The organism is Escherichia albertii, assembly GCF_028622335.1.
GTDB lineage: Bacteria > Pseudomonadota > Gammaproteobacteria > Enterobacterales > Enterobacteriaceae > Escherichia > Escherichia albertii.
On record NZ_CP117568.1, the window covers coordinates 1,672,474 to 1,903,159 of the forward strand.

Below are 230,686 nucleotides of genomic sequence, written 5' to 3' on the forward strand. Positions count from 1 at the left end.
TGGTGCGCGCACATTGCTGTAATGGTCTGCGACTGTTCGCCAAAAGGTAATTCGATTAATTCGCCGCCCGCCAGTTCTTTTTCCACTGCAAAGTGCGGTAAGTAGCTGACGCCAATGTTCGCGGCGACACAACGCTTGATACTTTCAATACTTAATAACTCAATGGTGCTTTCTACCGTGATCCGCCGTTGGCGCAGCGTGCTCTCAAATATTTGCCGGAAAACACATTGCGGCTCATTGATAATAAAACTGCAGGCGTTATGTCTGCCAGGCTCGGTAAAATTGACATCGGCAATTTGTGGTGAAGCCACCAGCACCAGCGATTGTTCGCCCAACTCTCGTCGATTCAGAGCATCATCATTCCCTACACGATAAAAGATGCCAACATCGGCTTCATCATTGAGTAATGCATCACGGATCACGTAACAGTTCAACGACTGCAAAGATAAACGCACTTTTGGCGCCCGTTGTCGAAAACGTTGCAGCACCTGCGGCATTCGGTAAGAGAGCAACGTTTCGCCCGAAACAACGCGAAGTTCGCCGTCCGGTTCCGCTTCTTTTTTCGCCGCATCGCGAAGGTTTTCCATCACTCGGGTTAATTCATAGATATGCGGCAATAGCTTTTTTCCCTCACGGGTAAGGCACATCCGGCGACCAATCTTCTCAAATAACTGGACCGAAAATTCCTGTTCAAGCTGCTGAATATGAAAGGTTACCGTCGATTGCGTACAACACAATTTTTGCGATGCGCGCAAGAATGATCCCTCTTCAACCACAGTTTTTAGTGTAATAAAACGGCGCAAATCCATAAGCCCAAACCTATCGAAATTATCGAATCAAGAATGTAAAAACATTCATTTTTTTAAATCTTCCATGTCGGGTACTGTCTATCAAAACAGAGGAGATAACAAGTGACACCGACCCTTTTAAGTGCTTTTTGGACCTACACCCTGATTACCGCTCTGACGCCCGGACCAAATAACATTCTGGCGCTTAGCTCCGCCACATCGCATGGGTTTCGCCAGAGTACTCGCGTGCTGGCGGGGATGAGTCTGGGATTTTTGATTGTAATGCTGCTGTGCGCGGGGATTTCGTTTTCACTGGCGGTGATCGACCCGGCTGCGGTACGTCTGCTAAGTTGGGCGGGGGCGGCATACATTGTCTGGCTGGCATGGAAAATTGCCACCAGTCCAACGAAAGAAGACGGACTTCAGGCAAAACCAATCAGTTTTTGGGCCAGCTTTGCTTTGCAGTTTGTGAACGTCAAAATCATTTTGTACGGCATTACGGCGCTATCGACATTTGTCCTGCCACAAACGCAAGCATTAAGCTGGGTCGTTGGCGTAAGTGTCTTGCTGGCGATGATTGGCACGTTTGGTAATGTCTGCTGGGCATTGGCGGGGCATCTGTTTCAGCGACTTTTTCGCCATTATGGTCGCCAATTGAATATCGTACTGGCGCTGTTGCTGGTCTATTGCGCGGTACGTATTTTCTATTGAAAGGCAAAAAGAAAAGCGGAAGATGAACTATCATCTTCCGCTTAGAGATTAACTTGCTACTTCAGCCTTACAGGCTTTCAGTAAAGGTACGAGCGATAACGTCGCGCTGTTGTTCTGGAGTCAGAGAGTTGAAGCGAACAGCATAACCGGATACACGAATGGTCAGCTGCGGATATTTTTCCGGATGCTTAACTGCATCTTCCAGGGTTTCACGACGCAGGACGTTAACGTTCAGGTGCTGACCACCTTCCACGCGAACTTCTGGTTTAACTTCTACTGGAACTTCACGGTACTCAATGTCACCCAGTTTGCTTACTGCAACCACTTCATCTTCTGCAAAACCTGCTTTCGCAACGATGCAGCGAGCTTCGCCTTTTTCGCTGTCCAGCAGCCAGAAAGAGTTCAGCAGATCGTCGTTAGCGGCTTTAGTAATCTGGATACCTGTAATCATGTGATGCCTCCCCGGCAAAATTATTTGATTCGTTCAGCCTGTCGCGGCCAATTGGTAAAACCATTGTTGCTTGAGTGTATATATACTCTTCAAACACCCCTGATTCTTTGATTTAAATCAATAAAAACAACACATCAAACATTATCGAGAATGGATTTTATTGTTTTACATCAACTTATGCGGGTATGTGATTTTACCAATTTACATTTTTTTGCATTCGATTATGTCTAAAAAATGAGCTTAATTTTGTTCTGTAGAAAGAAGCAGTTAAGCTAGGCAGATTGAATGTTCGCAGGAGAGCGAGATGGCTAACCCATTAACCTGGCATGACGTGCTGGCTGACGAGAAACAGCAACCTTATTTTCTTAATACACTTCAAACCGTCGCCGCCGAGCGGCAGTCGGGAATAACTATTTACCCACCTCAAAAAGATGTGTTTAACGCCTTTCGCTTTACCGAGTTGGGCGACGTCAAAGTGGTGATTCTTGGTCAGGACCCTTACCACGGGCCAGGTCAGGCACATGGCCTGGCGTTCTCAGTACGTCCCGGCATTGCCACTCCACCGTCGCTACTCAATATGTATAAAGAACTGGAAAATACGATCCCTGGCTTTACCCGACCGGCACATGGCTATCTGGAAAGCTGGGCGCGTCAGGGCGTTCTTCTGCTTAATACTGTATTGACGGTACGTGCAGGCCAGGCGCATTCCCACGCCAGCCTCGGCTGGGAAACGTTCACAGATAAAGTCATCAGCCTGATTAACCAGCATCGAGAAGGTGTCGTGTTTTTACTGTGGGGTTCACACGCCCAGAAGAAAGGAGCAATTATTGATAAGCAGCGCCATCACGTACTGAAAGCGCCGCATCCATCGCCATTATCAGCACATCGTGGATTCTTTGGCTGTAATCATTTTGTGCTGGCAAATCAGTGGCTGGAACAACGTGGCGAAAAGCCAATTGACTGGATGCCTGTACTACCGGCTGAGAGTGAATAATACCGCGACAGGCATCCCTCAAGCTCTGAAGGATGCCTTCATCAATCAGGGTGACGCCTCCACCATCGATATCTGTCGCACAGCCCTCTCGCGAAATTGGCTGGGACTCACACCGGTATGCTTGTGAAAGAAACGAGTGAAATAAGCTTCATCATTAAAGCCGAGAAAAGCCGCCAATTGTTTTATCGTTTTTGAGGTGTAGATCAGTTCTCGCTGGGCTTCCTGGATAACCCGCATATTAATGACATCCAGGCTGGACATTCCCAACATTAAACGACACAAGCGCGAAAGGTGTCCAGCGGACATCCCCATTTCCATGGAATAATCATTAACAGTTAGCCGCTGGTGACACTTTTTTTCAACAAGCGCCAGAAATTTGTGAATCTGCGATGCTTTACGCGAAGTATTGTCGCTTTGCTGGTTTTCAAGACTCAAACGATCGCTCATACGCGAAAGATGGACAAATATAGAAATAAACAATGATGCGCACATCGCAGTTTGGTTGAGCAGCGGAACGCGTAACTCATCCAGCATTGCATAATATATTTCCCATATAATGTCTTTCTCTTCAGGAAAAGACTCCAGTGAAACCACACTTGGGGTATGCATGAGTTTCAGAATCCCCGGAGACAAAATTCCGCTCAGCAATTCAAAAAGCTGTTGCGAAGCTGTAATGGTCAGACCTTCTGAATCTGGGGTGTACTCAAAGCCATGAACTGTCTGCGCAGGCACCAGAATCAGGCACGGAGCACGAGCTTTTTGTCGTGTGCAATTCATCAACACATCCACATTGCCATGCTGAATAAAAAGCACCTGAATAAGCGAATCGTGAACATGAGGACTCGCTCGCCAGTTCAGCGCTTTTGAACGATATGAGAGTAGTTCAACATTGAAAAAATTCTCCCAGCCCAAACCAGATTGTTCTCCATACAAGGAATAAACAGGGATAGTCGCTGTCATCAATGCTCCTTTGCACTATTCAGTGCTGCTGCCGGGTTTATTTATCGTCAACCACGCAGCGACAACTCACGCACGCTATGTACACGCCATCTTTCAAGTTGGCTCTACGTGGGCAGCGAGTTAATCGGTTCATCCATGAACCGTGTTCTCACAGACCACAGCTTCGTGGTGTAAAAATCTATTTTCTGGAAAACCGGGCGGTTCAATAGTTAGTCCGGGATAATAACTGCGCCTTCATAACTAAAAGCGTAAATGTCGTCCGGCGTGTATCCATATTCAGCAAGGATTTGTTGTGAGTGATGCCCCAGTCGGCGGGATGGTTTTATCTGCGCGCCCCCCATACCGTGAATTGTCACTGGAGGAGTCACCAACACTCGCTGATTCCCGGTTGGATATGCAACGTTACGCAGACAATCCGTCGCCCATGCCTGCTCATCCTGCAAAATTTCATCCGGGGTATATCCCTTCTCATGAGCAAAATCATTGTCTTTTAACAGACGCATCATTTCACTCAACGGGCGTTTCGCTACCTGCTCGCTGATAACATTGATAATGTCCCGATTGCGCCCAAAACGATTAACATCTGCAATACGGCAAAATTCAGGGCTATCAATTAAATCCTCGCGCCCAAGTAACTGCATGAATTTGTTGAAGTAACGATCGTATTCAGGAATACAAATAACCATCCACCGACCATCACTGGTTTTGTAGGTGTTGTTGAAAGGATTAGCAACTTCGCAGCGAGACTTAGGATAGACATTGCCATACTGCGCAGAGGTCACAGCAATGCTCATCATAAATAACGCCGTATGGTGAAGACTGACGGTAACCTTATCGCCTTTTCCTGAGATAGTGCGCCCATAGAGAGCTGCGCAAATACCGGAAACCAGACACATCGATGCCTGAAAATCGCCAAAACCATTCACCGAGTTAATTGGCGTTTCTCCACGTTCGTTGGTAGAGCCAAGAATCCCACCCCGGCAAACGTATGCCGTTGCATCGAATCCGGCGGTATCTTTTTCCGGGCCTTTTTCGCCATAACCCAGAATCTGAGCAAAAATCAAACGAGGAAAACGTAGATGAAGCTCTTCCCAGGAAAAACCCAGACGCTCCAGTGCCTTAGTTCGATAGCTGGTCACCACAACATCAGCGGTGGCCAGAATGCGATACGCGATGGCTTTTGCGCTCTCTTTTTTCAGATTTAGACACAAAAAACGTTTATTGGCGTTGGAAATATCAAATGCCGGATTTTCATCATCCTCATATGGCATGTTGAAAACAGAAGCCTGTGTGCGTCCAGGATCGCCAGTTGGAGGCTCGATTTTAATCACATCTGCGCCCCAATCGCCAAGGAGGCGAGCGACGGTTGGAGCTGCCAAAAAAGAGGTTAAATCAACAACTTTTATTCCTTCAAGGGGTCTCATATCCCTACTCCTTCAATATGCATATCCGTGCTGTCCGGCGTATGACTTCACTCACCGAGCCTGCCCGGAGACAGACGAACCTTTCTTTTCTATTGGCTTAATACGCGCCAACAACATGAAAAATGCCCCCAGAATGGCAATCCCGGCCCCAAGATAAAGCGCATATTCATATTGCCCGGAAACATCAATCACCCACCCAGCCAGTACAGGCGAAAGAATACCCGCGAAGGTTCCAAATACCCCGTTTAATCCCACCAGCATGCCGGTATTTTTCTGTGAGAAAATAATAGGAATGGAGAAGTGCGCCGCCATAGTGAAACAGAGGAAAAAGTTTGACGCGGAAATTAACGTCGCTGCGCTCCAGAGACTATTAGCTCGTGTCCCGAGGATTAGAAACATTCCGGCTAAAAGCAGTCCGAGTACTGGCGTAAGTTTACGTCCTGTGTTCTGTCCAAGCCGTCGGCAGGCCGCGTCTGTAACTAATCCACCCAGTGGATAAGCAAAAATCGCGACCAGATAAGGCAACATTGAATAGATTGCACTTTGCTTAAGATCGATATTCCTGCCCATCGCAAAATAGGTCGGTAGCCAGGTCATAAAAAGAAAAAAGAGATAATTGGTGCAGAAATAACATAGCGAGCAAGCCCAAACAGAAGGCGTTGAAAGAATATCCGCTTTATTGAGCCCGGGGTCTCCCGCATTATTCTGCTCTGAGGATGGCGCGCCTGAAATGACTTGCCCTGCCTGAATATAATCCAGCTCACTTTTACTGATGCGTTTGTCTGTCTGTGGGCGACTATTACCCAGCCCCCACCAGAGTAAACACCATATCAACCCCGGAACAGAGACAATATAGAAAACAGTTTGCCAGCTCCACGCCTGAATAATCCATGCCGCCAGCACCATGGCAAAAGCAATTCCCGCCGGGCAGCCAATCTGCAACAACCCCGTCGCCTTCCCGGATTCACTTTTGGGAACCCATCTTGCAGCCAAAGAGAAATTCGCTGGAACCAGTAGTCCTTGACCAATACCCACCAAAATACGCAATACCATCATCAGCCCAAGTGTAGAACCTAAAGGTGTTAAGAAAGTAAATAACGCCCACCATAACGTTCCTGTTACCAGAATAATACCGCCTCCGAATCGGTCAGCCAGCAATCCCGCAGGTAACATGGTTATTGCATAACCGATGAAAAATGCCGTAGATACCCAACCAAATTCAATGGCAGTCCAGCCATACTCCTGCATCAATGCAGGCCCACACATGGACATGCCGCTACGAGCCACAAACATGACAAAATAATCTAAAATCAGCAGAGCAATAATGCCCCAACGTCTATTCCCGGATGATTTACTCATAGGTCACTCTCGCGAGAAAACAAGAATGATCGCACCCACGAAATAACACGCGACGTGCGATCGCAGGCAGGGCGTAACGGTAAGGATCCCGCATCCCTCCTCTTTGCATGAGCTATTCCGGGTTAGCGGATTTCGCCAGCAGCGGCAATTAACGGGCGTGCAATCGTCAGGCGCTGAACAGTCCGCGGTCCCTCTTCAAACCAAAGTGCGCGCGCATCGCGATACATCCGCTCAACAGGGCCATAAGGGTTATCTTCGAAGTAGCCAATACCGCCAAAGATCTCAAGACAGCCATCAGACACGGTACGAACCGTATCAATACCGTGCAATTTGCACATTGCGGAGACCATCTCGATATCTTCCCCACGGTCAAACTTCTGCGCGCAGTCACGTAGCATGACGCGAAGCGCATGCACCTGAGTTCCCATATCAGCCAGCGTCTGCTGGATAGCCTGACGGGCAACCAGCGGTTTACCAAACGTCACACGATCTTTAGCGCGTGTGATAGCCAACTCCAGGAAACGCTGAGACATACCAAGACAGGTAACCGCAATCATCGCTCTGGAGTGCGCTAACGCATCCATGAAGATATCCAGACCATCACCTTCTTTGCCCATGATGTTATGCGCCGGAACTTCGCAGTTCTCAAAACGCAGGTAAGCATGTCCCGCACCGCGACATCCCATCATGTGCGGCATTGGATCGATGTAGTATCCCGGGGTATTTGTCTCGATGAAAAAAGCGGTCAAACCGCCTTTTTTACGTTTGTTTTCGTCCGTAACGGCAATAACATAGCTACCATCAGAAATATCGGTATGCGAAATTAATGTTTTACTGCCGTTTAGAATATATTTATCGCCTTTTTTCACTGCTGTCGTACGAATATCCGCACCGGAGCCACAGTCGGCTTCAGTGAGCGCGAAGTTAATGTATGCATCTTTATTTGCCAGTAGCGGTAACCATTTAGCCCGAAGATCAGCTGCGCCATGATCATACATAATACGCCAGTTCAGACCATTAGCATGATGGAGGTTCATACGCATACCGCCAGGACCTCGGCAAAATTCTTCCATAACAGAAAAAAATTGTTCGCAATTAAGCCCAAGCCCACCAAATTCTTCTGGAATTGCCAGACGGAATAAATCATTTTTCCGGCATACATCATAATACTCATCAGGGAACACATTCGTGCGCTCAACCGTCAACTGAATTTCTTCCAGATCCGTTTCTGTGACTTTTCTGACTTTCTGTTTCAGTGCTACCAGTTGCTCTTGAGATAAGATCGCCATATACCAACCCCACTTCACATTTAAATGATTAAGAACCATTTGAAGAATTCTGACGATAAACATGTAGGTAAAAATTAATCCAGGCTGTTTCTTTCATCCTTCTCCACTAATTAACGTTGACCAGTATAAAAACCTCTACCTCATTCTGGCATTGACATTCCCGACAAACAGTTGGACAAATCGAACCTATCTCTAAGAAAACAAGCAGAAATAAATTTATTAGCAACAGCAAAATAAACAGCACCAATCGCAACAAAAAAAGAGTAAGAAAACCAACATCGATCACAAAAAGACATGAATGTTCGCTTTATCCAGGATCAGGTCAGATCTGTCTATATATGCGAAGAATTCGTAAAACTATTATTACGAATGAGGCGTTTATTGGAATATTTATTAAGGCTATATGTTTTAGCTGAGTGAGTTACTGATATCACTAATAACAATCATACGGGGCAATGTTATTACACCACACCCTGACAGATCACTATCAATAAGTAATGAGGAGACTTCATGGACTTTAGTCTGAGCGAAGAACAGGAATTGCTTTTAGCGAGCATTCGGGAGCTGATTACCCGCAGTTTTCCCGAGGCGTATTTTAAAAGATGTGATGAGACTCGAACTTTCCCGCACGAATTCTTTAATGCATTAGCAGAAAGTGGAATTGGCTTATTAGGTATTCCCGAAGAGTTTGGGGGGGTGCCTACCGATATGATGACGCAGGTGCTGGTACTGGAGGAAATCGCCCACATGGGGGCCCCTGCTTATATCATGACTGAGGGGCAGTGCATTCATAACATGCAGCGATTCGGCAACGACGAACAGTTACAAAAGACCGCCGAAGCAGGTCTGACAGGTATCCCGGCTTACTCTTTGGCTTTCACTGAGCCCCAGGCGGGATCGGATAACAACCGCATAGCAACAACTTATACCCGGAAAAACGGCAAAGTTTATCTCAATGGGCAAAAAACATTCATTACTGGCGCCAAAGATTACCCTTATATGCTGGTGCTGGCACGTAACCCCGAACCGGAAGATCCCAAACGCTGCTTTACTTTATGGTGGCTGGACCCCACTTCTCCAGGGGTGAAGCTCAATAGTCTGCACAAAGTCGGCTGGCATATGGTCAGTAACTGCGAAGTTTTTCTGGATGACGTGGAACTGGAAGAGCGCGCCATGGTAGGTCGCGAAGGCTATGGTTTTATCCATATGATGGAAAACTTTGAAATTGAACGTCTGGTTATCGCGTCCCATTCTCTGGGCGTAGCCGAATGTGCATTTGAAGATGCCGCGCGCTACGCCAATCAACGTATTCAATTCGGTAAGAATATTGGCCAGTTTCAGATGATTCAACTCAAGTTGACTCAAATGGCCGTCAAAATCCAAAACATGAAAAATATGGTTTATCGCACCGCATGGGAATGCGACAACAACCTGTCGATGCGCCTCTCTGCCCCCATGTGCAAATTGTACTGTGCGCAATCAGCCTGCGAAGTGATTGACGATGCGATGCAAATTTTGGGTGGGCTAGGCTACACCGACGATAGTCGAGTCTCCCGTTTCTGGCGCGATACACGTGTAAACCGCATTGGCGGAGGCACTGACGAAATTATGGTTTATATCTCCGCTCGCGAGATCCTGAAACAGTACGATAAACACAGGGATATGCCATGAGATTGATTACCTGCTACAAACTGGTGCCTGAAGAGCAAGACATCGCTATTAGTGCTGACAGAACGCTGATTACTGATCACGCTGGCGAAAAAATCAGCCCATTTGATCTCAACGCCATCGAAGCGGCTGTTCAGTTGGCTGGCGATAATGACGAAGTAGTGGCGCTGAGTGTCGGCGCAAAAGCGCTGGATAATGCCAAACTACGCAAAGATGTCCTCTCACGCGGTCCCGATTCACTGTATCTGGTTCGTGACGACTCACTGGAGAAAGCTTTACCCCACTACACAGCCGGCGCCATTGCGGCAGCAAGCCAGAAAATAAAATTCGACCTATTACTCTGTGGTGAAGGCTCTGGCGATTTGTATGCCCAACAAACGGGGCTGTTGGTCGGTGCAATGTTGCACATTCCGGCAATCAACGCCGTCAGTCATATTGAAATTAATGATGGTTTCGTCACTGTAGAGCGACTCCTCGAAGACGAGATTGAAGTGCTCGATGTTCCGTTTCCCGCAGTGCTGTGCGTCACCTCAGATATCAATGTTCCTCGCATTCCATCAATGAAGGCCATTCTGAGCGCAGGGAAAAAAAGCGTCACGCAATGGAGCGCCAGCGATATTGGCTGGTCGTCAGTTCCCCCTGGGATCTCGTTAGCCAGCGTCTACGCGCCGCAACAAACAGAACGTAAGCACATCATCATCGAAGGCGATGGCGAGGAAGAAGTCGCTCGTCTGCGAGATTATCTGACTAATGCGTTGAGCTAACGTCAGCGGAGAAGTGAAGAATGAGCAAAATAAGTAACGTATGGGTATTCAGCAACAGTGTCGATCGCTATGCGGATCTGCTTGCCGGAGCGCACCAGCTTGGTGAGCGCGTCAATGCCGTAATTTGGAATGAAGAGGACGCCGCACAGGTTGCGCAAGCGGATGCTATCTATCTATTGGAAGGAAAAACGGATCAGCAACGCTTCGAAAACTATGCGGAAACTCTGGCGACGCTGGTGCAAAGCAAGCAAAAAACACTGGTTATACTGGCAGCAACTCGTCGGGGAAAAGCACTGGCGGCAAAACTCAGCGTGCTGCTGCATAGCGGGCTGGTGAATGATGCAATAGCCATGGAATATAAAAATGGCACGCTGTATGCCGAACATCGAATGTATGGAGGCTTAGCTTTCGGACGGGAAGCGCTCGCCACGTCAATTGTAGTAGCAACGATAGCAAGTGGTATTTATGAGCCGCTGGCTGCGGCAACAGCACATCCACCGTTGACGAAGGTTACCTATGTGCAACCTGAACATGAAATTCTGTGCAAAGAACGGCAAGCTAAAACAGTCAGCAGTCTCGATCTTAGCAAAGCCAGACGAGTGATAGGCATTGGTCGGGGCCTGATGACTAAGGACGATTTGCACATGATCCGGGAGCTGGCATCAGCACTTGATGCTGAAATAGGTTGCTCCCGACCGATTGCGGAAGGCGAACACTGGATGGCCCGCGAACGCTATATTGGCGTTTCCGGCATCCTGTTAAAATCTGATATTTATCTTGCGTTAGGAATTTCCGGGCAGATACAACATATGGTTGGCGGCAATGGCGCTAAAACGATTATCGCCGTGAATAAAGATAAAAACGCGCCAATTTTTCAGTACGCTGACTATGGACTTATTGGCGATATTTACAAAGTTGTACCGAAATTAACAGCACTATTAAAACGTTAAGACGAAAGCCGCTATCCTGGACTATCTGTTTTATATTGCCAGGATAAGGCTGGCAATATTTATTTTGATTACGCTGACCGCATGAGATAAAGCGCATGGCGGATGTTATGCGAAAACACGATGTTAGAGAAATGGCGATATCCCAAGAGTTCGTTCGGAGTTGAATTCCGTTTAGGTTAATTTCTTCCTGCAGTCAATTCGCCCCGGATGGTGAAAACAATGTTCACAGCAGACGGAGGATTTATGTTAATTCAGGGAAAAATTGATATTAGCACTATTTTAGATACATACCCGATCAGTCATCGACAATGGTTAATTGTATTTTTGGGTTTTCTGGTATTAGGTATTGATGGCTTTGATGTTACTGCCATCGGTTTTATCGCTCCGGCGATTGTGGACGATTGGCAAATCTCCCGTCATATGCTCGGCCCGGTGATGATGAGCGGCTTATTAGGTCTGGCTGGCGGATCGCTGATTTCTGGTCCGTTAGCCGATCGGTATGGGCGCAGAAAAATCATTATCGCTTCGGTAATATTTTTTGGTATTTGCAGTTTATTATCCGCCTGGTCATGGGATTTATACAGTCTGACATTTTTTCGATTTATTACCGGATTGGGTCTGGGCGCTGCTATGCCTAATATCACCACACTGGTCGCAGAATATGCTCCGGGAAAATACCGTTCTCGACTCTCAACGGTTATACATTGTGGTTTTAATACTGGAGCAGCCCTTGGCGGCCTGTTAAGTCAACAATTACTGGAAACCAGCAGTTGGCGTTCGGTATTAATTATCGGTGGTATATTACCGTTATTGTTAGCGCTGATATTGTTACGCTATCTTCCCGAATCAATGCTTTTCCTTGTTCAGTCGCCACAAAATAAAAATAAATTGATGCGGCTACTGAATAAGTTCATTCCCGGCATAGCCAACGAGCACTGCTCTTTTTTTACGACAGAGCCGGAGAAAAACCACGCCAATACAGCAAAATCACTACTGAGTTCCCCCTATACATTGGGAACTTTTTCACTGTGGCTCACTCTGTTTGGCGGATTGTTCTGTGTTTATCTCCTCTCTGGTTGGCTGCCACTGATGATTAAAGACGCCGGATTAACGTTATCCCAGGCTGTTATTATCGGTTCTGTCTTTCAGGTTGGCGGCATGATGGGGAATTTTTGCATCGGTATTGAAATGGATCGCTGGGGGCAGCACTGTGCCATCATCCTGACATTACTGGGCGGCGCGTGCTGTGCGCTCATTTTGGGGCTATATACGCCGTCCATGCCGCTACTTTGTGTCATGGTGTTATTACTGGGATACACCATCAATGGTATCAGTCCTGGTTGCTACGCCCTGGCCGCACATTTTTATCCGACATCGATAAGAGCAACAGGTGTCAGTTGGGCTACCGGAGTTGGTCGACTGGGCGCGATAACCAGCGCGGGCGTCGGTTCTGCCATGCTGGCGGCAGGATGGACATTTAACGAAGTATTCATGTTTCTGCCATTACCTTTGCTAATCGGCACGCTGGCGCTGTATTGCAAAAAACGGTGTCAGGTTATCGTAAAAAACCAGACGCCTTCATCCATGGACAATAATGCAATGACAGAACAAGAGGAAATTGACGGTGTTAAATAATGACCATTCAGAAAGAGTACCGTCCTTTTTTAAAGTATCTACCCGAATCAAAAATAGTACGAAACCGGCATTTATTCAGCGCGAACCTGTTTTTTATCACTGCTCACACTGCGGACAGTTTTTCATTCAGCCAGGCAACAATAATAACGAAATGCAACACCGTTGCTGTAGCGAAACAATGGAAATATTACATGCGAAAAATACCGATACAGATACACCGTTAGCTAAAGAACATCGACCACAAATGACAATATCAGGAGGATTTGAATCAAATACCCTTTCTGTCTGTACAGGAATGCCTCCACATTCAATGACAGAAGAGCATCACCTGGCATGGATCTATATCTATACCTTTCAGGGAGGGCAATTTAAATTTCTGCAGCCAGGCGATATACCAGAGGCTACATTCGCACTGGCGGAAAAAGATGCCTACGTTTATTGCGACCGCCGGATCTGCAAAGGAAGTAAATGCAAATTTAACTGCAAAAGAGGATTTACAGCCTACTGCTGGTGTAACCAGCACGGTTTATGGAAACTCACGTATTAAACCACATACAACTTTCGTGCAGGAAAATTCACAAAATGACCAGCCCGCATACCCGGCTTCAGGTATGCGGGATTACGATCAGGCTTTATTCTGCCGCCACCATTCGGCAAGCAAAACGCCGGTTGCGACAGAGATATTCAGCCCGGCAACGTTGCCTGTACCATCAATATTTACCCGTACATCATTCGGGTCACGTGCAGCATCCGATAGCCCTTCATATTCCTGCCCCAGTACCAGCACCATTTTCTCTGGCAGAGTGGTTTTGAACAGCGGTTTACCTTGCTCGCTGGAAGTGGTCACCACGGTGTAGCCCGCCTGACGGAAATCATCCAGCACGTTAACAATGTTGTCGCCAGTAATCGGCTGAACATGCTCTGCGCCGCCTTCGGCGGTACGGATTGCCGCTCCCGATTCCAGCAACGCCGCATCCTGCACCACAACGCCTTTCACGCCAAAGTGTGCGCAACTACGCATCATGCCGCCCAGGTTATGCGGGTTAGATTCGTTTTCCAGCGCCAGTACACAATCCTGCGCGCCTGCCTGGCTTACCCACTGACGCACGGTTGTGCCATTACGCTTTTTGATCAGGAAGCAAACGCCGCCATGATGCTCCGTACCTGATGCTTTTGTCAGTTCTGCTTCATCCACAACATGGTACGCTTTGCGGTTTGCCGCCATCCAGCGCAATGCTTCTTTAAAACGCGGCGTTACGCTCTGGATAAACCACGCACGAACAATCGCCTCTGGACGGCTCTGGAATAATGCCTGGCACGCGTTTTCGCCGTAGACGCGGGTTTCTTCCGCACGTTGGCGACGCAACACTTCCGGGTCGATAAAACTTTTACCACTGATGCCACCGTGATCGGCCTTCTCCGGCATTTCATCGCCCGGTGCGCGGGAAATAGTGCGCCACGGCGACTCTTCACGCTTACGGTCACGGAACGGATTCTGTTTGTCATCGCGGGCGGGGCGACGGCCACCGTCGGCACGAGATTTTCCTGGACGCCCGCCCCCTTTCCCGGTACGCGGGTTATGGGTACGTTTATCAGAATCATCATCACTGCGGACATACATCACTTTGACCTTGCCGCTTTTGCTTTTCATTTCATCGTTCATGCTTTTCTCCACCAGCGCTGCGCGAAGCGCGCAGATTACCCGAAGTGCGCGCGGTTCGCCATGATTTCGTTTCAAAGCCTGCGACTATCATACCTATTGAATAAAACAGATTGTTGTCTGGAACAATGCTCTCGATAATATGTAACATATTAGAAACATACCGGCATCGTTGCCGATAAGTCTCCTTACTCATCCCGAGGTTAGTTATGAATACCGTTTGTACCCATTGTCAGGCCATCAATCGCATTCCCGACGATCGGATCGAAGATGCGGCAAAATGTGGACGTTGCGGTCACGACCTGTTTGACGGAGAGGTGATTAATGCGACCGGTGAAACGCTGGACAAATTGCTGAAAGACGATCTGCCAGTGGTGATCGACTTCTGGGCGCCGTGGTGCGGGCCTTGCCGTAACTTTGCCCCTATTTTTGAAGATGTTGCGCAAGAGCGTAGTGGCAAAGTGCGCTTTGTAAAAGTGAATACCGAAGCTGAACGCGAATTAAGCAGCCGCTTTGGCATTCGCAGTATTCCGACGATTATGATTTTCAAGAATGGTCAGATTGTCGACATGCTTAATGGCGCAGTGCCGAAAGCGCCGTTTGATAGCTGGCTGAACGAATCTCTCTAATCTTGCCGGGGCGCATCTTGTGCCCCGTTTTCTCCTCTGCGACAATGGCGTTTTTTCGACGCTCTCTTATGACCGAAAACGCTGTTCTCCAGTTACGTGCCAAGCGTATTGCGCGCGCAACTCGCCCTTTTCTTGCCCGTGGTAATCGCGTTCGTCGCTGCCAACGCTGTCTCTTGCCAGAGAAATTATGTCTCTGCTCGACAATTAGCCCAGCGGAAGCAAAAAGTCGCTTCTGTTTGCTGATGTTCGACACTGAACCAATGAAACCCAGTAATACCGGGCGTTTAATTGCCGATATCTTGCCGGATACCGTCGCATTTCAATGGTCGCGCACCGAACCATCACAAGATTTGCTGGATCTGGTAAAAAACCCGGCATATCAGCCAATGGTGGTTTTTCCCGCCTCATATGCTGATGAGCAACGGGAAGTGATCTTCACACCACCTGTCGGTAAGCCACCGCTGTTTATCATGCTCGATGGCACCTGGCCGGAAGCTCGCAAGATGTTTCGTAAAAGTCCGTATCTGGATAATCTTCCCGTCATTTCCGTCGATCTTTCTCGATTGTCCGCCTATCGCCTGCGTGAAGCCCAGGCTGAAGGCCAATATTGTACTGCCGAAGTAGCCATCGCACTGTTAGATATGGCCAGCGATACCGAAGCTGCAACGGGCTTAGGTAAGCATTTCTGTCGCTTTAAAACGCGCTATCTGGCAGGAAAAACGCAACATCTGGGTAGCATCACAGCAGAACAGTTAGAAAGCGTTTAAAATTATTCGGTCACTTCTGCGGGAGAGCGGTATGAGTCAGCGAGGACTGGAAGCACTACTGCGACCAAAATCGATTGCGGTAATTGGCGCATCAATGAAACCCCATCGCGCAGGTTACCTGATGATGCGTAACCTGCTGGCTGGAGGTTTTAACGGGCCGGTACTCCCGGTGACGCCAACCTGGAAAGCGGTGTTGGGTGTGTTGGCCTGGCCGGATATATCCAGTTTACCTTTTACGCCCGACCTTGCGGTACTGTGCACAAATGCCAGCCGCAATCTGTCGCTTCTGGAAGAACTCGGCGCAAAAGGCTGTAAAACCTGCATTATTCTTTCTGCCCCGGCATCACAACATGAAGAGTTACGTACCTGCGCCCAGCGCCATAACATGCGCCTGCTTGGACCAAACAGTCTGGGATTACTGGCGCCGTGGCAAGGCCTGAATGCCAGCTTTTCACCCGTACCGATTAAGCGCGGCAAGCTGGCATTTATTTCGCAATCGGCTGCCGTATCCAACACCATCCTCGACTGGGCGCAACAGCGTGAGATGGGCTTTTCGTACTTTATTGCGCTCGGCGACAGCCTGGATATCGACGTTGATGAATTGCTCGATTATCTGGCTCGCGACAGCAAAACCAGCGCCATCCTGCTCTACCTCGAACAATTAAGCGACGCGCGACGTTTTGTTTCAGCGGCTCGTAGTGCCTCACGCAATAAACCGATTCTGGTAATTAAAAGCGGGCGTAGCCCGGCAGCGCAACGGCTGTTGAACACCACGGCAGGAATGGATCCTGCGTGGGATGCAGCGATTCAGCGCGCCGGTTTGTTGCGAGTGCAGGACACCCACGAACTGTTTTCGGCGGTGGAAACCCTTAGCCACATGCGCCCGCTACGTGGCGACCGGCTGATGATTATCAGCAACGGTGCCGCGCCTGCCGCGTTGGCGCTGGATGCCTTATGGTCACGCAATGGCAAGCTGGCAACGCTAAGTGAAGAAACCTGCCAGAAACTGCGCGATGCCCTGCCTGAGCATGTAGCAATCTCCAATCCGCTCGATCTGCGCGATGACGCCAGCAGCGAGCACTATGTCAAAACACTGGATATTCTGCTCAATAGCCAGGATTTTGACGCGTTAATGGTTATCCATTCGCCCAGTGCCGCCGCTCCCGCCACAGAAAGCGCACAGGCATTAATTGAAGCGGTAAAACATCATTCCCGTAGTAAGTACATCTCTCTTCTGACCAACTGGTGCGGTGAATATTCATCACAGGAGGCGCGACGTTTATTCAGTGAAGCGGGGCTACCGACCTATCGTACGCCGGAAGGTACAATCACTGCGTTTATGCATATGGTGGAGTATCGACGCAATCAGAAGCAATTACGCGAAACGCCGGCGCTGCCCAGCAATCTGACCTCTAATACCGCAGAAGCGCATATTCTGTTGCAACGGGCCATTGCCGAAGGGGCTACGTCGCTCGATACCCATGAAGTTCAGCCAATCCTGCAAGCGTATGGAATGAACACGCTTCCTACCTGGATTGCCAACGATAGTGCCGAAGCAGTGCATATTGCTGAACAGATTGGCTATCCGGTGGCGCTGAAATTACGCTCGCCGGATATTCCGCATAAATCGGAAGTTCAGGGCGTTATGCTCTACTTGCGCACAGCCAATGAAGTACAGCAAGCCGCGAACGCTATTTTCGATCGCGTAAAAATGGCCTGGCCGCAGGCGCGGGTCCACGGCCTGTTGGTGCAAAGTATGGCTAACCGTGCAGGCGCCCAGGAGTTACGAGTGGTGGTCGAGCACGATCCGGTTTTCGGACCGTTAATCATGCTTGGCGAAGGAGGCGTAGAATGGCGTCCTGAAGAGCAAGCTGTCGTGGCGCTGCCGCCGTTGAATATGAACCTGGCTCGTTATCTGGTCATTCAGGGAATCAAAAGTAAGAAGATTCGTGCGCGCAGTGCGCTACGCCCGTTGGATGTTGCGGGCTTAAGCCAATTGCTGGTGCAAGTTTCCAACCTGATTGTCGATTGCCCGGAAATTCAGCGTCTGGATATTCATCCTTTGCTGGCTTCTGGCAGTGAATTTACCGCGCTGGATGTCACGCTGGATATCGCGCCGTTTGAAGGCGATAACGAGAGTCGGCTGGCAGTGCGCCCTTATCCGCATCGGCTGGAAGAATGGGTAGAATTGAAAAACGGCGAACGCTGCTTGTTCCGCCCGATTTTGCCGGAAGATGAGCCACAGCTCCAGCAATTCATTTCGCAAGTCACCAAAGAAGATCTTTATTACCGCTACTTTAGCGAGATCAACGAATTTACCCATGAAGATTTAGCCAACATGACGCAGATCGACTACGATCGGGAGATGGCGTTTGTGGCTGTACGGCGTATTGATCAAACGGAAGAGATCCTCGGTGTCACACGTGCGATCTCCGACCCTGATAACATCGATGCCGAATTTGCCGTGCTGGTTCGCTCAGATCTCAAAGGGTTAGGGTTAGGTCGGCGCTTAATGGAAAAGTTGATTACCTATACGCGAGATCACGGACTGCAACGTCTGAATGGTATTACGATGCCAAACAATCGTGGCATGGTGGCGCTGGCCCGCAAGCTCGGGTTTAGTGTCGATATCCAGCTCGAAGAGGGGATCGTTGGGCTTACGCTAAATCTTGCCCAGCGCGAGGAATCATGAGTAAGGTACTGGAAATGTTGACCACTTAATCGGGACTGGTGTTATTATTGTCCGCTTATGTCGTCTGCATTGCACAGAGGACCCTTCAATGAACAGAGAAGAAATGCACTGTGATGTTGTCAAAATTTAAGCGTAATAAACATCAACAACACCTTGCCCAACTACCCAAGATTTCTCAATCAGTTGATGATGTCGATTTCTTTTACGCTCCCGCCGACTTCCGGGAGACTCTGCTGGAAAAAATAGCCAGCGCGAAGCAGCGCATTTGCATTGTCGCCCTGTATCTTGAACAGGATGACGGTGGCAAAGGCATTCTGAGCGCATTGTATGAGGCTAAACGGCAGCGTCCAGAACTGGATGTGCGAGTGCTGGTCGACTGGCATCGTGCACAACGTGGACGCATTGGCGCTGCGGCATCTAATACCAACGCTGACTGGTATTGCCGCATGGCACAGGAAAATCCGGGCGTAGATGTTCCGGTTTATGGCGTTCCTGTCAATACCCGTGAAGCCCTGGGCGTTCTGCATTTTAAAGGCTTTATCATCGATGACTGTGTGCTTTACAGCGGCGCCAGTCTGAACGACGTTTACCTTCATCAGCACGATAAATATCGCTATGACCGCTATCATCTGATCCGTAACCGAAAAATGTCAGACATTATGTTTGAATGGGTTACACAGAATATTATGAATGGTCGCGGTGTTAACCGTCTGGATGATGTTAATCGCCCAAAAAGCCCGGAAATCAAAAACGACATTCGCCTGTTCCGCCAGGAGCTGCGTGATGCCGCTTATCATTTCCAGGGCGATGCCGACAACGATCAGCTTTCCGTAACGCCGTTGGTAGGTCTGGGGAAATCGAGTCTGTTGAACAAGACTATTTTCCATCTTATGCCTTGTGCCGAGCAGAAACTAACCATCTGCACACCTTACTTCAACTTGCCGGCAATCCTTGTGCGCAATATCATCCAGTTGCTGCGCGAAGGGAAAAAGGTCGAAATTATCGTTGGTGATAAAACCGCGAATGACTTCTACATTCCAGAAGATGAACCTTTCAAGATAATTGGCGCACTGCCTTATCTTTATGAGATTAATTTGCGTCGCTTCCTGAGCCGTTTGCAGTATTATGTCAATACTGACCAGTTAGTGGTCCGGTTATGGAAAGATGACGACAATACCTATCATCTGAAAGGGATGTGGGTTGATGATAAGTGGATGCTGGTAACCGGTAATAACCTGAATCCACGCGCCTGGCGTCTGGATCTGGAAAACGCCATTTTGATCCACGATCCGCAACTGGAGCTTGCGCCACAGCGTGAGAAAGAACTGGATCTGATCCGCAAGCACACCACCATCGTTAAGCACTACCGCGATCTGCAAAGTATTGCCGATTATCCGGTAAAAGTTCGCAAACTCATCCGCCGTTTGCGCCGCATCCGCATCGACCGATTAATTAGCCGCATCCTGTAATCACAACCCCGTCCTGTACGGGGTTTATTTTCTGGAGGACATGTTGCGTATTCTTTTTACCTGCTCGCTATTGTTACTTTCTGGATGCAGTCACATGGCTAACGATAGTTGGAGTGGACAGGATAAAGCTCAACACTTTATTACCTCGGCAATGCTTTCTGCCGCCGGGAACGAATATGCGCAACATCAGGGGATGAGTCGCGACCGTAGCGCGATGTTCGGGCTGATGTTCTCTGTAAGTCTGGGCGCATCAAAAGAGCTGTGGGATAGCCGCCCCGAGGGGAGCGGCTGGAGCTGGAAGGATTTTGCCTGGGATGTCGCAGGAGCAACCACCGGCTATACCGTCTGGCAGCTGGCCCGTCACTAAAGACGCATCCCTTTCCCCTTGCGATGCAACATCAGAGAAACCAGAAACGCCACCACGGCCATCAATGTCACATACCAGAAGAAGGCTGTTTCCATTCCTGTTGATTTCAGCGACAACGCTACGTACTCCGCCGAACCACCAAATATAGCATTGGCGACCGCATATGACAGACCAACGCCTAATGCGCGAACCTGTGCAGGGAACATCTCAGCCTTCAGTATTCCACTGATTGAAGTATAAAAACTCACTATCAGCAGGGCGCACATCACCAGACCAAAAGCGGCATAAGGCGAGGAAACATTCTGCAATGCTGAGAGAACAGGAACGGTAAAAATGGCCGCCAGAGAGCCGAAGCATAACATCGAAGTGCGGCGACCAATCTTATCCGATAGCGCGCCAATTAGCGGCTGAATGAGCATAAATACAAACAGTGCCGCGGTCATAATGCCACTCGCTACATTGGCGTGCATTCCTGCGGTATTCACCAGATACTTCTGCATATAGGTGGTGAAAGTATAGAAACAAAGCGAACCCGCCGCGGTAAAACCGAGAACCATGACGAATGCTCGGCGATTGCGCCATAATCCTTTCAAAGATCCAGCTTCTTTTAAAGCGCGTGTTTCTTGTTGTGAAGTTTCATCTAATTGACGGCGTAACCACAACGCCACAACAGCTAACACAGCTCCTGACGCAAAGGGAATACGCCATCCCCACTCTCTGAGTGCAGAGTCGTCCATGGTGTGTTGTAAAACTACCACAACCAGTAGTGCTAGCAGTTGTCCGCCAATCAACGTCACATACTGAAATGATGCGTAAAAACCTTTGCGCCCTTCAACAGCAACTTCACTCATATAAGTGGCACTGGTGCCATATTCTCCGCCAACAGATAACCCCTGGAATAAACGAGCAAGAAGCAATAATGCCGGAGCCCATGTACCGATTGTTTCGTAGCCAGGTAAGCAGGCGATAACCAGTGATCCAAAGCACATCATACACACCGATAACAGCATTGATTTTTTACGCCCATGTCTATCGGCTATGCGTCCAAATAACCAGCCGCCGATTGGACGCATCAGAAAGCCCGCAGCAAAAACACCGGCTGTTTGTAGTAGTTGAGTGGTCGTGTTACCAGAAGGGAAGAAGATGTGGGCGAAGTAGAGGGAACAGAACGAGTAGACATAGAAATCGAACCACTCGACCAGATTACCTGAAGAGGCCCCCACAATTGCCCAAATGCGGCGACGAGCATCACTACTTGTCAGTTTGCCGTCTGCCGTTACAGTACTTTCTGCCATGCCATTATGTCTCCTGCCTTAATTCGACGCTTTTGTCGGTCGCTGTTGTTTATTTTTAGCAAAGAAAATGTTATACATTTGTTGCATATAATTATGCAACCTTAAGCGTGAATTTAGTTAGCAGGAAAATGATTATTGAAGACGTTCAGGATAGGTTCCAAGTGAGATGATCGTATGAAAGTGGAAAAGTTATGGAAGTCGTATTCATTGTTGAATCTGGCGTGCACGGATTTCCCCCACGCCACACGATCTTTCGTAGGACGGATAAGGCGCGCCAGCGTCGCATCCGGCTTTTTTTCAGTACCAATGCAAAAAAGCCATCCTTATGGATGGCCTTTCGCTTAATTTGATGCCTGGCAGTTCCCTACTCTCGCATGGGGAAGCCCCACACTACCATCGGCGCTACGGCGTTTCACTTCTGAGTTCGGCATGGGGTCAGGTGGGACCACCGCGCTATCTCCGCCAGGCAAATTCTTTGTGCTCTGTCCTGTGTCTTTTCCACTGATACTGCGTCGGCTGCATTCCCGAAAGTCAGTCACATACTTCAGTATGCTCCTTCCTTCGCTTCATTTGCCGCCTTGTCTCAGCGTAAAACCCTTCGGACTCTGAATCTGAGCTGAAAATCTTCTCTCAATCCGCCAAAACACCTTCGGCGTTGTAAGGTTAAGCCTCACGGTTCATTAGTACCGGTTAGCTCAACGCATCGCTGCGCTTACACACCCGGCCTATCAACGTCGTCGTCTTCAACGTTCCTTCAGGAGACTCTAAGTCTCAGGGAGAACTCATCTCGGGGCAAGTTTCGTGCTTAGATGCTTTCAGCACTTATCTCTTCCGCATTTAGCTACCGGGCAGTGCCATTGGCATGACAACCCGAACACCAGTGATGCGTCCACTCCGGTCCTCTCGTACTAGGAGCAGCCCCCCTCAGTTCTCCAGCGCCCACGGCAGATAGGGACCGAACTGTCTCACGACGTTCTAAACCCAGCTCGCGTACCACTTTAAATGGCGAACAGCCATACCCTTGGGACCTACTTCAGCCCCAGGATGTGATGAGCCGACATCGAGGTGCCAAACACCGCCGTCGATATGAACTCTTGGGCGGTATCAGCCTGTTATCCCCGGAGTACCTTTTATCCGTTGAGCGATGGCCCTTCCATTCAGAACCACCGGATCACTATGACCTGCTTTCGCACCTGCTCGCGCCGTCACGCTCGCAGTCAAGCTGGCTTATGCCATTGCACTAACCTCCTGATGTCCGACCAGGATTAGCCAACCTTCGTGCTCCTCCGTTACTCTTTAGGAGGAGACCGCCCCAGTCAAACTACCCACCAGACACTGTCCGCAACCCCGATAAGGGGCCAACGTTAGAACACCAGCCATTAAAGGGTGGTATTTCAAGGACGGCTCCATGCAGACTGGCGTCCACACTTCAAAGCCTCCCACCTATCCTACACATCAAGGACCAGTGTTCAGTGTCAAGCTATAGTAAAGGTTCACGGGGTCTTTCCGTCTTGCCGCGGGTACACTGCATCTTCACAGCGAGTTCAATTTCACTGAGTCTCGGGTGGAGACAGCCTGGCCATCATTACGCCATTCGTGCAGGTCGGAACTTACCCGACAAGGAATTTCGCTACCTTAGGACCGTTATAGTTACGGCCGCCGTTTACCGGGGCTTCGATCAAGAGCTTCGCTTGCGCTGACCCCATCAATTAACCTTCCGGCACCGGGCAGGCGTCACACCGTATACGTCCACTTTCGTGTTTGCACAGTGCTGTGTTTTTAATAAACAGTTGCAGCCAGCTGGTATCTTCGACTGATTTCAGCTCCACGAGCAAGTCGCTTCACCTACCATCAGCGTGCCTTCTCCCGAAGTTACGGCACCATTTTGCCTAGTTCCTTCACCCGAGTTCTCTCAAGCGCCTTGGTATTCTCTACCTGACCACCTGTGTCGGTTTGGGGTACGATTTGATGCTACCTGATGCTTAGAGGCTTTTCCTGGAAGCAGGGCATTTGTTGCTTCAGCACCGTAGTGCCTCGTCATCACGCCTCAGCCTTGATTCTCCGGATTTGCCTGGAAAACCAGCCTACACGCTTAAACCGGGACAACCGTCGCCCGGCCAACATAGCCTTCTCCGTCCCCCCTTCGCAGTAACACCAAGTACAGGAATATTAACCTGTTTCCCATCGACTACGCCTTTCGGCCTCGCCTTAGGGGTCGACTCACCCTGCCCCGATTAACGTTGGACAGGAACCCTTGGTCTTCCGGCGAGCGGGCTTTTCACCCGCTTTATCGTTACTTATGTCAGCATTCGCACTTCTGATACCTCCAGCATGCCTCACAGCACACCTTCACAGGCTTACAGAACGCTCCCCTACCCAACAACGCATCAGCGTCGCTGCCGCAGCTTCGGTGCATGGTTTAGCCCCGTTACATCTTCCGCGCAGGCCGACTCGACCAGTGAGCTATTACGCTTTCTTTAAATGATGGCTGCTTCTAAGCCAACATCCTGGCTGTCTGGGCCTTCCCACATCGTTTCCCACTTAACCATGACTTTGGGACCTTAGCTGGCGGTCTGGGTTGTTTCCCTCTTCACGACGGACGTTAGCACCCGCCGTGTGTCTCCCGTGATAACATTCTCCGGTATTCGCAGTTTGCATCGGGTTGGTAAGTCGGGATGACCCCCTTGCCGAAACAGTGCTCTACCCCCGGAGATGAATTCACGAGGCGCTACCTAAATAGCTTTCGGGGAGAACCAGCTATCTCCCGGTTTGATTGGCCTTTCACCCCCAGCCACAAGTCATCCGCTAATTTTTCAACATTAGTCGGTTCGGTCCTCCAGTTAGTGTTACCCAACCTTCAACCTGCCCATGGCTAGATCACCGGGTTTCGGGTCTATACCCTGCAACTTAACGCCCAGTTAAGACTCGGTTTCCCTCCGGCTCCCCTATTCGGTTAACCTTGCTACAGAATATAAGTCGCTGACCCATTATACAAAAGGTACGCAGTCACCCCATTAAGAGGCTCCCACTGCTTGTACGTACACGGTTTCAGGTTCTTTTTCACTCCCCTCGCCGGGGTTCTTTTCGCCTTTCCCTCACGGTACTGGTTCACTATCGGTCAGTCAGGAGTATTTAGCCTTGGAGGATGGTCCCCCCATATTCAGACAGGATACCACGTGTCCCGCCCTACTCTTCGAGCTCACAGCATGTGCATTTTTGTGTACGGGGCTGTCACCCTGTATCGCGCGCCTTTCCAGACGCTTCCACTAACACACACACTGATTCAGGCTCTGGGCTCCTCCCCGTTCGCTCGCCGCTACTGGGGGAATCTCGGTTGATTTCTTTTCCTCGGGGTACTTAGATGTTTCAGTTCCCCCGGTTCGCCTCATTAACCTATGGATTCAGTTAATGATAGTGTGTCGGAACACACTGGGTTTCCCCATTCGGACATCGCCGGTTATAACGGTTCATATCACCTTACCGACGCTTTTCGCAGATTAGCACGTCCTTCATCGCCTCTGACTGCCAGGGCATCCACCGTGTACGCTTAGTCGCTTAACCTCACAACCCGAAGATGTTTCTTTCGATTCATCACCGTGTTGCGAAAATTTGAGAGACTCACGAATAATCTTTCGACTATTCAGTGTTTCAATTTTCAGCTTGATCCAGATTTTTAAAGAGCAAATATCTCAAACTTCACCCGAAGATGAGTTTTGAGATATTAAGGCAGGTGACTTTCACTCACAAACCAGCAAGTGGCGTCCCCTAGGGGATTCGAACCCCTGTTACCGCCGTGAAAGGGCGGTGTCCTGGGCCTCTAGACGAAGGGGACGTATCAGTCTGCTTCGCAAGACGCCTTGCTTTTCACTTTTCATCAGACAATCTGTGTGAGCACTGCAAAGTACAGTTCTTTCAGGTAAGGAGGTGATCCAACCGCAGGTTCCCCTACGGTTACCTTGTTACGACTTCACCCCAGTCATGAATCACAAAGTGGTAAGCGCCCTCCCGAAGGTTAAGCTACCTACTTCTTTTGCAACCCACTCCCATGGTGTGACGGGCGGTGTGTACAAGGCCCGGGAACGTATTCACCGTGGCATTCTGATCCACGATTACTAGCGATTCCGACTTCATGGAGTCGAGTTGCAGACTCCAATCCGGACTACGACGCACTTTATGAGGTCCGCTTGCTCTCGCGAGGTCGCTTCTCTTTGTATGCGCCATTGTAGCACGTGTGTAGCCCTGGTCGTAAGGGCCATGATGACTTGACGTCATCCCCACCTTCCTCCAGTTTATCACTGGCAGTCTCCTTTGAGTTCCCGGCCTAACCGCTGGCAACAAAGGATAAGGGTTGCGCTCGTTGCGGGACTTAACCCAACATTTCACAACACGAGCTGACGACAGCCATGCAGCACCTGTCTCACGGTTCCCGAAGGCACATTCTCATCTCTGAAAACTTCCGTGGATGTCAAGACCAGGTAAGGTTCTTCGCGTTGCATCGAATTAAACCACATGCTCCACCGCTTGTGCGGGCCCCCGTCAATTCATTTGAGTTTTAACCTTGCGGCCGTACTCCCCAGGCGGTCGACTTAACGCGTTAGCTCCGGAAGCCACGCCTCAAGGGCACAACCTCCAAGTCGACATCGTTTACGGCGTGGACTACCAGGGTATCTAATCCTGTTTGCTCCCCACGCTTTCGCACCTGAGCGTCAGTCTTCGTCCAGGGGGCCGCCTTCGCCACCGGTATTCCTCCAGATCTCTACGCATTTCACCGCTACACCTGGAATTCTACCCCCCTCTACGAGACTCAAGCTGACCAGTATCAGATGCAGTTCCCAGGTTGAGCCCGGGGATTTCACATCTGACTTAATCAACCGCCTGCGTGCGCTTTACGCCCAGTAATTCCGATTAACGCTTGCACCCTCCGTATTACCGCGGCTGCTGGCACGGAGTTAGCCGGTGCTTCTTCTGCGGGTAACGTCAATGAGCAAAGGTATTAACTTTACTCCCTTCCTCCCCGCTGAAAGTACTTTACAACCCGAAGGCCTTCTTCATACACGCGGCATGGCTGCATCAGGCTTGCGCCCATTGTGCAATATTCCCCACTGCTGCCTCCCGTAGGAGTCTGGACCGTGTCTCAGTTCCAGTGTGGCTGGTCATCCTCTCAGACCAGCTAGGGATCGTCGCCTTGGTGAGCCGTTACCTCACCAACAAGCTAATCCCATCTGGGCACATCCGATGGCAAGAGGCCCGAAGGTCCCCCTCTTTGGTCTTGCGACGTTATGCGGTATTAGCTACCGTTTCCAGTAGTTATCCCCCTCCATCGGGCAGTTTCCCAGACATTACTCACCCGTCCGCCACTCGTCAGCAAAGAAGCAAGCTTCTTCCTGTTACCGTTCGACTTGCATGTGTTAGGCCTGCCGCCAGCGTTCAATCTGAGCCATGATCAAACTCTTCAATTTAAAAGTTTGATGCTCAAAGAATTAAACTTCGTAATGAATTACGTGTTCACTCTTGAGACTTGGTATTCATTTTCGTCTTGCGACGTTAAGAATCCGTATCTTCGAGTGCCCACACAGATTGTCTGATAAGTTGTTAAAGAGCAGTGCCGCTTCGCTTTTTCTCAGCGGCGCGGGGTGTGCATAATACGCTTTCCCGCTACAGAGTCAAGCATTTTTTGCTTTTCTCTGCCAGAATTCTCAGGAGAATCCTGCTGACCCGGCGGCGTGTTTGCCGTTGTTCCGTGTCAGTGGTGGCGCATTATAGGGAGTTATTCCGGCCTGACAAGCGAAAAATATAAAAACTTTATCAATCGCTTACTTTTCAGGCAAAACATCCTGAACATGGTCTTTTCCGTCTAACTTATAGACAAAAACGAGCCCCGAAGGGCTCGTTTTATCATTTACTGGACAGCGACAATCCGGTTTTCATTAACCTCCAGGCGAATGACTTTACCCGGAACCAATTCACCAGACAGTATTTGCTGTGCCAACGGGTTTTCGATCTGCTGCTGGATTGCACGTTTCAGAGGACGCGCGCCATAGACCGGATCATAACCGTTCTCGCTCAACAGTTTCAGCGCCTCGTCAGAAATGTGGATTTCATAACCACGCTCTTCCAGACGTTTGTACAGACGTTTCAACTGAATCTGCGCAATCGAAGCGATATGTTGTTCACCCAACGGATGGAAGACCACCACTTCATCAATACGGTTAATGAATTCCGGGCGGAAGTTGTGACTAACCACTCCCAGCACCAGCTCTTTCATGTGCGCATAATCCAGTTCGCCAAAACGCTCCTGAATCAGATCAGAACCGAGGTTAGAGGTCATAATGACGACCGTATTACGGAAGTCGACCGTTCTCCCCTGCCCATCAGTCAGACGCCCATCATCCAGTACCTGCAACAGAATGTTGAAGACATCCGGGTGCGCTTTTTCCACTTCATCCAGCAGGATGACGGAATACGGACGGCGACGCACCGCTTCAGTCAGGTAGCCACCTTCTTCATAGCCCACATATCCCGGAGGAGCACCAACCAGACGAGACACCGAGTGTTTTTCCATAAACTCGGACATGTCAATACGGATCATCGCCTCGTCGCTATCGAACATAAAGTTCGCCAGCGCCTTACAGAGTTCGGTTTTACCCACCCCCGTTGGGCCGAGGAACAGGAATGAACCAATCGGGCGATTCGGATCAGCAAGCCCTGCGCGGCTACGACGAATGGCGTTAGATACCGCATCAACCGCTTCGTTCTGACCAATAACGCGATGGTGCAGTTCTTGCTCCATACGCAGCAGTTTTTCGCGCTCACTTTCCATCATGCGAGAAACAGGAATACCCGTCCAACGGGCCAGCACTTCAGCGATTTCAGCATCAGTCACTTTATTACGCAACAGACGCATAGTTTTGCCTTCGAGCTGCGTTGCGGCTTCCAGTTGTTTTTCCAGCTCCGGGATTTTGCCGTATTGCAGTTCAGACATCCGAGCCAGATCACCCACACGGCGCGCCTGTTCAATGGCGATTTTCGCCTGCTCCAGTTCTGCTTTAATGGTCTGCGTACCAGAGAGCGACGCTTTCTCTGCTTTCCACTCTTCTTCTAACTCAGAGTACTGGCGCTCTTTGTCACTCAGTTCTTCGTTGAGCATATCCAGGCGTTTTTTACTGGCTTCATCAGACTCTTTCATTAACGCCTGTTGTTCCAGTTTGAGCTGAATAATACGACGATCGAGTCGGTCAAGCTCTTCCGGTTTTGAGTCAATCTGCATACGAATGCTGGATGCCGCCTCATCGATCAGGTCGATAGCTTTATCCGGCAACTGACGGTCAGCAATGTAGCGATGAGACAGCGTAGCTGCCGCAACAATCGCCGGGTCAGTAATTTGTACATGGTGGTGCAGTTCGTAACGTTCTTTCAGACCACGCAGAATCGCGATGGTGTCTTCCACTGTTGGCTCGGCAACAAACACTTTCTGGAAGCGACGTTCTAATGCAGCATCTTTTTCTATGTACTGGCGATATTCGTCCAGCGTCGTGGCACCTACACAGTGCAACTCACCACGAGCCAGTGCCGGTTTCAGCATGTTCCCGGCGTCCATTGCGCCATCGGCTTTACCTGCGCCAACCATGGTATGTAATTCGTCGATAAACAGGATGACATTGCCTTCCTGTTTGGCGAGATCGTTAAGCACGCCTTTTAAACGTTCTTCAAACTCACCGCGATATTTCGCCCCGGCCACCAGCGCCCCCATATCCAGGGCCAGTACGCGGCGACCTTTTAACCCTTCAGGCACTTCGCCATTGATAATACGCTGCGCCAGTCCTTCAACAATCGCAGTTTTACCAACACCAGGTTCCCCAATCAGTACCGGGTTATTTTTAGTACGACGTTGCAGTACCTGAATGGTACGGCGAATTTCTTCATCACGACCAATCACCGGATCGAGTTTGCCCTGTTCGGCACGTTCGGTGAGGTCAATGGTGTATTTTTTCAAAGCCTGACGTTGGTCTTCAGCACCTTGATCGTTCACGCTTTCACCTCCACGCATTTGTTCAATAGCCTGAGTAATGTTGGCGGTGGTCGCTCCTGCTGCTTTCAGGATATCGGCCAGCGTGCCGCGAGACTCAAGTGCTGCCAGAACAAACAGTTCTGACGAGATAAAGTTGTCACCACGTTTTTGCGCCAGCTTGTCGCAAAGATTAAGAACGCGCACCAGATCCTGTGATGGCTGGACATCGCCACCTGTACCTTCAACCTGCGGTAAACGATTTAATGCCTGATTGATATCTGTGCGCAACTGGCCAGCATTGATGCCGGCGGATGTTAATAAAGGACTAACCGATCCCCCTTCCTGATTCAGCAGGGCGCTCATTAAATGAAGTGGTTCGATGAATTGGTTGTCGTGCCCGAGAGCAAGTGATTGGGCATCGGCAAGAGCAAGCTGGAATTTATTAGTAAGACGATCCAGACGCATAACTCCTCCCATAACGGATCAAAGTTGCTACTGGAGATTAAATGAGGTCATCCCTCAATTATTCAAGGTTATTGACCAGATTAATGTGAAAAGAAAATCACGCGTACCGGATCGTCTTGATTCTTTAGGTTATATCAGCCAAATGAAACTTGCCATACGACCCGTGATCTTGTCGCGACGATAAGAGAAGAAAGTCTCATTTTCCGTATATGTACAACGGTCACCGCCAAAAATTTGCTCAACACCAACGCCCGCCAGACGCTGCCGGGCAAGCTGATAAATATCCGCCAGATATTTATCACCACGCTGAATAAAAGCTTCACTCGCGTTGGCATCAACTGTCATAAACGCCTCCCGAACTTCCGGCCCCACTTCAAACGCGCGTGGACCAATTGCCGGCCCTAACCAGGCGAGAATATTTTCGGGTTTATCAGCAAAACAGGAAACCGTCTCTTCCAGTACGCCAGCACACAGTCCACGCCAGCCTGCATGGGCGGCAGCGACTTCCGTTCCCGCTCGATTGCAAAACAGCACTGGCAGGCAATCGGCAGTCATCACGGCGCAAACCGTGCCGGGAGTATTACTATAAGACGCATCTGCCCGTTTGGACGCATAGGTTTCGCCAGTCAGTCTGAGCACGTCTTTGCCATGCACCTGTTCAAGCCAGATCGGTTTTGAAGGCAAATGTCCCGCAGCAAAAAGCCGTTTACGATTCTCCTCAACGTGCTCCAGGTTATCACCACAATGGGCACCGAGGTTAAGCGAGTCGTAAGGCGGCAAGCTCACGCCGCCGATACGGGTAGAGCTACAGGCAGCAACACCTTTTGGCAGCGGGCACTGCGGGACAATCAGCTTATTCATAACCAGTCCACTTCGTCCTTATGTTCTTCAAAATCCGCACGCATCGCCTCAACCAGTTCCACCATATCTTGTGGGATAGGCGCATGCCATTCCATTTCGATGCCGGAGATTGGGTGATAAAGACGCAGCATGGTTGCATGAAGCGCCTGGCGGTCAAACTTACGCAGCGTGGAGATAAACGCTTCCGAAGCACCTTTTGGCGGACGCGGACGGCCACCATAAACCGGATCGCCCACCAGCGGATGAGTGATATGCGCCATATGCACGCGGATCTGGTGCGTACGTCCAGTTTCCAGACGCAACCGCAGACGCGTGTGCACACGGAAATGCTCCATAATGCGATAGTGAGTCACCGCCGGTTTACCCATGGGATGCACCGCCATGTGAGTACGTTTGGTCGGGTGGCGGCTGATTGGTTCATCTACTGTACCGCCAGCGGTCATATGACCAATTGCCACCGCTTCATACTCACGAGTAATTTCACGCCGTTGCAAAGATTCGACTAAACGCGTCTGAGCCGGAACGGTTTTTGCCACAACCATCAGGCCAGTGGTGTCTTTATCCAGACGATGGACAATGCCCGCACGCGGTACATCGACAATGGGCGGATAATAATGAAGCAACGCATTCAGTACCGTGCCATCCGGGTTACCCGCGCCAGGATGCACCACCAGGTCGCGCGGTTTATTAATGACGATGATATCTTCATCTTCATAAACGATATCCAGCGGGATATCCTGCGGTTCAAAACGCGCTTCCTCTTCAATCTCAGCGTTGATGGCCACCTGTTCACCACCCAACACTTTTTCTTTCGGCTTATCACAAACTTTGCCGTTAACCAGCACACGCTGGTCGAGGATCCATTCTTTTATTCGCGAACGTGAATAATCCGGGAACATTTCAGCCAAAGCTTGATCTAAGCGTTGACCGAGTTGGTTTTCGGACACCGTTGCAGTGAGCTGTACTCGTTGTGCCATATATACTGCTTCTTCGTTTATCGTTGGGGTTTTACGGCTTTGCCGTTTAATATAGTGTGCTATTGTAGCTGGTCTTAACCGGGAGCAGGAACAGAGAATCTCCCGTAATACATTTTGAGGAAAGTCAAAACGTCATGACGCGCATGAAATATCTGGTGGCAGCCGCCACATTAAGCCTGTTTTTGGCGGGTTGCTCGGGTTCAAAGGAAGAAGTACCTGATAATCCACCAAATGAAATTTACGCGACTGCGCAACAAAAGCTGCAGGACGGTAACTGGAGACAGGCAATAACGCAACTGGAAGCGTTAGATAATCGCTATCCGTTTGGTCCGTATTCACAGCAGGTGCAGTTGGATCTCATCTACGCCTACTATAAAAACGCCGATCTGCCGTTAGCACAGGCCGCCATCGATCGTTTTATTCGCCTCAACCCGACGCATCCAAATATTGATTATGTCATGTACATGCGTGGCCTGACCAATATGGCGCTGGATGACAGTGCGCTGCAAGGGTTCTTTGGCGTTGACCGTAGCGATCGCGATCCTCAACATGCAAGAGCTGCGTTTAATGACTTTTCCAAACTGGTGCGCGGTTATCCAAATAGCCAGTACACCACTGACGCCACCAAACGTCTGGTGTTCCTGAAAGATCGTCTGGCAAAATATGAATATTCCGTTGCGGAGTACTACACCGAACGTGGCGCATGGGTTGCCGTTGTTAACCGCGTCGAAGGCATGTTACGTGACTACCCTGACACCCAGGCTACGCGTGATGCACTGCCTCTGATGGAAAATGCTTACCGCCAAATGCAGATGAATGCGCAGGCAGAAAAAGTAGCGAAAATTATCGCTGCTAACAGCAGCAACACATAAACAAGCTTTATAAGCGCAAAATGGCAGCCGCTGGGCTGCCATTTTTTATGCAGAAAAGTCAGCAACTGAAGCGATTTAGTCGTGACCGATCCCATCAAATATGGCCTGCTTTGAGATATTCCTCAAGTAAAAAAACACCTCTTCCTGCGATTTCTCACAAAAAAGCTTCGTTGACAAAAAGTGACAAAATTATGAGATTTTCATCACACATTTTGACATCAGGAACGGTATGCTGAATTTACCAAGACGGGAAGACAAGAGGTAAAATTTATGACAATGAACATTACCAGCAAACAAATGGAAATTACTCCGGCCATCCGCCAACATGTCGCAGACCGTCTCGCCAAACTGGAAAAATGGCAAACACATCTGATTAATCCACATATCATTCTGTCTAAGGAGCCACAAGGGTTCGTTGCTGATGCCACTATCAATACACCTAACGGCGTTCTGGTCGCCAGTGGCAAACATGAAGATATGTACACCGCCATTAACGAATTGATCAACAAGCTGGAACGGCAGCTCAATAAACTGCAGCACAAAGGCGAAGCACGTCGTGCCGCAACATCGGTGAAAGACGCCAACTTCGTCGAAGAAGTTGAAGAAGAGTAGTCCTTTATATTGAGTGTATCGCCAACGCGCCTCCGGGCGCGTTTTTTGTTGACAGCGTGAAAACAGTACGGATACTGTACTGAAGCCGCTTAAGGAAACAAACATGAAACATACTCCGTTCTTCTTCGCATTCTTTTTTACCTTCCCCTGAACGGAGGCATTTCGTCGTGTGAAACAGAATGCGAAGACGAACAATAAGGCCTCCCAAACCGGAGGCCTTTTTTATTGATAACAAAAAAGGCAACACTATGACATCGGAAAACCCATTACTGGCGCTGCGTGAAAAAATCAGTGCGCTGGATGAAAAATTACTGACGTTACTGGCAGAGCGACGTGAGTTGGCCGTTGAGGTAGGCAAAGCCAAATTGCTGTCTCATCGCCCGGTACGTGATATCGATCGTGAGCGCGATTTGCTGGAAAGATTAATTACGCTCGGTAAAACGCACCATCTCGATGCCCATTACATTACTCGCCTGTTCCAGCTCATCATCGGAGATTCCGTACTGACCCAGCAGGCACTGCTCCAGCAACATCTCAATAAAATTAATCCACACTCAGCACGTATTGCTTTTCTCGGTCCGAAAGGCTCTTATTCCCATCTTGCGGCACGCCAGTATGCGGCCCGTCACTTTGAGCAATTCATTGAGAGCGGCTGCGCCAAATTTGCCGATATTTTTAACCAGGTCGAAACCGGTCAGGCTGACTATGCGGTAGTGCCGATTGAAAATACCAGCTCCGGGGCGATAAACGACGTTTACGATCTGTTGCAACATACCAGCTTATCAATTGTTGGCGAGATGACGCTGACCATCGACCATTGTCTGCTGGTTTCCGGTACGACTGATTTATCCACCATCAACACGGTCTACAGCCACCCACAGCCATTTCAGCAATGCAGTAAATTCCTTAATCGTTATCCACACTGGAAAATCGAATATACCGAAAGCACATCCGCCGCAATGGAAAAAGTCGCACAGGCAAAATCACCACATGTCGCTGCGCTGGGGAGCGAAGCTGGCGGCACGTTATACGGCTTACAGGTACTGGAGCGAATTGAGGCAAACCAGCGACAAAACTTCACCCGGTTTGTGGTGCTGGCACGTAAAGCCATTAACGTATCTGACCAGGTTCCTGCAAAAACCACACTGTTAATGGCGACGGGGCAACAAGCTGGTGCACTGGTAGAAGCGTTGCTGGTGCTGCGTAACCACAATTTAATTATGACCCGTCTGGAATCACGCCCGATTCACGGTAATCCGTGGGAAGAGATGTTTTATCTGGATATTCAGGCCAATCTCGAATCCGTGGAAATGAAAAAAGCATTGAAAGAGTTAGGGGAAATCACCCGTTCAATGAAGGTATTGGGCTGTTACCCAAGTGAGAACGTAGTGCCTGTTGATCCAACCTGATGAAAAAATGCCGGATGATATAAATCATCCGGTACAGGATTATTACTGGCGGCTGTCGTTCGCCTGACGCAATAATACGCGGCTTTCACTCTGGAAGCGTTGAGCGTAATCGCCGAACCAGTGCTCTACCTTGCGGAAACTGTCGATAAACGCCTGCTTATCCCCCTTCTCCAGCAACTCAATCGCCTCACCAAAACGCTTATAGTAACGTTTGATCAACGCCAGATTACGTTCCGATGACATAATAATATCCGCATAAAGTTGCGGATCCTGAGCAAACAGTCGCCCAACCATCGCTAACTCAAGACGATAAATAGGAGACGAGAGCGCCAGAAGCTGCTCAAGCTGAACATTTTCTTCTGCCAGATGCAGGCCATAGGCAAAAGTAGCAAAGTGGCGCAGTGCCTGGATAAACGCCATATTCTGATCGTGCTCGACAGCACTAATCCGGTGTAACCGCGCGCCCCAAACCTGCATTTGCTCCAGAAACCATTGATACGCTTCCGGCTGGCGACCATCACACCAGACGACAACCTGCTTCGCCAGACTGCCGCTGTCCGGGCCGAACATCGGGTGTAGTCCCAACACCGGACCATCATGCGCCGCCAGCATGGCCTGTAATGGTCCATTTTTCACTGATGCCAGATCGACCAGTATACAATCATGAGGTAGCGGTGGCAGTTTCGCGATAACCTGTTCAGTAACATGAATCGGTACGCTGACAATCACCATTCCAGCATCTGCCACAATCTCTGTTGCCCGCGCCCAATCATGCTGTTCCAGAATCCGCACCTGATAACCAGAGAGAGTCAGCATCTTCTCGAACAAACGCCCCATCTGACCGCCGCCTCCAACAATAACCACCGGACGCAGTGACGGACAAAGCGTTTTAAAACCTTTATCGTTCTCACTGGAATAGGACTCACGCATCACTCGACGCAGAATGTCTTCAATCAAATCCGGCGGCACGCCAAGAGCTTCCGCTTCTGCCCGACGCGAGGCCAGCATGGATGCCTCACGCTCTGGAACATAAATAGGCAGCCCGAAGCGACTTTTCACCTCGCCAACTTCGGCGACCAGTTCAAGGCGCTTCGCTAATAAATTCAACAGCGCTTTATCTACTTCATCAATTTGATCGCGTAACGCGGTCAATTCAGCAACCATAATAAACCTCTTAAACTACACGCGCCGTCAGTTGCCCGTTGAGATCATGATGAATTTCACGCAGCAAGGCATCGGTCATTTCCCAGCTAATGCAGGCATCAGTAACGGATACGCCGTACTCCATTTCACTGCGAGGCTGCTCGGAAGATTGATTCCCCTCGTGGATGTTGCTTTCGATCATGAGACCAATAATAGAACGATTACCATCTTTGATTTGAGCAACCACAGACTCTGCCACCGCAGGCTGACGGCGATAATCTTTATTGGAATTACCGTGGCTGCAATCTACCATCAGCGACAGGCGCAGTCCCGCCTGTTCCATCTCTTTTTCACATTGCGCAACATCCGCAGGGCTATAGTTCGGCGCTTTACCACCGCGCAGGATCACATGCCCATCTGGATTACCCTGCGTTTGCAACAACGCAACCTGCCCAGCCTGGTTAATACCGACAAAACGATGCGGCTGAGCAGCAGCACGCATGGCGTTAATTGCCGTTGCCAGACTGCCATCGGTGCCATTTTTAAAACCAACCGGCATGGACAACCCAGATGCCATTTCACGGTGCGTTTGCGATTCCGTAGTACGGGCGCCAATTGCCGACCAGCTAAACAGATCGCCCAGATATTGCGGGCTATTTGGATCTAACGCTTCCGTCGCCAGCGGCAGCCCCATATTCACCAGTTCAAGCAGCAATTTACGCGCAATTTGCAGCCCGGCTTCTACGTCAAAAGAGCCATCCATATGAGGATCATTGATCAACCCTTTCCAGCCGACAGTGGTACGGGGTTTTTCAAAATAGACGCGCATCACCAGATAGAGGCTATCGCTGACCTCTGCGGCAAGGGCTTTAAATCGACGAGCATATTCCAGAGCCGCTTCAGGATCATGGATGGAGCAAGGTCCACACACCACCAGCAGACGAGGATCGCGCCCGGCGATGATATCTGAAATGGTCTTACGCGATTGGGCAATCCGGGTTTCTTGTTGCAGACTTAATGGGAAAGCAGCCTTTAACTGCTCCGGGGTCATCAGAATCTGTTCGTCGGTAATGTGTACGTTGTTCAGCGCGTCTTTTTGCATGATGGCGATCCTGTTTATGCTCGTTTGCGATAATTGCTCCTCAGCGAGGATGACGTAACGATAACACAAAAAGTAAAGTTTTCAATCCATACTTCGTACACATATCTTTACACAAGCAATTTATTCGCGCTTTTTTACTCTTGTTTGTGTATAAATAAATTTACACCATCTTTGAAAACAATCCGCTATGCTTTGAAAAAGGAGAAAGAAATGATGAAAAAGTTTATCGCCCCCTTGTTGGTTTTACTGGTTAGCGGATGTCAGATTGATCCTTATACTCACGCGCCAACCTTGACTAGCACCGACTGGTATGATGTTGGTATGGAAGATGCAATATCGGGCAGCGCCATAAAAGATGACGATGCATTTAGCGATTCACAGGCGGATCGCGGTCTATACCTTAAAGGATATGCTGAAGGGCAAAGAAAAACTTGCCAACCTGATTTTACCTACGCCAGAGGGCTTTCCGGTAAAAGCTTTCCTGCAAGTTGCGACACAGTGGAAAATGCCAGCCAACTACATGAAGTATGGCAAAAAGGAGCAAACGAAAACGCCAGCACAATGCGTCTGAATTAAATTAAATTTCAAAAAAAATTAACCATGAGATTTAGCTCAAGTAATTTTAATTCTCACCGTAATGACGCTCGCCTAAAAGAATGATATTTTATTAAGTATCTGAAAAAATTTTTCGAGCGAAGATGGTGAGGAATCCTGAATGCGCTTTTCTCACCGAATAATCTTGCTGCTTACCCTCCTCCAGACAGGAGGGTCAGTATTCGCTCAGGAGATTACTGACGTTGCAAAAAATGTACGTTTGATGGTCTCCGGCATCGTCAGCTATACTCGCTGGCCTGGGCTGTCTGGTCAGCCAAGGTTATGTATTTTTTCATCTTCACGTTTTAGCGCGGCTTTGCAAGAGCATAGTGCGACGTCTTTACCCTATCAGCCCGTCATCATTAACACCAAACAAGATGCGTTAAGTTCAAGCTGTAATGGCTTTTATTTCGGCAGTGAATCTCCAACATTTCAAATGGAATTAATCGATCAATATCCATCCAGGGCGTTATTATTAATTGCTGAACAAAACACCGAATGTATTATTGGCAGCGCATTTTGTTTGGTTATCAACAATAACCGTGTCAGATTTGCCGTAAACCTGGATGCTTTATCACGTAGTGGTGTGAAGGTGAACCCGGATGTATTAATGCTCGCACGGAATAAAAAAGATGGATAACGATAATTCTCCTGATAAGAGACCTACGTTTAAAAGAGCATTACGCAACATCAGCATGACCAGCATATTTATCACTATGACGCTGATTTGGCTGCTGCTTTCCGTGACGTCAGTACTGACTCTGAAACAATATGCGCATAAAAACCTGACGCTCACCGCAGCGACAATGACTTACAGTCTGGAAGCTGCTGTCGTTTTTGCCGATGGTCTGGCAGCGACGGAAACGCTGGCGGCCCTGGGTCAGCAAGGCCAATTTTCAACTGCTGAAGTGCGCGATAATCAACAAAATATCATTGCATCCTGGCACTACACCGCACGGGAACCAGGAGATACATTCAGTAATTTTATTAGCCATTGGCTCTTTCCGGCTCCCGTAATTCAACCGATTCGCCACAATGACAAAATCATTGGCGAGGTACAGTTAACTGCTCGCGACAGCTCAATCAGCCATTTCATTTGGTTTTCGCTCGCGGTCCTCACCAGCTGTATCCTGCTGGCATCAGGTATTGCAATCACCCTCACCCGCCATTTGCACAACGGTCTGGTAGAGGCGCTGAAAAACATTACTGATGTTGTTCATGATGTGCGTTCCAACCGCAATTTTTCCAGGAGAGTTTCCGAGGAACGCATCGAAGAGTTTCATCGCTTTGCTCTCGACTTCAATAGCCTGCTGGATGAAATGGAAGAGTGGCAGCTTCGCCTACAGGCTAAAAATGCTCAGCTTTTGCGTACTTCCTTACATGACTCATTAACCGGACTGGCTAACCGTGCAGCATTTCGTAGCAGCATTAATGCGTTGATGAACGATTCCGACACCAGAAAGACCTCGGCTTTGCTGTTTCTTGATGGCGATAATTTCAAATATATCAATGATACCTGGGGTCATGCGACGGGCGATCAGGTATTGATTGCTGTGGCAAAACGGTTAACTGAATTTGCAGGAAAACGTCACCAGGCATACCGCATAGGAGGTGACGAGTTTGCTCTGGTGCTTTATAGCGTGCAGTCTGAATACGACGTTCAACATATCTGTACAGCACTCACACAAACTTTTAATCAACCATTCGATCTTCATAACGGCCATCAAGTTAGCATGTCCTTAAGTATTGGTTACGCGATGACCTGTGAACATGCCTCCGTCGAAAAATTACAAGAGCTGGCCGATTACAATATGTATCAGGCCAAACACCAGCGCGCTGAAAAGCTGGTGAAATAACAAGGAAATATCTGCATGATAAAGCAACTGATAGTCCCTCTGGCGTTCTCTTCTCTGCTACTGACAGGTTGCCAGTCACCACAAGGGAAATTTACTCCCGAGCAAATCGCCGCAATGCAGTCTTATGGTTTTACTGAATCCGCTGGTGACTGGTCTCTTGGCTTATCTGATACCATTCTATTTGCTAAAAATGACTACAAATTGCTCCCGGAAAGTCAGCAGCAGATCCAGACCATGGCCGCAAAACTGAGCTCCACAGGCCTGAAACATGCCCGTATGGATGGGCATACTGACAATTACGGTGAAGACAGTTACAACGAAGCCTTATCGCTGAAGCGAGCTAATGTCGTCGCCGATGCGTGGGCAACAGGCGGACAAATACCTCGCAGTAATCTCACCACTCAGGGTTTAGGGAAAAAATATCCCGTTGCCAGTAACAAGACCGCACAGGGTCGCGCCGAGAACCGCCGCGTCGCTGTGGTGATAAACACACCTTAAACTTAACTACAGCAGATAAAAAAAGGGCCAGCCAATTGGCCAGCCCTTCTTAACAGGATGTCGCCTGAGCGAAATCTTAGTTAAGACGCTCTTTGATACGAGCAGCCTTACCAGTACGCTCACGCAGGTAGTACAGTTTAGCTTTACGAACAGCACCACGACGTTTGACAGTAATGCTGTCAACTACCGGAGAGTGAGTCTGGAAGACACGCTCAACGCCTTCGCCGTTGGAAATTTTACGAACAGTGAATGCAGAGTGCAGACCGCGGTTACGAATAGCGATAACCACGCCCTCGAATGCCTGCAGACGTTTTTTGGAACCTTCAACAACCCATACTTTCACTTCCACGGTATCACCCGTACGGAAGGAAGGTACGTCCTGCTTCATCTGCTCTTGTTCAAGTTGCTTAATAATGTTGCTCATAATTTAATCTCTTATCCTGGGTAAACTGATATTTCGGGGGGCTTACGCCATCCCATCATGTTTATGTTGCTGTTGTGCGTGTTCCTTTTTGAACTCCGCCAGCAACCTTGCTTGCTCTTCAGTCAGAGCCAGGTTTTCCAGAAGTTCAGGTCTTCTAAGCCAGGTACGGCCCAGCGACTGCTTCAAACGCCAGCGACGTATCTCAGCATGGTTGCCCGACAGTAAGACTGACGGAACTTCCATCCCTTCTAACACCTCAGGCCGCGTATAGTGCGGGCAATCCAGCAATCCTTCAGCAAAGGAATCTTCCGTTGCTGAGGCTTCATGTCCCAGAACCCCCGGAATAAACCGGGAAACGGAATCAATCAGCGTCATCGCTGGTAACTCACCACCACTGAGAACGTAATCGCCGATTGACCATTCTTCGTCAATTTCGGTTTGGATCACGCGCTCATCTATACCTTCGTAGCGACCGCACACCAGAATCAATTTTTGATTCGTTGCCAGTTCGCTGACGCCCGCTTGATCAAGCTTGCGCCCCTGCGGTGACAGATAAATCACCTTAGCGCCTTCACCCGCCGCGGTTTTTGCTGCATGGATGGCGTCCCGTAAAGGTTGCACCATCATTAACATCCCCGGCCCGCCGCCGTAAGGACGATCGTCCACGGTACGGTGTCGGTCATGCGTGAAGTCACGAGGACTCCAGCTCTGGATGCTCAGCAGGCCATTTTTTACTGCCCGGCCAGTTACCCCGTAATCGGTAATTGCGCGGAACATTTCAGGAAACAGGCTAATTATGCCAATCCACATAGCGCCGTCTTTTACCGTTTATCCGGTGGTTTAAAAACCAGGATCCCAATCTACTTCGATTAAACGAGTAGCGAGATCGACTTTCTTGATAACCTGCCCATCGAGGAACGGTACGAGACGTTCCTTGATACCAAATGCATCTTTCAGGTTTGCCTTAATGACGAGAACGTCATTAGATCCGGTTTCCATCATGTCGACGACTTTACCGAGATCGTAGCCTTCAGTGGTTACTACCTGGCAGCCCATCAGGTCTTTCCAGTAGTAGTCACCTTCTTCAAGCTGAGGCAGTTGCGAAGAATCCACGACAATTTCACAATTCGTCAGCAGGTTCGCCGCATCACGATCGTCAACGCCTTTCAGCTTGATGATCATGTCCTGATTGTGGTGCTTCCAGCTTTCCAGCTGAACTTGCTGCCACTGACCCGCCTTCTGGATAAACCAGGGCTGATAGTCAAAAATGCTTTCGGCGTCTTCGGTGGAAGAAAACACTCTGAGCCACCCACGAATACCGTAAGACGAACCCATTTTTCCCAAAACGATGGGATCAACAGGTGCTTGCGCGGTGAGTTGTTTGCTCATCATGACCACCGTGACAGATTAAGCTGCTTTGTTTACTTCTTTGATCAGCGCAGCAACGCGATCAGAAATAGTTGCGCCCTGGCCAACCCAGTGAGCGATGCGATCCAGATCCAGGCGAGTGCCTTCTTCTTTTTCGCTAGCGATTGGGTTGAAGAAACCAACGCGCTCAATGAAGCGACCGTTGCGTGCATTACGGCTGTCAGCGACAACAACCTGGTAGAACGGACGCTTTTTAGCGCCGTGACGTGCTAAACGAATAGTTACCATAACATCCTCTTGTGTGAATAAAACAACCGGACCCCATCGAGGAACGGAGTCCGGTGTCATATTAAAAGCCCGAAAATTTTACTCATTTTTGCGGGAATTGCAATCAACAGTTGCCAACTCTGCTGTAAAAGGCCGTCGGCGGTGCAGCCAGTTTGGTGCCGGAGTGAGCACAGTCACCGGAGCGTACACGCAGTACATGAGGATGACGAGCACACTCCGGTGCCGAAATGGCAAACAAGCCAGGACGATTAGCGACCAGGAAATCCCGGCGGCATCATCCCTTTCATACTTCTCATCATCTTCGCCATTCCGCCCTTCTTCATCTTCTTCATCATGCGCTGCATGTCGTCGAACTGTTTCAGAAGACGGTTAACGTCCTGCACCTGCATCCCGCAACCGGCAGCGATACGGCGTTTACGCGAACCTTTGATGATTTCTGGCTTAGCACGCTCTTTCAACGTCATCGAGTTGATGATCGCTTCCATACGCACCAGCACTTTATCGTCCATCTGCGATTTCACATTATCCGGGATCTGCCCCATGCCCGGCAGTTTGCCCATCAAACTGGCCATGCCGCCCATATTTTTCATCTGGCGTAGCTGCTCAAGGAAGTCGTTGAGATCGAAGCCGTCGCCTTTTTTCAGCTTGCTGGCTAATTTCTCTGCCTGCGCACGGTCAACTTTGCTTTCAATATCTTCGATCAGCGACAGCACGTCACCCATGCCGAGAATACGGGAAGCGATACGATCCGGGTGGAACGGCTCCAGCGCCTCAGTTTTCTCACCAACGCCAAGGAACTTGATCGGTTTGCCAGTGATGTGACGAATAGAGAGCGCCGCACCGCCGCGAGCATCGCCGTCCACTTTGGTCAACACGACACCGGTAAGCGGTAACGCTTCATTGAATGCTTTTGCCGTATTGGCCGCATCCTGACCAGTCATGGCGTCGACCACAAACAAGGTTTCAACCGGGTTGATCGACGCATGGACCTGTTTGATCTCATCCATCATCGCTTCGTCAACGTGCAGACGACCGGCAGTATCCACCAGCAGCACATCGTAGAATTTCAGCTTCGCTTCTTTCAGCGCCGCGTTAACGATATCTACCGGCTTCTGACCAACATCGGAAGGGAAGAAATCGACGCCAACCTGCTCTGCCAGCGTCTCAAGCTGTTTGATTGCCGCCGGGCGATAAACGTCGGCAGAAACCACCAGCACTTTCTTCTTGTGCTTCTCGCGCAGGAACTTACCGAGTTTACCCACGCTGGTGGTTTTACCGGCACCTTGCAGGCCCGCCATCAGCACGACCGCTGGCGGTTGCGCAGCCAGATTCAGGGTCTGGTTCTCTTCGCCCATCGCCGCAACCAGCTCGTTACGGACGATTTTGACGAACTCCTGCCCCGGCGTCAGGCTCTTGTTAACTTCATGACCAACCGCTTTCTCTTTTACGCGATTGATAAACTCACGCACTACCGGCAGGGCGACGTCCGCCTCCAGCAGCGCCATGCGCACTTCGCGCAGCGTATCTTTAACGTTGTCTTCAGTGAGGCGTCCACGGCCACTGATATTGCGCAGCGTGCGCGACAAACGATCGGTTAAATTATCAAACATTGTCTCTCGCCTGGGGTGGAAACGGTTGGCCGCAATCGCGACACATCATCTGTATTTTGCCGCAGTATAACATGAAGGCGTCTTTGTTGTTATGCAACGGTTGGAGCAGCGTTCACCTGACGCTATACTGCTTTTCTTTCTCATTGCTCAAACTGTCGACATCACTATGCCCGTTTTTGCTCTGCTCGCGCTTGTCGCCTACTCCGTCAGCCTCGCGCTGATTGTTCCCGGACTGCTGCAAAAAAACGGCGGCTGGCGGCGAATGGCTATTATTTCTGCGGTCATCGCGCTGGTCTGCCACGCAATCGCTCTGGAAGCCCGCATCCTGCCCGACGGTGATAGCGGACAAAACCTCAGCCTGCTGAACGTTGGTTCGCTGGTCAGTTTGATGATCTGTACGGTAATGACCATCGTGGCTTCTCGCAATCGTGGCTGGTTGCTGCTCCCCATTGTCTATGCCTTTGCGCTCATCAACCTGGCGCTGGCGACTTTCATGCCCAATGAATACATCACCCATCTGGAAGCAACACCAGGGATGCTGGTGCACATTGGCTTGTCGCTCTTTTCCTATGCCACGTTGATTATCGCCGCCTTGTATGCCCTACAACTGGCATGGATTGATTACCAATTGAAGAACAAGAAGCTGGCGTTTAGTCAGGAAATGCCGCCGCTAATGAGTATCGAGCGCAAAATGTTCCACATCACGCAGATTGGCGTGGTGCTATTGACGCTCACACTTTGTACCGGCCTGTTCTATATGCATAACTTATTTAGCATGGAAAATATCGACAAGGCCGTGCTCTCTATCGTGGCATGGTTTGTCTATATTGTGCTGTTGTGGGGGCATTATCATGAAGGATGGCGAGGACGCCGCGTCGTCTGGTTTAACGTCGCTGGCGCAGTCATTCTGACTCTGGCTTACTTCGGCAGCCGAATTGTTCAGCAGTTAATCAGCTAAACCAGAAAAGGAGTTTCCCCTGGAACATATCTCTACTACCACGTTGATCATTATTCTGATCATAATGGTGGTCATTTCAGCCTATTTCTCCGGCTCAGAAACCGGAATGATGACACTCAACCGCTATCGTTTGCGGCACATGGCGAAGCAGGGTAATCGCTCGGCAAAACGAGTCGAAAAGTTACTGCGCAAGCCAGACCGCCTGATAAGTCTGGTGTTAATCGGCAATAACCTGGTCAATATCCTCGCTTCCGCTCTCGGCACCATTGTTGGGATGCGTTTGTACGGTGATGCGGGCGTAGCAATTGCGACCGGCGTGCTGACCTTTGTGGTGCTGGTTTTTGCTGAAGTCTTGCCGAAGACCATTGCCGCGCTGTATCCAGAAAAAGTCGCCTATCCGAGTAGTTTTTTACTGGCGCCGCTACAAGTCCTGATGATGCCGCTGGTCTGGTTGCTCAACGCGATTACCCGAATGTTGATGCGCATGATGGGCATTAAAACCGATATCGTGGTCAGCGGCTCTTTGAGTAAAGAAGAGTTGCGCACCATTGTGCACGAATCGCGGTCGCAAATTTCCCGTCGCAACCAGGATATGCTGCTATCAGTGCTCGATCTGGAAAAAATGACCGTTGATGACATCATGGTGCCGCGCAGTGAAATTATCGGTATTGATATCAACGATGACTGGAAATCGATTCTCCGTCAGCTCTCCCACTCTCCTCACGGGCGCATCGTGCTGTACCGTGACTCGCTGGATGACGCCATCAGCATGCTGCGTGTACGTGAAGCCTGGCGGTTAATGTCGGAGAAAAAAGAGTTCACCAAAGAAACCATGCTACGCGCCGCGGATGAAATCTATTTTGTGCCGGAAGGTACGCCGCTCAGCACGCAGCTGGTCAAATTTCAGCGCAATAAAAAGAAAGTTGGTCTGGTCGTCAACGAGTACGGAGACATTCAGGGGCTGGTGACGGTCGAAGATATTCTGGAAGAGATTGTCGGAGATTTCACCACGTCGATGTCGCCAACACTTGCCGAAGAGGTCACGCCACAAAACGACGGTTCGGTGATTATCGATGGTACCGCCAACGTGCGGGAAATTAACAAAGCCTTTAACTGGCATCTGCCGGAAGATGATGCCCGCACGATCAATGGCGTCATTCTGGAAGCTCTGGAAGAAATTCCTGTTGCAGGCACTCGTGTGCGTATTGGCGAGTACGATATCGATATTCTCGACGTACAGGACAATATGATTAAGCAGGTAAAAGTTTTTCCTGTGAAACCGCTGCGCGAAAGTGTGGCGGAGTAACGAAAACGGCCCGGCATTCACATGCAGGGCCGTGATTTATTACGAAACAAAAATTAATCTTTTGCTTTCGCTACAGTAACCATCGCCGCGCGAATCGTACGACCGTTCAGCGTATAACCCTTCTGCATAATGCCCAGTACGTTACCTGGCTCAACGTCATCAGATTCCACCATCGCGATAGCCTGATGCACATTCGGGTCCAGTGGTACGTTAGTTTCAGAGATAACTTCAACACCAAACTTACGCACTACATCCAGCATCGATTTCAACGTCAGCTCAATGCCTTCAACCATCGCAGACATATCCGGGTTGGCTTTATCAGCCACTTCCAGCGCACGATCCAGGCTATCAATCACCGGCAGCAATTCGTTGATGAATTTCTCCAGCGCAAATTTGTGGGCTTTTTCAATATCCAGCTCAGTACGACGACGCAGGTTTTCCATTTCCGCTTTTACGCGCAAAATACCGTCACGCTCACGGGCCTGGGCTTCAGCCAGCTGAGCTTCGAGATTCGCAATTTTTTCATCGCGCGGATCCACCTGCTCAGCAGAAGCGTCTGGCTCAACTGCCTCAATCTCTTCGTGCTGATCCATGATAATTTCTTCCGGGGCTTGCCCCTCAGGCGTTTTCTGTTCTTTACTACTCATGAATTTCTCCGCGTTTTTTTCGCATTCATCTCGCTAACTTCGCTTATTATGGGGATCAGTTTCAGGGTTTCAAGGGAAGCACTCACATTGTCATCAATCTTCGCAACAAGGACCTCGGAAAATGAATAATCATTTCAAGTGTATTGGCATTGTGGGACACCCACGGCACCCCACTGCACTGACAACACATGAAATGCTCTACCGCTGGCTGTGCACAAAAGGTTACGAAGTTATCGTTGAGCAGCAAATCGCTCACGAATTACAACTAAAGAATGTGAAAACCGGTACGCTTGCAGAGATTGGTCAAACGGCAGACCTCGCGGTGGTGGTCGGAGGCGACGGCAATATGCTGGGAGCAGCGCGCACGCTCGCTCGCTACGACATTAAAGTCATTGGCATAAACCGTGGCAATCTGGGTTTCCTGACCGACCTCGATCCCGACAACGCTCTGCAACAATTAGCCGATGTGCTGGAAGGTCACTACATCAGCGAAAAACGTTTTCTGCTGGAGGCGCAAGTCTGCCAGCAAGATTGCCAGAAGCGCATCAGCACGGCGATTAACGAAGTGGTGCTTCACCCCGGAAAAGTAGCGCATATGATTGAGTTCGAAGTTTATATCGACGAGATCTTTGCATTTTCTCAGCGTTCCGATGGACTGATTATTTCGACGCCTACAGGTTCTACCGCCTATTCCCTCTCGGCGGGCGGGCCGATTCTGACACCCTCACTGGATGCAATTACTCTGGTGCCCATGTTTCCACATACGCTGTCGGCACGACCATTGGTCATTAACAGCAACAGCGCAATTCGTCTGCGCTTTTCGCATCGCCGTAACGACCTGGAGATCAGCTGTGACAGTCAGATAGCGCTACCGATTCAGGAAGGTGAAGATGTCCTGATTCGTCGCTGTGATTACCATCTGAATCTGATTCATCCTAAAGATTACAGCTATTTCAATACATTAAGCACCAAGCTCGGCTGGTCAAAAAAATTATTCTAATTTTACGCCAGCCTCTTTACTGTATATAAAACCAGTTTATACTGTTCATATTAACAGTAATGGTTTTTCATACAGGAAAACAACTATGTTGGCACAACTGACCATCAGCAACTTTGCTATCGTTCGTGAGCTTGAGATTGATTTTCACAGCGGTATGACCGTAATAACCGGCGAGACCGGCGCGGGTAAATCTATTGCAATAGATGCTCTCGGTCTTTGTCTCGGTGGTCGCGCTGAAGCCGACATGGTGCGTACCGGCGCTGCTCGCGCTGACCTGTGCGCCCGTTTTTCGCTAAAAGATACGCCAGCGGCACTGCGCTGGCTGGAAGAAAACCAACTGGAAGATGGTCACGAATGCCTGCTGCGTCGAGTTATCAGTAGCGATGGTCGCTCTCGTGGTTTCATCAACGGTACGGCCGTTCCACTATCGCAGCTGCGCGAACTGGGTCAGTTACTCATTCAGATCCATGGTCAGCACGCTCATCAATTACTCACCAAATCCGAGCACCAAAAATTCCTGCTTGATGGCTACGCCAATGAAACGTCTCTGCTCCAGGAAATGCTTGCACGTTATCAATTGTGGCATCAAAGCTGCCGCGACCTGGCGCATCATCAACAGTTAAGTCAGGAACGCGCAGCCCGAGCGGAACTGCTGCAATATCAGTTAAAAGAACTGAACGAATTTAATCCACAGCCCGGAGAGTTTGAGCAAATCGACGAAGAGTACAAACGCCTGGCGAACAGCGGTCAATTGTTGACTACCAGCCAGAATGCATTGGCATTAATGGCCGACGGTGACGACGCAAACCTACAAAGCCAGCTTTACACGGCTAAACAACTGGTGAGCGAATTGATTGGCATGGACAGCAAACTGTCTGGCGTACTTGATATGCTGGAAGAAGCTACCATCCAGATTGCTGAAGCCAGTGACGAATTGCGCCATTATTGCGACCGACTGGATCTCGATCCCAACCGTTTGTTTGAGCTTGAACAACGTATCTCAAAGCAGATTTCGCTGGCACGTAAACACCATGTTAGCCCGGAAGCATTGCCACAATATTACCAATCTCTGCTCGAGGAACAGCGGCAACTTGACGATCAGGCTGACTCACAAGAAACGCTCGCGCTGGCGGTAACGAAACACCATCAGCAGGCGCTAGAAACGGCACGCGCATTACACCAACAACGCCAACATTATGCAGCTGAGCTGGCACACCTGATCACCGACAGTATGCATGCGCTTTCCATGCCGCATGGGCAGTTTACAATTGATGTAAAATTTGACGAGCACCACCTGGGGGCTGACGGAGCTGATCGCATTGAGTTTCGGGTAACTACCAACCCGGGTCAGCCAATGCAGCCAATTGCTAAAGTCGCTTCTGGCGGTGAATTGTCGCGTATTGCACTGGCGATTCAGGTCATTACCGCGCGTAAAATGGAAACCCCGGCGCTGATTTTCGATGAAGTGGATGTGGGTATTAGCGGTCCGACAGCGGCCGTCGTCGGCAAACTGCTACGTCAGCTTGGCGAATCAACCCAGGTGATGTGTGTTACCCATTTGCCGCAAGTCGCAGGATGCGGTCATCAACACTATTTTGTCTGCAAAGAAACCGATGGTGCGATGACAGAAACTCATATGCAATCGCTGGACAAAAAGGCGCGTCTGCAGGAACTGGCGCGCCTACTTGGCGGTAGTGAAGTCACTCGCAACACACTGGCGAACGCGAAAGAACTACTTGCAGCGTAAACTTTTTTACTGCTTCACGGTCAGAGTAGACAGCAAAACGCCGTAAGACCAGAAAGCAAAAGGTTTTAAAGTGATGAAAGGTCTATTATCATCGGCATATTACAGATGAGCCACGTACTGCTCGGGCCCGAAAAGGAATCAAATCACTATGCGCTGTAAAACGCTGACTGCTGCAGCAGCAGTACTATTGATGTTGACTGCAGGCTGTTCCACTCTGGAGCGAGTGGTTTACCGTCCTGACATCAACCAGGGGAACTATCTGACTGCTAACGACGTATCCAAAATACGCGTTGGCATGACGCAACAACAAGTTGCGTATGCATTGGGTACACCGCTAATGTCCGATCCATTTGGCACTAATACCTGGTTCTATGTGTTTCGCCAACAACCAGGTCATGAAGGCGTAACGCAGCAAACGCTGACGTTAACCTTTAATAGCAGCGGCGTATTAACCAATATTGATAACAAACCTGCTCTAAGCGGCAACAAATAAAATAGCTGTAAAAAGGTGCTCATTGAGCGCCTTTTTTTCTGTCTGCTATTTATTCGCCGATTTCTCTGCTCGTTGCCTGCGCAGCTCTTTCGGATCGGCAATGAGGGGACGATAAATCTCCACCCGATCGCCATCATGCACAATATCGCTGAGTTTCGCCGGACGGCTGTAAATGCCGACTTTGTTTTTAGTTAAATCGATATCCGTACGCAGTTCTAACAAACCGCTGGCGCGAATCGCCTCTTCAACTGTCGCACCTTCCTGCAACTTTACACGTTGCAGGTATTGCCTCTCTGGTAATGCGTAAGCCACCTCAACAGCAATTTTACCGGACACTGTAAACCTCTTTTGCACGAGCAGTGAAAGCCTGCACCATATTAGAGGCCAGGTCTTTAAAGACACGACCAAAAGCGAGCTCAATCAACTTATTAGTAAACTCAAAGTCAAGATGAAACTCAATGCGGCACGCTTCTTGATTCAGTGGAGTAAACTTCCAACCACCAATCAATTTCTTGAACGGCCCATCAACCAGATTCATTAGAATACTTTGGTTATTTATTAGCTGGTTACGGGTAGTAAACGTCTTGCTAATCCCAGCTTTAGAGACATCAACAGCAGCGGTCATCTGCCCAGGTGTGTACTCCAGAATCCGACTTCCGGTGCAACCAGGCAAAAACTGAGGATAAGACTGAACGTCATTCACTAACTGATACATCTGCTCCGCGCTGTAGGGCACCAGTGCGGTCCGGCTAATCTGAGGCATAACAATTTCCATCAACAAAAATCCAACAAATAATATCATTTATCTTGCTGTAAAAAAAACGCTATCCCGGCGCTGGGTAACATCGGGTTCATGCTAATATAGAGCCTTGTCCCCCGCAGGATTAATATGGGGTGTTTTCGATTTCAGATTACCGATGATTCACGACGCTTATGACGAAGAAAAAAGCACATAAACCTGGTTCAGCGACCATAGCGCTCAACAAGCGCGCCCGTCACGAATATTTTATTGAAGAAGAGTTTGAAGCGGGGCTTGCCTTGCAAGGCTGGGAAGTTAAATCCCTGCGCGCAGGAAAAGCCAATATTAGCGACAGCTATGTCCTTCTGCGCGACGGTGAAGCATTCCTGTTTGGCGCTAACATTACGCCAATGGCTGTGGCTTCCACACATGTAGTGTGCGATCCAACTCGTACCCGCAAATTACTTCTCAACCAGCGTGAACTGGATTCTCTCTATGGTCGCGTAAACCGCGAAGGCTATACCGTAGTGGCGCTCTCCTTGTACTGGAAAAATGCCTGGTGCAAAGTAAAAATTGGCGTCGCCAAAGGTAAGAAACAACACGATAAACGTTCTGATATCAAAGAGCGCGAATGGCAGGTGGATAAAGCGCGTATCATGAAGAACGCCCATCGTTAAATCTACATAAGTGGCACTAATCAAATTCTCACCGCGCCTCCCTATCCGGTGGCGCGAATGAGCATCTTGTCGACTATCAAATCTGACACAGATGTAGCCATCCCATTGCTTAATCGAAGAAAAATCATACTATGCAGACGCTAATTCCCGGATGGTAACGCCTTTGGGGCTAGTCATTGCGCTTAAAAATCTGGTATACTTAACATTACACATTGGGGCTGATTCTGGATTCGACGGGATTTGCGAAACCCAAGGTGCATGCCGAGGGGCGGTTGGCCTCGTAAAAAGCCGCAAAAAATAGTCGCAAACGACGAAAACTACGCTTTAGCAGCTTAATAACCTGCTTAGAGCCCTCTCTCCCTAGCCTCCGCTCTTAGGACGGGGATCAAGAGAGGTCAAACCCAAAAGAGATCGCGTGGAAGCCCTGCCTGGGGTTGAAGCGTTAAAACTTAATCAGGCTAGTTTGTTAGTGGCGTGTCCGTCCGCAGCTGGCAAGCGAATGTAAAGACTGACTAAGCATGTAGTACCGAGGATGTAGGAATTTCGGACGCGGGTTCAACTCCCGCCAGCTCCACCAAAATTCTCCATCGGTGATTACCAGAGTCATCCGATGAAGTCCTAAAAGCCCGCACGGCGCAAGCCCTGCGGGCTTTTTTGTGCCTTGAATTTGTCCCGCTAAGTCCGAAGAGAACTAATTAAATCCGAACCTTTTAGGCCCATTGATAGGCCCAACGAAAAGCTCTATTGTTTTCGTTGGGCCTAAACGCATGGAGACTCCCCATGGCAAGAAAAACCAAGCCGTTAACCGATACGGAAATCAAAGCCGCCAAACCTAAAGATACCGATTACCAGCTGTATGATGGTGATGGGCTTACTCTGCTAATCAAGTCCAGCGGTAGTAAGCTCTGGCAATTCCGTTACTATCGGCCTCTAACCAAGCAGAGAACCAAACAGAGCTTCGGTGCCTACCCTGCCGTCTCGCTTTCTGATGCACGTAAACTCAGAGCCGAATCTAAAGTTTTATTGGCGAAAGACATTGATCCGCAGGAGCATCAGAAAGAACAGGTCAGAAATTCACAAGAGGCCAAAACCAACACTTTCTTGTTAGTCGCCGAACGTTGGTGGAATGTGAAGAAAGCCAGCGTAACAGAGGACTATGCCGACGATATCTGGCGCTCGCTTGAAAGAGATGTCTTTCCTGCAATTGGTGACGTTAGCGTTACAGATATTCAAGCTCACACATTGGTTCAGGCCGTCCAACCAGTTCAGGTCAGAGGAGCACTGGAAACCGTTCGTCGCCTGTGCCAACGCATTAATGAGGTCATGATCTATGCCCAAAACACAGGACTGATTGATGCTGTTCCCAGCGTTAATATCGGTAAAGCCTTCGAGAAGCCTCAGAAAAAGAACATGCCCAGCATTCGACCAGATCAGCTACCTCAACTGATGCAGACAATGCGAACAGCCAGCATTAGCCTTTCCACACGCTGCTTGTTCATGTGGCAACTTCTTACTATTACCCGCCCTGCCGAAGCGGCTGAAGCTCGCTGGGAAGAGGTAGACATAGAAGCGCGAGAATGGAAGATTCCTGCAGCACGCATGAAAATGAACCGCGACCATACTGTTCCATTGTCAGATGAAGCAATTGCGATACTGAAGATGATGAAGCCGTTAAGTGGAAATCGAGAATTTATCTTTCCCAGCCGCATCAAGCTAAACCAGCCGATGAACAGTCAGACCGTAAACGCATCGCTAAAACGCGCAGGTTTTGGTGGGGTGCTCGTTTCACACGGCCTGCGATCTATCGCCAGTACAGCCCTTAATGAACAAGGCTTTCCGCCTGATGTCATTGAGGCAGCACTTGCCCATGTAGACAAGAATGAAGTTCGTCGCGCTTATAACCGCAGCGATTACCTGGAGCAGCGTCGTCCAATGATGCAGTGGTGGGCAAATTTTGTTCAAGCGGCAGACCGTGGAAGTATTATTGAAGGTGGGATGAAAGGAATGCGATTGGTTGGATAACGATTCACTCTGCCTACGTAATTACAAATAGCGTCCGATTAGACGCTATTTTTTTTATAGTCAGCTTTAAACTGTAAGCATCATCGCCTATCAGAGTTCGAATAATCAATTTGGTTCCATTCTATAGCACGTTTACTCCAGTGTAGAACTATTGATTGAGTGAAGTCAGGTCTCACAAGCTTTGCTCTACTTTCGCACCACTCAGATGATTCTTTTCGCAATACAAACCCTTCTAATGGCTGTCCGTTTCTGTATTTGCTCAATTTTGTTGTAATTAAACTTTTAAGTCCGGTAAGAGATATGGATGAATAGGTGCCAATTTGGGGTACAGTAATTAATCCAACTTGCTGTGCAAGGTCGTTTCTTTTTGGCGAATTCCAAAAACGCTCTTCGCTTTTATCATAGACATCGAACATCAAAAAAAAATCTGGTAATCTTGAATATTCTAATGAATGACGAGCAGCACACCATTCCCCAAAAATAATTAGATTTGGAGTTAGAACAGAAATTAGGGCTGTAGAGTGCAATTCAAGCCACCGAGAAAGACGAGAAAATTGCCCCGCATATGGTTCTTTTAGGTATTGGCCACGATTTTGAATTCGCAGTTTGCCATCATTTCCTATTGATATTCCTAGGTTAGCCCCATCTAGTTTCTCTTCAATTTTTACCTCACCAGATAGAAAATCACGCATCGACTCTGGAGATAAAATCTTATCCTCCCGAGGAACGCGAGAATGGCCTAGCCAAGCTAAATGGGGAGTAGAAGGGAATCTAAAAAAATCTGACATTAATTACCTGCCTTTCGCGCTTGCTTTTCTCTAAACTTAGCTCGAGACCAATCCTCAATAATGGGTTCAAGCAATATTTCATGCCCCAGTAGATCGTTTTCCCATTCATGCCAATCTGTATCTCCAGCAAAAGCAATACAACCCTCATCATATAGCGTTTTTGAAGCTATCGCTGCAGCAACCATTTTTCGGTCCGCTAAATCATGAACCACTGACTCTAAAATTTCAGGAATCTTACCATTTCCATTTTCATCATACCCTATGTCAACATTATCAACTTGTGCTTTATCCCACTTCCGCATAACAGCTTGTATGCCATAATCATTAAATGTAAGCTTGTTTTTATATTCATCTAAAATTTTTAATCCTTTATCAAGCACCATGTTAGATTCACTTTCAATAAAACGATTCACCCACTCCCAAACAATTTTTCTCTGTCTAGGATCTTCAGGTGTCGCATCAATTTCCCTTATATTGCTCGGGTCACCAGCACTCGCAGCAATCAGAACATTAGTATCAACAATGTATCTCTGTTTCATTGACTTGAAGCCTTGTTACGCTCAAAGAATAATTTTGCCTGCTCTTTTGTTTCACCCAAAGCATCCCCGAAAAAATCCTGAGGCCAGTTGTGAAGTCGACCAAATTCATCAATTTCCAACCTACGCAGAGTCGCTGCCTCTCCACGTTCCACAAAGTACATCCCAACGTCTTCCGGATTAATCGTTTCTCTAGAGATCAATGTTTGCATTCGCCTAAATAAATGCTCGGAGTGCGTCTCAACGATAAACTGGATATTACGCTCATTACTAACCTCCACGAAAAACTCGGCCAAAACAGCCTGAGCAAGTGGATGAAGATGAATTTCTGGCTCCTCTAAAATAATAGTACTTCCTTTTGGGGAAAAATATGCAATAACCAAAACAGGTAATACCTGAGACACTCCAATTCCCACATCTCTCAGATTACTTTCTATTTCGTCTCTCTCAATAATGAGTTCGTATCTATTAGATCTTCCTTGCTGACGCACCACAAGACGATCTGCTATTCCCATTCGTGCCAACCATTTTGACACACCATTCAGGATATAGTTTTGTTCTTCCCCTCTGAGCAGTGCACTTGCAAGTAAAGCATCAACTGCGCCCTTCCCATCAATGCCTACATCTCCAGGCTTTGTTCTATTCCAAGGATAATCACGTTCAGGTTTTCGTCTTAATGGTCCAAGATAGCTAATTTCCTCCAGCTCTCTTCGAATAGACAAGCTTAGGTCTTCAACTAACTGTCCATCCTGGCCCATAGCAGAAATAGCCTCAACAGAAAAAGCTATAGATCTCTCTGGTGCGCCATTTCGCCCTTTATAGATTGGTTGGGATTGCTCATCTAGGAATATAGAAAAAGCCCCCTTTTCTCTCCGTGTAGCTCGGAATGTGCGCGAATTGGTGCTAAGTTTAAGTGATTCTATTACAACACTTTTTGAGGAGGTTTGACCGTATGAACAAAAAAACTCACCTTTTCCCACTCTGGCGGATACTTTTCTTTCAAAATCAAACTCTATAGTAAACTGCCTTTGAGATTCTGGTCGCTGGTTAAGCACATCCTCAAAAGAGCCAAAACTAAAGAGATCATTTACTTCGTCCCCACCAAGATTAAGATGTACAGTACGATCAGGTGACTCGACTGTTTGTTTAAGCAAAAGTAAACTTTGTATAAGAGATGATTTACCCGATGAATTTGTCCCAAGTAACATCGTAATAGGTTTCAAATTTATTGAATTTGTATCCCACCAAGCTTTAAAATTAGTTAATCTTAAACGTGTGAACATTTGCCCCCCATAGAGCCTGAATATTATACTTCAGTGTCTAATCAACTTTGGCTAAACATATGTTTCCCTAGTATGTATTATACAAAAAATTAGAGTAACAGGCATTATTGAATCGTTGCTAGTCTAAACTTCGTCTGAGCGATTAGATGGTGAATATGCCAACATTAGTTTCACGAACATGTTTTGAGTTTTACGATTTTGAGCTTAGCCTTAAATCAAGGTCTACTGTGAATACAATACAAATTTCGCCTCTCACCTGCGGCGGCCCAAACAGAGATAAACCCTTTATTTTTTAGAAAGTTAATAAATAAAACTCTGTCGACGAGAGCAGCACTACACCCAACTTACTTACTGACGGATCCGAAAAAATCACTTGATCAGTGGCGTCTTGATCAAAAATCAACCTTACCTCCCTGAGCCAGAGACCCAGCCCCTCCATCATCCAGTAAGCAGGAAGAAACATATTTATGTTGTCACTAACTGCTCCATCATAACCCACTGATTCTGCAATATAACCTGCGGTGGTTGGCAACACTGGAATTTTGTCTCCAGCTAGTTTGGAAACTCCGTAAAGGTACCATTGGTCAATCCAATCATTATAATTTTGATCAAGGTACGCCATGGGAATTCTCCAATATGTACATGATAACCTCCCCCCTTCGCAGTTGGGAGATCATGATCCGCGGTAAGATCACTTCCTGACATCATATTGAGCGCTTTTGTGAGGTCGGAGGCATTCACTACAAGGCTAAAACCGTAAAGCAAGATCAACGATGAGAAAAACCACAGATACCTCGCGATGATCGATACGATAGGTTGCCATATATCCGCATGTCTCATAATCGGGTGGCCCCAGATATTCACAACGGAGGTATGTAAGTTCAGACGGTACCTCATATTCAAGCATGTATCCAATATAATCTAACAGAGGTTTGATCTCCTTCGCATAGGAGTAAGTTACGTGGAAATAGGTCTCACAAACACCATATGACAACAATTTGTCAAAATGCTTTTTTATGTTGACTCGCTCAAGCCCACTACAAACAAGTGCTTCATAAATGGCAATTTCTTGCCCCGACACTCTTATAACAGCATCTCGTTCACCAGGGTTACCATTAGACGTTGACCCACCGAGAGACTGATCAGCTACATCCCATTTGGCTACTGAAAGTGAAGCTCCTAACACCTCTCTCACTGCGCTGTTAAGATCATCCTCAAATTTTGCCTCATCCTCAGTATTTTTCCTGTCGCGAAGCATCGCAGCCATATGTTGAAGTGAGGCAACAGCACGCGAGACTTGTCGAATGAGATAACCTCGAACACCTCTACCAGTGGGCCCAAGTATGTTCCCGACCAATGAAGGCGGGAGCTCACTTAATTGCTGCAGGGCGGCACGGATAGATGATATTAAGTCGACATCTACAGATGCAGAAGCAATGCTGGCTGGGAGCTGGCCGGACTGGAGATTATTTCTAAGTGCGACAAGTTGGTCGTCATCACCAAACTCGGTAATGGCAGCATCCAATATTGCCATCGCTTCGTCCCTGTGTCCCATCTCATATTTTGCTAGTACAACAATATATTCGATGTTCGCACTGCGCATTTCTCTACGGTGGTTAGCTACTGATTCTACTGCTTCTTCGGGACGTTGTAAGGCAAGCATTAACAGGGCGCGGTTTGCAAGTAAGCTGCTGCTGGCAAGCTTCTCATCTACGTTAACCACAGCATTGATTTCTGCAAGCAAACTTTCGCCTGTTGATATGTTATCACCAGTCAATGGATGCAGGGTTGGTCCCAGAAGTTGTTGGATAGCAACAGCGAAAATGTTCTCCTTATAAGCGGAGGCAGAGCCGGGAATAGTAGCTAAACGCCGCAACACTGCCAAAGCTCCTGTCAGATTTCCGTTTGGGCGCAAAAGCTGGGATGTTGCTCGATAGAAATCGAGCTGGTTTTGCGCCTGGCGTGTCGTGAATTCATCCAGCGTTACGGGAATGGCAGTGGTATCAATTGCAGCCCACATTCTTTCCTTCATAAGTAATTGAAGTTCTAAGCTAAAAAGCCCAAGTCGATACTGAGATGGCGCTCTATCTAAATCTTGCCCAACATCGTTCAGATGCTCGCGAGCCAGAGCATATTCACCAGCAAACAATAACGATTCAATCCGGTGTTGCAATTCTGACCAAGTCCAAAATGTTGAAGCCTCTCCCGGCCCAAGTTGCCGTAATCTACTCTGGATTTTTGACTTTCCAACCGCAGGCAAGTGCTGGCAAAGCTCAGAGAGAAAAACAGGATCGTCAGACTGAGTGAATACTTGCAGCATATCTTCCTGATAATAGCTATCGAACTTGCGCCAAGCAGCTGCGAGATCTCTTGCTGGAGACCCATTCTCGCGAGCAAGGAAATTACTTGGACTATAACGATCCGTTAAAGCTCCAACGCGTCCTTTTTCAGCATGCTCAATGACAGTTCGAGAGATTAATAATTTCAGCGAATTGAATAATTCCGACGGTATACTCTCTTCAGGCCAACCGGCCACAGCACGAGCGAGCAATCGCACGTGTTCTCTTAATGTTTTAGCAATTGAAGAATGCAAAGACGGTCTTTCATCGTCAGTAGCTACCCTTATTAGTTGCGCACTATCAAACGGAATCAAAAAGGCATCACGATCAGCGATCGATTGTGAGAATGCGGTCTTAACCATTTGCGCGGCCAACTCTGAGGATAAATCAGAGGTATCGGTCCAATCCAAGTTTAAATCACGAGCAAATTTTGAATACAGTGCAACAACTGGAAGGGTGTCAACATTCAATGCATTTGAAAGACAATTAATTCCGTCGAGAACACCAGCGAAACGAGCCCTGGGTACGTTGTTTTTATAGGAACTCAGGCTTACGAGGTATTGCAACAACGAAGTCTGAAGCCCTTCCCTTTTCTTTGCAGCCATTCCGAGGAGTTGTCGCCCTATAACTCTTCTCGAATCAGCTAAAGCACACCCACGACCAGTGTTATTGGAATAACACCACGTGATCAATGCGGAAAACTCCTCAAGATCCAGCGAGTTACTATTAATATGGTAAGCCAATAATGATAGCGAGTCTTGAACTGCAAATGCCTTCATCTGCGCTTCACGATTTAAATTGCGATCGCTATTTCTGCCTGACTTTGGCCACCATTCTATTGCTAATTTAGTACCCAAACATGCAACACGAGGATGCATAAGCATATCTATCAACAGTTCCGGTACCGTGCTAGTTCGAAGTAGAAAATGTTGTAAAGCCATTGGATAGTCGGCTATAAACGACATAAACGCGGTTGCTGAAGACGAGATATGTGGCCCTATATCAACCTTCTCGAGCTCAGAACAAAGCAGGCTAAATGCAACACCTACAGAACCATTCTGCCCCTTAAAGAGCCGTTCCATCATGATATGTTCAACATCAATTCCTGCAAACCAATCAGCCTTGCCTACCAAAGTACTTGGTGGAAGCACCCTAGGTACTCCAGCAAACCGAAGCTGGTCTTTCGGAATCGCGAACGTTTTTTCAAGTACCTTTATATAACTTGGGATATCATTTTCCCAAGAACCCCAAAGAGTCTGACGCTCCAAAATCCGATTAGCAGCTTCGCGGCAATAGCGCGCTTCGCTTTCTCTCCAGCCTGTGTCCCAATGAACATATACACCGAGGACTTGGCACCAGGCGGACCACTCCAGGAAGGCTCTATCAACCTCTTCTCTTAGGCCCAACGAATCGTGAATTTCATCCTGACCCGAAGTTGAATCCTGAAATGCATCATTGCAATTTTCTTTAAATTTCAACTGAGCACATAGGCGTTCCCACAACCGGCCAGCAAGCCAGTCAGGGTTATTAGTGGGAATATATCGCTCCAACCAGTGTTCATTCAATATCTGGGCGGCTAGCGTTTGCGCGCCCTGAGTCAAATTTAAGGTCTTCGGAACTAGTTTGATCTTAGAAAGTTCATTTAGAAAACTCTTTGTGCTTGGAGTTGGGTACGTAATATGCGAAAGCGTACCCTGAGGTGAGCTTTGCATAACCCAGCGTCCCCCATCAAAAACTATCCAACCTAAACGAATTAGATTACTGAAAGTTGGACCTTCATCGGCAATACGTTCCTTTGATTCATCCCAGATTTTAGCAATATCCTTTACCGCGCCGAAATACTCAAGTCGGTAGTGCTGACAAAAATCGAGGAGGCGTATTTCATCGATCTTTTCACCTTGCCCGAAGCTTTGACACAGATGACTAATGCTAGGAAGCCAACGTTTAAACATTTGCCTGAGCTCACGGCGGACATCAAGCGGTGCCCACATACCTTCTAGCAGAGCTACCTCTTCAATTCCTGCCACTATCACCCCTTTAGTCTTCACATGCCACATAGCGGAAAATAGCTACAACTAAATCAACAGATATGTACGATACCTATCAACTAGTGTCAAACATGCCTGAGATATTATGGGATTATCTGTATTCCGTCTTCTTGAATCCATTGACTTTCCTTGACTCGAGTCAAAGAAGCAGCCAGGACGAACATCTCAACGAGCACCAAACAGCAAGTCGCGAAAATCATGCTAGGGCACAAAATGTCCTTATCTTGATAGTAATGTGAACAGCATGATTATCAGCCGAATACGGCGAAAACCAGATTCAGCAGCTGAGAAATTTAAAAGGTAATATGGTAGCTTGGGGCGTACGGTTAAGGGGGAACTATGGACTCATTTTCCAGGCGACAAGGTTATTCAAGACCTGACGCAGAAATCAGCATCAGACACGAAGCACCAGAATCGCTGAGAGCAGCGATCGTGTCTATCGCATACCGATGTGGATTCGCCCCCAGCGAACTTCGTCATAGGTTGTGCGGCATCCTTTATAAAACTCCAGATAAGAGCAACTGGTCAGAGTATCCGAATATTGATGACGAAGTCAGAATCCTGATGGACGAGCTTGAATGGTTCGAGGTCTACGATTTCATTGAGCATTTAGCTGAAAAGTCTCTTTACAAGGGCGGTGACTTTTCGGGAGAAGTTAACAGCTATTTTAGGGTGGCCGGCATCGGTTGGCAGCTTCTCGATCAAAAGATTCAAATGCGAGGTACTGAAGCCTTCGAGATAGCAGTGAAAGAAGGACAATTACTACTCTCCCAGCAGCATCGCACGACCGCAGCATATGAGCTACACGAGGCTCTGCAGGATCTATCGCGCAGGCCTCAACCTGAAATTAGTGGAGCGATCCAGCATTCGATGGCTGCTCTAGAATGCGTGGCGCGAGACGTTATAGGAAGTAAGGACACGCTTGGTCAATTGATCCAGCGAAATCCCGGGCTTTTTCCCAAGCCTGTAGATCAGATCGTAGAGAAGGCATGGGCCTACTCCTCCAACTTCGGCAGGCATCTCATGGAAAAAAAGCCCCCTGAGTTTGAAGAAGCGGAATTGATGGTCGGGGTGAGTGGAGTGCTATGTCGATATTTAGCGCGTCGTGCAGGTAATTCAACCTTATGAGTACAGCACGTCACTATGGGAATGGCATTCGGCTATTTATCGGGGAACGGATAGAACACGCCTCGGATCGCGATGTCTTGGTCACCGTTTGCAATATTCTAGAAAAGGGCATTGGATGGGCCTACATATTCGCCAACTTCAACGTTAACGGGCGTCAGGTTGATGTTGCAGTCTTTTCCGCCACAACTACTCTCGTTATTGAAGCTAAGGGATACACACTGCCCATTAAGGGAGGTGTGAACGGTCGCTGGACGCAAGTCGGACCGTACGGTAGCCGAAAGCTACGCAACGGGTACACTCAAGCGTTGGATGCCAAAAATGCATTGCGTGATTCAATGGTCGAGTTATTCGGCACTCTTTCCGGGTATCCCAACGCCTTATTAGCCATTACGCCAGCGATTCCATCTGGCTCCTCATTGCCACCGAGTGACTTCAAGGTGAAATCTGGCGGACTGGATGCGATCAAGATTGCTCTCGGTTCAATATCAGAAGCCTTGCTAAGTGAAGATCAATGCCAAGCACTCGCAGCCCATTTAAACCTTGAAGGCGTATCGGGAATAGATGCAGCAATTGATGAAACTGTGCTCATATCGGAGCGAACAGTGTCTTGTTATGAATCCGCTTTCTTGGAGTATCATGGGCCAACTGGTGCACGACTGTTACAAGACCAATACCTCCTTGATGACAAACTGATTTCGGCATCAAATATTCTAAAGAAGGCTATGTCATCACAATCTGCGCTTCTGAGCAGAGGGCCATCAGGATGTGGAAAGTCCTTGCTGAGTGCACGTATCGCCACAGAATGTATGCAGGCTGGTTTACTGCCTATCCACATCCAAGGCAAAGACTTCGAGGGCAAGCTTCAGAAAATAATTGATGCCGAGCTTATGTTACTCGGCGCTTCCGTGCGCGATGTACTGAGAGCAAGTCGTCTCCTTGTAAAGCATATTGTCCTGTTTATTGACGGCTACAACGAATGCCCAGAGCATTTGCAAATTGCTTTGACACGCAGTATTCAAGCGTTTTCACTACGATATGGTGCCGGCGTCGTTATCACCTCACAAGGTGCATTGGCTAGACAAGAGCTTTTGCCCGTCGAAGAGATTCAAGTCCGCCCACCGCAACATGCACTGAAGTCACAGATCGCAAAACTTAGCCAAGAAGATGAAAACTTCATGAACTGCCAAGCTCTACTTGAGATAGCACTCTCAGGGCTTGAAGCGGAACTCATTGGGCAAGCGGCCACATCTTTGCCTGCCGGGGCAAGTACGTTTGCTCTATTCGACACGGTCGCCAGGATGCGCCTAGGCAGTTTCGCAACTGCGGGAATTAGGGCTCTTTCCGGGTTTGCTGAAAAACTAATCTCTCAAACTGCGTTTAGTATGTCCATTCGAGAGTTCGACAGATTTTGCGATGCGACAAGCGTGACAGACACAACTCGGCACGCGCTCCTTGACTCACGGCTTGTGCTACAGCGCGGTCACAGACTTAGTTTCTCTCATGAAATGTTTTTCTATGCCTTCATAGCGGAATCTGCGATTCGTGTAGCCCGCACAGACTCTGAGCGTGTGCAAGCTTTTCTACGATCTCCACGATTCAATGGTTCTAAGACTCTTATTGTCGGCGCGATGGAAGACGATTCGACACTAAGGGATATTTTGGAGAAGACAACTGATCGGAGCATCCTTGGGTCTTGCGTGCGGGGAGAGTGTGGAGATACCGCGAGACGTATTGTAAAAGCAAAGCTCGATGTGATAATTGCCGAAATGATCGCAGAGATTTCTGAACTGCGCTTCCTACTAAATGGTGAGGGATGGCATAGCTGTTCAATTGAAACTGGCGTTAATCGGCCAATCCTCTCGAAATTCGAAGTTTTTCTTCCCGCTATCGGCTGGCTTTTAATGCAGGGTGTCTACTTAGAGCAAATCATGACAGCATGTCGCGTCATGGACGAGAAAATTGCCGAAGCCAATCGTGACCTCTATGAAGAAGCAATAGCCAAAAAGGTGCCACTTCGGCATGAGACATTTAGCCAAGCCTATGTGTTTAATCGTAAGATAGCGCTTTCGCAGCTTGTGTCCTTCGTCCATAGTGGCGGCCTTAGTTTTCGCCATAGCCAAGGGGGAAAATTTAGTGAAGCTTTGAAAAAATCATGGAAGGAAGCGAGGACGCATAGCGAATTCTACGTCATTCTCGGAATCACCAAGTTCACGAAGCAAGCATCATGGGCAGCGCCATGTGTGTTGAATCTTCTTGAACATCTGAAAAGCTTACCCTACCACCTTCAGCTAGACACGATAGACTTTTGTGTCCACTTAAATAATCTGGATGATTCCGTCAAGGCAAAGATGATCTTGGCACTAGAAGATTCCATAGACAAATTGGGCATATTAATGAACTCTTTGATTTTGGATGCGCTTAAGGGTTTAGGTGGATTAGATGCCGAAGAAGAAAACTACAGAGCGGTGGTCTTAAAGGAGCTCGAAAGTGTGTTCTCCGAATCAGGAACGCAGTCCGAGACGCGAGCATGGAATATCTTCTCTCGACAGTTCGATCACCCCTATGACAGCATTTATTGGGAAGAGATAAACAATCTCGCCAGGGATCAGAAACAGCAGTTCCTCTTCAAGTCACTCAAAGGGGCGAGTACCGAGTATGTTTTGTTTGTCAGTACTCTAATTAGTCAGCTCGCAAAATTCGGTGACCCAGCAGTTTCCGAGGCTATTGAACCATGGTTTACGTTGCCAGCCAAAAGGTCGGTCATGCCGCAAGATGCTGTCGAAGTTTTTTTTTGCCGCGCACGAAGCGATGGGGATTTTGGGCCTTCCACTTCCTACCAATACGACATCACCTGTCGATATCGATGAAGCTATGCAGGCCTGCGGGGAGTTAACTTACTGGGCTTGCAAGCTGGACAATAGTGAACTCGAGTCCTCGCCTCAGACTCTTAATGCACGGACTACGTTACTGACTTACTCCGCTACAGCAAGTGCCGGAGCACTATGGTCTTCAACATCACGAATGTTGTCTATAGATGGTGCAAGAGTTAACGTTGCAACGCGCTATCCGAAAACAGCCCTGACTATCTGCCGCGATGCATTGACCAACCATGAGTCGCAGAAAACGTACCACGAACACGGGTTAATGAATGATCTGGCGAGCATAGCTTCCTTTTCCATTCAAGTGATTGGGCAATTTGGTGACGCCGATGACCTGCAACGTTTACGCAGCCTTTGCGACGAAGAGGAGCTAGGTCATGAAGCACTCAACGCGATCCAGAAAATTGAAGACCGTATTCGTTATTTGAAGTAGATGCGTCAGCATTGAATGCCGAAAAATAATAAAATTCAATGCGCTAGTCCGGTTCTCTTTATCCACAATTATCGAGAGGCGGTTGATAGTGGATAGGTTTACTCGGTGTATCACCGAAAGCGAACCTAATACACAATCAATTTTTCAGGAGTACAGATGGAAGTTACCCGGTTTTCGTTGAATTCAAATCTAGGTCTCTCTTCCTCAAGACAAATTCAGATACGCTCGGCGATACATCATTTTGAGCAAGCTTTTCTCAAAGGTGAAATATCGAGTTCGATAAAGGCCCTCTGTGCGCACATATTGGGGCAGGTTCATTTATTCACCAAGTTTCTCCCCAAACTCAAACAGAGCTTGCTTTGAAGCGTGGGAGGCGCACGAATGTATATCCATAGTGTAAGAACCAGGACAAAAATTTTTTACTAAGGTGAAGGCGTGGCAATCTTTGACATTGAAAAGGACGAATTACTTCGGCTCTCCGATATCCAGCTGGAAGAGCTGATAGCTCGGCTAGCAGAAGCTGAAGTAGCAGTGCATGGCCATAGCCCAGCATGTGTAAATTGGTCTGGTTCAATTACAGCCCCTGACGGAGGAATTGACATCCATGTTCAGGTTCCAGTTGATCAACTGAAAGCAGGCTTTCTTGTAAGACCTGATACGGTCTTTCAGGCAAAGAAACATAAGATGCCTAAGTCTGCAATTGAGAGGGAAATTGGCACCGGCAAAGCACTTTCTCCCATCATTTCTGAACAAGCCAGAAAGCAAGGCAGTTACATCATTGTCAGCCTAGGTGATGATTGCTCGCCGTCAGGAAAGAAGGATCGTCTCAAAGCGATGAGGGATGCAGTAAAAGATGATCCTAACGAAAGTTATCTTCATCTTGATTTCTACGACCGCTCCAAACTCATCCAATGGTTGCGCCAACATCCATCAGTCATGCTGTGGGTAAAAGCAAAGCTTGGACAAGGGTATTCCGGTTGGCAACCCTACGGAGCCTGGAGCAATCCACCACAAGGTGTTACAGACACTTTAATCTCAGCCCCAGGCGTAACCATTACTTTACCATCGGGAAAGGGGCAAAAACTCAAAATTGATGAAGCAATTAACCCAATGCGAGCACTGATCCGTTCGACGAACAAGGCTGTTCGTATTACAGGATTGTCTGGTGTTGGGAAGACTCGAATCGTTCAGGCGCTCTTTGATGAAACTGTTGGAACAGATGCGCTTGACCGAACAGTAGCTATTTATGTTGATACTGGCTATGAGCCAGTACCGTCGGCTACAGCAATGATTGATAACCTGCTCGCTGAAGGCCGGCGAGCAATTATGATCCTTGATAATTGCCCATCAGAACTCCATGCTTCGCTTGCCAGCAAAGTATCAGCCGCAGGGAAAGAAGTAAGTCTCATCACGATCGAGTACGACATTAGGGATGACAAACCACAGACAACTGAGGTCATCCACATTGAGACAGATGGTCCAGACGTGGCAGAGCAACTTCTTATGCGTCGCTTCCCTTCTATTGGTCAGAATAATGCCCGTCGGATTGCAGAGTTCGCAGATGGGAATGCAAGAGTGGCTTTGGCTATAGCGGAAAGAGTGGAGGAAGGTGAGAGTTTAGCCCTACTTTCAGATGCGCAGTTGTTTAATCGCTTGTTTGAACAACGTAATCATCCCGACGGCCATTTACGGGAGCAAGCTGAAATATTGTCACTGGTGTATTCGTTCTCGATATCTAGTCCAGATGCAGCTACCGATGAACTGGAAATATTGGGTGCGCTCTCTGGGTATCCCAAAATCCAGTTATTCAAAGCTGTTACGAAGTTGATGGAACGTCACGTTGTTCAGAAAAGATCCCACTGGAGAGCCATCCTTCCCCATGCCATTGCTAACAAGTTGGCAGCATCTGCACTTAATAGTATTCCGATTGATCAACTTAGAACGACCTTTGAAGCTCCGGATCGGCAACGATTATTGATGTCGTTCGCGCACAGGTTGGGACTATTGCATAGTCATGCTGTGGCTAAAGAGATTGTTGAAGCTTGGTTACAGCCCGAAGGGCTGCTTGGAAAAATAATAGACCTAGATGATGTATCGACACGCATTCTGAATTATATCGCTCCAGTTGCCCCGGGAGCTTTGCTTGAGAGGATTGAAGAAACGCTTGTTACGTCTAATTTTGAGCATTTTAAATCACGCTACAACCCACAACGAACAGCAATTATAAAATTGTTGCAGTTACTTGCATATGAATCGAAATACTTTGAACGATGCATTAAGCTCTTAATCCGTATCGCAGACCAGGAAAGCGCGAGCAATAATTATGATTCGGCTCGAAATAAGATAAAGAGGTTTTTCCAACCTTATCTATCCGGTACCCATGCCTCTTTAGAACAACGTGTTGCGATCATGAATGAATGCATTGATTCAAGTATGGCCGGACGTAGAAGGATGGGGATCGAAATGCTTGAAACTGCTCTCGGCGGACCTCCGTGGACAGGATTCGGGATTAATGAGTTTGGTGCTAGGCCAAGAGATTATGGATTTCGGCCCAGTTACGATGAACTTGTTGCGTGGCTATTCGCCTTCATCGATATTTTAGTGAGATTAGGAACCTCAGGAGTGCCCGAGCTTGAAGACGATGCCAGGCGGATCTTGGCTGATAAATTTCGCTGGATTTGGCGTCATGGAGGAATAAGGTCAAAATTAATTGATGCGGCTCGTAAGTTACATGCCCATCGCCCTTGGGGTGAAGGCTGGAAAGCTGTCCGCTCAACAATCTACTTTTTCCATACAAAAAGAAAAGATAACGAAGACGTAGAACCATTGCCGGAAATACTTGTGACATTGGAACGAGAATTAGAACCTAAAGACTTGGTTTCGGCAATCATGGCTTATGTACTCAGTAATAGGCGCGATTTTTGGGCTCTAGATGCTGATTATGAGCACCAAGGACCTAATAAATTCAGTGAAATCAGGAAAATACTTGGTGCCAAAGCTTTCAAGTTGGGGCACGAATTTGCAGTATCTACCCATGGACTTGATGAGTTGTGCCCTAATCTTTTTTTGCGGGATGGAATGCCGTATCGCGTCGAATTTGGTAAAGGCTTAGCTAACGGGGCTCCTGACCTACGAATTTATTGGCAACAACTAGTCATTCAATTGGATCTACAATACAAATCTCAACGTGATGTTTCGGTCATTCGAGGTTTCATTGAAGAGACTCATTCTATCGATTCAGCATTAGCGCAGGAACTGCTCGATCAGTGTGCACAACATTCCGAACTTCGATTCGAATTAGTCAACCTTCATCCTTGGCAGGAGTTTACTGAAATCGATCTGGATCGTTGCATGTCGCTTCTGGATGACTCTGATATACAGCCCCATATGTATGGGGCAATTCTGTGGGGTGAGCAATTCTCTAATTTGCCAGAAAGCAGGGTACTTGAGCTTGCTCAAAGGCTGCTGAGTAAACCTAATGGTGATGAAGTAGTATTGGAAGCACTGAGTATGAAACTAGCTGATAAAGGAGATGCTACGGATACACTAGGTCTTGCGCTACGAACAATCGGACTATCCGCTGCAATCCAGAGGTTCCAAAGAGATCACAACGATCTCGGCGGATATCTGGATTATGCAATGGAACGTGTTATCGATGCCACATTGCGCTTCGATGGCAACGAGGCTGAAAAGCTAGAATGGCTGAATACAATCTTCGCTGTTGTTGATGAGCATTTTGGCTACATTTATTCTTTCGAAGACGCTATCGGTATCACCGCTGCATGGATGCCAAAAGAATTTCTCAGTCGCATTTTTGATGGTACGGAGGATCAACAACAGAGGCGGCTGCATTTCATCAATCATGATGATTCACATCAGTCTCCTATTGCGAAAATCGATGTAGATATTTTGATTGAATGGTGCGGGACCACTAAAGACCCTCAGGTTTGGGCTTCAGTCGCTTCAGGTATTAATTTATGGTCAAAAGACGGGGAGCAAAGTCCTATTTGCTTGCAGGATGATGCTCTGAAATTTCTAGAAGCCTCACCCGAGCCACGAGCCGTCCTTGAGATCTTTGCCAAACACGTAGCACCTTCATCATGGTCCGGTAGTCGTGCGAACGTGATGCAACCCAGGGTTGAAGCGATAGGCCGGTTGGTCACCCACGAGCGTGCAGACATTTCTAAGTCGGCTAGAGCTGTATATGAAAAACTGACTAACTGGGTTGAAAAGGAAAAAGAACGTGAGCGATTGGAAGATGAGTCATTGGAACAACGGTTTGAATGAAGGCTAGTAGCCGCCTTCACAGGAATTCTGTTTAAAGGAGAAATCATGGAATCTGCACGTGATAAATATACCAGTGAGATTATTGAGGCAGAAGATCTTTGGTTACTTGATGTTGTAGATACGAACGGTTACGTATGCTGGGGATGTGGGATTGAGATGTATCCTTCTGCTTGGCAAAAAGGAAGTAAGAAAAGACCTTCGTTTAATAAAATGCCTGGAAAAGAGCATATCAACTGCGATGCTGATGCTGAAAGCACAGTGGTTAAGCAGGGACAGAAAAAAAGCGTCCGCAACATGCTAGACAGCGCACCGGGTTTGATGCCCGCAGGGTTAAAATTGATTGAACAACGACCCGTTGTTGATCCTGGCACTACTGGTAGCGACAACAACACCAATCCAATACGTTCTACATCGTCAGCATCCAGCGGGGGAAATGCTCCAGCGCGGCAATCCCGCCGCCCGGTTAATGCTATTCGTCAGATTTGTAGGGCATTTATTCGCTTCCCATGTGACCGTGGTATGTCACTAAATATCCCAGGTATAGATGCCGATAATTACATGACCGTGTTTAAAAAACTTAAAGATCCGGTTCAACCCTACCCTGAGCGCCGAGTTTTTTATTCGCAGTTGTTATGGCAGAAATTGTAAGCGTCAACGGAGCACCGTATTGACGCTTATTTATTGGTGAGTACTACGTTCCATGGCAGGAGTTCGTCAACACGGTTGGAGGGCCATTCCGGCAGTACGCTCAGAATATGGCGCAGATACGCTTCCGGATCGATACCGTTCAGACGGCAGGTGCCGATCAGCCCGTACAGCAGTGCTCCACGCTCGCCGCCGTGATCGCTACCGAAGAACACGTAATTTTTCTTTCCGAGACAGACTGCACGAAGCGCTCTTTCCGCTGTGTTATTGTCCGCTTCTGCCAAACCATCATCACTGTAATAACAGAGGGCGTCCCACTGATTCAGTACATAGCTGAACGCTTCGCCCAGTCTGGATTTTTTCGACAGCGTGCCATTCTTCTCCACCATCCATTCATGCAGCGACGTCAGTAACGCTTTGCTTCGCTGCTGCCTGGCTGCAAGACGCTCTGACTCTGGTAATCCCCGTATTTCATCCTCGATGGCGTACAGTTCACTGATTCGCTTCAGGGCTTCTTCTGCCGTCGCACTTTTGCTGCTGATGTATACATCGTGGATTTTTCGCCGGGCATGGGCCCAGCACGCAACTTCTGTCAGTGCACCACCTTCACGTTCTGCACTGAACAACCTGTCGTAACCTGTGAACGCATCCGCCTGCAGGATACCCCGGAAGGGGCGAAGGTGTTGCTCCGGGTGTTTTCCCTGCCGGTTCGGCGAGTACGCGAACCAGACCGCTGGAGGAGATGACGAACCCACATTGCGATCATCCCGGACATACGTCCAGATACGCCCTGTTTTCGCCTTTTTCTGACCCGGTGCCAGTACCTTTACCGGTGTGTCATCAGTGTGAACCTTGCGGGTATTCATTACATAACGGTACAGGGCATCATTCACCGGTGTCATTAACTGGCAGCACGCGTCAACCCAGTTGGAGAGTAAGGCCCGGCTCAGTTCGACACCCTGGCGGGCAAAGATTTCACTCTGACGATACAGTGGCAGATGTTCGCAGTATTTTCCCGTTAACACGCGGGCAAGTAATCCGGGGCCCGCGATACCACGCTCTATCGGGCGGGACGGCGCCGGTGCTTCAACAATACAGTCACATTTTGTACAGGCTTTTTTTACCCGTTCTGTGCGGATCACTTTCAGGGCACTGCTCACCAGTTCCAGCTGTTCAGCGCTGACTTCCCCCAGATAATCCAGCTCACCGCCACACTCCGGGCAACAGCTTTCTTCTGGCTCCAGGCGGTGTATTTCACGGGGAAGGTGTGCCGGTAACGGACGACGATGGCGCGACTGTCGCAACTGGCGGGGAACCTGAGGATCGTCTTCCCGCCCACTGTAACGATCGCTGTCCTGTTCACGTTGTTTCAGCAGAGCCTCAGCCAGTTCAACTTCACGACGCAGTTTTTCAGAACGGGTACCGAACAGCATCCGGCGCAGTTTTTCTATCTGAGCCCGCAGATGTTCTATTTCCCGTTCATCTTCTTCGATCTTTTCTTCGGCACGTGCCAGTGCAGAGCGCAGGAAGGCCTCCGTCTCTTCAACCAGACTCAGTTGCTGGTCTTTCTGACGGAGCTGGCTTTCCAGTTCTGCAATGCGAATGAGGTATTTCTGACTCATGGCCGTTTTTATAATGCGGCCAGGCGTTTTTTACAACATTGTCAGTGCGTTAAGGCGGGATGTTTTTGGCTGACGCCAGTCCAGCTTATCGAGGAGCATTGCCAGTTGCGAGCGGGTAATGGATACCTTGCCGTCACGTACCGCAGGCCAGATAAACTGGCCTTCCTCCAGGCGTTTGGTGAACAGGCACAGACCATCAGCATCAGCCCAAAGAATTTTAACGGTGTCACCCCGTCGGCCACGGAAGATAAACAGGTGACCGGAGAAGGGATTATCATTCAGCACATGTTGTACCTGTTCTCCCAGTCCGTTGAAGGATTTACGCATATCGGTAACGCCGGCAACGAGCCAGATACGGGTACCTGATGGGAGTGAGATCATCTTCCCCTCCCGGTCAGTTCACGGATCAACACCGTGAGCAGCTCTGGCGATGGATTTTCCAGCGTCATGTTACCGTGACGGAATTCCACCTTGCAGGAACTGGCACTGACTCTGGTCTGAGTGGAAGTGGATAAAGACGGCGCAATGGCCGCCACAGGTTCTTTCTGCTCATCCGGCGTTATTTCTACAGGTAATAATTCAACGCCAGTGTCAGAAGAGGTCGTTACCGGAAGACGCCGCGAAACACGCCCTTCGTTCTGCCAGAGCCTGAGCCATTTGAAAATAACATTATCATTGACGCCATTTTCACGTGCAATCTGTGCAACACAAGCTCCAGGTTGTGATGCCAGTTCCACCATACGAAGTTTGAATTCATTCGAATAGTTTTTACGAGGTTCTTTTCGCCAGTCCTGTAATTCCATACTTAGATGTCCGTCTATATCAGATGGGCGTCTAAGTTACCAATTCTCGTCTGATGGCTACATACGGCGGTCAGTTTACGCTTACCAGAAATTTGAGCAAGACGAAAACCGAATTGTCATTCCGCTCTCGGGAGAATGGGCAAAAGACGAATCTGGTAAGTTTAAGCCCTCGCGTAGCTATAAACTACACATTGAGTGGGGAGACTGGTCAAAAGCCAAAAAGACTATGCTTTTGAATGAGCTTGAAACTGTGCAGGAAGAAGCAAAAGAAGCAGTAAATAAAAAAGCTAAAGAGAGAGCTCAAGTCTTCTTTATCGGTGAACAAAGCACTGAGAATCCAGAAATCTTCTACGTGAGTGATTACCGGTTAATCTGCGCGATTATGGGATATATAATTTACCCCTGACGTAAATTGGGCCTTCTTGCAAAATGCAGGCCTATTTACATAATTATTTTCGACTACCACTAAGGCTACGTCAAACCTATAAATTTCATTCAACTTCTCGTGTAGACACAATTACAACAGTCCTCGTAACAATAGTCACATTAACAATGATTGGTTTTCAAATAGATTTACGTGGGTATTTTCATAGCGATGTAACTTCAAAACCCATCAAGACTGATCGTATAGTAGCCCTCCTGATAGACATAACAATATCAAAACCATAAAAATATTAATTGTTAGTATTGTTCTTTAGGACTTTATCAATCTCTACTTTTAGATCACCTGTAAACCATTTATTAAGTCTGCGGCGGATAGTTTCCTCTCTATCGCCTGTATCATTTATCCATTTATCTGGATTGACCTTTTTATCATTATTACAAATATAGGGCATTAAATATTCAAGAAGTTGACGTTTATTTTTCCAGTCGCTATGTGAAGGAATATCCGCAAGTAAGATAACAACTGTATCTTTAATATATTCAAGTTCTGCAAGTTTATTTTTCCCTCCAGCGCTTGAGCGCGCTCTTCTGCATACTTTATCAAAACCACTTCTTAATCGATGAAAACTCGGTGATTCTCGGTTATCATCTCGCGAAATACAGATATTCATATAAGAATAAGCATCAAGAAGAAACTTACAACTTTCTTTTTTATTGCCCAATGAATATTGGAACTGCGCCCAGTAAAAATCTTCTAAAGCTATAGATAGATATATATATTCATAATGTGCATCATATAGTCTTGCTAATCCTGTCAGTTTATACCCGTCCATTTTGTCTCGAATTTCAATCCGATATTCTGCATATGTTTTCTTATAAATAAAAGGTTTCTCAACCATTATTCCATCAACATTTATAAAATCTTGTGAGTAGCGTATATTGTCGCTATTAGTCATATCTACAAAATATTGGCATTGTATTTTTGAATACTCAATAATTTTAAATTGTTCAATTTTATCATAGGCTCTTTGCCTGTAAGTGCACAGAACATCCTGGTTGCTCTCCTTTTTTTCGACTTCAAGTTTCCATTCCAGCTCAAAAAGTTTGTCCTCACAAGCGGTACAAACTTGCAGATAGAAATCATCAAAAAAATTCGCACCCACATCCTTCATGAAAAGTAAATCCCTAAAGTGATTTTATTTTAATGTTACTTTCAGTGTATGACAGCCCCAGCGTGGTTGGCAATATGGACCCACCCGAACAAACACATACTAAGGAAGCCTAGATGTTACAAAACCACCTCTCCTCAAATACCTCCAGTTACGCAAACATTCCTGATTCACCGAGGATCCTGAGGCTAAAAGATGTCATGAAAAAAATGGGAATTTCACGCTCAACCATATACGACTGGCTTAATCCAAAATCGCCACGCTACGATGAAACATTTCCAAAACAACGACAACTGGGAAGGCAATCCGTTGGCTGGCTGGAGTCAGAACTGAACGAATGGGTAATGCGACGCTAGATATCATTTCACCGTATCAGCGAACCGGGGCAATGTCCCATAAGCGCTAACTTAAGGGTTGTGGTATTACGCCTGATATGATTTAACGTGCCGATGAATTACTCTCACAATAACTGGTCAGCAATTCTGGCCCATATTGGTAAGCCCGAAGAACTGGATACTTCGGCACGTAATGCCGGAGCTCTAACCCGCCGCCGCGAAATTCGTGATGCTGCAACTCTGCTACGTCTGGGGCTGGCTTACGGCCCCGGGGGGATGTCATTACGTGAAGTCACTGCATGGGCTCAGCTCCATGACGTTGCAACATTATCTGACGTGGCTCTCCTGAAACGGCTGCGGAATGCCGCCGACTGGTTTGGTATACTTGCCGCACAAACACTTGCTGTACGCGCCGCAGTTACGGGTTGTACAAGCGGAAAGAGATTGCGTCTTGTCGATGGAACAGCAATCAGCGCGCCCGGGGGCGGCAGCGCTGAATGGCGACTACATATGGGATATGATCCTCATACCTGTCAGTTCACTGATTTTGAGCTAACCGACAGCAGAGACGCTGAACGGCTGGATCGATTTGCGCAAACGGCAGACGAGATACGCATTGCTGACCGGGGATTCGATTCGCGTCCCGAATGTATCCGCTCACTTGCTTTTGGAGAAGCTGATTATATCGTCCGGGTTCACTGGCGAGGGTTGCGCTGGTTAACTGCAGAAGGAATGCGCTTTGACATGATGGGTTTTCTGCGCGGGCTGGATTGCGGTAAGAACGGTGAAACCACTGTAATGACAGGCAATTCAGGTAATAAAAAAGCCGGAGCTCCCTTTCCGGCACGTCTCATTGCCGTATCACTTCCTCCCGAAAAAGCATTAATCAGTAAAACCCGACTGCTCAGCGAGAATCGTCGAAAAGGACGAGTAGTTCAGGCGGAAACGCTGGAAGCAGCGGGCCATGTGCTATTGCTAACATCATTATCGGAAGATGAATATTCAGCAGAGCAAGTGGCTGATTGTTACCGTCTGCGATGGCAAATTGAACTGGCTTTTAAGCGGCTCAAAAGTTTGCTGCACCTGGATGCTTTGCGTGCAAAGGAACCTGAACTCGCGAAAGCGTGGATATTTGCTAATCTACTCGCCGCATTTTTAATTGACGACATAATCCAGCCATCGCTGGATTTTCCCCCCAGAAGTGCCGGATCCGAAAAGAAGAACTAACTCGTTGTGGAGAATAACAAAAATGGTCATCTGGAGCTTACAGGTGGCCATTCGTGGGGCAGTATCCCTGACAGCCTACAAAACGCAATTGAAGAACGCGAGGCATCGTCTTAACGAGGCACCGAGGCGTCGCGTTCTTCAGATGGTTCAACCCTTAAGTTAGCGCTTATGGGCAATGTCCCCGGTTTGCTCAACAAAACCACATTCCTCTCCCGTAATTCGAATGCAAAAAAAAACAGACCTGTATTACCGCAATGAATACATTGCAGCGAAGTTGCTGTATCGAATTTTTTTCATTCTGGAGGCTACATGTCTGATTCCTTTGAACGGGGCATTAATGTCCTGAAGCAACCTTTATCCATTCTTCCTGAACATATCTCCGATTTGGTTCTGGAGCATATACGCCAGAGTATTCATTACGAACCCGTGATTGGCATCATGGGAAAAACAGGTGCCGGAAAATCCTCGCTTTGCAATGCCCTTTTTGAACATCCTCTCAGCCCAGTCAGCCATGCAGAAGGCTGCACACGTAAACCTTTGCATTTTACCCTGAACGCAGGAGGACGCAGCCTGACGCTGGTCGATCTGCCGGGCGCAGGTGAATCGCTGAAGCATGATGAGATATATCGCCAGATGTACCAGGAACAGTTACCGAAGCTGGATCTCATTCTCTGGGTGATGAAAGCCGATGACCGAGCCTGTACCACAGACGAAGAGTTCCACCGTTTTCTACTGGATTGTGGCGTATCGACAGACAGCATTGTTTTTGTTATCAACCAGGCTGACAAAGCCGAGCCATCACTGGAATGGGATCGTGAAAAAGGATCTCCTTCAGTGGAGCAACTCATGACGCTCACAGCGAGAAGTGCTGCCGTTTCCCGCCAGTTCTTTACCCCTTACCCGGTGCATGCTGTTTCAGCAAAAACCGGTTACAACATGTCTCGTATAGTTGAAACAATAATTTTTGCCCTGCCACCAGAGGCTACCAGCGGCGTCTTTCGCCAGATCAGGAAAGAACATCGCACCAAAGAATCGGAGACGAAGGCCCGAAAGGATTTCGCGGATTTGTTGGGAGAATTATTGAGCAGGATTCTGGAGGCCATACCTCTCCCCAACGTGATACGCAACGGGCTGGGAGTGCTCAGAGAAGGGCTGGAGAATGCAGCTACCGCAATATGGCACTGGTTTTTCTAATACATCTACCCACTGAGTTAAGCCTCCTGAAAATTATGAATTTCAGCGACAGGATATGTCGCGACCTGCTTCAGTTCTGTCTCTGAAAAAAATAGTTATTGTTAATCAGGATATTACTTAGTTATTTGTCTGGACGTTTTTTCTCTATTCCTCCCGTTACTACGACATATCCTGTCGTGCTCATGCTTCATAATAACATCATTAAAAACAGTAAGTTATCCATGGACATTTTTCTGATGAACACTACATCGACTCGTTATGACCGGTTTGCCATCAGGCTGACACAGATTATCAGCCGGTTACTGTCAGGAGAGTCTCTTGACCTAAAAACCCTGGCAGAAGAGTTTGGAGTATCTGAACGAACGCTACAGCGAGATTTCCACCAGCGATTACTCCACCTTAATATCGTTAGTGAGAATGGGCGCTGGCGACTTGACGGGAAACGCTTTACAGACAGTTCGTTAGATGTTCTGGCGTTTATGCGCAACACCGGAATCACTCAATTGTTTCCGTCACCTGATCGCAGGTTGATGCATTACCTCACGGGTGAAACGTCATATTCACCCTGCCTTATCTGGCCTTCATCGCATTCTGACTCGGTTGTGTCATCAGAATGTTTTCAGCGACTGATACAGGCGATCTGTCAACAAAACTGTATTTATTTGCTGACTGGCAATGATTCTCACACGGTCTTTGAACCTTATCGTCTTATTCACACGGAGGGAAATTGGTATTTAGTTGCCTGTCAGGCCGAAATAATCAGGGTTATTCCAGTAGCCAGCATCAACCAGGTGAAGTTAACCACAGAGAGTTTTGTGCGCAGAGATGACATCTGCCATCTCACTGCGGGTGAGCGGTTCATCTCATCCTTACCTCATGTTCCTTATATCCATGATGTAATGAACTCGGCTAATCATCGTTCATATAAAAAATATTATTCATCAAATAAATAGTAGTAAAAGAGGAGCAACTTCATCAATTAAGAATAATCTACTCACTTAATCAGTAGGCTATATGAATATTGTAAAAATAAAAACATCTTTATATTTAATAATGTTATTAAGCAGTTCTTCGCAGGCTGGTCAGGAAAACTGGGATCTTAAATGTACACTTGATACTGGTGGGGTTATGACACTGAGTCATAAAAAAGATACCGTATATATTACCTATAAACCACAGGATAAAAGTTCTGATAAAGGCAGCGTAGTCATCAAAATGGACACAAATTCAGGTGAAACACAGCAGTCCATCACAGCAAATGATGTTACTGACAATAGAGTCTTTGTATTGCGAGGAACTGGAGAGAATATAGAAGGCGCTATGGCTATCACTTATGAAGAGTACAAAGGTCAGCCTGATGCTCATATCAGTGTCATGAACCCTATGGGTAAAGAAATTGAAAGTCACGCCTGTCTGACCAATACGATCAATGCCAGGAGCAATTTACTTTATGCAGGCATCGAACATATGCCCTTCATTCATTAAAACCAGATTAACCATCTTATCAGGCCTGATTTAGTCAAGGCCACGTAATTTACCAAAACTTCAAAAGGAATCACTCATGTCTAAAAGAAAAGTCCTTACTGGATTGTTTATCAGCTGCTCAATATTTATTCTTGCTGGCTGTGATAATGTATCCGCTTCAGACAATCAGGAAATTATAAAATCACAGGTATTATCAAATATAGACTCAACCAGAACCCTGGGGACTGCATTAGAGCATCGCCAGCGATGTGAATCGTTTAAATGGGAAGATGGAGCCGATGAGCAAGGACGCCAGACTGTTACTTATACGTGTGATATGTCGGCATCTGCAACTAATAGTATCTGGAAAAGGGAAATGACTCGGTTTGCTAATGGCTACTCCAGTTTGATAGAAAGCGCAAAGCGCTCTATAGACCAATACAATGAGGCCTGTGTCGCCAATGGAAGTGATCCTTATTGCTTTAAGAAAGAAGCAGACAATTCAAAATTGAAAGAAGGTTTAAGTGCTGCTAAAAAACTGGCTGAAAATGAAACCATCAAAGTTAAGCAAGTTATTATCTGGAGCGTTTTACCAGAGACAGAGCAATCAGTCCAACTGCTCTCAGCAAAATATTATTTTGATTTTAATAATGGATCTCAGAGCTGGGCTAGCCAACAAGGAGATAACCTTCTAAAAGATATTTACAACAACAATGAGAACAATAACCCCATTATAGGTTTAATCGGCTACGAAGCAGCTAAAATAAACTGTTCATATAGAGCAGACACTGCTGCTTGTAATTATTTAAAATGGTAGCAATGAATAAACAAAGTTTTGGTAAAAAGCAACAAACCTAAAATTAATAATGACAAAACCATTAACATTAAAATACAGCACAATAATGATTTTGTCTTATTTACGCATAAACCAGACACGATGTGAAAAATTATTTAGACCCTTTCCTGGATGAGATAATTCAACGTGATTTTCATCAGAAGTAAACTCCAGTAACTCACTGACATCACAATTAAAATAATGACAGAGAATGCTTAGCACTGGCAGCTCAATCCGGGTGGCGTTATCTTTCCAGAGCGCTGTGACAGTACTACGGGGAAGACCGGTATCGCGTACCACATCGGCAACCTTTAATCTGCGTTCACCCATCAGTCTGTTCAGGTGGCACCTAATCATCAATCACTCCTGTCATACAGAAACTCAAAATGTCATTCAGCAAAGCATTCTGCTTCACAGAAAATAAAAAGCATCAGCACGAACCTGACAGTCGTCAGGCCTGGGTTAAAATGTTAACCGTAAGGTTTACACTGTTGTCGTCTGTTTTTTTGGATGCAGGAACTAAATTTGCTTTTCATTAGAATAATTTTTCTGGCAATACCTTCTGCTTTCACTGCTCCCCGGAGCAGTGAAAGCAGAGGGGGAGTTGTGCAAACCTTACATTAACGATTGATATCCACCATTTGGCTGACCGTACCGTTGCTATTTTTGTATTTATTTATAGATACCAGAGCAGCATCCTCAAGATATCTTAACGCTCTTTTAAAACGGACCACATCACGAAGCTGGTAAGGAGCATAACGTCTTATGTGTGACTTCGCGACAGAGGTATTATTCCTGAAAGGACCTGTCATCAACCACTCCCAGAGCCTTTTGGCATCCTCTTCATCGGAACTCAGGCTGGCAGTCAATATATTTACTGCTTGTTGGTAATAATATTCCATAATCAGAAAAACATAGTTTAGTGTTTCAACATTAATCTCATCACCCTCAAATTCATAAAAAAAGTGCATCAATGCAGCCAGCCTTACCGCATTCTCAGGAAGCTTTGATAAAATTCCCGGCAATGCATCATGCTTTCCTTTCTCTGCTAATATTCTTCGCTCAATTTCATTTTGATACTGTGCAAAGCGAATCTCGCGTCAGCAGAAAAATGCATAACATAATGTGTTGTTCCGGCGAGCGTTTGTTCAAGTAACTCCTCAACTCGCTTGTTAAATTTATCCAGAACGCTGGTATCCACCTGTACATCAGATTGATGAGTTCTTATACCCTGCGTTGATGTAGTTCCAGACCACAGACAGCGGGCAAAAAAACCATTCCCCTGGACACGAGTACTATGCTTTTTCCTGAATAAAATCAACTCATTTTTCTGCGTAACAATAAGCGTCATTAGCCGTGCGTCATCAATGTTCAGTCGATGCCCTTTACGCTCTACATCAACACCACCACCATCCCAGAGTTGATTAAAAAGAGGCGTATTACCCATCGCCCGCCCATTAAAAATCACACCGCCTTCATCGGAGATTAAACCTGACGTACCTATGCTTTCAACCAACCCCTGGGTAATAGCCTCAGGTGTCGCATCACTGTACAAAAGCTTTGGTCGCTTTGGGGGGGTTGGTTTATTAATGTAATGCTTTCTCAATTTCTCCTGCTCAGAAACACTATCACCTCCTTTCTCGAGATTTTTCCTAATCTGGCGGGTAATAGTTTTGTTAATGACAGCCCATGACTGCAAATCAGCTTCATAGATATTTATTTTCCCCTCATAAGTCTTCAGATGCTTTTTCTGAAAGTCTTGTATCGGTTTCTGCAGGAGATTGCACACTGCCGTTTTCCTCTCCCCTGATTCAGCCAGCACAATGCTGTAAAGAGACACAGGGCTTCTTCTTCCATCACTGTGTTCAAACACAACCACACCCTGAGCGGCGAGCGACATTACCGACAACTGAACTCCTGTGATCAACTCTGCCGGTGCATGCGTTATGGTTTGTATAGCCTCTGTTACCTCTTCGAAACGTTGTGGGAAAACTAGTTTCGAGAAATTCGTACTAATCGGATTCGTATTCATGTTTATCTCCTGTGTATCCTTTGAATGAAGAGCAGGAGAGCAACTTAAACGTTAAAATTTATGCTGTGAAGCCACCTCAGTGGAATTAGATTGCATTAGACTGAATTAGTTTAAAACATCAATCTGCAAGCAGCATAGAAATTGAAAATGATTTAACCTCACGACTTTTAATAATTATTTATCAATCTTTTCATTTATAACTGAGACACGGCTTACTGAGTTACGCCTGATATTCACAAGCTCCTTCGGAAATATAATCGATATTTTTATTCATTTAAAAAATCTTTACTTAACCAGTCTTATAATTCACCGTACCTCTTCACTTAATACTACAACCAAAATTTCGTTCCCCATCTGTAAAACATTTACTTTTCTCTTTAGCAAGATAACTTGAGCGAAATATCAGCTCTCTGTAAGCTTCACTTTGCTTACCGTCTTTTGCACTTATGTAATAGCATGGATTGTCAGGTATCTGTACCAGTTCTTTATTTTTAGGATAAATCAAATTAATAGCGCTCATCCATGCTTCACGGATAAGACGAAGCAGTATTCCATTATCACTCTCAAACGATCCAAGACTATTAAAAGCATCCCGGTTAAGTAGAAGCAAAACGTGATAGTGTTTTTTATTATTCGTAGGACAGAACTCCCTGGCCCACACAATACGAGATGAAGTTTCACGTACCCGCTTACCTGCCTTTTTCTGTTTAAGCTCATAGTGCTTTATCTTCGCATTAAGTGAAGCATTGAACCGTGAGATTGCAGCAGCATCTGTTCTGGCATAATCATCGGCAAGGAGCATATCGCAGAGCGGCCTGCGTACGGGCATATGAAGCTCCACCCTTATTGCCATCACCCTTGGGTATTCACCCAGTGCTTTATCAATTGTCTGCTCTATCCGTTTTAGCTGATATTTATTTAGGGGTCCATAGGATTTGATATATTTATACTGAATAGTTTTCGGAACCAAGTCTGTTATATCACAATACATAATCTACCCTCACCACTGATTACATCCTTCAATTTACATTACCAACATAAAGTAACTACTTCATGATATTTAATTAGCATGAGTCCTGTTATAACTAACCTATTATCACTTAACAATAACTCTTACATGATCCCTACATAGACAAACGCCATTAGCTATCCACAAATCGCAAAGATGGCAATAAAAGAAGAAAACCATTATTTCTGGCAAATCAAAACCCCAGAACATTAAATTTTAGTCTGGAGTTATCACATATAATGGATAATAAAAAATCAGATAGAATTTAAATCACGCCTATATTACCCAACCGAATATAACGTTATTTTATCATTAAAAACATTCAACTCTTGCTCAATTATGAACAAGGGATTTATTTTTATTAATAAGGAGTTATTCCATGCGATTAGCAAGCCGCTTTGGTGCGGTCAATCTCGTTCGCCGTGAACGTCCATTAACCCGAGATGAACTAGCGCACTATGTCCCGAGTGTATTCAGCGAAGGAAAACATGAATCACGCAGTGAGCGGTACACCTACATCCCGACCATTACCCTGCTTGATAACCTGCAGCGTGAAGGCTTTCAGCCATTCTTTGCCTGCCAGACTCGAGTGCGCGACCAGAGCAAGCGAGTGCACACGAAACACATGCTGTGCCTGCGCCGTGAAGGGCAAATCACCGGTAAGCAGGTGCCGGAAATCATTCTGCTCAACAGCCATGATGGTTCCAGCGCATACCAGATGTTGCCGGGGCTATTTCGTGCAGTCTGCCAGAATGGGCTGATTTGCGGTGAGAGTTTTGGTGAGGTACGTGTGCCACATAAAGGCAATGTGGTGGAGAAAGTCATTGAAGGGGCTTACGAAGTGCTGGGGATATTCGACCGGGTGGAAGAGAAGCGCGATGCCATGCAATCGCTTTTGTTACCGCCACCAGCACAGCAGGCGATGGCGAAAGCAGCATTAACCTATCGCTTTGGTGAAGAGCATCAACCGGTGACGGAATCGCAGATCCTTTCCCCGCGCCGCTGGCAGGATGAGAGCAATGACCTGTGGACTACTTACCAACGCATTCAGGAGAACTTGATAAAAGGCGGGCTATCGGGACGAACGACGAAAGGTAGGCGTGCTCAACCCCGTGCGGTCAAAGGTATCGACGGAGACGTAAAGCTTAATCGTGCTCTATGGGTGATGGCTGAAAATATGCTTCAACTTGCTTCGTAAACGACTTTTACTATTACCTCTAAGGCCCCGTCATGTCAGAAATAAATCTTCCTCATGATCTTCCGGTAACTGAAGCACGCACCATTCGTCGCGCTCTCCGCTTACTGGAAAAATATCAGCGCCAGCCTGGCGAGCAATTTAATTCCACAACCTTCACGAAAACCTGGCTACAACTACGTCTTGCTTTGCAGGAGCGCGAAGTTTTTATTGTTTTATATCTTGATAATCAGAACCGTCTTCTGCAATGCGAGACGCTATTTACAGGCACGATTAACCATACTGAAGTCCACCCACATGAAGTTGTGAAACTGGCGCTACGCCATAACGCTGCCGCTGTGATTCTTGCCCATAACCATCCATCCGGAGAGACAGAACCTAGTAAACCGGATCAACACATCACTCAACATCTGGTGAAAGCGTTAGCAATAGTAGAGGTACGGGTGCTGGACCATCTTATTGTTGGTATCGGTGATGTACTTTCTTTTGCTGAACGTGGCTGGCTATGAGGCAACCATGAAAATCATCGATAAAAGGGCCGCGATGGCAATTCAGCGACAGCATCCGGATTCCCGGATCTTTCGTTACTGCACAGGCAAACACCAGTGGCACGGCGGCGCCAGTCATTACACCGGTCACGATATCGCGGAGATTTCCGGTGTACTGGCGGTTTATGTAGAACGTCATTGTGACAACCATGGCCCGTATACACGCCTGATGTGCATCACCACCAACTGATATTAAGGAGTAGAAAAATGAAAAATTCATGGGGACTGAAGCGCGACATGACGCCGTGCTTCGGTGCAAGGCTTGTGCAGGAAGGCCGTCGTCTGCATTTTCTGGCGGACCGTGCAGATATTAGCGGTGCGTTTAATGAGGAGGAGGCGCTACGTCTGGATCAAGCATTTCCGCCAGTGATGAAACAGCTTGAATTGATGCTGACAACCGGTGAACTAAATCCACGCCATCAGCATTGCGTCACGTTGCATCATAACGGACTTACCTGCGAGGCGGATACTCTCGGCTCTCATGGCTACGTTTACATCGTTATTTATCCTCAGACATCGAGCCAGTAACAGCTTCTATTCTTTTATCAGGACTCAACTCATGCAGATTTTATCTGTACCGACCACGGTGCCAATTTCGTCACGCCTGTCGCCCGTACAGGTCTGGCAGCAACTGTTAACATACCTGCTGGAGCATCATTACGGCCTCACACTCAACGACACGCCATTCCACGACGACGCGGCTATCGAAGAACATATCGAGGCGGGAATAACACTTGCTGATGCGGTGAATTTCCTGGTCGAAAAGTACGAACTGGTTCGTATCGACCGAAAGGGATTTTCGTGGCAAGAACAAACCCCGTATATTTCCGTAGTGGATATTCTGCGAGCAAGGCGCTCTACCGGCTTGCTAAAAACTAACGTGAAATAAACGCTTAAATACAGAGCAGACTAAAGGAAAGCAAAATGCTAATCTCACAGACGAAGAGACTCCTGCTGTAACCTCCCCTCCCCTGCAAAAAACCTGACATTTTCTTTTAGGACCAACAATGGGACCAAAATGAAAATTGAATTGATTATTAGCACATATAAAACAAATAGTTATAAAACCAATTCAGACTCCGCCAGCACAAGCTCTGCGGGCTTTTTTACGTCTATTGTCGTCCAGTGATGAATTGCTGAGAACCACGACTTATGGCACCCTTTTTGGGCCCCAACGGAAAGGGTCCAAAACTTGAGGGAACCAAATGGCAAAACTCGCAAAAAAACTTACTGATACTGAAATCAAAAATACCAAACCCGGCGATAAGGAAATCAACCTCTTTGACGGAGATGGATTGCGACTATAGTCATCTCACTGAGGTTGTACTTGCTCGCAGCGTCAAAAAATTCTTCTCCCTTTTGCCCTTACATGAGATCACAGATATATCCTGTAATCTTTCCTGACGATATCCCCTCATAGAGAAGCCCGTTTCTTTTCCCGTACTGCCATATATATTCAATCGGATATGTGTCACGCTGTAATGCTATTATTTCTATATTGTTGCCACTCCCTGCGGAACCTCACTGCAGAAATTAAACGCATAATGATCATTATTACCACCATCCCCCTGCTCCATAAACTCCCCAAAGATGATTGTTTTGGCTATTTGATGGTGTTGGCAAATGATAATTGACAATGTTATAGATGATATCTCCAGCATTCTTATAATTTATGGATTATTCATCTCCTGTTCATGCAAAATTTTAATTTTTTTAGCTACTTAAAAATCGCCCATAAATTCTTATGAATCCCAGTAGTGGTAAGTGATGTAACACATCCATTCAAACTTGTGATACATCTCAAAAAATTGGTTGGCCAAAATCGCTATTTATAGAAGAGGCGCTCATGAGGCGTGCTCTTTTTTAAAGCGAGGAAATACCAATGAAAGAGAATAAAACACAGAAAATCAGTAACAAACTGATTAATATCGTTGTTTTCGTTGCAGTTGTTGAATACGCCTATTTATTTCTCCATTTCTATTAATAATATCAAAATAGTTTGCTTAGGTGATATTTAATATATATATACTCTCCCTCCTTTATAATAACTATCCCAGAGGGAGGGATGTTTGCATTTTTTCGAAAGGAATTTTGAAGAAACTGTATTTGTTGTGGCTCTGGAAGAGACTGTGAATTGAATCAGCATTTTTGCTACTGGACGCGCACCGTAACGCTTACCTAAAGATACATAATCGTACCAGCAAAGCAGAAAAACCGACATTCTCGAAGGGGCCATACCGCTTAGCAAAGCTATCATAAACCAGTAATCTGGCTGCTGAATAGTGCCATCACTAACAACCGTCAACATTATCACTTATCCCCGGCAGTTCGATTTAGTTGCTGGAATTCCACATACCATGGACGACCATGAAGATTGAGTGTTGTAATTGTATAGATGAGAATGTATTCTTCTGAGTTATGTTATAACATAACAGGAAAGCAAAAATGAAACAGAATATCCATCCTGAATATCGTACCGTGGTGTTCCATGACACGAGTGTTGATGAGTACTTTAAAATTGGCTCTACCATCAAAACAGACCGTGAGATTGAACTGGATGGTGTAACGTATCCGTACGTGACGATTGATGTCTCTTCAAAATCACACCCGTTCTATACGGGCAAACTGAGAACCGTTGCATCAGAAGGAAATGTGGCACGATTTACCCAGCGTTTTGGTCGTTTTGTTGGTGCGAAAAAGGGGGCACAATGAAGGTACTGAACTCTCTGCGTACAGCAAAAGAACGTCACCCGGACTGTCAGATTGTGAAGCGCAAAGGACGGCTGTATGTCATTTGCAAATCTAATCCTCGTTTTAAAGCTGTTCAGGGACGCAAAAGAAAGCGTTAATTCTGAGTTCAGCCGCTTAATAACATTTTTTGGTTGACCACATAATCATGTCTAATTAATGCTGGTATATTCAGTATGCCAGCATTAACTTATCTGCGAATGGACTCATCTTGCTCATTAATGGTTTGCCAGCTGAGTCCTCCCAGTTTTTGGATAAGATTAATTTCTCCGACATAAAATGAATAAAATCCTCTTTCAGCCACACAACGCCCGAAGCTGACCAGGACAGAGGCAGTCGTAATACTTGTCATGCGAGAATAAGTTCAAGTGAATTAGGTAATTAACCCGATTACATAAATGAATACAAAACATGATAATGTTACGGCTTTATCGTTAATTACTTAATTCCACATGTAAGCAATTTGCCCGCTCGGCATAGCGGGCATTTTTTCCTGATGCTTTTGAATGAGTACTGACGGATGAGTACATTGCAGTGGCATGCCATGTACTGAAACATCAGTCCTCATTCGAAACCACCCATTCGTTTTTCTATTCTGAAATACCGCTAATTCCCTCTGTCAGATAATAAAACAGAATCATCATCAAGCCCCGAACTCTGTACTATACAATTGTATCAGTTATCATTTGCACTTCCTGATGAGCTAATCGTGGTCTGGTGGCCCCTGCTGGACTTGAGCCAGCGGCCAGGCGATTATGAGTCGCCTGCTCTAACCACTGAGCTAAGGGGCCATTACATATACAATACTTAAATACCCACTAATAAACATGATGATCATATGATGTAAATAGCATACTTTTGCATATCGTCCTTCTTTCCTGAAAAATATCTATCATAACAAGTAGTCAAAGAAATCCTCTCCAATCATACCAGGTATTCAGTATATAACCTCAATTATTAAATTTTATTTATATAAAAAGAATATCTAATCTTAACATCTCTTGTAACGATTACAGCCTGATTGTCTTACCCCATCATGGCTAATTTTTATCATAACAATAAAAACTATTTTTTGACTAAAAAAACAAATCTTATATAGCAATATCTTCTTTTATAGAACTTATTAAACTAATCATTAGATTCAGATGAGCGATTTTTGACAGTTGTTAACTAAAAACACCTTAATAATCAAAACAGTGTTACTAATTACAGTACTCACTGACATATACAGGTCAGTAATACATTAACACTTCAATAAAATTAAACACTGTAAATCAAATCATTGTATGATCACCAGAGGATGCTCACTATGCCACCCAATAATTCTAATATATCAGGGCTAACTACAGCCAGATTGCTACAACAAGAAACGTTAAATGAACATATTATCCCCCCTACCACCTCTGCAAGAGATAACTTAAATCGCACCACTGATATTATCGATAATAATGGAATCTATCCCGTTGAGTTAAAGGAAAGAGATTTTTTATCCACCTCTCGTGCTGAAATCGATATCTTCACATTGTTATTAAATGATTATTCAGTTTCCCTCTCTCCCGATATCACATATCGAGAAACCAATAAGGCGGCACAACGCAACCCTATTGCACCAGACAGAATTGGTCAGGGAAAAACATGGGTTTATCAAAGAGAGGACTGCGGCCATTATTATGGAAAAGCTGAGCATTTTACTGAAAGAGATCCTCAAAACTTATCCCCCAAAGATAATTATATTATCCATAGCATCAATATTCCTGATTATGAGTTATCTGCTGAAGTTTACAATATCAGAGTCACTACCCCCTCCGGCCAGGAGGAATTTTTTAAAGCATTAATTAATCTTGACCATCTGAAACAAACGTTAGAAAGAAAAAATCTGACTTATGTACAAAAATCAAGGTGTGAAGTCATCACGCCAGAAAAGCCAGGGGAAGTGATCTACCACGCCTTTAATGCCAGTTATAACCAAATCAGAAAAAAGTTACCTGAACTCGCTCAGTGCTACTATGGCTACATACAAATACCACCAGTAACATTTTTTCGTGCAGATGGACCTGCGACACCAGAAAATGAAAAGAATTTATGGTATCACGCTTATCAACCTGAAGATCTTTGCACTATACATAACCCGATGGGTGATTTACAGGATTTCATCGCGCTAGTCAAAGATGCCCGCAAGTTCAATATAGATATCATTCCTGATTATACATTTAATTTTATGGGAAAGGGCGGGAGCGGTAAAGATGACTTAAACTACCCCTCTGCAGATATAAGAGAGAGGATCGCTGAGGATATAGAAAGTGGTATTCCTGGATATTGGCAAGGGCAAGTGTTTATTCCATTTATTGAGGTCCCAAAAACAAAACTATGTTGTCAAATCCATCCAGAAGAAATTCACATGACCTCTGAATGCTTTGAGCAAGATTATGGGGATATAAAAGATGATGAATGGAGCAATCATGAGGTCTTAATAAGAAAGCGCTTATCGAACATGCCAAAAACAACACCTGAATGTGACAGAGTTATAGCATTAGAAAATACATATGTTCATAACATGCGAAAACTGGGGGTATTTGGTCTACGCTATGATGCTGCAAAACACTCAAGCCATGAACAGATAAAGAAGTCAATATCACCACCAGTAAAAAATATCAAAAGGCGTTCTCATATAACTAATCTTTTTGACACTGAGGATCAAGATATCCCCGTAATGAGCTATATTGAATATATTGTGAGCAACACTTCGGATGCACAGAATCTCACATCGTTACTTCAGGAAATGGATCATTTACGAGCAATTGACTTTGAGCGCTTGATGATATTATTAGAGGCACTAAAATTTAACGGTGATATTCGACTCCTTGCCCCAATACTAGTAAGCAATCTCTCCTTCGACAAATATGTATTTATGACTATTAATCATGATATTCCTAATAATAACGAAACATTTCTACATCTTATGTTCAGAGCTCTACGAGATGAAATACTGGCAATGGCGTTTCTGACCGCTCTCCCCTATGGCAGACTTTTAGTCTATGATGACGGACAGGAATTAACGTCAACCACCGAGATTAGAAACTCCGATGGAACAATCAGAGCAGGTGGCGAAGCCTGGATTAACGGCGGATTATCTCCATCTCAGAAATTATTTAATGAATTTCACTCTCTATTTCGTGAAAAGCCAGGTATATGGTACGAATTTAGAGGAGCACTCTCGACAAAAAATGTGCTTGCCTTTAGTCGAGGAAATTTACTGGACATCAATGAAGGTCCTCACGATGGATTAGTTATTATAAATAAAGGCCTGGAATCCGTGGATAGCATTTGGCAAAACCCATTACAGCCAGGAAAATATAAAAATATGGGGTGTGATACGGTTACTGTTATTAATGATAAATACAGTTCTGCTCAGGATATTCCTCCCGGTGAAATATTCAATACATCAGGTAAGAATTTACATATCAGCGTACCCGGACGAAGCGCCATCTTGTTAGGTAAAACAGGTGAATTGCCTGATATCAGATAACTGCTGATCTTAAATTTACTCTGCCCTGTATAAATTCTCAGGGTAGAGTTATTTTTTGTTGTAAAAACATCCTCACTCATGATTTTTATCGTCTTCATCATCCCCTATCATTAATCATCTGTTTTTATTGATTATTTTATTCATAACACATCTATTATTACTACAAAAAAGTTAATAATTTGTTGTTTTTGATCACAATAAGAAAACAATATGTGAGTTTTATGCGCATTTTTTAGAAATGTAGATACTTTTAGATTATGGCTACGAAATGAGCATCACCATTTCACCCTGAAACCCTAAGAGGATCGCTTCTGATGAATGCACTGACCGCCGTACAAAACAGCGCTGTCGATTCCGGCCAGGACTATAGCGGATTCACCCTCACCCCGTCGGCGCAATCCCCGCGTCTGCTGGAACTCACCTTTACCGAACAGACGACCAATCGGTTCCTCGAACAGGTTGCCGAGTGGCCCGTGCAGGCGCTGGAGTACAAATCGTTTCTGCGTTTTCGGGTAGGCAAAATTCTCGACGATCTGTGTGCGAATCAGCTGCAACCGCTGCTGTTGAAGACCCTGTTAAACCGCGCTGAAGGTGCGCTGTTGATCAATGCGGTGTGTATCGATGATGTCGCGCAGGCGGATGAGATGGTGAAGCTGGCAACGGCGGTAGCGCATCTGATTGGTCGCTCAAATTTCGATGCGATGAGCGGTCAGTATTACGCGCGATTCGTGGTGAAAAATGTCGATAACTCAGACAGCTATCTGCGCCAGCCGCACCGCGTGATGGAGTTGCATAACGACGGCACCTACGTTGAAGAAATCACCGACTATGTGCTGATGATGAAAATCGACGAGCAGAACATGCAGGGCGGAAATTCGCTGCTGCTGCATCTCGATGACTGGGAACATCTGGACCACTATTTCCGCCACCCGCTGGCGCGCCGTCCGATGCGCTTTGCCGCACCGCCGAGCAAAAACGTCAGCAAAGATGTCTTCCATCCGGTGTTCGATGTCGATCAGCAGGGCCGCCCGGTGATGCGCTATATCGACCAGTTCGTCCAGCCGAAAGACTTCGAAGAAGGCGTGTGGTTGAGCGAGCTTTCGGACGCCATTGAAACCAGTAAAGGAATTCTTTCTGTACCCGTTCCCGTTGGCAAATTCCTGTTGATTAACAACCTGTTCTGGCTGCACGGTCGCGACCGCTTTACCGCGCACCCGGATCTGCGTCGTGAACTGATGCGTCAGCGTGGCTACTTCGCCTACGCCACTCACCACTACCAGACGCATCAGTAAGCGCAAAGGAATTGAGCGGATGTATGATTTTGTGATTATTGGCGGCGGCATCATCGGCATATCGACCGCCATGCAACTGATTGATGTCTATCCGGGCGCCCGCATTGTGTTGCTGGAAAAAGAGTCCGGTCCAGCCTGTCATCAGACGGGCCACAACAGCGGCGTGATCCATGCCGGGGTCTATTACACGCCAGGCAGCCTGAAGGCGCAGTTTTGCCTGGCGGGAAACCGCGCCACCAAAGCCTTTTGCGATCAAAACGGCATTCGCTACGACAACTGCGGCAAGATGCTGGTTGCCACGTCCGAACTCGAAATGGAACGGATGCGCGCCTTATGGGAACGCACGGCGGCGAACGGTATCGAGCGCGAGTGGTTAAACGCCGAGGAACTGCGCGAGCGCGAACCGAATATCACCGGGCTTGGCGGCATTTTTGTGCCGTCCAGCGGCATTGTCAGCTACCGCGAAGTGACGGCGGCGATGGCGAAAATTTTCCAGGCCAGAGGCGGCAAGATTATCTATAACGCCGAAGTCAGCGGCCTTAGTGAGCATAAAAACGACGTGGTGATACGTACCCGTCAGGGCGGCGAGTATCAGACGTCAACGCTGATCAGCTGTTCCGGGCTGATGGCTGACCGGCTGGTGAAAATGCTCGGCCTCGAACCGGGCTTTATCATCTGCCCGTTCCGTGGCGAGTATTTCCGCCTTGCGCCGGAGCATAATCAGATTGTTAACCACCTGATTTACCCCATTCCCGACCCCGCGATGCCATTTTTGGGCGTGCATCTCACCCGTATGATCGATGGCAGCGTGACCGTCGGGCCAAACGCGGTGCTGGCTTTCAAACGCGAAGGCTATCGCAAGCGCGACTTCTCATTTCGCGACACGCTGGAGATTTTAGGCTCGTCGGGGATTCGCCGGGTGCTGCAAAACCATCTACGCTCAGGGCTGGGCGAGATGAAAAACTCGCTGTGCAAAAGCGGCTATCTGCGGCTGGTGCAAAAGTATTGTCCCCGGCTTTCGTTAAGCGATCTCCAGCCCTGGCCCGCTGGTGTGCGGGCGCAGGCGGTATCGCCGGACGGCAAGCTGATTGACGATTTTCTGTTTGTCACCACCCCGCGCACGATCCACACCTGCAATGCGCCCTCCCCGGCAGCGACATCAGCCATTCCTATTGGTGCGCATATTGTCAGCAAGGTACAAACGCTGTTGGCAAGCCAGAGTAACCCCGGACGCACGCTGCGAGCGGCACGTAGTGTGGATGCCTTACACGCCGCATTTAATCAATAACCTTTGAAAACAGGACGTAACAATGAAACTGAACGACAGTAACTTATTCCGCCAGCAGGCGTTGATTAACGGGGAATGGCTGGACGCCAACAATGGCGAGGTCATCGACGTCACCAATCCGGCGAACGGCGACAAGCTGGGTAGCGTGCCGAAAATGGGCGCTGATGAAACCCGCGCCGCTATCGACGCCGCCAACCGCGCCCTGCCCGCCTGGCGTGCGCTCACTGCCAAAGAACGCGCCAACATTCTGCGCAACTGGTTCAATTTAATGATGGAGCATCAGGACGATTTAGCGCGCCTGATGACCCTCGAACAGGGCAAACCGTTAGCTGAAGCGAAAGGCGAAATCAGCTACGCCGCCTCCTTTATTGAGTGGTTTGCTGAAGAAGGCAAACGTATTTATGGCGACACCATTCCCGGTCATCAGGCCGATAAACGCCTGATTGTTATCAAGCAGCCGATTGGCGTCACCGCGGCTATCACGCCGTGGAACTTCCCGGCGGCGATGATTACCCGCAAAGCCGGTCCGGCGCTGGCGGCAGGCTGTACGATGGTGCTGAAGCCCGCCAGTCAGACGCCGTTTTCCGCACTGGCGCTGGCAGAACTGGCGATCCGCGCGGGCATTCCGGCTGGCGTATTTAACGTAGTGACGGGGTCTGCTGGCGCGGTCGGTAACGAACTGACCAGCAACCCGCTGGTGCGCAAGCTGTCATTTACCGGCTCAACCGAAATTGGCCGCCAGTTAATGGAACAGTGCGCGAAAGACATCAAAAAAGTGTCGCTGGAGCTGGGCGGCAACGCGCCGTTTATCGTCTTTGACGATGCCGATCTCGATAAAGCCGTGGAAGGCGCGCTGGCCTCGAAATTCCGCAACGCCGGGCAAACCTGCGTCTGCGCCAACCGTTTATACGTGCAGGACGGCGTGTATGACCGCTTTGCCGAAAAATTACAGCAGGCGGTAAGCAAACTGCACATCGGCGACGGGCTGGAGAAAGGCGTCACCATCGGGCCGCTGATCGATGAAAAAGCGGTAGCAAAAGTGGAAGAGCATATTGCCGATGCGCTGGAGAAAGGCGCGCGTGTGGTTTGCGGTGGTAAATCGGATGAACGCGGCGGCAACTTCTTCCAGCCGACCATTCTGGTGGACGTTCCTGCCGACGCCAAAGTGTCGAAAGAAGAGACGTTCGGCCCCCTCGCCCCGCTATTCCGCTTTAAGGATGAAGCTGATGTGATTGCACAAGCCAATGATACCGAGTTTGGTCTTGCCGCCTATTTCTACGCCCGTGATTTAAGCCGCGTCTTCCGCGTGGGTGAGGCGCTGGAATACGGCATCGTCGGCATCAATACCGGGATTATTTCCAATGAAGTGGCCCCGTTCGGCGGCATTAAAGCCTCGGGTCTGGGTCGTGAAGGTTCGAAGTATGGCATCGAAGATTACTTAGAAATCAAATATATGTGCATCGGTCTTTAACTGGAGAACGCGAATGAGCAGTAATAAAGAGTTAATGCAGCGCCGCAGTCAGGCCGTTCCTCGTGGCGTTGGGCAAATTCACCCGATTTTCGCTGACCACGCAGAAAACTGCCGGGTGTGGGACGTTGAAGGCCGTGAGTATCTTGATTTCGCGGGCGGCATTGCGGTGCTCAATACCGGACATCTGCATCCGAAAGTGGTGGCGGCGGTGGAAGCGCAGTTGAAAAAACTGTCGCACACCTGCTTCCAGGTGCTGGCTTACGAGCCGTATCTGGAGCTGTGCGAGATGATGAATCAGAAGGTGCCAGGAGATTTTGCCAAAAAAACGCTGCTGGTAACGACCGGTTCCGAAGCGGTGGAGAACGCGGTGAAAATCGCCCGCGCCGCCACCAAACGTAGCGGCACCATCGCTTTTAGCGGCGCGTATCACGGGCGCACACACTATACACTGGCGCTGACTGGCAAGGTGAATCCGTACTCTGCGGGGATGGGACTGATGCCGGGCCATGTTTATCGCGCGCTTTATCCTTGCCCGCTGCACGGCATCAGCGAGGATGACGCTATCGCCAGTATCCACCGAATCTTCAAAAATGACGCCGCGCCGGAAGATATCGCCGCCATCGTGATTGAACCAGTTCAGGGCGAAGGCGGTTTCTACGCCTCAACGCCAGCCTTTATGCAGCGTTTACGCGCGCTGTGTGATGAGCACGGGATTATGCTGATTGCCGATGAAGTGCAGAGCGGCGCGGGGCGTACCGGCACGCTGTTTGCGATGGAGCAGATGGGCGTGGCGCCGGATCTCACCACCTTTGCGAAATCGATTGCAGGCGGCTTCCCGCTGGCGGGCGTCACCGGGCGTGCCGAAGTGATGGACGCTGTTGCACCGGGCGGCCTGGGCGGCACCTATGCGGGTAATCCGATTGCCTGCGTGGCGGCGCTGGAAGTGTTGAAGGTGTTCGAGCAGGAAAATCTGCTGCAAAAAGCCAACGATCTGGGGCAGAAACTGAAAGAGGGATTGTTGGCGATCGCCGAAAAACACCCGGAGATCGGCGACGTACGCGGGCTGGGGGCGATGATCGCCATCGAGCTGTTTGAAGGTGGCGATCACAGTAAACCGGACGCCAGACTCACCGCCGAGATCGTGGCGCGTGCCCGCGATAAGGGTCTGATTCTTCTCTCCTGCGGCCCGTATTACAACGTGCTGCGCATCCTTGTACCGCTCACCATTGAAGACGCTCAGATTCGTCAGGGTCTGGAGATCATCAGCCAGTGTTTTACTGAGGCAAAACAGTAGCACTGCACCCATGCCGGAGGCGACGCTTACGCGTCTTGTCCGGCCTACGAGAGCGTAGGTCGGATAAAGCGTTTACGCTGCATCCGACAATCTGTACGTGAACAGGAATAAATCTATGTCGGCCGGATAAGGCGGAGCCGCTCTCCGGCAAAAAGAATCAATAACAATTAAACGCGTGACCTGACGCGGGAAATGTCGGGGCGCTCTCCCAAGTGACGCACTTTCGAGAGGATTCAGGATGGGGCAATCATCGCAACCACATGAGTTAGGCGGCGGGCTGAAGTCACGCCACGTCACCATGTTGTCTATTGCCGGTGTTATCGGCGCAAGTCTGTTTGTCGGTTCCAGCGTCGCCATCGCCGAAGCGGGCCCGGCGGTATTGCTGGCCTATCTGTTTGCCGGATTACTGGTGGTTATGATTATGCGGATGCTGGCAGAAATGGCGGTTGCCACGCCCGATACCGGCTCCTTTTCCACCTATGCCGATAAAGCTATTGGCCGTTGGGCGGGCTATACCATCGGCTGGCTGTACTGGTGGTTTTGGGTACTGGTTATCCCACTGGAAGCCAACATCGCCGCCATGATCCTGCATTCGTGGGTTCCAGGCATTCCCATCTGGTTATTCTCCCTCGTCATTACCCTCGCCTTAACTGGCAGTAATTTATTAAGCGTTAAAAACTACGGCGAATTTGAGTTCTGGCTGGCGCTGTGTAAGGTCATCGCTATCCTGGCGTTTATTTTCCTTGGTGCAGTAGCAATTAGCGGTTTTTATCCTTATGCCGAAGTGAGCGGGATCTCAAGATTGTGGGATAGCGGCGGCTTTATGCCCAACGGCTTCGGGGCGGTATTAAGTGCGATGTTGATCACCATGTTCTCATTTATGGGCGCGGAAATTGTCACCATCGCCGCAGCTGAATCTGACACGCCGGATAAACATATTGTTCGCGCCACCAACTCGGTTATCTGGCGTATTTCTATCTTCTATTTGTGTTCTATTTTCGTCGTCGTGGCTCTCATTCCGTGGAATATGCCAGGACTGAAAACCGTGGGTTCCTACCGTTCTGTGCTGGAGTTGCTGAATATTCCGCACGCAAAATTCATTATGGATTGCGTTATTTTGCTTTCGGTAACCAGTTGCCTGAACTCGGCGCTGTATACCGCGTCAAGAATGCTCTACTCCTTAAGCCGTCGCGGTGATGCCCCCGCGGCAATGGGCAAAATCAACCGCAGTAAAACCCCGTATGTGGCGGTATTACTCTCGACCGGCGCGGCATTTTTAACGGTGGTGGTGAACTATTACGCACCTGCCAAAGTGTTTAAATTTCTGATCGACAGCTCCGGCGCTATCGCTCTGTTGGTTTATTTAGTCATCGCCGTTTCGCAGTTGCGGATGCGCAAAATTCTACGAGCAGAAGGAAGCGAAATTCGCCTGCGCATGTGGCTTTATCCGTGGCTCACCTGGCTGGTCATTGGCTTTATTACCTTTGTATTGGTAGTGATGTTATTCCGCCCGGCGCAACAGTTAGAAGTGCTCTCCACCGGCTTATTAGCGATAGGGATTATCTGTACCGTGCCAATTATGGCGCGCTGGAAGAAGCTTATCTTGTGGCAAAAAACGCCCGTTCATAACACGCGCTGATAATCATCAGGAGTTACACCATGACCATTACGTCCCTGGATGGCTATCGCTGGCTGAAGAACGATATTATTCGCGGTAATTTTCAACCGGATGAAAAATTACGGATGAGTTTGCTGACCTCGCGTTATGCACTCGGCGTCGGGCCGTTGCGGGAAGCGCTTTCACAACTGGTGGCGGAACGACTGGTCACGGTGGTAAACCAAAAAGGGTATCGGGTGGCGCCTATGTCAGAGCAGGAGCTGCTCGATATTTTCGACGCCCGCGCCAATATGGAAGCGATGCTGGTCAGTCTGGCGATTGCCCGCGGTGGCGATGAGTGGGAGGCAGGCGTTCTTGCGAAGGCGCATCTGCTCAGTAAGCTCGCAGCGTGTGACGCCAGTGAGAAAATGCTTGATGAGTGGGATCTGCGTCATCAGGCTTTTCACACTGCAATTGTGGCGGGCTGTGGTTCTCACTATTTGCTGCAAATGCGTGAACGGTTGTTTGATCTGGCGGCGCGCTATCGATTTATCTGGCTGCGACGAACAGTGCTTTCCATGGAAATGCTGGAAGATAAACACGATCAGCACCAGGCTCTGACCGAGGCAGTGCTGGCGCGAGATGTCGCGCGCGCCAGTGAGTTAATGCGTCAACATTTGCTGACGCCGATCCCGATTATCCGGCAGGCAATGGCGGGATAAGTTTAAAGACCGTTCAGTAGACATTATTGGCGCAGGCAGCTTGAACGCGGCGCGTTAACGCCGCGGAGCGAGCACAGGATTAATCGCGGGTTTGCACCCAGAAAGCATGAATCAAACCAGGGATATAGCCAAGCAGCGTCAGCAGAATATTAATGATGAACGCCCAACCAAATCCTTTGCCCAGCAACACGCCAAGCGGCGGCAAAATGATGGTGATGACGATTCTCCAGAACCCCATATTTACTCCCTATAAGAAAATTACCCATTGTTTAAAAAGAGATTTTATCTCTTAAGCGTAGTGATTTTAGCGTAGCCTGCCAGTTTCAGACTACGCTTTTACTCTCATTTACGCTGCTGGTGCTGGTATATGATGCATTTTTAGTTTAGCATTTTCTAAATTTAGAAAATTCTTAAATTACTATGCCTGAATTAGCCCAACTACAAGCCAGCGCCGAACAGGCCGCAGCCTTACTGAAAGCGATGAGCCATCCCAAACGCCTGTTGATCCTGTGTATGCTTTGCGGTTCGCCTGGCACCAGCGCCGGTGAACTGGCACGCATCACTGGTCTTAGCGCCTCCGCAGCATCACAGCATCTTGCTCGTATGCGTGAAGAGGGGCTTATAGACAGCCAACGGGATGCGCAACGCATTCTTTATTCCATTAAAAATGAGGCGGTAAATGCCATTATCGCCACTCTGAAAAATGTCTATTGTCCGTAAGGAGTGACTATGGCTTTGACAACTATTTCTCCCCGTGACGCACAAGAATTAATCGCGCATGGTGCGAAGTTAATCGATATTCGTGATGCTGATGAATATCTTCGTGAACATATTTCCGAAGCAGATCTGGCTCCATTATCCGTACTGGAACAGTCTGGCCTTCCAACAAAATTACGGAGTGAACAAATTATATTCCACTGCCAGGCAGGTAAACGCACCGCTAATAATGCTCAAAAGCTGGAAGCGATTGCCGCCCCCGCAGATATCTTTTTACTGGATGGTGGGATTGATGGCTGGAAAAAAGCAGGGTTGCCGGTAGCAATAAATAAATCACAGCCCTTGCCGTTAATGCGTCAGGTACAGATTGCCGCTGGCGGGTTAATATTAATCGGCGTTGTCCTGGGTTATACCCTGAATAGTGGTTTCTTCTTATTAAGTGGCTTTGTTGGGGCTGGATTAATGTTTGCTGGAATCAGCGGTTTTTGTGGGATGGCAAGACTGTTGGATAAGATGCCGTGGAACCAGCGAACTTAAGAAACGACGCCGGACGCGCCATAACGGCAGCATCCGGCAGCAGGGATTAGATCAGGAAATCGTCGAGAGATTTACCTTCAGCCAGTGCCTGAGCGATCGGCTTCGGCGTACGACCCTGACCGGTCCAGGTTTTTGTTTCACCATTGAAGTCGGTGAATTTATATTTCGCTGGACGCGGTTCACGCTTTTTACCCGCGCGCGGCGCAGCCGCACCGTTAGCAAATAACTCTTCTGGATTAATTCCATCAGCCTTCATCAGCTCCAGCCAGGTGCTAATTTTTTCCTGACGTTCAGCCAGTTCACGCTGTTGCTTTTCTTCTTCTTCACGTCTTTCTTTAGTGACAACCCTGAATTTTTCGAGCATTTCTTCAAGAACGTCAATGGAGAATTCGCGAGCCATCGCACGGAGGGTGCGGATGTTATTTAAACTTTGTAACATTACAGACATAATAGAAAAAACCTTTTAACGCCAACACAAAAAAAGTATTTCAGCGCGTAGTGTAAGCGATCACTTATTATATTTCCACAAGATTTAATCTATTCACAATCGCACACGATATTATTTCAACTGTTATTTCCTGACGCACCAGTAATTATTTTCAGATTGTATATTAGCCATTTGGCTTACTCATTACGGTTATTAACAACTGATTGGCTGTTCTTTACAACACCATTGTTAATGTCAGACAAATACAACATGCATAAATATGCAGAAACAAAGAATAGAACAAACGGTCACCTATCGAAACTTTATGCTGCCATTTCTCGTTTTATAACATTAAAAATGCTGAATGGTGTTAAACCGCGACTCAATCCATATTCTCTACACTTTAAAACAGCAAGAGCACCAGGACAGTCCACATGCGAACCGTAGATTAACGCTGTAACTACATGATTTATAACAACATTTAATATCATGGCATTAAAAAATCCAGAATGTACGAAAAACAAGTCACTGCGGAAAATTTTATCTACAAAAACGGATTAAATAAAAATTTTTCACTAATTGATTACCAATAGCCAGCAATATACGCTATGCGAAAATGAAAATGGCACTCGAAATCACTGCTTTCATTTTTATTCATATCCAATTTCGCTTTTATTAAGGAGCATTAACATGTTCTCACCGCAGTCACGCTTGCGTCATGCAGTTGCAGACACGTTCGCGATGGTTGTTTACTGTTCTGTCGTGAACATGTGTATTGAAGTTTTCCTCTCTGGAATGAGCGTTGAACAGTCTCTTTACTCCAGACTGGTCGCTATCCCGGTGAACATCTTAATTGCATGGCCATACGGCATGTATCGCGATCTGTTTATGCGGGCAGCACGCAAAGTTAGCCCGTCGGGTTGGGTAAAAAATCTGGCGGATATCCTGGCTTATGTGACGTTTCAGTCACCGGTGTATGTGGCGATCTTGTTAGTGGTTGGCGCGGACTGGCACCAGATTATGGCTGCGGTCAGTTCTAACATCGTGGTTTCGATGTTGATGGGAGCGGTCTATGGTTACTTCCTCGATTACTGCCGTCGATTGTTCAAAGTCAGCCGTTACCAGCAGGTAAAAGCCTGACCTTTCTTTTCGCGACTGGCATTGCCAGTCGCGTCTTTAACTGGCTTCGCCAAACAATCCGTGCAAATAACGTTCAAGCGCTACACGCGAACTGAAGCCGTGCGGAATACCATAATGCTCGTGCCGTTCACCGGCTAAATAGAGCGGAAACTGTTGGTAATGATCGCAAGTTTTAATATCAGAAGCGGGTTCTGCCAGCGTCGAGCTACGTTCTTTTAATGTCGGGTGAATTACCAGTGCGGTACGTCCCATTCGCGCTTCGCGATTAACATAAACGTAATGTTCTCCACGACGGTAACCATACGTTTTCGGGGTTACCACATCGACGGTAAAACCAACTTTCTCAAGTACGCGCGCCACCTCGTCTGGTCGTAAATACATATTTTGTCCTCGTTATTATCTACCGCGGGCTTACCTTACCCGATTGAGCATTAACAGCGCTTTCAGAAAAATCCATAAAGCCGTGATAAACCTCTGCAAGGAATATTTTGGTCTACACTGAAAATTACATCAAATTCTAATGGGGGATCATATGTTTAACAGACCGAGCCGTAACGACGTCGATGAGGACGTGCAAGATATTCAGAATGATGTCAATCAATTAGCAGCCAGCCTCGAATCTGTACTGAAATCCTGGGGAAGCGAGGTCAAAGGTGAAGCCGAAGCCGCTCGCAGTAAAGCTCAGGCTCTACTGAAAGATACCAGAGCACGGATGCATGGTCGTACCCAAGTGCAGCAAGCCGCACGCGATGCAGTGAGTTGTGCCAATACGTTTGTGCGAGAAAAACCCTGGTGTAGCGTAGGAACAGCGGCGGCGGTGGGTATTTTTATCGGCGTGCTGTTAGGTATACGAAAATCGTAGTGAAACCATGATAATAAATACACGTCTTTAACCCCGAAACCTGGCTTTGGGGTTTTTAATTTAAGGCGTAGTACAATTGCTGTACAACCTGCTGCGCCATATTCTCATTGATGATATTGGTAAATGAGAGCAACAATCCCCCTTCCCAGGATGACTGAATACGCCAGTCACTCAGCGCTTGCACCGCCAGCCCGGCTGCACTGGCTTTACGCGCAAGAGCAATGTCATCTCCGGGCAATCTGATGACCAGTTGGATCCCCCCTTTTTGCGGCACGACCTGAAATCCCTGTTGCATAAGCGCCTGCTCAATCCACTGTCGCCGTTGAGCATAGTGCTGACGCATTTTTTTCAGATGTCGCCAGAAATGCCCCTCATGAATAAAATCCGCCAGCGAATTTTGCCACAGAATGGGCACAGCACACGGCGCCAGTGACGCCTGCTGCCGGAATTGGGCAATCTGTTCCACCGGCACCACCAGCCACGCGCAACGCAGCGCCGGAAACAGTGATTTGCTAAACGTTCCGGCATAAATTACCCGCTGCGGCGCATCGAGACTTTTCAACGCCGGTAGCGGCTTACCGTGATAGCGGAATTCACTGTCATAATCATCTTCAATAATCCATGAGCGGCTACGCTCCGCCCATTCCAGTATCTGGTGCCTGCGCGCCAGAGAGAGCGCAACACCGAGCGGGCTTTGGTGTGCCGGAGTTATCAGGGCAAAACGCGCATCAGGATAATTTTGTATTCCGCTTGTGACATCCAGTCCGTTATCGTCAACGGGCACAGGTAAAATTGCCACACCGTGGCGAGTAACAATCGGGCGAATCAGTGGAAAGCCGGGATCTTCCATCCACATCCCGTCTCCCGATTTTGCCAGCGCGTGCAAAATTAAGGTCATTGAGGCCGCATAACCGTGAGTAATAAATACCTGCTCTGGCTGACAATCAATACCACGAGAAACACGAAGGTAATCAACAATCGCCTCACGCAACACCGTCTCGCCACAGACATCGCCTAATGCCAAATCAAAACGCGTCTGAGTGCGCAGGCGACGCCCCATTACCCGCGCCCACAGTTCACGAGGAAAGAGATCGAGTGCGGGTAATCCCATTTGAAATGGCAGCGGCTGCTGGCTTTCACCGGCAAAAGCCACCACATCAACAGCGGATTTTTGTGGACGTATCTGCTCACTGACAAAGGTACCTGCCTGCCCCCGCCGGATCAGCCAGCCCTGCGCCACCAACTCAGCATAAGCACTTTCAACAGTGGAGCGAGACACGCCCAATTCCTGCGACCAGGTTCGACTGGAAGGCAACCGCGCGCCAGGCTTCAGCTCCCCTTGCTCAATAGCCGTTTTTAACTGACGGGCGATATCCTGATAACGTGGCATATGGTCTGCTTTTTTACGCAATTTATGGTTCTCTTTAACAGTCCATTATAGTGCTACATTGCGGGCGTTAATAAGAGGAGAAACTGTATGACTACGTTACGTCAGCCTTACTATGAGCTTAGTCCTGCGGTGTATAGCGCCCTGGTACAGGCTAAAACAGCGCTGGAAAATAGCACGCTGGACATCACACTGATGGAGCTGGTTTATCTGCGTATTTCGCAAATCAACGGCTGCGCATTTTGTCTGGAGATGCACAGCAAAGCATTACGCAAATCCGGTGTGCCACAGCATAAACTCGACGCACTTGCAGGCTGGCGCGTAAGCCATCATTTTGATGAGCGCGAGCGAGCAGCGCTGGCGTGGGCGGAATCGGTAACCGATATTGCCAGAACCCATGCGGAAGATGAGGTTTATCAGCCTTTGCTTGAATATTTCAGCGCAACAGAGATCAGCGACCTGACGTTCGCCATCGGGCTGATGAATTGCTTTAACCGTCTGGCGGTTTCCATGCGCATGTAATTCCCTGATGCCGGGTACTCGCCCGGCAAGCAAGCACAAAATCCCCTTCCCCGTTGAGCCATTCAACGGTGGTGAAATTTATCGAAATTTCCCATATCTTGTATGGTTGAATCTTTTTTCAACTACATCTAGTATCTCTCTGGTAACAGAGAGATAACCCGACGCGAATCATCGCGCCGTATCTTCATTTTAAACGGAAATACGAATCATGCGCATTACTATTTACACTCGTAACGATTGCGTTCAGTGCCACGCCACTAAACGGGCGCTGGAAAACCGGGGTTTTGACTTTGAAATGATTAATGTCGATCGCGAACCTGAAGCGGCAGAAGCGTTGCGCGCTCAGGGCTTTCGCCAGTTGCCGGTGGTGATTGCAGGCGATCTCAGTTGGTCAGGCTTTCGCCCGGATATGATTAATCGCTTGCATCCTGCACCACGCGCGGTCAGTGCATGAGTTTGATCGTCTACTTCTCCAGTCGCTCCGAAAATACGCAGCGTTTTATCGAACGTTTAGGGCTGCCTGCGGTGCGCATTCCACTCAATGAGCGGGAACGGATTCAGGTAGACGAGCCTTACATCCTGATCGTGCCCTCTTACGGCGGCGGCGGTATGGCTGGCGCAGTACCACGACAGGTAATTCGCTTTTTAAATGACGAGCATAACCGGGCGTTGCTTCGCGGCGTTATTGCTTCGGGTAATCGCAATTTTGGTGAGGCGTATGGCCGCGCCGGAGATGTGATTGCCCGGAAATGCGGCGTGCCGTGGCTGTACCGCTTTGAACTCATGGGTACACAAAGCGATATCGAAAACGTTCGTAAAGGAGTAACCGAATTTTGGCAACGACAACCGCAGAACGCCTGACGCAGGAAACGATGGATTATCACGCCCTGAATGCGATGCTTAACCTTTACGATAACGCAGGTCGCATCCAGTTCGATAAAGACCGCCAGGCAGTAGACGCCTTTATGGCGACGCATGTGCGTCCGAACAGTGTGACCTTCAGCAGTCAGCAGCAGCGACTGAACTGGCTGGTCAACGAGGGTTACTATGATGAAGGCGTCCTCAACCGCTACTCTCGCGATTTTGTCATTACACTGTTTGCCCACGCGCACGCCAGCGGTTTTCGTTTCCAGACATTCCTCGGGGCATGGAAGTTTTACACCAGCTATACGTTGAAGACATTCGACGGTAAGCGTTATCTGGAAGATTTTGCCGATCGCGTCACGATGGTGGCGCTGACGCTGGCACAAGGCGATGAAACACTGGCGACGCAACTGACTGATGAGATGCTGTCAGGACGCTTTCAGCCTGCCACACCGACATTCCTCAACTGCGGTAAGCAGCAGCGCGGCGAACTGGTTTCCTGTTTTCTGCTGCGTATTGAAGACAATATGGAGTCGATTGGTCGGGCGGTAAATTCTGCACTGCAACTGTCGAAACGCGGCGGCGGCGTGGCATTTTTACTGTCGAATCTGCGGGAAGCGGGCGCGCCGATTAAACGTATTGAAAATCAATCTTCTGGCGTGATCCCGGTGATGAAAATGCTGGAAGATGCCTTTTCCTACGCCAACCAGCTCGGCGCGCGTCAGGGAGCTGGCGCGGTATATCTGCACGCGCATCATCCCGATATTCTGCGTTTTCTCGATACAAAACGGGAAAATGCCGACGAAAAAATCCGCATTAAAACGCTGTCGCTGGGGGTGGTGATCCCGGATATCACCTTCCATCTGGCGAAAGAGAATGCGCAGATGGCGCTCTTTTCACCCTATGACGTTGAGCGAGTTTATGGCAAGCCGTTTGCCGATATCGCCATCAGTGAATACTATGACGAACTGGTTGCCAATGAACACATCCGCAAAAAATACATCAATGCCCGTGATTTCTTCCAACGACTGGCAGAAATCCAGTTTGAGTCCGGCTATCCGTACATCATGTATGAAGACACGGTTAACCGTGCTAACCCTATAGCCGGGCGCATAAATATGAGCAATCTCTGCTCAGAAATTTTGCAGGTTAACAGCGCCTCAGCGTATGACGAGAATCTCGACTATGCGCGCACAGGCCATGATATCTCCTGCAATTTAGGTTCATTGAATATTGCCCACACCATGGATTCCCCAAACTTTGCCCGCACGGTAGAGACCGCCATACGCGGTTTAACGGCGGTGTCAGATATGAGTCATATCCGCAGCGTGCCATCCATCGAAGCCGGGAATGCCGCCTCGCACGCCATCGGTCTGGGGCAGATGAATTTACACGGCTATCTGGCGCGAGAAGGCATCGCCTACGGTTCGCCGGAAGCGCTGGATTTCACCAATCTTTATTTCTACACCATCACCTGGCACGCCCTGCGTACTTCGATGTTGCTGGCGCGCGAACGCGGTGAAACCTTCGCCGGGTTCAAACAGTCGCGCTATGCCAGCGGTGAATATTTTAGCCAATATCTGCAAGGTAACTGGCAGCCGAAAACGCCGAAAGTTGGCGAACTGTTTGCCCGTAGCGGTATCACGTTACCGACCCGTGAGATGTGGGCGCAATTGCGCGACGACGTGATGCGCTATGGCATCTATAACCAGAATCTCCAGGCGGTACCGCCGACCGGTTCCATCTCTTATATCAACCATGCCACATCGAGTATTCATCCGATTGTGGCGAAAGTGGAGATCCGCAAAGAGGGCAAAACCGGGCGCGTTTACTACCCTGCTCCGTTTATGACCAACGAAAATCTGGCGCTGTATCAGGATGCTTACGAAATTGGCGCGGAAAAAATTATCGACACCTACGCCGAAGCGACCCGCCATGTCGACCAAGGGCTGTCGCTGACGCTGTTTTTCCCCGATACCGCCACCACTCGCGATATCAACAAAGCGCAGATTTACGCCTGGCGCAAAGGTATCAAAACGCTCTATTACATCCGCCTGCGTCAGATGGCGCTGGAAGGCACTGAAATTGAAGGCTGCGTCTCCTGTGCACTTTAAGGAATATCTATGAAACTCTCACGTATCAGCGCCATCAACTGGAACAAGATATCTGACGATAAAGATCTGGAGGTGTGGAATCGCCTGACCAGCAATTTCTGGCTGCCGGAAAAGGTGCCATTATCGAACGATATTCCTGCTTGGCAGACATTAAGTGCCGTAGAACAACAACTGACGATGCGTGTTTTTACTGGCCTGACGCTGCTCGACACGCTGCAAAATGTTATCGGCGCGCCTTCGCTGATGCCCGATGCACTCACCCCCCATGAAGAGGCGGTGTTGTCGAATATCAGCTTTATGGAAGCGGTTCATGCCCGCTCTTACAGTTCGATTTTCTCGACGTTGTGCCAGACAAAAGATGTCGATGCCGCCTACGCCTGGAGTGAAGAAAACGCGCCGTTGCAGCGAAAAGCACAGATTATTCAGCAACATTATCGCGGTGATGATCCGCTGAAAAAGAAAATCGCCAGTGTCTTTCTTGAATCATTTTTGTTCTATTCTGGTTTCTGGCTGCCGATGTATCTTTCCAGTCGCGGTAAGTTGACTAATACCGCCGACCTGATCCGTCTGATTATCCGTGATGAAGCAGTCCACGGTTATTACATCGGTTATAAGTATCAGAAAAACCAGGAAAAAATATCCCTGACACAACGTGAAGAGTTGAAGCGTTTCGCCTTCGATTTGTTGCTGGAACTCTACGACAACGAGTTGCAATACACCGATGAGCTGTACGCCGAAACCACGTGGGCTGACGACGTAAAAGCGTTTCTGTGCTACAACGCCAATAAGGCGTTGATGAATCTGGGCTACGAACCGTTATTTCCAGCAGAAATGGCGAAAGTGAATCCGGCAATTCTCGCCGCTCTTTCGCCGAATGCCGATGAGAATCACGATTTCTTTTCCGGCTCTGGCTCCTCTTATGTAATGGGAAAAGCGGTCGAAACAGAAGATGAAGACTGGAATTTCTGACCAGTTATTTTTGAATATATCACCAACCACAGCAGGGAAATAATTTCCGCCAAATAGCCTTTTATCACGTAAATATTTTGTGGTGATCTACATTGATTCTCTGTTGCATTATTCGCCTGAAACCACAATATTCAGGCGTTTTTCCACTATCTATAACAAAAAATATCAACTTTTCTCGATTTGCTCTCAGCCCTTATATCATGGGAAATTCCGGCGATTTGCTCGCATCAATATTCATGCCACATTTGCCCTCAGGGGTTGCCTCAGATTCTCAGTATGTTAGGGTAGAAAAAAGTAACTATTTCCATTGGGTAATATATCGACATAAACAAATAACAGGAATCCTTCTATTGCATGGCAATTAAATTAGAAATTAAAAATCTCTATAAAATATTTGGCGAGCACCCACAGAGAGCTTTCAAATATATCGAACAGGGACTTTCAAAAGAACAAATTCTGGAAAAAACTGGACTATCGCTTGGCGTAAAAGACGCCAGTCTGGCGATTGAAGAAGGCGAGATATTTGTCATCATGGGATTATCCGGTTCGGGTAAATCTACAATGGTACGTCTTCTCAATCGCCTGATTGAACCCACCCGTGGACAAGTGCTAATTGACGGCATCGATATCGCCAAAATATCCGACGCAGAGCTCCGTGAGGTGCGCAGAAAAAAGATTGCGATGGTCTTTCAGTCATTTGCTTTAATGCCGCATATGACCGTGCTGGATAATACCGCGTTCGGTATGGAATTAGCGGGAATTAACGCAGAGGAACGTCGGGAAAAAGCACTTGATGCTCTGCGTCAGGTGGGGCTGGAAAATTATGCCCACAGCTACCCGGATGAACTTTCTGGCGGCATGCGTCAGCGCGTTGGACTAGCCCGTGCATTAGCGATTAATCCAGATATTTTATTAATGGACGAAGCCTTCTCTGCGCTTGATCCATTAATTCGCACTGAGATGCAGGATGAGCTGGTAAAATTACAGGCGAAACATCAACGTACCATTGTCTTTATTTCCCACGATCTCGACGAAGCGATGCGTATTGGCGACCGGATTGCCATTATGCAAAATGGCGAAGTGGTACAGGTCGGTACACCGGACGAAATTCTCAATAATCCGGCAAATGATTATGTCCGAACCTTCTTCCGTGGCGTCGATATTAGCCAGGTGTTCAGCGCAAAAGATATTGCTCGTCGGACACCAAACGGCTTAATTCGTAAAACGCCCGGCTTCGGCCCGCGTTCGGCACTGAAATTATTGCAGGATGAAGATCGCGAATATGGTTACGTCATCGAACGCGGTAATAAATTTGTCGGCGCCGTGTCTATCGATTCGTTAAAAGCGGCATTAACGCAGCAACAAGGTCTTGATGCCGCGTTGATTGATACTCCCTTAGCGGTTGATGCGCAAACGCCTCTCAGCGAGTTGCTCTCGCATGTCGGACAGGCACCCTGTGCGGTGCCCGTGGTCGACGAGGACCAACAGTATGTCGGCATCATTTCCAAAGGGATGCTGCTACGCGCTTTAGATCGTGAGGGGGTAAACAATGGCTGATCAAAACAATCCGTGGGATACCACAGCAGCGGCGGACAGCGCCGCACAATCCGCAGACGCCTGGGGAATGCCGGCAACAACGCCTACTGACGGCGGCGCTGACTGGCTGACGAATACGCCCCCGCCGGCACCTGAACATTTCAATATTATGGATCCGTTCCATAAAACGCTGATCCCACTCGACAGTTGGGTAACTGAAGGGATCGACTGGGTCGTGACCCATTTCCGTCCGCTCTTCCAGGGCGTTCGCGTTCCGGTGGATTATATCCTCAACGGTTTCCAGCAACTGCTGCTGGGTATGCCCGCGCCTGTGGCGATTATCGTTTTCGCCCTGCTAGCCTGGCAGATTTCCGGCGCAGGAATGGGCGTGGCGGCGCTGATTTCGCTGGTTGCCATCGGTGCAATCGGTGCCTGGTCGCAGGCAATGGTTACTCTGGCGCTGGTGTTAACCGCCCTGCTGTTTTGTATCGTCATCGGCCTGCCTCTGGGGATCTGGCTGGCGAGAAGCCCACGGGCAGCAAAAATAATCCGTCCTCTGCTTGATGCCATGCAGACGACGCCTGCGTTTGTTTATCTGGTGCCAATCGTCATGCTGTTTGGTATTGGTAACGTGCCGGGCGTAGTGGTGACGATCATCTTTGCTCTGCCGCCGATTATCCGACTGACTATTCTGGGGATTAACCAGGTTCCGGCGGATCTGATTGAAGCCTCACGCTCATTCGGTGCCAGCCCGCGCCAGATGTTGTTCAAAGTTCAGTTACCGCTGGCGATGCCGACCATTATGGCGGGCGTCAACCAGACACTGATGCTGGCTCTTTCCATGGTGGTCATCGCCTCGATGATTGCCGTCGGCGGGCTGGGTCAGATGGTACTGCGCGGTATCGGTCGTCTGGACATGGGACTTGCTACCGTTGGCGGCATCGGGATTGTGATCCTCGCCATTATCCTCGATCGCCTGACACAGGCCGTTGGGCGCGACGCCCGCAGTCGCGGCAACCGTCGCTGGTATACCACTGGCCCTGTCGGTCTGCTGACCCGTCCATTCATTAAATAACTATGCACTTGCCCGGTGACGCCGGGCATTACCCCCTGCCAAAAAAAAGGAATAACAATGCGACATAGCGTACTTTTTGCGACAGCGTTTGCCACGCTTATCTCTACACAAACTTTTGCTACCGATCTACCGGGCAAGGGAATTACCGTAAACCCGGTTCAGAGCACCATCACTGAAGAAACCTTCCAGACGCTGCTGGTCAGCCGTGCGCTGGAGAAATTGGGTTATACCGTCAATAAACCCAGCGAAGTGGATTACAACGTTGGCTACACCTCGCTTGCTTCTGGCGATGCGACCTTTACCGCGGTGAACTGGACGCCACTGCATGACAACATGTACGAAGCAGCCGGTGGCGATAAGAAGTTTTATCGTGAAGGGGTATTTGTTAACGGTGCGGCACAAGGTTACCTGATCGATAAGAAAACCGCCGACCAGTACAAAATCACCAACATCGCACAACTGAAAAATCCGAAGATCGCCAAACTGTTCGATACCAACGGCGACGGTAAAGCGGATTTAACCGGTTGTAACCCAGGCTGGGGCTGTGAAGGTGCGATCAACTATCAGCTTGCCGCGTATGACCTGACCAATACCGTAACCCATAATCAGGGGAACTATGCGGCGATGATGGCTGACACCATCAGTCGTTACAAAGAGGGCAAACCGGTGTTTTACTACACCTGGACGCCATACTGGGTGAGTAACGAACTGAAGCCAGGCAAAGATGTCGTCTGGTTGCAGGTGCCGTTCTCCGCACTGTCGGGTGATAAAAATGCCGACACCAAGCTGCCGAATGGTGCGAATTACGGCTTCCCGGTAAGTACAATGCATATCGTTGCCAACAAAGCCTGGGCTGAGAAAAACCCGGCGGCAGCAAAACTATTTGCCATTATGCAATTGCCAGTGGCGGATATTAACGCCCAGAACGCCATTATGCATGACGGCAAAGCCTCAGAAAGCGATATTCAGGGTCACGTTGATGGCTGGATCAAAGCCCACCAGCAGCAGTTTGACGGCTGGGTGAATGAAGCGCTGGCGGCGCAGAAATAATTTTTATTCGGGCGGATAAGGCGTTTTCACCGCATCCGCCGTTTTGTGCACAATGCCTGATGCGACGCTGACGCGTCTTATCAGGCCTACAAACTACAAATCACACTCATTCCGTAGGGCGGATAAGGCGTTTTCACCGCATCCGCCGTTCTGTGCACAATGCCTGATGCGACGCTGACGCGTCTTATCAGGCCTACAAACTACAAACCACACTCATTCCGTAGGGCGGATAAGGCGTTTTCGCCGCATCCGCCGTTCTGTGCACAATGCCTGATGCGACGCTGACGCGTCTTATCAGGCCTACAAACTACACCGCACATTTCAACAACCTATCTTTTACCCGCCATTCATAAACATCCACTATGATTGGTTTTCAGACTAATCATCACCTGATAAACAAAAACAATGACTAAAACCAATCATGAGCTTAGCCCGGCGCTGATCATGCTGATGTCGATCGCCACCGGTCTGGCAGTCGCCAGCAACTATTACGCCCAGCCGTTGCTCGACACCATCGCGCGTAACTTTTCCCTTTCCGCCAGTTCAGCAGGCTTTATCGTCACCGCCGCACAATTAGGCTATGCCGCCGGTCTGCTGTTTCTTGTCCCCCTCGGGGATATGTTTGAACGCCGCCGCCTGATTGTCTTCATGACCTTACTGGCAGCCGGAGGCATGTTGCTCACCGCCAGCAGTCAGTCGCTGGCAATGTTGATCCTCGGCACGGCATTAACCGGCTTATTCTCGGTCGTGGCACAAATTCTGGTTCCGCTGGCGGCGACGCTGGCTTCACCCGATAAACGCGGCAAAGTGGTTGGCACCATTATGAGCGGCCTGCTGTTGGGGATTTTGCTGGCGCGGACCATTGCCGGGCTGCTGGCAAACCTCGGCGGCTGGCGTACCGTCTTCTGGGTTGCATCGGTGTTAATGGCACTGATGGCGCTGGCGTTATGGCGCGGTCTGCCACAAATGAAATCAGAAACCCAACTCAACTATCCACAGTTGTTAGGTTCCGTTTTCAGTATGTTTATGCACGATAAGATACTACGCACCCGTGCGGTACTGGGCTGCCTGACTTTTGCCAACTTCAGTATTCTCTGGACATCGATGGCTTTTCTGCTCGCTGCGCCACCCTTTAATTACAGCGACGGCATGATTGGTCTGTTTGGCCTGGCAGGTGCCGCGGGAGCATTAGGCGCACGTCCAGCGGGAGGTTTTGCTGATAAGGGCAAATCGCACCTCACAACGACTTTTGGTTTACTGCTGTTATTACTTTCATGGCTGGCGATCTGGTTCGGTCATACCTCCGTGCTGGCGCTGATTATTGGCATCCTGGTGCTGGATCTCACCGTCCAGGGCGTGCATATCACTAATCAGACCGTGATTTATCGAATTCACCCAGATGCGCGTAATCGCCTGACCGCGGGTTATATGACCAGCTACTTTATGGGCGGCGCAGCCGGCTCGTTGATTTCGGCCTCCGCCTGGCAACATGCTGGTTGGGCTGGCGTTTGTCTGGCTGGCGCGACGATTGCTCTGGTTAACCTGTTGGTCTGGTGGCGAGGTTTTCATCATCAGAAAGCTGCAAATTAAGCAATCAGCAACCGTTTTCGTCGCTTTACACTGATAAGGGTGTTAAGAATCCCATCAGTCTGATAAGGTTAAGATATTCATTCAGTCTATTTATAATATTAACAGTCGTTAAGCGTACACTCTATGGAAAGCCCAATTCCTCAGCCTGTTTCTGATTCGGCGACCTTCATGGAAGGATGCAAAGACAGTTTACCGATTGTTATTAGTTATATTCCGGTAGCCTTTGCTTTCGGTCTGAATGCGACCCGTCTGGGATTTACCCCTCTCGAAAGTGTTTTTTTCTCCTGCATTATTTATGCAGGAGCCAGTCAGTTCGTCATTACTGCGATGCTGGCGGCCGGGAGTAGTTTGTGGGTTGCTGCACTGACAGTGATGGCAATGGACGTTCGCCATGTTTTGTATGGCCCGTCATTGCGTAGCCGCATAGCCCGGCATCTGCAAAAATCGAAAACTGCGCTGTGGGCGTTTGGCCTGACAGACGAAGTTTTTGCAGCGGCAACGGCAAAGCTGGTACGCAATAATCGCCGCTGGAGTGAAAACTGGATGATTGGCATCACCTTCAGTTCGTGGTCGTCGTGGGTATTTGGTACGGTAATAGGGGCATTCTCCGGCAGCGGTTTGCTGCAAGGTTATCCAGCCGTTGAAGCAGCATTAAGCTTTATGCTGCCAGCGCTCTTTATGAGTTTCCTGCTCGCCTCTTTCCAACGCAAACAATCCCTTTGCGTTACCGCAGCGTTAATTGGCGCCCTCGCAGGCGTAACGTTGTTTTCAATTCCCGTCGCCATTCTGGCAGGTATTGTCTGTGGTTGCCTCACCGCGCTCATCCAGTCGTTCTGGCAAGGAGCACCTGATGAGCTATGAGGTTCTGCTGCTCGGATTATTGGTCGGTGCTGCGAATTACTGTTTTCGTTATTTACCACTGCGTCTGCAGGCGGGCAATGCTCGTCCAGCCAAACGCGGCGCGGTGGGTATTTTGCTCGACACCATTGGCATTGCCTCTATTTGCGCTCTGCTGGTTGTTTCTACTGCACCAGAAGTGATGCACGACTCACGCCGTTTCGTGCCCACGCTGGTCGGTTTTGTGGTACTGGGCGCCAGCTTCTACAAAACACGCAGCATTATCGTCCCCACTCTACTCAGCGCGCTGGCCTATGGGCTCGCCTGGAAAGTGCTGACGATTATATAACTCACAAGAATTGATTTTTATAAAACAATACATTTACTTTATTTGTCACTGTCGTTACTATATCGGCTGAAATTAATGAGGTCATACCCAAATGGATAGTTCGTTTACGCCCATTGAACAAATGCTAAAATTTCGCGCCAGCCGCCATGAAGATTTTCCTTATCAGGAGATTCTTCTGACTCGTCTTTGTATGCACATGCAAAGCAAGCTGTTGGAGAACCGCAATAAAATGCTGAAGGCTCAGGGGATTAACGAGACGTTGTTTATGGCGTTGATTACGCTGGAGTCTCAGGAAAATCACAGTATTCAGCCTTCTGAATTGAGTTGTGCTCTTGGATCATCCCGTACCAATGCGACGCGTATTGCCGATGAGCTGGAAAAACGTGGTTGGATCGAGCGTCGTGAAAGCGATAACGATCGCCGTTGCCTGCATCTGCAATTAACGGAAAAAGGTCATGAGTTTTTGCGCGAGGTCCTACCACCGCAGCATAACTGCCTGCATCAACTCTGGTCTTCACTTACCGCAAGTGAGAAAGATCAACTCGAGCAAATCACCCGCAAATTGCTCTCTCGTCTCGACCAGATGGAACAAGACGGTGTGGTTCTCGAAGCGATGAGCTAACGCGTCATCTCGCTCAAAAATCCAGATTTATAAAAGAAAAACTGACCGGCCAGCATCGTAACGTGCTGGCCTTTTTGGCAAGCAGGTCGGCTCAGCCGATGAGTTAAGAAGATCGTGGAGAACACTATGAGCGCAAATGCGGAGACTCAAACCCCGCAGCAACCGGTAAAGAAGAACGGCAAGCGTAAACGCCTGCTACTCCTTCTCACCTTGCTCTTTATTATTATTGCCGTAGCGACAGGGATTTATTGGTTTTTGGTACTGCGTCATTTTGAAGAAACTGATGACGCATACGTAGCAGGGAATCAGATTCAGATTATGTCTCAGGTGTCGGGTAGCGTGACAAAAGTCTGGGCCGATAATACCGACTTTGTGAAAGAAGGCGATGTATTGGTCACTCTCGACCCGACGGATGCCCGTCAGGCGTTTGAAAAAGCCAAAACGGCGCTGGCCTCCAGCGTGCGCCAGACCCACCAGTTAATGATTAATAGCAAACAGTTGCAGGCGAATATTGAGGTGCAAAAAATCGCCCTCGCGAAAGCACAGAGCGACTACAACCGCCGTGTCCCGCTGGGCAACGCCAACCTGATTGGCCGCGAAGAGCTGCAACACGCCCGCGACGCCGTTACCAGCGCCCAGGCGCAACTGGATGTCGCCATCCAACAATACAATGCCAATCAGGCGATGATTCTGGGGACTAAACTGGAAGATCAGCCTGCGGTGCAACAGGCCGCTACCGAAGTACGTAATGCCTGGCTGGCACTGGAGCGTACTCGTATTGTCAGCCCGATGACCGGTTATGTCTCTCGCCGTGCTGTACAGCCTGGTGCGCAAATTAGCCCGACAACGCCGCTGATGGCAGTGGTTCCAGCCACTAACATGTGGGTCGATGCTAACTTTAAAGAGACGCAAATTGCCAATATGCGTATCGGTCAGCCGGTCACCATCACCACCGATATTTACGGCGATGATGTGAAATACACCGGGAAAGTGGTCGGTCTGGATATGGGTACGGGTAGCGCGTTCTCACTACTTCCGGCGCAAAATGCCACCGGAAACTGGATCAAAGTCGTTCAGCGTCTTCCTGTTCGCGTCGAACTGGACCAGAAACAACTGGAACAGCACCCGCTGCGTATCGGTTTATCCACGCTGGTAAGCGTCAATACGACTAACCGTAACGGTCAGGTACTGGCAAGCACAGTGCGCTCCACTCCAGTAGCGGTAAGTACCGCCCGTGAAATCAGCCTGGAACCTGTCAATAAACTGATCGACGACATCGTAAAAGCTAACGCTGGCTAATCCAGAGGTGTGTGTGATGCAACAGCAAAAACCGCTGGAAGGCGCGCAACTGATCATTATGACGATTGCGCTGTCGCTGGCGACATTCATGCAGGTGCTGGACTCCACCATTGCTAACGTGGCGATCCCCACTATCGCCGGAAATCTGGGCTCATCGCTCAGTCAGGGAACGTGGGTAATTACCTCTTTCGGGGTGGCGAATGCCATCTCGATCCCCCTTACCGGCTGGCTGGCAAAGCGTGTCGGGGAAGTAAAACTGTTCCTCTGGTCGACCATCGCTTTCGCCATTGCTTCGTGGGCGTGTGGTGTCTCCAGCAGCCTGAACATGCTGATCTTCTTCCGCGTGATTCAGGGGATTGTCGCCGGACCGTTGATCCCGCTTTCGCAAAGTCTATTGCTGAATAACTACCCGCCAGCTAAGCGTTCTATTGCGCTGGCGTTGTGGTCGATGACGGTGATTGTCGCGCCAATTTGCGGCCCAATCCTTGGTGGTTATATCAGCGATAATTATCACTGGGGCTGGATCTTTTTTATCAACGTGCCAATTGGCATAGCAGTAGTGTTGATGACGCTGCAAACCCTGCGCGGACGCGAAACCCGTACCGAACGGCGGCGAATTGATGCCGTGGGGCTGGCACTGCTGGTGATTGGTATCGGCAGCCTGCAGATTATGCTCGACCGGGGTAAAGAACTGGACTGGTTCTCATCACAGGAAATTATCATTCTCACGGTGGTGGCTGTGGTGGCTATCAGTTTCCTGATTGTCTGGGAACTGACGGACGATAACCCGATAGTTGACCTGTCGTTGTTTAAGTCGCGCAACTTTACCATTGGCTGCTTATGTATCAGCCTCGCCTATATGCTTTACTTCGGCGCTATTGTTTTACTTCCGCAGTTATTACAGGAGGTCTACGGTTACACGGCGACGTGGGCAGGGTTGGCGTCTGCGCCGGTAGGGATTATTCCGGTGATCCTGTCGCCGATTATTGGCCGCTTCGCACATAAACTGGATATGCGTCGACTGGTAACCTTTAGTTTTATTATGTATGCCGTCTGCTTCTACTGGCGTGCGTATACCTTTGAACCGGGTATGGATTTCGGCGCGTCGGCCTGGCCGCAGTTTATCCAGGGCTTCGCAGTGGCTTGCTTCTTTATGCCGCTGACCACCATTACGCTGTCTGGTTTGCCGCCTGAACGGCTGGCGGCGGCGTCAAGTCTCTCCAACTTTACGCGAACACTGGCAGGGTCCATCGGTACGTCCATCACCACGACCATGTGGACCAATCGCGAGTCGCTGCACCATGCGCAATTGACCGAGTCAGTGAATCCGTATAATCCGAACGCCCAGGCGATGTACAGTCAACTGGAAGGGCTGGGGATGACGCAACAACAGGCATCTGGCTGGATTGCCCAGCAGATCACCAATCAGGGGCTGATTATTTCCGCCAATGAGATCTTCTGGATGTCAGCCGGGATATTCCTCGTCCTGCTGGGGCTGGTGTGGTTTGCTAAACCGCCATTTGGCGCAGGTGGCGGCGCAGGCGGCGCGCATTAATGTTATCAAAGGGAGCTACGGCTCCCTTTTTGTTGTGCACAGAAAACCCCCAGCTAGGCTGGGGGTTCTGGAAAGCTTTCAGCTTTGAGCCAGTTATTAAAACCCCTTTTGATTTGTTAAAACACCTTGCGGTCTGGCAACTGCAAGTGTCAAACAAGAAATCAAAAGGGGGTCCCAATGGGGAACGAAAAGAGCTTAGCGCACACCCGATGGAACTGTAAATATCACATAGTTTTTGCGCCAAAATACCGAAGACAGGTGTTCTACAGAGAGAAGCGTAGAGCAATAGGCAGTATTTTGAGAAAGCTGTGTGAGTGGAAAAGCGTACGGATTCTGGAAGCTGAATGCTGTGCAGATCATATCCATATGCTTGTGGAGATCCCGCCCAAAATGAGCGTATCCGGCTTTATGGGATATCTGAAAGGGAAAAGCAGTCTGATGCTTTACGAGCAGTTTGGGGATTTGAAATTCAAATACAGGAACAGGGAGTTCTGGTGCAGGGGGTACTACGTCGATACGGTGGGTAAGAACACGGCGAAGATACAGGATTACATAAAGCACCAGCTTGAAGAGGATAAAATGGGAGAGCAGTTATCGATTCCCTATCCGGGCAGCCCGTTTACGGGCCGTAAGTAAGGAAGTTGGATGCAAATGTCAGATCGTGTGCGCCTGTTAGGGCGCGGCTGGTAAGAGAGCCTTACAGGCGCATTTGAAAAACCTCCGGCTATGCCGGAGGATATTTATTTTGCTCATCTTACGCCAGAAAAAGCCGTTCGTCTGGAATGCGACAAACATTACCCCGCCAGCTGCGTAGCCAGCTCATCAGTCTGTTTACGGCTTATGGTGCACGGGCAAAAATCGTTTATCTGGAAGTACCATGGGCGCAATGGAAGCAGCAAAATGCCAGGCGCAAGTATGCGGTGCCTGAAGCGGTCGTGATGCGAATGGCCTCAAGGCTGGAAGTTCCTCAACCAGATGAAGCGCATAGTGTGGAATATCGGGTGACTGATCGGTAAAAACAGGCTGTGATATTCGTATATTGCTGACAAATTGCTCGCGGTTTGATGCCGGATGCGGCGCGGACGCCTTATCCGGCCTACAATAGTGAGAAAATTCAATAAATTGAGATTTCCACGTAGGCCTGATAAGCATCGCGCATCAGGCAAGCCAGGCAGTGATATCACCGCCCGACTTCTTCTGCCTGAGCTAACTAGATGTGCAGCTCCTGCAACTTCTCTTTCGGCAGCGCCAGCTCTTCGTTACTGTTGATACGCACGCCACGCTCCAGAATATTACGGGCGATATCCTGCGCTTCCTGCAACGAATGCATCTGATAAGTGCCACACTGGTAGACGTTCAGCTCCGGGATCTGATTCTGATCCTGCACTTTCAGCACGTCTTCCATTGCCGCTTTCCAGGCATCAGCGACACGCTGCTCATCTGGCGTACCAATCAGACTCATATAAAAACCGGTGCGACAGCCCATTGGCGAGATATCGATAATCTCTACGCCATTGCCGTTAAGATGGTTACGCATAAAACCAGCAAACAGATGTTCCAGAGTATGGATGCCTTTTTCTGGCATCACTTCTTTGTTCGGTACGCAGAAGCGCAGATCGAACACGGTGATTGCGTCGCCATGCGGGGTGTTCATTGTTTTCGCCACCCGAACTGCAGGCGCTTCCATCCGGGTATGATCGACTGTGAAGCTATCTAACAACGGCATTTAGCCACCTCCGGTAATTTTTTTAAAAATTTTCTGAACTCTTTCTTCCCAGGCGAGTCTGAGTATATGAAAGACGCGCATTTGTTATCATCATCCCTGAATTCAGAGATGAAATTTTGGCCACTCCCGAGTGGCCTTTTTCTTTTCTGTCAGGCGTGCTTTTCCAGCCACACCGCAAACGGCTCAGCATCTGCGGCTTCCATTTCCTGCTGACGACGTTTTGATGCCTCACGCTCGGCAACAAAATCCTCTTCGCGCAGAATTTCCAGCGGCTCTTCACGCAGCAGGTTACGGTATGCTTCAGCAAACGCTTTGCCCGTTCCGCCAATACCAGTATCAATCATAGACCTTAAGATACGAGCAGAGAAAGTCAGATCGGGATTATCAAAGCTGGCGACCAGTTCATCACACACTTTCTGGTACGCTTCGCCGCCGTTAATGCTATCCAGCGTTTGCGCAACACGTTTCAGATCGCGGAACAGATCTTTACCCACCTGCGACAGCGGGAACTGCGCGGTTTCACAACCGATGCCCAGCGTCAGGCCTGGTTTGCGACCTTCGAGGATCACCCGGTTCCAGTTAACACGTGTACAGGCAAGTTCACTACTGCTCATTTCCGGTGCATCAGCCAGCGCACACCAGACCATAAACAGGTCGAGGAATCGCACCTGCTGCTCATCTACACCAATCGGCGAGAACGGGTTGATGTCCAGCGAACGCACTTCAATATATTCAATGCCGCCACGTAACAACGCATCAGATGGCGATTCGCCGCTGCGGGTAACGCGTTTCGGGCGAATCGGCGCATATAGCTCGTTTTCAATCTGCAGCACATTGCTGTTGATTTGCAGCCGCTTGCCGTCTTTCTCTATACCAATCTTCGCGTACTCTTCCGACGGCGTTTTGATTGCCTGTTTAAGGCCCGCTACGTACTCGTAAAGATCGTTGAAGGTAATACCAAGATTGCTTTGCGATTTATTGGTATAGCCAAGATCGCTCAAACGAAGAGAGGTCGCATACGGCAGGTAGTACATACCGCACTCGGTTTTTTCAAACGGCAGCGACGTCGGTTTACCTTGCAGGAATGAAGAGCAAATTGCTGGAGATGCGCCAAACAAGTAAGGAATAACCCAACCGAAGCGATAGTAGTTACGGATAACGCGGAAATAGCCCGCAGAAATTTTCTCTTTGGCGTCTTCGCCCGAGATATCGCCGCACTTCGCTTGCCAGAATGCCATTGGCAAAGAGAAGTTGTAGTGCACGCCGGAAATGGTTTGCATCAGAGCGCCATAGCGATTTTTCAGCCCTTCACGGTACAGCGTTTTAAAGCGACCGGTATTTGAAGTGCCGTACTGTGCCAGTTTGATATCCTGACCTTCTGCGATGTAGCATGGCATACTCAACGGCCACATCCGCTCATCGCCCATGTTGCGCGCCGTATAACGATGCAGATCGCGCATAAAAGTCAGCATATGTTCAATATCGCCATCCACTGGTGTGATAAATTCCAGCAATGCTTCGGCAAAATCGGTAGTTATCCATTTATGCGTCAATGCGGAACCTAATGCTTCAGGATGACCTGTTGTTGCCAGTGTGCCATCGGCATTTACACGTAAAGTTTCGCGCTCCAGCCCACGCTGTATCCCCTTTAAAGCCTGAGGATGTTTTTCCAGCCAAGCCAGCGCCTGTGATACGTCCGGGATCAAATTGACCTCCCGCCTGTCAAAATCGTTTTAATTAGCATAACTGTAATGGTGGCCATGTGTGCAGGCCTACAATTAGTGCCACCACATCATGCCCTGAACGGTGGCTGCTGCAATCGCAACATAGCGCAACGCTTTACCAAGGCACAAAAAAATGATTACTGGTCCCCAGGAAATGCGCATCCATCCCGCTAACAGACACAGTAAATCGCCAACCACTGGCATCCAGCTAAGTAATAGTGTGACTGCGCCATAGCGTTTCAGCCAGCCGGTGGCTTTCTCTTGCCAGCGCGATGTTTCGCGCAATGGAAAGAAGCGCCCAAGGATAACGTTAGTTAGCCCTCCAAGGCTATTACCCATTGTTGCTGTTAATACTAAAACCCAGGGATGACTCACCCCGGAAAGCAACATTGCCACCAGAACTATTTCGGAATTACCGGGTAATAGTGTAGCGCTGAGAAAACTGCTGGCAAACAACGAGAAGAGCGATAACGCTTCACTCACAACAAGCGAACATCCACAGCGTCCATACCTGCGGCGCGAGCTGCCTGAATACCGAAATCAGCATCTTCAAAGACCACGCACTGAGCTGGCTGCACGCCCATATGTTGTGCACACAACAAAAATGTGTCTGGCGCAGGTTTATGGTGTTTGACGTGATCAGCGGCAACGACCGTGTCAAAGTAACGGCGTAATCCCAGATGCGTTAACAGCGCCTCTGCTATCGCGCTTTCGCTCCCCGTACCGACAGCCATAGGCCGACGGCCGTACCAACTTTTCACCACTTCAACAAGTGGCAGAGGCTCGACGCTATCCAGCAACATACTTCTTACTGCCTCTGTTTTTTCACGCGCCAGCGCATACGGGTCGAGATCGGCCTGATTCAATTCAATGATCGCCTGAGCAATTCGCCAGGTGGGCGAGCCATTAAGCGCAATCATCGCCTGAACATTGTACCGAAGACCGTAACGCCCTAATACTTCGCGCCACGCTTTACGGTGTGTCGGTTCCGTATCCAGGATAGTGCCATCCATATCAAAAATTAAACCTGCATAACGCTCGTACATGGTCTTCTCGCAAGTCGAAAAATATGACGCTACTTTAGCGTAATTGCTTGATTTTGTCGCTGATGGCGAAGGAGAAGAATATTCAGGAAATGGAGAAAACAGTTATTTAGAAATGAGAGATTTTTTGAAGGAAATTTTTAGAGAAGATGGTGCATCCGGGAGGATGACTCACTGGCGTTCGCCCTTCGGGTCGTTGCTGAAGCAACGTTATCCTTCCTGGTGCAGGAGGTCGTTACCGCCACCTCTTCCATATCTTCATCGCTGAAAATTACGGAGAAAATGGTGCATCCGGGAGGATTCGAACCTCCGACCGCTCGGTTCGTAGCCGAGTACTCTATCCAGCTGAGCTACGGATGCATCGGAAAACTTATTTTACTGCTGATATTGATATCAGCTACTAAAGCCATATCAAGTAAGAGATGGTGCATCCGGGAGGATTACTCGCCTTGCGGCTCGCCCTTCGGGCCGTTGCTGAAGCAACGTTATCCTTCCTGGTGCAGGCGGTTGTTACCGCCACCTCTTCCATATCTTCATCGCTGAAGATTACGGAGAATATGGTGCATCCGGGAGGATTCGAACCTCCGACCGCTCGGTTCGTAGCCGAGTACTCTATCCAGCTGAGCTACGGATGCATCGGAAAACTTATTTTACTGCTGATATTGATATCGCTACTAAAGCCATATCAAGTAAGAGATGGTGCATCCGGGAGGATTACTCGCCTTGCGGTTCGCCCTTTGGGCCGTTGCTGAAGCAACGTTATCCTCCCTGGTGCAGGCGGTTGTTACCGCCACCTCTTCCATATCTTCATCGCTGAAGATTACGGAGAATATGGTGCATCCGGGAGGATTCGAACCTCCGACCGCTCGGTTCGTAGCCGAGTACTCTATCCAGCTGAGCTACGGATGCATCGGGAAACTTACTTTACTGCAGATTTTTGATACCGCTACTAAAGCCGCATCAAGTAAAAGATGGTGCATCCGGGAGGATTCGAACCTCCGACCGCTCGGTTCGTAGCCGAGTACTCTATCCAGCTGAGCTACGGATGCAAATGGCGGTGAGGCGGGGATTCGAACCCCGGATGCAGCTTTTGACCGCATACTCCCTTAGCAGGGGAGCGCCTTCAGCCTCTCGGCCACCTCACCACACGCCTCTTACGAGTGCTTCGAAGAACTTGTTTATCGCTCATCGTCGCTGCGTGGCGCACATATTACTTTCTGAGACTTATAAGTCAAACAATTTTTCCTACACTTTTATCGTTTGCACACTTCACGCGCAATTAGTCTGTAAAAACGTCAAAAAGAGTGTTTTATCAACAGAAAAATGGGCGTCTGGCGGATAGCAGTAATACAAAAAAGTGGAGACTTAAGTTGAATGAACGGGAGTAACGCGAAAAGAAAATGAAGTGAAGGAGAAATTTTGAGGGTGCGTCTCACCGTTAAAGATGAGACGCGGAAAGATTAGTAACTGGACTGCTGGGATTTTTCAGCCTGGATACGCTGGTAGATCTCTTCACGGTGAACAGAAACTTCCTTCGGGGCATTTACGCCAATACGTACCTGGTTGCCCTTTACCCCTAAAACTGTCACGGTGACCTCATCCCCAATCATGAGGGTCTCACCAACTCGACGAGTCAGAATCAGCATTCTTTGCTCCTTGAAAGATTAAAAGAGTCGGGTCTCTCTGTATCCCGGCATTATCCATCATATAACGCCAAAAAGTAAGCAATGACAAACACATTACATCTAAGCAGTCATGGCATTACATTCTGTTAAACCTAAGTTTAGCCGATATACACAACTTCAACCTGACTTTATCGTTGTCGATAGCGTTAATGCGAATGCCGCAGATTCGCTTCACGGCATTGCCTGACGCTTATATTATTGCAATTTCGCGCTGACCCAGCCTTTCACACTGGCTAACGCTGCAGGTAAGGCCGCAGCATCCGTACCACCGGCTTGCGCCATGTCAGGACGTCCACCACCTTTGCCGCCCACCTGCTGAGCGACCATACCAATCAGTTCCCCTGCTTTCACACGATCTGTGACGTCCTTAGATACGCCTGCAATCAGAGAAACCTTGCCTTCGGCTACCGTTGCCAGCACGATAATTGTCGACCCCAGCTGATTTTTTAAATCGTCAACCATGGTACGCAACATCTTCGGCTCAACACCGCTAAGCTCGCTAACCAACAGCTTAACACCATTAACATCAATTGCCTTACTGGAAAGATTTGCGCTCTCCTGTGCGGCAGCTTGTTCTTTAAGCTGTTGTAACTCTTTTTCCAGTTGACGCGTACGTTCCAGTACTGAACGCACTTTATCAGCCAGATTATTGCTATCGCCTTTCAGCAGATGTGCAATTTCGCCTAAACGATCGCTATCTGCATGAACGGTGGCGATAGCGCCTTCTCCGGTTACCGCCTCGATACGACGAACGCCTGCAGCAGTACCCGATTCAGAAATGATGCGGAACAGACCGATATCACCGGTGCGGCTGGCGTGAGTACCGCCACACAGCTCGGTGGAGAAATCGCCCATGCTCAGCACGCGTACGCGCTCATCATACTTCTCGCCAAACAGCGCCATCGCACCTTTCGCTTTCGCTGCCTCAAGATCCATGATGTTGGTTTCGATAGGCAGGTTGCGACGAATCTGTGCGTTCACCAGGTCTTCGACCGCACGAATCTCTTCTGGTTTCATCGCTTCGTTGTGTGAGAAGTCGAAGCGCAGCACTTTGTCATTAACCAGCGAACCTTTCTGCGATACGTGAGTACCCAGAACCTGGCGCAGCGCAGCGTGCATCAGGTGCGTTGCGGAGTGATTCAGACGAATACGAGCGCGACGAGCCTCATCAACATCAGCCTGCACCGCGTCGCCCACTTTCAGAGAACCCGCAGCAAGTTTACCGATGTGACCAATCGCCTGGCCGTATTTCTGCGTATCTTCCACCGCACAGGAGAAGTTAGCGCCTTTCAGTTCGCCTTTATCGCCAACCTGGCCGCCTGATTCCGCATAGAATGGCGTTTGATCCAGCACGACAACCGCTTCCTGACCTGCGTTGATAACATCAACCGCTTTGCCATCGACAAACAGCGCGGTCACTTTGCCGCTCAGTTCCAGATGGTCATAGCCTTTAAATTCAGAAGCGCTGTCGACACGGATCATCGCATTGTAGTCCGCACCAAAGCCGCTGGCTTCGCGCGCGCGACGACGCTGCTCTTCCATTGCCGCTTCAAAACCGGCTTCATCGACTTTGATGTTGCGTTCACGGCAAACGTCAGCCGTCAGATCAACCGGGAAGCCGTAGGTATCGTACAGACGGAAAGCGGTTTCGCCATCCAGCGTATCGCCAGAAAGTTTCGCCAGCTCTTCGTCCAGCAGCGCCAGACCGCGTTCCAGCGTGCGGGCAAACTGCTCTTCTTCGGTCTTCAGCACCTGTTCAACCAGCGCCTGCTGGCGTTTCAGGTCTTCACCCGCAGAGCCCATAACGTCGATCAGCGGACCAACCAGTTTGTAGAAGAAGGTTTCTTTCGCGCCGAGCATATTGCCGTGACGGACTGCGCGACGAATGATACGACGCAGTACATAACCACGGTTTTCGTTGGACGGCATTACACCATCCGCGATCAGGAACGCACAAGAACGAATGTGGTCAGCGATTACGCGCAGCGATTTGTTGCTCAGATCGGTCGCGCCGGTCACTTTCGCTACCGCCTGGATCAGCGTACGGAACAGGTCGATGTCATAATTAGAGTTAACGTGTTGCAGCACCGCAGCAATACGCTCAAGACCCATACCAGTATCTACAGACGGCTTCGGCAGCGGTTCCATCGTACCATCTGCCTGGCGGTTGAACTGCATGAAGACGATGTTCCAGATCTCAATGTAACGGTCGCCGTCTTCTTCCGGGCTTCCCGGAGGCCCACCCCAAATGTGGTCACCGTGATCGTAAAAGATTTCGGTGCACGGGCCGCACGGACCAGTGTCACCCATCTGCCAGAAGTTGTCAGATGCGTATGGCGCACCTTTGTTATCGCCGATGCGAATAATACGTTCGCGCGGGATACCGACTTCTTTTTCCCAGATTTCGTAGGCTTCGTCGTCGCTTTCATAGACGGTAACCCACAGACGCTCTTTCGGCAGGCCAAACCATTTTTCGCTGGTCAGCAATTCCCATGCAAACTGAATGGCATCGTGTTTGAAGTAGTCGCCGAAGCTGAAGTTGCCCAGCATTTCGAAGAAGGTATGGTGACGCGCGGTGTAACCGACGTTTTCCAGGTCGTTGTGTTTACCACCTGCACGCACACAGCGCTGGGAGGTCGTTGCGCGGGAATAATTACGCTTGTCGAGCCCAAGGAACACATCCTTGAACTGGTTCATCCCGGCGTTGGTAAACAACAAAGTTGGGTCGTTATGGGGTACCAGGGAACTGCTGGCAACTACCTGATGTCCCTTACTATGGAAAAAGTCGAGAAACGCCTGACGGATCTCAGCGGTGCTCTTGCTCATAATTATCCTGAAATCAAGCTAACGAAATATCGTTACCAACAGTAGCGCGTCGTTAACCGCCCGGCTGGTAACTGAAAAGTGGGAATAAGATAAGTTTTCTTGACTGGGAAGTAAAATCCCGTATGCGTTCAGTCAGCAAAATTTCGCCAAATTTCCTGGATATCCTCCATCAGATAGCCACGATAGAGCAGAAAACGCTGGATCTTAACTTTTTCTGAAAAGAGAACTGGCAGCGGTTCACCATATTTTCGTGTCGCCTGGTTACGAGCCAGTTCGCACCAGTCGATGTCACATTCACGCATTGCTTTTTCTGTCGCTTCGCGGGAAATGCCCTTCTGGTTCAGTTCCTGACGGATTCGCGCCGGACCATAGCCTTTGCGGCTACGGCTGGCAATAAAACGTGCGACAAAGCGGCTGTCATCAAGATAGCCATGTTCATAGCACCAGGCGATAACGCGTTCGTAATCCTCTGCCGTGGCATCAATCTCTTCCGGGCCATTTTTGCCCATAATCGGTGCCGCGAGTTTACGTCGCAGTTCTTGCTCACTGTGATCGCGTACCGCCAGAATGCGCACCGCACGGTCCAACAGACGAGCATATGCCGGGCGACGGGGTGTGGATTCTGTCATGGCATATCCTTACAACTTAAAAAGCAAAAGGGCCGCAGATGCGACCCAGGTTTTGCTGACAAAGTGCGCGTTGTTTATGCCGGATGCGGCGTGAGCGCCTTATCCGTCCTACAAACCGTGCAACTTCAATACATTGCAGAGAACATGTAGGCCTGATAAGGCGTAGCACATCAGGCAATTTTGCGTTTGTCATCCGTCTCAGAGTCGCAGATGCGTCCCTTGTGTATCAAACAAGACGATTAAAAATCTTCGTTAGCTTCTGCTACGCCTTCGCTGTCATCTACAGAGAAATCCGGCGTTGAGTTCGGGTTGCTCAGCAGCAGCTCACGTACTTTCTTCTCGATCTCTTTCGCGGTTTCCGGGTTGTCTTTCAGCCAGGCAGTCGCATTTGCTTTACCCTGACCGATCTTCTCGCCTTTGTAGCTGTACCACGCGCCAGCTTTCTCGATCAGCTTCTCTTTCACACCCAGATCAACCAGTTCGCCGTAGAAGTTGATACCTTCGCCGTAGAGGATCTGGAATTCAGCCTGTTTAAACGGCGCAGCGATTTTGTTCTTCACCACTTTCACGCGGGTTTCGCTACCCACCACGTTTTCGCCCTCTTTCACCGCGCCGATACGACGGATGTCGAGACGAACAGAGGCGTAGAATTTCAGCGCGTTACCACCGGTAGTGGTTTCCGGGTTACCGAACATCACACCAATTTTCATACGGATCTGGTTGATGAAGATCAGCAGCGTGTTGGACTGCTTCAGGTTACCCGCCAGCTTACGCATCGCCTGGCTCATCATACGTGCCGCAAGGCCCATGTGAGAGTCGCCGATTTCACCTTCGATTTCCGCTTTCGGCGTCAGTGCCGCTACGGAGTCAACAACGATAACGTCTACTGCGCCAGAGCGCGCCAGGGCGTCACAGATTTCCAGCGCCTGCTCGCCAGTGTCCGGCTGGGAACACAGCAGGTTGTCAATATCGACGCCCAGTTTACGAGCATAGATAGGGTCCAGCGCGTGTTCAGCATCGATAAACGCACAAGTTTTACCTTCGCGCTGTGCTGCGGCGATCACCTGCAACGTCAGCGTGGTTTTACCGGAAGATTCCGGTCCGTAAATTTCGACGATACGGCCCATCGGCAGACCACCTGCCCCAAGTGCGATATCCAGTGAAAGCGAACCAGTAGAGATGGTTTCCACATCCATGGAACGGTCTTCACCCAGGCGCATGATGGAGCCTTTACCAAATTGTTTCTCAATCTGGCCCAGTGCTGCCGCCAACGCTTTCTGTTTGTTTTCGTCGATAGCCATTTTTACTCCTGTCATGCCGGGTAATACCGGATAGTCAATATGTTCTGTTGAAGCAATTATACTGTATGCTCATACAGTATCAAGTGTTTTGTAGAAATTGTTGTCGCAGCGTCTGTAATGCATACGCCGTCGCCTGACGACGCACCGCATCACGGTCGCCGCTGAAGCATTCCCGGCGAGTAATGCCTTCGCCGCTGGCAGAAGCGAAAGCAAACCAGACCGTACCAACAGGCTTCTCTTCGCTGCCGCCATCTGGCCCGGCGATACCACTGATAGACACGGCATAATCAGCACGAGCCGCTTTCAGTGCACCTATCGCCATTTCCACCACGACAGGTTCACTCACCGCGCCATGCTGCGCCAGCGTCTCTTCGCGTACGCCGATCATCTGCGCTTTGGCTTCGTTGCTGTAGGTGACGAATCCACGTTCAAACCAGGCGGAACTGCCGGCAATATCGGTAATCACTTTCGCTACCCAACCGCCAGTACAAGACTCAGCAGTTGTTACGGTTGCGCCACGGGCTTTCAGCGCCAGCCCAACCTGTTCACTTAACTGCATCAGTTCACTGTCAGTCATCACAACCTCTGTCAGTCAAAAATTTATGCCGGACAAGATAGCACTTTCCCGCAAAAGATGGGGACGAGCGATTCATTTTACGAGTCGCGTTCCGAAAAAAGACTGTTGCGGCCAGTCGGTAAAGAAAAAGCGCTACCATGCCGCGTTCACATTGATATGTATTCACAGGGAGAGAATAGCAATGGCAATAAAGAAAACGGATAACACCCCACAAAACGTGCTCAAACAAACCACACAAATGCGTATGTGGGTCATCATTGGCGGCATCAGCGCACTGATTTCCGTGATATGTAAGGTTTTATCTTCTGGCTATCTTGAACCTTTTGACTTCGGTCAGGCTGCGTTAGGCGTTGTCTGCCTGGGATATGCGATATCGCTGTCGAAAAAAATCAAGCAATTACGCCATTCGAATAAACAGTAAGATAACAGAGGGAAGTTTAACCTCCCTCTTGCAAATAGTTACTGCACGCGCGCCAGCGCCACGGCTTGTCCTAACTGCCAGACCGCCATTGCGTAATGGGTGCTGTGGTTGTAACGGGTGATGGTGTAGAAGTTCGGCAGACCATACCAGTACTGGTAACCGGTGCCAACATCCAGACGCAGCAAGCTGGCCTGCTGATGATTCCCCAGCGACTGCTGCGGCGTTAGTCCAGCTGCGGCAAGTTGTGAAATGCTGTACCTGGTTTTGAAACCATTCGGTAAGCCTGGCGCCTGACCGTTTGCCATCACCGCCACCTGATCGCCTTTCACCCAGCCGTGCGCTTTGAAATAGTTCGCTACACTACCGATGGCATCAACCGGATCCCACAGGTTGATATGCCCGTCACCGCTGAAATCCACCGCATATTGTTTGTAAGACGATGGCATAAACTGACCGTAACCCATCGCACCTGCAAAGGAACCTTTCAGATTGAGCGGATCGTCCTGCTCGTCGCGCGCCATCAGCAGGAAGGTTTCCAGCTCACCTGAAAAATATTCCGCGCGGCGAGGGTAATTAAATGACAGCGTTGCCAGCGCATCGAGAATGCGAGTTTTCCCCATCACGCGTCCCCAACGGGTTTCAACGCCGATAATCCCGACGATAATTTCCGGTGGAACACCATACACCTGCCACGCGCGATTCAGTGCATCTTCATATTGATTCCAGAAAACCACGCCATTTTGCACGTTATCCGGGGTAATAAATTTTTTGCGATAGCGCAACCATGCGCCGTTCGGGCCAGATGGCGGCTTCACCGATGTGGTTGGCGCCTGGTTATCCATCAGCCGCAGTACCGAATCCAGACGTTTCGCCTGGGAGAGAATTTCCTGCAACTGCTGACGATCGAAGCCATGTTTGTTCACCATTTTGTCGATGAACTGCTGAGCATTCGGGTTATTGGCGAAGTCACCACCCATCTGCATCACGTTGTGCTGCGGCTCAAGCAGGAAGCCGCCGGACGGCGTTCCAGTGGTCGTTTCAGTCTCTGTCGGTTTTGGCTTGCTGCTACAGGCGGCAAGCAACACAAAAAGGGGAAGCAATGTTACATAACGACGCTTGAACATGAGGGGTCCATTTAACAAATTCAACCAGGGGCAAGTATGGTAAAGCATCCCGCCCCGCACAAGGAAGCGGTAGTCACTGCCCGATACGGACTTTACATAACTCAACTCATCCTCCTCACTATCCTTTCCCACAAACTTTCAAATTAAAATATTTATCTTTCATTTTGCGATCAAAATAACACTTTTAAACCTTTCAATCTGATTAGATTAGGTTGCCGTTTGGTAAAAAAACAATAAATCCTGAAGGAGAGAACAATGATAGAAACCATTACTCATGGCGCAGAGTGGTTCATCGGGCTGTTCCAGAAAGGCGGAGAGGTGTTTACCGGTATGGTGACCGGCATTCTTCCGCTGTTGATTAGCCTGCTGGTTATCATGAACGCACTGATTAATTTTATCGGTCAGCATCGTATTGAGCGCTTTGCTCAACGTTGTGCCGGTAACCCTGTTTCCCGTTATCTGCTGCTACCGTGCATTGGTACGTTTGTCTTTTGTAACCCAATGACCTTAAGTCTGGGTCGCTTTATGCCGGAAAAGTACAAACCCAGCTACTACGCTGCGGCCTCTTATAGCTGCCACTCAATGAATGGTCTCTTCCCCCATATCAACCCTGGCGAACTGTTTGTTTATCTTGGCATTGCCAGCGGTCTGACAACACTGAATCTGCCACTTGGCCCACTGGCGGTGAGTTATCTGCTGGTTGGTCTGGTCACCAACTTCTTCCGCGGCTGGGTGACCGATCTGACCACCGCCATTTTTGAGAAAAAGATGGGCATTCAGCTTGAACAAAAAGTTCACCTGGCAGGAGCAGCATCATGACGCATATTCGGATCGAAAAAGGAACGAGTGGCTGGGGCGGCCCGCTTGAGCTGGAAGCCACGCCGGGGAAAAAAATCGTCTATATCACCGCCGGTACACGTCCTGCAATTGTCGACAAACTGGCACAGCTTACCGGTTGGCAGGCTATCGACGGATTTAAAGAAGGTGAACCCGCGGAAGCGGAAATTGGTGTTGCGGTAATAGACTGTGGCGGCACATTACGCTGCGGCATTTATCCGAAACGGCGTATTCCCACTATCAATATCCACTCAACGGGCAAGTCCGGTCCACTGGCGCAGTACATCGTGGAAGATATTTATGTCTCCGGGGTGAAAGAAGAAAACATCACTGTAGTGGGTGACGCAACTCCACGACCCTCTGCTGTGGGCCGTGACTACGATACCAGTAAGAAAATCACCGAACAAAGCGATGGTTTACTGGCGAAAGTGGGTATGGGCATGGGGTCTGCCGTTGCTGTGCTGTTCCAGTCTGGCCGCGACACCATCGACACCGTATTAAAAACTATTCTGCCGTTTATGGCGTTCGTCTCGGCGCTTATTGGCATCATTATGGCTTCTGGCCTTGGTGACTGGATTGCCCATGGTCTTGCTCCGCTGGCCAGTCACCCACTGGGGCTGGTCATGCTGGCGCTCATCTGCTCCTTCCCACTGCTTTCGCCTTTCCTCGGCCCAGGCGCAGTTATCGCGCAGGTTATCGGCGTATTGATTGGTGTGCAGATTGGCCTTGGCAATATTCCGCCGCATCTGGCTTTACCGGCGCTGTTTGCCATCAACGCGCAGGCAGCCTGCGACTTCATCCCGGTCGGTTTGTCGCTGGCTGAAGCCCGTCAGGACACGGTTCGCGTCGGTGTCCCTTCTGTACTGGTGAGCCGCTTTTTAACCGGCGCGCCGACTGTACTGATCGCCTGGTTTGTCTCCGGTTTTATCTATCAATAGAGGCAGAAACATGACCGTTATTTATCAGACCACCATCACCCGTATCGGCGCGAGTGCCACTGACGCCCTCAGCGACCAGATGCTCATCACCTTTCGTGAAGGCGCGCCTGCGGATCTCGAAGAGTATTGCTTCATTCATTGCCACGGCGAGTTGAAAGGTGCACTCCATCCCGGTTTGCAATTTTCTCTCGGGCAGCATCGTTATCCGGTAACTGCCGTTGGCAGCGTGGCAGAAGACAACCTTCGCGAGCTGGGTCATGTCACCCTGCGCTTCGATGGTTTAAACGAAGCGGAATTTCCGGGCACTGTCCATGTGGCAGGCCCTGTACCCGACGATATCGCGCCGGGATCGGTTTTGAAGTTTGAATCTGTTAAGGAGTAAAAAATGAATCAGGTTGCCGTTGTCATCGGTGGTGGGCAAACCTTAGGCGCGTTTCTGTGTCACGGTCTGGCTGCCGAGGGGTATCGCGTGGCGGTTGTCGATATTCAGAGCGACAAAGCTGCAAATGTGGCGCAAGAAATTAACGCCGAATATGGTGAAGGAACAGCGTACGGTTTTGGTGCTGACGCCACCAGCGAGCAGAGCGTTCTGGCGCTCTCTCGTGGGGTAGATGAAATCTTTGGTCGCGTGGATTTACTGGTCTACAGCGCCGGAATTGCAAAAGCAGCCTTTATCAGCGATTTCCAGCTTGGAGATTTTGACCGCTCGCTACAGGTAAATCTGGTGGGCTATTTCCTGTGTGCGCGTGAATTTTCGCGTTTGATGATCCGCGACAGTATTCAGGGACGCATTATTCAGATCAACTCAAAATCCGGCAAAGTGGGCAGCAAACACAACTCTGGTTACAGCGCAGCGAAATTTGGTGGCGTCGGGCTGACTCAATCACTGGCGCTGGATCTGGCGGAATACGGCATTACGGTGCATTCGCTGATGCTCGGTAACCTGCTGAAATCGCCTATGTTCCAGTCACTGTTGCCACAATACGCGACCAAGCTGGGTATCAAACCGGATCAAGTCGAGCAGTATTACATCGATAAAGTACCGCTCAAACGCGGCTGCGATTATCAGGATGTGCTGAATATGCTGCTGTTCTACGCCAGTCCTAAGGCGTCGTACTGCACCGGACAGTCAATCAATGTCACCGGTGGTCAGGTAATGTTCTGATCAACAGCGGAGATCCGTTAAGGATCTCCGCAAGACTGATGACAAACGCAAAACTGCCTGATGCGCTGCGCTTATCAGGCCTACAGGACTTCCGCCACTACATTAAGGAGAAGTTATGGTATCCGCTCTCATCACCGTCGCCATTATCGCCTGGTGTACGCAACTGGCCTTAGGTGGCTGGCAAATTTCTCGTTTTAACCGTGCCTTCGACACACTATGCCAGCAAGGGCGGGTTGGCGTGGGACGTTCCAGCGGGCGCTTTAAACCACGGGTCGTGGTCGCCATTGCGCTGGACGATCAGCAGCGCATCGTCGACACCTTGTTTATGAAAGGACTGACCGTCTTCGCCCGACCGCAAAAAATTCCCGCAATTACCGGCATGCATGCGGGTGATTTACAGCCCGATGTGATCTTTCCCCATGATCCACTATCACAGAATGCTCTATCATTGGCGCTTAAACTGAAACGTGGATAATTTCGTTGTGAATGTTACTTGCTTGCGAAGTTATCATTTTGAAACCTAAATCAGGTAATCACGCCCATGAAACCTCGTCAGCGTCAGGCCGCCATTCTGGAGTATCTGCAAAAGCAGGGTAAATGCTCGGTTGAAGAATTGGCGCAATACTTTGACACCACAGGCACAACCATTCGCAAAGATCTGGTCATTCTGGAACATGCCGGAACCGTCATTCGTACTTATGGCGGAGTGGTGTTGAATAAAGAGGAATCCGATCCGCCTATCGATCATAAAACGCTTATCAACACCCACAAGAAAGAGCTGATTGCAGAAGCTGCCGTTGGTTTTATTCATGATGGCGATTCGATCATTCTTGATGCCGGCAGTACTGTTTTGCAAATGGTCCCCCTGCTCTCGCGCTTTAATAACATCACGGTGATGACCAACAGCCTGCATATCGTCAATGCGCTATCCGAACTGGATAACGAACAAACCATCCTGATGCCTGGTGGCACATTTCGCAAAAAATCGGCCTCATTTCACGGGCAACTGGCAGAGAATGCCTTCGAGTATTTCACCTTCGATAAATTGTTTATGGGCACCGACGGCATCGATCTCAATGCGGGCGTAACCACCTTCAATGAGGTCTTTACCGTCAGTAAAGCGATGTGTAATGCCGCGCGCGAAGTGATTTTGATGGCTGACTCATCGAAGTTTGGTCGTAAAAGCCCCAACGTGGTTTGTAGTCTTGAAAGCGTCGATAAGCTGATTACCGACGCAGGTATCGATCCAGCGTTTCGTCAGGCGCTGGAAGAAAAAGGGATCGACGTGATCATAACCGGAGAGAGCAATGAGTGAAGCACTACTGAACGCGGGACGTCAGACGTTAATGCTGGAGTTGCAGGAAGCAAGCCGTTTACCAGAACGTCTGGGCGATGATTTTGTTCGCGCCGCCAATATCATCCTGCACTGCGAAGGCAAAGTGGTGGTTTCGGGAATTGGTAAATCGGGCCACATTGGTAAGAAAATCGCTGCAACGCTTGCCAGCACCGGCACCCCGGCTTTTTTTGTCCATCCGGCAGAAGCACTGCACGGCGATCTGGGGATGATTGAAAGCCGCGATGTGATGCTGTTTATCTCTTACTCCGGTGGCGCAAAAGAGCTGGATCTGATTATTCCGCGTCTGGAAGATAAATCTATCGCGCTGCTGGCGATGACCGGCAAACCGACGTCACCGCTGGGCCTGGCGGCGAAAGCGGTGCTGGATATCTCCGTAGAACGCGAAGCCTGCCCGATGCACCTTGCGCCGACCTCCAGCACCGTCAATACCCTGATGATGGGTGACGCGCTGGCAATGGCGGTCATGCAGGCGCGCGGTTTTAATGAAGAAGATTTTGCCCGTTCACATCCAGCCGGAGCGCTGGGCGCTCGCTTGCTGAACAAAGTGCATCATCTGATGCGCCGTGATGACGCCATCCCACAGGTGGCGTTAAATGCCAGCGTGATGGACGCAATGCTGGAACTCAGTCGCACCGGTTTAGGTCTGGTGGCAGTGTGCGATGATCAACAACTGGTGAAAGGCGTCTTTACCGACGGTGATTTACGTCGCTGGCTGGTTAGCGGCGGCGCACTCACCACGCCAGTCAATGAAGCGATGACGGTCGGCGGCACCACGTTGCAGGCACAAAGCCGCGCCATCGACGCCAAAGAAATCCTGATGAAGCGCAAAATCACCGCCGCACCGGTAGTGGATGAAAACGGCAAACTCACCGGCGCAATTAACCTGCAGGATTTCTATCAGGCCGGAATAATTTAATCTTTCAATCCCAGACGTTTCGCCAGCCGATGCAGGTTGGCGACGTCGGTTTCCAGCATCCGCGCGCTGGCGGCCCAGTTGTGATGATTTTGTGCCAGTGCCTGGCGAATGGTTTCACGCTGGAACTCTTCTGTCGCTTCACGCAGATTTTGCTTAACGACGGGCATTGTCATCACTTCTGGCGACGGCAACGTCACCTCAGGAAAAGCAAAATGTTGCGCCTCAAGAACCACTTCATCGCCGCTGCGGGTCGCTCTCGCCAGCACCACCGCCCGATGAATAGCATGTTCCAGTTCGCGCACATTCCCCGGAAAACTGTAATGTTGCAGTAAATTTTGCGCACTGGCACTTAACACCACGCGGGAAAGCCCCAGCCGCAGACGACACTGCTCGCAAAAATACCCCGCCAGCAGAATGACGTCATCGCCCCGCTCACGCAGCGGCGGCACTGAAAGCGGAAAGACGCTCAGACGATGGAACAAGTCGGCGCGAAATCGCCCTGCAAGCACCTCTTCGCGTAAGTCACGGTTAGTCGCCGCCAGCACGCGCACATCCACGCGCAAACTGCGGTCATCGCCAACGCGCTGAATATCGCCATACTGCAACACCCGCAGTAGCTTGGCCTGCAATGCCAACGACAATTCGCCAATCTCATCCAGAAACAGCGTGCCGTTATCCGCCATTTCAAACTTCCCACTGCGGTTACTGATAGCACCAGTAAACGCCCCTTTCACATGCCCGAACAGTTCACTTTCCGCCACGCTTTCCGGCAGTGCGGCACAGTTGAGATAGACCAGCGGATTCACCGCCCGCGGCGAGGCTTCATGAATCGCTTTCGCCACCAGCTCTTTACCGGTTCCTGTTTCACCGCTAATTAAAACGTTGAGATCGGACGCCGCTACAATCTCAATCTCTTTTTTCAACTGCATCATGCCAGGGGACAAACCAATCATCTGCGTCGCTTTCACTGCTTCAAACGGCGCGGCATGACCCGGCAGCATATTCTGACTTTCCAGTTGTTCAATCAGCAACGCATTGCTTAACGCCCCCGCCGCCAGCGCGGCAATCAGCCGTAACTCTTCATCGCTGAAAACATCAAACTGATCGGGCTGCATCCCGTCCAGCGTCAATGCGCCGATCAGGTTTTGCCCGGCAAACAACGGCAAACCAACGCAGGCATGAACTTTCAGACTCTCCTGCCCGGGAATCAAACCGTCATAGGGATCGGGCAATTCGCTGTCTGCGGGAAAACGCACCACATCCCCGGCGCGGGCAATCGCTTCCAGCCGCGGATGACCTTCCAGCGCAAAGCGCCTGCCGAGCACATCTTTCGCCAGCCCGTCGATGGCGAGCGGAATAAACTGCCGCGAGTCGTAACGCAGCAACGCGGACGCATCACACTCCAGCACCTGACGCAACGTGGTGATCAGGCGCTGAAAACGATCCTGATGACCAATCCCGCGCTGCAATTCGATGGCGATATTCGCCAGCACATCAACGGAAAAACTCATCTTTGCCTCACTGTCAATTTGACTACAGATATTGTCATATCGACCATTCTATTGATAGTCATTTTGACTACCCATTAATGAGCATAAATTAATTTATTATTTAAAAACAATTAGATAAAAAATTGGCACGCAATCTGCAATCAGCAAGACATCTTTTTAGAACACGCTGAATAAATTGAGGTTGCTATGTCTATTGTGGTGAAAAATAACATTCATTGGGTGGGTCAACGTGACTGGGAAGTACGCGATTTTCACGGCACGGAATATAAAACGCTGCGCGGCAGCAGCTACAACAGCTACCTCATCCGCGAAGAAAAAAACGTGCTGATCGACACCGTCGACCATAAATTCAGCCGCGAATTTGTGCAGAATCTGCGTAATGAAATCGATCTGGCGGATATCGATTTCATCGTGATTAATCATGCAGAAGAAGACCACGCCGGGGCGCTGACCGAACTGATGGCGCAAATTCCCGATACGCCGATCTACTGTACAGCCAACGCTATCGACTCGATAAATGGTCATCACCATCACCCTGAGTGGAATTTCAACGTGGTAAAAACCGGCGACACGCTGGATATCGGTAACGGCAAACAGCTCATTTTTGTCGAAACGCCGATGCTGCACTGGCCGGACAGCATGATGACTTACCTGACAGGCGATGCGGTACTGTTCAGCAACGATGCTTTCGGTCAGCACTACTGCGACGAACATCTGTTCAACGATGAAGTGGATCAGACCGAACTTTTCGAACAGTGCCAACGTTACTACGCCAATATCCTGACGCCGTTCAGCCGCCTGGTAACGCCGAAAATCAACGAGATTCTGGGCTTTAACTTGCCAGTCGATATGATTGCCACCTCTCACGGCGTGGTCTGGCGCGATAACCCGACGCAAATTGTCGAGCTGTACCTGAAATGGGCGGCGGATTATCAGGAAGACAGAATCACCATTTTCTACGACACCATGTCGAATAATACCCGCATGATGGCCGATGCTATCGCCCAGGGGATTACGGAAACCGACCCACGCGTAGCGGTGAAAATCTTCAACGTTGCCCGAAGCGATAAAAACGAAATCCTGACCAATGTCTTCCGCTCAAAAGGCGTGCTGGTCGGTACTTCCACCATGAATAACGTAATGATGCCGAAAATCGCCGGGCTGGTGGAGGAGATGACCGGATTGCGCTTTCGTAACAAACGCGCCAGTGCTTTCGGCTCTCACGGCTGGAGCGGCGGTGCAGTTGACCGTCTTTCTACGCGTTTGCAGGATGCTGGTTTCGAAATGTCACTCAGCCTGAAAGCCAAATGGCGACCGGACCAGGACGCACTGGAATTATGTCGTGAACACGGTCGTGAAATCGCCCGTCAGTGGGCGCTCACGCCGCTGCCGCAGAACACCGTGAATACGGTGGTTAAAGAAGAAACCTGCGCCACCACAACGGCTGATCTCGGCCCACGGATGCAATGCAGCGTCTGCCAGTGGATTTACGATCCGGCAAAAGGCGAGCCAATGCAGGGCGTCGCACCAGGAACGCCGTGGAGTGAAGTCCCGGATAACTTCCTGTGCCCGGAATGTTCCCTCGGCAAAGATGTCTTTGATGAACTGGCATCGGAGGCAAAATGAGCAACGGCATTGTGATCATTGGTTCGGGCTTCGCCGCCCGCCAACTGGTGAAAAATATTCGCAAACAGGACGCCAGTATTCCATTAACCCTGATTGCCGCCGACAGCATGGACGAGTACAACAAACCAGACCTCAGTCATGTGATCAGTCAGGGGCAACGTGCCGACGATTTGACCCGCCAGACAGCAGGTGAATTTGCCGAGCAGTTTAATCTGCGCCTGTTTCCGCACACCTGGGTGACAGATATCGATGCCGAAGCCCATATGGTGAAAAGCCAGAATAATCAGTGGCAGTACGACAAGTTAGTGCTGGCAACCGGTGCCAGCGCCTTTGTCCCGCCGGTGCCCGGGCATGAGTTAATGCTGACGTTAAATAGTCAGCAAGAGTACAGGGCCTGTGAAACACAACTGCAGGAAGCGCAACGTGTGTTGATTGTCGGCGGTGGTTTGATTGGTAGCGAACTGGCGATGGATTTTTGTCGGGCTGGAAAAGCGGTCACGCTAATCGATAACGCCGCCAGTATTCTGGCGTCGTTAATGCCACCGGAAGTCAGCAGCCGCTTGCAGCATCGGTTGACAGAGATGGGCGTTCATCTGCTGTTGAAATCTCAGTTATTAGAGCTGGAAAAAACAGACTCTGGTATTCAGGCAACGCTGGACCGCCAGCGCAGCATCGAAGTGGATACGGTAATTGCCGCCACCGGACTGCGCCCGGAAACCGCCCTGGCACGACGCGCCGGGCTGACGATTAATCGCGGCGTTTGCGTCGATAGTTATCTGCAAACCAGTAATGCCGATATTTACGCGCTGGGCGATTGCGCGGAAATTAACGGTCAGGTATTGCCGTTCCTCCAGCCGATTCAACTTAGCGCGATGGTGCTGGCAAAAAATCTTCTCGGCAATAACACACCGCTGAAACTTCCCGCCATGCTGGTAAAAATCAAAACGCCGGAGTTACCGCTGCATCTGGCAGGAGAAACCCAGCGTCAGGATTTACGCTGGCAGATTAATACCGAACGCCAGGGAATGGTGGCGCGCGGCGTTGACGATACTGACCAGCTTCGCGCCTTTGTGGTCAGTGAGGATCGGATGAAAGAGGCGTTTGGATTGTTAAAAACGTTGCCGGTGTAGGCGCAATGTCGGATGCGACGCTAACGCGTCTTATCCGACCTACGGGGAACGCATATGTTGGTCACATCATACATTCATGCCGCATCCGGCTACTGTGCCCAAAATGTCGGATGCGGCGCTGACGCGTCTTATCCAACCTACGGGGCGTATGTGTAGGCCGGATAAGGCGTTTACGCCGCATCCGGCAATAGTGTCCAAATGCAACAGGTTTTATCCGTTCTGGACTTCCCCCGCCCCCCAACGCGCCGCAGCAATAACCCCCTGCCCCAGAGACAATCCGCCATCGCCCGCCGGTAAACTCTGCGGGAAGAGCAACGTAAAATCAGCAAGATAATGCGCCAGACGTGCACGCAGCAAACGGTTATGAATAACCCCGCCGCTGAACACCAGCGTAGTGATACCCCGCATCGTGGCTTGCTCACGCATCAACGCGGCAAAACCCTGCGCCAGTGCATCATGAAACGCCCACGCGCGTTGATTAACCGGAGCAGACCAGTTCAGCCACTGCTGCCAGAAAGTGGCGAGATCCAGTTGATTGTCCACCAGCGGCATCGTCACCGGATGCGTCACTCCGTGGCACGAAGTCGCCAGCGCCTCCAGAGCACAAGCCGCTTCACCTTCATAACTTAACGTCACTGGCGCACAGCCCAGTGCCGCCGCTACGGCATCAAACAAACGCCCGCACGATGACGCCAGCGGCGCATTGATTCCACGCTCAATGGCCCGCGCCAGCACGCTCCAGTTTTGCTGTTGCACACTCGCCGTTTCAGGGTAGCTCTGCCACTCCGGCACAAAGCGCAGACACTGTGCCAGCAGGTTACGCCACGGCTGCTTTGCAGCCAGATCGCCACCAGCAAGCGCCACCGCAGGCAAGCCGCCCAGGTGCTCGCATTCACGATAGTTCACCCGCAGGCACTCGCCGCCCCACAACGCGCCGTTCTTCCCCATACCAATACCGTCGAGCGTCAAAGCAATGACATCTCCACCATCCAAAGGCCAGTGGTGTTCTGCCAGACACGCCGCTGCGTGGGCATGATGATGCAGCACCGTTTGTGTCGGCAGATTCATCTCGCTTGCCCACTGGCTGGAGACATAGCCCGGGTGCACGTCATGCACAACGAATTGCGGGGTGAAATCATAGATGTTCTGCATCAGGCGTAACGCTTCGCGCCACTGCATCTGGATGCCATCATCACTTAAATCGCCCAAATGCTGACTCAACACCGCTTGTTCACCGCGCACCAGGCAGAAGGTATTTTTTAAATCCGCGCCAAGACACAGCACAGGCGGGACATTTTTAAAGCCCGGAGGTAAAGCCAGCGCGTCCGGCACATACCCTCGCGAACGGCGCAGCATTTCGCCGCTTTCGCGCACCACCGAATCATCCATCCGCTGCACGATGTCGCGGTTATGCAATAAAAATCCGTCGGCGATGCCCTGCAAATCTTCCAGTGCCTGTTCGTTGCTGATAGCCGGTGGTTTACCGCTCAGGTTGCCGGAGGTCATCACCAACGGGCATTGCAATTCCTGTAACAGCAAATGCTGGAGCGGGTTCGCAGGCAACATCACCCCGACTTCGTTAAGACCAGGAGCGATATCGTCACACAATTCAGGAACGTATTTTTTATCCACCAGCACAATCGGCGCGGCAGGCGTGTTGAGTAACTGAAACGCAGCCTCCGGTAAACCTTCTGCCGTTGGCAACATAACCGCCAGCGGTTTCGCCGGACGATGCTTACGCCCCCGGAGTGTCGCCACCGCGTTACTGTTACGCGCATCGCAGGCGAGATGGAATCCGCCAATCCCTTTGATAGCGACAATGTGGCCCATTTTTAACTGTGCGATAGCTGCCTGTAATGCCTCTTCTTGTTCAGCATGTTCACCATGACTGACCCATTCAAGATGCGGGCCACACTCCGGGCAGGCCACCGGTTGGGCATGAAAGCGACGATCGAGCGGGTCACGGTACTCTTTATCACAGGCCGGACACAGCGGAAACGCCGCCATCACGGTAAACGGGCGGTCATAAGGCATCGCGCGAATAATGGTGAAACGCGGGCCGCAGTGGGTACAGTTGATAAACGGATAACGATAACGCCGCTCGCCAGGGGTATTCATTTCGGCAAGACAAGCAGGACAAGTAGCGGCATCGGGAACAATTTGCGTATTCATGACGCCGCCCGCGCTCTGGCGGATAGTGAACTCAGTGGGCAGTTGTGGCCAGATGAACGGCTCACGCTCGACGCTATCAATACGCGCCAGCGGTGGGCAATGCTGATGTAGTTGGGCAAGAAACGTTTCCGGGTCTTCCAGCAGCCGAACTTCCACGCCATCGCCGTCATTACAGACATCGCCGTGAAGATTTAATTGCTGTGCCAGTTGCCAGACAAACGGACGAAAACCGACGCCCTGCACTTTGCCACGAATACGCAGTTGGACACCGCAAGATGTGTTTTTTGCCATTGAGTTATTCCCGCCATCATGAATTGCGTAACCCGCCCAGCCGGACACGAGCGCGTCGCATCCGGCAGTCACAGGTCGGCGATACCGCCCGCCCCGTATTCTACGAATATTTGCGGGAATTCCTTTGATGCCAGAACAGTTCTGTAAGATTTTTAGAACATCAGCGCCGTGCGACGGCGTTTTTCTGCGCTCAATTGTTCAAGTTTATTACGATCGACACAAATCAGCGCATGGGTCGGGCAAGCCGCCATACATGCCGGGCCTTCTTCACGATGGTTACATAAGTCGCATTTATTGGCCTCTGCTTTGTCGGCACGTACATTCAACCCCGCGCCGCTATTGCGAATCACCGGGCGCACCACCACTTCCATCGCGCCATACGGGCAAGCCACAACGCAGGTTTTGCAACCAATGCAACGTTCCTGCATCACATGAACAAACCCTTTATCACGGCTGATAGCACCATTCGGGCAGACGTTAGCGCACGGTGCATCTTCACACTGACGGCAGACTGTCGCCGTGGAAATGTTTACACCTTTAATGACATGGATTCGCGGTAAAAATGTTTCCGGGGTCAGCGATGCGCAATCCTGATTTTCCTGATGAGAAACCACGCACGCCACTTCACAAGTACGGCAACCAATACATTTGCTCGCGTCAGCAATGATGAAACGGTTCATCAAATTCTCCAGCTATGACAGTTAATGCGCCGATACATTCATAAATCATGCCAGTTTTTAACTTATTATTATTTAAGGAAAATATTTTCCCACAATACGACCAGACCGATGTCATCGACACAAGTGACGATGACATGTGATGACAGTATTTATCGTAGTAAGGCAGAGAGAATCCGTTTTCTGATGAATGTTTTATCGTTGCCAGTCCACATCTGGGTACTTTTTTCCGACAAGTCGTTCTGGTGGTATAAAAAAGTAATTACCAGTAACGGGGAGGATTTAAGGGAAGCAACCGTGCCGAATACGGCGTGAACAACGACCGCTTTGTCAGCTATCCATATGATTGTATTTTGAGGTTCATCGCAGATTAGCGATGAACCTTTATTAAATAATACAATTCCGACTGAAATAACAGATAAGGATACAAAATGGGTTCATGGGGAATGGAGGCTCTCGAAAGCGACGAAGGGCTGGATTTGATTAATTGGGTAGAGGAACAACTGCAAGATGATTCGACCTTTGATGCCGAGTCAATTGTTCAACGCTTAAGCCAGCATGAAGATTTGTTCGGATTTCAGGGAGATGAAGAATTTCTCTACGATAATAATGTTATCGGTCTCGTCGAACTTATCATTCAAAAAGCAGCCGGGGAAAAAATCACATCGAGTAAACAAATTGATCAACTCGACAGTTATCGGCTCACGTCGATTTTCAGCAAAAAACTCCAGGGCCGTTTACAAACAATCGACGACACACATGAGTGGATAATGCTTTTCGAGGGGCGAGCACGCGAAAAAGCAAAAGCATATCTGATTGAGATTACTGATAAATTAAGAGTAGTAAAGACAACAGCCTGAATGACAAACAAGGGCGCGCAAAATTAAGAATCTGCGCCCTTTCAAAGCCCGACAGGCGTAGCGCATCAGGCGATTTAGCGTCTGCCATCAGTCAAAGAAACCATTCCGGCTTAACGCCAAATCGGGCTGAAAGTGCCTTAATGTGGGATATCGTCAAGGATCGTTGTCCAGACAAGATCTGGCTGACCAGGGATTTAGAGCCGATTTCGTTCTTCAAATCTGCATAGGTCAGATTATGTTGATCAATCAGCGTGCGAAGTAACGCCACACCAACAGGCATTGCCGCAACGGCTTTGTCGAACTCTGCAAACTTTTCGTTGTTGTTTTCATATTCTGCAATGCGGCTCGTCAGAAAGTCGATAAGTGGATTGGTGTCATCTTCTTCAATCAAATATTCGACCAGTTCCAGTGCTTCACGATAATCATCTTCTGAGTCACTGCCTCCCAGAAAGGGGACTGCATTGACCAGTTCTCTTGTTGCTTTAACAGCGCGTGCAGCATTAGCAGTCATTCTTTGTTCTCTCTGTAGTAACGTGTCAGTTTGTCATACTCGGCGTGATTAGTTATGTGCTTCACAAAGAACCGCTTATTAACAAAGTTTATGTAGGCAATCACCCTTAGGTTGTTCCCACCTACATCCAGAACGTACCATTTGTTGCGATATTTAAAATTGTCGAGGTTGGGAAACGCCGTTCGCATTTCTTCTGGCGTAGAAAAATCCGTTTCCTTAATAACCCGATACAATGCCTGAAGAGCCAGAGCGTCGTTAGGATATTTACGCGCAGACTCTTCAAATGGCGCTTTAGAAATGATGTGCATTTTTAAGTTTTAACTTCCTTATAGTAAGTAAACAGCCACATCTGCGAGTTCTATCCTTATATGTTCGGAAACTATAGCTTATCAAATCCAAGTTCACAATATGTAAACACTTGCGCACGATATAATTACTACAAAAATCCTCATAGCCACTCTGCAAAAAGTCAGTTCTGATTCACCCCATCAAGCACATCGCCCTTTATTAAACAACGCTGTGTCAGCGCCAGATCTTTCGCTTGCGGGTTACGTCCGGCGACAGGTTTAATGACAAGTTTACGGTTGGAGGTATAGGTAAAACGCGTGAGTGCGGGATAGCTTAACTTGCCAAACCAGCCATGAACACGCTGCCATTTGGCCTCTTTTACCTGATACAAACTAGTTATCCAGTAACCGGAATCAAACTGCATGTCCAGCAATTGCGAGTGACCATTGCCTTGTAAATCAAGCAAATCATCAACGCCAGTTTCGTTTGCGGTGTAAAAACCATCGACCTGGAAAACACACGGGCGACCTTGCTGATTAAAGGTCATCAGGATTAAAAACGAGGAAGGCGCCAACCCGTTTCCCGAAACTCCTCGCCAGATAACCAAATCCTGAATGCCATTACGATCGAGGTCAGCACGGTAAAATTGCGCATTACCCGCCATATTTTGCAGCACACCCACAGGCACAAACCAGGATTTACCGGCACGGTCCTTAGCGGTTAATCGCCAGTAATCCTCTTCATTTGGCATCTTCTCAAGCGTTACGCCTGCAACGCCCACTTTTCTAAAATGCCAGTTTTGATCGGCATCATAAGGCAGGGTTAAAAGAGGTTTCAGCGACCGTTTATGAGCGTATTCGCTGTCGCTCATCGGCAGATACTCGGTAAAACCTGTGGCCTGCGCAGGCAGCACAAAGCCCAATAAAAAAGCGCACATCCCTGTCCTGATTTTCAATTCCCTGAATTCCTTAATGAAGAACTACTCTTCTTCCACCGCTAACTGCGCGAAGCCGCCATTTCCTTCCCAGCCTTCCAGCCGCTGATACACCGTTTCCACCGCATCTTTAACCGGCTGAGTCATCGGGTAGTAAAAGCCGACGATATCCGGCTGAATGCCGAGGAAAATCACTTCACCAACGTCTTCTTTCAACTGGTCGATAAGGTAGTTCAACGGCATGTTATGGGTAGTCATCATAAACATCTCGGCGATGTCATCCGGGTCGATAATGCGGATCTCGCCGGGGTTTAGCCCCATATCCGTGGCGTCGACAATCAGCAGCCGTGTCGGACTCAATTCGCGGATGGCGACGATGTCGTTTTCCGGCGCGCTACCGCCGTCAATCACCACCCAGTTACCTTTCGGCGCGGCAGCACACTTTTCCGCCAGCAGCGGGCCTGCGCCATCATCGCCCATCATGCTATTGCCAACACAGAGTAAAACGTCAGTCACGCAGTCTCCTCACCATCAAATAGATGGCGTTTTCCTGATGAATATCATGCAGCATACTTAACAGCATTGTACTCCATTCCTTCTGCTGCGAAGTTTGCGCTGCCCGGGCTTTGTCGAATGCATTGGCCAGCATCGGCACATGGTTAATGTCGATGACGATCTCACCGTATTTCGGCACGCCTTCCATTTTACGGCGGGCTTCACTGCCCGCCTCCAGTGTCGCAATCCATGCCAGATATTCATCCCACGGGCAGGTGAGCGCCGCCTCCAGGCAATCGATAACCCCAAGGTGGTGACCAATCGCCAGGCTGTAATAGACCACCTGCTGCGCCTCGGCGGGCGTGGCATCGTTCTCATCAATAAATTTACGGCTCAGTTGACTGAACACCACCTTTTCACTCATCGGATACGCGCCTCTTCAACAACATGATTCAGATGGCTGACAATCTCGCTCAGACGCGGATCGTTCTCCGCCTCCAGCCAGCGTGCAACCTGCTCTTCGCCCTGGCTTAACTGCGTCAGGAAGTCATCGGCAATCTGGCGACCATAACGATAACCCGCCAGGCGGCGTGCTTCGCGATCCACTTTCACACGCAGCGGCTGCACCATATCAGGATGCAGAATGTCTGCCGGCTGCTCATCCTGTTCACCGGGTCCACGAGCGTGAATTTTCTGCTCCAGCAGACCGAGCGCCATCGCAAAGCCGTACAGCGTGGCGGCAGGCGTTGGCGGGCACCCCGGAATGTAGACATCCACCGGGACGATTTTATCTGTACCGCCCCACACGCAGTAGAGATCGTGGAAGATCCCACCGCTGTTGCCGCAGGCACCGTAGGAGATACAAATTTTAGGGTCCGGCGCGGACTGCCACGCACGCAGCGCAGGGGATCGCATTGCACGGGTGACCGCGCCGGTAAACAGTAAAATATCCGCATGACGCGGAGACGGAACGACTTTAATGCCGAAGCGTTCTGCATCAAACAGCGGCGATAAAGTGGCGAAAATTTCGATTTCGCAGCCGTTACAGCCACCGCAGTCCACACGGTAAACGTAGGCAGAACGTTTGATTTTTTTCAGTAACGACGCCTTCATGCTGGCGATGGATTCATCCACCGTCATCGGGACCGGAATGCCGTTGGCGTCACGGGGGCCTAATAAATTACTCATCAGATGGCCTCTTTCATATGGCGAGTCAGTTCAATACGGTCGGACGGCACCAGGCATTTCTGGCGCTTACATTCCGGGCAAGTCTCAAAGCTTTCGCGGTGGTTTTCCGCGCGGCTGTCACCGTTGTGCTTAAGCAGCGCAATGGCGTAGTCGATCTCTTTCTGGACGGCGAAAGGACGATTGCAGACGCGGCAGTTGCACAGCGCGAAGCGGGACTGTTGCAGGAAATCTTCTTTCTTCCACACCGCCAGTTCGTACTCTTGCGACAGTTTGATCGCCGCTGTCGGGCAGACTTCTTCGCAGCGCCCACAGAAGATGCAGCGCCCAAGGTCGAACTGCCACGCCAGCTCACCAGTGGCGAGGTCGGTTTCAACCGTTAAGGCGTTTGACGGGCAGGCATTGACGCAGGCTGCACAGCCGATGCACTGCTGCGGGTTCTGCTCTGGCTTACCACGGAAGTTTTTATCAACCGCAATCGGCTCCAGCGGATAAGACGAAGTCGCCGTGCCGGTTTTGATGACTTTTTTGATAAAGGTAAACATGGCGATTCCTTATTTCAGCGGCGAGTTTTTACGCTCAATGCTGTAGCGCTCGAGTTCTTTGTACGGCACCACTTTGCTCTTCTTCTTACGTACATCGACCACGGTCATGCGGTCGGTACAGGAGTAGCAAGGGTCCAGGCTACCGATAATCAGCGGCGCATCGGAAACGGTGTTGCCACGCAGCATGTAGCGCAGGGTCGGCCAGTTCGCGTAGGTCGCGGCACGACAACGCCAGCGATACAGCTTCTGGTTGTCGCCGGTCATGCTCCAGTGGATATCATCGCCACGCGGCGCTTCGGCAAAGCCCAGCGCAAAACGGTGCGGAATGTAGGTAAAGCCTTCCACCATCAGCGGACCGCCCGGCAGGTTATCCAGACCGTAGTCGATCATGTTCAGCGCGGTATAGACTTCGTTGATACGCACTTTCAGGCGCGAAATGACGTCGCAGCCCTGTTCGCTGTGAACTTCCATCGGCAGCAGGCCATAACCGACAAATGGGTGATCGGCGCGGGTATCGCGGGCGTGACCACTGGCGCGCACCATCGGGCCGACGTTACTGAAATCGCGGGCGATTTCCGGGTCCAGACGACCAATGCCAACGGTGCGCTGTTCCATGTTCGGTGTGCTCAGCAGCACATCCACCAGCTCCTGCACTTCACGACGCATTTGCTGCGCCAGCTGGCGGGTCTGGATCATGTCATCTTTCAGCAGATCGCGACGAATCCCGCCGATCAAGTTCAGGCCGTAGGTTTTACGCGCGCCGGTGAGGATCTCCGCCATTTTCATGGAGGTTTCACGCACGCGGAAGAACTGCATAAAGCCGGAGTCAAAGCCAGTGAAGTGGCAGGCAAGGCCGAGGTTGAGCAGATGCGAGTGCAGACGTTCCACCTCCAGCAGAATGGCGCGGATCATCTGCGCGCGTTCTGGTACCTGAATCCCCATCGCGTTTTCCACCGAGGTGGTGTAAGCGGTGCTGTGGGCGAAGCCGCAGATCCCGCACACACGGTCGGAAAGGAAAGTCACTTCGTTGTAACCCATGCGGGTTTCCGCCAGTTTTTCCATGCCGCGATGGACATAGAACAGGCGGTAGTCGGCGTCGATAATGTTTTCGCCATCGACGAACAGACGGAAATGGCCAGGTTCGTCAGAAGTGACGTGCAGCGGGCCAATCGGCACGACGTTGTTTTTCTTGTCACCCAGTTCGTTGATGAACTCGTAGGTTTCAGCATCGGTGGTCGGCGCCGGACGCTGACGATAATCCATGCTGTCTTTACGTAGCGGGTAGAGTTCATCCGGCCAGTCATCCGGCAGCACCAGACGGCGCTCATCCGGCAGCCCAACCGGAATCAAACCGTACATATCGCGCACTTCACGCTCGCCCCACACCGCCGCCGGAACACGTGGCGTCACGGACGGATATTCTGGTTTATTGGCGTCAACTTCGACGCGAACCGTAATCCAGCACTTGGTGCCCTTCTCCATCGACAGCACATAGTAAACAGCGTAATGACCATTCAGTTTGCGTTCGTCGTTACCAAACAGCACCGACAGCCAACCGCCCTGTTTGTAGTAGAGGAACTCCACCACTTCCGGCAGATAGTTCACTTTCACGGTCACGGTCAGCTGATCTTTGGTCTGCCAGGCGTAGTCCAGCACGACGCCCGGAAATGCCTCATTCAGCGCGGCGAGATAATGTTGACCTAATTTTTCTTCAGACATGCTCAAACTCTCTTTAATCACGCCGCCAGCAAGGAGACGAACGCTAAAAATGCAAAGCCAAACCCGGCCCAGGTAATGCGCGGAGTAATATCAAGACGCAGACGGGCCATGCTGTTTTCGAACAGCGCGATAACCAGTACGCCGACCACCAGTTTGACGATGGCAATCACCAGCGCCAGCAGCAGTCCACCAGCAGTGAAGGTTTCCATTTGTCCCCACGGGATAAACACCCCGACGAACATCTGCAACACCACCAGCTGTTTCAGGCTGATACCCCATTTCATGACGCCAAAGCCGCTGCCGCTGTATTCAGAGAGCGGACCTTCCTGCAACTCCTGCTCAGCTTCCGCCAGGTCGAACGGCAGTTTGCCCATTTCGATAAAGGTGGCGAATGCACAGGCACAAAGCGCCAGCACCAACGGGATGCTCTGGCTCAGAGGCCAGTGGTAAACGGTGTCGGTGATGTTGCTGATATTGGTGGAACCAGCAACCTGCGCGGCAACCCACAGGCCAAGCAGCAGCATCGGTTCGACCAGCACGCCCAGCATCGCTTCACGGCTCGCGCCGATAGCGGTAAACGGGCTACCGGTATCCAGACCAGAAATGGCAAAGAAGAAACGCGCAATGGCGAAGAGATACAGTAAGGTAATCAAATCACCCAGTTGCGGCAGCGGAGAACCGACGGTCACCACTGGCAGCGCAGTAGCGATAGTCAGCATGACGCCCACCATCACATACGGCGTCAGGCGGAACACCCAGCCAGAAGCATCCGGGCCAACGCTCTGGCGGCCCAGCAGTTTGATAATGTCGCGATACTCCTGCAACACGCCCGGCCCGCGACGGTTATGCAGACGGGCACGCGCCACACGGGTAATACCGGAGAGCAGCGGCGCAACGGCAAATAACACCAGCGCCTGAATTAACGGATATAGAACACTCATTCTCAGGCTCCTCGTGAAACAATAATCACCACCAGTACCGCCAGTTCAACCAGCGCCATCCGGCGGAACAGCAACGCACTCCCCTCGCACTGCCAGCCCGGTACCAGCGACACCGGATTCAGCCATTTGCGCAATTTCAGCACCGGAGCAAAAGCCTGTTTCACCGGCATGGCAAAGCCATGAGCGGTAATCACCATTGATTTTTCGTGGTCATAGCCGCACACCCAGGCCGCACCGCGGGAACGCGACGGCAGACGGTCGCCTTTGCAAATCGCCATAATGATGAATGGCAGCAGCGGGCAGGCAATCAGCAGCAGCGTGATCATCGGTTGAGAAACGGTGGTGTTAGCAGGTTCCAGTGGCAGAGGCACCGCAGCCGACAGCATCGGCAGCAACCACGGCGCAGCGACACCGCCAATCACACAGCAAATCGCCAACGCCACTACGCTGACGCACATCAGGAACGGCGCACAAGCTGCGTTTTCTGCTTCTTTGGTACGCGGCGCGCCAAGGAAAGTGACGCCATAAACTTTCGCCATACACATCACCGCCAGCGCACCGGTAATTGCCAGCCCCACGGCGAGCAGCGGCCCGAACAGACGAGCAACGAATGCCCCGCTATTGCTCATTTTGAAGAAGGACTGGTAGATAACCCATTCCCCGGCAAAACCGTTCAGCGGCGGCAGCGCAGCCATTGCCATCAGCCCGACTAACATGGCGATGGAGATAACCGGCATTTTCTTACCAATGCCACCGAGTTTTTCGATATCGCGATGACCGGTACGGAACCAGACGCTACCCGCGCCGAGGAACAGCACGCTTTTGAACAGGCTATGGTTAAGCAGATGGTACAGACCACCGACCAGGCCAAGAGCAATCAGCGCCGGTTGTTCGAGCGCGATACCCGTTACGCCAGCGCCCAGCCCCAACAGGATGATGCCAATATTTTCCAGAGTGTGGTAAGCCAGCAGACGCTGGATGTTGTGTTCCATCAGCGCATACAGGCCGCCGACGAATGCGGTGATCATACCGAGCACCAGCAGCGCAATTCCCCACCACAGCGGCGCGTTACCGCCCAGCAGCGACAGGGTTAAAATACCCAGCAGGCCAATTTTCATCACCACCGTGGAAAACAGGGCAGCGGCTGGCGCAGAGGCGTTGGCATGAGCCTGCGGCACCCAACCGTGCAGCGGGATAATCCCGGCCAGCAAGCCGAAGCCAATCACGCCGAGCAGCCAGATATCAGAACCGAGCGGCAGTTGCTGCACACGCATATCCAGCAGGCGCAGATCCAGCGTGCCGTAACGCTGCCAGACCAGCCAGCAGGCAATCGCCAACAGCAACGTGCCAAGACGTCCCAGTGCAAACCACAGCTTTCCCTCTTTGCTGTTGCTGGTGAGGAACACCGCGCACAGGGCCATAATTTCTGCCATTACCACGAACATCCCCAGGTTGCTGGCGATAACGGCGCACACGGCGGCAGCCATCAACATATTGATCTGCAAGCCGTTGCATTTCACCTGCGCGTGGCGATGCCAGTCAATGTTGTAGAGGCTGACAAACAGACCGCACAGGCCGAGCGTAATCAGCCAAATCGCGTTAAGCGGAGAGATTTGAATATCGAAACTCACCAGCGAAAGCGCGCCGCTCACGCCAACCGCGCCAGTCAGCACGGTAACACCCGCGGCAGCCGTGTACAGGCTACCGACAGCGCCGCCAATCCCGGCAATCCAGCCGCTCAGCGCCTTATGAAAAGAAAAGAGAAATGCCAGAACAGCGGCGGCGACAAACCACGCAACGCCGCTATTGATCAGGGAAATTGCGCTCATTTAGCCTCTCCACTTTGAGCCTGCTGAAACAAGGTGAGATCGCCAAAATCGGTGTTAAAGGTCAGCTCACGCTTACGCTTGCTGACGCGGGCGATATCGGTGTTATCCACCAGATGCAGGGCTTTGGTTGGGCACATCCGCACGCAGGCCGGACCTTGCTCATCGAAATAGCAGAGATCGCATTTGACGGCGATAGCGCGAATACCCGGCACCCAGTCAAGTAGCGTGCTGACACGCGCCGGAGCAGGCGGTGCTGGTGGCGCTTTCGGGGTATTAGCATTAGCCGGAATATCCAGCGGACGGCTACCGGAAAACTCAATGGCGCCAAACGGGCAGGCGATGCCGCACAGTTTGCAGCTTACACACAGGCTTTCATTTAGCTGCACTGCGCCATTAACGCGGGTAATCGCGTTAACCGGGCAGACCACCGCACAGGGCGCATCTTCACAGTGGTGACAGAGCTGCGGCGCAGATTCTTTATCATTCAGCATCACTCGCAGGCGCGGCATTGATTGCAGGCCGTGCTGGCGATGCGTCTCTGAACAGGCGGCCTCACAGGTGTGGCAGCCGATACAGAGCGTGGAGTCAGCAATTACAAAACGATTCACCAGGCATTCCTCAGGTGATTGTCATTTTTGACGAAAACATGCCGATGAAATGTCATTTTCGACACTCATCGACACGCCCATCCCCAAACAGGCATAACGCCTGCAAAACGGGCAAAGCCTCAGTTCATGCAGCCGGGCTTTGTCCCTTTACCAGTTGGCTTAAATTCACCGGCGTATTGTTTTCAATGGCGGTGTATAAGCTGTCGTAAACGCCAGCGATTTTTTCGAGATAGTGTTCCAGCACTTTCTCGCGATTGCGGATGTCGACCTTGTCATCAATCATGCCGTCAATGCTCAACTGCGCCTGCGCAATCCGCTGTTTGTCTCCTCCCTCTTTCGCTTCGACGTAGTACTCAATGGTGTGGCTGTTAAAGCCATCCGCCAGGGTGACGTAAATGCGAAAATGTTCAAAAAGGACGAAACAGAGTTCTTTGTCTGGCGCGCAGCTCATGGCATGGTGCAGACGCGCTTTCGATAACGTGATCCCCTGAACCAGCGAATTGCAGTAGATATGCCACTGGTCCTGTAGGCGACGATGCCGCTGTGCGATGTAATCGGCTTTCTCGCTTATTTCCCAAATAGTCATTGTCAGGTTACCCGTTTAACAGAGATGCCAGTTTTAAGCATTTTCTGTGCCAACTTTTAATTTATTGTTATTTATGTATTTTTTATTAATAAGTCGAATTTCGTCGCCGTGACGACGTGTCATTTCGACATCATCGACATTATTCACCGCAGGGATAATCAACACTGGCACAGTTATTGCTTGTAACGGGCAATAGTTAATGGGAGGCGATATGCACGAAATAACCCTCTGCCAACGGGCACTGGAATTGATCGAACAGCAGGCCGCAAAACACGGTGCAAAACGCGTAACTGGGGTCTGGCTCAAAATTGGCGCATTTTCTTGCGTCGAAACCAGCTCTCTTGCCTTTTGTTTTGATCTGGTTTGCCGCGGCAGCGTGGCGGAAGGTTGTAAACTGCACCTCGAAGAACAAGAGGCCGAGTGTTGGTGTGAAACATGCCAACAGTATGTGACGCTACTGACCCAACGCGTCCGCCGCTGCCCACAGTGCCATGGCGACATGTTGCGCATTGTGGCAGACGACGGTTTACAGATTCGGCGGATAGAAATAGACCAGGAGTGAGCGATGTGTACAACATGTGGTTGCGGTGAAGGCAACCTGTATATCGAGGGTGATGAACATAACCCTCATTCCGCGTTTCGTAGCGCGCCATTTGCCCCGGCGGCACGCCCGAAAATGAAAATCACCGGTATTAAAGCGCCTGAATTTACCCCCAGCCAGACCGAAGAAGGAGACCTGCATTATGGTCACGGCGAAGCGGGCACTCACGCGCCGGGCATGAGCCAGCGTCGGATGCTGGAAGTAGAAATTGACGTGCTGGACAAAAATAACCGTCTGGCAGAACGCAACCGCGCGCGCTTTGCAGCCCGCAAGCAGCTGGTGCTCAACCTGGTTTCCAGCCCTGGTTCCGGTAAAACTACCCTGCTGACGGAAACCTTAATGCGCCTGAAAGACAGCGTTCCGTGCGCAGTTATTGAAGGTGACCAGCAAACTGTGAACGATGCCGCGCGCATTCGCGCTACCGGCACGCCAGCGATTCAGGTGAATACCGGTAAAGGTTGCCATCTTGACGCACAGATGATCGCCGATGCCGCACCGCGCCTGCCACTGGACGATAACGGTATTCTGTTTATCGAAAACGTCGGCAACCTCGTATGCCCGGCCAGCTTCGATCTGGGTGAAAAACACAAAGTCGCCGTACTTTCTGTCACCGAAGGCGAAGATAAACCGCTGAAATATCCGCATATGTTCGCCGCCGCCTCGCTGATGCTGCTCAACAAAGTCGACCTGCTGCCGTATCTCAATTTCGACGTTGAGAAGTGCATCGCCTGCGCCCGCGAAGTCAATCCAGAAATTGAAATCATCCTGATTTCCGCCACCAGTGGAGAAGGGATGGATCAGTGGCTGAACTGGCTGGAGGCACAGCGATGTGCATAGGCGTTCCCGGCCAGATCCGCGCTATTGACGGCAATCAGGCGAAAGTCGACGTCTGCGGCATTCAGCGCGATGTCGATTTAACGTTGGTCGGCAGTTGCGATGAAAACGGTCAACCGCGCGTGGGCCAGTGGGTATTGGTTCACGTTGGCTTTGCCATGAGCGTAATTAATGAAGCCGAAGCGCGCGACACTCTCGACGCCTTACAAAATATGTTTGACGTTGAGCCGGATGTCGGCGCGCTGTTGTATGGCGAGGAAAAATAATGCGTTTTGTTGATGAATATCGCGCCCCGGAACAGGTGATGCAGTTAATTGAGCATCTGCGCGAACGAGCTTCACATCTCTCTTACACCGCCGAACGCCCTTTGCGGATTATGGAAGTGTGCGGCGGTCATACGCACGCCATCTTTAAATTCGGCCTCGATCAGTTGCTGCCGGAAAACGTCGAGTTTATCCACGGTCCGGGTTGCCCGGTGTGCGTGCTGCCGATGGGCAGAATCGATACCTGCGTGGAGATTGCCAGCCATCCTGAAGTTATCTTCTGTACCTTTGGCGACGCCATGCGCGTACCGGGAAAACAGGGTTCGCTGTTGCAAGCAAAAGCGCGCGGCGCCGATGTGCGCATCGTCTACTCGCCAATGGATGCGTTGAAACTGGCGCAGGAGAATCCAGCCCGCAAAGTGGTGTTCTTCGGCTTAGGTTTTGAAACCACCATGCCGACCACGGCCATCACGCTGCAACAGGCGAAAGCGCGCGATGTGCAGAATTTTTACTTCTTCTGCCAGCACATTACTCTTATCCCGACGCTGCGCAGTTTGCTGGAACAGCCAGATAACGGTATCGATGCATTTCTGGCCCCCGGTCACGTCAGTATGGTGATCGGCACCGATGCCTATAATTTTATCGCCAGCGATTTTCATCGTCCTCTGGTGGTCGCTGGTTTCGAACCGCTTGATCTACTGCAAGGCGTAGTGATGCTGGTAGAGCAGAAAATAGCGGACCACAGCAAGGTAGAGAATCAGTACCGCCGGGTGGTACCGGATGCGGGTAATCTGCTGGCGCAACAGGCGATTGCCGATGTGTTCTGCGTCAACGGCGACAGTGAATGGCGCGGCCTTGGCGTCATTGAATCTTCTGGCGTGCACTTAACACCAGACTATCAGCGATTCGATGCTGAAGCGCATTTCCGCCCGGCGCCGCAGCAGGTTTGTGATGACCCACGCGCACGTTGTGGCGAAGTGTTGACGGGCAAATGTAAGCCGCATCAATGCCCGTTGTTTGGTAATACCTGTAATCCTCAAACCGCGTTCGGTGCACTGATGGTCTCTTCTGAAGGAGCGTGCGCTGCGTGGTATCAGTATCGTCAGCAGGAGAGTGAAGCGTGAATAATATCCAACTCGCCCACGGCAGCGGCGGCCAGGCGATGCAACAATTAATCAACAGCCTGTTTATGGAAGCCTTTGCCAATCCGTGGCTGGCGGAACAGGAAGACCAGGCACGTCTTGAGCTGGCGCAACTGGTGGCGGAAGGCGACCGTCTGGCGTTTTCCACCGATAGCTACGTCATTGACCCGCTGTTCTTTCCTGGCGGTAATATCGGCAAGCTGGCAATTTGCGGCACCGCCAATGACGTTGCGGTCAGCGGTGCAATTCCCCGTTATCTTTCTTGCGGATTTATCCTTGAAGAAGGATTGCCGATGGAAACGCTAAAAGCGGTGGTCACCAGCATGGCTGAAACCGCCCGCGCGGCAGGCATTGCTATCGTTACGGGCGATACTAAAGTGGTGCAACGCGGCGCGGCGGACAAACTGTTCATCAACACTGCGGGCATGGGTGCTATCCCGGCGAATATTCACTGGGGCGCACAAACTCTGACCGCAGGCGATGTCTTGCTGGTGAGCGGTACGCTCGGCGACCACGGGGCGACTATCCTTAATCTGCGCGAACAACTGGGGCTGGATGGCGAACTGGTCAGCGACTGTGCGGTACTGACGCCGCTGATTCAGACGCTACGCAACATTCCCGGCGTAAAAGCACTGCGTGATGCCACGCGCGGCGGCGTGAATGCCGTTGTCCATGAGTTCGCAGCGGCTTGTGGTTTTGGTATTGAACTTTCCGAATCTGCGCTGCCCGTTAAACCTGCCGTGCGCGGTGTTTGCGAGCTGTTAGGACTGGATGCACTCAACTTTGCCAACGAAGGCAAACTGGTGATCGCAGTAGAACGCAACGCGGCAGAGCAAGTGTTAGCAACGCTGAAATCCCATCCATTGGGACAAGATGCAGCGCTGATTGGCGAAGTGGTGGAACGTAAAGGTGTTCGTCTTGCTGGTCTTTATGGCGTGAAACGAACTCTCGATTTACCACACGCCGAACCGCTGCCTCGTATATGCTAATAAAAATCTAAATCTCCTGTAGTTAGTCAATGACCTTTTGCACCGCTTCGCGGTGCTTTCCTGGAAGAACAAAATGTCGTATACACCGATGAGTGATCTCGGACAACAGGGGTTGTTCGACATCACTCGGACACTATTACAGCAGCCGGATCTGGCCTCGCTGTGTGAGGCTCTTTTGCAACTGGTAAAGCGTTCTGCGCTCGCCGACAACGCAGCTATTGTGTTGTGGCAAGCGCAGACTCAACGTGCGTCTTATTACGCGTCGCGTGATCAGGACACGCCCATTAAATACGAAGACGAAACCGTTCTGGCGCACGGTCCGGTGCGCAGCATTTTGTCTCGTCCTGATACGCTGCATTGCAGTTACGAAGAATTTTGTGAGACCTGGCCGCAACTAGCGACAGGTGGGCTATACCCTAAATTTGGTCACTATTGTCTGCTGCCGCTAGCAGCGGAAGGGCATATTTTTGGCGGTTGTGAATTTATTCGTTATGACGATCGCCCGTGGAGCGAAAAAGAGTTCAATCGTCTGCAAACTTTCACGCAGATTGTCTCTGTCGTCACCGAACAAATTCAGAATCGCGTCGTCAACAATGTCGACTACGAGTTGTTATGCCGGGAACGCGACAACTTCCGCATTCTGGTTTCCATCACCAACGCGGTACTTTCCCGCCTGGACATGGACGAACTGGTCAGCGAAGTCGCGAAAGAGATCCACTACTACTTCAACATTGACGATATCAGCATCGTCTTACGTAGCCACCGCAAAAATAAACTCAACATCTACTCCACCCACTATCTTGATAAACAGCATCCTGCCCACGAACAGAGCGAAGTCGATGAAGCCGGAACACTCACCGAGCGTGTGTTTAAAAGCAAAGAGATGCTGCTGATTAATCTCCATGAGCGGGATAATCTGGCCCCCTACGAACGCATGTTATTCGACACCTGGGGCAACCAGATTCAAACTTTGTGCCTGTTACCGCTGATGTCTGGCGACACCATGCTGGGCGTACTGAAGCTGGCGCAATGTGAAGAGAAAGTCTTTACCACCACCAACCTGAATTTACTGCGCCAGATTGCCGAACGTGTGGCGATTGCCGTCGATAACGCTCTCGCCTATCAGGAAATCCATCGCCTGAAAGAGCGGCTGGTTGATGAAAACCTTGCCCTGACCGAACAGCTCAACAACGTCGATAGTGAATTTGGTGAGATTATTGGTCGCAGCGAAGCCATGTATAGCGTGCTTAAGCAAGTTGAAATGGTGGCGCAAAGCGACAGTACCGTGCTGATCCTCGGTGAAACCGGCACCGGTAAAGAGCTGATTGCCCGCGCAATCCATAATTTGAGTGGTCGCAATAATCGGCGGATGGTGAAAATGAACTGCGCCGCCATGCCTGCCGGACTGCTGGAAAGTGATCTGTTTGGTCACGAACGCGGCGCCTTTACCGGCGCCAGCACGCAACGTATTGGCCGCTTTGAACTGGCGGATAAAAGCTCGCTGTTCCTTGATGAAGTGGGCGATATGCCGCTGGAATTACAGCCGAAGCTGCTGCGCGTCTTGCAGGAACAAGAGTTCGAACGCCTCGGCAGCAATAAAATCATTCAGACTGACGTACGTTTAATCGCCGCAACTAACCGCGATCTGAAAAAAATGGTCGCTGATCGTGAATTCCGTAGCGATCTTTATTACCGACTGAATGTCTTCCCGATTCACCTGCCGCCGTTGCGCGAGCGCCCGGAAGATATTCCATTGCTGGCGAAAGCATTTACCTTCAAGATTGCCCGCCGCCTGGGACGCAATATCGACAGTATTCCTGCCGAAACGTTACGGGCGTTGAGCAATATGGAGTGGCCGGGCAACGTGCGCGAGCTGGAAAACGTCATCGAGCGTGCTGTTCTACTGACGCGTGGCAACGTGCTGCAACTCTCTTTGCCGGATATCACACTGCCAAAGCCTGAAACACCACCTGCGGCAACGGTGGTTGCGCAAGAAGGCGAAGATGAATATCAATTAATCGTTCGCGTATTAAAAGAGACTAATGGCGTGGTTGCCGGACCGAAAGGCGCAGCACAGCGTCTGGGACTGAAACGTACCACGTTGCTATCACGGATGAAGCGGCTGGGAATAGATAAAGCTGCATTGGTTTAACAGACCCGGTTATACTCAATCAACATTCAATGAAAGGAGGCAGTATGGCAGTTTCCGCACGTAATCAATTAACCGGAACAGTTAGCGCAGTGGCAATGGGCGCAGTAAATGATGAAGTAGAACTGACGCTGGCTGGCGGTGCAAAACTGGTAGCAATTGTCACCCACAGCAGCCAACAGGCTCTGGGGCTGGCAACAGGAAAAGAAGCGATTGCTCTGATTAAAGCACCGTGGGTAACGCTGGCAACAGAAGATTGTGGACTGAAATTCTCTGCCCGCAACCAGTTTGCCGGCAGCGTGTCGAAAATCACCGAAGGCGCAGTAAACGCGACTGTCCATATCAAAACGGATGCAGGTTTTGAAATTGTGGCGGTGGTAACAAATGAAAGTCAGGATGAAATGAAACTCACCACTGGCTCGCGCGTCATTGCGTTGATCAAAGCATCAGCAATCCTGATTGCGACCAAAGCGTAAGCCCCGTATTTGCCGGAGAGTATGGCTCTTCGGCAAATTTATTTCTTTGGACGATATTTTTCCGGCAACTCCGGTACCGGACGCTTGTCATCAATCAGATGACGCACGGTTAAGATCGGATGACGCCACAGCATGCGCGGCCCCGCCCAGCGCATAATCTGCTTCATCTCCTCACGCTTCGCAGGCTGATAACAGTGCACCGGACACTGCTTACAGGCCGGTTTCTCTTCGCCAAACACACATTTATCCAGCCGCTTTTGCGCGTAAGCAAACAACGCCTCGTAATGTTCCGGCTCTGCTGACGCCTGCGGGCATTTCGCTTGGTAAAGATCGATCATTTTTTTAATCGTCAGTTTTTCACGAGAGATACGCTTGCCGGACATGCTGCCTCCATACTTTTAAGGTGTATTTATATTACAACTTAATCATAAAAGAGACTATGGCTCGAAAGGAGAAGGTTTCTCAAACCGGGAAATTTTGCGTTCCCTCTTCATACTCACCCCGTAAAAGCGGCAAAGCAGCCTCTTTCCCGGAACAGACATCAAGAACTCACCTTTCGCGTCTTCCCCTGAAATGATTAACTCCGGTATCATGTGCGCCTTATGTGATCACAACGAAAATAAAAACCATCACACCACATTTAACATCAGGGAACTGGACTTAACCCCATGAGTGTAATAGAAAATTTAGACGCCCATACCCCAATGATGCAGCAGTATCTCAAGCTGAAAGCCCAGCACCCGGAGATCCTGCTGTTCTATCGCATGGGCGACTTTTACGAGCTGTTTTATGACGACGCAAAGCGAGCGTCGCAACTGCTGGATATTTCGCTGACCAAACGCGGCGCTTCTGCTGGCGAACCGATTCCAATGGCGGGCATTCCACACCATGCGGTGGAAAACTATCTTGCCAAACTGGTGAATCAGGGCGAATCCGTCGCGATTTGTGAGCAAATTGGCGATCCAGCGACCAGCAAAGGACCGGTTGAGCGCAAAGTTGTCCGTATCGTCACGCCAGGGACTATTAGCGATGAAGCTCTGTTACAGGAGCGCCAGGACAACCTGCTGGCGGCTATCTGGCAGGACAGTAAGGGGTTCGGCTACGCCACGCTGGATATCAGCTCCGGGCGTTTTCGTCTGAGCGAACCGGCGGACCGTGAAACGATGGCGGCAGAACTTCAACGTACGAATCCAGCGGAGCTGCTGTATGCGGAAGATTTCGCCGAGATGTCGCTGATTGAAGGTCGTCGCGGCCTGCGTCGTCGCCCGCTATGGGAGTTTGAAATCGATACCGCGCGCCAGCAATTAAACCTGCAATTTGGCACCCGCGATCTGGTTGGTTTTGGCGTCGAAAACGCGCCGCGCGGCCTTTGCGCTGCCGGTTGCCTGTTGCAATATGCGAAAGATACCCAGCGCACGACTCTGCCGCATATCCGTTCTATTACGATGGAACGTCAGCAGGACAGTATCATTATGGACGCCGCAACGCGCCGTAATCTGGAAATTACCCAAAATCTGGCAGGCGGTGTGGAGAATACGCTGGCTTCTGTACTCGACTGCACCGTCACGCCGATGGGCAGCCGTATGCTGAAACGCTGGCTGCATATGCCAGTGCGCGATACCCGCGTGTTACTTGAGCGCCAGCAGACTATTGGCGCATTGCAGGATTTCACCGCCGAGTTACAGCCGGTACTGCGTCAGGTTGGCGATCTGGAACGTATTCTGGCACGTCTGGCATTGCGTACCGCTCGCCCGCGCGATCTGGCGCGTATGCGTCACGCCTTCCAGCAACTGCCAGAACTGCGCGCGCAACTGGAAGGTGTCGATAGCGCCCCGGTACAAGCACTGCGTGAGAAGATGGGCGAGTTTGCCGAACTGCGCGACCTGCTGGAGCGGGCAATCATCGATACGCCGCCGGTACTGGTTCGCGACGGCGGCGTTATTGCCACGGGTTATAACGAAGAACTGGATGAATGGCGTGCGCTGGCTGATGGCGCGACTGATTATCTGGAACGTCTGGAAGTGCGCGAACGCGAACGTACCGGGCTGGACACGTTAAAAGTTGGCTTTAATGCGGTGCACGGCTACTACATTCAGATCAGCCGTGGGCAAAGCCACCTGGCACCTATTAACTACATGCGCCGTCAGACGCTGAAAAACGCCGAACGCTACATTATTCCAGAACTAAAAGAGTACGAAGATAAAGTTCTCACCTCAAAAGGCAAAGCGCTGGCACTGGAAAAACAGCTTTATGAAGAGCTGTTCGACCTGTTGCTGCCACACCTGGAAGCGTTGCAACAGAGTGCGAACGCGCTGGCAGAACTTGACGTACTGGTTAACCTGGCGGAACGGGCCTATACCCTGAACTACACCTGCCCGACTTTTATTGATAAACCCGCTATTCGTATTACCGAAGGCCGCCATCCGGTGGTTGAACAGGTACTGAACGAGCCGTTTATCGCTAACCCGCTGAATCTGTCGCCACAGCGCCGCATGTTGATCATCACCGGCCCGAACATGGGCGGTAAAAGTACCTATATGCGCCAGACTGCGTTGATTGCGCTGATGGCCTATATCGGCAGCTACGTACCGGCGCAAAAAGTCGAGATTGGCCCGATCGACCGTATCTTTACCCGCGTAGGCGCGGCAGACGATCTGGCATCCGGGCGTTCAACCTTTATGGTGGAGATGACCGAAACCGCCAATATTCTGCATAACGCCACCGAGCAAAGTCTGGTGTTGATGGATGAGATTGGGCGCGGAACGTCCACTTACGATGGCCTGTCGCTGGCGTGGGCGTGCGCAGAAAATCTGGCGAATAAGATTAAAGCGTTGACGCTGTTCGCCACCCACTATTTCGAGCTAACGCAGCTACCAGAGAAAATGGAAGGCGTGGCCAACGTGCATCTCGATGCGCTGGAACACGGCGACACCATCGCCTTTATGCACAGCGTACAGGACGGCGCGGCGAGCAAAAGCTACGGCCTGGCGGTTGCTGCACTGGCGGGCGTGCCGAAAGAGGTTATTAAGCGCGCGCGGCAAAAACTGCGTGAGCTGGAAAGCATTTCACCGAACGCCGCCGCTACGCAAGTGGATGGTACGCAAATGTCTTTGCTGTCAGTACCAGAAGAAACCTCACCAGCGGTCGAAGCGTTGGAAAACCTCGATCCAGATTCACTGACCCCACGTCAGGCGCTGGAGTGGATTTATCGGTTGAAGAGTCTGGTGTAATATTTAATCCCGATAGCAAAATGCTATCGGGATTATTTCCTCCATTTTACAACTCAAATAAAAAATACCCTGTATAATAGTAGTTCTTATTTTATAGGGTAAAACCATGCCATCTACACGCTATCAAAAAATTGATGCTTATAACTATCACCATATATGGGCCGTTGGTGATATTCATGGTAATTATCAATTATTACAATCCCGCTTACATCAACTACCTTTTTGTCCCGAAACTGACTTACTTATTTCTGTCGGCGATAATATTGATCGTGGGGCGGAGAGTCTTAACGTTCTACGCCTGTTAAACCAGCCCTGGTTTACTTCGGTTAAAGGCAACCACGAAGCAATGGCCCTTGATGCGTTCGCTACTGGCGATGGCAATATGTGGTTAGCCAGCGGCGGCGACTGGTTCTTTGGGCTTAGCAATCCAGAACAAAAAGAGGCTATCAACCTGTTATTACGCTTTCGGCAATTACCGCATATCATCGAAATTAACGACGAAAAAATAAAATACGTCATAGTCCATGCTGATTACCCGGGTAATAAATATCAATTTGGCAAAGAGCTAGCGGAGAAAGAATTACTCTGGCCTGTTGACCGCATTCAGAACTCGCTAAAAGGCAATATAAATAAAATAGAAGGTGCCGATTATTTCATATTTGGTCATATGATGATTAATAATATCCAAATATTTTCTAATCAGATTTATATTGATACCGGCTCGCCGGAGAGCGGGCGACTGTCTTTTTATAAAATAAAGTAAACTCATGCTTCATCAGTGAAGCATGAGTCCCCTGTTTTTAGGTCATGTTCTTATTCAGTCTTCGCCACCAGCAAGGAGAGATCGAGCTTCGCCAGTGCGCGGTTGGCGCTCTCCGGCAGGCCATCGTCAGTAATGATCTGATCAAACTCGCTTAACGGTAATGCCAGCCAGGTCGCCACCTGACCATATTTTGTTGCATCGCAGACTAACACTCTCTGGCGGCTGGCGCTGGCAATCGCCCGTTTCACCGTGACTTTATCTTCTGCTGGTGTAGAAATCCCCCGAACACTCCATGAGGATGCAGAAATAAAGGCCATATCAATCATAAGGCTACGTAGCATAGTAGCGGCAGCCTCTCCCACGCAGGAACGGTTTTCCCGACAAACCGCGCCACCGGTGTGAATAATTGTGCAATTGCTATTATCGAGTAAATAATCTGCAATAACGAAATCGTTGGTGACCACAGTGAGTGGCTCCATGTGAATCAGATGCTGCGCAATCGCCAATGTGGTCGTTCCCGCATCCAGATAGATACAACTTCCCGGCTGGACAAGACTTACCGCAAGCTTGCCGATAGCCGCTTTTTGCGCCATTGCTAACGCGGTTTTTGCCTGATGAGAAGGTTCATGTGCTACACGGCCCGGAGACTGGACGCCTCCAGACACCAGGACAACGGCTCCCTGTTGCTCAAGCTTTTGTAAATCGCGACGAATGGTCATATGCGACACATTCATTCTGTCCGTCAGTTCAGCAATACTGACAATGCCTTTTTCAGCAACCATCTCAAGGATGATTTGTCGACGCTCTACGGGTATCAACTTCTGCTCCTTCCTTTGTCCTGCGGCCATTCTACGCTATTTGTTCGCGAAACGTGCGCAGAGCGACTATCACTTACGTCACATAAAATAACACACACTGTTAATTTTTGTGAAACAGCTCACCATATCATTATCTCATGGCGCTTATATTCACAACATAAAACAAAATATCACTTAAATTAACAAGGAGAGAAAATGAAAACGGGATCTGAGTACCATGTCGGCATCGTCGGTTTAGGGTCAATGGGGATGGGGGCGGCACTGTCGTGTATCCACGCGGGCCTTTCCACCTGGGGGGCAGATCTGAACAGCAATGCCTGTACCACGCTGAAAGAAGCTGGCGCCTGCGGAGTTTCTGATAATGCAGCGACATTTGCCGAAAAACTCGATGCTCTGCTGGTACTGGTGGTAAATGCAGCCCAGGTTAAACAGGTGCTGTTTGGTGATAAGGGCGTTGCGCGGCATCTGAAACCTGGCACCGCGGTGATGGTTTCTTCCACCATTGCCAGTGCCGATGCTCAAGAAATAGCCACTGCGCTGGCTGGGTTCGATCTGGAAATGCTGGATGCGCCGGTTTCCGGGGGTGCGGTAAAAGCGGCTAACGGTGAAATGACCGTCATGGCATCCGGTAGCGATCTCGCCTTTGAACGCCTGGCTCCCGTACTTGAAGCTGTTGCCGGAAAAGTGTATCGCATCGGCGCAGAACCGGGTCTGGGTGCGACAGTAAAAATCATCCACCAGTTGTTAGCGGGCGTGCATATTGCTGCCGGAGCGGAAGCGATGGCGCTTGCTGCCCGCGCGGGAATCCCACTGGATGTAATGTATGACGTCGTGACCAATGCCGCCGGAAATTCGTGGATGTTTGAAAATCGAATGCGCCATGTGGTGGATGGAGATTATACGCCGCATTCTGCCGTCGATATTTTTGTTAAGGATCTCGGTCTGGTTGCCGATACCGCAAAAGCCCTGCACTTCCCGCTGCCATTGGCCTCAACAGCATTGAATATGTTCACCAGTGCCAGTAACGCGGGTTACGGGAAAGAAGACGATAGCGCAGTCATCAAGATTTTCTCTGGCATCACTCTACCGGGAGCAAAATCATGATCAAGATTGGCGTAATCGCCGATGATTTTACCGGCGCGACGGATATCGCTAGTTTTCTGGTAGAAAACGGTCTGCCAACGGTGCAAATCAACGGTGTTCCAACAGATGTAATGCCGGAAGGTATCGAAGCCATTGTTATCAGTCTGAAAACGCGCTCCTGTCCGGTAACAGAAGCCATACACCAATCGCTGGAAGCCCTGCGCTGGTTACAACAGCAAGGTTGCAAACAGATTTATTTCAAATACTGTTCCACGTTCGACAGTACGGCGAAAGGTAATATCGGCCCGGTTACCGATGCGTTGATGGATGCTCTCGACACGCCGTTTACGGTCTTCTCTCCGGCACTACCGGTCAACGGACGCACGGTTTATCAGGGATATTTGTTCGTGATGAATCAACTACTGGCCGAATCCGGGATGCGTCATCATCCGGTAAATCCCATGACCGACAGTTACCTTCCCCGCCTGGTTGAAGCGCAATCCACAGGACGCTGCGGCGTCGTTTCAGCGCATATTTTCGAAAAAGGAGTGGAAGCCGTTCGTCAGGAACTGGCTCGTTTACAGCAAGAAGGCTATCGCTACGCGGTGCTGGATGCGCTGACCGAACGCCATCTGGAAATTCAGGGAGAAGCCTTGCGCGATGCCCTACTGGTAACGGGGGGTTCCGGCCTGGCGATTGGTCTGGCCCGACAGTGGTCACAAGCTAACGATACCCACGCGCGCGAAGCTGGGCGTCCGCTTGCAGGGCGTGGCGTGGTGCTCTCTGGTTCATGCTCGCAAATGACTAACTGCCAGGTAGCACATTACCGCCAGATAGCGCCAGTACGTGAGGTTGATGTTGCCCGTTGTCTCTCTACAGAAACACTCGCCACTTACGCTCGCGAACTGGCGGAGTGGGTTCTGGGTCAGGAAAGCGAACTTGCACCACTGGTTTTTGCCACTGCCAACACTGACTCGCTGGCTGCTATTCAACAGAAATACGGCGCACAAAAAGCCAGCCATGCAGTAGAAGCGCTATTTTCTCAACTGGCGGCACAACTGGCTGCTGAAGGTGTCACCCGCTTTATCGTGGCGGGAGGTGAAACCTCCGGCGTGGTAACACAAAGTCTGGCAATTAAAGGTTTTCATATTGGCCCGACAATTTCCCCTGGCGTGCCGTGGGTCAATGCGCTCGATAAACCCATTTCACTCGCTCTTAAATCCGGCAACTTCGGCGATGAAGCCTTTTTTTCACGTGCTCAAAGAGAGTTTCAATCATGAACGATTTCGCAAAAGCAGAGCAGTCTTTGCGAGAAGAGATGACGCGGATTGCCAGTTCATTTTTTCAACGCGGTTACGCCACCGGTTCAGCCGGAAACCTGTCGCTGCTTTTACCTGACGGTAATTTGCTGGCTACGCCGACAGGGTCGTGTCTGGGCAATCTCGAGCCGCAGCAACTTTCCAAAGTAACTGCCGATGGCGAATGGTTAAGCGGCGATAAACCGTCAAAAGAAGTGCTCTTTCATCTGGCGCTGTATCGCAATAATCCACGCTGTAAAGCGGTGGTGCATTTGCACAGCACCTGGTCGACCGCGCTCTCCTGCCTGCAAGGGCTGGACAGCAGCAATGTTATTCGCCCGTTCACACCGTATGTGGTGATGCGGATGGGAAGCGTCCCACTAGTGCCTTATTACCGTCCTGGCGATAAACGCATCGCCAGGGATCTGGCAGAGCTGGCGGCAGACCATCAGGCCTTTTTACTGGCAAATCATGGTCCAGTGGTCTGTGGAGAAAGCCTACAAGAAGCCGCTAACAATATGGAAGAACTGGAGGAAACGGCAAAGCTGATCTTTATTCTCGGCGACCGCCCGATCCGCTATCTGACCGCAGATGAAATTGCGGAATTAAGGAGTTAATGCGATGCCTCGTTTTGCAGCTAATTTATCGATGATGTTCACCGAAGTGCCGTTTATTGAACGCTTCGCCGCAGCGCGAAAAGCCGGGTTTGATGCCGTGGAGTTTCTGTTTCCCTATGACTACTCCCCCCAGCAAATCCAGCAGCTACTGGCGCAAAATCATCTGACGCTGGCGCTGTTCAATACCGCTCCCGGGGATGTTAATGCGGGTGAATGGGGGTTATCCGCCCTTCCTGGACGTGAGCAGGAAGCGCGCGCGGACATCGACCTGGCACTGGAATATGCGCTGGCGCTCAATTGTGAGCAAGTACATGTGATGGCGGGCGTAGTGCCCACAGGCGAAGATGCTGAACGTTATCGGGCGGTTTTTATCGATAATCTCCGCTACGCCGCTGACCGTTTTGCGCCGCATGGCAAGCGGATTTTGGTTGAAGCACTCAGCCCCGGCGTTAAACCGCATTATCTCTTCTCCAGCCAGTATCAGGCACTGGCGATTGTTGAAGACGTTGCGCGCGATAATGTGTTTATTCAACTGGATACTTTTCATGCGCAAAAAGTGGATGGCGACCTGACGCATTTAATCCGCGACTACGCCGGGAAATATGCCCACGTACAAATTGCCGGACTGCCTGACCGACATGAACCGGACGATGGCGAGATTAACTATCCGTGGCTGTTCCACCTGTTCGATGAGGTGGGATATCAGGGCTGGATCGGTTGTGAATACAAGCCCCGGAGCCTCACCGAAGAAGGTCTTGGCTGGTTTGACGCCTGGCGCTAATTCACTAAATCCATAATTACAACGTACCCATAAATCCCCCCATCTACGGATGGGGTAGGTTAACTATAACTTTCAGACAGGGTTTCCCATGTCCACAATTACATTATTATGTATTGCGTTAACTGGCGTAATCATGCTGTTGCTACTGGTCATCAAAGCAAAAGTACAACCATTCGTCGCACTGCTTCTCGTCAGTTTATTGGTCGCCATTGCAGCAGGTATCCCGGCAGGGGAAGTAGGTAAAGTGATGATTGCCGGAATGGGCGGCGTACTTGGCTCCGTCACCATTATTATCGGCCTTGGTGCTATGCTGGGACGAATGATCGAGCACTCTGGCGGCGCAGAATCACTGGCTAATTATTTCAGCCGTAAGTTAGGAGATAAACGAACCATCGCCGCACTGACGCTGGCAGCGTTCTTTCTCGGTATCCCCGTCTTCTTTGATGTCGGCTTTATTATTCTCGCGCCGATTATTTACGGTTTCGCTAAAGTCGCCAAAATCTCACCGCTTAAATTCGGCCTGCCTGTCGCCGGGATCATGCTGACCGTACACGTGGCGGTGCCGCCACACCCCGGTCCGGTTGCGGCGGCAGGATTGCTCCATGCAGACATTGGTTGGCTGACAATTATCGGTATCGCTATTGCTATTCCGGTCGGTATTGTTGGTTACTTTGCAGCGAAAATAATCAATAAACGCCAGTATGCGATGTCGGTTGAAGTTCTGGAACAGATGCAGCTTGCTCCGGCCAGTGATGAAATCACAACAAAATTAAGCGACAAAATAAATCCGCCGGGCGTGACGCTGGTCACCTCGCTCATTATCATTCCCATCGCGATTATTATGGCGGGTACGGTTTCCGCAACGCTGATGCCGGCTTCGCATCCTCTGCTCGGCACGCTGCAATTAATCGGCTCACCAATGGTGGCATTGATGATTGCGTTAGTACTGGCGTTCTGGTTATTGGCCTTACGTCGCGGCTGGAGCCTGCAACATACCAGCGACATTATGGGTTCTGCTCTTCCCACTGCGGCGGTCGTGATTCTGGTTACTGGAGCAGGTGGGGTATTTGGCAAAGTGCTGGTGGAGTCAGGCGTCGGTAAAGCTCTTGCCAACATGTTACAAATGATTGACCTGCCTCTGTTGCCTGCGGCATTCATTATTTCACTGGCGCTGCGTGCATCTCAGGGGTCGGCAACTGTAGCAATCCTGACAACCGGCGGATTACTCTCGGAAGCCGTGATGGGGTTGAATCCAATTCAATGCGTACTGGTAACGCTGGCGGCCTGCTTTGGTGGACTTGGCGCATCGCATATCAACGATTCTGGTTTCTGGATCGTGACCAAATATCTCGGGTTGTCGGTGGCGGATGGTCTGAAAACCTGGACCGTGTTAACGACCATCCTCGGCTTTACCGGATTTTTAATCACCTGGTGCATCTGGGCGGTAATTTAACCTTAATAAAAAGGTCCGATGGATGTCGGACCTTTCAGACTAATGACAAAGTATGCTTTGTTCATGCCGGATGCGGCGTAAACGCCTTACCAGGCTTATAAAATCGTTTAAAATCATTATATTGCAAAATTATTGTAGGCCTGATAAGCGTAGCGCATCAGGCAGTTTTGCGTTTGTCTTCAATCTCAAAGAGTCCGATGGACATCGGACCTTTTATTTAACGCTTACCTTCCGCCAACAGTGGTGGAATACTCGGCACCATTGGCGCGTCATCAATATCTTTCTGCGTCATACGGAACGCTTGCGGGTAATGTTCACGGCTGGTGCGACGTAGCGGTTCGGTATCGCGCCATGTATAAAGGCAATGCTGGCACTGGTAGACCGTCCAGACATCTTTCACCGGCGATTTCGCCATCACTTCAATCAGTTCATCTGCACAACGTGGACAAATCATCTTTTTCTCCTTATTGACGTGCGGCCAGCATAGCGGTCAGTTTTTCAGCCCAGGCTTTGGTTTCCGGTAAATCCACCACCGGCTGGCTGTAGTGACCACGGTTGTCTGGCGCAACAGGCGTGGTGGCGTCGATAATCAGTTTGTCTGTGATCCCCGCTGGGCTTGAGCCTGGGTCGAGTTCCAGCACGGACATATTCGGCAACTGCACTAAGTCACCTGCCGGGTTCACTTTCGAGGAGAGCGCCCACATCACCTGCGGCAGGTTAAACGGGTCAACGTCTTCATCGACCATAATCACCATCTTCACGTAGCCCAGACCGTGCGGCGTGGTCATCGCGCGCAGCCCCACCGCGCGGGCAAAGCCGCCGTAGCGTTTTTTGGTGGAGATAATTGCCAGCAGGCCGTGGGTGTACATGGCGTTCACCGCCTGCACTTCCGGGAACTCCGCTTTCAGTTGCTGGTACAGCGGCACGCAGGTGGCTGGCCCCATCAGGTAGTCGATTTCGGTCCACGGCATACCGAGATAGAGCGATTCGAAAATCGGTTTGGTGCGATAAGAGACTTTATCGATGCGCACCACGGTCATGTTACGCCCGCCAGAGTAGTGGCCGGTAAACTCGCCGAATGGCCCCTCGATTTCGCGTTTACGGCTTTCGATAACCCCTTCAAGGATCACTTCCGAGCCCCACGGCACATCAAAGCCAGTCAACGGCGCGCTGGCGATCGGGTACGGGCTTTCGCGCAGTGCGCCCGCCATTTCGTATTCGGACTGATCGTATTTCAGCGGCGTGGCGCCCATCAGGGTGATGATCGGATCGTTACCGAGGGTGATCGCAATCGGTAGATCTTCACCGCGCTCTTCCGCTTTATGCAGATGCAGGGCAATATCATGCATCGGCACCGGTTGCAGACCGAGCTTACGCTTACCCTTTACTTCCATGCGGTAGATGCCGACGTTCTGCTTGCCGAAGTTATCCGGGTCAAGCGGATCGCGGGAAACCACACACGCCTTGTCGAGATAGAAGCCGCCATCACCGTCATTTAAACGAAACAGCGGCAGAATATCGAACAGGTTGATCTCGTCGCCATCAACAGAGTTCTGCGCCCAGGCAGGGTTTGCCCGGCGCTCCGGGGCTATCGGGAAGTTATCCCAGCGGCGGATAAATTCATCAATCTGTTTTTTAACCGGGGTATTTGGCGGCAGGCCGAGGGAAATCGCGTGGTTCTGCCAGGAACCGATGGTGTTCATCGCCACGCGCGCATCGATAAAGCCGCGAATATTATCAAACCACAGCGCCGGTGCGCCGTCGCCGATACGCCCGGTGGCATTGGCTGCCGCCGCAAGATCTGGCTCCGCGTTCACCTCTTCGCTGATTTTCAACAACTGTCCGTGGTCATCAAGCGCCTGTAAAAAGCTGCGTAAATCATCAAATGCCATTATTCATTCTCCTGAGAAAAATTCCGGGTCTGCGGCAATCCTTGCCAGCGCCTGGCATGAGGATGTTCGAGGCCAAATTGATCCAGCACGCGAGCGACTATGTGTTGCGTGATGTCGTCAACGCTCTGCGGATGGTTATAGAAAGCAGGCATGGGTGGCACCATCGCTACCCCCATGCGTGAAAGTGCGAGCATATTTTCAAGATGGATGGTGCTGAGCGGCATTTCACGCGGTACCAGCACCAGTTTGCGACCTTCTTTGAGCACGACGTCCGCCGCGCGCCCCACCAGCCCATCGGCGTAACCGGCGCGAATGCCGGCGAGTGTTTTCATACTGCACGGAATCACGATCATGCCGTCGGTACGAAAGGAACCGGATGAGATGGTCGCCGCCTGATCTGCCGGGTTATGGCTGAAGTCTGCGAGGGCGGCAACATCGCGAGCGCTGTAAGACGTTTCCAGTTCAATGGTGGTTTTTGCCCACTTCGACATCACCAGATGCGTTTCAACATCAGGCATCTCTCGCAGCGCCTGCAGTAATGCCACACCAAGAGGCGCACCAGTGGCCCCTGTCATCCCGACGATCAATTTCATTCTTTATTCCCTTAACTGTTCGTATACGAACGTTATTATTAACATACTCCTCCATTTCCACAGCGGCAAGGATTGAGAAGTAACAACATCTTCTTCGTCACTGGAAAACCGCTATGATAGCGGCAGAGAATTAGCCCGGAGTTTACATGGCGTTACGAAATAAAGCGTTCCATCAGCTACGACAGCTTTTCCAGCAGCACACAGCTCGCTGGCAGCATGAGTTACCTGATCTGACCAAACCGCAGTATGCAGTGATGCGTGCTATCGCTGAACATCCCGGTATCGAGCAGGTTGCGTTGATTGAAGCGGCAGCCAGCACTAAAGCAACGCTAGCGGAAATGCTGGCAAGAATGGAAAACCGGGGTCTGGTCAAACGAGAACATGACACTGTCGATAAACGAAGACGCTTTGTCTGGCTGACTGCGGAAGGTGAAAAAACACTCGCCGCGGCGATCCCCATTGGTGATGGCGTGGATGAGGAGTTTTTGGGGCGATTGAGTAAAGAAGAGCAAGAGTTGTTTATGCAGTTGGTGCGAAAGATGATGAACGCATAGGGTTCTGATTACCGGATGCGACGCTGTCGCGTCTTATCCGACCGACAAACGCACCAATTTCCATACAAAAGAAAAGGCCAGCCTCACTTGAGACTGGCCTTTCTGACAGATGCTTACTTATTCGCGGAACAGCGCTTCGATATTCAGCCCCTGAGTCTGCAAAATTTCACGCAGACGACGCAGGCCTTCAACCTGAATCTGGCGAACACGTTCACGGGTGAGGCCAATTTCACGACCTACATCTTCCAGTGTTGCCGCTTCATACCCCAGCAAACCGAATCGACGTGCCAGCACTTCACGCTGCTTGGCGTTCAGTTCGAACAACCATTTGACGATGCTTTGTTTCATATCGTCATCTTGCGTGGTGTCTTCCGGGCCGTTTTCTTTTTCATCGGCCAGGATGTCCAGCAACGCTTTTTCGGAATCACCGCCCAACGGGGTGTCTACCGAGGTAATGCGTTCGTTAAGACGAAGCATACGGCTGACGTCATCAACCGGTTTATCCAGTTGTTCTGCGATCTCTTCCGCGCTCGGTTCGTGGTCCAGTTTATGCGACAACTCACGTGCGGTTCGCAGGTAAACGTTCAGCTCCTTTACGATGTGAATCGGCAAACGAATTGTTCGGGTTTGGTTCATAATCGCCCGTTCGATCGTCTGACGAATCCACCACGTTGCGTATGTTGAGAAGCGGAAACCACGTTCCGGGTCAAACTTCTCAACCGCGCGGATAAGCCCCAGATTGCCCTCTTCGATAAGATCCAGCAAAGCCAGACCACGATTGCCATAACGGCGGGCAATTTTTACCACCAGACGCAAGTTACTCTCGATCATCCGGCGGCGGGAGGCAACATCCCCACGCAGTGCGCGACGCGCAAAATAAACTTCTTCTTCGGCCGTTAACAGTGGCGAATAACCAATCTCACCAAGGTAAAGCTGAGTCGCGTCCAACACACGCTGTGTGGCACCCTGCGATAACAGTTCCTCTTCGGCCAAATCGTTATCACTGGGTTCCTCTTCAACTAAGGCCTTTTCGTCAAAAACCTCAACTCCGTTCTCATCAAATTCCGCATCTTCATTTAAATCATGAACTTTCAGCGTATTCTGACTCATAAGGTGGCTCCTACCCGTGATCCCTTGACGGAACATTCAAGCACAAGCCTGGTTCCGCCGAATTATCGCTGCGGCAAATAACGCAGCGGGTTTACGGATTTCCCCTTGTAACGAATTTCAAAATGCAAGCGTGTTGAACTGGTTCCGGTGCTACCCATAGTCGCTATTTTTTGCCCCGCCTTCACTTCTTGTTGTTCCCGGACCAGCATTGTGTCGTTATGGGCGTAGGCACTCAGGTAATCATCATTATGCTTGATGATAATCAGATTACCGTAGCCGCGCAGTGCATTACCGGCATAAACAACGCGGCCATCAGCGGTCGCGATAATTGCCTGTCCTTTGCTACCGGCAATGTCGATCCCTTTGTTGCCACCCTCAGAAGCGCCAAAAGTTTCGATCACTTTGCCCTCAGTCGGCCAGCGCCAGGTGGAAATTGGCGTGCTGGTTGATGTACTGCTGACAGTCGGCTCGGTTGTGCTTGCTGTTGGTACCGTTACAGGCGCTGTGACAGCCGTCGCAGTTGGCTTGTTGTTCGGCAACATCTTGTTAGCACTCTGTTCACCCGAAGATTCAGAATACGTAATTGTCGGTTGCGACGCAACAGCAACGGTGGAATTTTGTGCAGGTTTGATCACAACTCCTTGCTCTGCCGCGTCGGCCTGGGTAATGGCATTTCCACCCGTGATTGGCGTACCGGAAGCGTTCCCCACCTGTAGAGTCTGACCTACATTCAGTGCGTACGGCGCCTGAATATTGTTGCGCTGGGCGAGATCGCGGAAATCGTTGCCGGTAATCCAGGCGATGTAGAACAGCGTATCGCCTTTTTTCACCGTGTAGGTACTACCGCTATAGCTGCCTTTTGGAATGTTTCCATATTGGCGGTTGTAAACAATACGCCCATTTTCCATTTTCACAGGCTGTTGGGCGACAGGCTGTACCGGCTGGATTTGCGGTTGTTGCGCTGACTGGATTTGCGGCTGCTGTACCGGTTGAATCTGTGGCTGCTGTATTGGCTGAATTTGCGGCTGTTGCGCTGTAGACGTCGTCCCCATTTTCGGCGGCGGCGTAATCAACATACCGGAATTGGTACCTGGCGCATTGCCATTAACGGAACTGACCGGCGCCGGTGGATTCGATGTGTCAGAACAGCCAGCCAGCCATAGCGAAACCAGTGACAAAGCCGCAATACGGCGAACGGTGAATTTTGGGCTTCCCGCGCTCATTTATCCCCCAGGAAAAAATTGATGAATAACCAGTGAAATAATTACCGTGCAAAGCACCATATCTGAACACTGGAAAAGGTGTTCACGATACGCCGACCTGCTGCAAAATAACCAGGAAAATTCCAGGTATTATCTCAGCACTAAGCCAGCTCCCCTTTCACTAAGGGAACAAAACGCACGGCCTCCACGGTATCGATAATAAATTCGCCTCCCCGACGACACACCCGTTTTAAATACTGGTGCTCTTCCCCTACGGGTAAGACGAGAATGCCGCCCTCATCCAGTTGCGTCATTAACGCTGTTGGGATTTCCGGCGGCGCCGCCGTTACAATGATAGCGTCAAACGGCGCACGTGCTTGCCAACCTTGCCATCCATCGCCGTGACGAGTTGAAACATTATGTAAATCAAGATTCTTCAGGCGTCGACGGGCCTGCCATTGCAATCCTTTAATCCGCTCGACCGAGCATACATGCTGGACAAGATGCGCCAGAATTGCGGTTTGATATCCTGAACCCGTGCCGATTTCCAGCACCCGTGACTGCGGCGTCAGTTCGAGCAATTCGGTCATTCGCGCCACCATATAAGGTTGCGAGATTGTCTGCCCCTGACCTATCGGCAAGGCGATATTGTCCCAGGCTTTTTGTTCAAACGCTTCATCAATGAATTTTTCACGCGGCACAGCGGCAAGTGCATTCAGCACCTGCTCATCTTTAATGCCCTGCGCACGTAATTGATCCAGAAGTGCTTGTACGCGTCTGCTTACCATTGCGTGCCAACTCCCACGCTCTCTAACCAGTCTGAAACTACATCTTGCGCGCTGTGCGCGGTTAAATCCACATGCAGCGGCGTAATGGAAACATAGCCTTCATCAACCGCTGCAAAATCAGTCCCGGGACCGGCATCACATTTATCGCCGGGTGGACCGATCCAGTACAACGTATTGCCGCGCGGATCCTGCTGTGGGATCACTTGATCTGCCGGGTGACGGCGACCACAGCGAGTAACGCGAATACCTTTAATCTGATCCAGCGGTAAATCCGGTACGTTGATATTGAGAATACGCCCGGTGCGTAGCGGCTCTTTACACAGCGCGCGCAAAATGGAACAGGTGACTGCCGCGGCAGTGTCATAATGCTTGTGTCCGTCAAGCGAGACCGCCAATGCCGGAAAACCTAAATGACGGCCTTCCATTGCAGCGGCAACGGTGCCGGAATAAATAACATCATCGCCCAGATTCGGCCCAGCGTTAATGCCCGAAACCACAATGTCCGGGCGCGGACGCATCAGAGCATTCACGCCAAGATAGACGCAGTCCGTCGGGGTTCCCATTTGCACGGCGATGTCGCCATTGTCAAAAGTAAATGTGCGCAGAGAGGATTCCAGCGTCAGAGAATTTGAAGCGCCGCTGCGGTTACGATCGGGGGCGACCACCTGAACATCAGCAAACTCACGCAAAGCTTTTGCCAGCGTTTGTATACCGGGTGCATGTACCCCGTCATCATTACTCAGCAATATGCGCATAATCACCTGTTGTGTTGATAAGTTCCCTGACAACGCTGGTCGCAAAACTTCCCGCCGGAAGCCAGAAACGGATTTCGACGGTGACGTCATCCCACCAGTTCCAGCTTAATTGTTGCGGATATAGCAACATCGCTCTGCGCGCGGCTTCAACTTTTTCACGCAACAATAACGACTGCAATTCGGTTTCTTCAGCAACAGCCGCTTGTTCGAATGCCAGCGCTTCGCGTTGAGTTCCCCACTCGCTGCTACCAGGCAATGCAGCGGTAATCATCAGCTCTTTTTCATTGACGCGACGCTGTAGTTCCGCCAATTCTTCACTTGTTGCGACAAACCAACTACCGCGCCCGGCTAATTGTAGCGCATCGCCGTCAACAACTTGATTAACGTCCGCTTTTTTGAGGCGCTCAGCGACAATCTGATTAAACAAAGCGCTACGGGCAGCCGACAACCAAAAACTCCGTTTATTACGATCGCGCACCGGAGTATGAGTTTGCGCCCAACGTAACGCCCCCTGCAGGTTGCTACCGCCGATACCAAAACGTTGCGCGCCAAAATAATTAGGCACCCCTTTAACACAAATATCGATCAGGCGCTGTTCAACATCATCACGATTGCTTATGTCACGCAATACCAGGGTAAATGAATTGCCTTTCAGCGCCCCTAACCGCAGCTTACGCTTGTGCCGCGCATACTCCAGCACCTGGCAACCTTCCAGTTGGAAAGCGCTCAAATCGGGCATCTCTTTACCCGGCACGCGGGCGCATAACCACTGTTCCGTAACTGCGTGTTTGTCTTTCTGCCCGGCAAAACTGACTTCACGAGCATGGATTTTCAGGAATTTCGCCAGTGCGTCCGCCACAAAACGGGTATTGCAGCCATTTTTGAGGATCCGCACCAGAATATGCTCACCTTCGCCATCAGGCTCAAAACCTAAATCTTCCACCACCACAAAATCTTCCGGGTTAGCTTTCAGCAGCCCGGTGCCTTGTGGTTTACCGTGAAGGTAAGTGAGATTATCAAACTCAATCATTTCGTTGCCTTAATGAGTAGCGCCACCGCTTCACAGGCAATCCCTTCCCCACGCCCGGTAAATCCGAGTTTTTCCGTAGTAGTGGCCTTCACGTTAACATCATCCATATGGCAGCCGAGATCTTCGGCAATGAACACGCGCATTTGTGGAATGTGCGGCAGCATCTTCGGCGCCTGAGCAATAATAGTCACATCGACGTTACCGAGGGTATACCCCTTCGCCTGAATGCGCCGCCAGGCTTCGCGTAGCAACTCGCGACTGTCTGCGCCTTTAAATGCCGGGTCGGTGTCCGGGAATAATTTACCAATATCCCCCAGCGCCGCCGCACCAAGTAATGCATCCGTTAACGCATGCAGCGCTACATCGCCATCAGAATGCGCCAGCAGTCCTTTTTCGTAAGGAATGCGTACGCCACCAATGATAATTGGGCCTTCACCGCCAAAGGCGTGTACATCAAAACCGTGTCCAATTCGCATTATGTATTCTCCTGATGGATGGTTCGGGTAAGGTAAAATTCGGCAAGCGCCAAATCTTCCGGGCGCGTGACTTTAATATTATCCGCTCGGCCTTCGACAAGCTGCGGATGAAAACCGCAGTATTCCAGCGCCGAGGCTTCATCGGTAATGGTAGCGCCTTCATTTAATGCACGCGTCAGGCAATCATGTAACAGCTCGCGAGGGAAAAATTGCGGCGTCAGCGCGTGCCATAAGCCGTTGCGATCAACGGTATGAGCAATGGCATTTTTGCCAGCTTCAGCGCGTTTCATAGTATCGCGCACCGGCGCGGCAAGAATGCCTCCCGTTCGGCTGGTTTCGCTCAACGCCAACAAGCGAGCGAGATCATCCTGATGCAAACAAGGACGCGCGGCATCATGAACCAATACCCACTGCGCGTCACCAGCGGCTTTCAGACCTGCCAGCACAGAATCGGCACGCTCTTCGCCGCCATCAACAACAGTGATTTGTGGATGATTCGCCAGCGGGAGTTGTGCAAAACGGCTATCGCCAGGACTGATAGCAATGACGACATGCGTCACCCGGGGATGCGCCAGTAGCGCATGTACCGAATGTTCGAGAATGGTTTGATTACCGATTGAGAGATATTGCTTAGGACATTCCGTTTGCATTCGGCGACCAAATCCGGCCGCCGGAACCACGGCGCAAACATCCAAATAAGTGGTTGCCATGTTAATTCCCGGGCTAATTTATCGATTGTTTTGCCCCGCAGACTGTGCGCGTTTCGACGCATCAGGCACCAGACGATAAAAAGTTTCGCCCGGCCTGGTCATGCTGAGTTCATTACGCGCACGCTCTTCGAGCGCCTCCTGGCCGCCATTGAGATCGTCAATTTCGGCAAAAAGCTGATCGTTTCGCGCTTTAAGTTTCGCGTTTGTAGCTTGCTGTGCCGCCACATCATTATTGACGCGGGTATAGTCATGTATACCGTTCTTACCGAACCACAGCGAATACTGTAGCCAGACCAGAATAGCCAGCAACAGCAGCGTTAGTTTACCCATCCTGCCCCCTGAAAAACGGCATCATCATCCCATGCTTCCGAAGACGACTCTACATCCTCTGTTGGGGATACCGCGACAACGCGGGCAAATGTACCACATTTGTCGATTGTTACGTATACCCAGGGCGTGCAGAACATAATCTCATTATTGGTTACTGTTTAAATTATGAACAGAGTAGACGGGAAAGAACAAATTAACCCAGTAGCCACATAAACAGTGCGCCGAACATAATGCCGACGGTCGCCAGGGTGAAAACAATACTGTAGCGTAATTTTCCGTCCATCAATGAATGCAGGGCAATCCCCACTACAACCGCGACGGGCATCAACGCCAGAAAGAAAGGCCAGGTGTAGATAAAAAAGAACAGCGTGTTAGAGCCATAAATCAACATTGGGATCGCCAACGCGCACAGCCACGATAAAAAACCGACCACTGCGCCTGGCAGCGACCATGTCGTTTCTTCGCCCTCGGTCAGGCTATCGCTATTTGTTAGTGTAATGTTATGGCTGTTACGCATATCTGATCCTGTTGCTTTGACGAACCGGGCATAAAAACCCGGTGGTGTCTCAGGATCTGATAATATCGTTCTGTCTCAGTAGATCTAATAATTGCTGAACCAAATTTGTTACTAATTGTTCACCATTCAGATGAATTTCTGCCGATTCAGGCGCTTCGTAAACCGAATCAATGCCGGTAAAATTATGTAGTTCCCCTGCACGCGCTTTCTTATATAAGCCTTTTGGATCACGGCTTTCACAAATCACCAGTGGCGTATCGACAAACACTTCGATAAAGCGCCCTTCTCCTACACGCTCGCGAACCATCTGGCGTTCTGCGCGATGCGGCGAGATAAACGCGGTCAGCACCACCAGCCCTGCTTCAACCATTAAATTCGCCACTTCACCGACGCGGCGGATATTTTCTTTACGATCGGCATCGCTGAAACCGAGATCGCTGCATAATCCGTGACGAACGTTGTCGCCATCCAGCAAATACGTACTGATGCCCAGTTTATGCAACGCCTCCTCCAGCGCTCCGGCGACTGTCGATTTCCCGGAACCAGAAAGGCCGGTAAACCACAGCACAACACCACGATGACCGTGGCGTTGCTCACGTTGTTGCACCGTGACCGGATGACTATGCCAGACGACGTTTTCGTCATGCTGCGCCATCATTTATCTCCCAGCAAATCGCGCGCGCCCCAGTGTGGGAAGTGACGACGAACCAGGGCGTTCAATTCCAGTTCGAATGCACTGAATTCAGATGGCGCAGCAGTTGCCTGGCTAACTGGCTCATGCACCATACCGGCACCTACGGTCACATTGCTCAGGCGATCGATAAAAATCAACCCACCAGTAACCGGGTTTTGCTGATAACGATCTAACACCAGTGGCTCATCAAAAGTGAGCGCCACCAGACCAATCCCATTCAGCGGCAGGTTCTCAACTTCACGCTGGGTAAGATTATTAATATCAACCTGATAGCGAATACTATCAACACGGGCGCGCGTCTTCTTACCGGCAATTTTTATGTCGTAACTCTGACCTGGGGAAAGCGGTTGTTCCGCCATCCATACCACATCTACCGACGCGCTCTGCACCGCCGGTAACGCGTCATCAGCCGCCAGCAACAGATCGCCACGGCTGATGTCAATCTCATCTGTCAGCACCAGAGTGATCGCTTCTCCGGCAAATGCTTCTTCACGATCGCCATCAAACGTGACGATCCGCGCGATGTTCGACGCCACGCCAGAGGGCAATACTTTGACACGTTGCCCGATTTTCACGCTGCCGGAGGCCAGCGTTCCGGCATAGCCACGAAAATCAAGATTCGGGCGATTAACGTACTGAACCGGAAAACGCATCGGCTGAGCATCCACCACTCGTTGAATCTCTACGGTTTCCAGCACTTCCAGCAGCGTCGGACCGCTGTACCACAGCATGCTTTCACTTTGCGAAGCCACGTTATCGCCTTCCAGCGCAGAGAGCGGCACAAAGCGGATATCCAGATTACCCGACAACTGTTCGGCGAAAGTCAGGTAATCTTCACGAATGCGGGTAAATGCCTCCTCACTGTAGTCCACCAGATCCATTTTGTTGATCGCCACCACCAGATGTTTGATCCCCAGCAGCGTGGAGATAAAACTGTGGCGACGGGTTTGATCGAGCACGCCTTTGCGGGCGTCGATCAATAAGATCGCCAGATCACACGTCGACGCGCCGGTCGCCATATTGCGGGTGTACTGCTCATGCCCTGGGGTGTCGGCGATAATAAATTTGCGCTTTTCAGTGGAGAAATAGCGGTAGGCCACGTCGATAGTAATACCCTGTTCGCGCTCAGCTTGCAGGCCATCCACCAACAGCGCCAGATCCAGTTTTTCGCCCTGAGTACCATGACGCTTACTGTCGTTATGTAGCGATGAGAGCTGATCTTCGTAGATTTGGCGGGTATCGTGCAACAGGCGACCAATCAGGGTGCTTTTGCCATCATCAACGCTGCCACAAGTCAGAAAACGCAGCAGGCTTTTATGTTGTTGCGCAATCATCCAGGCTTCAACGCCGCCTTCATTGGCGATTTGTTGTGCAAGTGCGGTGTTCATCTTAAAAATACCCCTGACGTTTTTTCAACTCCATAGACCCCGCCTGGTCGCGGTCAATTACGCGCCCCTGACGTTCGCTGGTGGTGGACACCAACATCTCTTCGATGATCTCCGGCAGCGTTTGCGCATTTGACTCCACCGCGCCGGTCAGCGGCCAGCAGCCCAGCGTGCGGAAGCGTACCATCCGTTTTTTAATCACTTCGCCAGGTTGCAGATCAATGCGATTGTCATCAATCATCATCAACATACCGTCGCGCTCCAGCACCGGGCGTTCAGCGGCGAGATACAGCGGAACAATATCGATATTTTCCAGCCAGATGTATTGCCAGATGTCCTGTTCGGTCCAGTTAGAGAGCGGGAAAACGCGGATGCTTTCGCCTTTGTTAATTTGTCCGTTGTAGTTGTGCCACAGCTCCGGGCGCTGGTTTTTCGGGTCCCAGCGATGAAAACGATCGCGGAAGGAATAGATACGTTCTTTGGCTCGCGACTTCTCTTCGTCGCGGCGCGCACCACCGAAGGCAGCATCAAAACCGTATTTATTCAACGCCTGTTTCAGACCTTCAGTTTTCATAATGTCAGTATGTTTGGCGCTGCCGTGCACGAACGGGTTAATCCCCATCGCCACGCCTTCTGGATTTTTATGCACCAGCAGTTCACAGCCGTAAGCCTTCGCCGTGCGATCGCGGAACTCATACATCTCGCGGAATTTCCAGCCGGTATCGACATGCAGCAGCGGGAAAGGTAGCGTACCCGGATAAAACGCCTTACGCGCCAGATGCAGCATGACGCTGGAATCTTTGCCGATAGAGTAGAGCATCACCGGATTCGAGAATTCTGCCGCCACCTCGCGAATGATGTGGATGCTTTCCGCCTCCAGTTGCCGCAGGTGGGTAAGTCGTTTTTGATCCATAACCGTTCCTTTGCAATACCGCTATTTTCTTGCCGTCAGATGTTTCTGACTATAGGGAGCGCGACAGGACGAATGAAATTACCAATTAGAATGAGTAGTTCCTTAACGGAATAACGATTTGGCAAAGCTAATATCAAAAAGTGCTTAAGACGCCGGATCACGGGCGTTTAGGAAGATTTGAAATTGTTTTAGCACAACAGCAGTTTCATACTATGGCGGTAAAAAAAATTTGCATGGTATTTAAGGACTCACTATGTTTTCCGCATTGCGCCACCGTATCGCTGTCCTGGCGCTCGGCGTTTGCTTTATTTTCCCCATACAAGCGTCGTCATCCAAACCTGGCGATTATGCCAATACTCAGGCGCGGCATATTGCCACTTTCTTTCCGGGACGAATGACCGGCACCCCCGCGGAAATGTTATCTGCCGACTATATCCGCCAACAGTTTCAGCAAATGGGCTATCGCAGCGATATTCGAACATTTAATAGCCGTTATATTTATACTTCTCGCGATAACCGTAAGAACTGGCATAACGTAACGGGAAGTACGGTGATTGCCGCCCATGAAGGTAAAGCGCCGCAGCAAATCATTATTATGGCGCACCTCGATACCTACGCCCCGCTGAGTGACGCTGATGCCGATGCTAATCTGGGTGGACTGACGTTACAGGGAATGGATGATAACGCCGCAGGTCTGGGAGTCATGCTGGAGTTGGCTGAACGCCTGAAAAATACGCCAACCGAATACGGTATTCGTTTTGTAGCAACCAGCGGCGAAGAGGAAGGAAAATTAGGCGCTGAGAATTTACTCAAGCGAATGAGTGAAGCCGAAAAGAAAAATACTCTACTGGTTATTAATCTCGATAACCTGATTGTAGGCGATAAGCTGTATTTCAATAGCGCCGTAAACACCCCGGAAGCAGTAAGGAAATTAACGCGCGACAGGGCGCTGGCAATTGCACGCAGCCATGGAATTGCCGCCGCCACAAATCCAGGTCTGAATAAAAATTATCCGAAAGGCACGGGATGTTGTAATGATGCAGAAGTTTTCGACAAAGCGGGTATTGCTGTACTTTCCGTTGAAGCGACAAACTGGAGTCTTGGAAATAAAGACGGCTATCAACAACGCGCAAAAACAGCAGCGTTCCCGAAGGGAAATAGCTGGCATGATGTAAGGCTGGATAATCAACAACATATTGATAAGGCGCTTCCAGGAAGAATAGAACGTCGCTGCCGTGACGTTATGCGGATAATGCTGCCACTGGTGAAGGAACTGGCAAAGGCGTCTTGATGAGTTTGAAATGATTACTCCTGCGCCTACAGGAATCTATGCCATCTGAAACAGAGAATAAAAAAAGGGTGCAGGAGACCAAACCATCACAATTCAATACGCGAGGTTTTACCCCCGCGTGATGGCTACTTCTTCGATTCGTAAGCGAGAACTGCCTTAAACTCCATACCACGTTCTCTGATACTCAACTCACACAGCGAGTCGCCTACCATCAGCGTGAATCCCAGCACCGTGAAACACAGCACTATGATTGCCACAAGGGCATATTTTGTCAGCATGTCTTGCCTCCCTGCAAAGAAGAGACTAACATCCGAATTGCGACGTTCGAACGTAGGCCTCAGGTTGATAGAAATATCGCCTGGGGCTTTTGTCCATCTGGAACCTCGCGAATGCTTAACGCCAGACAGCCTCAAGCACCCAACGCCATTCTATACCTGTTGATTTTCCCTGCGATGTTCACCTTTAAATGCCGGAATGCTACTCGCAAAATAAAAACGCCCCCATCATTTCTGACAGAGGCGTTTATTTTATCCGGCAATATTTACCCTTCGTGCAGCCCACATTCCCTTTTTAAGCCAAAGAAACGCGTTTCTTCTTCCGCCATACCAGGTTCCCATTTACGGGTTGTATGGGTATCACCAACCGATAAATATCCTTCGTCCCATAATGGGTGATATTTCAGGCCATGTTTTTGCAGGTACTGATAAATAGTTCGGTTATCCCAGTCGATAATCGGCAGCACTTTAAATACGCCACGCTGAATTGCCAGCACCGGTAAATTGGCGCGGCTGCCGGATTGTTCGCGGCGCAGGCCAGCAAACCACGTTTGCACGTTCAATTCTTTCAGCGCCCGGTTCATCGGTTCGACTTTATTGATGTCATTGTACTTTTCAATGCCTTCAACGCCCTGCTCCCACAGTTTGCCGTAGCGAGCTTCCTGCCAGGCGGCGCTTTCGGTAGCACGGTATACTTTCAGGTTGAGCTTGAGTTTGTCCGTTAACTCATCAATAAAGCGGTAGGTTTCCGGGAACAAATATCCCGTATCGGTGAGGATCACCGGAATATCCGGGCGAATCTGATTCACCAGATGCAGGCTCACCGCCGCCTGAATACCGAAGCTGGAAGAAAGCACATATTCACCGGGAAGATTTTCCAGCGCCCAGGCAACGCGGCCTTCAGCGTCCAGTTTTTCAAGCTCGGCGTTGGTTTGAGCCAGCGCCAGAATGCTTTCAACCTTCGGCAGTTCGCTCAGGGCGTTTAGATCGAGTTTGGGCATAGGTTCCTCACTGTTTGCCTTGCCTGATGCGACGCTTACGCGTCTTATCAGGCCTACAAAATCGTGCTGCTCCGTAGGCCGGATAAGGCGTTTACGCCGCATCCGGCAAAAGCAGCCACAGTGCCTGATGGCGCTTCGCTTATCAGGCCTACAAAACCGGGCAGAGGCGGTAATTCAAGTTAATCCCACAAATCGCGCGCCGGATCGAGCACCGGGCGAATGATGCCCGCACGCACCGTAAAGTCGCCGAAGCCTTCACCCGCTTCGCGCTCTTTCGCCCAGCGCCCTATCAGTTCATCAAGCGACGCCAGGATTTCCGGCTCGGTGATGTTTTCTTTATACATCCGTGGGATACGTGTCCCAATACGGTTGCCGCCGAGATGCAGGTTGTAGCGACCCGGCGCTTTACCCACCAGGCCCACTTCCGCCAGCATCGCGCGACCACAACCGTTCGGGCAACCTGTTACACGCATCACGATATGCTCATCGCTGACACCATGTTTCGCCATTAAATTATCGATATTGTCGATAAAAGACGGCAGGAAACGCTCCGCTTCCGCCATCGCCAGCGGGCAAGTCGGGAATGACACGCAGGCCATTGCGTTTTCACGCTGCGGCGTGACGGCATTCATTAACCCGCTCTGTTTGGCGATCTTCTCGATCTTCGCTTTCTCGCTTTCCGGCACTCCGGCGATGATCAGATTCTGGTTCGCCGTAATGCGGAAATCACCTTTGTGGATCTTCGCGATCTCCAGTAAGCCGGTTTTCAACGGGCGCCCTGGATAATCAAGAATTCGACCATTTTCGATAAACAGCGTCAGGTGCCAGTTGTCATCAATGCCCTTAACCCAGCCAATACGATCGCCGCGTCCGGTAAACTCATACGGGCGAATCGGTTCAAATTTGATCCCCGCGCGACGTTCCACTTCTGCTTTAAACGTCTCAACACCCACGCGCTCCAGCGTGTATTTGGTTTTGGCGTTTTTACGGTCAGTACGATTACCCCAGTCACGCTGAGTGGTAACGACCGCTTCCGCCACCGCCAGCGTATGCTCCAGCGGCAGATAACCAAACTCGCTCGCGGTGCGCGCGTAGGTTTTCTTGTTGCCGTGTTCGATAGAAAGCCCACCGCCCACCAGCAAGTTAAAGCCTACCAGCTTGCCGTTTTCAGCAATTGCCACGAAGTTCATGTCGTTGGCGTGCAGATCGATATCGTTCTGCGGCGGGATCACAACCGTCGTTTTGAACTTACGCGGCAGGTAGGTCTGACCGAGGATTGCTTCTTCATCAGTAGTGGCGATTTTCTCCTGATCGAGCCAGATCTCTGCATACGCGCGAGTACGCGGCAGCAGATGTTCAGAGATTCTCTTCGCCCATTCGTAGGCTTCCGCGTGCAGCTGTGACTCGAACGGGTTCGAGGTACACAGCACGTTACGGTTCATGTCGTTGGCGGTGGCCAGCGCGTCAAGACCGACCGAGTGCAGCATCTGGTGTGCCGGTTTGACGTTCTTTTTCAGAATACCGTGGAACTGGAACGTCTGACGGTTGGTCAGGCGGATGCTACCGTAAATGGTGTTTTCCACCGCAAATTTGTCGATCGCCTGCCACTGTTTGGTGGTGATAACGCCCCCCGGCAGACGGCAACGTAGCAGCATCGCATGGCGCGGTTCCAGCTTCTGTTCGGCGCGTTCAGCGCGGATGTCGCGGTCATCCTGCTGATACATACCGTGGAAACGGATCAGCAGGAAGTTATCGCCCTTAAAGCCGCCTGTCAGGCCGTCGTTTAAATCTTCCGCAATGGTGCCGCGCAGGTAGTTACTTTCAAGCTTCATGCGCTCGGCGTCTGTCAGTTTTCCTTCGACCACCAAAGGCCCTGGATGTTTTTCGCTCATTAGTAGACATCTCGCTGATAACGGCGCTCTACGCGCAGCTCACTTAAAAATTCATCCGCCGCTTCGGTGTCCATGCCACCAAACTCGGCAATCACTTCCAGAAGTGCCTGCTCAACGTCTTTCGCCATGCGATTAGCGTCGCCGCAGACATAAATGTGGGCACCGTCATTGATCCAGCGCCACAGCTCCACACCCTGTTCGCGCAGTTTGTCTTGTACGTAAACTTTTTCTTGTTGATCGCGCGACCAGGCAAGATCGATACGCGTTAGCACGCCTTCTTTGACGTAACGCTGCCATTCCAGCTGGTAGAGGAAATCTTCGGTGAAGTGCGGATTGCCAAAGAACAGCCAGTTTTTACCCGGCGCTTCGTCGGCAGCGCGCTGCTGCATAAAGGCGCGAAATGGCGCGATACCGGTGCCTGGGCCAATCATAATCACTGGGGTTTCCGGGTTCGCTGGCAGTCGGAAGTTGTCGTTATGTTCGATAAACACGCGGACTTCCCCTTCTTCTCCCACACGGTCTGCGAGGAAGCTGGAGGCACCGCCAGCACGGGCGCGGCCTTCCACGTCATAACGCACCACGCCAACGGTGACGTGAACTTCGTTCTCGACTTCCGCCTGCGAGGAGGCGATGGAGTACAGGCGCGGGGTCAGCGGGCGCAGCAGGTTAATCAGCGCTTCGGCATCCAGTTGTGCCGGAGAGAAACGCACCATGTCGACAATCGGCGTCGTCGCGGCGTAATGCTGTAACTTCGCTTTATTGCCCACCAGAGGTAGCAGCGTTTCGCTGCGGGTAAGCGTGGCGTAGTTCTCAACAATATTCGCGGTGTTGACGGTCAGCTCGAAGTACCATTGTAGCGCCTCGTTCAGCGGTAGCGTTTTGCCATCAACGGTGACGGGTTCATCGCCTTTCAGCCACAGCAATTCAACAAGTTCTTTCACCAGTGCCGGATCGTTCTGATACCAGACGCCCAGCGCGTCACCCGGCTGGTAACGCAGGCCCGAGTCACCTAAATCAATTTCGATATGGCGAACGTCTTTTTCAGAGTTGCGTCCGGTAATTTTCTGGTTAACCGAAAGGCTTGCCGCCAGCGGCGCGTCTTTACTGTACGGGCTGGTGTGGATTTCATTTACCGCGCCAGTAGCGACGGATTGCGAAGACGCCGCGACAGGCGCGCGCGATTTAAGAACATCGACCACACGGACGCGCCATTCGCTGGCCGCCGCCTGATATTCAACGTCAGCATCGACACGGTCGAGCAGGCGTTCACCGCCCAGTTCCGCCAGCCTGCTATCGAAATCTTTCCCGGACTGGCAGAAAAATTCATAAGAGCTATCGCCGAGGCTAAACACGGCAAACGCGGTGTTTTCCAGTTTTGGCGCTTTTCTGGAGAACAAAAACTTGTGTAACGCAACGGCTTCTTCCGGCGGTTCCCCTTCCCCTTGTGTTGAGGTCACCACGATAAGCAGTTTTTCACTGGCGATTTGTTTGAATTTATAGTCGCCCGCGTTCACCAGCTTAACGTTCAGTTTTGCCGCTAATAAGTCATCACGTAACGCTTCGGCGACCCGACGCGCATTGCCGGTTTGCGAGGCGGAAATAAGGGTAATACCCGACATTTCTGCGGCGGCAACTGACGTCGCTGCAAGCACAGCAGGTTGCTGGTTGAGCACGCCCCAGAAATAGCCAGAAACCCAGGCAAGCTGAGTGGGCGTTAAATCGGTCGTGGCCGCCTGAAGGCGTGCCAGTTGCTCCGGGTTCAACGGAAGCAACGCGGAAGGTGGGACCTGTGTCGTCATGCGTCGTTATGTTCCAGTAAGCAAAGCTGTTTATCGGCCCTGTCAGCGCCCATAAAACAGAAGAGAAGGTAAGGTTAACGGGGCGAACGGTGTGGATTAAAGACGGGATAGCGATAACTAATAACCAAATCGACTAACCTGTTTTAGCAATAGTCGCTAACAACAAAATGGATTTATTAACAGCATGATAATTAAAAGAATATCGCCAACCATTAAGATAAACAGGCCATTTTGCGCAACAAAGTCGTTTTAGATAATGCGAAAAAACAGGCTTTCCGGTACTCTACGGCGGTTTTGTCGTCCTGTAGAGAAATTATGATGTCCACCACGTTATTTAAAGATTTCACCTTCGAAGCCGCTCACCGCTTGCCACACGTCCCGCAAGGGCATAAATGTGGTCGCCTGCACGGGCACTCTTTTATGGTGCGCCTGGAAATTACAGGGGAAGTCGATCCACATACGGGCTGGATCATCGATTTCGCTGAACTGAAAGCGGCGTTTAAACCGACCTACGATCGCCTCGATCATCATTATCTCAATGAGATCCCTGGCCTGGAAAACCCGACCAGCGAAGTTTTAGCAAAATGGATTTGGGATCAGGTAAAACCCGTTGTGCCGCTGTTAAGCGCGGTAATGGTGAAAGAAACCTGCACCGCAGGCTGCATCTATCGCGGCGAATGATAAGAGTGTGTCGGCGGTCAATTTCCCTTAAGTAACGCTATGTTAGGGTGTTGCGCTCTGGATCTCTGGGGCATGACATGGAAGACGACTGCGACATTATTATTATCGGTGCCGGAATTGCGGGCACCGCCTGCGCGTTGCGCTGCGCGCGAGCGGGTTTATCCGTTCTGTTACTGGAACGTGCTGAAATCCCCGGCAGCAAAAACCTTTCCGGCGGGCGTTTATATACCCATGCGCTCGCGGAACTCCTCCCCCAATATCACCTGACCGCACCTCTTGAGCGACGTATCACTCACGAAAGCCTTTCCCTGTTAACACCCGATAGCACAACAACGTTTTCCAGCTTACAGCCTGGCGGTGAATCCTAGAGCGTCTTGCGCGCCCGTTTCGATCCGTGGCTGGTTGCCGAAGCCGAAAAAGAATATAAATGAGTGGAAGTTTTTACAGGTTCCACCCATTTATAACGCTTATAAATGTTTAATCAGGCAATATTTAAATATTTATGTGTTTGCATCGACAAACGCCAGTTACGCGCAATGCAGGTTTCAATGCACAAACGTGTGGCATCATCCTTTTGGCTAATCGGCTGCAGTGCAATGACTCGTGGTTTATCATCGGTCAGCGTTGCCAATAGCTCATCCAGCGCTTCGATGTCACGAACACGCCCAACAGGATGTTTAATTTCGTTAGCGCGCTCCAGTGCCTGCGACAAGACTTCATAGCCGCCGCGCATATTCAGTTTTGGCGAAACAGTAACCCAGGTATTCGGTGTGCAACGTACTTCGTGAGTGCCGCTGGTTTCTATCTGACAGCTAAAACCGTTTTTTTCAAGCAAATCCGTCAGAGGCAGTAAATCATGAATGCAGGGTTCACCACCGGTAATCACCACGTGACGTGCGGTGTATCCCTGACGACCAATGACTGCCAGCAAATCTTCACTGCTCGCCGCCCCCCACTTATCACTCTCTTTCGTTTTCGCCAGAATACTGAAAAGAGAAACTTCCCGATCCTCAAGCTTTTCCCACGTGTGTTTGGTATCACACCAGGCACAGCCGACCGGGCATCCCTGTAAACGAATAAAAATGGCGGGGACGCCGGTAAAGTAACCCTCACCTTGCAGGGTCTGGAACATCTCGTTAATCGGGTACTGCATAGCATTCTCTGTAAAGTGGATAATTGTTAATTATTGCAGATCCTGCCAAAACAATCATGTCTTATTAACATTCTGTTACATGCAGCTTTAAGGTAAAAAGCGGCTCAGATCATAAAGAATAAAATGAAGCGGCGTATTATGTCTTGAGGAATTTAAAAAAGGGATTTATATATGTTCAAAATATTCATTATATTTATGCTTATTTTCAATTTATCAGGTTGCGGTTATAACGATATTCAGACCTATGATGAGCAAGTCAATGCATCCTGGTCAGAAGTATTAAATCAATATCAGCGTCGCGCCGATCTTATTCCCAATCTTGTCGCCAGTATTAAAGGTTATTCCAGCCATGAAAAAGAAGTACTGGAAGCCGTAACATTGGCGCGTAGTCAGGCTAACCGCGCCAGTAATGACTTACAACAGGCCCCAGGGGATGAGCAAAAACTACAAGCCTGGCAACAAGCTCAGGCGCAGGTATCCCGTACTCTCGGTCAGTTAACGATTATTAGTGAGCGTTATCCTGAATTAAAGGCCCAGGAACTTTATCAGAATTTAATGGTACAACTCGAAGGAAGTGAAAATCGAATAGCTGTCGCACGAGGAAGATATATTAAAGCCATTGAGCAATATAATGTCACGATCCGCAAATTTCCCGCTGTATTAACTGCAAAAGTAATGGATTACACACCAAAGAAAAATTATTTACCGGATGATGTCGCCGCTGTTAGCAAAGCGCCGACAATTGATTTTAGCCAGAGTGCTAATGCTCATTAAATGAGGAAGCCCTATGCGTATTTTTATTTTTCTTCTGGCTTTCTTCTGTTCATCTGCGTTTGCCACGCAAACTCCAGTACCTGAATTACCCAGGTATGTGAATGACTTAACCGACACATTGACGAACAGTGAAGTAAATGCCCTGACCCGTCAGATAAAAACCCTGGCGCAGGAAAAGCAGGCGCAGGTGGTTGTGTTAGTGGTTGAAACGACGGGCGACGAAACTATAGAGCAGTATGCAACGCGGGTATTCGATAGCTGGAAACCGGGTGATAAAAACCGCGATGATGGCGTTCTGCTGTTAGTTGCCTGGCAGGATCATTCTGTGCGTATTGAAATCGGCTACGGACTGGAAGGCGTTATTACAGATGCACAGTCCGGGCAAATTATTCGTAAAAGCATCATTCCAGCATTTAAAAACGGCGACCTGGCAGGCGGCTTGCAAAAGGGAATAAGCGATATTGAAAGTCGTCTGGCGGGGAATAATTTAGCAACGATAACACCGGCCGATCACCCTTTGCCCTTTAGCGGTTGGTGGGCTTTATTAGTCTGGGCGATAGTACTGACGTTTATTGCTGCCAGAGGATATGTCAAAACGCTGGGACTGATTTGCTTCGTAGCTATTGTTCTGGCCTTTGTTTTACCTATAGCAGGCTTCAGCGGAAGTTGGGGAGTGCTCATAACATTGCTCTGCTTTGCTACGCCATTCCTGGCTGTCGCCATCGCTTTTACCCCCTTCGGCAAAAAGGTTCGGGATTCGATGCGTAATGCCAGCCAGCCATCACGCGAGGGAAGAAGCCGTTCATCCTCCTGGCATTCGTCGTCATCATCTTCCTCGTCATCCTCCTTTGACAATGATCATTTCAGTGGCGGCGGCGGTTCATCAGGTGGCGGCGGCGCATCAGGGCGCTGGTAACAAAAGGAATTGAAATGCGTATTTTTCTCTTACTGCTGATGCTATGCGGTTTTCCCGTATCCGCTGAACAAACATCTTCTGTAACCGACTTAACCGGGATGTTAACGACAGAAGAACAAACCGTCTTAACTCAACAATTACAGACACTTGAGCAACAAAATCACGTCCAGGTTGCTGTTTTGGTAACGCCAACCACTGAAGGTAAAAGCATTAAACTGGCGGCCTCCCAGGCGTACGGGTTATATCACTGGAAACCTACCGAAGGGCAAAGATATGGAGAAGGTATCTTAGTCATGGTTATGTGGCCGAAGCGACAGGTAGCATTAAAGATGGGCCCAGGCCTTGAAGAGATACTGCCACCAGAGCAAGCCGCGCAAATTATTCGCTACCGAATGCAATCGGAGTTTGAAAAAAACAATCTCTTCGCCGGGTTAACGCGTGGAATTGAGGGCATTGCCCTGTTTACGCATACCAAAGCCAGTCTCAGCCCACTGGATGCTCTGGCAAATCATCTGTTTGCTAATCCGCAACGCTCGCTGCCGTGTCTTGCCTGGACATTGCTGATGATCGTTGCCATCGTTGTCCTCTGGCGATTTACCCGCCGTCCAGGGCCTGGCATATGGATGATATCGATGATTACTCCCATGGTCTGGTTTTTCTTCTTTCAGGACGATGTCATCATTCGGCGGGTATCGATCGTTTGTTTCAGTTTATTTTTCGCCGCAATCTGCTGGCAGCGTCTCACGGTAATTTTTCATATGTGTCGCGCATTTCCTATGACGCAGGCACCCAAAAATAAAAACACTAAAATGAAGAACCCCCAGCAGATTCCTGAATCAGGACGAAATTCATTGCTTGTCGTGCTGCTGATAATTGTTGTGGGATGGAGTCTGGTATTCGCCAGTAATAAAGATATTGCATTAATATCAACAATTATTGGGCTAATTGATTATTTTATCGGCCCAATCACCGTTGCTGGCATCGTTCTGCTGATCATTATGGCCATATTTACCGGCAATCTTAAACTGGAATCAGGACATAAAAGCAACAGGAAAATGGGGAGTCGTAATGCTCATTCTCGCTCTTCGTCGGGAAATTCTTTCCGCGGCGGTGGCGGTTCTTCAGGAGGCGGCGGCGCGTCCGGCCGTTAGTGATCGTTATGCGTTTAATCCTTTTTCTCCTCACTTTGTGGTGCTTTCCGGTGGTTGCCCAGCAAATGGCTGTACCGGAGTTGCGCCAACAGGTGACCGATATTACCGGTACATTAAACACGTCTGAACAGCAATCACTGACACAACAGCTGCAGGATATTACACATAAAACACAGGCACAGGTCGCCGTATTAATAGTGCCGTCCACCGGTGACGATACCATTGAACAATATGCAACACGCGTTTTTGATAGCTGGAAACTGGGAGATAAGCAGCGAAACGATGGTATTTTACTTCTGGTTGCCAGGGAAGATCATACTGTTCGTATAGAAGTGGGCTATGGGCTGGAAGGGGTGGTTACTGACCTGCGAGCAGCGAAGATTATCAATGATATATTGATCCCTGCCTTCAAAAGCGATGACCTTATGGGTGGATTAACACTGGCAAGCGAAAATATTGGCGCACTTCTGTTGAATGGTGAATTGCCAGAAGATAGAGGAAATTATTACCGTATTAATCCCCCTATTCCATTATCGCTTGCTGTAATTCTTTTGCTGGCAGTACTTTCATACTTTATTGTTTTTACCGATCCATCGAATCTACTATGGATAGCACTCACTGGCGCAATTTACGGGATGGTATTCCTCTATGTTGCCGAACCTGGACCATGGACCTCTTTAATCGTTGCTTGCGGTATGTTAACGCCTTTCGCGATCATAGCGTTGCTTATCTTTTGGCTTATCGTTAATAAAAAACTACGCGCCAAATACAAGAAACTCGGTAAAGAAAGAGCTTCAAGAAAAAGTTCTTCTTCATCCTCTTCCGGTGGAGGCTCAAGTGGTGGTGGGTTTAGCGGCGGAGGTGGATTTAGCGGCGGTGGCGGTTCTTCAGGAGGCGGCGGCGCGTCCGGTCGCTGGTAACTCAACCATAAAAAATGCCAGCCCGAAGGCTGGCATTTTTAAATCAGATAAAGTCAGACTTATGCCTGGCCTTTGATCTCTTTACGACCGTTGTACGGTGCTTTTTCGCCCAGAGCTTCTTCGATACGAATCAGCTGGTTGTATTTAGCAACACGGTCAGAACGGCTCATAGAACCAGTTTTGATCTGGCCTGCAGCGGTACCAACAGCCAGGTCAGCAATGGTAGCGTCTTCAGTTTCGCCAGAACGGTGAGAGATAACTGCAGTGTAACCAGCATCTTTAGCCATCTTGATTGCAGCCAGAGTTTCGGTCAGAGAGCCGATCTGGTTGAATTTGATCAGGATAGAGTTAGCGATGCCTTTTTCGATACCTTCTTTCAGGATCTTGGTGTTGGTTACGAACAGGTCGTCACCAACCAGCTGGATTTTGTCGCCCAGTACTTTGGTCTGGTATGCGAAACCGTCCCAGTCAGACTCGTCCAGACCGTCTTCAATAGAAACGATCGGGTACTGTTTGGTCAGTTCTTCTAGGAAGTGAGTGAATTCTTCAGAGGTGAACGCTTTGTTGCCTTCGCCAGCCAGAACGTATTTACCGTCTTTGTAGAATTCAGACGCTGCGCAGTCCATCGCCAGAGTGATGTCTTTGCCCAGTTCATAGCCAGCCGCTTTAACAGCTTCAGCGATAACAGCCAGAGCTTCAGCGTTGGAACCCAGGTTCGGCGCATAGCCACCTTCGTCACCAACAGCAGTGTTCATGCCTTTCGCTTTCAGAACTTTTGCCAGGTGATGGAAAACTTCAGAACCCATACGAATGGCTTCTTTCACAGTTTTCGCGCCAACCGGCTGAATCATGAATTCCTGGATATCAACGTTGTTGTCAGCGTGCTCACCACCGTTGATGATGTTCATCATCGGAACCGGCATGGAGTATTTGCCCGGAGTGCCGTTCAGTTCAGCGATGTGCTCGTACAGCGGCATACCTTTAGCCGCTGCAGCAGCTTTGGCGTTAGCCAGAGATACAGCCAGGATTGCGTTTGCGCCGAATTTAGATTTGTTTTCGGTGCCGTCCAGGTCGATCATGATCTTGTCAATGCCAGCCTGATCTTTGGCATCTTTGCCAATCAGCGCCTGAGCGATCGGACCATTAACCGCAGCAACAGCTTTGGTTACGCCTTTGCCCAGGAAACGGGATTTGTCACCATCGCGCAGTTCCAGTGCTTCACGGGAGCCAGTAGAAGCGCCTGATGGAGCAGCTGCCATACCGACGAAACCACCCTCCAGGTGTACTTCGGCTTCAACAGTCGGGTTACCACGGGAGTCGATGATTTCACGACCGATGATTTTTACGATTTTGGACATTAGGTTTTCCTCAAGTCACTAGTTAAACTGAAACTCCAGACAAACAACGCGTACCCTGGGTACGCGTTGCCGTTCTAACTTTTTTACTTACTTCGCCTGACGCTTCTGGAACTCGCTGGCGGCTTTTACAAAGCCAGCAAACAGCGGGTGGCCATCACGTGGAGTAGAAGTAAACTCCGGATGGAACTGACAAGCCACAAACCACGGATGGTTCGGAACTTCGATGATCTCGACCAACTGATCATCCCCGGAACGGCCCGCAACGCGCAGACCTGCATCTTCAATCTGTTTCAACAGCATGTTGTTGACTTCGTAGCGGTGACGATGACGCTCAACAATCGTCGGCGCGTTGTACAGCCGACGAACCAGGCTATCGTCAGCCAACTGGCACTGCTGTGCGCCAAGACGCATGGTGCCGCCGAGATCGCTCTTCTCGCTACGAACTTCAACGTTGCCGTTTTCATCACGCCACTCGGTAATCAGCGCCACAACCGGGTACTTACAGTCTGGCACAAATTCCGTAGAGTTGGCGTTCTCCATATTGGCAACATGGCGAGCGTAATCAATCAACGCCACCTGCATACCCAGGCAAATGCCCAGATAAGGAATATTGTTCTCACGCGCATAACGCGCGGTAGTAATCATGCCTTCTACGCCACGATAGCCGAAACCGCCAGGTACGAGGATCGCGTCCAGACCTTTAAGAATTTCAACACCGCGTGTTTCAACATCTTGTGAATCGATCAGTTTGATGTTGACGCTGACACGATTTTTCAGCCCGCCGTGTTTCAGTGCTTCAATCACGGATTTATAAGCATCCGGCAGTTCAATGTACTTGCCGACCATACCGATGGTGACTTCACTCACCGGATTCGCTTCTTCGAAGATAACCTGTTCCCATTCGGACAGATTCGCTTCCGGGCAGTTCAAGCTGAATCGTTTACAAATATAATCGTCCAGCCCCTGAGATTTCAACAGGCCCGGAATTTTATAGATGGAATCGACGTCTTTCAGAGAAATAACCGCTTTTTCTGGAACATTACAGAACAATGCAATCTTCGCACGTTCGTTCGCCGGAACGGCGCGATCTGAACGACAAATCAGGATGTCGGGCTGGATACCGATGGAGAGCAGCTCTTTTACAGAGTGCTGAGTCGGTTTGGTTTTGACTTCACCAGACGCTGCCATGTATGGCACCAGCGTCAGGTGCATAAACAGCGTGTGCTCGCGGCCAATTTCAACAGCCATCTGGCGAATCGCTTCGAGGAATGGCAGGGATTCGATATCACCTACAGTACCGCCGATTTCTACCAGTACGACATCATGACCTTCGCCGCCTTCCAGCACGCGTTCTTTGATTGCATTGGTGATGTGCGGAATAACCTGTACGGTTGCGCCGAGGTAGTCGCCACGGCGTTCTTTACGCAGAACGTCAGAGTAAATACGACCCGTGGTGAAGTTGTTGCGGCGGCTCATTTTGGTGCGAATGAAACGCTCGTAGTGCCCCAGGTCCAGATCGGTTTCAGCGCCGTCTTCAGTAACGAACACTTCCCCGTGCTGGATTGGGCTCATAGTACCTGGATCGACGTTGATGTATGGATCCAGCTTCATGATGGTCACATTGAGGCCACGGGCTTCAAGAATGGCTGCGAGGGAGGCTGCGGCAATGCCTTTACCCAGAGAGGATACGACCCCGCCGGTCACAAAAATATAGTTCGTTGTCATGCTGAACCTGAGAAGTTAGGTTGAAAAGACGATGGAATAACCAGGACGGGAAAGCAGTATACCCGAACATGACCTGTGCCACAAACTTTCATTATCCCTCCTCTTCGCCAGCGCACGATTGAAATCAGGAGTGAGAAAATAGCCCCTTTGGGGTAAATGTTTTTGACGCAAATCAAGCGCTTGTCATTTAAAAAATGACACAAAAGGCGCTTGACCGCGTAAATCCCTTAGAGATCAATTTCCTGCCGTTTTACCTGTTGCCAGACTTCTTCCATTGTTTCGAGATCAACACCTGTCATTTCCAGTCCACGCGCGGCAACAATACGCTCCACTTCGCGAAAACGGCGCTCGAATTTCTCATTGGCTTTTTGCAATGCGATTTCCGCTTTTGTCCCTAAATGGCGGGCCAGATTGACCGTCGCAAACAGCAGGTCACCCATTTCCTCCTCCAGTTTAGCCTGGTCTACAACAGCCTGCCGGGCCTCGTACATTACCTCGTCAATCTCTTCGTAGACTTTATCGACCACCGGGCCTAACGTCGTCCAGTCGAAGCCAACGTTGGCGCAACGTTTCTGGATTTTTTGTGCCCGCATTAAAGCAGGGAGACTGCGGGGAATATCATCCAGCGCCGAATGCTGCGCTTTCTGCGCGCGCTCTTCGGTTTTGATTTGCTCCCAACGGGTGAGAACTTCGCGGCTGCTCCCGGCAGAACCGTCAGCAAAAACATGCGGATGGCGACGTTCTAATTTATCGCTAATTGCAGCGCAAATATCATTAAAGTCAAAGCGCCCTTCTTCCTGGGCCATTTGTGCATAAAACACCACCTGAAACAGCAGATCGCCGAGTTCACCGCGCAGATCGTCAAAATCTTCACGGGCGATGGCATCCAGCACTTCGTAGGTTTCTTCAAGGGTGTAAGGCGCAATAGAAGAAAATGTCTGCTCTTTATCCCACGGGCAACCACTTTCCGGGTCACGAAGACGCTGCATAATAGTGAGCAAACGGTCAATTTGATTCATTGGTATGTCCTGAAAATTGCGGGTCTGTCAGGTGAAAGCCTGTGACCAGAACAGAAGTGAGTTGTCATTCCTTTTAAACAGATTATTGACAAAGTGCGCTTTGTTCATGCTGGATGCGGCGTGAACGCCTTATCCGGCCTACAAAATCTCGCAAATTCAAAATATTGCGAGAAACATGTAGGCCTGATAAGCGCAGCACATCAGGCAATTTTGCGTTTGCCATCTGTCTCAATCTACTTGTAGACACGAACAAATTTAAAACTAACTCCCGTGCAACCGACGCGCGTCGATAACATCTGGCACCTGGTTGAGTTTACCCAGCACGCGGCCCAGCACTTGCAGATTGTAAATCTCAATAGTCATGTCGATGGTCGCCAGTTGCTGCTTAGTGTCGCTACGGCTGGCAACGCCAAGCACGTTCACCTTCTCGTTAGCGAGGATAGTGGTGATATCACGCAATAACCCACTGCGATCATTGGCCATTACACGGACCACCAGCGAATACCCGGCTGAGTAGCTCTCTCCCCATACCGCGTCAACAATACGTTCCGGCGCGTGTGAACGCAGTTCTGCCAGTTGCTCACAGTCTGCACGATGCACTGAAATACCGCGTCCCTGGGTAATGAAACCAACAATCTCATCACCTGGAATCGGCTGACAGCAACGCGCGATATGGTGCATCAGGTTGCCGACGCCTTCTACTACCACGCGACCGTTATCTTTACTGCGATTTTGCGGCGTATAGTTTTTTTGCTGCAACTGTTTCAGCGCGGCAGCATCCTGTTCTTCGGCGCTCGGCTTATTAAATTGCGATTGCAGGAAGTTCACCATCTGATTGAGACGGATATCTCCGCCGCCAATCGCCGCCAGCAACTCGTCGACATCATTGAAGTTGTAGCGAGGCAGCAGATGTTTTTCCGCTTCTTTCAGGCTGATCCCCAGATGTTCCAGTTCGTCGTCCAGGATTTGCCGCCCGGCCAGAATGTTTTTGTCGCGATCCTGTTTACGGAACCATGCGTGAATTTTCGAGCGTCCACGGCTGGTTGTAACATATCCCAGGGTTGGATTTAACCAGTCGCGACTAGGGTTTGGCTGTTTCTGAGTGATAATTTCAATCTGGTCCCCCATCTGCAACTGATAGGTAAACGGCACAATACGTCCGCCAATTTTGGCCCCTATACAGCGGTGTCCAACGTCGCTGTGGATGTGGTAAGCAAAGTCCAGCGGCGTTGATCCCACAGGCAAATCAACGACATCACCTTTCGGCGTAAAGACGTACACCCGGTCATCAAAGACCTGACTGCGCACTTCGTCGAGCATTTCGCCGGAATCCGCCATCTCTTCCTGCCACGCTATCAGTTTTCGCAGCCAGGCAATACGGTCTTCATGTCCCGAACGAGCCCCGCCAGAAGCTGTGCCTTCTTTGTATTTCCAGTGCGCAGCAACGCCCAGTTCGGCATCTTCATGCATCTGTTTGGTGCGGATCTGGATCTCGACCGTCTTCCCGCCCGGCCCCAATACAACGGTATGAATCGACTGATAACCGTTAGGTTTTGGGTTTGCGACATAATCGTCAAACTCATCAGGCAGATGACGATAGTGAGTGTGCACTATCCCCAATGCAGCGTAGCAATCCTGTAAACGTTCCGCGACGATACGTACCGCACGCACATCAAATAACTCATCAAAGGCGAGATTCTTTTTCTGCATTTTGCGCCAGATGCTGTAGATGTGTTTCGGGCGGCCATATACCTCAGCTTTAACACCTTCGGCTTTCATCTCTGCGCGCAGATGACCGACAAACTCTTCAATGTAGTGTTCGCGATCGAGACGGCGCTCATGCAGCAGTTTGGCGATGCGCTTGTATTCCGTCGGGTGGAGATAACGGAAGCAGTAATCTTCCAGTTCCCATTTCAGTTGCCCGATCCCAAGACGGTTCGCCAGCGGCGCGTAGATATTGGTGCACTCTTTTGCCGCCAGCACGCGTTCGTCTTCCGGCGCGTCTTTCACTTCGCGCAGATGAGCAATTCGCTCCGCCAGTTTGATGACCACGCAACGGAAGTCATCGACCATCGCCAGCAACATCCGGCGAACGTTATCAACCTGTTCGGAGGAAACGGAATCGGTGTGCGTGGCTTTCAACTGGCGGATTGCCGCCATATCCCGCACGCCGTGAATAAGGTTGACCACCGACTTACCGACGCTTTCACGCAGCACATCTTCACTGACTACATTGGCATCAGCCAGAGGGAAGAGCAGCGCCGCTCGTAGCGTGTCAATATCCATACTTAATGTCGAGAGTATCTCTACCATCTCGACACCACGCCACAACAGCAGACTGGCATCTGGATGCCCCTGCGTCTGCTGCAGACAATACGCCCAGGTTTCGGCTAAGCACTCACACGATTTCTGGCTGGCAATACCCAGACTTGCGATCCATTTTTGCGGATCAAATTCACCAGCCTTATTGATATGTGCACTTCTTACCGCAACCATCGTCCTCTCCTTTAGGGACCAGACCTGCCGAAATCGGCAAGTCGCAACTATTTAACGCGCGAAAAAAGCACCATCGATTCCAGATGCCCCGTGTGCGGGAACATATCCAGCATCGCCAGTCGCGCAATGGTATATCCTGCTTTTAATAACGCTTCGCTATCCCGAGCCAGCGTTGCAGGGTTACAGGATACATAAACAATACGAATGGGTTCCAGTTTTATAATTTGTTGCATAACACCTGCGGCACCTGCACGCGCCGGGTCCAGTAACACTTTGTCAAAACCGTTTTTCGCCCATGGCTGCTTTGTGACATCATCTTCAAGATTTTCGTGATAAAACGTCACATTATGTAAGCCATTAAGACGCGCGTTCTCCTGACCTTTTTCCACCAGCGCAGGCACACCTTCCACGCCGACGACGCTTGCCGCACGAGTAGCGACAGGAAGAGTAAAATTCCCCATGCCGCAGAACAGATCCAGCACACGATCGTCTGGCTGTACATCCAGCCATTCCAGCGCCTGCGCCACCATTTTTTGGTTCACGCCTGCGTTGACCTGAATAAAATCACGCGGGCTAAAGGTTAAGCGCAACCCATTTGCATCATACCAGGGCATCTCCCCAGATACGGTTTCGAGTATCTCACTATCAGGGGCGAGATACAGATCCAGGCCTTCAGAATGCGAAAAGCGTTCCAGTTTTTCGCGATCAGCCGAATTGAGCGGTGCAGTATGGCGTAAAATCATCAGCGTGCCGCTGGTTGCCTGCACCAGCTCAACATGCCCAAGATGACGTATTGCTTGCAAACTCATCAGACATGCCCTGACTTTGGGCAGCAATGCTTCAAGTTGGGGCACTAAAATAGGGCATTGTTTGATATCAACAATGTCACTGGTGCCGGATTTACGAAATCCCATCAGAAGTTGCTGCGTTTTCGGCAGATAATTCAGACTTAAACGCGCACGGCGTCGGTAGCCCCAGGGGGTATCCGCGATAACATCAGAAACGTCGTGTTTCATTAATCGGGCAAGCGCCGCACTTTTGCTACGTTGCTGTAACTCAACGCTGGCGTGTTGTTGCTGGCAGCCGCCGCATACGCCAAAATGAGGACAGCGCGGCGTCTCACGCTCTGGGCTGTCGCTTAACCGGCACACGACTTTAGCGCGAGCATACTGTTTTTTATCTTCTGTAACAGTAACTTCCGCGTTTTCTTGCGGTAATAATCCAGGGATAAATAACGTTTTTCCGTTATGCCGCGCCACACCCTGACCAAAAGAGTCGAGGTCATTGACTGAAACGGTTATGATCTGACGCGTCGTCACGCGCCGTTTTGCAGAGTAGAATTGCGCCATTGGCGAGACTTTCTCAATTTAACAGTGTGACCTTAATTGTCCCATAACGGAACTCCATGACCAACTACAGCCTGCGCGCACGCATGATGATTCTGATCCTGGCGCCGACCGTCCTTATTGGGTTATTGCTTAGTATCTTTTTCGTCGTGCATCGCTATAACGACTTGCAGCGTCAACTGGAAGATGCCGGCGCCAGTATTATTGAACCGCTGGCGGTTTCTACCGAATATGGCATGAGCCTGCAAAATCGCGAATCTATCGGGCAGTTGATAAGCGTTCTGCATCGTCGCCATTCTGATATTGTGCGCGCCATTTCGGTTTATGACGAAAATAACCACCTGTTTGTCACTTCCAATTTTCAACTTGACCCTTCGGTAATGCAGCTCGACAGCAATGTACCGTTCCCACGCCAGCTCACCGTCACACGCGACGGCGATATTATGATCCTGCGCACGCCAATTATTTCTGAGAGTTATTCTCCCGACGAATCCCCCAGCAGCGATGCTAAAAATAGTCAGAATATGTTGGGATATATTGCCCTTGAACTGGATCTGAAATCGGTACGGCTACAGCAATATAAAGAGATCTTCATTTCCAGCGTGATGATGCTGTTTTGTATTGGTATTGCGCTTATTTTTGGCTGGCGCTTAATGCGTGATGTAACCGGCCCGATTCGCAACATGGTGAATACCGTCGACCGCATTCGCCGTGGGCAACTCGATAGCCGCGTAGAAGGTTTTATGCTCGGCGAACTGGATATGCTGAAAAACGGCATCAATTCAATGGCAATGTCGCTGGCGGCTTATCACGAAGAGATGCAGCACAATATCGACCAGGCGACATCCGATCTGCGTGAAACGCTGGAGCAGATGGAAATTCAGAACGTTGAGTTAGATCTGGCGAAAAAACGCGCCCAGGAAGCGGCGCGAATTAAGTCAGAGTTCCTGGCAAATATGTCGCATGAGTTACGTACGCCGTTGAATGGTGTTATCGGCTTTACCCGCCTGACCCTAAAAACAGAACTGACGCCGACACAGCGAGATCACCTGAATACCATTGAACGTTCGGCAAATAACTTACTGGCAATCATTAACGATGTCCTCGACTTCTCAAAACTGGAAGCTGGCAAACTGATTCTGGAAAGCATTCCATTCCCACTGCGTAGCACGCTGGATGAAGTGGTGACACTGCTGGCCCACTCATCGCACGATAAGGGGCTGGAACTGACGCTCAATATTAAGAGCGACGTGCCCGATAACGTGATTGGCGACCCACTGCGTTTACAGCAAATCATCACAAACCTGGTGGGGAATGCGATTAAATTCACCGAGAATGGCAACATCGATATTCTGGTGGAAAAACGTGCGCTGAGTAATACCAAAGTGCAGATTGAAGTGCAGATCCGCGATACCGGTATCGGCATTCCCGAACGCGATCAATCACGCTTGTTCCAGGCCTTCAGACAGGCAGATGCCAGTATTTCACGTCGTCATGGCGGCACCGGATTGGGACTGGTCATTACACAAAAACTGGTTAATGAAATGGGCGGCGATATCTCGTTCCATAGCCAGCCGAATCGTGGCTCCACATTCTGGTTCCACATTAATCTCGATCTGAACCCGAATATTATTATCGAAGGGCCATCCACACAGTGCCTTGCAGGCAAACGTCTGGCTTATGTTGAACCGAATTCCGCTGCCGCGCAGTGTACTCTCGACATTTTAAGCGAAACGCCGCTGGAGGTGATTTATAGCCCAAGCTTCTCTGCGCTTCCGCCAGAACACTACGACATGATGTTGCTAGGAATCGCCGTGACATTCCGCGAACCGCTAACAATGCAACATGCCCGGTTGCTAAAAGCCGTATCCATGGCTGATTATCTGATGCTGGCGCTTCCCTGCCATGCTCAGGTCAATGCCGAAAAGCTCAAGCAAGATGGTATTGGCGCCTGCTTGCTGAAACCATTAACACCTACACGTCTGTTGCCTGCGCTGACCGAATTTTGTCATCAAAAACAAAACACTCTTTTGCCTGTCAACGATGAACGTAAGCTGGCAATGACGGTCATGGCCGTTGATGATAACCCCGCAAACCTGAAGCTTATCGGCGCATTGCTGGAAGATATGGTGCAGCATGTTGAGCTTTGCGATAGCGGCCATCAGGCAGTTGAACGGGCGAAACAGATGCCCTTCGATTTGATCTTAATGGATATTCAGATGCCGGACATGGACGGTATTCGGGCGTGCGAGCTTATTCATCAGCTTCCGCATCAACAGCAAACGCCGGTTATTGCAGTAACCGCACATGCGATGGCCGGGCAAAAAGAAAAGCTACTTGGCGCGGGGATGAGTGATTATCTGGCAAAACCAATTGAAGAAGAGCGATTGCATAATTTACTGTTGCGTTACAAACCTGGCAGCGGTATTTCCTCACGCGTCGTGACGCCAGAAGTGAACGAGATTGTGGTGAACCAGAATACGACTCTCGACTGGCAACTGGCGCTACGCCAGGCTGCCGGCAAAACCGATCTGGCGCGCGATATGCTGCAAATGTTACTCGATTTCCTGCCGGAAGTTCGTAACAAGGTAGAAGAGCAGCTAGTTGGAGAAAACCCGGAAGGTCTGGTTGATTTGATCCACAAACTGCACGGCAGTTGCGGTTATAGCGGCGTACCGCGTATGAAGAATCTCTGCCAACTCATCGAACAACAACTACGTAGCGGTACCAAAGAAGAAGATCTGGAACCTGAATTGCTGGAACTGCTGGACGAGATGGATAACGTGGCGCGTGAAGCCAGCAAAATTCTTGGGTAACAAGCAAATTACCGATTCATTTGGCGTATCAGGCAAGATGAATATCGTAACGTGGTTGCTGTGTGGCTAATGCCCTCTGATTATCAGAGGGCATATATGTTATTTCAATAAACTGGCCCATTGTTCAACCCAGGGATTAGAAACCGTTTCCGGCTCCGGGGTCTCACTGGCATCAACCAACAGTATTTCTCCCACCCGCTGCGCACTCTGTTCCTGAAGCAACGCATCGAACTGCTTGCCGCCGTTGCAGAAATTCACATAGCTGCTGTCGCCAAGCGCAATCACGCCATAACGCAGATTCGGCTGGAACCCCAGGCTATCCTTTATTCCCTGAAAGAGCGGCACAATGCTGTCGGGAAGATCGCCCTGGCCGGTCGTGGAGGTTACCACCAGTACATACTTGTCCTGATATGGCAACCAGTCGTTTAATTCAGGATCTTCAAATACAGTCGCTTTGTGCCCTTGTCTGGACAAAATCGCTTCCGCTTCTTCGGCAACTAGCAATGCGTTGCCGTACATGGTGCCCACAAAAATACCAATTTCCGCCATACCGTTTTCTCCCTGGATTAGGAACTTATGTCACCATCCTGACCCGATGACTCGCTGAACTCAACCCTTTCATTTTCAGGAAGCAGACCGCGCCAGCCAAACTGTGATAGCGCCTGCATCCAGGTATTGTCCAGACCCGCGTGGATTGTGAGCGGCTCCCCCGTAAAAGGATGCGTTAATGACAACTTGCTGGCATGCAGCATTAACCGTTGAAGGCCAAAGTGTTCAGCCGCACTGCGATTCTGGCGTAAATCGCCATGCTTGCTGTCACCGATAATGGGATGACGCAAATGAGCGAGATGTCGACGTAGCTGGTGCTTGCGTCCGGTTTTTGGTTCCAGCTCCACCAGGCCGTAGCGGGTCGTCGGGTAACGCCCGGTCGCCACCGGCATTTCTACCGTTGCCAGACCACGATAATGCGTCACCGCTGGCTGTGGACCTTTATCTTCACGGGCGAATTTATCAGCGATTTTATCCAGCTCTTCCACCAGTGGGTAATCCAGTTCCGCCTCTTCCATCAACCAACCGCGCACAATCGCGTGGTAACATTTCTGAATTTGGTGCTGTTCAAACTGTTGCGCCAGCAACCGCCCGGCCTCGCTGGACAATCCCAGCAGTAACACGCCGGAAGTCGGTCGGTCCAGGCGATGTGCGGTAAAAACATGCTGACCAATCTGGTCACGCACGGTTTGCATCACGACCACTTTCTCGTCACGATCCAGCCAACTACGATGAACCAACCAGCCGGACGGTTTATTTACCGCAACCAGCCATTCATCCTGGTAGAGTATTTCCAGCATCAGTGAGTATCATCCGCAAAAAGAGCATCCAGCTTTTCCAGTTCTGCCAGAATTAACGCGCGTTGGGGGTGATCCGTCGCCAGCGCCATTTCATAATACGGCGCCACGGCAAATGCCGCCGGTAAAGGCTGGTGGTTATCTAATAAATCGTGCATCCGCGGAATCAGTACCCATTGCAACCACTCCAGTGGCTCCATCGTATCCATAAAGAATGGCTGGGTACTCGCAAATTGATGCGGCTGGGGTTCATCGCTCTGCCAGTGCTGATGTTCACGTAATAGCGCTTCAAGCGCCTGCAACTGGAGACGAACGCGGTCATGAGTGGTCATAAAGCAACCTCAAGAAGAAAAAACTGCCGCGAAGGATAGCAGGAATAAAAAAAGGGAGCACTGTATTCACAGTGCTCCCGGTTCGTTTCGCAGCATTCCAGCTACTTTTGTTGCTCCCTGCTCATCCTTGACAACTTTTCCTCTGGCCTTGCGGCCAATCGTTCTTCCTGAACTATTGCTTCCTGCACACACCACCCCGGCGTGATTACTTCATCCTGAAGCGTCCCTGGCCTTCCTGACCCGCCAAATCATCCTGACTGGCTCTCATTCTCCATCCTGGAGGTGTCCTTTAACGCATCCAGCGTTATCCTCTTCGCTTCATCCAGAAGCCTTTCCCTGAAACACCATCCTGGCGTGTCCTTCAGAAGTGTCATCATCCTGATGTTCACTTCGCTGTCTAACTCCCTGTCGACGAAGATAGAATCGTCTTTTTAGCCGAGTCTTACAAGGCGCTTACAGACAATATGTTAAGGAAAGCTTCATATAAAAATTAAAAAAAATAGCTTAATAAATTGATTTGAAATGAAAATATCAATTCTTATCTTTTTAAGTATTTACTTATTTCCTGGCGATCTCCTACAGGGTCTGTAAGAGATCTCTCACAACCAGACGGGGTATTTGGATTACAGAAGAGGCTTAAGTTGGTTAAGGAATTCCGCAAGATTTGAGGCCAGAGGCGTCCGTTTCCGCGTTCCCAACGTCTCTTTGCACACATCGCCCGTGAGATTGCACACGGAGATCACCTCCAGTTCTTCTTCCAGCGTGGCAATAAAGAGTGTCGGTGACAGCTTAAGGCGTTTCTGAGTGACCAGATGTCCAATCAGATTCTCCTGCACCCGGCGGAAATCGTCCTCGCTCCAGGTTTGCAGCAATGTCAGAGGGATATCACCAAACTGCGCATGCATATCCCCGGCAAACTGGGTCGTATAAAAGGAATGAATTGTAGGCTGTATCACAATATCAAAAGCTCGTTCAACCGCGTTCACATTTTGCTCTCCGGTAAACGGCTGGGGTTGCCAGTATACGGCATCGTTGGTGGTTGAAATAATGCATGGCGAGGGAACGCCATAAAGCTCCTCGCTCAACGGCCAACTGTTGTGCTGTTCATGCCAGGCATCGCAGTAACGTGCGGTAAAATCTTTCAAGGCTTGTGCGGTCAATTCGTCCACTAATTTCTCTCTTCACTTAAACCGGATACACTTGCCGTTTAGTTTATCTGGTTTATGACGGTGAAACATGTCTTCTTATACAAACCATCAGGCACTTGCGGGCCTGACTCTCGGAAAATCAACCGATTACCGGGATACTTATGACGCCAACCTGCTGCAAGGCGTTCCACGCAGTTTGAATCGCGATCCGCTAGGCTTGAAAGCGGATAATCTGCCATTTCACGGTGCGGATATCTGGACGCTATATGAACTTTCCTGGCTGAACGCGAAAGGTTTGCCGCAGGTCGCCGTCGGTCATGTCGAACTTGATTACACCAGCGTGAATCTCATTGAATCGAAAAGCTTCAAACTGTATCTCAATAGCTTTAACCAGACGCGCTTTAACAACTGGGATGAGGTGCGCCAGACGCTGGAACGTGATTTAAGCGCCTGTGCCCAGGGTTCGGTCAGTGTAGCGTTGTATCGCCTTGATGAACTGGAAGGCCAGCCAATAGGCCATTTTAATGGCATCTGCATTGATGACCAGGATATCGCCATTGATAACTATGAGTTCACCACCGACTACCTGAAAGATGCCGCCAGCGGCGAGAACGTGGTGGAAGAGACGCTGGTTAGCCACTTGCTGAAATCCAACTGCCTGATAACTCACCAGCCAGACTGGGGCTCAATTCAAATTCAGTACCGCGGTCGCAAGATTGACAGGGAAAAGTTGCTGCGTTATCTGGTCTCTTTCCGTCATCACAACGAGTTCCATGAGCAATGCGTAGAGCGCATTTTTAATGACCTGTTACGCTTCTGTCAGCCAGAAAAATTAAGCGTTTACGCTCGTTATACTCGCCGCGGTGGGCTGGACATTAATCCCTGGCGCAGCAATACCGACTTTGTCCCATCGGTGACCCGGCTGGTACGACAATAAATTTTTTCTCAATTTTGCGTACTGGGTTCACGCATAAGGTTGTGAAAGATCATCAGGCAGGGCTATTGTAATCAAAGGGAATGACGATATTCGTCCCATAAGGAGTTTTTCTTGATTACACATATTAGCCCGCTTGGCTCCATGGATATGTTGTCGCAGCTGGAAGTGGATATGCTTAAACGCACCGCCAGCAGCGACCTCTATCAACTGTTTCGCAACTGTTCGCTTGCCGTTCTGAACTCCGGCAGCCTGACCGATAACAGCAAAGAATTGCTGTCTCGTTTTGAGAATTTTGACATTAACGTCCTGCGCCGTGAACGCGGCGTTAAGCTGGAACTGATCAATCCACCGGAAGAGGCTTTCGTCGATGGGCGTATTATCCGCGCCTTGCAGGCTAACTTGTTTGCGGTCCTGCGCGACATTCTCTTCGTTTACGGGCAAATTCATAACACCGTTCGTTTTCCAAACCTGAACCTCGACAACTCCGTCCATATTACCAACCTGGTCTTTTCTATATTGCGCAACGCCCGCGCGCTGCATGTTGGCGAAGCGCCGAATATGGTGGTGTGCTGGGGCGGTCACTCAATTAACGAAAACGAGTATCTGTACGCTCGTCGCGTCGGTAATCAGCTCGGTCTGCGCGAGCTAAATATCTGCACTGGCTGTGGTCCGGGAGCGATGGAAGCGCCGATGAAAGGCGCGGCGGTCGGTCACGCTCAGCAACGTTACAAAGACAGCCGTTTTATAGGCATGACGGAACCATCGATCATCGCCGCTGAACCACCTAACCCGCTGGTTAACGAACTGATCATCATGCCGGATATTGAAAAACGCCTGGAAGCGTTCGTGCGTATCGCCCACGGCATCATTATCTTCCCTGGCGGTGTGGGTACGGCTGAAGAGTTGCTGTATTTATTAGGGATTTTGATGAATCCGGCGAACAAAAATCAGGTATTGCCATTAATCCTCACCGGACCGAAAGAGAGCGCCGATTACTTCCGCGTACTGGACGAGTTTGTCGTGCATACGCTGGGAGAAAACGCACGTCGCCATTATCGCATCATCATTGATGACGCGGCTGAAGTGGCCCGGCAGATGAAAAAGGCGATGCCGTTGGTGAAAGAAAATCGCCGCGATACCGGAGATGCTTATAGCTTTAACTGGTCAATGCGCATTACACCGGATCTGCAAATGCCGTTTGAACCGACCCATGAAAACATGGCCAATCTGAAGCTGTACCCGGATCAGCCTGTTGAAGTACTGGCGGCGGATCTGCGTCGCGCGTTCTCCGGTATTGTGGCGGGTAACGTTAAAGAAGTCGGCATTCGCGCCATTGAAGAGTTCGGGCCTTACAAAATCAACGGCGATAAAGAAATTATGCGTCGTATGGACGACCTGCTACAGGGCTTTGTCGCCCAGCATCGTATGAAGTTGCCTGGCTCTGCCTACATTCCTTGCTACGAAATCTGCGCTTAATCCCCTTCTCCCGGTAACATTTGTTGCCGGGCCTTCTCTTTTTGGTCAAAAATCAGACAACCTATTTCATTTGTTATCTGAATGCTTCAGCGTGTCATGAGCTGATTAATATCCACACAATCAATATGTCATACAATTTATACCGCAACGCAAACGTTTACCTTTCTTAAAAGAACGTATTTTATCGCTTTAAAAAAGAATTTCTCGCAATTATTAACTAAAAGTATTGATTTTTTCAGTTCAACCTACATATATTGCGCGCCCCGGAAGAGGTCAGATGTCGTTTATTGGGTAAATATTGCACTTAAATTCTCTTTTACTTTTGATTTACAGAGTAAAGAGCCGAGATTATCTATCTTATAAGTAGATTATTGTATTTGAGATCAAGATCACTGATAGATACATAAGTTGTGTGTATCTTTCCGCCCTCAAATTATTACGGCGGAAAATGATAAAGCCATCGCCGGTAGACAGATTTCATTTTTACGGCCAGACACCTTCCCGGGCTGAGCTGGCTAAAAGCTGAATTTTTTGCATTCCTCCAGGAGAAATAGATGGAAACGACTCAAACCAGCACGATTGCGTCGAAAGACTCTCGCAGTGCCTGGCGCAAGACAGATACCATGTGGATGCTGGGCCTGTACGGCACGGCTATCGGCGCGGGTGTGCTGTTCCTGCCGATCAACGCCGGTGTCGGCGGTATGATCCCACTAATCATTATGGCTATCCTCGCGTTCCCGATGACGTTTTTCGCTCACCGCGGCCTGACTCGCTTCGTGCTGTCCGGTAAAAATCCGGGTGAAGACATCACCGAGGTAGTGGAAGAACACTTTGGTATTGGCGCAGGTAAACTGATTACCCTGCTCTATTTCTTCGCTATCTACCCAATCCTGCTGGTATACAGCGTGGCAATCACCAACACGGTAGAAAGCTTCATGTCCCACCAGTTGGGTATGACACCGCCACCGCGTGCGATTCTGTCCCTGATTCTGATCGTCGGTATGATGACCATCGTTCGCTTCGGTGAGCAGATGATCGTTAAAGCGATGAGCATCCTGGTATTCCCGTTCGTTGCAGTTCTGATGCTGCTGGCTCTGTACCTGATCCCGCAGTGGAACGGCGCGGCGCTGGAAACGTTGTCTCTGGATACCGCGACTTCTACTGGTAACGGTCTGTGGATGACCCTGTGGCTGGCGATTCCAGTAATGGTGTTCTCGTTCAACCACTCTCCGATCATCTCTTCTTTCGCCGTTGCGAAGCGTGAAGAGTACGGCGATATGGCAGAACAGAAATGCTCTAAGATCCTGGCATTCGCCCACATCATGATGGTGCTGACGGTAATGTTCTTCGTCTTCAGCTGCGTACTGAGCCTGTCTCCGGCAGACCTGGCAGCCGCAAAAGAGCAGAACATCTCAATTCTGTCTTACCTGGCGAACCACTTTAACGCGCCGATTATCGCGTGGATGGCACCGATTATCGCAATGATCGCAATCACCAAGTCCTTCCTCGGTCACTACCTGGGCGCACGTGAAGGCTTCAACGGTATGGTGATCAAATCACTGCGTAGTAAAGGTAAGTCTATCGAAATCAACAAGCTGAACCGTATCACTGCGCTGTTCATGCTGGTAACGACCTGGATTGTTGCCACCCTGAACCCGAGCATCCTGGGTATGATTGAAACCCTGGGCGGCCCAATCATCGCGATGATCCTGTTCCTGATGCCGATGTACGCAATCCAGAAAGTACCGGCAATGCGCAAGTACAGCGGTCACATCAGTAACGTATTCGTTGTTGTGATGGGTCTGATTGCTATCTCCGCAATCTTCTACTCTCTGTTCAGCTAAATTCCTTTCGCGCCGCTTTCGGGCGGCGCTTCCTCCGTTTTAACGCGATGTATTTCCTATGATTAGCGTATTCGATATTTTCAAAATCGGCATTGGCCCTTCCAGTTCTCATACCGTTGGACCAATGAAAGCGGGTAAACAATTTACCGACGATCTGATTGCCCGCAATCTGCTGAAAGACGTCACCCGCGTAGTGGTAGATGTCTATGGTTCGCTCTCTCTGACCGGTAAAGGCCACCACACGGATATCGCCATTATTATGGGTCTGGCAGGTAACCTACCGGATACTGTGGATATCGATTCCATCCCTGGCTTTATTCAGGATGTGAATACCCATGGTCGCCTGATGCTGGCAAACGGTCAGCACGAAGTAGAATTTCCGGTTGATCAGTGCATGAACTTCCATGCCGATAATCTTTCTCTGCATGAAAACGGCATGCGCATTACAGCTCTGTCGGGCGATAAAGTGGTTTACAGCCAGACTTACTACTCCATCGGCGGTGGCTTTATCGTTGATGAAGAACATTTTGGTCTGCAGGACAGCGCACCGGTTGAAGTCCCGTATCCGTACAAAACCGCTGCCGATCTGCAAAAACATTGTCAGGAAACCGGGCTGTCACTCTCTGGCCTGATGATGAAAAACGAACTGGCGCTGCACAGCAAAGAAGAGCTGGAACAGCACCTGGCGAAAGTCTGGGAAGTCATGCGCGGCGGTATTGAGCGCGGTATTTCCACCGAAGGCGTGCTGCCGGGCAAACTGCGCGTTCCACGCCGTGCCGCGGCACTGCGCCGGATGCTGGTCAGCCAGGATAAAACCACCACTGACCCAATGGCGGTAGTTGACTGGATCAACATGTTCGCACTGGCAGTAAATGAAGAAAACGCGGCAGGTGGTCGTGTGGTGACTGCACCGACTAACGGCGCGTGCGGGATTATCCCGGCAGTGCTGGCGTACTACGACAAGTTTATCCGCGAAGTTAATGCCAACTCACTGGCTCGTTATTTGCTGGTTGCCAGCGCGATTGGTTCTCTTTATAAGATGAACGCGTCGATTTCTGGCGCCGAAGTGGGTTGCCAGGGAGAAGTTGGTGTTGCGTGCTCTATGGCGGCGGCAGGTCTGGCTGAACTGTTAGGCGCAAGCCCGGCGCAGGTATGCATCGCAGCAGAAATCGCGATGGAACATAACCTCGGTCTGACTTGCGACCCGGTTGCCGGGCAGGTGCAGGTGCCGTGCATCGAGCGTAACGCCATTGCAGCAGTGAAAGCGGTCAACGCCGCGCGTATGGCGCTGCGCCGTACCAGCGAGCCGCGCGTCTGCCTGGATAAAGTTATCGAAACCATGTACGAAACAGGTAAAGACATGAACGCCAAGTACCGCGAAACCTCTCGCGGCGGCCTGGCGATGAAGATTGTTGCCTGCGATTAATCGCTCTCCAGAGGCCTCGTTTTACGAGGCCTCACATTGTTGAGAATGTGCCTGTTGTTTATGTCGGATGCAGCGTAAACGCCTTATTCGACCTACAAAATAGCGAAAATTCAACAGATTGCGATTCTTTTGTAGGCATGATAAGCGTAGCGCATCAGGCAATTTGGCGTTGTCATCAATACCAGACCTCGTTTTGCGAGCTCTCTTCCCGATTTTTCATCCCGCCGTAGCCTGTTCCGGCATCGAATGTTACCCTTATCGCCTGATCTTTAAGGGGGTTATCGTGGCTGTTCATTTGCTTATTGTCGATGCATTGAATCTTATTCGTCGCATTCATGCCGTTCAGGGGTCGCCCTGTGTCGAAACCTGCCAGCACGCGCTCGATCAGCTCATTATGCACAGCCAGCCAACCCACGCGGTCGCCGTTTTTGATGATGAAAACCGCAGTAGCGGCTGGCGTCATCAGCGTTTACCAGATTACAAAGCGGGTCGACCGCCAATGCCGGAAGAGTTGCACAACGAAATGCCTGCATTACGCGCAGCCTTTGAGCAACGCGGCGTCCCGTGCTGGTCAGCCAGCGGCAACGAAGCCGATGACTTAGCCGCCACACTGGCAGTCAAAGTGACTCAGGCGGGACATCAGGCGACCATTGTTTCGACAGATAAAGGCTACTGTCAGTTACTTTCACCAACTCTACGCATTCGCGATTACTTTCAGAAACGCTGGCTGGACGCACCGTTTATTGATAAAGAATTTGGCGTTCAACCTCAGCAATTGCCCGATTATTGGGGGCTGGCGGGGATCAGCAGTTCAAAAGTACCGGGTGTTGCGGGGATCGGGCCCAAAAGCGCCACGCAGCTGCTGGTCGAGTTTCAGAGTCTGGAAGGGATATATGAGAATCTGGACGCAGTTGCCGAAAAGTGGCGCAAAAAATTAGAAATGCATAAAGAGATGGCGTTTCTGTGCCGCGATATTGCCCGCTTACAAACCGATTTGCATATCGACGGCAATTTACAGCAATTGCGGTTGGTACGGTAAAGAGATACAGGGTGCTACTGATTAACACCCCATTGAATTTAATGCACTTGTAGGCCGGATAAGACGCGCCAGCGCCGCATCCGGCATTATCACTGCAGCGCAATTACCAGGCGGTATGGTAAAGCTCGACAATATCCTCCAGCGTCGCTTCGCGCGGATTGCCTCCGGTACAAACATCGTCCAGGGCCGCCTGTGCCAGCGCCGGAATGTCTTCTTTACGTACACCAACGTCACGCAAATGCGGCGGGATACCGACATCACGGTTGAGCGCAAACACCGCGTCAACAGCGGCATTACGCGCTTCCTCCAGACTCATATCTTCCACTTTCACGCCCATTACGCGCGCAATATCGCGATACTTCTCGCCGGTAAAGTCGGCGTTATAGCGCATAACATGCGGTAACAGAATGGCGTTCGCAACGCCGTGCGGGGTGTTATAAAACGCGCCCAATGGATGCGCCATACCATGCACCAGCCCTAACCCAACGTTGGAGAAGCCCATCCCCGCAACATACTGCCCGAGCGCCATCTCTTCTCCGGCATCCTTATCACCGGCAACCGAACCACGCAGCGCACCAGCTATAATTTCAATGGCTTTAATGTGCAACGCATCGGTCAGCGCCCACGCGCCACGGGTAATATACCCCTCAATAGCGTGAGTCAGCGCATCGACACCCGTCGCGGCTTTCAGGGCTGGCGGCATGCCATCCATCATGTCAGCATCAATAAACGCCACTTGTGGGATATCATGCGGATCAACGCAAACAAACTTGCGCCGTTTTTCTTCGTCGGTGATCACATAGTTTATGGTCACTTCCGCCGCAGTACCTGCTGTGGTGGGGATTGCCAGAATTGGCACACTGGATCTATTAGTTGGCGAAAGCCCTTCCAGACTGCGCACATCGGCAAATTCAGGGTTGTTGCTGATGATGCCAATCGCTTTACAGGTATCCTGCGGCGAGCCACCGCCGATAGCAATCAAGTAATCCGCGCCACTGTTCTGGAATACCCCCAGCCCTTCTTTAACTACAGTAATTGTTGGGTTGGGCACGACACCGTCGTAAATTGCCCATGCCAGCCCTGCTGCATCCATCTTATCGGTCACTTTCGCCACCACGCCGCATTGCACCAGCGTTTTATCGGTGACGATCAGCGCCTTCTGATAACCACGGCGTTCCACCTCATCGGTTAAGGCCCCTACTGCCCCCCGACCAAACCATGCCGTTTCGTTCAGAATCATTCTGTTAGCCATCATCCTTCTCCTTGTTGCTTTACGAAATTACTCTTCAATCCGTAATCCATAGGTTTTGAATTTCTCCAGCACTACAGCAATCTCTTCATCGCTCAGCACAGGCACCGGGTCCGTAATCGCCAGGGTTGTCAGATAAAGCTGCGCCAACACTTCAACTTCATGCGCCAGCCATAACGCTTTTTCCAGATTCGCCTCACAAGCGATAAGCCCATGATGTTGTAACAAAGTTGCCTTACGATTTTTGAGAGCCAGCGCAACATGTTCAGAAAGTTCGCGTGTTCCAAAGGTTGCATAAGGAGCACAAGGAATGGAGCTACCGCCAGCCGCCGCAATCATGTAGTGAATAGCGGGGATCGGTCGGTTAAGAATGGAAACTGCCGTGCAATGAACGGCATGGTTATGGACAACGGCATTAGCATCCGGTCTGCTTTGATAGGCCGCCATATGGAAACGCCATTCGCTGGAAGGGAGTTTTCCTTCCTCATGTTTACCGTTGCCATCAATAAAGACAATCTGCGACTCCGTCAATTTTTCATACGGGATGCCTGTAGGCGTAATCAACATCCCATCCTGATAACGTACACTGACGTTACCCGCGGTCCCCTGATTCAGCCCCAGGCGGGTCATTTCCAGACAAGTGTCAATAATCTGACGAGCAAGTTTATTTCGTTCCATTAGCTACCTCTCTGATTCAAAACAGGACAATAATGTTGTTCCTTTCACACTATTGAATGAGCCGTTTAATTGCTCACCATATTCTTCCTGCAGAATCAGAAAGAAATTTACAAGGTTATTTTTTGTGAGCTACTTCAACTAATCACGGGAAATAACAGCAAGAACACTGTTTATAAAACTGATAAAAATGACCGCTCTTAAAAATATTTATCAAAACGGTCATTTTTATTTCCCACTACTGTTGGAATGCCCGTTTTCGGCGCAAACAATTAATACGGTCATCCGCTTTGTGTTTTTGATGATTTATTTTCTGAAACGGGCATGATTTTTTGATTATTAAAGTGATGGTAATCACATAAAGCCACCTTCCGACTAATAAGTGTGACCACCGTCATATTACAGAGCGTTTTTTATTTGAAAATGAATCCATGAGTTCATTTCTGACAGGCAAATACTCACTGACATGAAGCCCGAACTCGCAGGTTTTGCAATTTTTAAAACATAACCGATTACGTGCTTAAGCTTCTGAACCTAAGAGGATGCTATGGGAAACACATCAATACAAACGCAGAGTTATCGTGCGGTAGATAAAGATGCAGGGCAAAGCAGAAGTTACATTATTCCATTCGCGCTGCTGTGCTCACTGTTTTTTCTTTGGGCGGTAGCCAATAACCTCAACGACATTTTATTACCCCAATTCCAACAAGCTTTTACGCTAACAAATTTCCAGGCTGGCCTGATCCAATCAGCCTTCTATTTTGGTTATTTCATTATTCCAATTCCTGCCGGGATACTGATGAAAAAACTCAGTTATAAGGCTGGAATTATTACCGGATTATTTTTATATGCCTTTGGCGCTGCATTATTCTGGCCCGCGGCAGAAATAATGAACTACACCTTATTTTTAGTTGGCTTGTTTATTATTGCCGCCGGACTAGGTTGTCTGGAAACTGCCGCAAACCCTTTTGTTACGGTATTAGGGCCAGAAAACAGCAGTCATTTTCGTTTAAATCTTGCGCAAACATTTAACTCTTTTGGCGCAATTATCGCAGTTGTCTTTGGGCAAAGACTTATTTTGTCTAACGTGCCACATCAATCGCAAGACGTTCTCGATAAAATGTCACCAGAGCAATTGAGTGCGTATAAACACAGCCTGGTATTATCGGTACAGACACCTTATATGATCATCGTGGCTATCGTTTTACTGGTCGCCCTGCTGATCATGCTGACGAAATTCCCGGCATTGCAGAGTGATAATCACAGTGATGCTAAACAAGGATCATTCTCAGCATCACTTTCTCGTCTGATGCATATTCGCCACTGGCGCTGGGCGGTATTAGCGCAATTCTGCTATGTCGGTGCGCAAACGGCCTGCTGGAGCTATTTGATTCGCTACGCTGTAGAAGAAATTCCAGGTATGACCGCGGGCTTTGCCGCTAACTATTTAACCGGAACCATGGTGTGCTTCTTTATTGGTCGTTTCACCGGCACCTGGCTCATCAGTCGCTTCGCACCACATAAAGTCCTGGCAGCCTATGCATTAATCGCTATGGCATTGTGCCTGGTTTCAGCCTTCGCTGGCGGTCATGTTGGCTTAATCTCCCTGACATTATGCAGCGCCTTTATGTCGATTCAGTACCCAACCATCTTCTCGCTGGGCATTAAGAATCTCGGCCAGGACACCAAATACGGCTCGTCCTTCATCGTTATGACCATTATTGGCGGCGGTATTGTCACTCCGGTCATGGGCTTTGTCAGTGATGCAGCAGGCAACATCCCCACAGCCGAACTGATACCCGCACTCTGCTTTGCAGTCATCTTTGTCTTTGCCCGTTTCCGTTCTCAAACGGCAACTAACTGAACATATTTTCCGAATAAAGTGAGGAATCTGTAATGAAAAAAATCAGCTTACCGAAAATTGGTATCCGCCCGGTTATTGATGGTCGTCGCATGGGCGTTCGTGAGTCGCTTGAAGAACAAACAATGAATATGGCGAAAGCCACAGCCGCACTGCTGACCGAGAAACTGCGCCATGCCTGCGGAGCTGTCGTCGAGTGTGTCATTTCCGATACCTGTATCGCCGGTATGGCTGAAGCCGCCGCCTGCGAAGAAAAATTCAGCAGCCAGAATGTAGGTCTTACCATTACGGTAACGCCTTGCTGGTGCTATGGCAGTGAAACCATCGACATGGACCCAACCCGCCCGAAAGCCATTTGGGGCTTTAACGGCACTGAACGCCCCGGCGCTGTTTACCTCGCCGCAGCTCTGGCAGCTCACAGTCAGAAAGGCATCCCGGCATTCTCCATTTACGGTCATGACGTTCAGGATGCCGATGACACATCGATCCCTGCCGACGTTGAAGAAAAACTGCTGCGCTTTGCCCGCGCCGGTTTGGCAGTCGCCAGCATGAAAGGTAAAAGCTATCTGTCGCTGGGCGGCGTTTCGATGGGCATCGCCGGTTCCATCGTTGACCACAACTTCTTTGAATCCTGGCTGGGGATGAAAGTCCAGGCGGTGGATATGACCGAACTGCGTCGCCGTATCGATCAGAAGATTTACGACGAAGCCGAACTGGAAATGGCTCTGGCCTGGGCTGATAAAAACTTCCGCTATGGCGAAGATGAAAATAACAAACAGTATCAACGCAATGCTGAGCAAAGCCGCGCAGTTCTGCGTGAAAGTTTGCTGATGGCGATGTGTATCCGCGACATGATGCAAGGCAACAGTAAACTGGCTGATATCGGTCGTGTGGAAGAATCTCTTGGCTACAACGCCATTGCTGCGGGCTTCCAGGGGCAACGTCACTGGACCGATCAATATCCCAATGGCGACACCGCCGAAGCAATTCTCAATAGTTCATTTGACTGGAATGGCGTGCGCAAACCGTTCGTTGTGGCGACCGAAAACGACAGTCTTAACGGCGTAGCAATGCTGATGGGCCACCAACTTACCGGCACCGCTCAGGTATTTGCCGATGTGCGTACCTACTGGTCACCAGAAGCAATTGAGCGTGTAACAGGATATAAACTGGACGGGCTGGCTGAACACGGCATTATCCATCTGATCAACTCCGGCTCTGCCGCGCTGGATGGTTCCTGCAAACAACGCGACAGCGAAGGTAAACCGACCATGAAGCCGCACTGGGAAATCTCTCAGCAAGAGGCTGACGCTTGCCTCGCCGCTACCGAATGGTGTCCGGCGATCCACGAATATTTCCGTGGCGGCGGCTACTCTTCCCGCTTCCTTACCGAAGGCGGCGTTCCGTTCACCATGACCCGTGTCAACATCATCAAAGGACTGGGACCGGTACTGCAAATCGCAGAAGGCTGGAGCGTTGAGTTACCGAAGGATGTGCATGACATCCTTAACAAACGCACTAACTCAACCTGGCCAACGACCTGGTTTGCACCGCGCCTCACCGGCAAAGGGCCGTTTACGGATGTGTACTCGGTAATGGCGAACTGGGGCGCTAACCACGGGGTTCTGACCATCGGCCATGTCGGCGCAGACTTTATCACTCTCGCCTCAATGTTGCGTATCCCGGTATGTATGCACAACGTTGAAGAGACAAAAGTGTATCGTCCTTCGGCCTGGGCGGCGCACGGTATGGATATTGAAGGCCAGGATTACCGCGCTTGCCAGAACTACGGCCCGCTGTACAAGCGTTAATACATTACTCCCTGATGTGATGCCCGGTCGCTCCGGCTACCGGGCCTGAACAAGCAAGAGTAGTTAGCCGGATAAGTAATGTTATCCGGCTATATTGCAGGAGCGATTATGAAACAAGAAGTTATCCTGGTACTCGACTGTGGCGCGACCAATGTCAGGGCCATCGCGGTTAATCGGCAGGGAAAAATTGTTGCCCGCGCCTCAACGCCTAATGCCAGCGATATCGCGATGGAAAACAGTACCTGGCACCAGTGGTCTTTAGACGCCATTTTGCAACGCTTTGCTGATTGTTGTCGGCAAATCAACGGTGAACTGGCTGAGTGCCACATCCGCGGTATTGCCGTAACGACCTTTGGCGTGGATGGTGCTCTGGTAGATAAGCAAGGAAATCTGCTCTATCCGATCATTAGCTGGAAATGTCCGCGAACGGCGGCGGTAATGGAAAATATTGGACGATTGATCTCTGCACAGAAATTGCAGGCTATTTCTGGGATCGGAGCCTTTAGTTTCAATACGTTATATAAGTTGGTGTGGTTGAAAGAAAATCATCCACAACTGTTGGAACACGCGCACGCCTGGCTCTTTATTTCGTCACTGATTAACCACCGTTTAACTGGCGAATTGACTACAGATGTCACCATGGCCGGAACCAGCCAGATGCTGGATATTCAGCAACGCGATTTCAGCCCGCAAATCTTACAAGCCACCGGTATCCCTCGCCGTCTCTTCCCTCGTCTGGTGGAGGCTGGTGAACAGATTGGCACGCTACAGAACAGCGCCGCAGCAATGCTTGGCTTACCCGTTGGTATTCCGGTGATTTCCGCGGGTCACGATACCCAGTTCGCCCTTTTTGGCGCTGGCGCCGAACAAAATGAACCCGTGCTCTCTTCTGGTACATGGGAAATTTTAATGGTCCGCAGCGCGCAGGTTGATACTTCGCTGCTAAGTCAGTACGCCGGGTCCACCTGTGAACTGGATAGCCGGACAGGTTTGTATAACCCAGGTATGCAATGGCTGGCATCCGGTGTGCTGGAATGGGTGAGAAAATTGTTATGGACTGCTGAAACTCCGTGGCAAATGCTGATTGAAGAAGCACGTCGGATCCCACCTGGCGCGGACGGAGTAAAAATGCAGTGTGACTTGTTGTCATGTCAAAACGCAGGCTGGCAAGGCGTGACGCTCAATACCACGCGGGGGCATTTCTATCGCGCGGCGCTGGAAGGGTTAACCGCGCAGTTACAACGCAATCTACAGATGCTGGAAAAAATCGGCCATTTTAAAGCCTCTGAATTACTGTTAGTCGGTGGCGGAAGTCGCAACACATTGTGGAATCAGATTAAAGCCAATGTGCTTGATATTCCTGTAAAAGTTCTCGACGACGCCGAAACGACCGTCGCAGGAGCGGCGCTATTTGGCTGGTATGGCGTAGGGGAATTTAACAGCCCGGAAGAAGCCCGCGCGCAGATTCATTATCAGTACCGTTATTTCTACCCGCAAACTGAACCCGAATTTATAGAGGAGGCGTAAAATGCTGAAAACAATTTCGCCGTTAATTTCTCCCGAACTGTTGAAAGTACTGGCAGAAATGGGGCATGGAGATGAAATTATTTTTTCTGATGCTCACTTTCCTGCCCATGCAATGGGACCGCAGGTGATCCGCGCTGATGGTCTGTTGGTCAGCGACTTACTCCAGGCGATTATCCCGTTATTTGAACTGGATAGCTATGCGCCGCCGCTGGTGATGATGGCGGCGGTAGAAGGTGACACACTCGATCCTGAAGTCGAACAACGCTATCGCAATGCACTTTCATTCCAGGCCCCCTGCCCTGAAATTACCCGCATTGACCGTTTTGCGTTTTATGAGCGGGCGCAAAAAGCCTTTGCGATCGTAATCACAGGAGAACGTGCGAAGTACGGGAATATTCTTTTAAAAAAAGGGGTAACGCCGTAATCTCATATCGGTACGCCCGCATGACGCGGGCGGTTATCGAATGATGGGGTGAAAAATATGAAAGCGGCACGCCAGCAAGCGATAGTCGACCTGCTGCTGAACCATACCAGTTTGACCACGGAAACGCTCTCTGAGCAGCTAAAGGTCAGTAAAGAAACCATTCGTCGCGATCTCAATGAATTACAGGCGCGAGGCAAAGTTCTGCGCAATCATGGGCGCGCCAAATATATCCACCGTCAAAATCAAGACAGTGGCGATCCCTTTCATATCCGACTGAAAAGTCATTATGCGCATAAAGCAGATATCGCCCGCGAGGCACTCGCGTGGATTGAAGAAGGGATGGTGATCGCCTTAGACGCCAGTTCAACGTGCTGGTATCTGGCACGCCAGTTGCCTGACATCGACATTCAGGTCTTCACCAATAGCCATCCAATTTGCCATGAACTCGGTAAGCGCGAACGCATTCAACTGATCAGTTCCGGCGGCACACTTGAGCGCAAATATGGTTGCTACGTCAATCCTTCGCTGATTTCCCAGCTTAAATCACTGGAAATCGATCTGTTCATTTTTTCTTGCGAAGGGATCGACAGCAGCGGCGCATTGTGGGACTCCAACGCGATTAATGCCGACTACAAATCCATGTTATTAAAACGCGCCGCGCAATCGTTGTTATTGATTGATAAAAGTAAATTTAATCGTTCAGGAGAAGCCCGCATCGGGCATCTGGATGAAGTCACGCACATTATTTCTGATGAGCGCCAGGTCGCAACTTCTTTGGTAACAGCCTGACGGAAATGGTCGCTGGCCGGAGTCAACGCCCCGGCCTTGCCAGTTACCGCTCGTCGCGACGACCACCTACCGCAGCCCAGATACGGCGGACGTGCACCGTCACTTCTTCGCGATCGTGATATAACTGTCGCGCCTGAATCTGAGCATTTATGTCATGCTCATCAAGCTGTGCCTGAATATACGCCAGATTATGCGACACTTCTTCGTAGCGTTTTTTCATCGGCAGTTTGAGGTTGAAGATGGTTTCACGGCACCAGCCATTAACCAACCACTGAGCCATCAGCGCCGCAACTTTTGCTGGTTTTTCCACCATGTCGCACACCATCCACGAGATATTGTTGCGTGTCGGACGGAATTTGAAACCATCTTCCCGCAACCAGGTCACCTGTCCGGTATCCATCAGGCTTTGCGCCATGGGGCCATTATCGACGGAGTACACCCACATATTGCGTTTCACCAGTTGGTAGGTCCAGCCACCCGGGCAAGCGCCCAAATCCACCGCCCACATCCCGTTCGCCAGGCGTTCATCCCACTCATCCGCAGGAATAAACACATGAAACGCCTCTTCCAGTTTGAGCGTGGAGCGGCTTGGCGCATCTGCCGGGAACTTCAGGCGCGGTATGCCCATATAGAATGGCGAGTTATTGTTGCTGTAAGAATAACCGGTGTAGCAGCAGCCAGGTGCAATAAAGAAGACGTGCACCACCGGACGTTTTGGCGTTTCATAGTTCGCCAGTACGCCAGCATCGCGCAAGGCAGCACGTAGCGGTACGGTGAATTTACGGCAGAATTTCAGCAACTCTTTACTTTCGTTGGTATCCGCAACTTCAACACGCAGTTCGCCGCCTTTCTCCACCACACCCTGCAACATGCTGACAATGGGGGTAATACGATCTTCTGGCGGCAAGTGCTGGAGCAACTCACCAACCACAAACCACTGACGGGCGAAAATTAATGAGCTGAACGGCAGATCGCGGATTAACTTATCGCCATCATCTGGCTGATAACATTCATAAATCACATAACCTGCATTCTCTTTTACGCGAGCAAAACCGAATATTTCCCGCTGACCGGCTTTATCGGTAATTTCTGCGGCGCACTCTTTTTCAAAGCCCGGACGGCACAACAATACAACCTTATTCATGACTTACGCCCTTGCGCTTTAAACGGATAGCTCCGACTAACATTAACGCCCAGCCCGCGAGGAAGCTTACGCCGCCAACCGGGGTGACAAACGCCCACAAACGCAGATGTGACAGTGCCAGGCAATAAAGGCTGCCGCTGAACAGCACCGTGCCTAACGCCAGAAATACGCTACTCCAGTAAAACCAGATACTGATGCGACGCTGCATCGCCACCGCCAGACCTAAAATCGCCAGCGTATGGAACGCCTGGTATTCAAGGCCGGTCTGGATCCAACCCATTTCAACGGCCCCCATAGTTTTACTTAATACGTGCGCGCCAAAAGCGCCCAGAGCGACAAAAATGAAACCACTAATGGCGGCGAAAATCAGCATAAAACGGCTGGTCATGGTCGTACCCTACGTAAATTATTGTTCATAACGAAAGCGGAATTTTTCTTGTTCAGCAGCAGCTTTCGCCAGAATCCATTGGCGAAAGGCGGCTATTTTACCCAGTTCTGCCTGGCTGTCATGACAAACCAGATAAAAAGCATTTTTGCTGACCAGTACATCATTAAACGGGCAGACAAGGCGTCCGGCCTCGATTTCGGACTGCGCCATCACGTTATTCGCCAGCGCGACTCCCTGCCCGTGTATAGCTGCCTGCAACACCATTGCGCTGTGACTGAAAATCGGCCCCTGTTGGACATTAATATGATTTAGTCCCAGTTGCCGGGTATATGTCTGCCAGTCACGCCGGGAGGCATCGTGCAACAAAGTATGTTTAGCCAGGTCTTCGGGTGTCTTCAAGGGTTTATCACCGGTTAACAGCAAAGGCGAACATACAGGCAACAGGTATTCAGCATAAAGTTTTTCTACCCGTAGTCCCGGCCAGTTACCGCGACCATAAAATATAGCCACATCAACATCATCCGCCAGTTTATCTTCCTGGCGATCGACCGCCTGAATTCGGACATCGATTCCCGGATAAGCTGAATTAAAGCTGGAAAGCCGAGGGACAAGCCAGTGGATGGCGAAACTGGGTAGTAAACTGACCGTCAATGCCCCCTTAGCGCTACGGGCCTGGAGTTTACGTGTCGCTTCAGTTAATTGCGAAAAAATTTCTTTGATGTCGAGGAAATAACTCTGCCCTTCTTCGGTTAACAGAAGTGAACGATTACGGCGGCGGAATAGCTTTAGACCCAAAAAATCTTCAAGTGACTTGATTTGATGGCTTACTGCGGCCTGTGTCACAAAAAGCTCTTCTGCTGCGCGCGTGAAACTTAAATGGCGTGCGGCAGCATCAAAAACTCGTAAGGCATTTAGCGGTGGTAATCGTTTTGACATGGCTTTTAAACTTTGATGTTAAAGAAATTTAACAATTAGATCACATTGTGTAACCTATTAGTTTTTTTTATCTGAGCCATTATAATTTGTCCGTTGAGCTTCTACCAGCAAATACCTATAGTGGCGGCACTTCCTGAGCCGGAACGAAAAGTTTTATCGGAATGCGTGTTCTGATTAACTTTTGGCTTACGGTTGTGATGTTGTGTTGTTGTGTTTGCAATTGGTCTGCGATTCAGACCATGGTAGCAAAGCTACCTTTTTTCACTTCCTGTACATTTACCCTGTCTGTCCATAGTGATTAATGTAGCACCGCCTAATTGCGGTGCTTTTTTTTACCTTGCGCTCGCCAATTATTGAGCCAGTTCAACCATCTCTTTCACATCAGTGCGATTAATCTGCTGTTTGTTGCCATTAGCGTCTTTATAGGAAATCATCCCGGTTTCATCATCCGTCATCGGCTTGCTATCGGCGACAATGGTACGCCCATCGTTGGTGTGCATAACATAGTTTGAACCGGAACAGGCGCTAAGGGCAAAAGTCAGCATACAGGCGAAGAGCGTGGCGGCAGTCTTTTTCATCTTCTTCTCCTTAAAGCGATTATTAACTCGCAATAAACATCGATTAACAGGCTAAAATTTACGCCTGACACTATTCAGCATACGTCACTGATGTAGAGCCATCTGGATATCCAGATAAATCCGAGGGTTAGGACTCACCTTGTATCAAAGTGAATTTTGCGCCACGATCGGTTTATCAAACCGAGGAGTACCATGAACGTTTTTAATCCCGCGCAGTTCCGTGCGCAGTTTCCCGCATTACAGGATGCGGGCGTCTATCTCGACAGCGCCGCGACTGCGCTCAAGCCAGAAGCTGTCGTTGAAGCAACTCGGCAGTTTTACAGTCTGAGCGGCGGAAACGTGCATCGCAGCCAGTTTGCCGAAGCTCAACGCCTGACCGCGCGTTATGAAGCTGCACGGGAAAAAGTGGCGAAGTTGCTCAATGCACCGGATGACAAAACTATCGTCTGGACGCGTGGCACCACTGAATCCATCAATATGGTAGCGCAATGCTATGCCCGTCCGCGTCTGCAACCGGGCGATGAGATTATTGTCAGTGTGGCAGAGCACCACGCCAACCTCGTTCCATGGCTGATGGTCGCGCAACAAACCGGGGCCAAAGTGGTGAAGTTACCGCTAAATGCGCAACGGTTACCGGATGTCGATTTATTACCGGAGCTGATGACTCCCCGTAGTCGGATTCTGGCGCTGGGGCAAATGTCGAATGTCACCGGAGGTTGCCCGGATCTGGCGCGCGCGATTACTTTTGCTCACGCAGCCGAAATGGTGGTCATGGTTGATGGCGCCCAGGGCGCGGTGCATTTCCCTGCGGATGTTCAGCAACTGGATATCGATTTCTACGCTTTCTCAGGTCACAAGCTTTACGGCCCAACGGGTATCGGTGTGCTATATGGCAAACCAGAGCTACTGGAAGCGATGTCACCCTGGCTGGGCGGCGGCAAAATGATTCATGAAGTCAGCTTTGACGGCTTCTCCACACAATCAGTCCCATGGAAACTGGAAGCCGGAACGCCAAATGTCGCTGGTGTCATTGGATTAAGCGCAGCGCTGGAATGGTTGACAGATTACGATATTAGCCAGGCCGAAAGCTGGAGCCGCAGTCTGGCTACGCTGGCAGAAGAAGCGCTGGCAAAACGCCCGGGCTTTCGTTCTTTCCGCTGTCAGGATTCCAGCTTGTTGGCCTTTGATTTCGCGGATGTTCACCACAGCGATATGGTGACCCTGCTGGCAGAGTACGGCATTGCTCTGCGCGCCGGGCAACACTGCGCCCAGCCACTGCTGGCAGAATTAGGCGTAACCGGTACACTGCGCGCCTCTTTTGCGCCATATAATACAAAGAGTGATGTAGATGCGCTGGTGAATGCCGTTGACCGCGCACTGGAATTATTGGTGGATTAATGACTAGCCTGCAATTCGCCGAACATCCGTTTGGCACAACAGTTACCGCACAGTCGTTACGCGATACTTTCGCGCCGTTGACGCAGTGGGAAGAGAAATATCGTCAACTGATTATGTTGGGGAAACAGCTTCCTGCTTTATCAGATGAGTTGAAAGCGCAAGCCAAAGAGATTGCCGGATGCGAGAACCGCGTCTGGCTGGGCTATACCGTTGCTGAAAACGGTAAAATGCACTTCTTTGGCGATAGCGAAGGACGCATAGTGCGCGGTCTTCTGGCCGTGTTATTGACCGCCGTTGAGGGGAGAACCGCCGCCGAATTACAGACACAGTCACCGTTGGCATTATTTGATGAACTAGGGTTACGTTCACAACTTAGCGCCTCACGCAGTCAGGGGTTAAATGCGTTAAGCGAGGCAATTATCGCGGCGACGAAGCAGGCCTGATACCGGATGCGGCGCTGATTCTGGTCGGATAAGACGCATCAGGCGTCGCATCCGACATAATGTTTACATCTGACGCGCCGCTTTCGCCATCATCTTCTTCAGCGCATGAGAAACCGCAATAAAGCCAAAAGTGGCGGTTACCATCGTCGCCGCGCCAAATCCTGAGGCACAATCCATCCGCTTTGGTCCTTCTGCCGTAGCTTTCATCGCACAGACTGTACCGTCTGACTGCGGGTATACCAGTGCTTCGGTAGAGAACACGCAGTCCACGCCGAGCTTCCCTTTACTGTTTTTTACCACGCCAAAATCGCTTTTCAGGCGCTCGCGCAACTTCGCCGCCAGCGGGTCCTGAATCGTTTTCGCCAGATCGGTAACCTTAATCTGCGTCGGATCAATCTGCCCCCCCGCGCCTCCGGTCGTGACCAGCGGGATTTTATGACGCCGACAATATGCGATCAGTGCTGCCTTGGGTCGCACACTATCAATGGCATCAATCACGTACGAATAACCGGCACTCATATATTGCGCAACGTTATCCGGCGTCACGAAATCATCCACCACCGTCACCCGACACTCCGGGTTAATCTGGCGAATACGTTCCGCCATCACTTCCGCTTTTGCCAACCCGACGTTATCGCGCAGGGCATGAATTTGCCGATTGGTATTGGTGACGCAGACATCATCCATATCAATCAGCGTAATAGCGCCAATCCCCGTTCGCGCCAGCGCTTCCGCCGCCCAGGAACCGACGCCACCAATGCCGACGACGCAAATATGCGCATCAGCAAACAGTTGCAACGCTTTTTCACCATACAGACGCGCAGTACCGCCAAAACGCTGGCGCCAGGCATCACTTATCACAACAGACATAGCACCTCAGAATTAAAAAGGGTGAGGTTATCCCTCACCCTAAACGCATAAATGCCTGATGCGCTACGCTTATCAGGCCTACATATCTCCTGCATACATTGAACTTGCATGATTTGTAGGCCGGATAAGGCGTTCACGCCGCATCCGGCATGAACAACGCGCACTTAGAGCGAGATTATTTCTCACTCTGTCTTATCCTTAAAAACAGCGTACAGAATAGCATATCAGCCACTAAAGGCGTTACCTGCACCTGGAGCCGTTTTTAGCACCCAAACGCGCCCATAGTGGTTATACCAACCTGCGCGGTGTCCGGCTTCCGGGCCAATTCCTTGATAGATATCGAAGTGTTGACCTTTGATTGCGCCACCGACATCCAGCGCCACCATCAGACGCAGTTCGTACTGACCATTAAATTTGCCGTTATTATCCAACAACGGGACTTCTGCCAGCAAGGTGGTACCGGGCGGGATGATAGAGCGATCAGCGGCAACAGAAGCGCGCCCCACCAACGGTACCGCACTTGCCCCTTTCACCGGCGCAAAAGATTGCGGTTTAAAGAAGACGAAAGATGGATTCTGTTCAAGCAGTTCACGAACTTCAGCTTCACTGTGCGTCTCGCCCCAGTGACGAATCGCCTGCATCGACATATCTTCTTTTTTCACTTCGCCACGGTCGATCAGCACCTTACCGATACTACGATAAGCATGACCGTTCTTTCCGGCATAGCTAAAGAAGTTAAGCGGGCTGCCATCGCCAAAATCGATATAACCACTCCCCTGCACATCCATAATGAAGTTATCCATTAAGGAGTTACTGTAAGCGAGAATATATTTATCGCTCAGCGCTCCAGCGTAGATCTCAGCACGAGACGGCAGACGACCACGTTTTGGCGGCATACGATAAATGGGATACTGAAACTCACCCTGGCGGGTATGACGCGCCTGAATTACCGGCGTGTAGTAGCCCGTAAACTGCACGTTGCCGTAGTTATCGGCCCCTTCCATCTGCCAGGCGTCAATCCCAAACTGGCGCAGATTGCGGGTATCACCGCCCGCCCGCAGCCATTCCTGTACAGCATTATAAACACTGCTCTGATTGCCATACAGACGCGGCGACGCATTGCGGATATGGTTAATTTGCTCGGCAAAATCACCAGCGTTAATCGGTGCGCCAACGGCATCTGGCTGGTTCACCAGAGAGAAAGGCTGGGTAAATTTCCCGTCTTTATATTGCTGTCCACGATCGGTTGGTTTGGAGGAGCAAGCGGCAAGCATCGTCACAACCGCGCCCATAAGAAGGTACTTTACCCAACGTCCTTTCATTGTTCTCTTCTTCAGGTTAAAAAATAAGGCGCAACGAAGATAACAAACCGTCGCGTTTAATGAAATGCGCAGCCGCTCCCTGATGCAAATTTTGTACAAAAAACAACCTCAAGTGCCTTGTTTTTACTCAAAATCATCGTAAATCCGTGATCCGGGTAAAAAAAAGTTGCATAAAAACGCGAGCGGAGTATAGTGCGCATCCACGGACGCGGGGTGGAGCAGCCTGGTAGCTCGTCGGGCTCATAACCCGAAGGTCGTCGGTTCAAATCCGGCCCCCGCAACCAATTAAAATTTGATGAAGTAAAAGCTGTACGGTGACGCGGGGTGGAGCAGCCTGGTAGCTCGTCGGGCTCATAACCCGAAGGT

General features: G+C 49.9%; 218 protein-coding genes, 9 tRNA genes, 3 rRNA genes, 1 other RNA gene, 5 pseudogenes and 1 other annotated feature (2 of these 237 running past the window's edge). Of the genes and pseudogenes, 124 read left to right on the plus strand and 112 right to left on the minus strand.

The window, feature by feature from the left end:
* On the minus strand, nt 1–809 hold the 5' portion of the coding sequence (locus tag PS053_RS08110) for a LysR family transcriptional regulator (protein ID WP_256879209.1). The gene continues 73 nt to the left of window position 1, outside the view; the window shows 809 of its 882 coding nt (coding positions 1–809); its start codon is at nt 807–809; its stop codon lies beyond the left edge, outside the window.
* A 102-nt stretch (nt 810–911) separates the two neighbouring features.
* Between PS053_RS08110 and eamB the strand changes: the two genes are divergently transcribed.
* The gene (gene eamB, locus PS053_RS08115; RefSeq protein ID WP_025238551.1) at nt 912–1,499 is read left to right on the plus strand and encodes a cysteine/O-acetylserine transporter; all 588 of its coding nucleotides are present in this window, start codon (nt 912–914) and stop codon (nt 1,497–1,499) included.
* A 67-nt stretch (nt 1,500–1,566) separates the two neighbouring features.
* Here the strand turns inward: eamB and grcA are convergent, their stop codons facing one another.
* Nucleotides 1,567–1,950 (minus strand): autonomous glycyl radical cofactor GrcA, encoded by a 384-nt coding sequence (gene grcA / locus PS053_RS08120; protein ID WP_000627804.1) that lies wholly within the window; start codon nt 1,948–1,950, stop codon nt 1,567–1,569.
* A gap of 304 nt (nt 1,951–2,254) precedes the next feature.
* On the opposite strand from grcA, the gene ung reads away from it, so the two are divergent.
* Nucleotides 2,255–2,944 (plus strand): uracil-DNA glycosylase, encoded by a 690-nt coding sequence (gene ung, locus PS053_RS08125; RefSeq protein WP_000013025.1) that lies wholly within the window; start codon nt 2,255–2,257, stop codon nt 2,942–2,944.
* A gap of 45 nt (nt 2,945–2,989) precedes the next feature.
* Here the strand turns inward: ung and PS053_RS08130 are convergent, their stop codons facing one another.
* From PS053_RS08130 to PS053_RS08145, 4 genes are all read right to left on the minus strand, one after another.
* A complete protein-coding gene (locus tag PS053_RS08130; protein ID WP_000127388.1) occupies nt 2,990–3,904 on the minus strand; it encodes a helix-turn-helix domain-containing protein in 915 nt (304 codons plus the stop codon).
* Between the two features lie 209 nt (nt 3,905–4,113).
* Nucleotides 4,114–5,328, minus strand: a complete 1,215-nt coding sequence (locus PS053_RS08135; protein ID WP_001247569.1) for a CaiB/BaiF CoA transferase family protein — start codon at nt 5,326–5,328, stop codon at nt 4,114–4,116.
* Between the two features lie 51 nt (nt 5,329–5,379).
* Nucleotides 5,380–6,687, minus strand: a complete 1,308-nt coding sequence (locus PS053_RS08140) for an MFS transporter (protein WP_054412335.1) — start codon at nt 6,685–6,687, stop codon at nt 5,380–5,382.
* A gap of 122 nt (nt 6,688–6,809) precedes the next feature.
* Nucleotides 6,810–7,976: an acyl-CoA dehydrogenase family protein gene (locus PS053_RS08145; protein WP_010342840.1), complete on the minus strand. Its 1,167-nt coding sequence runs from the start codon at nt 7,974–7,976 to the stop codon at nt 6,810–6,812.
* Nucleotides 7,977–8,486: 510 nt separating this feature from the next.
* Between PS053_RS08145 and PS053_RS08150 the strand changes: the two genes are divergently transcribed.
* The 5 genes from PS053_RS08150 (at nt 8,487) to PS053_RS08170 (ending at nt 13,540) form a co-directional block, all read left to right on the plus strand.
* Entirely contained in the window at nt 8,487–9,647 is a 1,161-nt protein-coding gene (locus PS053_RS08150; protein ID WP_044716032.1) for an acyl-CoA dehydrogenase, read from the plus strand.
* Nucleotides 9,644–10,408 (plus strand): electron transfer flavoprotein, encoded by a 765-nt coding sequence (locus PS053_RS08155; protein WP_001237163.1) that lies wholly within the window; start codon nt 9,644–9,646, stop codon nt 10,406–10,408. Before PS053_RS08150 ends, PS053_RS08155 begins: the two co-directional genes overlap by 4 nt.
* Nucleotides 10,409–10,428: 20 nt before the next feature.
* Complete coding sequence (locus tag PS053_RS08160) at nt 10,429–11,358, plus strand: FAD-binding protein (RefSeq protein WP_273774862.1); 930 nt, start codon at nt 10,429–10,431, stop codon at nt 11,356–11,358.
* 219 nt (nt 11,359–11,577) lie between these two features.
* A complete protein-coding gene (locus tag PS053_RS08165) occupies nt 11,578–12,993 on the plus strand; it encodes an MFS transporter (RefSeq protein WP_233945680.1) in 1,416 nt (471 codons plus the stop codon).
* Entirely contained in the window at nt 12,983–13,540 is a 558-nt protein-coding gene (locus PS053_RS08170; RefSeq protein ID WP_002461524.1) for a desulfoferrodoxin family protein, read from the plus strand. Before PS053_RS08165 ends, PS053_RS08170 begins: the two co-directional genes overlap by 11 nt.
* A 78-nt stretch (nt 13,541–13,618) precedes the next feature.
* Here the strand turns inward: PS053_RS08170 and PS053_RS08175 are convergent, their stop codons facing one another.
* Nucleotides 13,619–14,656, minus strand: a complete 1,038-nt coding sequence (locus tag PS053_RS08175; RefSeq protein ID WP_044709878.1) for a tRNA/rRNA methyltransferase — start codon at nt 14,654–14,656, stop codon at nt 13,619–13,621.
* 206 nt (nt 14,657–14,862) lie between these two features.
* Here PS053_RS08175 and trxC point away from each other — a divergent pair, with 206 nt between their 5' ends.
* From trxC to PS053_RS08205, 5 genes are all read left to right on the plus strand, one after another.
* Entirely contained in the window at nt 14,863–15,282 is a 420-nt protein-coding gene (gene trxC, locus PS053_RS08180) for a thioredoxin TrxC (RefSeq protein ID WP_001098724.1), read from the plus strand.
* Between the two features lie 68 nt (nt 15,283–15,350).
* Nucleotides 15,351–16,049, plus strand: coding sequence for a tRNA-uridine aminocarboxypropyltransferase (gene tapT / locus PS053_RS08185; RefSeq protein ID WP_256879207.1), 699 nt, complete (start codon nt 15,351–15,353; stop codon nt 16,047–16,049).
* 31 nt (nt 16,050–16,080) lie between these two features.
* Entirely contained in the window at nt 16,081–18,741 is a 2,661-nt protein-coding gene (patZ, locus tag PS053_RS08190) for a peptidyl-lysine N-acetyltransferase PatZ (RefSeq protein WP_233991795.1), read from the plus strand.
* A 113-nt stretch (nt 18,742–18,854) separates the two neighbouring features.
* Nucleotides 18,855–20,210, plus strand: coding sequence for a CDP-diacylglycerol--serine O-phosphatidyltransferase (gene pssA / locus PS053_RS08200; RefSeq protein WP_002461518.1), 1,356 nt, complete (start codon nt 18,855–18,857; stop codon nt 20,208–20,210).
* Between the two features lie 43 nt (nt 20,211–20,253).
* The gene (locus PS053_RS08205) at nt 20,254–20,577 is read left to right on the plus strand and encodes a YfiM family lipoprotein (protein ID WP_077629318.1); all 324 of its coding nucleotides are present in this window, start codon (nt 20,254–20,256) and stop codon (nt 20,575–20,577) included.
* Here the strand turns inward: PS053_RS08205 and kgtP are convergent.
* From kgtP to rluD, 8 genes are all read right to left on the minus strand, one after another.
* Complete coding sequence (kgtP, locus tag PS053_RS08210) at nt 20,574–21,872, minus strand: MFS transporter (RefSeq protein ID WP_204677932.1); 1,299 nt, start codon at nt 21,870–21,872, stop codon at nt 20,574–20,576. The genes PS053_RS08205 and kgtP overlap by 4 nt on opposite strands.
* Before the next feature lie 351 nt (nt 21,873–22,223).
* Nucleotides 22,224–22,339: ribosomal RNA gene (gene rrf / locus PS053_RS08215) — 5S ribosomal RNA — on the minus strand.
* A gap of 192 nt (nt 22,340–22,531) precedes the next feature.
* A 23S ribosomal RNA gene (locus PS053_RS08220) occupies nt 22,532–25,433 on the minus strand.
* A gap of 195 nt (nt 25,434–25,628) precedes the next feature.
* Nucleotides 25,629–25,704 (minus strand) — tRNA-Glu (locus PS053_RS08225).
* 85 nt (nt 25,705–25,789) lie between these two features.
* Nucleotides 25,790–27,331, minus strand: a 16S ribosomal RNA gene (locus tag PS053_RS08230).
* Together the 16S, 23S and 5S rRNA genes with 1 tRNA gene alongside form the textbook arrangement of a ribosomal RNA operon.
* 440 nt (nt 27,332–27,771) lie before the next feature.
* Nucleotides 27,772–30,345, minus strand: coding sequence for an ATP-dependent chaperone ClpB (gene clpB, locus PS053_RS08235; RefSeq protein ID WP_002461515.1), 2,574 nt, complete (start codon nt 30,343–30,345; stop codon nt 27,772–27,774).
* 129 nt (nt 30,346–30,474) lie between these two features.
* Nucleotides 30,475–31,206: a purine nucleoside phosphorylase YfiH gene (gene yfiH / locus PS053_RS08240; RefSeq protein WP_256879415.1), complete on the minus strand. Its 732-nt coding sequence runs from the start codon at nt 31,204–31,206 to the stop codon at nt 30,475–30,477.
* Nucleotides 31,203–32,183: a 23S rRNA pseudouridine(1911/1915/1917) synthase RluD gene (gene rluD / locus PS053_RS08245; RefSeq protein ID WP_000079117.1), complete on the minus strand. Its 981-nt coding sequence runs from the start codon at nt 32,181–32,183 to the stop codon at nt 31,203–31,205. Before rluD ends, yfiH begins: the two co-directional genes overlap by 4 nt.
* A gap of 134 nt (nt 32,184–32,317) precedes the next feature.
* Between rluD and bamD the strand changes: the two genes are divergently transcribed.
* The 4 genes from bamD to pheA all read left to right on the plus strand — a co-directional run bounded on the left by bamD (nt 32,318) and on the right by pheA (nt 35,076).
* Entirely contained in the window at nt 32,318–33,055 is a 738-nt protein-coding gene (gene bamD, locus PS053_RS08250) for an outer membrane protein assembly factor BamD (protein WP_000197669.1), read from the plus strand.
* Between the two features lie 270 nt (nt 33,056–33,325).
* Nucleotides 33,326–33,667, plus strand: a complete 342-nt coding sequence (gene raiA / locus PS053_RS08255; protein WP_000178456.1) for a ribosome-associated translation inhibitor RaiA — start codon at nt 33,326–33,328, stop codon at nt 33,665–33,667.
* Between the two features lie 102 nt (nt 33,668–33,769).
* Nucleotides 33,770–33,893 (plus strand) — a sequence feature (Phe leader region).
* Nucleotides 33,771–33,818 carry a pheA operon leader peptide PheL gene (pheL, locus tag PS053_RS08260; RefSeq protein WP_001386991.1) on the plus strand — a complete coding sequence of 16 codons (48 nt, stop codon included), beginning with the start codon at nt 33,771–33,773 and terminating at the stop codon, nt 33,816–33,818. It overlaps the preceding feature by 48 nt.
* 22 nt (nt 33,894–33,915) lie before the next feature.
* Complete coding sequence (gene pheA / locus PS053_RS08265; protein ID WP_256879414.1) at nt 33,916–35,076, plus strand: bifunctional chorismate mutase/prephenate dehydratase; 1,161 nt, start codon at nt 33,916–33,918, stop codon at nt 35,074–35,076.
* Between the two features lie 42 nt (nt 35,077–35,118).
* Here pheA and tyrA read toward each other — a convergent pair whose 3' ends face one another.
* Both tyrA and aroF read right to left on the minus strand, forming a co-directional pair.
* Nucleotides 35,119–36,240 carry a bifunctional chorismate mutase/prephenate dehydrogenase gene (tyrA, locus tag PS053_RS08270; RefSeq protein ID WP_000225199.1) on the minus strand — a complete coding sequence of 374 codons (1,122 nt, stop codon included), beginning with the start codon at nt 36,238–36,240 and terminating at the stop codon, nt 35,119–35,121.
* A 10-nt stretch (nt 36,241–36,250) separates the two neighbouring features.
* Nucleotides 36,251–37,321, minus strand: coding sequence for a 3-deoxy-7-phosphoheptulonate synthase AroF (aroF, locus tag PS053_RS08275; protein ID WP_256879413.1), 1,071 nt, complete (start codon nt 37,319–37,321; stop codon nt 36,251–36,253).
* Nucleotides 37,322–37,531: 210 nt separating this feature from the next.
* On the opposite strand from aroF, the gene PS053_RS08280 reads away from it, so the two are divergent.
* The 4 genes from PS053_RS08280 (at nt 37,532) to PS053_RS08295 (ending at nt 40,269) form a co-directional block, all read left to right on the plus strand.
* Nucleotides 37,532–37,897, plus strand: coding sequence for a DUF2799 domain-containing protein (locus PS053_RS08280; protein WP_010337216.1), 366 nt, complete (start codon nt 37,532–37,534; stop codon nt 37,895–37,897).
* Between the two features lie 139 nt (nt 37,898–38,036).
* Nucleotides 38,037–38,555 carry a regulatory sequestration protein YfiR gene (yfiR, locus tag PS053_RS08285; protein ID WP_001212382.1) on the plus strand — a complete coding sequence of 173 codons (519 nt, stop codon included), beginning with the start codon at nt 38,037–38,039 and terminating at the stop codon, nt 38,553–38,555.
* Nucleotides 38,548–39,771, plus strand: coding sequence for a diguanylate cyclase DgcN/YfiN (gene dgcN / locus PS053_RS08290; protein ID WP_059238567.1), 1,224 nt, complete (start codon nt 38,548–38,550; stop codon nt 39,769–39,771). The genes yfiR and dgcN overlap by 8 nt, the downstream gene beginning before the upstream one ends.
* Before the next feature lie 15 nt (nt 39,772–39,786).
* Entirely contained in the window at nt 39,787–40,269 is a 483-nt protein-coding gene (locus tag PS053_RS08295) for an OmpA family protein (protein WP_000595357.1), read from the plus strand.
* A gap of 76 nt (nt 40,270–40,345) precedes the next feature.
* On the opposite strand, the gene rplS is transcribed toward PS053_RS08295, so the two are convergent.
* The 5 genes from rplS to ffh form a co-directional block, all read right to left on the minus strand.
* Nucleotides 40,346–40,693: a 50S ribosomal protein L19 gene (gene rplS, locus PS053_RS08300; protein WP_256879412.1), complete on the minus strand. Its 348-nt coding sequence runs from the start codon at nt 40,691–40,693 to the stop codon at nt 40,346–40,348.
* Between the two features lie 42 nt (nt 40,694–40,735).
* Nucleotides 40,736–41,503, minus strand: coding sequence for a tRNA (guanosine(37)-N1)-methyltransferase TrmD (gene trmD / locus PS053_RS08305; protein WP_256879411.1), 768 nt, complete (start codon nt 41,501–41,503; stop codon nt 40,736–40,738).
* Between the two features lie 30 nt (nt 41,504–41,533).
* Nucleotides 41,534–42,082: a ribosome maturation factor RimM gene (gene rimM, locus PS053_RS08310; protein ID WP_000043332.1), complete on the minus strand. Its 549-nt coding sequence runs from the start codon at nt 42,080–42,082 to the stop codon at nt 41,534–41,536.
* An 18-nt stretch (nt 42,083–42,100) separates the two neighbouring features.
* Nucleotides 42,101–42,349, minus strand: coding sequence for a 30S ribosomal protein S16 (rpsP, locus tag PS053_RS08315; RefSeq protein WP_000256450.1), 249 nt, complete (start codon nt 42,347–42,349; stop codon nt 42,101–42,103).
* 248 nt (nt 42,350–42,597) lie between these two features.
* Entirely contained in the window at nt 42,598–43,959 is a 1,362-nt protein-coding gene (ffh, locus tag PS053_RS08320; protein ID WP_000460033.1) for a signal recognition particle protein, read from the minus strand.
* 166 nt (nt 43,960–44,125) lie between these two features.
* Here ffh and PS053_RS08325 point away from each other — a divergent pair, with 166 nt between their 5' ends.
* Together PS053_RS08325 and PS053_RS08330 are read left to right on the plus strand one after the other, a co-directional pair.
* Nucleotides 44,126–44,917, plus strand: a complete 792-nt coding sequence (locus tag PS053_RS08325; protein ID WP_024165303.1) for a cytochrome C assembly family protein — start codon at nt 44,126–44,128, stop codon at nt 44,915–44,917.
* Nucleotides 44,918–44,936: 19 nt separating this feature from the next.
* Nucleotides 44,937–46,223: an HlyC/CorC family transporter gene (locus tag PS053_RS08330; RefSeq protein ID WP_077629426.1), complete on the plus strand. Its 1,287-nt coding sequence runs from the start codon at nt 44,937–44,939 to the stop codon at nt 46,221–46,223.
* Nucleotides 46,224–46,276: 53 nt separating this feature from the next.
* On the opposite strand, the gene grpE is transcribed toward PS053_RS08330, so the two are convergent.
* Nucleotides 46,277–46,870 (minus strand): nucleotide exchange factor GrpE, encoded by a 594-nt coding sequence (gene grpE, locus PS053_RS08335; protein ID WP_002461510.1) that lies wholly within the window; start codon nt 46,868–46,870, stop codon nt 46,277–46,279.
* Nucleotides 46,871–46,991: 121 nt separating this feature from the next.
* Here grpE and nadK point away from each other — a divergent pair, with 121 nt between their 5' ends.
* The 3 genes from nadK (at nt 46,992) to bamE (ending at nt 50,110) form a co-directional block, all read left to right on the plus strand.
* Complete coding sequence (nadK, locus tag PS053_RS08340; RefSeq protein WP_059217788.1) at nt 46,992–47,870, plus strand: NAD(+) kinase; 879 nt, start codon at nt 46,992–46,994, stop codon at nt 47,868–47,870.
* Nucleotides 47,871–47,955: 85 nt separating this feature from the next.
* Nucleotides 47,956–49,617, plus strand: a complete 1,662-nt coding sequence (gene recN / locus PS053_RS08345) for a DNA repair protein RecN (protein WP_059258948.1) — start codon at nt 47,956–47,958, stop codon at nt 49,615–49,617.
* 148 nt (nt 49,618–49,765) lie between these two features.
* Entirely contained in the window at nt 49,766–50,110 is a 345-nt protein-coding gene (gene bamE, locus PS053_RS08350) for an outer membrane protein assembly factor BamE (protein WP_025238538.1), read from the plus strand.
* A gap of 45 nt (nt 50,111–50,155) precedes the next feature.
* Here bamE and PS053_RS08355 read toward each other — a convergent pair whose 3' ends face one another.
* On the minus strand, nt 50,156–50,446 hold the full coding sequence (locus PS053_RS08355) for an RnfH family protein (protein WP_000014564.1): 291 nt from the start codon (nt 50,444–50,446) through the stop codon (nt 50,156–50,158).
* Nucleotides 50,436–50,873 (minus strand): type II toxin-antitoxin system toxin RatA, encoded by a 438-nt coding sequence (ratA, locus tag PS053_RS08360; protein WP_024164737.1) that lies wholly within the window; start codon nt 50,871–50,873, stop codon nt 50,436–50,438. Before ratA ends, PS053_RS08355 begins: the two co-directional genes overlap by 11 nt.
* 170 nt (nt 50,874–51,043) lie before the next feature.
* On the opposite strand from ratA, the gene smpB reads away from it, so the two are divergent.
* From smpB to PS053_RS08375, 3 genes are all read left to right on the plus strand, one after another.
* Nucleotides 51,044–51,526, plus strand: coding sequence for an SsrA-binding protein SmpB (gene smpB / locus PS053_RS08365; protein WP_000162574.1), 483 nt, complete (start codon nt 51,044–51,046; stop codon nt 51,524–51,526).
* Between the two features lie 214 nt (nt 51,527–51,740).
* Nucleotides 51,741–52,103, plus strand: a transfer-messenger RNA (tmRNA) gene (gene ssrA, locus PS053_RS08370).
* 203 nt (nt 52,104–52,306) lie between these two features.
* Nucleotides 52,307–53,548 carry an integrase gene (locus PS053_RS08375; protein ID WP_256879410.1) on the plus strand — a complete coding sequence of 414 codons (1,242 nt, stop codon included), beginning with the start codon at nt 52,307–52,309 and terminating at the stop codon, nt 53,546–53,548.
* A gap of 80 nt (nt 53,549–53,628) precedes the next feature.
* On the opposite strand, the gene PS053_RS08380 is transcribed toward PS053_RS08375, so the two are convergent.
* From PS053_RS08380 to PS053_RS08400, 5 genes are all read right to left on the minus strand, one after another.
* Nucleotides 53,629–54,336, minus strand: a complete 708-nt coding sequence (locus PS053_RS08380; RefSeq protein WP_256879409.1) for an RNA ligase family protein — start codon at nt 54,334–54,336, stop codon at nt 53,629–53,631.
* Entirely contained in the window at nt 54,336–54,875 is a 540-nt protein-coding gene (locus tag PS053_RS08385; protein WP_256879408.1) for a hypothetical protein, read from the minus strand. The genes PS053_RS08380 and PS053_RS08385 overlap by 1 nt, the downstream gene beginning before the upstream one ends.
* On the minus strand, nt 54,872–56,155 hold the full coding sequence (locus tag PS053_RS08390; protein ID WP_256879407.1) for an AAA family ATPase: 1,284 nt from the start codon (nt 56,153–56,155) through the stop codon (nt 54,872–54,874). The genes PS053_RS08385 and PS053_RS08390 overlap by 4 nt, the downstream gene beginning before the upstream one ends.
* A 292-nt stretch (nt 56,156–56,447) precedes the next feature.
* Entirely contained in the window at nt 56,448–56,777 is a 330-nt protein-coding gene (locus PS053_RS08395; protein WP_256879406.1) for a hypothetical protein, read from the minus strand.
* 126 nt (nt 56,778–56,903) lie between these two features.
* Nucleotides 56,904–60,521: a hypothetical protein gene (locus PS053_RS08400; RefSeq protein WP_256879405.1), complete on the minus strand. Its 3,618-nt coding sequence runs from the start codon at nt 60,519–60,521 to the stop codon at nt 56,904–56,906.
* A gap of 360 nt (nt 60,522–60,881) precedes the next feature.
* Between PS053_RS08400 and PS053_RS08405 the strand changes: the two genes are divergently transcribed.
* The 5 genes from PS053_RS08405 to PS053_RS08425 all read left to right on the plus strand — a co-directional run bounded on the left by PS053_RS08405 (nt 60,882) and on the right by PS053_RS08425 (nt 69,917).
* Nucleotides 60,882–61,670 (plus strand): AbiJ-NTD4 domain-containing protein, encoded by a 789-nt coding sequence (locus PS053_RS08405; RefSeq protein WP_256879404.1) that lies wholly within the window; start codon nt 60,882–60,884, stop codon nt 61,668–61,670.
* Nucleotides 61,667–64,537: an NERD domain-containing protein gene (locus PS053_RS08410; protein WP_256879403.1), complete on the plus strand. Its 2,871-nt coding sequence runs from the start codon at nt 61,667–61,669 to the stop codon at nt 64,535–64,537. The genes PS053_RS08405 and PS053_RS08410 overlap by 4 nt, the downstream gene beginning before the upstream one ends.
* Nucleotides 64,538–64,691: 154 nt before the next feature.
* Nucleotides 64,692–64,982: a hypothetical protein gene (locus PS053_RS08415; RefSeq protein ID WP_256879402.1), complete on the plus strand. Its 291-nt coding sequence runs from the start codon at nt 64,692–64,694 to the stop codon at nt 64,980–64,982.
* Nucleotides 64,983–65,417: 435 nt separating this feature from the next.
* Complete coding sequence (locus tag PS053_RS08420) at nt 65,418–69,269, plus strand: hypothetical protein (protein ID WP_256879401.1); 3,852 nt, start codon at nt 65,418–65,420, stop codon at nt 69,267–69,269.
* A 45-nt stretch (nt 69,270–69,314) separates the two neighbouring features.
* The gene (locus tag PS053_RS08425; protein WP_273774863.1) at nt 69,315–69,917 is read left to right on the plus strand and encodes a hypothetical protein; all 603 of its coding nucleotides are present in this window, start codon (nt 69,315–69,317) and stop codon (nt 69,915–69,917) included.
* 26 nt (nt 69,918–69,943) lie between these two features.
* Here the strand turns inward: PS053_RS08425 and tnpC are convergent, their stop codons facing one another.
* The 3 genes from tnpC to tnpA (PS053_RS08440) are packed head-to-tail and all read right to left on the minus strand — an operon-like array spanning nt 69,944 to nt 72,339.
* Complete coding sequence (tnpC, locus tag PS053_RS08430; protein ID WP_048237919.1) at nt 69,944–71,536, minus strand: IS66 family transposase; 1,593 nt, start codon at nt 71,534–71,536, stop codon at nt 69,944–69,946.
* Between the two features lie 30 nt (nt 71,537–71,566).
* Nucleotides 71,567–71,917 carry an IS66 family insertion sequence element accessory protein TnpB gene (tnpB, locus tag PS053_RS08435; protein ID WP_000624718.1) on the minus strand — a complete coding sequence of 117 codons (351 nt, stop codon included), beginning with the start codon at nt 71,915–71,917 and terminating at the stop codon, nt 71,567–71,569.
* The gene (tnpA, locus tag PS053_RS08440) at nt 71,914–72,339 is read right to left on the minus strand and encodes an IS66-like element accessory protein TnpA (RefSeq protein WP_000422741.1); all 426 of its coding nucleotides are present in this window, start codon (nt 72,337–72,339) and stop codon (nt 71,914–71,916) included. The genes tnpB and tnpA (PS053_RS08440) overlap by 4 nt, the downstream gene beginning before the upstream one ends.
* Before the next feature lie 226 nt (nt 72,340–72,565).
* On the opposite strand from tnpA (PS053_RS08440), the gene PS053_RS08445 reads away from it, so the two are divergent.
* On the plus strand, nt 72,566–72,745 hold the full coding sequence (locus PS053_RS08445) for a hypothetical protein (RefSeq protein ID WP_000925811.1): 180 nt from the start codon (nt 72,566–72,568) through the stop codon (nt 72,743–72,745).
* 268 nt (nt 72,746–73,013) lie between these two features.
* On the opposite strand, the gene PS053_RS08450 is transcribed toward PS053_RS08445, so the two are convergent.
* Nucleotides 73,014–73,895 carry a hypothetical protein gene (locus PS053_RS08450; protein ID WP_256879399.1) on the minus strand — a complete coding sequence of 294 codons (882 nt, stop codon included), beginning with the start codon at nt 73,893–73,895 and terminating at the stop codon, nt 73,014–73,016.
* A gap of 113 nt (nt 73,896–74,008) precedes the next feature.
* On the opposite strand from PS053_RS08450, the gene PS053_RS08455 reads away from it, so the two are divergent.
* The 6 genes from PS053_RS08455 to PS053_RS08480 all read left to right on the plus strand — a co-directional run bounded on the left by PS053_RS08455 (nt 74,009) and on the right by PS053_RS08480 (nt 78,929).
* Nucleotides 74,009–74,248: a helix-turn-helix transcriptional regulator gene (locus tag PS053_RS08455; protein ID WP_072011107.1), complete on the plus strand. Its 240-nt coding sequence runs from the start codon at nt 74,009–74,011 to the stop codon at nt 74,246–74,248.
* 93 nt (nt 74,249–74,341) lie between these two features.
* A complete protein-coding gene (locus PS053_RS08460) occupies nt 74,342–75,454 on the plus strand; it encodes an IS4-like element IS421 family transposase (RefSeq protein ID WP_256879398.1) in 1,113 nt (370 codons plus the stop codon).
* Nucleotides 75,455–75,763: 309 nt separating this feature from the next.
* A complete protein-coding gene (locus tag PS053_RS08465) occupies nt 75,764–76,648 on the plus strand; it encodes a GTPase family protein (RefSeq protein ID WP_256879397.1) in 885 nt (294 codons plus the stop codon).
* Nucleotides 76,649–76,884: 236 nt separating this feature from the next.
* On the plus strand, nt 76,885–77,601 hold the full coding sequence (locus PS053_RS08470; protein ID WP_256879396.1) for a helix-turn-helix transcriptional regulator: 717 nt from the start codon (nt 76,885–76,887) through the stop codon (nt 77,599–77,601).
* Nucleotides 77,602–77,662: 61 nt separating this feature from the next.
* A complete protein-coding gene (locus PS053_RS08475) occupies nt 77,663–78,133 on the plus strand; it encodes a hypothetical protein (RefSeq protein ID WP_256879395.1) in 471 nt (156 codons plus the stop codon).
* 76 nt (nt 78,134–78,209) lie between these two features.
* On the plus strand, nt 78,210–78,929 hold the full coding sequence (locus PS053_RS08480) for a hypothetical protein (protein ID WP_256879394.1): 720 nt from the start codon (nt 78,210–78,212) through the stop codon (nt 78,927–78,929).
* 96 nt (nt 78,930–79,025) lie between these two features.
* Here the strand turns inward: PS053_RS08480 and PS053_RS08485 are convergent, their stop codons facing one another.
* The 3 genes and pseudogenes from PS053_RS08485 to PS053_RS08500 all read right to left on the minus strand — a co-directional run bounded on the left by PS053_RS08485 (nt 79,026) and on the right by PS053_RS08500 (nt 81,970).
* Nucleotides 79,026–79,304, minus strand: coding sequence for a helix-turn-helix domain-containing protein (locus PS053_RS08485; RefSeq protein ID WP_256879393.1), 279 nt, complete (start codon nt 79,302–79,304; stop codon nt 79,026–79,028).
* Nucleotides 79,305–79,567: 263 nt separating this feature from the next.
* A pseudogene (locus tag PS053_RS08495) lies at nt 79,568–80,979 on the minus strand (YfjI family protein).
* A 319-nt stretch (nt 80,980–81,298) separates the two neighbouring features.
* On the minus strand, nt 81,299–81,970 hold the full coding sequence (locus PS053_RS08500; RefSeq protein ID WP_256879392.1) for an inovirus Gp2 family protein: 672 nt from the start codon (nt 81,968–81,970) through the stop codon (nt 81,299–81,301).
* A 397-nt stretch (nt 81,971–82,367) separates the two neighbouring features.
* Here PS053_RS08500 and PS053_RS08505 point away from each other — a divergent pair, with 397 nt between their 5' ends.
* The 7 genes and pseudogenes from PS053_RS08505 to ykgR all read left to right on the plus strand — a co-directional run bounded on the left by PS053_RS08505 (nt 82,368) and on the right by ykgR (nt 85,715).
* Nucleotides 82,368–83,186 carry a DUF932 domain-containing protein gene (locus PS053_RS08505; protein ID WP_256879391.1) on the plus strand — a complete coding sequence of 273 codons (819 nt, stop codon included), beginning with the start codon at nt 82,368–82,370 and terminating at the stop codon, nt 83,184–83,186.
* 32 nt (nt 83,187–83,218) lie between these two features.
* Nucleotides 83,219–83,692, plus strand: coding sequence for a RadC family protein (gene radC / locus PS053_RS08510; RefSeq protein ID WP_256879390.1), 474 nt, complete (start codon nt 83,219–83,221; stop codon nt 83,690–83,692).
* Between the two features lie 7 nt (nt 83,693–83,699).
* Nucleotides 83,700–83,921 (plus strand): DUF987 family protein, encoded by a 222-nt coding sequence (locus PS053_RS08515; protein WP_256879389.1) that lies wholly within the window; start codon nt 83,700–83,702, stop codon nt 83,919–83,921.
* Between the two features lie 17 nt (nt 83,922–83,938).
* Nucleotides 83,939–84,259, plus strand: coding sequence for a type IV toxin-antitoxin system YeeU family antitoxin (locus PS053_RS08520; RefSeq protein ID WP_256879388.1), 321 nt, complete (start codon nt 83,939–83,941; stop codon nt 84,257–84,259).
* Between the two features lie 31 nt (nt 84,260–84,290).
* Nucleotides 84,291–84,620, plus strand: a complete 330-nt coding sequence (locus PS053_RS08525; RefSeq protein WP_306294512.1) for a TA system toxin CbtA family protein — start codon at nt 84,291–84,293, stop codon at nt 84,618–84,620.
* Between the two features lie 316 nt (nt 84,621–84,936).
* A pseudogene (locus tag PS053_RS08530) lies at nt 84,937–85,035 on the plus strand (integrase arm-type DNA-binding domain-containing protein); the annotation flags it as partial.
* A gap of 578 nt (nt 85,036–85,613) precedes the next feature.
* Nucleotides 85,614–85,715, plus strand: coding sequence for a small membrane protein YkgR (gene ykgR / locus PS053_RS08535; RefSeq protein WP_256879387.1), 102 nt, complete (start codon nt 85,614–85,616; stop codon nt 85,713–85,715).
* A gap of 30 nt (nt 85,716–85,745) precedes the next feature.
* Here ykgR and PS053_RS08540 read toward each other — a convergent pair whose 3' ends face one another.
* On the minus strand, nt 85,746–86,039 hold the full coding sequence (locus PS053_RS08540; protein ID WP_125282434.1) for a hypothetical protein: 294 nt from the start codon (nt 86,037–86,039) through the stop codon (nt 85,746–85,748).
* A 137-nt stretch (nt 86,040–86,176) separates the two neighbouring features.
* Here PS053_RS08540 and PS053_RS08545 point away from each other — a divergent pair, with 137 nt between their 5' ends.
* Both PS053_RS08545 and ykgO read left to right on the plus strand, forming a co-directional pair.
* Nucleotides 86,177–86,443 (plus strand): type B 50S ribosomal protein L31, encoded by a 267-nt coding sequence (locus PS053_RS08545; RefSeq protein ID WP_000812362.1) that lies wholly within the window; start codon nt 86,177–86,179, stop codon nt 86,441–86,443.
* Nucleotides 86,440–86,580 (plus strand): type B 50S ribosomal protein L36, encoded by a 141-nt coding sequence (ykgO, locus tag PS053_RS08550; RefSeq protein ID WP_000866440.1) that lies wholly within the window; start codon nt 86,440–86,442, stop codon nt 86,578–86,580. Before PS053_RS08545 ends, ykgO begins: the two co-directional genes overlap by 4 nt.
* A gap of 614 nt (nt 86,581–87,194) precedes the next feature.
* On the opposite strand, the gene PS053_RS08555 is transcribed toward ykgO, so the two are convergent.
* Nucleotides 87,195–87,270 (minus strand) — tRNA-Ile (locus PS053_RS08555).
* A 518-nt stretch (nt 87,271–87,788) separates the two neighbouring features.
* Between PS053_RS08555 and PS053_RS08560 the strand changes: the two genes are divergently transcribed.
* From PS053_RS08560 to csiR, 7 genes are all read left to right on the plus strand, one after another.
* Nucleotides 87,789–90,005, plus strand: a complete 2,217-nt coding sequence (locus PS053_RS08560; RefSeq protein WP_256879386.1) for an alpha amylase C-terminal domain-containing protein — start codon at nt 87,789–87,791, stop codon at nt 90,003–90,005.
* A 314-nt stretch (nt 90,006–90,319) separates the two neighbouring features.
* Nucleotides 90,320–91,297 carry a glutarate dioxygenase GlaH gene (glaH, locus tag PS053_RS08565; protein ID WP_107192824.1) on the plus strand — a complete coding sequence of 326 codons (978 nt, stop codon included), beginning with the start codon at nt 90,320–90,322 and terminating at the stop codon, nt 91,295–91,297.
* Between the two features lie 19 nt (nt 91,298–91,316).
* Nucleotides 91,317–92,585, plus strand: coding sequence for an L-2-hydroxyglutarate oxidase (gene lhgO / locus PS053_RS08570; RefSeq protein WP_256879417.1), 1,269 nt, complete (start codon nt 91,317–91,319; stop codon nt 92,583–92,585).
* A 22-nt stretch (nt 92,586–92,607) separates the two neighbouring features.
* Nucleotides 92,608–94,056, plus strand: coding sequence for an NADP-dependent succinate-semialdehyde dehydrogenase (gene gabD, locus PS053_RS08575; RefSeq protein ID WP_000772851.1), 1,449 nt, complete (start codon nt 92,608–92,610; stop codon nt 94,054–94,056).
* A 13-nt stretch (nt 94,057–94,069) separates the two neighbouring features.
* Nucleotides 94,070–95,350: a 4-aminobutyrate--2-oxoglutarate transaminase gene (gene gabT, locus PS053_RS08580; RefSeq protein WP_256879385.1), complete on the plus strand. Its 1,281-nt coding sequence runs from the start codon at nt 94,070–94,072 to the stop codon at nt 95,348–95,350.
* Nucleotides 95,351–95,588: 238 nt separating this feature from the next.
* Nucleotides 95,589–96,989: a GABA permease gene (gene gabP, locus PS053_RS08585; RefSeq protein WP_131109440.1), complete on the plus strand. Its 1,401-nt coding sequence runs from the start codon at nt 95,589–95,591 to the stop codon at nt 96,987–96,989.
* Nucleotides 96,990–97,009: 20 nt separating this feature from the next.
* On the plus strand, nt 97,010–97,669 hold the full coding sequence (gene csiR / locus PS053_RS08590; RefSeq protein ID WP_256879384.1) for a DNA-binding transcriptional regulator CsiR: 660 nt from the start codon (nt 97,010–97,012) through the stop codon (nt 97,667–97,669).
* Between the two features lie 79 nt (nt 97,670–97,748).
* On the opposite strand, the gene PS053_RS08595 is transcribed toward csiR, so the two are convergent.
* Nucleotides 97,749–97,907, minus strand: a complete 159-nt coding sequence (locus PS053_RS08595; RefSeq protein ID WP_000508177.1) for a YqaE/Pmp3 family membrane protein — start codon at nt 97,905–97,907, stop codon at nt 97,749–97,751.
* Between the two features lie 182 nt (nt 97,908–98,089).
* Here PS053_RS08595 and PS053_RS08600 point away from each other — a divergent pair, with 182 nt between their 5' ends.
* Both PS053_RS08600 and PS053_RS08605 read left to right on the plus strand, forming a co-directional pair.
* Nucleotides 98,090–98,389 carry an ArsR/SmtB family transcription factor gene (locus PS053_RS08600; RefSeq protein ID WP_001114364.1) on the plus strand — a complete coding sequence of 100 codons (300 nt, stop codon included), beginning with the start codon at nt 98,090–98,092 and terminating at the stop codon, nt 98,387–98,389.
* Between the two features lie 9 nt (nt 98,390–98,398).
* On the plus strand, nt 98,399–98,923 hold the full coding sequence (locus PS053_RS08605) for a rhodanese family protein (RefSeq protein ID WP_001229486.1): 525 nt from the start codon (nt 98,399–98,401) through the stop codon (nt 98,921–98,923).
* Between the two features lie 46 nt (nt 98,924–98,969).
* Here PS053_RS08605 and stpA read toward each other — a convergent pair whose 3' ends face one another.
* Nucleotides 98,970–99,371 carry a DNA-binding protein StpA gene (gene stpA, locus PS053_RS08610; RefSeq protein ID WP_044707840.1) on the minus strand — a complete coding sequence of 134 codons (402 nt, stop codon included), beginning with the start codon at nt 99,369–99,371 and terminating at the stop codon, nt 98,970–98,972.
* A 669-nt stretch (nt 99,372–100,040) separates the two neighbouring features.
* Here stpA and alaE point away from each other — a divergent pair.
* Nucleotides 100,041–100,490, plus strand: a complete 450-nt coding sequence (alaE, locus tag PS053_RS08615) for an L-alanine exporter AlaE (RefSeq protein WP_000492665.1) — start codon at nt 100,041–100,043, stop codon at nt 100,488–100,490.
* 36 nt (nt 100,491–100,526) lie between these two features.
* On the opposite strand, the gene PS053_RS08620 is transcribed toward alaE, so the two are convergent.
* A complete protein-coding gene (locus PS053_RS08620) occupies nt 100,527–100,871 on the minus strand; it encodes a DUF2002 family protein (RefSeq protein ID WP_000281308.1) in 345 nt (114 codons plus the stop codon).
* Nucleotides 100,872–101,022: 151 nt separating this feature from the next.
* On the opposite strand from PS053_RS08620, the gene PS053_RS08625 reads away from it, so the two are divergent.
* Nucleotides 101,023–101,352 (plus strand): ElaB/YgaM/YqjD family protein, encoded by a 330-nt coding sequence (locus PS053_RS08625; protein WP_059225351.1) that lies wholly within the window; start codon nt 101,023–101,025, stop codon nt 101,350–101,352.
* Between the two features lie 55 nt (nt 101,353–101,407).
* Here PS053_RS08625 and pdxR read toward each other — a convergent pair whose 3' ends face one another.
* Nucleotides 101,408–102,742, minus strand: a complete 1,335-nt coding sequence (gene pdxR / locus PS053_RS08630) for a MocR-like pyridoxine biosynthesis transcription factor PdxR (RefSeq protein ID WP_256879383.1) — start codon at nt 102,740–102,742, stop codon at nt 101,408–101,410.
* Nucleotides 102,743–102,829: 87 nt separating this feature from the next.
* Here pdxR and PS053_RS08635 point away from each other — a divergent pair, with 87 nt between their 5' ends.
* The 16 genes and pseudogenes from PS053_RS08635 to PS053_RS08710 all read left to right on the plus strand — a co-directional run.
* Nucleotides 102,830–103,261: a carboxymuconolactone decarboxylase family protein gene (locus PS053_RS08635; protein WP_000209801.1), complete on the plus strand. Its 432-nt coding sequence runs from the start codon at nt 102,830–102,832 to the stop codon at nt 103,259–103,261.
* Nucleotides 103,262–103,469: 208 nt separating this feature from the next.
* A complete protein-coding gene (nrdH, locus tag PS053_RS08640; RefSeq protein WP_001223222.1) occupies nt 103,470–103,715 on the plus strand; it encodes a glutaredoxin-like protein NrdH in 246 nt (81 codons plus the stop codon).
* Complete coding sequence (gene nrdI / locus PS053_RS08645; RefSeq protein ID WP_000053318.1) at nt 103,712–104,122, plus strand: class Ib ribonucleoside-diphosphate reductase assembly flavoprotein NrdI; 411 nt, start codon at nt 103,712–103,714, stop codon at nt 104,120–104,122. Before nrdH ends, nrdI begins: the two co-directional genes overlap by 4 nt.
* A complete protein-coding gene (gene nrdE, locus PS053_RS08650) occupies nt 104,095–106,239 on the plus strand; it encodes a class 1b ribonucleoside-diphosphate reductase subunit alpha (protein ID WP_256879382.1) in 2,145 nt (714 codons plus the stop codon). The genes nrdI and nrdE overlap by 28 nt, the downstream gene beginning before the upstream one ends.
* A 9-nt stretch (nt 106,240–106,248) precedes the next feature.
* A complete protein-coding gene (nrdF, locus tag PS053_RS08655; RefSeq protein WP_000777916.1) occupies nt 106,249–107,208 on the plus strand; it encodes a class 1b ribonucleoside-diphosphate reductase subunit beta in 960 nt (319 codons plus the stop codon).
* A 354-nt stretch (nt 107,209–107,562) separates the two neighbouring features.
* On the plus strand, nt 107,563–108,765 hold the full coding sequence (gene proV / locus PS053_RS08660; RefSeq protein ID WP_000985479.1) for a glycine betaine/L-proline ABC transporter ATP-binding protein ProV: 1,203 nt from the start codon (nt 107,563–107,565) through the stop codon (nt 108,763–108,765).
* Nucleotides 108,758–109,819 carry a glycine betaine/L-proline ABC transporter permease ProW gene (proW, locus tag PS053_RS08665; protein WP_256879381.1) on the plus strand — a complete coding sequence of 354 codons (1,062 nt, stop codon included), beginning with the start codon at nt 108,758–108,760 and terminating at the stop codon, nt 109,817–109,819. The genes proV and proW overlap by 8 nt, the downstream gene beginning before the upstream one ends.
* 57 nt (nt 109,820–109,876) lie before the next feature.
* Nucleotides 109,877–110,869 (plus strand): glycine betaine/L-proline ABC transporter substrate-binding protein ProX, encoded by a 993-nt coding sequence (gene proX / locus PS053_RS08670; RefSeq protein WP_256879380.1) that lies wholly within the window; start codon nt 109,877–109,879, stop codon nt 110,867–110,869.
* A 405-nt stretch (nt 110,870–111,274) separates the two neighbouring features.
* On the plus strand, nt 111,275–112,459 hold the full coding sequence (locus tag PS053_RS08675; protein WP_103053819.1) for an MFS transporter: 1,185 nt from the start codon (nt 111,275–111,277) through the stop codon (nt 112,457–112,459).
* 123 nt (nt 112,460–112,582) lie between these two features.
* Nucleotides 112,583–113,320, plus strand: a complete 738-nt coding sequence (ygaZ, locus tag PS053_RS08680) for an L-valine exporter subunit YgaZ (RefSeq protein ID WP_256879379.1) — start codon at nt 112,583–112,585, stop codon at nt 113,318–113,320.
* A complete protein-coding gene (gene ygaH, locus PS053_RS08685; protein WP_000119741.1) occupies nt 113,310–113,645 on the plus strand; it encodes an L-valine transporter subunit YgaH in 336 nt (111 codons plus the stop codon). Before ygaZ ends, ygaH begins: the two co-directional genes overlap by 11 nt.
* A gap of 91 nt (nt 113,646–113,736) precedes the next feature.
* The gene (gene emrR, locus PS053_RS08690; RefSeq protein WP_000378445.1) at nt 113,737–114,267 is read left to right on the plus strand and encodes a multidrug efflux transporter EmrAB transcriptional repressor EmrR; all 531 of its coding nucleotides are present in this window, start codon (nt 113,737–113,739) and stop codon (nt 114,265–114,267) included.
* Nucleotides 114,268–114,393: 126 nt separating this feature from the next.
* Nucleotides 114,394–115,566, plus strand: a complete 1,173-nt coding sequence (gene emrA, locus PS053_RS08695; RefSeq protein WP_010338431.1) for a multidrug efflux MFS transporter periplasmic adaptor subunit EmrA — start codon at nt 114,394–114,396, stop codon at nt 115,564–115,566.
* 16 nt (nt 115,567–115,582) lie between these two features.
* A complete protein-coding gene (emrB, locus tag PS053_RS08700; RefSeq protein ID WP_001187290.1) occupies nt 115,583–117,121 on the plus strand; it encodes a multidrug efflux MFS transporter permease subunit EmrB in 1,539 nt (512 codons plus the stop codon).
* Between the two features lie 177 nt (nt 117,122–117,298).
* Nucleotides 117,299–117,757 (plus strand): IS200/IS605-like element IS200C family transposase, encoded by a 459-nt coding sequence (tnpA, locus tag PS053_RS08705; RefSeq protein WP_000526135.1) that lies wholly within the window; start codon nt 117,299–117,301, stop codon nt 117,755–117,757.
* A 112-nt stretch (nt 117,758–117,869) separates the two neighbouring features.
* Nucleotides 117,870–118,137, plus strand: a pseudogene (locus PS053_RS08710) (AAA family ATPase); the annotation flags it as partial.
* A 194-nt stretch (nt 118,138–118,331) separates the two neighbouring features.
* Here the strand turns inward: PS053_RS08710 and luxS are convergent.
* The 14 genes from luxS to pncC form a co-directional block, all read right to left on the minus strand.
* The gene (gene luxS / locus PS053_RS08715) at nt 118,332–118,847 is read right to left on the minus strand and encodes an S-ribosylhomocysteine lyase (protein ID WP_001130206.1); all 516 of its coding nucleotides are present in this window, start codon (nt 118,845–118,847) and stop codon (nt 118,332–118,334) included.
* A 149-nt stretch (nt 118,848–118,996) separates the two neighbouring features.
* Entirely contained in the window at nt 118,997–120,553 is a 1,557-nt protein-coding gene (gshA, locus tag PS053_RS08720) for a glutamate--cysteine ligase (RefSeq protein WP_085456536.1), read from the minus strand.
* Nucleotides 120,554–120,625: 72 nt separating this feature from the next.
* Entirely contained in the window at nt 120,626–121,054 is a 429-nt protein-coding gene (locus tag PS053_RS08725; RefSeq protein WP_001287448.1) for a YqaA family protein, read from the minus strand.
* On the minus strand, nt 121,051–121,617 hold the full coding sequence (yqaB, locus tag PS053_RS08730) for a fructose-1-phosphate/6-phosphogluconate phosphatase (RefSeq protein WP_059215906.1): 567 nt from the start codon (nt 121,615–121,617) through the stop codon (nt 121,051–121,053). The genes PS053_RS08725 and yqaB overlap by 4 nt, the downstream gene beginning before the upstream one ends.
* Before the next feature lie 280 nt (nt 121,618–121,897).
* Nucleotides 121,898–121,974: transfer RNA gene (locus PS053_RS08735), tRNA-Arg, on the minus strand.
* Between the two features lie 198 nt (nt 121,975–122,172).
* Nucleotides 122,173–122,249, minus strand: a tRNA-Arg gene (locus tag PS053_RS08740).
* 197 nt (nt 122,250–122,446) lie between these two features.
* A tRNA-Arg gene (locus PS053_RS08745) sits at nt 122,447–122,523 on the minus strand.
* A gap of 63 nt (nt 122,524–122,586) precedes the next feature.
* Nucleotides 122,587–122,663, minus strand: a tRNA-Arg gene (locus PS053_RS08750).
* Nucleotides 122,664–122,666: 3 nt separating this feature from the next.
* Nucleotides 122,667–122,759 (minus strand) — tRNA-Ser (locus tag PS053_RS08755).
* A gap of 315 nt (nt 122,760–123,074) precedes the next feature.
* On the minus strand, nt 123,075–123,260 hold the full coding sequence (csrA, locus tag PS053_RS08760) for a carbon storage regulator CsrA (RefSeq protein WP_000906486.1): 186 nt from the start codon (nt 123,258–123,260) through the stop codon (nt 123,075–123,077).
* A gap of 234 nt (nt 123,261–123,494) precedes the next feature.
* Complete coding sequence (gene alaS / locus PS053_RS08765; protein ID WP_256878888.1) at nt 123,495–126,125, minus strand: alanine--tRNA ligase; 2,631 nt, start codon at nt 126,123–126,125, stop codon at nt 123,495–123,497.
* A 128-nt stretch (nt 126,126–126,253) separates the two neighbouring features.
* Nucleotides 126,254–126,754, minus strand: a complete 501-nt coding sequence (gene recX / locus PS053_RS08770; protein WP_000140494.1) for a recombination regulator RecX — start codon at nt 126,752–126,754, stop codon at nt 126,254–126,256.
* A gap of 239 nt (nt 126,755–126,993) precedes the next feature.
* A complete protein-coding gene (gene recA, locus PS053_RS08775; protein WP_000963142.1) occupies nt 126,994–128,055 on the minus strand; it encodes a recombinase RecA in 1,062 nt (353 codons plus the stop codon).
* A gap of 79 nt (nt 128,056–128,134) precedes the next feature.
* Nucleotides 128,135–128,632: a nicotinamide-nucleotide amidase gene (gene pncC / locus PS053_RS08780; protein ID WP_000132228.1), complete on the minus strand. Its 498-nt coding sequence runs from the start codon at nt 128,630–128,632 to the stop codon at nt 128,135–128,137.
* A gap of 181 nt (nt 128,633–128,813) precedes the next feature.
* On the opposite strand from pncC, the gene PS053_RS08785 reads away from it, so the two are divergent.
* Nucleotides 128,814–129,053: a hypothetical protein gene (locus PS053_RS08785; protein WP_000985460.1), complete on the plus strand. Its 240-nt coding sequence runs from the start codon at nt 128,814–128,816 to the stop codon at nt 129,051–129,053.
* A 38-nt stretch (nt 129,054–129,091) separates the two neighbouring features.
* On the opposite strand, the gene mltB is transcribed toward PS053_RS08785, so the two are convergent.
* Nucleotides 129,092–130,177: a lytic murein transglycosylase B gene (gene mltB, locus PS053_RS08790; RefSeq protein ID WP_000476838.1), complete on the minus strand. Its 1,086-nt coding sequence runs from the start codon at nt 130,175–130,177 to the stop codon at nt 129,092–129,094.
* Between the two features lie 255 nt (nt 130,178–130,432).
* On the opposite strand from mltB, the gene srlA reads away from it, so the two are divergent.
* The 7 genes from srlA (at nt 130,433) to gutQ (ending at nt 135,390) form a co-directional block, all read left to right on the plus strand.
* The gene (gene srlA / locus PS053_RS08795; RefSeq protein WP_054412055.1) at nt 130,433–130,996 is read left to right on the plus strand and encodes a PTS glucitol/sorbitol transporter subunit IIC; all 564 of its coding nucleotides are present in this window, start codon (nt 130,433–130,435) and stop codon (nt 130,994–130,996) included.
* Nucleotides 130,993–131,952 (plus strand): PTS glucitol/sorbitol transporter subunit IIB, encoded by a 960-nt coding sequence (gene srlE, locus PS053_RS08800; RefSeq protein ID WP_000148888.1) that lies wholly within the window; start codon nt 130,993–130,995, stop codon nt 131,950–131,952. The genes srlA and srlE overlap by 4 nt, the downstream gene beginning before the upstream one ends.
* Nucleotides 131,953–131,962: 10 nt before the next feature.
* A complete protein-coding gene (srlB, locus tag PS053_RS08805; RefSeq protein ID WP_000216201.1) occupies nt 131,963–132,334 on the plus strand; it encodes a PTS glucitol/sorbitol transporter subunit IIA in 372 nt (123 codons plus the stop codon).
* 3 nt (nt 132,335–132,337) lie between these two features.
* Entirely contained in the window at nt 132,338–133,117 is a 780-nt protein-coding gene (srlD, locus tag PS053_RS08810) for a sorbitol-6-phosphate dehydrogenase (RefSeq protein WP_256878887.1), read from the plus strand.
* A gap of 115 nt (nt 133,118–133,232) precedes the next feature.
* Entirely contained in the window at nt 133,233–133,592 is a 360-nt protein-coding gene (gutM, locus tag PS053_RS08815; RefSeq protein WP_095574163.1) for a transcriptional regulator GutM, read from the plus strand.
* A gap of 66 nt (nt 133,593–133,658) precedes the next feature.
* Nucleotides 133,659–134,432, plus strand: a complete 774-nt coding sequence (gene srlR / locus PS053_RS08820; protein WP_256878886.1) for a glucitol operon DNA-binding transcriptional repressor SrlR — start codon at nt 133,659–133,661, stop codon at nt 134,430–134,432.
* Nucleotides 134,425–135,390, plus strand: a complete 966-nt coding sequence (gene gutQ / locus PS053_RS08825) for an arabinose-5-phosphate isomerase GutQ (protein WP_059258182.1) — start codon at nt 134,425–134,427, stop codon at nt 135,388–135,390. Before srlR ends, gutQ begins: the two co-directional genes overlap by 8 nt.
* On the opposite strand, the gene norR is transcribed toward gutQ, so the two are convergent.
* Nucleotides 135,387–136,901, minus strand: coding sequence for a nitric oxide reductase transcriptional regulator NorR (norR, locus tag PS053_RS08830; protein WP_044710908.1), 1,515 nt, complete (start codon nt 136,899–136,901; stop codon nt 135,387–135,389). The two genes, gutQ and norR, sit on opposite strands and share 4 nt — an antisense overlap.
* 186 nt (nt 136,902–137,087) lie before the next feature.
* On the opposite strand from norR, the gene norV reads away from it, so the two are divergent.
* On the plus strand, nt 137,088–138,527 hold the full coding sequence (gene norV, locus PS053_RS08835; protein ID WP_000029587.1) for an anaerobic nitric oxide reductase flavorubredoxin: 1,440 nt from the start codon (nt 137,088–137,090) through the stop codon (nt 138,525–138,527).
* Nucleotides 138,524–139,657, plus strand: coding sequence for an NADH:flavorubredoxin reductase NorW (gene norW, locus PS053_RS08840; protein ID WP_059255949.1), 1,134 nt, complete (start codon nt 138,524–138,526; stop codon nt 139,655–139,657). The genes norV and norW overlap by 4 nt, the downstream gene beginning before the upstream one ends.
* Nucleotides 139,658–139,867: 210 nt before the next feature.
* Here the strand turns inward: norW and hypF are convergent, their stop codons facing one another.
* Entirely contained in the window at nt 139,868–142,120 is a 2,253-nt protein-coding gene (gene hypF, locus PS053_RS08845) for a carbamoyltransferase HypF (protein ID WP_256878885.1), read from the minus strand.
* Nucleotides 142,121–142,272: 152 nt separating this feature from the next.
* Nucleotides 142,273–142,800 carry an electron transport protein HydN gene (gene hydN / locus PS053_RS08850; RefSeq protein ID WP_001078780.1) on the minus strand — a complete coding sequence of 176 codons (528 nt, stop codon included), beginning with the start codon at nt 142,798–142,800 and terminating at the stop codon, nt 142,273–142,275.
* Nucleotides 142,801–143,228: 428 nt separating this feature from the next.
* Here hydN and PS053_RS08855 point away from each other — a divergent pair, with 428 nt between their 5' ends.
* On the plus strand, nt 143,229–143,657 hold the full coding sequence (locus PS053_RS08855) for a hypothetical protein (RefSeq protein ID WP_000536064.1): 429 nt from the start codon (nt 143,229–143,231) through the stop codon (nt 143,655–143,657).
* 91 nt (nt 143,658–143,748) lie between these two features.
* On the opposite strand, the gene PS053_RS08860 is transcribed toward PS053_RS08855, so the two are convergent.
* The 12 genes from PS053_RS08860 to hycA all read right to left on the minus strand — a co-directional run bounded on the left by PS053_RS08860 (nt 143,749) and on the right by hycA (nt 153,298).
* Entirely contained in the window at nt 143,749–144,168 is a 420-nt protein-coding gene (locus tag PS053_RS08860; protein WP_000126297.1) for a helix-turn-helix domain-containing protein, read from the minus strand.
* Nucleotides 144,165–144,476, minus strand: a complete 312-nt coding sequence (locus PS053_RS08865) for a type II toxin-antitoxin system HigB family toxin (protein WP_000547563.1) — start codon at nt 144,474–144,476, stop codon at nt 144,165–144,167. Before PS053_RS08865 ends, PS053_RS08860 begins: the two co-directional genes overlap by 4 nt.
* Before the next feature lie 161 nt (nt 144,477–144,637).
* Nucleotides 144,638–145,393 carry a hypothetical protein gene (locus tag PS053_RS08870; RefSeq protein ID WP_125060797.1) on the minus strand — a complete coding sequence of 252 codons (756 nt, stop codon included), beginning with the start codon at nt 145,391–145,393 and terminating at the stop codon, nt 144,638–144,640.
* Between the two features lie 42 nt (nt 145,394–145,435).
* On the minus strand, nt 145,436–145,906 hold the full coding sequence (gene hycI, locus PS053_RS08875; RefSeq protein ID WP_059219259.1) for a hydrogenase maturation peptidase HycI: 471 nt from the start codon (nt 145,904–145,906) through the stop codon (nt 145,436–145,438).
* Complete coding sequence (gene hycH / locus PS053_RS08880; RefSeq protein WP_001291918.1) at nt 145,899–146,309, minus strand: formate hydrogenlyase assembly protein HycH; 411 nt, start codon at nt 146,307–146,309, stop codon at nt 145,899–145,901. The genes hycI and hycH overlap by 8 nt, the downstream gene beginning before the upstream one ends.
* A complete protein-coding gene (hycG, locus tag PS053_RS08885; protein ID WP_059214453.1) occupies nt 146,306–147,073 on the minus strand; it encodes a formate hydrogenlyase subunit HycG in 768 nt (255 codons plus the stop codon). The genes hycH and hycG overlap by 4 nt, the downstream gene beginning before the upstream one ends.
* Entirely contained in the window at nt 147,073–147,615 is a 543-nt protein-coding gene (gene hycF / locus PS053_RS08890; RefSeq protein WP_000493797.1) for a formate hydrogenlyase subunit HycF, read from the minus strand. The genes hycG and hycF overlap by 1 nt, the downstream gene beginning before the upstream one ends.
* Before the next feature lie 9 nt (nt 147,616–147,624).
* Complete coding sequence (gene hycE / locus PS053_RS08895) at nt 147,625–149,334, minus strand: formate hydrogenlyase subunit HycE (RefSeq protein WP_256921794.1); 1,710 nt, start codon at nt 149,332–149,334, stop codon at nt 147,625–147,627.
* A gap of 17 nt (nt 149,335–149,351) precedes the next feature.
* Nucleotides 149,352–150,275 (minus strand): formate hydrogenlyase subunit HycD, encoded by a 924-nt coding sequence (hycD, locus tag PS053_RS08900; protein WP_000115224.1) that lies wholly within the window; start codon nt 150,273–150,275, stop codon nt 149,352–149,354.
* A gap of 2 nt (nt 150,276–150,277) precedes the next feature.
* Nucleotides 150,278–152,104, minus strand: coding sequence for a formate hydrogenlyase subunit 3 (gene hycC, locus PS053_RS08905; RefSeq protein WP_256878883.1), 1,827 nt, complete (start codon nt 152,102–152,104; stop codon nt 150,278–150,280).
* Entirely contained in the window at nt 152,101–152,712 is a 612-nt protein-coding gene (gene hycB, locus PS053_RS08910; protein WP_001079170.1) for a formate hydrogenlyase subunit HycB, read from the minus strand. The genes hycC and hycB overlap by 4 nt, the downstream gene beginning before the upstream one ends.
* A gap of 124 nt (nt 152,713–152,836) precedes the next feature.
* On the minus strand, nt 152,837–153,298 hold the full coding sequence (gene hycA, locus PS053_RS08915) for a formate hydrogenlyase regulator HycA (RefSeq protein WP_000158050.1): 462 nt from the start codon (nt 153,296–153,298) through the stop codon (nt 152,837–152,839).
* Nucleotides 153,299–153,509: 211 nt separating this feature from the next.
* On the opposite strand from hycA, the gene hypA reads away from it, so the two are divergent.
* From hypA to PS053_RS08950, 7 genes are all read left to right on the plus strand, one after another.
* Entirely contained in the window at nt 153,510–153,860 is a 351-nt protein-coding gene (hypA, locus tag PS053_RS08920) for a hydrogenase maturation nickel metallochaperone HypA (protein ID WP_001516945.1), read from the plus strand.
* Between the two features lie 3 nt (nt 153,861–153,863).
* A complete protein-coding gene (gene hypB / locus PS053_RS08925) occupies nt 153,864–154,736 on the plus strand; it encodes a hydrogenase nickel incorporation protein HypB (RefSeq protein ID WP_000337664.1) in 873 nt (290 codons plus the stop codon).
* Nucleotides 154,727–154,999, plus strand: coding sequence for a hydrogenase 3 maturation protein HypC (gene hypC, locus PS053_RS08930; protein ID WP_000334872.1), 273 nt, complete (start codon nt 154,727–154,729; stop codon nt 154,997–154,999). The genes hypB and hypC overlap by 10 nt, the downstream gene beginning before the upstream one ends.
* Entirely contained in the window at nt 154,999–156,120 is a 1,122-nt protein-coding gene (gene hypD, locus PS053_RS08935; protein ID WP_001212971.1) for a hydrogenase formation protein HypD, read from the plus strand. Before hypC ends, hypD begins: the two co-directional genes overlap by 1 nt.
* Nucleotides 156,117–157,127, plus strand: a complete 1,011-nt coding sequence (gene hypE / locus PS053_RS08940) for a hydrogenase maturation carbamoyl dehydratase HypE (protein ID WP_001059969.1) — start codon at nt 156,117–156,119, stop codon at nt 157,125–157,127. The genes hypD and hypE overlap by 4 nt, the downstream gene beginning before the upstream one ends.
* A gap of 73 nt (nt 157,128–157,200) precedes the next feature.
* On the plus strand, nt 157,201–159,279 hold the full coding sequence (gene flhA / locus PS053_RS08945) for a formate hydrogenlyase transcriptional activator FlhA (protein ID WP_105227404.1): 2,079 nt from the start codon (nt 157,201–157,203) through the stop codon (nt 159,277–159,279).
* A 44-nt stretch (nt 159,280–159,323) separates the two neighbouring features.
* On the plus strand, nt 159,324–159,752 hold the full coding sequence (locus PS053_RS08950; protein ID WP_002461465.1) for a TOBE domain-containing protein: 429 nt from the start codon (nt 159,324–159,326) through the stop codon (nt 159,750–159,752).
* A 38-nt stretch (nt 159,753–159,790) separates the two neighbouring features.
* Here the strand turns inward: PS053_RS08950 and PS053_RS08955 are convergent, their stop codons facing one another.
* A complete protein-coding gene (locus PS053_RS08955) occupies nt 159,791–160,135 on the minus strand; it encodes a nitrous oxide-stimulated promoter family protein (protein WP_000015482.1) in 345 nt (114 codons plus the stop codon).
* Between the two features lie 285 nt (nt 160,136–160,420).
* Here PS053_RS08955 and mutS point away from each other — a divergent pair, with 285 nt between their 5' ends.
* Together mutS and pphB are read left to right on the plus strand one after the other, a co-directional pair.
* The gene (mutS, locus tag PS053_RS08960) at nt 160,421–162,982 is read left to right on the plus strand and encodes a DNA mismatch repair protein MutS (RefSeq protein WP_000110915.1); all 2,562 of its coding nucleotides are present in this window, start codon (nt 160,421–160,423) and stop codon (nt 162,980–162,982) included.
* A gap of 106 nt (nt 162,983–163,088) precedes the next feature.
* Complete coding sequence (pphB, locus tag PS053_RS08965; protein WP_059253926.1) at nt 163,089–163,745, plus strand: protein-serine/threonine phosphatase; 657 nt, start codon at nt 163,089–163,091, stop codon at nt 163,743–163,745.
* Nucleotides 163,746–163,795: 50 nt separating this feature from the next.
* On the opposite strand, the gene ygbI is transcribed toward pphB, so the two are convergent.
* Nucleotides 163,796–164,563 (minus strand): DNA-binding transcriptional repressor YgbI, encoded by a 768-nt coding sequence (gene ygbI, locus PS053_RS08970; RefSeq protein WP_002461462.1) that lies wholly within the window; start codon nt 164,561–164,563, stop codon nt 163,796–163,798.
* A gap of 195 nt (nt 164,564–164,758) precedes the next feature.
* Between ygbI and ltnD the strand changes: the two genes are divergently transcribed.
* The 5 genes from ltnD (at nt 164,759) to PS053_RS08995 (ending at nt 169,795) form a co-directional block, all read left to right on the plus strand.
* Nucleotides 164,759–165,667 carry an L-threonate dehydrogenase gene (gene ltnD / locus PS053_RS08975; RefSeq protein ID WP_059219261.1) on the plus strand — a complete coding sequence of 303 codons (909 nt, stop codon included), beginning with the start codon at nt 164,759–164,761 and terminating at the stop codon, nt 165,665–165,667.
* Nucleotides 165,664–166,926 (plus strand): 3-oxo-tetronate kinase, encoded by a 1,263-nt coding sequence (gene otnK / locus PS053_RS08980; protein ID WP_256878882.1) that lies wholly within the window; start codon nt 165,664–165,666, stop codon nt 166,924–166,926. Before ltnD ends, otnK begins: the two co-directional genes overlap by 4 nt.
* Entirely contained in the window at nt 166,923–167,561 is a 639-nt protein-coding gene (gene otnC / locus PS053_RS08985) for a 3-oxo-tetronate 4-phosphate decarboxylase (protein ID WP_025238491.1), read from the plus strand. Before otnK ends, otnC begins: the two co-directional genes overlap by 4 nt.
* A 4-nt stretch (nt 167,562–167,565) precedes the next feature.
* Nucleotides 167,566–168,342: an HPr family phosphocarrier protein gene (locus tag PS053_RS08990; protein WP_256878881.1), complete on the plus strand. Its 777-nt coding sequence runs from the start codon at nt 167,566–167,568 to the stop codon at nt 168,340–168,342.
* A gap of 88 nt (nt 168,343–168,430) precedes the next feature.
* Complete coding sequence (locus tag PS053_RS08995; RefSeq protein ID WP_000104451.1) at nt 168,431–169,795, plus strand: GntP family transporter; 1,365 nt, start codon at nt 168,431–168,433, stop codon at nt 169,793–169,795.
* Between the two features lie 217 nt (nt 169,796–170,012).
* Here PS053_RS08995 and PS053_RS09000 read toward each other — a convergent pair whose 3' ends face one another.
* The 3 genes from PS053_RS09000 to PS053_RS09010 are packed head-to-tail and all read right to left on the minus strand — an operon-like array spanning nt 170,013 to nt 172,280.
* Entirely contained in the window at nt 170,013–170,249 is a 237-nt protein-coding gene (locus PS053_RS09000) for a non-oxidative hydroxyarylic acid decarboxylases subunit D (protein WP_000562974.1), read from the minus strand.
* A gap of 10 nt (nt 170,250–170,259) precedes the next feature.
* Nucleotides 170,260–171,687 (minus strand): non-oxidative hydroxyarylic acid decarboxylases subunit C, encoded by a 1,428-nt coding sequence (locus PS053_RS09005; RefSeq protein ID WP_000863180.1) that lies wholly within the window; start codon nt 171,685–171,687, stop codon nt 170,260–170,262.
* Nucleotides 171,687–172,280 (minus strand): non-oxidative hydroxyarylic acid decarboxylases subunit B, encoded by a 594-nt coding sequence (locus PS053_RS09010; RefSeq protein ID WP_025238486.1) that lies wholly within the window; start codon nt 172,278–172,280, stop codon nt 171,687–171,689. Before PS053_RS09010 ends, PS053_RS09005 begins: the two co-directional genes overlap by 1 nt.
* 146 nt (nt 172,281–172,426) lie before the next feature.
* Here PS053_RS09010 and PS053_RS09015 point away from each other — a divergent pair, with 146 nt between their 5' ends.
* Nucleotides 172,427–172,834 (plus strand): MarR family winged helix-turn-helix transcriptional regulator, encoded by a 408-nt coding sequence (locus PS053_RS09015; RefSeq protein WP_001208082.1) that lies wholly within the window; start codon nt 172,427–172,429, stop codon nt 172,832–172,834.
* Between the two features lie 117 nt (nt 172,835–172,951).
* On the opposite strand, the gene rpoS is transcribed toward PS053_RS09015, so the two are convergent.
* From rpoS to cysD, 12 genes are all read right to left on the minus strand, one after another.
* A complete protein-coding gene (rpoS, locus tag PS053_RS09020; RefSeq protein WP_000081550.1) occupies nt 172,952–173,944 on the minus strand; it encodes an RNA polymerase sigma factor RpoS in 993 nt (330 codons plus the stop codon).
* A 62-nt stretch (nt 173,945–174,006) separates the two neighbouring features.
* Nucleotides 174,007–175,116, minus strand: a complete 1,110-nt coding sequence (gene nlpD, locus PS053_RS09025; protein WP_223277002.1) for a murein hydrolase activator NlpD — start codon at nt 175,114–175,116, stop codon at nt 174,007–174,009.
* A gap of 191 nt (nt 175,117–175,307) precedes the next feature.
* Nucleotides 175,308–175,934, minus strand: coding sequence for a protein-L-isoaspartate O-methyltransferase (pcm, locus tag PS053_RS09030; protein ID WP_059277393.1), 627 nt, complete (start codon nt 175,932–175,934; stop codon nt 175,308–175,310).
* Nucleotides 175,928–176,689 carry a 5'/3'-nucleotidase SurE gene (gene surE, locus PS053_RS09035; protein WP_002461455.1) on the minus strand — a complete coding sequence of 254 codons (762 nt, stop codon included), beginning with the start codon at nt 176,687–176,689 and terminating at the stop codon, nt 175,928–175,930. Before surE ends, pcm begins: the two co-directional genes overlap by 7 nt.
* Nucleotides 176,670–177,719: a tRNA pseudouridine(13) synthase TruD gene (truD, locus tag PS053_RS09040; RefSeq protein WP_059271645.1), complete on the minus strand. Its 1,050-nt coding sequence runs from the start codon at nt 177,717–177,719 to the stop codon at nt 176,670–176,672. Before truD ends, surE begins: the two co-directional genes overlap by 20 nt.
* Entirely contained in the window at nt 177,716–178,195 is a 480-nt protein-coding gene (gene ispF, locus PS053_RS09045) for a 2-C-methyl-D-erythritol 2,4-cyclodiphosphate synthase (protein WP_001219242.1), read from the minus strand. Before ispF ends, truD begins: the two co-directional genes overlap by 4 nt.
* On the minus strand, nt 178,195–178,905 hold the full coding sequence (ispD, locus tag PS053_RS09050) for a 2-C-methyl-D-erythritol 4-phosphate cytidylyltransferase (protein ID WP_000246641.1): 711 nt from the start codon (nt 178,903–178,905) through the stop codon (nt 178,195–178,197). The genes ispF and ispD overlap by 1 nt, the downstream gene beginning before the upstream one ends.
* Before the next feature lie 18 nt (nt 178,906–178,923).
* Entirely contained in the window at nt 178,924–179,235 is a 312-nt protein-coding gene (gene ftsB, locus PS053_RS09055) for a cell division protein FtsB (protein ID WP_000517479.1), read from the minus strand.
* A gap of 193 nt (nt 179,236–179,428) precedes the next feature.
* Nucleotides 179,429–179,752: a DUF3561 family protein gene (locus PS053_RS09060; protein ID WP_001246114.1), complete on the minus strand. Its 324-nt coding sequence runs from the start codon at nt 179,750–179,752 to the stop codon at nt 179,429–179,431.
* A gap of 49 nt (nt 179,753–179,801) precedes the next feature.
* Nucleotides 179,802–180,407: an adenylyl-sulfate kinase gene (gene cysC / locus PS053_RS09065; protein ID WP_256878896.1), complete on the minus strand. Its 606-nt coding sequence runs from the start codon at nt 180,405–180,407 to the stop codon at nt 179,802–179,804.
* On the minus strand, nt 180,407–181,834 hold the full coding sequence (gene cysN, locus PS053_RS09070; RefSeq protein WP_054412002.1) for a sulfate adenylyltransferase subunit CysN: 1,428 nt from the start codon (nt 181,832–181,834) through the stop codon (nt 180,407–180,409). The genes cysC and cysN overlap by 1 nt, the downstream gene beginning before the upstream one ends.
* Before the next feature lies 1 nt (nt 181,835).
* Nucleotides 181,836–182,744: a sulfate adenylyltransferase subunit CysD gene (cysD, locus tag PS053_RS09075; RefSeq protein WP_000372392.1), complete on the minus strand. Its 909-nt coding sequence runs from the start codon at nt 182,742–182,744 to the stop codon at nt 181,836–181,838.
* A 253-nt stretch (nt 182,745–182,997) separates the two neighbouring features.
* Between cysD and iap the strand changes: the two genes are divergently transcribed.
* Nucleotides 182,998–184,035, plus strand: a complete 1,038-nt coding sequence (iap, locus tag PS053_RS09080; protein ID WP_256878880.1) for an alkaline phosphatase isozyme conversion aminopeptidase — start codon at nt 182,998–183,000, stop codon at nt 184,033–184,035.
* Nucleotides 184,036–184,160: 125 nt separating this feature from the next.
* Here the strand turns inward: iap and PS053_RS09085 are convergent, their stop codons facing one another.
* The 4 genes from PS053_RS09085 to cysJ all read right to left on the minus strand — a co-directional run bounded on the left by PS053_RS09085 (nt 184,161) and on the right by cysJ (nt 189,002).
* Nucleotides 184,161–184,313 (minus strand): Hok/Gef family protein, encoded by a 153-nt coding sequence (locus tag PS053_RS09085; RefSeq protein ID WP_000956460.1) that lies wholly within the window; start codon nt 184,311–184,313, stop codon nt 184,161–184,163.
* Between the two features lie 263 nt (nt 184,314–184,576).
* Entirely contained in the window at nt 184,577–185,311 is a 735-nt protein-coding gene (gene cysH, locus PS053_RS09090; RefSeq protein ID WP_059216810.1) for a phosphoadenosine phosphosulfate reductase, read from the minus strand.
* 179 nt (nt 185,312–185,490) lie between these two features.
* Nucleotides 185,491–187,203 carry an assimilatory sulfite reductase (NADPH) hemoprotein subunit gene (gene cysI, locus PS053_RS09095; RefSeq protein ID WP_273774864.1) on the minus strand — a complete coding sequence of 571 codons (1,713 nt, stop codon included), beginning with the start codon at nt 187,201–187,203 and terminating at the stop codon, nt 185,491–185,493.
* Nucleotides 187,203–189,002: an NADPH-dependent assimilatory sulfite reductase flavoprotein subunit gene (gene cysJ, locus PS053_RS09100; RefSeq protein ID WP_256878879.1), complete on the minus strand. Its 1,800-nt coding sequence runs from the start codon at nt 189,000–189,002 to the stop codon at nt 187,203–187,205. The genes cysI and cysJ overlap by 1 nt, the downstream gene beginning before the upstream one ends.
* 315 nt (nt 189,003–189,317) lie before the next feature.
* Here cysJ and queD point away from each other — a divergent pair, with 315 nt between their 5' ends.
* Entirely contained in the window at nt 189,318–189,683 is a 366-nt protein-coding gene (queD, locus tag PS053_RS09105) for a 6-carboxytetrahydropterin synthase QueD (RefSeq protein WP_072179105.1), read from the plus strand.
* 77 nt (nt 189,684–189,760) lie between these two features.
* A pseudogene (locus PS053_RS09110) lies at nt 189,761–190,048 on the plus strand (FAD-dependent oxidoreductase); the annotation flags it as partial.
* Between the two features lie 116 nt (nt 190,049–190,164).
* Here PS053_RS09110 and queE read toward each other — a convergent pair.
* On the minus strand, nt 190,165–190,836 hold the full coding sequence (gene queE / locus PS053_RS09115; RefSeq protein ID WP_001199973.1) for a 7-carboxy-7-deazaguanine synthase QueE: 672 nt from the start codon (nt 190,834–190,836) through the stop codon (nt 190,165–190,167).
* A gap of 171 nt (nt 190,837–191,007) precedes the next feature.
* Between queE and PS053_RS09120 the strand changes: the two genes are divergently transcribed.
* From PS053_RS09120 to PS053_RS09135, 4 genes and pseudogenes are all read left to right on the plus strand, one after another.
* The gene (locus PS053_RS09120) at nt 191,008–191,610 is read left to right on the plus strand and encodes a LemA family protein (protein ID WP_000472596.1); all 603 of its coding nucleotides are present in this window, start codon (nt 191,008–191,010) and stop codon (nt 191,608–191,610) included.
* 13 nt (nt 191,611–191,623) lie between these two features.
* A pseudogene (locus PS053_RS09125) lies at nt 191,624–192,295 on the plus strand (TPM domain-containing protein); the annotation flags it as partial.
* 245 nt (nt 192,296–192,540) lie between these two features.
* A complete protein-coding gene (locus tag PS053_RS09130) occupies nt 192,541–193,677 on the plus strand; it encodes a TPM domain-containing protein (protein ID WP_256878878.1) in 1,137 nt (378 codons plus the stop codon).
* Nucleotides 193,677–194,597 (plus strand): TPM domain-containing protein, encoded by a 921-nt coding sequence (locus PS053_RS09135; RefSeq protein WP_123057723.1) that lies wholly within the window; start codon nt 193,677–193,679, stop codon nt 194,595–194,597. Before PS053_RS09130 ends, PS053_RS09135 begins: the two co-directional genes overlap by 1 nt.
* A gap of 59 nt (nt 194,598–194,656) precedes the next feature.
* Here PS053_RS09135 and eno read toward each other — a convergent pair whose 3' ends face one another.
* The 5 genes from eno to rlmD form a co-directional block, all read right to left on the minus strand.
* Nucleotides 194,657–195,955, minus strand: a complete 1,299-nt coding sequence (gene eno / locus PS053_RS09140) for a phosphopyruvate hydratase (RefSeq protein WP_000036723.1) — start codon at nt 195,953–195,955, stop codon at nt 194,657–194,659.
* Nucleotides 195,956–196,042: 87 nt separating this feature from the next.
* Complete coding sequence (gene pyrG / locus PS053_RS09145) at nt 196,043–197,680, minus strand: glutamine hydrolyzing CTP synthase (RefSeq protein WP_000210886.1); 1,638 nt, start codon at nt 197,678–197,680, stop codon at nt 196,043–196,045.
* Between the two features lie 227 nt (nt 197,681–197,907).
* Nucleotides 197,908–198,699: a nucleoside triphosphate pyrophosphohydrolase gene (gene mazG / locus PS053_RS09150; protein ID WP_001071676.1), complete on the minus strand. Its 792-nt coding sequence runs from the start codon at nt 198,697–198,699 to the stop codon at nt 197,908–197,910.
* A gap of 261 nt (nt 198,700–198,960) precedes the next feature.
* A complete protein-coding gene (relA, locus tag PS053_RS09155; RefSeq protein WP_000226846.1) occupies nt 198,961–201,195 on the minus strand; it encodes a GTP diphosphokinase in 2,235 nt (744 codons plus the stop codon).
* A gap of 47 nt (nt 201,196–201,242) precedes the next feature.
* The gene (gene rlmD / locus PS053_RS09160; protein WP_131109602.1) at nt 201,243–202,544 is read right to left on the minus strand and encodes a 23S rRNA (uracil(1939)-C(5))-methyltransferase RlmD; all 1,302 of its coding nucleotides are present in this window, start codon (nt 202,542–202,544) and stop codon (nt 201,243–201,245) included.
* A 56-nt stretch (nt 202,545–202,600) separates the two neighbouring features.
* Here rlmD and barA point away from each other — a divergent pair, with 56 nt between their 5' ends.
* The gene (gene barA, locus PS053_RS09165; RefSeq protein WP_256878876.1) at nt 202,601–205,357 is read left to right on the plus strand and encodes a two-component sensor histidine kinase BarA; all 2,757 of its coding nucleotides are present in this window, start codon (nt 202,601–202,603) and stop codon (nt 205,355–205,357) included.
* A 99-nt stretch (nt 205,358–205,456) separates the two neighbouring features.
* Here the strand turns inward: barA and PS053_RS09170 are convergent, their stop codons facing one another.
* From PS053_RS09170 to syd, 4 genes are all read right to left on the minus strand, one after another.
* A complete protein-coding gene (locus PS053_RS09170) occupies nt 205,457–205,906 on the minus strand; it encodes a flavodoxin (protein WP_000807728.1) in 450 nt (149 codons plus the stop codon).
* Between the two features lie 17 nt (nt 205,907–205,923).
* On the minus strand, nt 205,924–206,706 hold the full coding sequence (gene truC, locus PS053_RS09175) for a tRNA pseudouridine(65) synthase TruC (protein WP_059253944.1): 783 nt from the start codon (nt 206,704–206,706) through the stop codon (nt 205,924–205,926).
* Nucleotides 206,706–207,035 carry a YqcC family protein gene (locus PS053_RS09180; protein ID WP_000206980.1) on the minus strand — a complete coding sequence of 110 codons (330 nt, stop codon included), beginning with the start codon at nt 207,033–207,035 and terminating at the stop codon, nt 206,706–206,708. Before PS053_RS09180 ends, truC begins: the two co-directional genes overlap by 1 nt.
* A 623-nt stretch (nt 207,036–207,658) precedes the next feature.
* Complete coding sequence (syd, locus tag PS053_RS09185) at nt 207,659–208,204, minus strand: SecY-interacting protein (protein WP_000343992.1); 546 nt, start codon at nt 208,202–208,204, stop codon at nt 207,659–207,661.
* Between the two features lie 67 nt (nt 208,205–208,271).
* Between syd and queF the strand changes: the two genes are divergently transcribed.
* The 5 genes from queF (at nt 208,272) to xni (ending at nt 214,905) form a co-directional block, all read left to right on the plus strand.
* On the plus strand, nt 208,272–209,120 hold the full coding sequence (gene queF / locus PS053_RS09190) for an NADPH-dependent 7-cyano-7-deazaguanine reductase QueF (RefSeq protein ID WP_256878875.1): 849 nt from the start codon (nt 208,272–208,274) through the stop codon (nt 209,118–209,120).
* Nucleotides 209,121–209,231: 111 nt separating this feature from the next.
* Nucleotides 209,232–210,596: a nucleotide 5'-monophosphate nucleosidase PpnN gene (gene ppnN / locus PS053_RS09195; RefSeq protein WP_000628006.1), complete on the plus strand. Its 1,365-nt coding sequence runs from the start codon at nt 209,232–209,234 to the stop codon at nt 210,594–210,596.
* Nucleotides 210,597–211,150: 554 nt separating this feature from the next.
* Nucleotides 211,151–212,440, plus strand: a complete 1,290-nt coding sequence (gene sdaC, locus PS053_RS09200; protein ID WP_000450469.1) for an HAAAP family serine/threonine permease SdaC — start codon at nt 211,151–211,153, stop codon at nt 212,438–212,440.
* Nucleotides 212,441–212,498: 58 nt separating this feature from the next.
* On the plus strand, nt 212,499–213,866 hold the full coding sequence (gene sdaB / locus PS053_RS09205) for an L-serine ammonia-lyase II (RefSeq protein ID WP_000626415.1): 1,368 nt from the start codon (nt 212,499–212,501) through the stop codon (nt 213,864–213,866).
* A gap of 283 nt (nt 213,867–214,149) precedes the next feature.
* Nucleotides 214,150–214,905: a flap endonuclease Xni gene (gene xni / locus PS053_RS09210; RefSeq protein ID WP_001352986.1), complete on the plus strand. Its 756-nt coding sequence runs from the start codon at nt 214,150–214,152 to the stop codon at nt 214,903–214,905.
* A 103-nt stretch (nt 214,906–215,008) separates the two neighbouring features.
* On the opposite strand, the gene fucO is transcribed toward xni, so the two are convergent.
* Together fucO and fucA are read right to left on the minus strand one after the other, a co-directional pair.
* Complete coding sequence (gene fucO, locus PS053_RS09215) at nt 215,009–216,157, minus strand: lactaldehyde reductase (RefSeq protein WP_256878895.1); 1,149 nt, start codon at nt 216,155–216,157, stop codon at nt 215,009–215,011.
* A gap of 27 nt (nt 216,158–216,184) precedes the next feature.
* The gene (fucA, locus tag PS053_RS09220) at nt 216,185–216,832 is read right to left on the minus strand and encodes an L-fuculose-phosphate aldolase (protein WP_059235937.1); all 648 of its coding nucleotides are present in this window, start codon (nt 216,830–216,832) and stop codon (nt 216,185–216,187) included.
* A gap of 544 nt (nt 216,833–217,376) precedes the next feature.
* Between fucA and fucP the strand changes: the two genes are divergently transcribed.
* From fucP to fucR, 5 genes are all read left to right on the plus strand, one after another.
* Nucleotides 217,377–218,693, plus strand: coding sequence for an L-fucose:H+ symporter permease (fucP, locus tag PS053_RS09225; protein ID WP_059253948.1), 1,317 nt, complete (start codon nt 217,377–217,379; stop codon nt 218,691–218,693).
* Between the two features lie 32 nt (nt 218,694–218,725).
* On the plus strand, nt 218,726–220,501 hold the full coding sequence (fucI, locus tag PS053_RS09230; protein WP_000724180.1) for an L-fucose isomerase: 1,776 nt from the start codon (nt 218,726–218,728) through the stop codon (nt 220,499–220,501).
* Between the two features lie 108 nt (nt 220,502–220,609).
* A complete protein-coding gene (fucK, locus tag PS053_RS09235; RefSeq protein ID WP_025238473.1) occupies nt 220,610–222,028 on the plus strand; it encodes an L-fuculokinase in 1,419 nt (472 codons plus the stop codon).
* 1 nt (nt 222,029) lies between these two features.
* Nucleotides 222,030–222,452 (plus strand): L-fucose mutarotase, encoded by a 423-nt coding sequence (fucU, locus tag PS053_RS09240; protein WP_000920828.1) that lies wholly within the window; start codon nt 222,030–222,032, stop codon nt 222,450–222,452.
* A gap of 57 nt (nt 222,453–222,509) precedes the next feature.
* A complete protein-coding gene (gene fucR, locus PS053_RS09245) occupies nt 222,510–223,241 on the plus strand; it encodes an L-fucose operon activator (RefSeq protein WP_002461407.1) in 732 nt (243 codons plus the stop codon).
* Between the two features lie 43 nt (nt 223,242–223,284).
* Here fucR and rlmM read toward each other — a convergent pair whose 3' ends face one another.
* From rlmM to PS053_RS09265, 4 genes are all read right to left on the minus strand, one after another.
* Nucleotides 223,285–224,385, minus strand: coding sequence for a 23S rRNA (cytidine(2498)-2'-O)-methyltransferase RlmM (gene rlmM, locus PS053_RS09250; RefSeq protein WP_001045505.1), 1,101 nt, complete (start codon nt 224,383–224,385; stop codon nt 223,285–223,287).
* On the minus strand, nt 224,378–224,773 hold the full coding sequence (locus PS053_RS09255; RefSeq protein ID WP_000203905.1) for a DUF423 domain-containing protein: 396 nt from the start codon (nt 224,771–224,773) through the stop codon (nt 224,378–224,380). Before PS053_RS09255 ends, rlmM begins: the two co-directional genes overlap by 8 nt.
* An 18-nt stretch (nt 224,774–224,791) precedes the next feature.
* Nucleotides 224,792–225,709: a glycine cleavage system transcriptional regulator GcvA gene (gene gcvA, locus PS053_RS09260; RefSeq protein WP_000044394.1), complete on the minus strand. Its 918-nt coding sequence runs from the start codon at nt 225,707–225,709 to the stop codon at nt 224,792–224,794.
* Between the two features lie 350 nt (nt 225,710–226,059).
* Nucleotides 226,060–226,287, minus strand: coding sequence for a YgdI/YgdR family lipoprotein (locus PS053_RS09265; protein ID WP_000750400.1), 228 nt, complete (start codon nt 226,285–226,287; stop codon nt 226,060–226,062).
* Between the two features lie 192 nt (nt 226,288–226,479).
* On the opposite strand from PS053_RS09265, the gene csdA reads away from it, so the two are divergent.
* Nucleotides 226,480–227,685, plus strand: coding sequence for a cysteine desulfurase CsdA (csdA, locus tag PS053_RS09270; RefSeq protein ID WP_010330382.1), 1,206 nt, complete (start codon nt 226,480–226,482; stop codon nt 227,683–227,685).
* Complete coding sequence (csdE, locus tag PS053_RS09275) at nt 227,685–228,128, plus strand: cysteine desulfurase sulfur acceptor subunit CsdE (protein WP_256878874.1); 444 nt, start codon at nt 227,685–227,687, stop codon at nt 228,126–228,128. Before csdA ends, csdE begins: the two co-directional genes overlap by 1 nt.
* 63 nt (nt 228,129–228,191) lie before the next feature.
* On the opposite strand, the gene tcdA is transcribed toward csdE, so the two are convergent.
* On the minus strand, nt 228,192–228,998 hold the full coding sequence (gene tcdA / locus PS053_RS09280) for a tRNA cyclic N6-threonylcarbamoyladenosine(37) synthase TcdA (protein WP_256878873.1): 807 nt from the start codon (nt 228,996–228,998) through the stop codon (nt 228,192–228,194).
* 224 nt (nt 228,999–229,222) lie between these two features.
* A complete protein-coding gene (gene mltA, locus PS053_RS09285) occupies nt 229,223–230,320 on the minus strand; it encodes a murein transglycosylase A (RefSeq protein WP_256878872.1) in 1,098 nt (365 codons plus the stop codon).
* Between the two features lie 207 nt (nt 230,321–230,527).
* On the opposite strand from mltA, the gene PS053_RS09290 reads away from it, so the two are divergent.
* Nucleotides 230,528–230,604, plus strand: a tRNA-Met gene (locus tag PS053_RS09290).
* 34 nt (nt 230,605–230,638) lie between these two features.
* Nucleotides 230,639–230,686: transfer RNA gene (locus tag PS053_RS09295), tRNA-Met, on the plus strand (it continues 29 nt past the right edge of the window).

Bases quoted from the DNA above. Each gene is read 5' to 3' on its own strand.
- PS053_RS08405 (WP_256879404.1), top strand. From the start codon at position 60,882: ATGGACTCATTTTCCAGGCGACAAGGTTATTCAAGACCTGACGCAGAA.
- PS053_RS08990 (WP_256878881.1), top strand. From the start codon at position 167,566: ATGCCTCGTTTTGCAGCTAATTTATCGATGATGTTCACCGAAGTGCCG.
- glaH (WP_107192824.1), top strand. From the start codon at position 90,320: ATGAATGCACTGACCGCCGTACAAAACAGCGCTGTCGATTCCGGCCAG.
- PS053_RS08480 (WP_256879394.1), top strand. From the start codon at position 78,210: ATGTCTAAAAGAAAAGTCCTTACTGGATTGTTTATCAGCTGCTCAATA.
- PS053_RS08865 (WP_000547563.1), bottom strand. From the start codon at position 144,476: ATGCACATCATTTCTAAAGCGCCATTTGAAGAGTCTGCGCGTAAATAT.
- fucK (WP_025238473.1), top strand. From the start codon at position 220,610: ATGAAACAAGAAGTTATCCTGGTACTCGACTGTGGCGCGACCAATGTC.
- PS053_RS08995 (WP_000104451.1), top strand. From the start codon at position 168,431: ATGTCCACAATTACATTATTATGTATTGCGTTAACTGGCGTAATCATG.
- PS053_RS08145 (WP_010342840.1), bottom strand. From the start codon at position 7,976: ATGGCGATCTTATCTCAAGAGCAACTGGTAGCACTGAAACAGAAAGTC.
- PS053_RS09000 (WP_000562974.1), bottom strand. From the start codon at position 170,249: ATGATTTGTCCACGTTGTGCAGATGAACTGATTGAAGTGATGGCGAAA.
- PS053_RS08505 (WP_256879391.1), top strand. From the start codon at position 82,368: ATGCGATTAGCAAGCCGCTTTGGTGCGGTCAATCTCGTTCGCCGTGAA.
- otnK (WP_256878882.1), top strand. From the start codon at position 165,664: ATGATCAAGATTGGCGTAATCGCCGATGATTTTACCGGCGCGACGGAT.
- pheA (WP_256879414.1), top strand. From the start codon at position 33,916: ATGACATCGGAAAACCCATTACTGGCGCTGCGTGAAAAAATCAGTGCG.
- fucA (WP_059235937.1), bottom strand. From the start codon at position 216,832: ATGGAACGAAATAAACTTGCTCGTCAGATTATTGACACTTGTCTGGAA.
- mltA (WP_256878872.1), bottom strand. From the start codon at position 230,320: ATGAAAGGACGTTGGGTAAAGTACCTTCTTATGGGCGCGGTTGTGACG.
- hypF (WP_256878885.1), bottom strand. From the start codon at position 142,120: ATGGCAAAAAACACATCTTGCGGTGTCCAACTGCGTATTCGTGGCAAA.
- srlB (WP_000216201.1), top strand. From the start codon at position 131,963: ATGACCGTTATTTATCAGACCACCATCACCCGTATCGGCGCGAGTGCC.
- proX (WP_256879380.1), top strand. From the start codon at position 109,877: ATGCGACATAGCGTACTTTTTGCGACAGCGTTTGCCACGCTTATCTCT.
- PS053_RS09085 (WP_000956460.1), bottom strand. From the start codon at position 184,313: ATGCTGACAAAATATGCCCTTGTGGCAATCATAGTGCTGTGTTTCACG.
- ygaZ (WP_256879379.1), top strand. From the start codon at position 112,583: ATGGAAAGCCCAATTCCTCAGCCTGTTTCTGATTCGGCGACCTTCATG.
- PS053_RS08155 (WP_001237163.1), top strand. From the start codon at position 9,644: ATGAGATTGATTACCTGCTACAAACTGGTGCCTGAAGAGCAAGACATC.
- PS053_RS08150 (WP_044716032.1), top strand. From the start codon at position 8,487: ATGGACTTTAGTCTGAGCGAAGAACAGGAATTGCTTTTAGCGAGCATT.
- PS053_RS08540 (WP_125282434.1), bottom strand. From the start codon at position 86,039: ATGTTGACGGTTGTTAGTGATGGCACTATTCAGCAGCCAGATTACTGG.
- iap (WP_256878880.1), top strand. From the start codon at position 182,998: ATGTTTTCCGCATTGCGCCACCGTATCGCTGTCCTGGCGCTCGGCGTT.
- PS053_RS08870 (WP_125060797.1), bottom strand. From the start codon at position 145,393: ATGTGCGCTTTTTTATTGGGCTTTGTGCTGCCTGCGCAGGCCACAGGT.
- fucI (WP_000724180.1), top strand. From the start codon at position 218,726: ATGAAAAAAATCAGCTTACCGAAAATTGGTATCCGCCCGGTTATTGAT.
- tnpC (WP_048237919.1), bottom strand. From the start codon at position 71,536: ATGAGTCAGAAATACCTCATTCGCATTGCAGAACTGGAAAGCCAGCTC.
- pncC (WP_000132228.1), bottom strand. From the start codon at position 128,632: ATGACTGACAGTGAACTGATGCAGTTAAGTGAACAGGTTGGGCTGGCG.
- PS053_RS08325 (WP_024165303.1), top strand. From the start codon at position 44,126: ATGCCCGTTTTTGCTCTGCTCGCGCTTGTCGCCTACTCCGTCAGCCTC.
- yfiH (WP_256879415.1), bottom strand. From the start codon at position 31,206: ATGAATAAGCTGATTGTCCCGCAGTGCCCGCTGCCAAAAGGTGTTGCT.
- alaE (WP_000492665.1), top strand. From the start codon at position 100,041: ATGTTCTCACCGCAGTCACGCTTGCGTCATGCAGTTGCAGACACGTTC.
- gabD (WP_000772851.1), top strand. From the start codon at position 92,608: ATGAAACTGAACGACAGTAACTTATTCCGCCAGCAGGCGTTGATTAAC.
- PS053_RS08375 (WP_256879410.1), top strand. From the start codon at position 52,307: ATGGCAAGAAAAACCAAGCCGTTAACCGATACGGAAATCAAAGCCGCC.
- PS053_RS08385 (WP_256879408.1), bottom strand. From the start codon at position 54,875: ATGAAACAGAGATACATTGTTGATACTAATGTTCTGATTGCTGCGAGT.
- barA (WP_256878876.1), top strand. From the start codon at position 202,601: ATGACCAACTACAGCCTGCGCGCACGCATGATGATTCTGATCCTGGCG.
- PS053_RS09180 (WP_000206980.1), bottom strand. From the start codon at position 207,035: ATGACCACTCATGACCGCGTTCGTCTCCAGTTGCAGGCGCTTGAAGCG.
- hycC (WP_256878883.1), bottom strand. From the start codon at position 152,104: ATGAGCGCAATTTCCCTGATCAATAGCGGCGTTGCGTGGTTTGTCGCC.
- cysC (WP_256878896.1), bottom strand. From the start codon at position 180,407: ATGGCGCAGCATGACGAAAACGTCGTCTGGCATAGTCATCCGGTCACG.
- nrdH (WP_001223222.1), top strand. From the start codon at position 103,470: ATGCGCATTACTATTTACACTCGTAACGATTGCGTTCAGTGCCACGCC.
- PS053_RS08380 (WP_256879409.1), bottom strand. From the start codon at position 54,336: ATGTCAGATTTTTTTAGATTCCCTTCTACTCCCCATTTAGCTTGGCTA.
- PS053_RS08560 (WP_256879386.1), top strand. From the start codon at position 87,789: ATGCCACCCAATAATTCTAATATATCAGGGCTAACTACAGCCAGATTG.
- queF (WP_256878875.1), top strand. From the start codon at position 208,272: ATGTCTTCTTATACAAACCATCAGGCACTTGCGGGCCTGACTCTCGGA.
- emrB (WP_001187290.1), top strand. From the start codon at position 115,583: ATGCAACAGCAAAAACCGCTGGAAGGCGCGCAACTGATCATTATGACG.
- mutS (WP_000110915.1), top strand. From the start codon at position 160,421: ATGAGTGTAATAGAAAATTTAGACGCCCATACCCCAATGATGCAGCAG.
- PS053_RS08390 (WP_256879407.1), bottom strand. From the start codon at position 56,155: ATGTTCACACGTTTAAGATTAACTAATTTTAAAGCTTGGTGGGATACA.
- PS053_RS08600 (WP_001114364.1), top strand. From the start codon at position 98,090: ATGCCTGAATTAGCCCAACTACAAGCCAGCGCCGAACAGGCCGCAGCC.
- hycH (WP_001291918.1), bottom strand. From the start codon at position 146,309: ATGAGTGAAAAGGTGGTGTTCAGTCAACTGAGCCGTAAATTTATTGAT.
- PS053_RS09005 (WP_000863180.1), bottom strand. From the start codon at position 171,687: ATGGCATTTGATGATTTACGCAGCTTTTTACAGGCGCTTGATGACCAC.
- rlmM (WP_001045505.1), bottom strand. From the start codon at position 224,385: ATGAATAAGGTTGTATTGTTGTGCCGTCCGGGCTTTGAAAAAGAGTGC.
- proV (WP_000985479.1), top strand. From the start codon at position 107,563: ATGGCAATTAAATTAGAAATTAAAAATCTCTATAAAATATTTGGCGAG.
- csiR (WP_256879384.1), top strand. From the start codon at position 97,010: ATGACCATTACGTCCCTGGATGGCTATCGCTGGCTGAAGAACGATATT.
- PS053_RS08620 (WP_000281308.1), bottom strand. From the start codon at position 100,871: ATGTATTTACGACCAGACGAGGTGGCGCGCGTACTTGAGAAAGTTGGT.
- ltnD (WP_059219261.1), top strand. From the start codon at position 164,759: ATGAAAACGGGATCTGAGTACCATGTCGGCATCGTCGGTTTAGGGTCA.
- sdaC (WP_000450469.1), top strand. From the start codon at position 211,151: ATGGAAACGACTCAAACCAGCACGATTGCGTCGAAAGACTCTCGCAGT.
- ygaH (WP_000119741.1), top strand. From the start codon at position 113,310: ATGAGCTATGAGGTTCTGCTGCTCGGATTATTGGTCGGTGCTGCGAAT.
- tapT (WP_256879207.1), top strand. From the start codon at position 15,351: ATGACCGAAAACGCTGTTCTCCAGTTACGTGCCAAGCGTATTGCGCGC.
- relA (WP_000226846.1), bottom strand. From the start codon at position 201,195: ATGGTTGCGGTAAGAAGTGCACATATCAATAAGGCTGGTGAATTTGAT.
- hypD (WP_001212971.1), top strand. From the start codon at position 154,999: ATGCGTTTTGTTGATGAATATCGCGCCCCGGAACAGGTGATGCAGTTA.
- tcdA (WP_256878873.1), bottom strand. From the start codon at position 228,998: ATGTCTGTTGTGATAAGTGATGCCTGGCGCCAGCGTTTTGGCGGTACT.
- ispD (WP_000246641.1), bottom strand. From the start codon at position 178,905: ATGGCAACCACTTATTTGGATGTTTGCGCCGTGGTTCCGGCGGCCGGA.
- nadK (WP_059217788.1), top strand. From the start codon at position 46,992: ATGAATAATCATTTCAAGTGTATTGGCATTGTGGGACACCCACGGCAC.
- kgtP (WP_204677932.1), bottom strand. From the start codon at position 21,872: ATGGCAGAAAGTACTGTAACGGCAGACGGCAAACTGACAAGTAGTGAT.
- csrA (WP_000906486.1), bottom strand. From the start codon at position 123,260: ATGCTGATTCTGACTCGTCGAGTTGGTGAGACCCTCATGATTGGGGAT.
- norV (WP_000029587.1), top strand. From the start codon at position 137,088: ATGTCTATTGTGGTGAAAAATAACATTCATTGGGTGGGTCAACGTGAC.
- hycF (WP_000493797.1), bottom strand. From the start codon at position 147,615: ATGTTTACCTTTATCAAAAAAGTCATCAAAACCGGCACGGCGACTTCG.
- gutQ (WP_059258182.1), top strand. From the start codon at position 134,425: ATGAGTGAAGCACTACTGAACGCGGGACGTCAGACGTTAATGCTGGAG.
- pdxR (WP_256879383.1), bottom strand. From the start codon at position 102,742: ATGCCACGTTATCAGGATATCGCCCGTCAGTTAAAAACGGCTATTGAG.
- mazG (WP_001071676.1), bottom strand. From the start codon at position 198,699: ATGAATCAAATTGACCGTTTGCTCACTATTATGCAGCGTCTTCGTGAC.
- PS053_RS08635 (WP_000209801.1), top strand. From the start codon at position 102,830: ATGACTACGTTACGTCAGCCTTACTATGAGCTTAGTCCTGCGGTGTAT.
- PS053_RS08140 (WP_054412335.1), bottom strand. From the start codon at position 6,687: ATGAGTAAATCATCCGGGAATAGACGTTGGGGCATTATTGCTCTGCTG.
- radC (WP_256879390.1), top strand. From the start codon at position 83,219: ATGTCAGAAATAAATCTTCCTCATGATCTTCCGGTAACTGAAGCACGC.
- PS053_RS08515 (WP_256879389.1), top strand. From the start codon at position 83,700: ATGAAAATCATCGATAAAAGGGCCGCGATGGCAATTCAGCGACAGCAT.
- luxS (WP_001130206.1), bottom strand. From the start codon at position 118,847: ATGCCGTTGTTAGATAGCTTCACAGTCGATCATACCCGGATGGAAGCG.
- PS053_RS08520 (WP_256879388.1), top strand. From the start codon at position 83,939: ATGAAAAATTCATGGGGACTGAAGCGCGACATGACGCCGTGCTTCGGT.
- trxC (WP_001098724.1), top strand. From the start codon at position 14,863: ATGAATACCGTTTGTACCCATTGTCAGGCCATCAATCGCATTCCCGAC.
- truC (WP_059253944.1), bottom strand. From the start codon at position 206,706: ATGCTGGAAATACTCTACCAGGATGAATGGCTGGTTGCGGTAAATAAA.
- grcA (WP_000627804.1), bottom strand. From the start codon at position 1,950: ATGATTACAGGTATCCAGATTACTAAAGCCGCTAACGACGATCTGCTG.
- dgcN (WP_059238567.1), top strand. From the start codon at position 38,548: ATGGATAACGATAATTCTCCTGATAAGAGACCTACGTTTAAAAGAGCA.
- PS053_RS08625 (WP_059225351.1), top strand. From the start codon at position 101,023: ATGTTTAACAGACCGAGCCGTAACGACGTCGATGAGGACGTGCAAGAT.
- trmD (WP_256879411.1), bottom strand. From the start codon at position 41,503: ATGTGGATTGGCATAATTAGCCTGTTTCCTGAAATGTTCCGCGCAATT.
- PS053_RS08675 (WP_103053819.1), top strand. From the start codon at position 111,275: ATGACTAAAACCAATCATGAGCTTAGCCCGGCGCTGATCATGCTGATG.
- ftsB (WP_000517479.1), bottom strand. From the start codon at position 179,235: ATGGGTAAACTAACGCTGCTGTTGCTGGCTATTCTGGTCTGGCTACAG.
- PS053_RS08465 (WP_256879397.1), top strand. From the start codon at position 75,764: ATGTCTGATTCCTTTGAACGGGGCATTAATGTCCTGAAGCAACCTTTA.
- cysI (WP_273774864.1), bottom strand. From the start codon at position 187,203: ATGAGCGAAAAACATCCAGGGCCTTTGGTGGTCGAAGGAAAACTGACA.
- emrA (WP_010338431.1), top strand. From the start codon at position 114,394: ATGAGCGCAAATGCGGAGACTCAAACCCCGCAGCAACCGGTAAAGAAG.
- PS053_RS09130 (WP_256878878.1), top strand. From the start codon at position 192,541: ATGCGTATTTTTCTCTTACTGCTGATGCTATGCGGTTTTCCCGTATCC.
- hycA (WP_000158050.1), bottom strand. From the start codon at position 153,298: ATGACTATTTGGGAAATAAGCGAGAAAGCCGATTACATCGCACAGCGG.
- srlA (WP_054412055.1), top strand. From the start codon at position 130,433: ATGATAGAAACCATTACTCATGGCGCAGAGTGGTTCATCGGGCTGTTC.
- csdE (WP_256878874.1), top strand. From the start codon at position 227,685: ATGACTAGCCTGCAATTCGCCGAACATCCGTTTGGCACAACAGTTACC.
- nrdI (WP_000053318.1), top strand. From the start codon at position 103,712: ATGAGTTTGATCGTCTACTTCTCCAGTCGCTCCGAAAATACGCAGCGT.
- PS053_RS08130 (WP_000127388.1), bottom strand. From the start codon at position 3,904: ATGACAGCGACTATCCCTGTTTATTCCTTGTATGGAGAACAATCTGGT.
- nrdF (WP_000777916.1), top strand. From the start codon at position 106,249: ATGAAACTCTCACGTATCAGCGCCATCAACTGGAACAAGATATCTGAC.
- PS053_RS09265 (WP_000750400.1), bottom strand. From the start codon at position 226,287: ATGAAAAAGACTGCCGCCACGCTCTTCGCCTGTATGCTGACTTTTGCC.
- hycE (WP_256921794.1), bottom strand. From the start codon at position 149,334: ATGTCTGAAGAAAAATTAGGTCAACATTATCTCGCCGCGCTGAATGAG.
- ykgO (WP_000866440.1), top strand. From the start codon at position 86,440: ATGAAGGTACTGAACTCTCTGCGTACAGCAAAAGAACGTCACCCGGAC.
- queE (WP_001199973.1), bottom strand. From the start codon at position 190,836: ATGCAGTACCCGATTAACGAGATGTTCCAGACCCTGCAAGGTGAGGGT.
- fucP (WP_059253948.1), top strand. From the start codon at position 217,377: ATGGGAAACACATCAATACAAACGCAGAGTTATCGTGCGGTAGATAAA.
- rimM (WP_000043332.1), bottom strand. From the start codon at position 42,082: ATGAGCAAACAACTCACCGCGCAAGCACCTGTTGATCCCATCGTTTTG.
- ykgR (WP_256879387.1), top strand. From the start codon at position 85,614: ATGAAAGAGAATAAAACACAGAAAATCAGTAACAAACTGATTAATATC.
- PS053_RS08605 (WP_001229486.1), top strand. From the start codon at position 98,399: ATGGCTTTGACAACTATTTCTCCCCGTGACGCACAAGAATTAATCGCG.
- PS053_RS08500 (WP_256879392.1), bottom strand. From the start codon at position 81,970: ATGTATTGTGATATAACAGACTTGGTTCCGAAAACTATTCAGTATAAA.
- PS053_RS08445 (WP_000925811.1), top strand. From the start codon at position 72,566: ATGCTTTTGAATGAGCTTGAAACTGTGCAGGAAGAAGCAAAAGAAGCA.
- tnpB (WP_000624718.1), bottom strand. From the start codon at position 71,917: ATGATCTCACTCCCATCAGGTACCCGTATCTGGCTCGTTGCCGGCGTT.
- tyrA (WP_000225199.1), bottom strand. From the start codon at position 36,240: ATGGTTGCTGAATTGACCGCGTTACGCGATCAAATTGATGAAGTAGAT.
- norW (WP_059255949.1), top strand. From the start codon at position 138,524: ATGAGCAACGGCATTGTGATCATTGGTTCGGGCTTCGCCGCCCGCCAA.
- fucO (WP_256878895.1), bottom strand. From the start codon at position 216,157: ATGGCTAACAGAATGATTCTGAACGAAACGGCATGGTTTGGTCGGGGG.
- srlE (WP_000148888.1), top strand. From the start codon at position 130,993: ATGACGCATATTCGGATCGAAAAAGGAACGAGTGGCTGGGGCGGCCCG.
- hydN (WP_001078780.1), bottom strand. From the start codon at position 142,800: ATGAACCGTTTCATCATTGCTGACGCGAGCAAATGTATTGGTTGCCGT.
- recX (WP_000140494.1), bottom strand. From the start codon at position 126,754: ATGACAGAATCCACACCCCGTCGCCCGGCATATGCTCGTCTGTTGGAC.
- PS053_RS08950 (WP_002461465.1), top strand. From the start codon at position 159,324: ATGGCAGTTTCCGCACGTAATCAATTAACCGGAACAGTTAGCGCAGTG.
- srlD (WP_256878887.1), top strand. From the start codon at position 132,338: ATGAATCAGGTTGCCGTTGTCATCGGTGGTGGGCAAACCTTAGGCGCG.
- hypC (WP_000334872.1), top strand. From the start codon at position 154,727: ATGTGCATAGGCGTTCCCGGCCAGATCCGCGCTATTGACGGCAATCAG.
- PS053_RS08175 (WP_044709878.1), bottom strand. From the start codon at position 14,656: ATGAACGATGAAATGAAAAGCAAAAGCGGCAAGGTCAAAGTGATGTAT.
- proW (WP_256879381.1), top strand. From the start codon at position 108,758: ATGGCTGATCAAAACAATCCGTGGGATACCACAGCAGCGGCGGACAGC.
- yqaB (WP_059215906.1), bottom strand. From the start codon at position 121,617: ATGTACGAGCGTTATGCAGGTTTAATTTTTGATATGGATGGCACTATC.
- pphB (WP_059253926.1), top strand. From the start codon at position 163,089: ATGCCATCTACACGCTATCAAAAAATTGATGCTTATAACTATCACCAT.
- fucU (WP_000920828.1), top strand. From the start codon at position 222,030: ATGCTGAAAACAATTTCGCCGTTAATTTCTCCCGAACTGTTGAAAGTA.
- PS053_RS08545 (WP_000812362.1), top strand. From the start codon at position 86,177: ATGAAACAGAATATCCATCCTGAATATCGTACCGTGGTGTTCCATGAC.
- fucR (WP_002461407.1), top strand. From the start codon at position 222,510: ATGAAAGCGGCACGCCAGCAAGCGATAGTCGACCTGCTGCTGAACCAT.
- bamE (WP_025238538.1), top strand. From the start codon at position 49,766: ATGCGCTGTAAAACGCTGACTGCTGCAGCAGCAGTACTATTGATGTTG.
- PS053_RS08165 (WP_233945680.1), top strand. From the start codon at position 11,578: ATGTTCACAGCAGACGGAGGATTTATGTTAATTCAGGGAAAAATTGAT.
- rpoS (WP_000081550.1), bottom strand. From the start codon at position 173,944: ATGAGTCAGAATACGCTGAAAGTTCATGATTTAAATGAAGATGCGGAA.
- aroF (WP_256879413.1), bottom strand. From the start codon at position 37,321: ATGCAAAAAGACGCGCTGAACAACGTACACATTACCGACGAACAGATT.
- alaS (WP_256878888.1), bottom strand. From the start codon at position 126,125: ATGAGCAAGAGCACCGCTGAGATCCGTCAGGCGTTTCTCGACTTTTTC.
- ispF (WP_001219242.1), bottom strand. From the start codon at position 178,195: ATGCGAATTGGACACGGTTTTGATGTACACGCCTTTGGCGGTGAAGGC.
- PS053_RS08855 (WP_000536064.1), top strand. From the start codon at position 143,229: ATGGGTTCATGGGGAATGGAGGCTCTCGAAAGCGACGAAGGGCTGGAT.
- PS053_RS08415 (WP_256879402.1), top strand. From the start codon at position 64,692: ATGTTGTCTATAGATGGTGCAAGAGTTAACGTTGCAACGCGCTATCCG.
- gutM (WP_095574163.1), top strand. From the start codon at position 133,233: ATGGTATCCGCTCTCATCACCGTCGCCATTATCGCCTGGTGTACGCAA.
- PS053_RS08410 (WP_256879403.1), top strand. From the start codon at position 61,667: ATGAGTACAGCACGTCACTATGGGAATGGCATTCGGCTATTTATCGGG.
- norR (WP_044710908.1), bottom strand. From the start codon at position 136,901: ATGAGTTTTTCCGTTGATGTGCTGGCGAATATCGCCATCGAATTGCAG.
- stpA (WP_044707840.1), bottom strand. From the start codon at position 99,371: ATGTCTGTAATGTTACAAAGTTTAAATAACATCCGCACCCTCCGTGCG.
- PS053_RS08485 (WP_256879393.1), bottom strand. From the start codon at position 79,304: ATGATTAGGTGCCACCTGAACAGACTGATGGGTGAACGCAGATTAAAG.
- PS053_RS08455 (WP_072011107.1), top strand. From the start codon at position 74,009: ATGTTACAAAACCACCTCTCCTCAAATACCTCCAGTTACGCAAACATT.
- PS053_RS08450 (WP_256879399.1), bottom strand. From the start codon at position 73,895: ATGAAGGATGTGGGTGCGAATTTTTTTGATGATTTCTATCTGCAAGTT.
- rplS (WP_256879412.1), bottom strand. From the start codon at position 40,693: ATGAGCAACATTATTAAGCAACTTGAACAAGAGCAGATGAAGCAGGAC.
- pssA (WP_002461518.1), top strand. From the start codon at position 18,855: ATGTTGTCAAAATTTAAGCGTAATAAACATCAACAACACCTTGCCCAA.
- cysD (WP_000372392.1), bottom strand. From the start codon at position 182,744: ATGGATCAAAAACGACTTACCCACCTGCGGCAACTGGAGGCGGAAAGC.
- PS053_RS08470 (WP_256879396.1), top strand. From the start codon at position 76,885: ATGAACACTACATCGACTCGTTATGACCGGTTTGCCATCAGGCTGACA.
- ffh (WP_000460033.1), bottom strand. From the start codon at position 43,959: ATGTTTGATAATTTAACCGATCGTTTGTCGCGCACGCTGCGCAATATC.
- ung (WP_000013025.1), top strand. From the start codon at position 2,255: ATGGCTAACCCATTAACCTGGCATGACGTGCTGGCTGACGAGAAACAG.
- gcvA (WP_000044394.1), bottom strand. From the start codon at position 225,709: ATGTCAAAACGATTACCACCGCTAAATGCCTTACGAGTTTTTGATGCT.
- sdaB (WP_000626415.1), top strand. From the start codon at position 212,499: ATGATTAGCGTATTCGATATTTTCAAAATCGGCATTGGCCCTTCCAGT.
- PS053_RS09120 (WP_000472596.1), top strand. From the start codon at position 191,008: ATGTTCAAAATATTCATTATATTTATGCTTATTTTCAATTTATCAGGT.
- bamD (WP_000197669.1), top strand. From the start codon at position 32,318: ATGACGCGCATGAAATATCTGGTGGCAGCCGCCACATTAAGCCTGTTT.
- hypB (WP_000337664.1), top strand. From the start codon at position 153,864: ATGTGTACAACATGTGGTTGCGGTGAAGGCAACCTGTATATCGAGGGT.
- tnpA (WP_000422741.1), bottom strand. From the start codon at position 72,339: ATGGAATTACAGGACTGGCGAAAAGAACCTCGTAAAAACTATTCGAAT.
- PS053_RS09010 (WP_025238486.1), bottom strand. From the start codon at position 172,280: ATGAAATTGATCGTCGGGATGACAGGGGCCACTGGTGCGCCTCTTGGT.
- cysN (WP_054412002.1), bottom strand. From the start codon at position 181,834: ATGAACACCGCACTTGCACAACAAATCGCCAATGAAGGCGGCGTTGAA.
- recN (WP_059258948.1), top strand. From the start codon at position 47,956: ATGTTGGCACAACTGACCATCAGCAACTTTGCTATCGTTCGTGAGCTT.
- ratA (WP_024164737.1), bottom strand. From the start codon at position 50,873: ATGCCTCAGATTAGCCGGACCGCACTGGTGCCCTACAGCGCGGAGCAG.
- PS053_RS08460 (WP_256879398.1), top strand. From the start codon at position 74,342: ATGAATTACTCTCACAATAACTGGTCAGCAATTCTGGCCCATATTGGT.
- PS053_RS09060 (WP_001246114.1), bottom strand. From the start codon at position 179,752: ATGCGTAACAGCCATAACATTACACTAACAAATAGCGATAGCCTGACC.
- PS053_RS09170 (WP_000807728.1), bottom strand. From the start codon at position 205,906: ATGGCGGAAATTGGTATTTTTGTGGGCACCATGTACGGCAACGCATTG.
- recA (WP_000963142.1), bottom strand. From the start codon at position 128,055: ATGGCTATCGACGAAAACAAACAGAAAGCGTTGGCGGCAGCACTGGGC.
- PS053_RS08425 (WP_273774863.1), top strand. From the start codon at position 69,315: ATGGAATCTGCACGTGATAAATATACCAGTGAGATTATTGAGGCAGAA.
- rpsP (WP_000256450.1), bottom strand. From the start codon at position 42,349: ATGGTAACTATTCGTTTAGCACGTCACGGCGCTAAAAAGCGTCCGTTC.
- flhA (WP_105227404.1), top strand. From the start codon at position 157,201: ATGTCGTATACACCGATGAGTGATCTCGGACAACAGGGGTTGTTCGAC.
- PS053_RS08160 (WP_273774862.1), top strand. From the start codon at position 10,429: ATGAGCAAAATAAGTAACGTATGGGTATTCAGCAACAGTGTCGATCGC.
- PS053_RS09015 (WP_001208082.1), top strand. From the start codon at position 172,427: ATGGCGTTACGAAATAAAGCGTTCCATCAGCTACGACAGCTTTTCCAG.
- PS053_RS08860 (WP_000126297.1), bottom strand. From the start codon at position 144,168: ATGACTGCTAATGCTGCACGCGCTGTTAAAGCAACAAGAGAACTGGTC.
- hycD (WP_000115224.1), bottom strand. From the start codon at position 150,275: ATGAGTGTTCTATATCCGTTAATTCAGGCGCTGGTGTTATTTGCCGTT.
- PS053_RS08785 (WP_000985460.1), top strand. From the start codon at position 128,814: ATGGCAATAAAGAAAACGGATAACACCCCACAAAACGTGCTCAAACAA.
- grpE (WP_002461510.1), bottom strand. From the start codon at position 46,870: ATGAGTAGTAAAGAACAGAAAACGCCTGAGGGGCAAGCCCCGGAAGAA.
- yfiR (WP_001212382.1), top strand. From the start codon at position 38,037: ATGCGCTTTTCTCACCGAATAATCTTGCTGCTTACCCTCCTCCAGACA.
- pyrG (WP_000210886.1), bottom strand. From the start codon at position 197,680: ATGACAACGAACTATATTTTTGTGACCGGCGGGGTCGTATCCTCTCTG.
- clpB (WP_002461515.1), bottom strand. From the start codon at position 30,345: ATGCGTCTGGATCGTCTTACTAATAAATTCCAGCTTGCTCTTGCCGAT.
- PS053_RS08395 (WP_256879406.1), bottom strand. From the start codon at position 56,777: ATGGCGTACCTTGATCAAAATTATAATGATTGGATTGACCAATGGTAC.
- eno (WP_000036723.1), bottom strand. From the start codon at position 195,955: ATGTCCAAAATCGTAAAAATCATCGGTCGTGAAATCATCGACTCCCGT.
- gabT (WP_256879385.1), top strand. From the start codon at position 94,070: ATGAGCAGTAATAAAGAGTTAATGCAGCGCCGCAGTCAGGCCGTTCCT.
- rlmD (WP_131109602.1), bottom strand. From the start codon at position 202,544: ATGGCGCAATTCTACTCTGCAAAACGGCGCGTGACGACGCGTCAGATC.
- PS053_RS08295 (WP_000595357.1), top strand. From the start codon at position 39,787: ATGATAAAGCAACTGATAGTCCCTCTGGCGTTCTCTTCTCTGCTACTG.
- PS053_RS08280 (WP_010337216.1), top strand. From the start codon at position 37,532: ATGATGAAAAAGTTTATCGCCCCCTTGTTGGTTTTACTGGTTAGCGGA.
- PS053_RS09255 (WP_000203905.1), bottom strand. From the start codon at position 224,773: ATGACCAGCCGTTTTATGCTGATTTTCGCCGCCATTAGTGGTTTCATT.
- lhgO (WP_256879417.1), top strand. From the start codon at position 91,317: ATGTATGATTTTGTGATTATTGGCGGCGGCATCATCGGCATATCGACC.
- queD (WP_072179105.1), top strand. From the start codon at position 189,318: ATGATGTCCACCACGTTATTTAAAGATTTCACCTTCGAAGCCGCTCAC.
- csdA (WP_010330382.1), top strand. From the start codon at position 226,480: ATGAACGTTTTTAATCCCGCGCAGTTCCGTGCGCAGTTTCCCGCATTA.
- patZ (WP_233991795.1), top strand. From the start codon at position 16,081: ATGAGTCAGCGAGGACTGGAAGCACTACTGCGACCAAAATCGATTGCG.
- otnC (WP_025238491.1), top strand. From the start codon at position 166,923: ATGAACGATTTCGCAAAAGCAGAGCAGTCTTTGCGAGAAGAGATGACG.
- PS053_RS08475 (WP_256879395.1), top strand. From the start codon at position 77,663: ATGAATATTGTAAAAATAAAAACATCTTTATATTTAATAATGTTATTA.
- surE (WP_002461455.1), bottom strand. From the start codon at position 176,689: ATGCGCATATTGCTGAGTAATGATGACGGGGTACATGCACCCGGTATA.
- cysJ (WP_256878879.1), bottom strand. From the start codon at position 189,002: ATGACGACACAGGTCCCACCTTCCGCGTTGCTTCCGTTGAACCCGGAG.
- hypA (WP_001516945.1), top strand. From the start codon at position 153,510: ATGCACGAAATAACCCTCTGCCAACGGGCACTGGAATTGATCGAACAG.
- truD (WP_059271645.1), bottom strand. From the start codon at position 177,719: ATGATTGAGTTTGATAATCTCACTTACCTTCACGGTAAACCACAAGGC.
- smpB (WP_000162574.1), top strand. From the start codon at position 51,044: ATGACGAAGAAAAAAGCACATAAACCTGGTTCAGCGACCATAGCGCTC.
- gabP (WP_131109440.1), top strand. From the start codon at position 95,589: ATGGGGCAATCATCGCAACCACATGAGTTAGGCGGCGGGCTGAAGTCA.
- mltB (WP_000476838.1), bottom strand. From the start codon at position 130,177: ATGTTCAAGCGTCGTTATGTAACATTGCTTCCCCTTTTTGTGTTGCTT.
- srlR (WP_256878886.1), top strand. From the start codon at position 133,659: ATGAAACCTCGTCAGCGTCAGGCCGCCATTCTGGAGTATCTGCAAAAG.
- raiA (WP_000178456.1), top strand. From the start codon at position 33,326: ATGACAATGAACATTACCAGCAAACAAATGGAAATTACTCCGGCCATC.
- PS053_RS08135 (WP_001247569.1), bottom strand. From the start codon at position 5,328: ATGAGACCCCTTGAAGGAATAAAAGTTGTTGATTTAACCTCTTTTTTG.
- PS053_RS08595 (WP_000508177.1), bottom strand. From the start codon at position 97,907: ATGGGGTTCTGGAGAATCGTCATCACCATCATTTTGCCGCCGCTTGGC.
- pcm (WP_059277393.1), bottom strand. From the start codon at position 175,934: ATGGTAAGCAGACGCGTACAAGCACTTCTGGATCAATTACGTGCGCAG.
- emrR (WP_000378445.1), top strand. From the start codon at position 113,737: ATGGATAGTTCGTTTACGCCCATTGAACAAATGCTAAAATTTCGCGCC.
- cysH (WP_059216810.1), bottom strand. From the start codon at position 185,311: ATGCCCAAACTCGATCTAAACGCCCTGAGCGAACTGCCGAAGGTTGAA.
- tnpA (WP_000526135.1), top strand. From the start codon at position 117,299: ATGGGGAACGAAAAGAGCTTAGCGCACACCCGATGGAACTGTAAATAT.
- hycG (WP_059214453.1), bottom strand. From the start codon at position 147,073: ATGAGTAATTTATTAGGCCCCCGTGACGCCAACGGCATTCCGGTCCCG.
- PS053_RS08525 (WP_306294512.1), top strand. From the start codon at position 84,291: ATGCAGATTTTATCTGTACCGACCACGGTGCCAATTTCGTCACGCCTG.
- PS053_RS08955 (WP_000015482.1), bottom strand. From the start codon at position 160,135: ATGTCCGGCAAGCGTATCTCTCGTGAAAAACTGACGATTAAAAAAATG.
- rluD (WP_000079117.1), bottom strand. From the start codon at position 32,183: ATGGCACAACGAGTACAGCTCACTGCAACGGTGTCCGAAAACCAACTC.